Source organism: Kribbella italica (genome assembly GCF_014205135.1).
GTDB classification, from domain to species: Bacteria; Actinomycetota; Actinomycetes; order Propionibacteriales; family Kribbellaceae; genus Kribbella; species Kribbella italica.
The window spans coordinates 8,612,484-8,838,608 of the sequence record NZ_JACHMY010000001.1 but is presented as its reverse complement, the minus strand read 5'-3'; the positions used below and the strand labels follow the sequence as shown (position 1 = coordinate 8,838,608).

Annotated in this window: 212 protein-coding genes, 1 tRNA gene, 3 pseudogenes and 2 riboswitches (2 of these 218 running past the window's edge); of the genes and pseudogenes, 101 read left to right on the top strand and 115 right to left on the bottom strand. The window is 68.6% G+C overall.

From position 1 onward, the window contains the following. Positions 1 to 443, top strand: the 3' portion of a protein-coding gene (locus HDA39_RS41535) for an MFS transporter (RefSeq protein WP_337926150.1). Its footprint begins 598 nt before the window's first position; 443 of the gene's 1,041 nt are visible here — the last part of the coding sequence; the start codon falls outside the window, past its left edge; the stop codon is at positions 441 to 443. 298 nt (positions 444 to 741) lie between these two features. On the opposite strand, the gene HDA39_RS41530 is transcribed toward HDA39_RS41535, so the two are convergent. After that, on the bottom strand, positions 742 to 879 hold the full coding sequence (locus tag HDA39_RS41530) for a hypothetical protein (RefSeq protein WP_184805237.1): 138 nt from the start codon (positions 877 to 879) through the stop codon (positions 742 to 744). Positions 880 to 1,173: 294 nt separating this feature from the next. After that, positions 1,174 to 2,712 (bottom strand): amidohydrolase family protein, encoded by a 1,539-nt coding sequence (locus HDA39_RS41525; RefSeq protein WP_273482685.1) that lies wholly within the window; start codon positions 2,710 to 2,712, stop codon positions 1,174 to 1,176. Positions 2,713 to 2,899: 187 nt separating this feature from the next. Between HDA39_RS41525 and HDA39_RS41520 the strand changes: the two genes are divergently transcribed. Together HDA39_RS41520 and HDA39_RS41515 are read left to right on the top strand one after the other, a co-directional pair. Further along, on the top strand, positions 2,900 to 3,634 hold the full coding sequence (locus HDA39_RS41520; RefSeq protein ID WP_184805230.1) for a methyltransferase domain-containing protein: 735 nt from the start codon (positions 2,900 to 2,902) through the stop codon (positions 3,632 to 3,634). A 225-nt stretch (positions 3,635 to 3,859) separates the two neighbouring features. Beyond that, positions 3,860 to 5,242, top strand: a complete 1,383-nt coding sequence (locus tag HDA39_RS41515) for an FAD-dependent oxidoreductase (protein WP_184805227.1) — start codon at positions 3,860 to 3,862, stop codon at positions 5,240 to 5,242. Positions 5,243 to 5,761: 519 nt separating this feature from the next. Here HDA39_RS41515 and HDA39_RS41510 read toward each other — a convergent pair. Together HDA39_RS41510 and HDA39_RS41505 are read right to left on the bottom strand one after the other, a co-directional pair. Then, a complete protein-coding gene (locus tag HDA39_RS41510; protein WP_184805224.1) occupies positions 5,762 to 7,246 on the bottom strand; it encodes an MFS transporter in 1,485 nt (494 codons plus the stop codon). Between the two features lie 201 nt (positions 7,247 to 7,447). Beyond that, complete coding sequence (locus HDA39_RS41505) at positions 7,448 to 7,750, bottom strand: ArsR/SmtB family transcription factor (protein WP_184805221.1); 303 nt, start codon at positions 7,748 to 7,750, stop codon at positions 7,448 to 7,450. A gap of 187 nt (positions 7,751 to 7,937) precedes the next feature. On the opposite strand from HDA39_RS41505, the gene HDA39_RS41500 reads away from it, so the two are divergent. The 6 genes from HDA39_RS41500 to HDA39_RS41475 all read left to right on the top strand — a co-directional run bounded on the left by HDA39_RS41500 (position 7,938) and on the right by HDA39_RS41475 (position 12,492). Further along, positions 7,938 to 8,885 (top strand): alpha/beta fold hydrolase, encoded by a 948-nt coding sequence (locus HDA39_RS41500; protein WP_184805218.1) that lies wholly within the window; start codon positions 7,938 to 7,940, stop codon positions 8,883 to 8,885. Continuing rightward, positions 8,882 to 9,739 carry an aquaporin gene (locus HDA39_RS41495; RefSeq protein ID WP_184805215.1) on the top strand — a complete coding sequence of 286 codons (858 nt, stop codon included), beginning with the start codon at positions 8,882 to 8,884 and terminating at the stop codon, positions 9,737 to 9,739. The genes HDA39_RS41500 and HDA39_RS41495 overlap by 4 nt, the downstream gene beginning before the upstream one ends. 186 nt (positions 9,740 to 9,925) lie before the next feature. After that, positions 9,926 to 10,987 carry an LLM class flavin-dependent oxidoreductase gene (locus HDA39_RS41490; RefSeq protein ID WP_184805212.1) on the top strand — a complete coding sequence of 354 codons (1,062 nt, stop codon included), beginning with the start codon at positions 9,926 to 9,928 and terminating at the stop codon, positions 10,985 to 10,987. Further along, positions 10,984 to 11,643 (top strand): NAD(P)H-dependent oxidoreductase, encoded by a 660-nt coding sequence (locus tag HDA39_RS41485; RefSeq protein ID WP_184805208.1) that lies wholly within the window; start codon positions 10,984 to 10,986, stop codon positions 11,641 to 11,643. The genes HDA39_RS41490 and HDA39_RS41485 overlap by 4 nt, the downstream gene beginning before the upstream one ends. Positions 11,644 to 11,744: 101 nt before the next feature. Then, positions 11,745 to 12,218, top strand: a complete 474-nt coding sequence (locus tag HDA39_RS41480) for a MarR family transcriptional regulator (RefSeq protein ID WP_184805205.1) — start codon at positions 11,745 to 11,747, stop codon at positions 12,216 to 12,218. Continuing rightward, positions 12,175 to 12,492, top strand: a complete 318-nt coding sequence (locus HDA39_RS41475) for an FMN-binding negative transcriptional regulator (protein WP_184807050.1) — start codon at positions 12,175 to 12,177, stop codon at positions 12,490 to 12,492. The genes HDA39_RS41480 and HDA39_RS41475 overlap by 44 nt, the downstream gene beginning before the upstream one ends. 198 nt (positions 12,493 to 12,690) lie before the next feature. On the opposite strand, the gene HDA39_RS41470 is transcribed toward HDA39_RS41475, so the two are convergent. From HDA39_RS41470 to HDA39_RS41440, 7 genes are all read right to left on the bottom strand, one after another. Continuing rightward, positions 12,691 to 13,272 (bottom strand): helix-turn-helix domain-containing protein, encoded by a 582-nt coding sequence (locus tag HDA39_RS41470; RefSeq protein ID WP_337926149.1) that lies wholly within the window; start codon positions 13,270 to 13,272, stop codon positions 12,691 to 12,693. Further along, positions 13,197 to 13,475, bottom strand: coding sequence for a hypothetical protein (locus HDA39_RS41465; protein ID WP_184807065.1), 279 nt, complete (start codon positions 13,473 to 13,475; stop codon positions 13,197 to 13,199). Before HDA39_RS41465 ends, HDA39_RS41470 begins: the two co-directional genes overlap by 76 nt. 629 nt (positions 13,476 to 14,104) lie before the next feature. Next, positions 14,105 to 14,908, bottom strand: a complete 804-nt coding sequence (locus HDA39_RS41460) for a cytochrome P450 (RefSeq protein WP_184805201.1) — start codon at positions 14,906 to 14,908, stop codon at positions 14,105 to 14,107. Between the two features lie 450 nt (positions 14,909 to 15,358). Continuing rightward, the gene (locus HDA39_RS41455) at positions 15,359 to 16,441 is read right to left on the bottom strand and encodes a radical SAM protein (RefSeq protein ID WP_202893291.1); all 1,083 of its coding nucleotides are present in this window, start codon (positions 16,439 to 16,441) and stop codon (positions 15,359 to 15,361) included. 277 nt (positions 16,442 to 16,718) lie between these two features. Next, entirely contained in the window at positions 16,719 to 16,910 is a 192-nt protein-coding gene (locus HDA39_RS41450) for a ferredoxin (RefSeq protein WP_184805195.1), read from the bottom strand. Positions 16,911 to 16,921: 11 nt separating this feature from the next. Further along, the gene (locus HDA39_RS41445) at positions 16,922 to 18,118 is read right to left on the bottom strand and encodes a cytochrome P450 (RefSeq protein WP_184805193.1); all 1,197 of its coding nucleotides are present in this window, start codon (positions 18,116 to 18,118) and stop codon (positions 16,922 to 16,924) included. Positions 18,119 to 18,301: 183 nt separating this feature from the next. After that, positions 18,302 to 21,745, bottom strand: a complete 3,444-nt coding sequence (locus HDA39_RS41440) for a glycosyl hydrolase family 18 protein (RefSeq protein WP_202893290.1) — start codon at positions 21,743 to 21,745, stop codon at positions 18,302 to 18,304. A 406-nt stretch (positions 21,746 to 22,151) separates the two neighbouring features. Here HDA39_RS41440 and HDA39_RS41435 point away from each other — a divergent pair, with 406 nt between their 5' ends. Beyond that, on the top strand, positions 22,152 to 23,354 hold the full coding sequence (locus HDA39_RS41435) for an amidohydrolase family protein (protein ID WP_184805190.1): 1,203 nt from the start codon (positions 22,152 to 22,154) through the stop codon (positions 23,352 to 23,354). A gap of 3 nt (positions 23,355 to 23,357) precedes the next feature. Here the strand turns inward: HDA39_RS41435 and HDA39_RS41430 are convergent, their stop codons facing one another. The 5 genes from HDA39_RS41430 to HDA39_RS41410 all read right to left on the bottom strand — a co-directional run bounded on the left by HDA39_RS41430 (position 23,358) and on the right by HDA39_RS41410 (position 28,249). Next, entirely contained in the window at positions 23,358 to 24,224 is an 867-nt protein-coding gene (locus tag HDA39_RS41430) for a proline dehydrogenase family protein (RefSeq protein WP_238356290.1), read from the bottom strand. Next, positions 24,221 to 24,832 (bottom strand): GTP cyclohydrolase I, encoded by a 612-nt coding sequence (gene folE / locus HDA39_RS41425; RefSeq protein WP_184805184.1) that lies wholly within the window; start codon positions 24,830 to 24,832, stop codon positions 24,221 to 24,223. The genes HDA39_RS41430 and folE overlap by 4 nt, the downstream gene beginning before the upstream one ends. A 20-nt stretch (positions 24,833 to 24,852) precedes the next feature. Continuing rightward, the gene (locus tag HDA39_RS41420) at positions 24,853 to 25,332 is read right to left on the bottom strand and encodes a 6-pyruvoyl trahydropterin synthase family protein (RefSeq protein WP_202893289.1); all 480 of its coding nucleotides are present in this window, start codon (positions 25,330 to 25,332) and stop codon (positions 24,853 to 24,855) included. Continuing rightward, positions 25,317 to 25,733 carry a hypothetical protein gene (locus tag HDA39_RS41415; protein WP_184805181.1) on the bottom strand — a complete coding sequence of 139 codons (417 nt, stop codon included), beginning with the start codon at positions 25,731 to 25,733 and terminating at the stop codon, positions 25,317 to 25,319. Before HDA39_RS41415 ends, HDA39_RS41420 begins: the two co-directional genes overlap by 16 nt. 230 nt (positions 25,734 to 25,963) lie before the next feature. After that, the gene (locus HDA39_RS41410) at positions 25,964 to 28,249 is read right to left on the bottom strand and encodes an NB-ARC domain-containing protein (RefSeq protein WP_184805178.1); all 2,286 of its coding nucleotides are present in this window, start codon (positions 28,247 to 28,249) and stop codon (positions 25,964 to 25,966) included. 9 nt (positions 28,250 to 28,258) lie between these two features. Between HDA39_RS41410 and HDA39_RS41405 the strand changes: the two genes are divergently transcribed. From HDA39_RS41405 to HDA39_RS42940, 3 genes and pseudogenes are all read left to right on the top strand, one after another. After that, a complete protein-coding gene (locus HDA39_RS41405) occupies positions 28,259 to 30,691 on the top strand; it encodes an ATP-binding protein (protein ID WP_337926113.1) in 2,433 nt (810 codons plus the stop codon). Next, positions 30,688 to 30,963: pseudogene (locus tag HDA39_RS44210) on the top strand (FCD domain-containing protein); the annotation flags it as partial. The gene HDA39_RS41405 and the pseudogene HDA39_RS44210, both read left to right, overlap by 4 nt. Positions 30,964 to 31,033: 70 nt before the next feature. Beyond that, a complete protein-coding gene (locus tag HDA39_RS42940; protein ID WP_238356288.1) occupies positions 31,034 to 31,171 on the top strand; it encodes a hypothetical protein in 138 nt (45 codons plus the stop codon). 22 nt (positions 31,172 to 31,193) lie between these two features. On the opposite strand, the gene HDA39_RS41390 is transcribed toward HDA39_RS42940, so the two are convergent. From HDA39_RS41390 to HDA39_RS41370, 5 genes are all read right to left on the bottom strand, one after another. Further along, on the bottom strand, positions 31,194 to 32,009 hold the full coding sequence (locus HDA39_RS41390) for a carbohydrate ABC transporter permease (RefSeq protein WP_202893287.1): 816 nt from the start codon (positions 32,007 to 32,009) through the stop codon (positions 31,194 to 31,196). 107 nt (positions 32,010 to 32,116) lie between these two features. Next, positions 32,117 to 32,938, bottom strand: a complete 822-nt coding sequence (locus HDA39_RS41385; protein WP_337926112.1) for a carbohydrate ABC transporter permease — start codon at positions 32,936 to 32,938, stop codon at positions 32,117 to 32,119. Between the two features lie 98 nt (positions 32,939 to 33,036). Continuing rightward, the gene (locus HDA39_RS41380) at positions 33,037 to 34,434 is read right to left on the bottom strand and encodes an ABC transporter substrate-binding protein (protein WP_184805166.1); all 1,398 of its coding nucleotides are present in this window, start codon (positions 34,432 to 34,434) and stop codon (positions 33,037 to 33,039) included. A gap of 24 nt (positions 34,435 to 34,458) precedes the next feature. Continuing rightward, positions 34,459 to 35,457: a Gfo/Idh/MocA family protein gene (locus tag HDA39_RS41375; protein ID WP_184805164.1), complete on the bottom strand. Its 999-nt coding sequence runs from the start codon at positions 35,455 to 35,457 to the stop codon at positions 34,459 to 34,461. After that, on the bottom strand, positions 35,454 to 36,467 hold the full coding sequence (locus tag HDA39_RS41370; protein WP_184805162.1) for an alcohol dehydrogenase catalytic domain-containing protein: 1,014 nt from the start codon (positions 36,465 to 36,467) through the stop codon (positions 35,454 to 35,456). The genes HDA39_RS41375 and HDA39_RS41370 overlap by 4 nt, the downstream gene beginning before the upstream one ends. Before the next feature lie 275 nt (positions 36,468 to 36,742). On the opposite strand from HDA39_RS41370, the pseudogene HDA39_RS44205 reads away from it, so the two are divergent. Next, positions 36,743 to 37,261, top strand: a pseudogene (locus tag HDA39_RS44205) (carotenoid oxygenase family protein); the annotation flags it as partial. 120 nt (positions 37,262 to 37,381) lie between these two features. On the opposite strand, the gene HDA39_RS44200 reads toward HDA39_RS44205, so the two are convergent. After that, positions 37,382 to 38,236, bottom strand: coding sequence for a phosphotransferase family protein (locus HDA39_RS44200; protein WP_420488810.1), 855 nt, complete (start codon positions 38,234 to 38,236; stop codon positions 37,382 to 37,384). Between HDA39_RS44200 and HDA39_RS44195 the strand changes: the two genes are divergently transcribed. Then, positions 38,168 to 38,560, top strand: a complete 393-nt coding sequence (locus tag HDA39_RS44195) for a hypothetical protein (protein WP_420488812.1) — start codon at positions 38,168 to 38,170, stop codon at positions 38,558 to 38,560. The two genes, HDA39_RS44200 and HDA39_RS44195, sit on opposite strands and share 69 nt — an antisense overlap. A 49-nt stretch (positions 38,561 to 38,609) precedes the next feature. On the opposite strand, the pseudogene HDA39_RS44190 reads toward HDA39_RS44195, so the two are convergent. Then, positions 38,610 to 39,155 (bottom strand): annotated as a pseudogene (locus HDA39_RS44190) (transposase); the annotation flags it as partial. A gap of 252 nt (positions 39,156 to 39,407) precedes the next feature. Between HDA39_RS44190 and HDA39_RS41350 the strand changes: the two are divergent. Beyond that, positions 39,408 to 40,421 carry a LacI family DNA-binding transcriptional regulator gene (locus HDA39_RS41350; RefSeq protein WP_238356285.1) on the top strand — a complete coding sequence of 338 codons (1,014 nt, stop codon included), beginning with the start codon at positions 39,408 to 39,410 and terminating at the stop codon, positions 40,419 to 40,421. 34 nt (positions 40,422 to 40,455) lie between these two features. Here HDA39_RS41350 and HDA39_RS41345 read toward each other — a convergent pair whose 3' ends face one another. Beyond that, complete coding sequence (locus HDA39_RS41345; protein WP_184805158.1) at positions 40,456 to 42,351, bottom strand: glycoside hydrolase family 127 protein; 1,896 nt, start codon at positions 42,349 to 42,351, stop codon at positions 40,456 to 40,458. A 276-nt stretch (positions 42,352 to 42,627) separates the two neighbouring features. On the opposite strand from HDA39_RS41345, the gene HDA39_RS41340 reads away from it, so the two are divergent. Genes HDA39_RS41340 through HDA39_RS41325 form a run of 4 tightly spaced genes read left to right on the top strand, consistent with a single transcriptional unit; the run spans position 42,628 to position 45,758 of the window. Continuing rightward, positions 42,628 to 43,482 carry a TIGR03619 family F420-dependent LLM class oxidoreductase gene (locus HDA39_RS41340; RefSeq protein WP_184805156.1) on the top strand — a complete coding sequence of 285 codons (855 nt, stop codon included), beginning with the start codon at positions 42,628 to 42,630 and terminating at the stop codon, positions 43,480 to 43,482. Positions 43,483 to 43,524: 42 nt separating this feature from the next. Further along, positions 43,525 to 43,920, top strand: a complete 396-nt coding sequence (locus HDA39_RS41335; RefSeq protein WP_184805154.1) for a RidA family protein — start codon at positions 43,525 to 43,527, stop codon at positions 43,918 to 43,920. 37 nt (positions 43,921 to 43,957) lie between these two features. After that, entirely contained in the window at positions 43,958 to 44,332 is a 375-nt protein-coding gene (locus tag HDA39_RS41330) for a nuclear transport factor 2 family protein (RefSeq protein WP_184805152.1), read from the top strand. A gap of 43 nt (positions 44,333 to 44,375) precedes the next feature. Next, on the top strand, positions 44,376 to 45,758 hold the full coding sequence (locus tag HDA39_RS41325) for an FAD-binding oxidoreductase (protein WP_184805150.1): 1,383 nt from the start codon (positions 44,376 to 44,378) through the stop codon (positions 45,756 to 45,758). A 27-nt stretch (positions 45,759 to 45,785) separates the two neighbouring features. Here the strand turns inward: HDA39_RS41325 and HDA39_RS41320 are convergent, their stop codons facing one another. Beyond that, positions 45,786 to 46,154, bottom strand: coding sequence for an ABC transporter substrate-binding protein (locus HDA39_RS41320; RefSeq protein WP_337926110.1), 369 nt, complete (start codon positions 46,152 to 46,154; stop codon positions 45,786 to 45,788). A gap of 367 nt (positions 46,155 to 46,521) precedes the next feature. Here HDA39_RS41320 and HDA39_RS41315 point away from each other — a divergent pair, with 367 nt between their 5' ends. Beyond that, the gene (locus HDA39_RS41315; RefSeq protein WP_184805148.1) at positions 46,522 to 46,680 is read left to right on the top strand and encodes a hypothetical protein; all 159 of its coding nucleotides are present in this window, start codon (positions 46,522 to 46,524) and stop codon (positions 46,678 to 46,680) included. Between the two features lie 172 nt (positions 46,681 to 46,852). On the opposite strand, the gene HDA39_RS41310 is transcribed toward HDA39_RS41315, so the two are convergent. After that, entirely contained in the window at positions 46,853 to 47,011 is a 159-nt protein-coding gene (locus HDA39_RS41310) for a hypothetical protein (protein ID WP_184805144.1), read from the bottom strand. A gap of 74 nt (positions 47,012 to 47,085) precedes the next feature. Continuing rightward, on the bottom strand, positions 47,086 to 47,874 hold the full coding sequence (locus HDA39_RS41305; protein ID WP_184805141.1) for an SDR family NAD(P)-dependent oxidoreductase: 789 nt from the start codon (positions 47,872 to 47,874) through the stop codon (positions 47,086 to 47,088). Positions 47,875 to 47,958: 84 nt separating this feature from the next. Between HDA39_RS41305 and HDA39_RS41300 the strand changes: the two genes are divergently transcribed. Next, positions 47,959 to 48,492, top strand: coding sequence for a TetR/AcrR family transcriptional regulator (locus HDA39_RS41300; RefSeq protein WP_184805138.1), 534 nt, complete (start codon positions 47,959 to 47,961; stop codon positions 48,490 to 48,492). Between the two features lie 80 nt (positions 48,493 to 48,572). On the opposite strand, the gene HDA39_RS41295 is transcribed toward HDA39_RS41300, so the two are convergent. Continuing rightward, positions 48,573 to 49,121, bottom strand: coding sequence for an IS630 family transposase (locus HDA39_RS41295; protein WP_238356282.1), 549 nt, complete (start codon positions 49,119 to 49,121; stop codon positions 48,573 to 48,575). 208 nt (positions 49,122 to 49,329) lie between these two features. Here HDA39_RS41295 and HDA39_RS41290 point away from each other — a divergent pair, with 208 nt between their 5' ends. After that, positions 49,330 to 50,421 (top strand): hypothetical protein, encoded by a 1,092-nt coding sequence (locus HDA39_RS41290; RefSeq protein ID WP_184805135.1) that lies wholly within the window; start codon positions 49,330 to 49,332, stop codon positions 50,419 to 50,421. Positions 50,422 to 50,706: 285 nt separating this feature from the next. Here the strand turns inward: HDA39_RS41290 and HDA39_RS41285 are convergent, their stop codons facing one another. The 7 genes from HDA39_RS41285 to HDA39_RS41255 all read right to left on the bottom strand — a co-directional run bounded on the left by HDA39_RS41285 (position 50,707) and on the right by HDA39_RS41255 (position 62,906). Next, positions 50,707 to 53,463, bottom strand: coding sequence for a pPIWI_RE module domain-containing protein (locus tag HDA39_RS41285; RefSeq protein ID WP_184805132.1), 2,757 nt, complete (start codon positions 53,461 to 53,463; stop codon positions 50,707 to 50,709). A gap of 6 nt (positions 53,464 to 53,469) precedes the next feature. Next, entirely contained in the window at positions 53,470 to 56,853 is a 3,384-nt protein-coding gene (locus HDA39_RS41280) for a pPIWI_RE_Z domain-containing protein (protein WP_184805129.1), read from the bottom strand. Next, on the bottom strand, positions 56,846 to 57,994 hold the full coding sequence (locus tag HDA39_RS41275; RefSeq protein ID WP_184805126.1) for a restriction endonuclease-related protein: 1,149 nt from the start codon (positions 57,992 to 57,994) through the stop codon (positions 56,846 to 56,848). The genes HDA39_RS41280 and HDA39_RS41275 overlap by 8 nt, the downstream gene beginning before the upstream one ends. Beyond that, positions 57,966 to 59,489 (bottom strand): PD-(D/E)XK nuclease family protein, encoded by a 1,524-nt coding sequence (locus HDA39_RS44030; RefSeq protein WP_184805123.1) that lies wholly within the window; start codon positions 59,487 to 59,489, stop codon positions 57,966 to 57,968. The genes HDA39_RS41275 and HDA39_RS44030 overlap by 29 nt, the downstream gene beginning before the upstream one ends. Before the next feature lie 443 nt (positions 59,490 to 59,932). Then, entirely contained in the window at positions 59,933 to 60,667 is a 735-nt protein-coding gene (locus tag HDA39_RS41265; protein ID WP_184805120.1) for a P-loop NTPase family protein, read from the bottom strand. Further along, a complete protein-coding gene (locus tag HDA39_RS41260) occupies positions 60,628 to 61,455 on the bottom strand; it encodes a UvrD-helicase domain-containing protein (protein WP_184805117.1) in 828 nt (275 codons plus the stop codon). Before HDA39_RS41260 ends, HDA39_RS41265 begins: the two co-directional genes overlap by 40 nt. A 53-nt stretch (positions 61,456 to 61,508) precedes the next feature. Beyond that, positions 61,509 to 62,906 carry an AAA family ATPase gene (locus tag HDA39_RS41255; RefSeq protein WP_184805114.1) on the bottom strand — a complete coding sequence of 466 codons (1,398 nt, stop codon included), beginning with the start codon at positions 62,904 to 62,906 and terminating at the stop codon, positions 61,509 to 61,511. 1,372 nt (positions 62,907 to 64,278) lie between these two features. Between HDA39_RS41255 and HDA39_RS41250 the strand changes: the two genes are divergently transcribed. Then, positions 64,279 to 65,001, top strand: coding sequence for a hypothetical protein (locus HDA39_RS41250; protein ID WP_238356281.1), 723 nt, complete (start codon positions 64,279 to 64,281; stop codon positions 64,999 to 65,001). A gap of 183 nt (positions 65,002 to 65,184) precedes the next feature. Continuing rightward, the gene (locus HDA39_RS41245) at positions 65,185 to 65,976 is read left to right on the top strand and encodes a class I SAM-dependent methyltransferase (protein ID WP_184805111.1); all 792 of its coding nucleotides are present in this window, start codon (positions 65,185 to 65,187) and stop codon (positions 65,974 to 65,976) included. A 117-nt stretch (positions 65,977 to 66,093) separates the two neighbouring features. Here the strand turns inward: HDA39_RS41245 and HDA39_RS41240 are convergent, their stop codons facing one another. Further along, positions 66,094 to 67,053, bottom strand: coding sequence for an alpha/beta fold hydrolase (locus HDA39_RS41240; RefSeq protein ID WP_184805108.1), 960 nt, complete (start codon positions 67,051 to 67,053; stop codon positions 66,094 to 66,096). Positions 67,054 to 67,256: 203 nt separating this feature from the next. Then, positions 67,257 to 68,735: an aminotransferase-like domain-containing protein gene (locus HDA39_RS41235; RefSeq protein ID WP_184805105.1), complete on the bottom strand. Its 1,479-nt coding sequence runs from the start codon at positions 68,733 to 68,735 to the stop codon at positions 67,257 to 67,259. Between the two features lie 108 nt (positions 68,736 to 68,843). Between HDA39_RS41235 and HDA39_RS41230 the strand changes: the two genes are divergently transcribed. From HDA39_RS41230 to HDA39_RS41195, 8 genes are all read left to right on the top strand, one after another. Further along, positions 68,844 to 70,130, top strand: coding sequence for an ABC transporter substrate-binding protein (locus HDA39_RS41230; RefSeq protein WP_184805102.1), 1,287 nt, complete (start codon positions 68,844 to 68,846; stop codon positions 70,128 to 70,130). Next, complete coding sequence (locus tag HDA39_RS41225) at positions 70,127 to 71,014, top strand: carbohydrate ABC transporter permease (RefSeq protein ID WP_184805100.1); 888 nt, start codon at positions 70,127 to 70,129, stop codon at positions 71,012 to 71,014. The genes HDA39_RS41230 and HDA39_RS41225 overlap by 4 nt, the downstream gene beginning before the upstream one ends. Before the next feature lie 5 nt (positions 71,015 to 71,019). Continuing rightward, positions 71,020 to 71,844, top strand: a complete 825-nt coding sequence (locus HDA39_RS41220) for a carbohydrate ABC transporter permease (protein ID WP_184805097.1) — start codon at positions 71,020 to 71,022, stop codon at positions 71,842 to 71,844. Further along, entirely contained in the window at positions 71,841 to 72,938 is a 1,098-nt protein-coding gene (locus HDA39_RS41215; protein ID WP_184805093.1) for a Gfo/Idh/MocA family protein, read from the top strand. Before HDA39_RS41220 ends, HDA39_RS41215 begins: the two co-directional genes overlap by 4 nt. Positions 72,939 to 72,942: 4 nt before the next feature. Beyond that, positions 72,943 to 73,305, top strand: a complete 363-nt coding sequence (locus tag HDA39_RS41210) for a cupin domain-containing protein (RefSeq protein ID WP_184805090.1) — start codon at positions 72,943 to 72,945, stop codon at positions 73,303 to 73,305. A gap of 1 nt (position 73,306) precedes the next feature. Next, positions 73,307 to 74,527 (top strand): Tm-1-like ATP-binding domain-containing protein, encoded by a 1,221-nt coding sequence (locus HDA39_RS41205; RefSeq protein WP_184805087.1) that lies wholly within the window; start codon positions 73,307 to 73,309, stop codon positions 74,525 to 74,527. A gap of 1 nt (position 74,528) precedes the next feature. Next, complete coding sequence (locus tag HDA39_RS41200) at positions 74,529 to 75,359, top strand: phosphoenolpyruvate hydrolase family protein (protein ID WP_184805084.1); 831 nt, start codon at positions 74,529 to 74,531, stop codon at positions 75,357 to 75,359. A gap of 140 nt (positions 75,360 to 75,499) precedes the next feature. After that, entirely contained in the window at positions 75,500 to 76,282 is a 783-nt protein-coding gene (locus HDA39_RS41195; protein WP_184805081.1) for a BTAD domain-containing putative transcriptional regulator, read from the top strand. A gap of 54 nt (positions 76,283 to 76,336) precedes the next feature. Here HDA39_RS41195 and HDA39_RS41190 read toward each other — a convergent pair whose 3' ends face one another. Further along, entirely contained in the window at positions 76,337 to 76,852 is a 516-nt protein-coding gene (locus HDA39_RS41190; RefSeq protein WP_184805078.1) for a sugar O-acetyltransferase, read from the bottom strand. Between the two features lie 90 nt (positions 76,853 to 76,942). Between HDA39_RS41190 and HDA39_RS41185 the strand changes: the two genes are divergently transcribed. Then, the gene (locus HDA39_RS41185) at positions 76,943 to 77,860 is read left to right on the top strand and encodes a LysR family transcriptional regulator (RefSeq protein ID WP_184805075.1); all 918 of its coding nucleotides are present in this window, start codon (positions 76,943 to 76,945) and stop codon (positions 77,858 to 77,860) included. 89 nt (positions 77,861 to 77,949) lie between these two features. On the opposite strand, the gene HDA39_RS41180 is transcribed toward HDA39_RS41185, so the two are convergent. The 4 genes from HDA39_RS41180 to HDA39_RS41165 all read right to left on the bottom strand — a co-directional run bounded on the left by HDA39_RS41180 (position 77,950) and on the right by HDA39_RS41165 (position 80,882). Beyond that, positions 77,950 to 78,666, bottom strand: a complete 717-nt coding sequence (locus tag HDA39_RS41180; protein WP_184805072.1) for an anti-sigma factor — start codon at positions 78,664 to 78,666, stop codon at positions 77,950 to 77,952. Next, positions 78,663 to 79,274 carry an ECF RNA polymerase sigma factor SigK gene (sigK, locus tag HDA39_RS41175; RefSeq protein WP_184805069.1) on the bottom strand — a complete coding sequence of 204 codons (612 nt, stop codon included), beginning with the start codon at positions 79,272 to 79,274 and terminating at the stop codon, positions 78,663 to 78,665. The genes HDA39_RS41180 and sigK overlap by 4 nt, the downstream gene beginning before the upstream one ends. Positions 79,275 to 79,345: 71 nt before the next feature. Then, entirely contained in the window at positions 79,346 to 80,074 is a 729-nt protein-coding gene (locus HDA39_RS41170; RefSeq protein WP_184805066.1) for an anti-sigma factor, read from the bottom strand. 136 nt (positions 80,075 to 80,210) lie between these two features. Continuing rightward, positions 80,211 to 80,882: a fasciclin domain-containing protein gene (locus HDA39_RS41165; protein ID WP_184805064.1), complete on the bottom strand. Its 672-nt coding sequence runs from the start codon at positions 80,880 to 80,882 to the stop codon at positions 80,211 to 80,213. Positions 80,883 to 81,104: 222 nt separating this feature from the next. Here HDA39_RS41165 and HDA39_RS41160 point away from each other — a divergent pair, with 222 nt between their 5' ends. Next, the gene (locus tag HDA39_RS41160; protein ID WP_184805061.1) at positions 81,105 to 82,865 is read left to right on the top strand and encodes a cytochrome c biogenesis protein CcdA; all 1,761 of its coding nucleotides are present in this window, start codon (positions 81,105 to 81,107) and stop codon (positions 82,863 to 82,865) included. 11 nt (positions 82,866 to 82,876) lie between these two features. On the opposite strand, the gene HDA39_RS41155 is transcribed toward HDA39_RS41160, so the two are convergent. Then, positions 82,877 to 83,548, bottom strand: a complete 672-nt coding sequence (locus HDA39_RS41155) for an HAD family hydrolase (protein ID WP_184805058.1) — start codon at positions 83,546 to 83,548, stop codon at positions 82,877 to 82,879. A 111-nt stretch (positions 83,549 to 83,659) separates the two neighbouring features. Between HDA39_RS41155 and HDA39_RS41150 the strand changes: the two genes are divergently transcribed. Continuing rightward, positions 83,660 to 85,855, top strand: a complete 2,196-nt coding sequence (locus tag HDA39_RS41150) for a discoidin domain-containing protein (RefSeq protein WP_184805055.1) — start codon at positions 83,660 to 83,662, stop codon at positions 85,853 to 85,855. On the opposite strand, the gene HDA39_RS41145 is transcribed toward HDA39_RS41150, so the two are convergent. Then, positions 85,833 to 86,744 carry a helix-turn-helix domain-containing protein gene (locus HDA39_RS41145; RefSeq protein WP_184805052.1) on the bottom strand — a complete coding sequence of 304 codons (912 nt, stop codon included), beginning with the start codon at positions 86,742 to 86,744 and terminating at the stop codon, positions 85,833 to 85,835. The two genes, HDA39_RS41150 and HDA39_RS41145, sit on opposite strands and share 23 nt — an antisense overlap. Before the next feature lie 76 nt (positions 86,745 to 86,820). Between HDA39_RS41145 and HDA39_RS44025 the strand changes: the two genes are divergently transcribed. The 8 genes from HDA39_RS44025 (at position 86,821) to HDA39_RS41105 (ending at position 96,113) form a co-directional block, all read left to right on the top strand. After that, complete coding sequence (locus tag HDA39_RS44025) at positions 86,821 to 88,140, top strand: alpha-galactosidase (protein ID WP_202893285.1); 1,320 nt, start codon at positions 86,821 to 86,823, stop codon at positions 88,138 to 88,140. After that, positions 88,133 to 89,044 (top strand): carbohydrate ABC transporter permease, encoded by a 912-nt coding sequence (locus tag HDA39_RS41135; RefSeq protein WP_184805046.1) that lies wholly within the window; start codon positions 88,133 to 88,135, stop codon positions 89,042 to 89,044. Before HDA39_RS44025 ends, HDA39_RS41135 begins: the two co-directional genes overlap by 8 nt. Positions 89,045 to 89,054: 10 nt before the next feature. Continuing rightward, positions 89,055 to 89,879: a carbohydrate ABC transporter permease gene (locus HDA39_RS41130; protein ID WP_184805043.1), complete on the top strand. Its 825-nt coding sequence runs from the start codon at positions 89,055 to 89,057 to the stop codon at positions 89,877 to 89,879. A gap of 16 nt (positions 89,880 to 89,895) precedes the next feature. After that, positions 89,896 to 91,233 carry an ABC transporter substrate-binding protein gene (locus HDA39_RS41125; RefSeq protein ID WP_184805040.1) on the top strand — a complete coding sequence of 446 codons (1,338 nt, stop codon included), beginning with the start codon at positions 89,896 to 89,898 and terminating at the stop codon, positions 91,231 to 91,233. Then, positions 91,230 to 92,135, top strand: coding sequence for a phytanoyl-CoA dioxygenase family protein (locus tag HDA39_RS41120; RefSeq protein ID WP_184805037.1), 906 nt, complete (start codon positions 91,230 to 91,232; stop codon positions 92,133 to 92,135). The genes HDA39_RS41125 and HDA39_RS41120 overlap by 4 nt, the downstream gene beginning before the upstream one ends. Before the next feature lie 97 nt (positions 92,136 to 92,232). Further along, complete coding sequence (locus tag HDA39_RS41115) at positions 92,233 to 93,450, top strand: DUF418 domain-containing protein (protein ID WP_184805034.1); 1,218 nt, start codon at positions 92,233 to 92,235, stop codon at positions 93,448 to 93,450. 24 nt (positions 93,451 to 93,474) lie between these two features. Then, positions 93,475 to 94,203: a TetR/AcrR family transcriptional regulator gene (locus HDA39_RS41110; RefSeq protein WP_184805032.1), complete on the top strand. Its 729-nt coding sequence runs from the start codon at positions 93,475 to 93,477 to the stop codon at positions 94,201 to 94,203. Positions 94,204 to 94,337: 134 nt separating this feature from the next. Next, positions 94,338 to 96,113: a transglycosylase domain-containing protein gene (locus HDA39_RS41105; protein ID WP_184805027.1), complete on the top strand. Its 1,776-nt coding sequence runs from the start codon at positions 94,338 to 94,340 to the stop codon at positions 96,111 to 96,113. Between the two features lie 238 nt (positions 96,114 to 96,351). On the opposite strand, the gene HDA39_RS41100 is transcribed toward HDA39_RS41105, so the two are convergent. From HDA39_RS41100 to HDA39_RS41065, 8 genes are all read right to left on the bottom strand, one after another. After that, on the bottom strand, positions 96,352 to 97,272 hold the full coding sequence (locus tag HDA39_RS41100) for a phosphotransferase (RefSeq protein WP_202893284.1): 921 nt from the start codon (positions 97,270 to 97,272) through the stop codon (positions 96,352 to 96,354). A gap of 228 nt (positions 97,273 to 97,500) precedes the next feature. Next, positions 97,501 to 98,034, bottom strand: a complete 534-nt coding sequence (locus HDA39_RS41095) for an EF-hand domain-containing protein (RefSeq protein ID WP_184805024.1) — start codon at positions 98,032 to 98,034, stop codon at positions 97,501 to 97,503. Positions 98,035 to 98,764: 730 nt separating this feature from the next. Beyond that, the gene (locus HDA39_RS41090) at positions 98,765 to 99,166 is read right to left on the bottom strand and encodes a hypothetical protein (protein ID WP_184805021.1); all 402 of its coding nucleotides are present in this window, start codon (positions 99,164 to 99,166) and stop codon (positions 98,765 to 98,767) included. Continuing rightward, positions 99,163 to 100,542, bottom strand: a complete 1,380-nt coding sequence (locus tag HDA39_RS41085; RefSeq protein ID WP_184805018.1) for a DUF4331 domain-containing protein — start codon at positions 100,540 to 100,542, stop codon at positions 99,163 to 99,165. Before HDA39_RS41085 ends, HDA39_RS41090 begins: the two co-directional genes overlap by 4 nt. A 2-nt stretch (positions 100,543 to 100,544) precedes the next feature. Next, positions 100,545 to 100,820: a twin-arginine translocation signal domain-containing protein gene (locus HDA39_RS41080; RefSeq protein ID WP_184805015.1), complete on the bottom strand. Its 276-nt coding sequence runs from the start codon at positions 100,818 to 100,820 to the stop codon at positions 100,545 to 100,547. Between the two features lie 234 nt (positions 100,821 to 101,054). Then, positions 101,055 to 101,468: a DUF805 domain-containing protein gene (locus HDA39_RS41075; RefSeq protein ID WP_184805013.1), complete on the bottom strand. Its 414-nt coding sequence runs from the start codon at positions 101,466 to 101,468 to the stop codon at positions 101,055 to 101,057. A gap of 16 nt (positions 101,469 to 101,484) precedes the next feature. Next, entirely contained in the window at positions 101,485 to 104,058 is a 2,574-nt protein-coding gene (locus HDA39_RS41070) for an ATP-binding protein (protein ID WP_184805010.1), read from the bottom strand. Further along, positions 104,058 to 105,026: an endonuclease/exonuclease/phosphatase family protein gene (locus tag HDA39_RS41065; RefSeq protein WP_202893283.1), complete on the bottom strand. Its 969-nt coding sequence runs from the start codon at positions 105,024 to 105,026 to the stop codon at positions 104,058 to 104,060. The genes HDA39_RS41070 and HDA39_RS41065 overlap by 1 nt, the downstream gene beginning before the upstream one ends. A 129-nt stretch (positions 105,027 to 105,155) precedes the next feature. Between HDA39_RS41065 and HDA39_RS41060 the strand changes: the two genes are divergently transcribed. Continuing rightward, positions 105,156 to 105,608, top strand: a complete 453-nt coding sequence (locus tag HDA39_RS41060; RefSeq protein ID WP_184805007.1) for a PaaI family thioesterase — start codon at positions 105,156 to 105,158, stop codon at positions 105,606 to 105,608. A 3-nt stretch (positions 105,609 to 105,611) separates the two neighbouring features. Here HDA39_RS41060 and rox read toward each other — a convergent pair whose 3' ends face one another. The 6 genes from rox to HDA39_RS41030 all read right to left on the bottom strand — a co-directional run bounded on the left by rox (position 105,612) and on the right by HDA39_RS41030 (position 112,345). Beyond that, entirely contained in the window at positions 105,612 to 107,027 is a 1,416-nt protein-coding gene (gene rox, locus HDA39_RS41055; RefSeq protein ID WP_184805004.1) for a rifampin monooxygenase, read from the bottom strand. Positions 107,028 to 107,169: 142 nt separating this feature from the next. Next, positions 107,170 to 108,462, bottom strand: coding sequence for a serine hydroxymethyltransferase (gene glyA / locus HDA39_RS41050; RefSeq protein ID WP_337926109.1), 1,293 nt, complete (start codon positions 108,460 to 108,462; stop codon positions 107,170 to 107,172). Continuing rightward, on the bottom strand, positions 108,459 to 108,839 hold the full coding sequence (gene gcvH / locus HDA39_RS41045) for a glycine cleavage system protein GcvH (protein WP_184805002.1): 381 nt from the start codon (positions 108,837 to 108,839) through the stop codon (positions 108,459 to 108,461). The genes glyA and gcvH overlap by 4 nt, the downstream gene beginning before the upstream one ends. 9 nt (positions 108,840 to 108,848) lie before the next feature. Further along, positions 108,849 to 109,952, bottom strand: a complete 1,104-nt coding sequence (gene gcvT, locus HDA39_RS41040; RefSeq protein WP_184804999.1) for a glycine cleavage system aminomethyltransferase GcvT — start codon at positions 109,950 to 109,952, stop codon at positions 108,849 to 108,851. Between the two features lie 45 nt (positions 109,953 to 109,997). Then, positions 109,998 to 110,107, bottom strand: a riboswitch (glycine riboswitch). After that, positions 110,108 to 110,200, bottom strand: a riboswitch (glycine riboswitch). A 57-nt stretch (positions 110,201 to 110,257) separates the two neighbouring features. Beyond that, positions 110,258 to 111,304 carry a mandelate racemase/muconate lactonizing enzyme family protein gene (locus HDA39_RS41035; RefSeq protein ID WP_184804996.1) on the bottom strand — a complete coding sequence of 349 codons (1,047 nt, stop codon included), beginning with the start codon at positions 111,302 to 111,304 and terminating at the stop codon, positions 110,258 to 110,260. A 60-nt stretch (positions 111,305 to 111,364) separates the two neighbouring features. Beyond that, positions 111,365 to 112,345, bottom strand: coding sequence for a helix-turn-helix transcriptional regulator (locus tag HDA39_RS41030; protein WP_184804993.1), 981 nt, complete (start codon positions 112,343 to 112,345; stop codon positions 111,365 to 111,367). Positions 112,346 to 112,434: 89 nt separating this feature from the next. On the opposite strand from HDA39_RS41030, the gene HDA39_RS41025 reads away from it, so the two are divergent. Beyond that, positions 112,435 to 112,860 (top strand): VOC family protein, encoded by a 426-nt coding sequence (locus HDA39_RS41025; RefSeq protein ID WP_184804990.1) that lies wholly within the window; start codon positions 112,435 to 112,437, stop codon positions 112,858 to 112,860. Positions 112,861 to 112,941: 81 nt separating this feature from the next. Then, on the top strand, positions 112,942 to 113,415 hold the full coding sequence (locus tag HDA39_RS41020; protein ID WP_184804987.1) for a carboxymuconolactone decarboxylase family protein: 474 nt from the start codon (positions 112,942 to 112,944) through the stop codon (positions 113,413 to 113,415). 442 nt (positions 113,416 to 113,857) lie between these two features. Here the strand turns inward: HDA39_RS41020 and HDA39_RS41015 are convergent, their stop codons facing one another. After that, a complete protein-coding gene (locus tag HDA39_RS41015) occupies positions 113,858 to 114,367 on the bottom strand; it encodes a GNAT family N-acetyltransferase (protein WP_337926108.1) in 510 nt (169 codons plus the stop codon). A 55-nt stretch (positions 114,368 to 114,422) separates the two neighbouring features. Between HDA39_RS41015 and HDA39_RS41010 the strand changes: the two genes are divergently transcribed. Then, positions 114,423 to 114,914, top strand: a complete 492-nt coding sequence (locus HDA39_RS41010; RefSeq protein WP_184804984.1) for a winged helix-turn-helix transcriptional regulator — start codon at positions 114,423 to 114,425, stop codon at positions 114,912 to 114,914. Between the two features lie 382 nt (positions 114,915 to 115,296). On the opposite strand, the gene HDA39_RS41005 is transcribed toward HDA39_RS41010, so the two are convergent. Then, on the bottom strand, positions 115,297 to 115,620 hold the full coding sequence (locus HDA39_RS41005; protein ID WP_184804981.1) for a hypothetical protein: 324 nt from the start codon (positions 115,618 to 115,620) through the stop codon (positions 115,297 to 115,299). Positions 115,621 to 115,675: 55 nt separating this feature from the next. On the opposite strand from HDA39_RS41005, the gene HDA39_RS41000 reads away from it, so the two are divergent. Beyond that, positions 115,676 to 116,413: a MerR family transcriptional regulator gene (locus HDA39_RS41000; RefSeq protein ID WP_184804978.1), complete on the top strand. Its 738-nt coding sequence runs from the start codon at positions 115,676 to 115,678 to the stop codon at positions 116,411 to 116,413. Here HDA39_RS41000 and HDA39_RS40995 read toward each other — a convergent pair. Further along, positions 116,396 to 117,229 carry an ABC transporter permease gene (locus HDA39_RS40995; protein ID WP_184804975.1) on the bottom strand — a complete coding sequence of 278 codons (834 nt, stop codon included), beginning with the start codon at positions 117,227 to 117,229 and terminating at the stop codon, positions 116,396 to 116,398. The two genes, HDA39_RS41000 and HDA39_RS40995, sit on opposite strands and share 18 nt — an antisense overlap. Further along, the gene (locus tag HDA39_RS40990) at positions 117,226 to 118,068 is read right to left on the bottom strand and encodes an ABC transporter ATP-binding protein (protein ID WP_184804972.1); all 843 of its coding nucleotides are present in this window, start codon (positions 118,066 to 118,068) and stop codon (positions 117,226 to 117,228) included. Before HDA39_RS40990 ends, HDA39_RS40995 begins: the two co-directional genes overlap by 4 nt. Positions 118,069 to 118,228: 160 nt before the next feature. On the opposite strand from HDA39_RS40990, the gene HDA39_RS40985 reads away from it, so the two are divergent. Further along, positions 118,229 to 119,140 carry a GbsR/MarR family transcriptional regulator gene (locus HDA39_RS40985; protein ID WP_184804969.1) on the top strand — a complete coding sequence of 304 codons (912 nt, stop codon included), beginning with the start codon at positions 118,229 to 118,231 and terminating at the stop codon, positions 119,138 to 119,140. Here the strand turns inward: HDA39_RS40985 and HDA39_RS40980 are convergent. The 3 genes from HDA39_RS40980 to HDA39_RS40970 form a co-directional block, all read right to left on the bottom strand. Continuing rightward, entirely contained in the window at positions 119,133 to 120,323 is a 1,191-nt protein-coding gene (locus tag HDA39_RS40980) for a YeiH family protein (protein WP_184804966.1), read from the bottom strand. The two genes, HDA39_RS40985 and HDA39_RS40980, sit on opposite strands and share 8 nt — an antisense overlap. Further along, a complete protein-coding gene (locus HDA39_RS40975) occupies positions 120,323 to 120,469 on the bottom strand; it encodes a hypothetical protein (protein WP_184804963.1) in 147 nt (48 codons plus the stop codon). Before HDA39_RS40975 ends, HDA39_RS40980 begins: the two co-directional genes overlap by 1 nt. A 98-nt stretch (positions 120,470 to 120,567) precedes the next feature. After that, positions 120,568 to 121,701: an NAD(P)/FAD-dependent oxidoreductase gene (locus tag HDA39_RS40970; protein WP_337926107.1), complete on the bottom strand. Its 1,134-nt coding sequence runs from the start codon at positions 121,699 to 121,701 to the stop codon at positions 120,568 to 120,570. Between the two features lie 124 nt (positions 121,702 to 121,825). On the opposite strand from HDA39_RS40970, the gene HDA39_RS40965 reads away from it, so the two are divergent. Further along, a complete protein-coding gene (locus HDA39_RS40965; RefSeq protein WP_184804957.1) occupies positions 121,826 to 123,286 on the top strand; it encodes an alpha/beta hydrolase in 1,461 nt (486 codons plus the stop codon). On the opposite strand, the gene HDA39_RS40960 is transcribed toward HDA39_RS40965, so the two are convergent. From HDA39_RS40960 to HDA39_RS40950, 3 genes are all read right to left on the bottom strand, one after another. Further along, positions 123,283 to 124,044: a hypothetical protein gene (locus HDA39_RS40960; protein WP_238356279.1), complete on the bottom strand. Its 762-nt coding sequence runs from the start codon at positions 124,042 to 124,044 to the stop codon at positions 123,283 to 123,285. The two genes, HDA39_RS40965 and HDA39_RS40960, sit on opposite strands and share 4 nt — an antisense overlap. 75 nt (positions 124,045 to 124,119) lie before the next feature. Further along, complete coding sequence (locus HDA39_RS40955) at positions 124,120 to 125,337, bottom strand: APC family permease (RefSeq protein ID WP_184804952.1); 1,218 nt, start codon at positions 125,335 to 125,337, stop codon at positions 124,120 to 124,122. Between the two features lie 83 nt (positions 125,338 to 125,420). Beyond that, entirely contained in the window at positions 125,421 to 126,248 is an 828-nt protein-coding gene (locus HDA39_RS40950) for an SAM-dependent methyltransferase (protein ID WP_184804950.1), read from the bottom strand. 407 nt (positions 126,249 to 126,655) lie between these two features. On the opposite strand from HDA39_RS40950, the gene HDA39_RS40945 reads away from it, so the two are divergent. Further along, positions 126,656 to 126,889 carry a DUF397 domain-containing protein gene (locus HDA39_RS40945; protein WP_184804947.1) on the top strand — a complete coding sequence of 78 codons (234 nt, stop codon included), beginning with the start codon at positions 126,656 to 126,658 and terminating at the stop codon, positions 126,887 to 126,889. A 280-nt stretch (positions 126,890 to 127,169) separates the two neighbouring features. Here HDA39_RS40945 and HDA39_RS40940 read toward each other — a convergent pair whose 3' ends face one another. Both HDA39_RS40940 and HDA39_RS40935 read right to left on the bottom strand, forming a co-directional pair. After that, positions 127,170 to 127,361 carry a hypothetical protein gene (locus tag HDA39_RS40940; protein WP_012919557.1) on the bottom strand — a complete coding sequence of 64 codons (192 nt, stop codon included), beginning with the start codon at positions 127,359 to 127,361 and terminating at the stop codon, positions 127,170 to 127,172. A gap of 23 nt (positions 127,362 to 127,384) precedes the next feature. After that, positions 127,385 to 127,579 carry a hypothetical protein gene (locus tag HDA39_RS40935; protein WP_184804944.1) on the bottom strand — a complete coding sequence of 65 codons (195 nt, stop codon included), beginning with the start codon at positions 127,577 to 127,579 and terminating at the stop codon, positions 127,385 to 127,387. A 445-nt stretch (positions 127,580 to 128,024) separates the two neighbouring features. On the opposite strand from HDA39_RS40935, the gene HDA39_RS40930 reads away from it, so the two are divergent. Then, complete coding sequence (locus tag HDA39_RS40930) at positions 128,025 to 128,894, top strand: helix-turn-helix domain-containing protein (protein WP_337926148.1); 870 nt, start codon at positions 128,025 to 128,027, stop codon at positions 128,892 to 128,894. Positions 128,895 to 128,913: 19 nt separating this feature from the next. Here HDA39_RS40930 and HDA39_RS40925 read toward each other — a convergent pair whose 3' ends face one another. Then, positions 128,914 to 129,540, bottom strand: coding sequence for a DUF2461 domain-containing protein (locus HDA39_RS40925; protein ID WP_184804939.1), 627 nt, complete (start codon positions 129,538 to 129,540; stop codon positions 128,914 to 128,916). Between the two features lie 31 nt (positions 129,541 to 129,571). Between HDA39_RS40925 and HDA39_RS40920 the strand changes: the two genes are divergently transcribed. Continuing rightward, positions 129,572 to 130,696, top strand: a complete 1,125-nt coding sequence (locus HDA39_RS40920) for a MalY/PatB family protein (RefSeq protein WP_184804936.1) — start codon at positions 129,572 to 129,574, stop codon at positions 130,694 to 130,696. Here the strand turns inward: HDA39_RS40920 and HDA39_RS40915 are convergent. Beyond that, positions 130,677 to 131,828 (bottom strand): alpha/beta fold hydrolase, encoded by a 1,152-nt coding sequence (locus HDA39_RS40915; RefSeq protein WP_184804933.1) that lies wholly within the window; start codon positions 131,826 to 131,828, stop codon positions 130,677 to 130,679. The two genes, HDA39_RS40920 and HDA39_RS40915, sit on opposite strands and share 20 nt — an antisense overlap. 49 nt (positions 131,829 to 131,877) lie before the next feature. Beyond that, a complete protein-coding gene (locus HDA39_RS40910; protein ID WP_202893282.1) occupies positions 131,878 to 132,132 on the bottom strand; it encodes a hypothetical protein in 255 nt (84 codons plus the stop codon). A gap of 326 nt (positions 132,133 to 132,458) precedes the next feature. On the opposite strand from HDA39_RS40910, the gene HDA39_RS40905 reads away from it, so the two are divergent. After that, a complete protein-coding gene (locus HDA39_RS40905; protein WP_184804927.1) occupies positions 132,459 to 132,860 on the top strand; it encodes an ArsR/SmtB family transcription factor in 402 nt (133 codons plus the stop codon). Continuing rightward, complete coding sequence (locus tag HDA39_RS40900) at positions 132,857 to 133,918, top strand: cation diffusion facilitator family transporter (RefSeq protein WP_184804924.1); 1,062 nt, start codon at positions 132,857 to 132,859, stop codon at positions 133,916 to 133,918. The genes HDA39_RS40905 and HDA39_RS40900 overlap by 4 nt, the downstream gene beginning before the upstream one ends. Here HDA39_RS40900 and HDA39_RS40895 read toward each other — a convergent pair. Continuing rightward, positions 133,872 to 134,384, bottom strand: a complete 513-nt coding sequence (locus HDA39_RS40895) for a GNAT family N-acetyltransferase (RefSeq protein ID WP_184804921.1) — start codon at positions 134,382 to 134,384, stop codon at positions 133,872 to 133,874. The genes HDA39_RS40900 and HDA39_RS40895 overlap by 47 nt on opposite strands. An 84-nt stretch (positions 134,385 to 134,468) precedes the next feature. Between HDA39_RS40895 and HDA39_RS40890 the strand changes: the two genes are divergently transcribed. Then, a complete protein-coding gene (locus tag HDA39_RS40890) occupies positions 134,469 to 134,741 on the top strand; it encodes a DUF1905 domain-containing protein (RefSeq protein ID WP_184804918.1) in 273 nt (90 codons plus the stop codon). Between the two features lie 4 nt (positions 134,742 to 134,745). Here HDA39_RS40890 and HDA39_RS40885 read toward each other — a convergent pair whose 3' ends face one another. After that, positions 134,746 to 136,344: an ABC-F family ATP-binding cassette domain-containing protein gene (locus HDA39_RS40885; RefSeq protein ID WP_184804915.1), complete on the bottom strand. Its 1,599-nt coding sequence runs from the start codon at positions 136,342 to 136,344 to the stop codon at positions 134,746 to 134,748. Between the two features lie 163 nt (positions 136,345 to 136,507). Here HDA39_RS40885 and HDA39_RS40880 point away from each other — a divergent pair, with 163 nt between their 5' ends. Next, positions 136,508 to 136,759 (top strand): amphi-Trp domain-containing protein, encoded by a 252-nt coding sequence (locus HDA39_RS40880; RefSeq protein ID WP_184804913.1) that lies wholly within the window; start codon positions 136,508 to 136,510, stop codon positions 136,757 to 136,759. Here HDA39_RS40880 and HDA39_RS40875 read toward each other — a convergent pair. Continuing rightward, positions 136,756 to 137,754 carry a methyltransferase gene (locus HDA39_RS40875; RefSeq protein WP_184804911.1) on the bottom strand — a complete coding sequence of 333 codons (999 nt, stop codon included), beginning with the start codon at positions 137,752 to 137,754 and terminating at the stop codon, positions 136,756 to 136,758. The two genes, HDA39_RS40880 and HDA39_RS40875, sit on opposite strands and share 4 nt — an antisense overlap. 61 nt (positions 137,755 to 137,815) lie before the next feature. On the opposite strand from HDA39_RS40875, the gene HDA39_RS40870 reads away from it, so the two are divergent. Then, complete coding sequence (locus HDA39_RS40870; RefSeq protein WP_184804909.1) at positions 137,816 to 138,268, top strand: MarR family winged helix-turn-helix transcriptional regulator; 453 nt, start codon at positions 137,816 to 137,818, stop codon at positions 138,266 to 138,268. Beyond that, complete coding sequence (locus HDA39_RS40865; RefSeq protein ID WP_184804907.1) at positions 138,265 to 139,260, top strand: 2-dehydropantoate 2-reductase; 996 nt, start codon at positions 138,265 to 138,267, stop codon at positions 139,258 to 139,260. The genes HDA39_RS40870 and HDA39_RS40865 overlap by 4 nt, the downstream gene beginning before the upstream one ends. Here HDA39_RS40865 and idi read toward each other — a convergent pair. After that, positions 139,249 to 139,815: an isopentenyl-diphosphate Delta-isomerase gene (idi, locus tag HDA39_RS40860; RefSeq protein WP_184804905.1), complete on the bottom strand. Its 567-nt coding sequence runs from the start codon at positions 139,813 to 139,815 to the stop codon at positions 139,249 to 139,251. The two genes, HDA39_RS40865 and idi, sit on opposite strands and share 12 nt — an antisense overlap. Positions 139,816 to 140,183: 368 nt before the next feature. Between idi and tyrS the strand changes: the two genes are divergently transcribed. Together tyrS and HDA39_RS40850 are read left to right on the top strand one after the other, a co-directional pair. Further along, on the top strand, positions 140,184 to 141,422 hold the full coding sequence (gene tyrS / locus HDA39_RS40855; protein WP_184804903.1) for a tyrosine--tRNA ligase: 1,239 nt from the start codon (positions 140,184 to 140,186) through the stop codon (positions 141,420 to 141,422). Position 141,423: 1 nt separating this feature from the next. Further along, positions 141,424 to 142,611, top strand: a complete 1,188-nt coding sequence (locus HDA39_RS40850) for a phosphotransferase (RefSeq protein WP_184804900.1) — start codon at positions 141,424 to 141,426, stop codon at positions 142,609 to 142,611. Between the two features lie 209 nt (positions 142,612 to 142,820). Here the strand turns inward: HDA39_RS40850 and HDA39_RS40845 are convergent, their stop codons facing one another. Next, on the bottom strand, positions 142,821 to 143,420 hold the full coding sequence (locus HDA39_RS40845) for a TetR/AcrR family transcriptional regulator (RefSeq protein ID WP_337926106.1): 600 nt from the start codon (positions 143,418 to 143,420) through the stop codon (positions 142,821 to 142,823). A gap of 92 nt (positions 143,421 to 143,512) precedes the next feature. Here HDA39_RS40845 and HDA39_RS40840 point away from each other — a divergent pair, with 92 nt between their 5' ends. Then, positions 143,513 to 144,259: an SDR family NAD(P)-dependent oxidoreductase gene (locus HDA39_RS40840; protein WP_184804897.1), complete on the top strand. Its 747-nt coding sequence runs from the start codon at positions 143,513 to 143,515 to the stop codon at positions 144,257 to 144,259. Between the two features lie 4 nt (positions 144,260 to 144,263). On the opposite strand, the gene HDA39_RS40835 is transcribed toward HDA39_RS40840, so the two are convergent. The 13 genes from HDA39_RS40835 to HDA39_RS40775 form a co-directional block, all read right to left on the bottom strand. Then, the gene (locus HDA39_RS40835) at positions 144,264 to 145,637 is read right to left on the bottom strand and encodes a lysozyme family protein (protein WP_184804893.1); all 1,374 of its coding nucleotides are present in this window, start codon (positions 145,635 to 145,637) and stop codon (positions 144,264 to 144,266) included. Further along, the gene (locus HDA39_RS40830; protein ID WP_184804890.1) at positions 145,634 to 146,479 is read right to left on the bottom strand and encodes a phosphate ABC transporter ATP-binding protein; all 846 of its coding nucleotides are present in this window, start codon (positions 146,477 to 146,479) and stop codon (positions 145,634 to 145,636) included. The genes HDA39_RS40835 and HDA39_RS40830 overlap by 4 nt, the downstream gene beginning before the upstream one ends. A gap of 28 nt (positions 146,480 to 146,507) precedes the next feature. After that, the gene (locus tag HDA39_RS40825; protein ID WP_184804887.1) at positions 146,508 to 149,186 is read right to left on the bottom strand and encodes a hypothetical protein; all 2,679 of its coding nucleotides are present in this window, start codon (positions 149,184 to 149,186) and stop codon (positions 146,508 to 146,510) included. Between the two features lie 182 nt (positions 149,187 to 149,368). Then, entirely contained in the window at positions 149,369 to 150,379 is a 1,011-nt protein-coding gene (locus tag HDA39_RS40820) for a substrate-binding domain-containing protein (RefSeq protein WP_184804885.1), read from the bottom strand. 234 nt (positions 150,380 to 150,613) lie between these two features. After that, entirely contained in the window at positions 150,614 to 152,329 is a 1,716-nt protein-coding gene (locus HDA39_RS40815) for a PPC domain-containing protein (RefSeq protein WP_184804882.1), read from the bottom strand. Positions 152,330 to 152,502: 173 nt separating this feature from the next. Continuing rightward, a complete protein-coding gene (locus HDA39_RS40810) occupies positions 152,503 to 153,411 on the bottom strand; it encodes a sortase domain-containing protein (protein ID WP_184804879.1) in 909 nt (302 codons plus the stop codon). Then, entirely contained in the window at positions 153,408 to 155,147 is a 1,740-nt protein-coding gene (locus HDA39_RS40805) for a phosphate ABC transporter substrate-binding protein PstS (protein WP_184804876.1), read from the bottom strand. Before HDA39_RS40805 ends, HDA39_RS40810 begins: the two co-directional genes overlap by 4 nt. 20 nt (positions 155,148 to 155,167) lie before the next feature. Then, positions 155,168 to 156,289, bottom strand: a complete 1,122-nt coding sequence (pstA, locus tag HDA39_RS40800) for a phosphate ABC transporter permease PstA (RefSeq protein ID WP_238356278.1) — start codon at positions 156,287 to 156,289, stop codon at positions 155,168 to 155,170. Between the two features lies 1 nt (position 156,290). Beyond that, entirely contained in the window at positions 156,291 to 157,310 is a 1,020-nt protein-coding gene (gene pstC, locus HDA39_RS40795) for a phosphate ABC transporter permease subunit PstC (protein ID WP_184804873.1), read from the bottom strand. Then, the gene (locus HDA39_RS40790; RefSeq protein ID WP_184804870.1) at positions 157,307 to 157,681 is read right to left on the bottom strand and encodes a hypothetical protein; all 375 of its coding nucleotides are present in this window, start codon (positions 157,679 to 157,681) and stop codon (positions 157,307 to 157,309) included. The genes pstC and HDA39_RS40790 overlap by 4 nt, the downstream gene beginning before the upstream one ends. Positions 157,682 to 157,875: 194 nt before the next feature. Next, on the bottom strand, positions 157,876 to 158,415 hold the full coding sequence (locus HDA39_RS40785; protein WP_184804867.1) for an isochorismatase family protein: 540 nt from the start codon (positions 158,413 to 158,415) through the stop codon (positions 157,876 to 157,878). A 59-nt stretch (positions 158,416 to 158,474) separates the two neighbouring features. Beyond that, complete coding sequence (locus HDA39_RS40780; protein ID WP_184804864.1) at positions 158,475 to 160,139, bottom strand: family 43 glycosylhydrolase; 1,665 nt, start codon at positions 160,137 to 160,139, stop codon at positions 158,475 to 158,477. Next, positions 160,139 to 163,345 (bottom strand): DUF2961 domain-containing protein, encoded by a 3,207-nt coding sequence (locus HDA39_RS40775; protein WP_202893280.1) that lies wholly within the window; start codon positions 163,343 to 163,345, stop codon positions 160,139 to 160,141. The genes HDA39_RS40780 and HDA39_RS40775 overlap by 1 nt, the downstream gene beginning before the upstream one ends. 157 nt (positions 163,346 to 163,502) lie before the next feature. Between HDA39_RS40775 and gndA the strand changes: the two genes are divergently transcribed. Next, positions 163,503 to 164,939 carry an NADP-dependent phosphogluconate dehydrogenase gene (gene gndA / locus HDA39_RS40770; protein ID WP_184804862.1) on the top strand — a complete coding sequence of 479 codons (1,437 nt, stop codon included), beginning with the start codon at positions 163,503 to 163,505 and terminating at the stop codon, positions 164,937 to 164,939. Positions 164,940 to 165,018: 79 nt separating this feature from the next. Here gndA and HDA39_RS40765 read toward each other — a convergent pair whose 3' ends face one another. Continuing rightward, positions 165,019 to 166,212 carry an integrase core domain-containing protein gene (locus tag HDA39_RS40765; RefSeq protein ID WP_420488705.1) on the bottom strand — a complete coding sequence of 398 codons (1,194 nt, stop codon included), beginning with the start codon at positions 166,210 to 166,212 and terminating at the stop codon, positions 165,019 to 165,021. Between the two features lie 311 nt (positions 166,213 to 166,523). On the opposite strand from HDA39_RS40765, the gene HDA39_RS40760 reads away from it, so the two are divergent. Then, entirely contained in the window at positions 166,524 to 167,042 is a 519-nt protein-coding gene (locus HDA39_RS40760; protein WP_184804859.1) for a DUF6319 family protein, read from the top strand. 560 nt (positions 167,043 to 167,602) lie between these two features. On the opposite strand, the gene HDA39_RS40755 is transcribed toward HDA39_RS40760, so the two are convergent. From HDA39_RS40755 to HDA39_RS40740, 4 genes are read right to left on the bottom strand one after another with little or no spacing between them, the layout of a single operon-like run. Then, positions 167,603 to 168,136, bottom strand: a complete 534-nt coding sequence (locus tag HDA39_RS40755; RefSeq protein ID WP_184804857.1) for a VOC family protein — start codon at positions 168,134 to 168,136, stop codon at positions 167,603 to 167,605. A gap of 23 nt (positions 168,137 to 168,159) precedes the next feature. Then, positions 168,160 to 169,398, bottom strand: a complete 1,239-nt coding sequence (locus HDA39_RS40750) for an NAD(P)/FAD-dependent oxidoreductase (RefSeq protein ID WP_184804854.1) — start codon at positions 169,396 to 169,398, stop codon at positions 168,160 to 168,162. A gap of 6 nt (positions 169,399 to 169,404) precedes the next feature. Then, on the bottom strand, positions 169,405 to 169,599 hold the full coding sequence (locus HDA39_RS40745; protein ID WP_184804851.1) for a ferredoxin: 195 nt from the start codon (positions 169,597 to 169,599) through the stop codon (positions 169,405 to 169,407). Beyond that, positions 169,596 to 170,336: a DUF2306 domain-containing protein gene (locus HDA39_RS40740; protein WP_202893278.1), complete on the bottom strand. Its 741-nt coding sequence runs from the start codon at positions 170,334 to 170,336 to the stop codon at positions 169,596 to 169,598. Before HDA39_RS40740 ends, HDA39_RS40745 begins: the two co-directional genes overlap by 4 nt. An 84-nt stretch (positions 170,337 to 170,420) precedes the next feature. Between HDA39_RS40740 and HDA39_RS40735 the strand changes: the two genes are divergently transcribed. The 4 genes from HDA39_RS40735 to HDA39_RS40720 all read left to right on the top strand — a co-directional run bounded on the left by HDA39_RS40735 (position 170,421) and on the right by HDA39_RS40720 (position 173,350). Further along, positions 170,421 to 171,206 (top strand): TetR/AcrR family transcriptional regulator, encoded by a 786-nt coding sequence (locus HDA39_RS40735; protein WP_184804848.1) that lies wholly within the window; start codon positions 170,421 to 170,423, stop codon positions 171,204 to 171,206. A gap of 105 nt (positions 171,207 to 171,311) precedes the next feature. Further along, positions 171,312 to 171,881 (top strand): DUF6817 domain-containing protein, encoded by a 570-nt coding sequence (locus HDA39_RS40730; RefSeq protein WP_184804845.1) that lies wholly within the window; start codon positions 171,312 to 171,314, stop codon positions 171,879 to 171,881. 133 nt (positions 171,882 to 172,014) lie between these two features. Next, positions 172,015 to 172,689, top strand: coding sequence for a methyltransferase domain-containing protein (locus HDA39_RS40725; RefSeq protein WP_184804842.1), 675 nt, complete (start codon positions 172,015 to 172,017; stop codon positions 172,687 to 172,689). Positions 172,690 to 172,837: 148 nt separating this feature from the next. After that, positions 172,838 to 173,350, top strand: coding sequence for a glyoxalase superfamily protein (locus HDA39_RS40720; RefSeq protein ID WP_184804839.1), 513 nt, complete (start codon positions 172,838 to 172,840; stop codon positions 173,348 to 173,350). Positions 173,351 to 173,425: 75 nt separating this feature from the next. Here HDA39_RS40720 and HDA39_RS40715 read toward each other — a convergent pair whose 3' ends face one another. Next, positions 173,426 to 174,760, bottom strand: a complete 1,335-nt coding sequence (locus HDA39_RS40715; RefSeq protein WP_184804836.1) for an AlkA N-terminal domain-containing protein — start codon at positions 174,758 to 174,760, stop codon at positions 173,426 to 173,428. A 426-nt stretch (positions 174,761 to 175,186) separates the two neighbouring features. Here HDA39_RS40715 and HDA39_RS40710 point away from each other — a divergent pair, with 426 nt between their 5' ends. Beyond that, positions 175,187 to 175,483, top strand: a complete 297-nt coding sequence (locus HDA39_RS40710; RefSeq protein ID WP_184804835.1) for a putative quinol monooxygenase — start codon at positions 175,187 to 175,189, stop codon at positions 175,481 to 175,483. Continuing rightward, positions 175,483 to 176,289 (top strand): isocitrate lyase/PEP mutase family protein, encoded by an 807-nt coding sequence (locus tag HDA39_RS40705; RefSeq protein WP_184804832.1) that lies wholly within the window; start codon positions 175,483 to 175,485, stop codon positions 176,287 to 176,289. Before HDA39_RS40710 ends, HDA39_RS40705 begins: the two co-directional genes overlap by 1 nt. Here HDA39_RS40705 and HDA39_RS40700 read toward each other — a convergent pair. The 9 genes from HDA39_RS40700 to HDA39_RS40660 form a co-directional block, all read right to left on the bottom strand. Continuing rightward, complete coding sequence (locus tag HDA39_RS40700; RefSeq protein ID WP_184804828.1) at positions 176,286 to 176,993, bottom strand: PIG-L deacetylase family protein; 708 nt, start codon at positions 176,991 to 176,993, stop codon at positions 176,286 to 176,288. The genes HDA39_RS40705 and HDA39_RS40700 overlap by 4 nt on opposite strands. A gap of 9 nt (positions 176,994 to 177,002) precedes the next feature. Then, positions 177,003 to 178,304 carry a D-arabinono-1,4-lactone oxidase gene (locus HDA39_RS40695; RefSeq protein WP_184804825.1) on the bottom strand — a complete coding sequence of 434 codons (1,302 nt, stop codon included), beginning with the start codon at positions 178,302 to 178,304 and terminating at the stop codon, positions 177,003 to 177,005. Next, the gene (locus HDA39_RS40690; protein WP_184804822.1) at positions 178,301 to 179,455 is read right to left on the bottom strand and encodes an amino acid deaminase/aldolase; all 1,155 of its coding nucleotides are present in this window, start codon (positions 179,453 to 179,455) and stop codon (positions 178,301 to 178,303) included. The genes HDA39_RS40695 and HDA39_RS40690 overlap by 4 nt, the downstream gene beginning before the upstream one ends. A gap of 41 nt (positions 179,456 to 179,496) precedes the next feature. After that, positions 179,497 to 180,303, bottom strand: a complete 807-nt coding sequence (locus HDA39_RS40685) for a hypothetical protein (RefSeq protein WP_184804819.1) — start codon at positions 180,301 to 180,303, stop codon at positions 179,497 to 179,499. Next, entirely contained in the window at positions 180,300 to 181,661 is a 1,362-nt protein-coding gene (locus HDA39_RS40680) for a M15 family metallopeptidase (RefSeq protein ID WP_337926105.1), read from the bottom strand. Before HDA39_RS40680 ends, HDA39_RS40685 begins: the two co-directional genes overlap by 4 nt. Before the next feature lie 116 nt (positions 181,662 to 181,777). Next, a complete protein-coding gene (gene dapC, locus HDA39_RS40675; protein WP_184804816.1) occupies positions 181,778 to 182,893 on the bottom strand; it encodes a succinyldiaminopimelate transaminase in 1,116 nt (371 codons plus the stop codon). After that, the gene (locus tag HDA39_RS40670; protein WP_184804814.1) at positions 182,890 to 183,804 is read right to left on the bottom strand and encodes an alpha/beta fold hydrolase; all 915 of its coding nucleotides are present in this window, start codon (positions 183,802 to 183,804) and stop codon (positions 182,890 to 182,892) included. The genes dapC and HDA39_RS40670 overlap by 4 nt, the downstream gene beginning before the upstream one ends. A 34-nt stretch (positions 183,805 to 183,838) precedes the next feature. Then, positions 183,839 to 184,435: a TetR family transcriptional regulator C-terminal domain-containing protein gene (locus tag HDA39_RS40665; protein ID WP_184804811.1), complete on the bottom strand. Its 597-nt coding sequence runs from the start codon at positions 184,433 to 184,435 to the stop codon at positions 183,839 to 183,841. A 42-nt stretch (positions 184,436 to 184,477) separates the two neighbouring features. Continuing rightward, positions 184,478 to 184,948, bottom strand: coding sequence for a MarR family winged helix-turn-helix transcriptional regulator (locus tag HDA39_RS40660; RefSeq protein WP_184804808.1), 471 nt, complete (start codon positions 184,946 to 184,948; stop codon positions 184,478 to 184,480). Positions 184,949 to 185,033: 85 nt separating this feature from the next. Here HDA39_RS40660 and HDA39_RS40655 point away from each other — a divergent pair, with 85 nt between their 5' ends. Next, complete coding sequence (locus HDA39_RS40655; RefSeq protein ID WP_184804805.1) at positions 185,034 to 185,411, top strand: DoxX family protein; 378 nt, start codon at positions 185,034 to 185,036, stop codon at positions 185,409 to 185,411. A 48-nt stretch (positions 185,412 to 185,459) separates the two neighbouring features. Here the strand turns inward: HDA39_RS40655 and HDA39_RS40650 are convergent, their stop codons facing one another. Genes HDA39_RS40650 through HDA39_RS40640 form a run of 3 tightly spaced genes read right to left on the bottom strand, consistent with a single transcriptional unit; the run spans position 185,460 to position 187,147 of the window. Next, positions 185,460 to 185,798, bottom strand: coding sequence for a GroES family chaperonin (locus tag HDA39_RS40650; RefSeq protein ID WP_184804802.1), 339 nt, complete (start codon positions 185,796 to 185,798; stop codon positions 185,460 to 185,462). Then, entirely contained in the window at positions 185,795 to 186,058 is a 264-nt protein-coding gene (locus HDA39_RS40645; RefSeq protein WP_184804799.1) for a DUF3618 domain-containing protein, read from the bottom strand. The genes HDA39_RS40650 and HDA39_RS40645 overlap by 4 nt, the downstream gene beginning before the upstream one ends. A gap of 45 nt (positions 186,059 to 186,103) precedes the next feature. After that, complete coding sequence (locus HDA39_RS40640) at positions 186,104 to 187,147, bottom strand: glucose 1-dehydrogenase (RefSeq protein WP_184804796.1); 1,044 nt, start codon at positions 187,145 to 187,147, stop codon at positions 186,104 to 186,106. 161 nt (positions 187,148 to 187,308) lie between these two features. On the opposite strand from HDA39_RS40640, the gene bcp reads away from it, so the two are divergent. The 3 genes from bcp (at position 187,309) to HDA39_RS40625 (ending at position 189,860) form a co-directional block, all read left to right on the top strand. Continuing rightward, positions 187,309 to 187,776: a thioredoxin-dependent thiol peroxidase gene (bcp, locus tag HDA39_RS40635; protein WP_184804794.1), complete on the top strand. Its 468-nt coding sequence runs from the start codon at positions 187,309 to 187,311 to the stop codon at positions 187,774 to 187,776. A 329-nt stretch (positions 187,777 to 188,105) separates the two neighbouring features. After that, positions 188,106 to 189,737, top strand: a complete 1,632-nt coding sequence (locus tag HDA39_RS40630; RefSeq protein WP_337926104.1) for a VWA domain-containing protein — start codon at positions 188,106 to 188,108, stop codon at positions 189,735 to 189,737. A 42-nt stretch (positions 189,738 to 189,779) separates the two neighbouring features. Further along, positions 189,780 to 189,860 (top strand) — tRNA-Leu (locus HDA39_RS40625). A 187-nt stretch (positions 189,861 to 190,047) separates the two neighbouring features. Here HDA39_RS40625 and HDA39_RS40620 read toward each other — a convergent pair. After that, on the bottom strand, positions 190,048 to 190,431 hold the full coding sequence (locus HDA39_RS40620; protein ID WP_184804790.1) for a hypothetical protein: 384 nt from the start codon (positions 190,429 to 190,431) through the stop codon (positions 190,048 to 190,050). Positions 190,432 to 190,555: 124 nt separating this feature from the next. Between HDA39_RS40620 and HDA39_RS40615 the strand changes: the two genes are divergently transcribed. The 4 genes from HDA39_RS40615 (at position 190,556) to HDA39_RS40600 (ending at position 193,164) form a co-directional block, all read left to right on the top strand. Beyond that, a complete protein-coding gene (locus tag HDA39_RS40615; protein ID WP_184804789.1) occupies positions 190,556 to 191,590 on the top strand; it encodes a hypothetical protein in 1,035 nt (344 codons plus the stop codon). A 215-nt stretch (positions 191,591 to 191,805) separates the two neighbouring features. Then, positions 191,806 to 192,363: a GNAT family N-acetyltransferase gene (locus tag HDA39_RS40610; RefSeq protein WP_184804787.1), complete on the top strand. Its 558-nt coding sequence runs from the start codon at positions 191,806 to 191,808 to the stop codon at positions 192,361 to 192,363. Positions 192,364 to 192,622: 259 nt separating this feature from the next. Beyond that, complete coding sequence (locus tag HDA39_RS44185) at positions 192,623 to 192,991, top strand: class I SAM-dependent methyltransferase (RefSeq protein ID WP_420488809.1); 369 nt, start codon at positions 192,623 to 192,625, stop codon at positions 192,989 to 192,991. After that, positions 192,904 to 193,164 (top strand): hypothetical protein, encoded by a 261-nt coding sequence (locus HDA39_RS40600; protein WP_184807063.1) that lies wholly within the window; start codon positions 192,904 to 192,906, stop codon positions 193,162 to 193,164. The genes HDA39_RS44185 and HDA39_RS40600 overlap by 88 nt, the downstream gene beginning before the upstream one ends. 173 nt (positions 193,165 to 193,337) lie before the next feature. Here HDA39_RS40600 and HDA39_RS40595 read toward each other — a convergent pair whose 3' ends face one another. The 3 genes from HDA39_RS40595 to HDA39_RS40585 form a co-directional block, all read right to left on the bottom strand. Next, on the bottom strand, positions 193,338 to 194,027 hold the full coding sequence (locus tag HDA39_RS40595) for a hypothetical protein (RefSeq protein ID WP_184804783.1): 690 nt from the start codon (positions 194,025 to 194,027) through the stop codon (positions 193,338 to 193,340). A gap of 28 nt (positions 194,028 to 194,055) precedes the next feature. Beyond that, a complete protein-coding gene (locus HDA39_RS40590) occupies positions 194,056 to 195,843 on the bottom strand; it encodes a GAF domain-containing protein (protein ID WP_202893276.1) in 1,788 nt (595 codons plus the stop codon). A 102-nt stretch (positions 195,844 to 195,945) separates the two neighbouring features. Next, positions 195,946 to 197,718: an ATP-binding cassette domain-containing protein gene (locus HDA39_RS40585; protein ID WP_184804780.1), complete on the bottom strand. Its 1,773-nt coding sequence runs from the start codon at positions 197,716 to 197,718 to the stop codon at positions 195,946 to 195,948. Between the two features lie 105 nt (positions 197,719 to 197,823). Here HDA39_RS40585 and HDA39_RS40580 point away from each other — a divergent pair, with 105 nt between their 5' ends. The 12 genes from HDA39_RS40580 (at position 197,824) to HDA39_RS44020 (ending at position 210,692) form a co-directional block, all read left to right on the top strand. Continuing rightward, entirely contained in the window at positions 197,824 to 198,069 is a 246-nt protein-coding gene (locus HDA39_RS40580) for a hypothetical protein (RefSeq protein ID WP_184804777.1), read from the top strand. A gap of 157 nt (positions 198,070 to 198,226) precedes the next feature. Further along, a complete protein-coding gene (locus tag HDA39_RS40575) occupies positions 198,227 to 199,876 on the top strand; it encodes a ferritin family protein (RefSeq protein WP_184804774.1) in 1,650 nt (549 codons plus the stop codon). 92 nt (positions 199,877 to 199,968) lie between these two features. Beyond that, positions 199,969 to 201,042: an NADH:ubiquinone reductase (Na(+)-transporting) subunit F gene (locus HDA39_RS40570; RefSeq protein WP_184804771.1), complete on the top strand. Its 1,074-nt coding sequence runs from the start codon at positions 199,969 to 199,971 to the stop codon at positions 201,040 to 201,042. Continuing rightward, a complete protein-coding gene (locus tag HDA39_RS40565; protein WP_184804768.1) occupies positions 201,039 to 202,223 on the top strand; it encodes a ferritin family protein in 1,185 nt (394 codons plus the stop codon). Before HDA39_RS40570 ends, HDA39_RS40565 begins: the two co-directional genes overlap by 4 nt. Further along, positions 202,220 to 202,591 (top strand): propane 2-monooxygenase effector subunit MimD, encoded by a 372-nt coding sequence (mimD, locus tag HDA39_RS40560; RefSeq protein ID WP_184804765.1) that lies wholly within the window; start codon positions 202,220 to 202,222, stop codon positions 202,589 to 202,591. Before HDA39_RS40565 ends, mimD begins: the two co-directional genes overlap by 4 nt. 18 nt (positions 202,592 to 202,609) lie before the next feature. After that, positions 202,610 to 203,653 carry an amidohydrolase family protein gene (locus tag HDA39_RS40555; protein WP_184804762.1) on the top strand — a complete coding sequence of 348 codons (1,044 nt, stop codon included), beginning with the start codon at positions 202,610 to 202,612 and terminating at the stop codon, positions 203,651 to 203,653. A 26-nt stretch (positions 203,654 to 203,679) separates the two neighbouring features. After that, positions 203,680 to 204,363, top strand: a complete 684-nt coding sequence (locus HDA39_RS40550) for an iron-sulfur cluster assembly protein (protein ID WP_202893275.1) — start codon at positions 203,680 to 203,682, stop codon at positions 204,361 to 204,363. Next, the gene (locus HDA39_RS40545) at positions 204,360 to 205,385 is read left to right on the top strand and encodes an NAD(P)-dependent alcohol dehydrogenase (protein ID WP_184804751.1); all 1,026 of its coding nucleotides are present in this window, start codon (positions 204,360 to 204,362) and stop codon (positions 205,383 to 205,385) included. The genes HDA39_RS40550 and HDA39_RS40545 overlap by 4 nt, the downstream gene beginning before the upstream one ends. Before the next feature lie 51 nt (positions 205,386 to 205,436). Beyond that, positions 205,437 to 207,128 (top strand): chaperonin GroEL, encoded by a 1,692-nt coding sequence (groL, locus tag HDA39_RS40540; RefSeq protein ID WP_184804747.1) that lies wholly within the window; start codon positions 205,437 to 205,439, stop codon positions 207,126 to 207,128. Positions 207,129 to 207,207: 79 nt separating this feature from the next. Beyond that, entirely contained in the window at positions 207,208 to 208,104 is an 897-nt protein-coding gene (locus tag HDA39_RS40535) for an ABC transporter ATP-binding protein (protein ID WP_184804745.1), read from the top strand. Further along, positions 208,101 to 208,832: an ABC transporter permease gene (locus HDA39_RS40530; RefSeq protein ID WP_184804742.1), complete on the top strand. Its 732-nt coding sequence runs from the start codon at positions 208,101 to 208,103 to the stop codon at positions 208,830 to 208,832. The genes HDA39_RS40535 and HDA39_RS40530 overlap by 4 nt, the downstream gene beginning before the upstream one ends. A 12-nt stretch (positions 208,833 to 208,844) precedes the next feature. Next, a complete protein-coding gene (locus HDA39_RS44020) occupies positions 208,845 to 210,692 on the top strand; it encodes a response regulator (RefSeq protein ID WP_202893274.1) in 1,848 nt (615 codons plus the stop codon). Here HDA39_RS44020 and HDA39_RS40515 read toward each other — a convergent pair. After that, the gene (locus tag HDA39_RS40515; protein ID WP_238356277.1) at positions 210,689 to 211,159 is read right to left on the bottom strand and encodes a ribonuclease H family protein; all 471 of its coding nucleotides are present in this window, start codon (positions 211,157 to 211,159) and stop codon (positions 210,689 to 210,691) included. The genes HDA39_RS44020 and HDA39_RS40515 overlap by 4 nt on opposite strands. Before the next feature lie 78 nt (positions 211,160 to 211,237). Here HDA39_RS40515 and HDA39_RS40510 point away from each other — a divergent pair, with 78 nt between their 5' ends. From HDA39_RS40510 to HDA39_RS40480, 7 genes are all read left to right on the top strand, one after another. Continuing rightward, positions 211,238 to 211,555, top strand: a complete 318-nt coding sequence (locus HDA39_RS40510; protein WP_202893273.1) for a hypothetical protein — start codon at positions 211,238 to 211,240, stop codon at positions 211,553 to 211,555. A gap of 57 nt (positions 211,556 to 211,612) precedes the next feature. Beyond that, positions 211,613 to 212,605 carry a YhjD/YihY/BrkB family envelope integrity protein gene (locus tag HDA39_RS40505; protein ID WP_184804735.1) on the top strand — a complete coding sequence of 331 codons (993 nt, stop codon included), beginning with the start codon at positions 211,613 to 211,615 and terminating at the stop codon, positions 212,603 to 212,605. A 50-nt stretch (positions 212,606 to 212,655) separates the two neighbouring features. Then, on the top strand, positions 212,656 to 213,255 hold the full coding sequence (locus HDA39_RS40500) for a hypothetical protein (protein WP_184804733.1): 600 nt from the start codon (positions 212,656 to 212,658) through the stop codon (positions 213,253 to 213,255). Between the two features lie 261 nt (positions 213,256 to 213,516). Beyond that, complete coding sequence (locus HDA39_RS43585) at positions 213,517 to 216,861, top strand: S8 family serine peptidase (protein ID WP_202893272.1); 3,345 nt, start codon at positions 213,517 to 213,519, stop codon at positions 216,859 to 216,861. A 105-nt stretch (positions 216,862 to 216,966) separates the two neighbouring features. Next, on the top strand, positions 216,967 to 218,532 hold the full coding sequence (locus HDA39_RS40490) for a DUF4139 domain-containing protein (protein WP_184804731.1): 1,566 nt from the start codon (positions 216,967 to 216,969) through the stop codon (positions 218,530 to 218,532). 37 nt (positions 218,533 to 218,569) lie between these two features. After that, positions 218,570 to 219,598, top strand: a complete 1,029-nt coding sequence (locus HDA39_RS40485; protein ID WP_184804729.1) for an alpha/beta hydrolase — start codon at positions 218,570 to 218,572, stop codon at positions 219,596 to 219,598. Positions 219,599 to 219,652: 54 nt separating this feature from the next. After that, positions 219,653 to 220,429, top strand: a complete 777-nt coding sequence (locus HDA39_RS40480) for an alpha/beta fold hydrolase (protein ID WP_184804727.1) — start codon at positions 219,653 to 219,655, stop codon at positions 220,427 to 220,429. Here HDA39_RS40480 and HDA39_RS40475 read toward each other — a convergent pair whose 3' ends face one another. After that, positions 220,430 to 222,412, bottom strand: coding sequence for an outer membrane protein assembly factor BamB family protein (locus tag HDA39_RS40475; RefSeq protein WP_184804725.1), 1,983 nt, complete (start codon positions 222,410 to 222,412; stop codon positions 220,430 to 220,432). A 125-nt stretch (positions 222,413 to 222,537) separates the two neighbouring features. On the opposite strand from HDA39_RS40475, the gene HDA39_RS40470 reads away from it, so the two are divergent. The 3 genes from HDA39_RS40470 to HDA39_RS40460 all read left to right on the top strand — a co-directional run. Continuing rightward, the gene (locus HDA39_RS40470) at positions 222,538 to 223,599 is read left to right on the top strand and encodes a LacI family DNA-binding transcriptional regulator (RefSeq protein WP_184804723.1); all 1,062 of its coding nucleotides are present in this window, start codon (positions 222,538 to 222,540) and stop codon (positions 223,597 to 223,599) included. 389 nt (positions 223,600 to 223,988) lie between these two features. After that, positions 223,989 to 224,843, top strand: a complete 855-nt coding sequence (locus tag HDA39_RS40465; RefSeq protein ID WP_184804721.1) for an ABC transporter substrate-binding protein — start codon at positions 223,989 to 223,991, stop codon at positions 224,841 to 224,843. A gap of 138 nt (positions 224,844 to 224,981) precedes the next feature. After that, positions 224,982 to 226,125: the 5' portion of a BTAD domain-containing putative transcriptional regulator gene (locus HDA39_RS40460; RefSeq protein ID WP_184804718.1), read on the top strand. It continues 209 nt past the right edge of the window; 1,144 of the gene's 1,353 nt are visible here — the first part of the coding sequence; the start codon lies at positions 224,982 to 224,984; its stop codon lies beyond the right edge, outside the window.

Sequence of the window (226,125 nt, the reverse complement as noted above, 5' to 3'; positions counted from 1 at the left end):
GCACCACCGTCGGCGGAGACGTCAGCTACTGGAGCGACGTGTTTCCGTACTTGATCACCATGGCCGTCGGAATGGGCATGGTGCTGGCCGGCCTCATTCCGGCGTCGCTGTACCGAGTCGCACCGGAGGACGCCGGCGTCGGCTCAGGACTGTTCAACGCCGCACAGCAACTCGGCGGATCAATCGGTCTCGCCGTACTCAGCACAGTCGCCCTGCACTTCTCCGACCAGCGCACCGAACAGGTTGCCGGCCCGATCACCGCGGCACTGCCCGACGATCCCGGCGCGGTGGAACGCGCACTGTTGCAAGCCACCTTCACCGAAGGAGTCACCCACGCCTTCCTGGTCGGGTCGTTCCTGCTGCTGATCGCCTCCCTGGTCATCTGGACGACCACACACCTGAAGCCGGGCGAGACCAACGCGGACGGGGCGCACGTCGGCTAGCTCGTCGGCCGAGGCTCATTCGCGAGGTGTTCTTGTGGAGGTGGTCGGCGACCGGTCGCAAAAAGCCCCTGAGGGCTTGCAGCTGGCCGGCTGGAATGTGATCGAGGATGAGTTTGCGGATCTGGCCCATGTGGCAGGCGGCCGCTGACAGGACACGCGGCGACCGTCCCTCGCCGCGCACCTCGGGCGAGGGAAGTGGACTGGTCGTGCTTCTCGACCGCGGTGGACAACCTCGTCACCAGTATCGCCAAGAGTCACCAAGCGGTTGGTGCCGAGCGCCTCGACACCAGCTCGCGGATCAGCGTCGCGTACGCCGGTGCACTGGCCCGAACCACCTCCAGCCCTGCTCACTGGTCCCGATCTCCGGATACTGCGCGTCACGAGCGATCCGCTCGATCAGCCCACGCTTCTCCATGCGGATCAGGTGGTGCGACATCCAGCTCCTCTCCCACTGAGTCACCTGCCCCAAGCTCGAGCGCCCGCAACCGTGCCGTCGGGGCCTCGGACAAGTTCATCAGGATCTCGAAGTCCGACGCCGACAGGGCGAACTCGCGATGCACATGGCGCGCGAGGTGCGTCTCCAGTGACTCCACATCAGCAGGTAGCTAGGCCACGCCCGCTGCTCATCACCCGCAAGCCACGGTTCTTTCACCAGGTCACCACTTCCGCGTTGGTTAACGCATCGACCAAAGCCGCTGGGTCGAGAGATTCGCCCTAGCCTGCAGTGCCGTCAGCGCCCTGACGGGTTGAGCGCCTCGCGCCACAATTTCTCTCCCGCAGCGGCTCGCAGGCGGTCGCGGCTCGCGTCGGCCAATCGCCGCGCTCGCGCGAAGCCGTTGCCGAGCAGCTCACCGTTGCGCTTGACGACCCGCCCGCCTACCACCACTGTGTCCACATCGGACGTCGACGCCTGCAGAACGGCCGCACCGACCGGGTTGATCATCGGCGTCATGTGCGGCGACGAAGTGTCGAGTACGACGATGTCGGCGCGTTTCCCGGGGGTCAGCGATCCGAGCTGATCCTGCAGTCCCATCGACCGGGCACCACCGATGGTGGCGTGAGCAAGCACGTCCAGTGCCCGCAGTTCGTTGATGTCCACGAGCCCTCCCTGCTCGTGAGCGCGCAGATGCGCCAGGCCTCGGTCCGCGGCCAGCGTCGCGCGCATGGCGTGGAACATGTCACCGCTGAACCAGGTCACGGTGTCCACCGACAGACTGGTGGGAATGCCGTACCTCCGCAACTTCTCGGTGGGAGGATACCCTTGCCCGCCGTGCAAGTCGCTTTCCGCCGCCACCGAGGCTGTCCCCCCACTTTCAGCGATCAGTCGGTACGACTCGTCCGTGAAAGTTGTCGCGTGCACATATGTCGTGCTCGGCAGCAGTAAGCCGGCGTCACGCAACCTCTCCGGCAGGTCGGCGGGCTGCCGGCCCACGACGCCGGCATGGGTGGTGATTTCGAACCCGCGGTCGCGGGCCCAAGTCCAGGCCGGCCGCTCGGGGAAGTCGGCGGTGAACACGTCGAGCGCGATCTGCAAGGTGACCCGCTCGTCGGCGGTCGGGAACCGCTCCGATCGCAACCGGTCGATGTCACCGCGCAGAACCCAGTCCTGCGCCGGCTCGGCGTAGTTGCCGTAGGCAAGCCTGGCGCGTGCACCGGAGTCCAGCAGCGCGTCGACCACCGCGTCGGCATGCTGAGGGGTGCGCATATTGTGCGACCAGTCCACGACGGTGGTTGTACCGCTGTCGACCGCTTCGATCGCCCCCAGCAAGCTGCCGGCGTACACGTCATCGGGCGTGAACAGCGGTCCGAAGCGACCGAACATCAGGTCGACGTAGTTGCCGAGTGTCCAATCAGCGGCGATCCCGCGCAGGACCGTCTGCCACATGTGCCGGTGGGTATCGATCATGCCTGGCTGGACCAGCTTGCCCTGCAGGTCAAGCACGGCGGCGTCGGCAGGAGCTCGCAGACGCCGTCCGATCGCGGCAATGCGCCCGTCAATCACCAGCACGTCGGCCCTCGGCACTACACCCCGCGCCGGATCCATCGTAATGACAGTTCCTCCACGCAGGAGCAACGGCCGGCCAGGGCGTAGATCGACTTCTCGCGACCGCGTAGTGGTCGCGCTTGCCGTCGGGACAACGGTCGTCGCGGCGACCGCGGCACCCGCCGCCCCCGCGCGCTGCAGCAGTTTGCGTCGTGACCATTGCGGAGCGGGCGCGGCACCGTCCGGGCTCGGGGTGGCCGACGATGGCTCATCACTCAGGGACATCGGTTCTCCTCACGACTTCGGGACCGGACAAGGTCGTTCGATCGCCTAGTAGTTAATGTTTGAATCATAGAATTATCTGCCTGCGCAGGCAAGTTTTAGCCGCTAGATGCAGGCTCCTGCCCCCAACGACCGGTTGCGGTGGTCAGTTTGTTGACTTCATGTGCACTTGAGGTTGGACCGTAGCGTCATGGATGAGTCCGCGCAGCCCGACCTCATCGAGATGAGGCCCGACGTGATTGCTTTGCAGGTGAAGTCGTTCGAGCTGCTGAAGCTCGGCCCAGGTGACCGCTTCCTCGATGACGTCGACCGTGGCAACGAGCAAGCGCTCGGTCAGCTGATTCGCGCCCAGATCAGAACGATCGGCGTCGACACCGATCCTGCGGTCGTGACGAGCGCTCTGGCCTTCGATCCCAACGCGCCACTAAACGTCGCACCAGCGGATCGACTGCCCCTGAAGGACGGAACCCTCGACGGCTACCGCACTTCCCCGCACTTCCCCTTGATCAGCGATCTTCGAGCGACTTTGGTTGAGGCTCGGCGCGTCCTGCGACCCGGCGGTCGAATCGTGCTCGTCGGGCCAGACTACGGCTTCTTCTTGATGGATAGCGACGATCACGATCTCACCGACGTGATCGGCCTTGGCCTTGAGTCCCGCTTGACCTTCCCTCGAGCCGCGCGGAGCTACCGGAATGTTCTCCTCGATGTCGGCTTTTCCGGCGCGCAGGTGGATGTTCACACCGAGGTGATCACGGACTACCAGAGATTGAGCGGACAACTCAAGACTGCAGCTGAGGCTGCGGTCACCAAGTCGTTAATCACCCGTGGTGAAGCCAACAGCTGGCTGACCGAGCAGGTCGAGCGTGGTCACCGTGACCGCTTCTTCGCAGTCCTGCCGACCTTGCTTGTTGCAGCAAGCCGATGAGCATCAGCTCCTCGTTGTGTACCACCGGCTGCGAAGGTCGCTGTGAGCGAGCTCACTCGTGCGATGGGGCTTGCTTTCAAGAGCGGTTGAACTTTTAGCATCTAGTGCCAGACCGCTGCGAGCCGCGCCTCCGGACGGTCAAGAGCCGGCCCTGCGTCACATCACCACGCGCTCGCGATCCTCAAGAAGTACAGCTGACTCACCAAGCCTCTAGGAGCCTTTCCCTTGTCCGCACCCCTTCGCGTCGCCGTCGTCGGCGCCGGACCCGCCGGCATCTATGCCGCCGACATCCTTATTCAACTTGTGCCCGATGCTCGGGTGGACCTGTTCGAAAAGCTGCCCGCCCCCTACGGACTCGTCCGTTACGGAGTATCCCCGGACCATCCTCGGATCAAGAAGATCATCGAGTCGCTCCACGTCATGCTGGAAGCTGGGCGCCTCCGGCTCCTGTGCAACATCGACATCGGCACCGATCTCACCGTCGATGAACTCCGCAGTGCCTATGACGCGGTGATCATTGCTACCGGGGCCATCACCGACGTCCCGCTGAACATCCCAGGAGTCGAACTACCTGGTTCATTTGGAGCCGCCGACTTCGTCTCCTGGTACGACGGACACCCGGACGTCCCGACCTTGTGGCCCCTCGAAGCGGAGTCAGTCGGTGTCATCGGCGCCGGCAACGTCGCCCTCGACGTGAGCCGTATGCTGATCAAGCACGCTCACACCTTGCTCGAGACCGACATCTCCGACAACGTCCACAGCAGCCTCGCCGCGAACCCGATCCGCGACCTGCACCTGTTCGCTCGCCGCGGACCTGCCGACGTCCGGTTCTCACCGACCGAGATGCGTGAGCTCGGCCAGCAGCACGACGTCGACATCGTCGTTGATCCTGCCGACCTCGAAGCCGACCCACACATCGAGCGGATGACCAGGCAGTTCGCCCCGACTCGGCATGTCGTGGAAACGATGCGTGGTTGGGCGGCCATCGCCGACTCTGAACGCACCGCGTCTCGGCGGGTCCATCTGCACTTCTATCAGGCTCCGGTCGCGATCCTCGGGAGCGACAAAGTCGAGGGGCTCCGGATGGAGCGGATGACACCGGATGGCTATGGCCACGTAACCCCATCAGGTACATTCGTCGACCACCAGGTACAAGCCGTTTATCGCGCGATCGGCTACGCCAGCACTCCACTGCCGGGAGTACCTTTCGACCATGCCGCCCGCACGGTCCCACACCGAGACGGTGCCGTCACCGACGAGAACGGCAACAACATCCCCGGACTTTTCGCCACCGGCTGGATCAAGCGCGGCCCGGTCGGCCTGATCGGCTCCACCAAGTCCGATGCCCGGCAAACAATCGAGACTCTGCTTGACCAGATCGGCCGCTATACCAGGCAGACGGAACCAGTGGATATCGAAAGGATCGTCGACGCGCACTGCCAGCACCACATCGACTGGGACGGCTGGTTGCGCATCGACGCGGCAGAACAACAGCTCGGAGCTGATCGTGGCCGCCACCGGATCAAGATCATCAGCCGCAAAGAGCTGACCACTATCGGAAGGACGCCTGCTTCACCTGACACCGCACGTGGATCTCAGCGACGATGACCGTAAGGGCCACGCTATCCGGCAACAACTTCCTCCAGGACGCACCAGGCCGCGTCCCCACCCTGTCACGTGCCGACTGGTGTCCACAACAACCGCCCGCGCACATCGAATCCATGGCCAACATGCCTAGCCGAGCCACGACTATGACCGTGATCGCATCGTTCGCGGTGAGCCCGCTCGTAGCGATGCCCTGAGTATCTGCTTCGACGTCGGCGGCGTGAACACGCAGAGCCTCCTCCGCACCTGCCGACGGATCCGCGAGCAAACCCTGGCATGCGACCGACAACGAGCGGTGCGACAGATCGGAGGGCCGGCCGGGCCGAGGTCATCAGCTGGTGCTCAGCCGATGACCTCGGACTGGATTTTCGGCAGTACCGAACCTGAAGGACTGACGCCGACCGATGAGTAGGTCGCTGCGTTCGCCCCAACCTGGCAACCAGCCGCGTTCTCAAGCGCCTTCTGCTCCTCCAGAGAAAGAACTTCGTCAGTCGGCGGCGATGGCGCAATACCGGCGCAGTTTCATGAGTTCCGCTCGTTCCGGAGGAGAACGGCGGCAACAGGGACTGTTAGAGCAAGGACCGCGGCGCCGACGATGAAGGTTGTCTGCAAGGCGGGCATAGAGAACGTGATGCCGGTGTGGTTGCCGGCAATGTTGACGTAAACGGTGTTCAGGAGGGCAACGCCCACTGCCCCGCCGACCTGTTGCGCGACGTTGAGAACGGCGCTGGCCACACCTACATCAGACGGATCGACCCCGGAAACGGCGTGGTTATTCAGCGGCGTCAGCGCGAGGCCGAGTCCCAACCCCAACAGAATCGTCACTGGCAGCGTGCCGCCGAGCAGCCCTGGCGATCCAGACAGCTGGGACAGCATTCCCATTCCGATCGTCGCCACCGACAGGCCGATGACGGCGAGTGCTTTTGCTCCGACCCGGGCGTGAAGCCGTGGCACACTTAGTGCCGCGGCGACCAGGACGATACTGAAGGGAACCAAGGCTAGGCCGGCCTGTAGCGGGCTGTAGCTCAGGTGATCCTGGAAGTAGTACGGCAGCAGCAGAAACATTCCAAACATCGACGCCATGGCGAGACCGGTGATCAGGAACGCGCCGGCGCGGTTTCGATCGGTGAGGACGTGAAGTGGGAGGAGCGGTTCCTGGCCTCGCTTCTGCCAGAAAACGAAAGCCGTCAGCAAAGCCAAAGCCGCGACCAGCAAGATGATGGGGGTCGGCGAGGTCCAACCGCTCTCGCCTGCCAACGTCAGGGCCGCCACCAAGCCGGTGGTCGCGCCGACGGCCAAGATCGCGCCAAGCACGTCGTAGCGACGACGGCCGCTGGCGCGGGACTCGGTCAAGGTCAGAAGACCGATGCCAAGCGCGATGGCCGCGAAGACGACGTTGATGAACATCGACCAGCGCCAGCTGAGGTAGTCCGTCAGCACACCCCCGATCACCAAGCCCATACCGCCGCCGCTACCTCCCGCTGCGGTGTAGATCGCGAAGGCTTTGGCCCGCTCGCGGGTCTCGACAAAAGTGGCCGACAGCAAGGACAGCGCGGAAGGCGCCAGTGCGGCGGCAGCTACGCCTTGCACGGCTCTGGCCGCGATCAGCACAGCAGGAGTGGTCGCGAGGCCGCCCGCCAACGATGCCAGACCGAAAACGACGAGCGAAATCATCAAGGTACGCTTACGTCCGGCGTAGTCGGCGATCCGACCGCCCAGCAGGAGCAGTCCGCCAAAAGTGATTGCGTACGCTGTCACTGCCCAGCCGCGGCCGACGTCACTCAAGCCCAGCTCACGCTGCATCTGCGGCAAAGCTATGTTGATCACGGTTGCGTCCAAGACAACCATCAAAGTGGCTGTGGTGATCGCCGCCAGCGCAAACCACTTCGATCTGCTCTTAGTATCAGAAGCTATATCAGGCAAGGTCATCGACCTGTTCTCCTTCATCGGACTCGGCACGCCATCACTCTGCCGCGCTATGGCGACCGTCGCAAAGAACGTTGCCATTTCGGCAACGCTGCGGGCGTCAGGTCTCGATGACCCACTGCCGGAGCGGTGTGCGCACGGGCACCTCGCCGTGCACACCTCCGGATGACCGATCACTATTGATCGGAAGCGCGCTCAGCCCGACGGCTCCCGCGTAATCGCATCCGGCCAGGATCGATTCGACTCACAGCAGTACACGATCACGCCGTGCCTGGAACAGGCCTAGGAGTTGTCAGCGAGGACGACTTCGAGCAGACCCGGGAACCGCATGTCGAGATCTTCGCGGCGCAAGGTGAGGTACAGCTTGCGCCCGGAGGGACGCTGCTCGATCACTCCGCTCTCGCGCAGCGCCCGCCAGTGATGAGTCAGTGACGATCGGGGGACGCCAGGAAGGATCTCGCCACAGAAGACCTCCGACCCGGTGGCCAACGCGCGCACGATCTCCATGCGAACGGGGTGCCCTAGGGCCGCGAGCACATCGACCAGTTCAATTCGCTCGGCGTCTGGGTGGTGAAGTGCCGCCATGACCTCATTGTACGCATATCGCGTACATGACCTCAGTGAGCGTTGACAGCCAGCCCTTCATGTACGAGACTCTCGTACAATAATAGTACGAGATTCGCGTACTGTCGTACAACGCGTCCCGTACTTCCTCTGATGCGTGAGCGCACACCTGCGCCGCGGCCATCTTGATCGCACTGGAGAAGGTTTCATGACTCTGTCCCTGGATACGTCGGTTTCCGACGCCGCTCTGGCCCGATCCCTCGACGGCGACTTCACCAGCCGTCACGCCGAGGTCAACGGCATCTTCATGCACTACGTCACCGGAGGCAGTGGCGAGCCATTGTTTCTTCTGGGTGGATGGCCTCAGACCTGGTGGCAGTGGAACATGGTCATGCCTGCGCTGGCGCGCCACTACCGAGTTTTCGCCGTGGATCTTCGCGGCATGGGCGGCTCGAGCAAGCCTGTCGACGGATACGACAAGAAGACAATGGCTCAAGACATCCACGAACTCGCCCGCCACCTGGGTCTGGACCGAATTCACATTGCAGGTCACGACATCGGTGCCATGGTCGCGTACGCGCACGCGGCCAATCATCCGGAGGCCACCGCGAAGATCGCGATGCTGGACGTGGCACACCCAGACGACGGCTGGTCCTCCTTCGGTTTGCTGCCCGAATCCGACCAGCACGTTGAATCGGTCATCGAGTCGGGCACCCGTTCTTACCTGTGGTGGTTCGCCTTGAACCAGGTCAACAACCTGCCGGAGGTCCTCTTTGAGGGGCGGATGCGGCTGCTGGTGAACTGGCTGTTCAACCGCCAGGCCAAAGACCCAGACTCGATCGACGACCATTCGCGCGAGGTGTACACCCACGCTTACAACTCGGCAACCGCGATCCGAGCGGGCAACGCATGGTACAAGGCGTTCAACCAAGACATCATGGACGCCCAGAGCTATTCGCCAGTCACCGCACCGTTGCTCGCGCTGGGCGGCGCCGAGAGCAACTACATCTACCTGCGGGAGCTGATGCCCGCCAAGGGAACGGACGTACGGGTCGTCGAGATCGCCGACTGTGGTCACTACATCCCCGAAGAACAGCCGCAAGCCGTCGTGGACGAGCTGATCGCCTTCCTTGGCGAGCTCGGCTCGATCCGATGAGCGCTGCGGAGACTGTCGTCCCGCAGCTGCTTGTGCGGCGCGTCCTGGCCGAATTCGCCGGCGGCGTCCTGCTCGTTTTTCTCGGCATCTCGGCCATGATCGCCGTCACATGGGTCGCCGAACCCTTGGCCGACTGGCCGGGAGGTCGGTACCTGCTCAGTCTGCTGCTCGGCCTCGCGTTCGGGTACGCGGTCACCCTGGTGGTGTACTCGCCCCTCGGTCGGATCAGTGGCCAGCTGAACCCATCCTTCACCCTGGTGCACTGGATGGCTGGGTGGCAGTCCGCTCGTACGACCGCCTTTTACCTCGTTGCGCAGCTGGTCGGTGGAGCACTCGGCGGCGCAGCCCTGCTCGTCTGGAGAGCGCGCGGAGCCGAGTTCCGGTACGGCGCGACGGTACCGATGCCCCAGGTGTCGTTGTGGATTCCCGCGGTTGCCGAGCTCGTGAGTACGATGCTGATCGCCCTCGCAATTATCGCGATCGCCCGCGGTCGGGTCACCGGCAGCTGGGCATTCCATCTCGTGCCGATACTTTACGGCGTCCTGGCTCCAGTCGCGGCCCCGCTTTCGGGTCTCAGTACGAACCCTGCGCGCACGCTGGGCCCGGCTCTGGTCGCCGATCAGTACGAACATCTGTGGTTCTACTTCGTGGTTCCACCACTCGGCGCCGTCCTCGCAGTGCTCGTCAGTCCGAGCTTGTGGCCGCGCAACCGACAGCGGATTCTGCCAGGCGGCGACGCGCCGAACGATGACGCGCGAATCCCGCGGACCGAAGCTCCGCGCGCTAGTGGTGGCCTCGGTGACGGCCGCACCCGCGCGGACCGTACCCGAGCCTGGTTCCGAGGGCCGGACTAAAGCTCCAGGGGCGATCGCGGCCGTAGTCGCTTCGAGCAGCTCCGTTGGGCCCGCACAAGGGTGCAACGCCATGAGGTGACATCGATTCGCTCGGCGCCGACAACCAGAGCGGAATATTTGCCTGCACAGATAAGTTTCATCAGACGTTGAGGTGCTCTGCCTCTGCAAGCCTGGAGAGGAACGGGAATGACCTTCGAGATTGGCATCATGACGTTCGGTGAGCTGACCGAGGACTTCGCCACCGGTGCCGTACCGTCGCCGCGGCAACGCGTCCGCGAAACGATCGAGCAGGCGAAACTCGCGGACGACGTGGGGCTCGACATCTTCGGAGTCGGCGAGCACCACCGGTCCGACTTCGTCGGCTCGGCTCCAGCGATCCTGCTGGCAGCCGCAGCGATGCGCACAGAGCGCATTCGCCTAACGAGTTCGGTGACCGTACTCAGTTCAGAGGACCCGATCCGCGTCTGGGAGCAGTTCGCGACGATCGACCTGTTGTCCGCCGGCCGCGCCGAGATCATCGCGGGACGCGGCTCGTACACGGAGTCCTTCCCGCTGTTCGGGTACGACTTGCGGGACTACGCGGAGCTGTTCCGTGAGAAGCTCGATCTGCTGCTCAAGATTCGTGACCGGAACCCACTGACGTGGCAAGGACGCTTCCGCTCCCCTCTGGTCAACGCGGACATCGCCCCTCGGGCAGATGGCGACACCATCCCGATCTGGGTCGGGGTCGGAGGATCACCGGCGTCCGCCGTCAGCACGGGGCGGCTCGGCCTGCCGATGGCGCTCGCCCTGCTACTGGGTCCGTTGAGCTCGCACAGGGAGACGGTCGAGCTTTACCGGGAGGCCGCCGCGCAGACAGGGCATGATGCAGCCGCGCTGCCGATCAGCATCAACGCCCACGGCTACGTCGGGAGTACCAGCCAGCAGGCCCGGGACGTTATGTACCCGTACTTCGCGCAGGGCATGTTGGACAACAACCACCAGCGAGGCGAAGGCTTCTACCTGTCCCGTCCCACGTTCGACGTGCAGTCTTCGCCGGGGGCCGGCCTGCTCGTCGGCAGCTCCCAGGAGGTCGTCGACAAGTTGCTCACCTACCACCAGCTCTATGGCCTCAACCGTGCCATCCTCCAGGTGGGCTTCGGCGGGATGCCACAAAAGCAGCACCTGGAAGCGATCGAGCGGCTCGGTACCGAGGTGGCGCCGATCGTCCGACGCGAGGTCGCCGCCCGGGAGGAGAAGGCAGCATGACCACCACCATCACATCCACCGTCAGCGAGGGGGGTACGGCTGCCGGTGCCGCGTCCGCCGCCGGAACCGCACGGCCCGAGCAGCCGAACGGAGCGACGCTGCGCGTCGTCGTAGTCAACGGCAGCCCGAACCAGCCCTCGAAGACGATGGGGCTGGTCGACGCCGTAGTCGGCACCCTGAAAGGAATGCTTCCTGTCCAGATGTCCCAGATCGACGTGTACCGCCTGGGGCCTGGTTTCACCGGGGCGATCGAGCGCGACGACATCACCGCCGAGACCACCCCCGATGTCGAGGCCGCGCTTCGGCTCGCCGAGCAGGCTGATCTCCTGATCGCGGCGACTCCGGTGTTCCGCGGCTCCTACCCCGGCCTGTTCAAGCACTTCTTCGATCTGGTCGACCAGTACGCGCTGGCCAACAAGCTCGTCCTGCTGGTCGCGACCGGTGGAAGCGAGCGCCACACGCTCGCCCTGGATCATGCACTGCGGCCGCTGTTCGCGTTCTTCCAGTCGATGACCGTGCCCGTAGCGTTCTTCGCCTCCGCAGGAGACTTCGACGGGACCGTCCTGCTCAACCCTCGCGTCTACGGCCGCATCGAGATGGGCCTCACCGATGTCGTGGACCTGCTCCGGACCCGTGCGAGCGGAACTTCGAAGTAGTCTCGAGGGCACTGCCCTGTGGCCACCGATTGCAGTCGGCAGGCGGATCTCTCTAGCTTCTCGGCGACCCGGTGACAGAGCCAACGCGATACGGTGGCAGCGTGGAAAGTGAAGAGTTCGGCGCGCTCGATCAAGCGGCCTGGAGCGGATTTCTCCGGACTCACGATCGGTTGTGGCGAGCGATGGAAGCCGGCTTGGCTCCACTGAACGTCAGCATGGCCGAGTTGGACGTACTCCTCGCTCTCAACGCCGCCCGGCCGCGCGGCGTACGGATGTCGGACCTGGCCGAACGGCGCCTGATGTCCAGCGGGGGCTTCACCCGACTGGCGGATCGGCTGGAGGAACGCGGTTTGATCGAGCGGCGTCGCTCCACCGTCGATGGCCGCAGCCTCGAGATGGTCATGACGGCACAGGGCCGCGCGCTGCTTCGCCGTGCGCGGCGTCAGCACCATGTCGATGTACGTGCTCTGTTCCTGGACCGGCTCGGCGAGGACGACCTCCGCCAACTGAGCGCGATCTGGGCCGCGCTGGATCCTGCCGGCACTCACCCGGACGACGACGAAGCCGCGTCTTGACCACTACATCTCACCCTCGGCCGATGCGTCCAAGCGCGAGCACGACCGCGTCGTACCGACGTGGAACTACCTCACCGCCCATGTCTATGGCAACCTCGTCGTCCACGACGCCCCGGGCTGGCTGGACACCCTGGTCCGGCGCCTGACAGCAATGCAGGAGGCCGACTCGGCGCAGCCGTGGTCAGTGGACGACGCACCCGCGAAGTTCGTCGCCGGCCAACTGCGCGCGATCGTCGGGGAACGGCTGATGATCACCGGATCGAAGCGAAGCTGAGCTGAGCTGAGCCAGAACCGGTCCGAAGCCGACATTGACGACGGCGTCACATCACTGACCACCCGAGGCGACTCCGACGCCGCCAGGCCGTACGAGCAGCAAAACCAGCTCGCTGAGGGCACCGCGGTCGTGCGGGCCGGACTCCGACCGAACCTGACCGAGACTGGCGTCTTCGGTATGGATTGGAGCCGTCGCCGGTCAGCTGGACCTTGAACGGGCACGGACGTGCACACGCTCGCCTTGTTGTCCGAACAGGCTCAGGATCTCGGCTGCCCCTGAGGGAGGGGTCCCGAACCAGTGGGGCGTTCGGGTGTCGAATTCCGCGGCCTCTCCGGGGCCGAGCAGAAGGTCGTGCCCGGCCAGGACGAGCCGCAGACGACCGGTCATGACGTACACCCACTCGTACCCTTCATGCACGTTGAGATCGGGGTCGGTCGCCGCTCCGGGTGGGTAGATCATCTTGTAGGCCTGGATGCCGCCCGGTCGCCTGGTCAGCGGCAGCATCGTCACGCCGTCCCGGACCACCGGCCGCAGATGGATCCTCGGGTCACCGGTGGGGGGCGCGCTGACCAGCTCGTCAAGGGTGACCCCGTAGATTCGGGCGAGCGGGAACAGCATCTCCAGGCTGGCCCGCCGCTGCCCCGACTCGAGCCGAGACAACGTGCTCTTGGAAATCCCCGACTCGCCGGCCACCACATCCAGGGTCAGCTGCCGCTGAGTCCGGAGTTGCCGGAGCCGGGGACCAGCTGCAGCGATAGCGCGTTCCAGTTCTTCAGACACCTCGCAATGTTGCCATAACGGGGACATGAGTCGTCCGCCTGCGCACACCTACCGTGCTCGTCGAGCAGGTTGATCGAGATGAAGGAGCCGAAATCGCCACCGAAGCGGTTGACGTGACTGGTGTTGACGGCGGCGCCGGGCTGATCGGAGCGTTGCTGCTCGCCCGTTGGCGCCGCTCGGTCGTTGTGGCCGATGCGGGGCATCCGCGGCGGCCCAGGGGAAGGACGGCGAGTACGAGCTCATCATCGTTGACGCACAGGCCCCCCGACTGACCGCCTGCAGGGGGGATCGCCGTCTATCCCGAGAATCGACGCGTGGCGGCCGGGTACCGGCGTCACCCCGAACGCGCAACGGTGTAGCAGGAGACCGGCAGCAGCCTTGGTTCCCGACTGCCGTGACAACGCCGGGCGCGCTGCTGATCACAATCGAGGGCGAGTCCTTCGCGGCCGGCGTCGGGCGGTAGAAGGATCAGCGGATCGAGGTGCGGGGATCGCGTTGCAGGCGCGGTACCTTCAGCGGCCGACCCGACCTTCCGCCGGGGACGACTTCGATTGTCATTCCGACGGAGGCGGCTCGCCCATCATCCGGCGAGGTCGTCCTGGATGAACCGGGCGCCGTGTTCGCCGATGACAACGGCCGGTGCCAGGAGGTTCCCACTGGCGGGCGGAGTCCGGAAACATCGATCAGCGGAGCCCGCGTGCTCCGTTGACTCGAAGCCGCGAATCGACGACTGCGGTGGGGTCGGCCCATGCTGGCGGCAGGACGTTGCGGTTCCGTGTCGCCGATCTTGTTGTGGATCTCCGCGGCCCGATCCTCGCGACTTCGTTCGCCGTCACGCCAAGGTGACGTCCAACCGGGAAAATCCACGGAGGACCCGCGAGTTCAACCTCTCTTGCGAGCCCGCGAGCCGCATGTTCGGGTATCGCTGGAACAGTTGGCGCAATGCCAGCGAGACTTCCCTCGATGACATGGAAGCGCCGATGCAGTAGTGAGGTCCGGCGCCGAACGCCAGGTGCTGATGCGCGTTGGGCCGGCCAGGCAGGAACCGGTCCGGCTCAGCGAACACCTGCGGATCACGGTTCGCACCCGCCAGCAGTACGATGATGGGCGTGCGCGCGGCCACCAGCTGCCCCGCGAGTTCCGCGTCCCTCTTCGCCACGCGCACCGTGTACTGCACGGGCGAGTCGTAACGCAGAGACTCCTCGACGACGGACGGCAAGTGATCCGGTGGGGATAGTGACCCGCCAGCGGACAGCACTCTGAACAACGAATTGCCGATCAGGTTGACCGTGGTCGCGAAACCGCCCAGCAGCAACATCTCGCAGGTCGCGACGACGTCCCGTTCGCTCAGTTCAGCCGGGCAGCGGCGGACCAGCTCGTCAATCAGGGTTCGCTCTGCCGTCGGACCGGAGCCGATGCGCTGCCGGAAATAGGCGGTCATCTGCGCGACGGCCGCGTCGGATCGCCGGCGGTCGCGGCTGGAGCGAGGACCGTCCAGCAAGCGGGCAAACAACTTTGCCCACGCCGCGAACCGGTGAGCGTCTTCGACCGGTAGTCCCAGGAGATGACAGATCGTCCACAGCGGTACGACCTCGGCAAAGTGAGGGATCAAGTCGACAGTGCCGCTGGTGGGCATCCTGTCCAAACAGTACTCAACCACAGCCTCCAGGAGCTCATCGACGTCGCGGCTACCCCTTGGTGTGAACCGGGGGCGACCAGAGCACGTAACGACGTGTGCCTCGGCGGATCCATGCGCAGGAACGCGTCGTCCAGCGGGTGGATCAGCGAATCGTCCGTGGTCGCCCGCTGCCTCGGCGCACCCGTTGGTACGACTCCAAAGTCGGCGCTGGTCAGCACATGCCGCGCAACCGGGTGGGAGGCTGTGAAGCGAAGACCGCTTCGGCTGGACGCCAGCCCGCCCGCTTCTCGGATCATTTTGTAGTAGAGGTTTCCGTCACTGCCTGGCGACATCCGAAGCACCCTGGCACAGGGGTCCCCACGCAGCGCGTCGAAGACCAGCGTGGCGCGCTTCTTGCTCGCGACCAACCGTCTGCCTACCGTACGGTTCCAGTGCATCGGCCGGCTGTCAGCCCTTCGCATTGGCCCGGTAGGGCGACCAGTAGAACTGCCGGTAGAAGTTCTCTGCCAGCGTCACCCAGGTCTCCAGTTGTTCACGGCTGGCGAGGAAGCGGTGCATGTTGACCAGCAACCACGTCCACACCGCCTGGCTGTCCCGGCAGTTGGCACAGTCTCCTGAGGTGCAGCAGAACTGGACGGTGTGATCCGAGCGGTAGGTGTTGAACCCGCGCAGCACAGGGTGTCCGTCCACCACCCTATCGGCGTGCGCGGGGTGGTCGACACTAATGCTGGGACAGGTCTCGCCGCCGAACTCCCCCCAATGCGATCGGCCGGTCACGAGGGTTTCGAAGTAGTACGGGTGACCGATCACGGTCTCCGGGTACTTCAGGTGCAATCGGGTCATCTCCGCGATGGCACGCTGGTCGTCGGCGATCCTGCTGGAGGGGTCGGTACCGTAGTCACTGTAATAGCCGAAGTTGAGCTGGTTCCCGTTGTCGGCGATGGCTTTGACGGTCTCCTCCAGGTAGGGCATACCGGGCTCGCTGACGGTGAAGATCCACACGACACGCGGATCGTCGCGGTACGCGGCGAGGCCCAGCTCGAACAGGCCGCCGATACGGCTGCCATTCGGCCGATGTCCGCGCAACTCGTCGTCCACGGGACCACCGCCCCACAGCGACACGGCCACGTTGATGTGCTCCAGCCCATCCCGGGGAACCGGCCGCGTTCCGTTCGTCACCACTGTGACGTAGGGCATCACCTCGGCGTACGCACGGATGCGGTCAGGCACCAGCGCCGGCTCCCCTCCCAGCAGCAACGTGTGCGTGACACCGGACCCGCGCAGCTGCTGCGCGAAGTCACGGATGACGTCCAGGCTGCGCACTTCGGTGCCCTGCGAGTGAAGGTCGTGTCCGAAAAACCAACATCCCTGGCAGCGCAGGTTGCAAGCGTCGGTGATGAATACTTCCGAGGTGCGCACGCTGCGCGAGAACTCAGTGAGGCGGGCCAGTCGGGCCTGCAGTGCCGGGTCGTCGGCAACGAGTTCGATTGCACGCTCCGAAACGGCTTGTTTGCTGGGCCTGATCTCCACTTGGACAGGATTTCCCACTGTGCTCCCTGCGGGTTGGAGCCGCAGCCAGGATCGCTGGACAACGGCTCGTTGTGATATTCGACCGGCCCGAATCGGTCGAAGCCCGGGACCATCCACGGACCGTCGGAGCCCGGACTCAAGATGGCGAGTGCCACCAGGCTCTAGACGACTCGACGCCTTCCGCCAAACAGTTTTACAGAATTACGTCGATCAGGCAACATGTTTCCTTACGTTTCCTTGGGTGAGCCGTCCGATCTTCCCGCGCGGGGCACCCTGCTCATTCGTCCAGCTCGATGGCGCCCGCAGGGCAGAGCACCGCGGCCTCGCGGGTAGCGCCGTGTTGGTCGGCCGACGGGTTCTGTCGCAGTACGGCGACCCCGTCCTCTTCCCGCTGGTCGAACACATCCGGCGCCGCGAGCACACACTGGCCAGCGGCTATGCAGCTGTCCTGGTCAATCGTCACGTCCATTCGAATTCTCCTCAACGATCCCAGGTGACGGGCAGCGCCGTCACGCCGTACACGAGGGTGTTGTCCTTGAACCTGATCTCCTCGAACGGCACCGCCAGTCGCAACGTCGGGATCCGCGCATAGAGCCGGGTATAGACCTCCTGCAGCTCCACCCGCGCCAGTTGTTGCCCAAGGCACTGATGCGCACCGAAGCCGAAAGCCAGGTGAGCCGACGCGTTCCTGGACAGGTCGACCTCATCAGGGTCCGCGAACGCAGTCTCGTCGCGGTTGCCGGACGAGATCGCGGCGACAAGGTACTCGCCCGCTTTGATGGTCAGGTCGCCGATCGGGAGGTCGTCCATCACGTGCCGGAACAGACCGAACTGCACGATGGTCAGATACCGCAGCATCTCCTCGACTGCCGACGGCGCGAGCTCGGGGTTCTCACGCAAGGCCTCCAGCTGGTCTGGATTCCGAAGCAGGACGAGCGTGCTGAGCGTGATCATGTTCGCGGTCGTCTCGTGGCCGGCGATCAGCAGCGTGAGCCCGATCGACACCAGCGCGGGCACGGTCAACGGGGCGCCCTGCTCCTCGGCCCGGGTGATCAGCCGGGACAGCAGGTCGTCCTCGCGCTTCTCGATCTTGGCCATCGCCAGCGAGGCCATGTACTGCTGGAGTTCGTCGTTTGCCCGCGCCACCTCGTCTTCCGGTCGGTCGATCGCGACGAGTGCCGCGCTGCGCGCCTGGAACTCGGCGCGGTCGGCGTACGGGACGCCGAGCAGTTCGCAGATCACCAACGACGGGATGGGCAGTGCGAACGCGGTCAGCAGGTCGACCGGTCCCTCGGTGGCGAGCATCGCGTCGATGTGTTCCTCGATCAACTGCTGGATCCGCGGCCTCAGAGCCTGGATCCGCCTCACGGTGAACTCGCTGGTGACCAGACGGCGCACGTCGGAGTGCCGTTCACCGTCGCTCTGCAGGATCGATCCGTCTTCGATCTCACGCTCGAGATCAGCGCCCGGTACGACGTGGGCCGACGGCGCGGACCGCGAACTCAGCCGCGGGTCGGTGAGCACCTTCCGGACGTCGTCGTACCGGCTGAAAACCCAGGCATCGACGCCGGCCGGCGTGGATACCCTCGTCGGCCCAGGAGCCTGCCGGAGCGCGGTGTAACCGCCGGCGGGATCGAACGGACACTCACTCCGACGAACGACTGGAAACTCTGTCATCGACAAGATCCTCACTTCGAAGTTGCCCGCGATCAGGAGAGCGGGTGAATCGGTTGAGATCGCTGACGGGTCGCCGCGCTCACGCTGATCAGCCTCCGCGGCCGTCAAGCTCCGGACGCGCAGTCCCTGCTGCACGTCCGGAGTTCTCTGAGCGGTTTCAGAACCTCATGGCTGATCCGCCGGTCAGCTCGCCGGGCCGATCAGCTTCCACGGCTCGTGGTCGGGGTCCGTTCCGGTGCCCGGGATATGCCCCTGAGTGGACCACTTGGCTTTCCAGACATTGCCGTTGTACTTCACGGTGACGTCCTCAACCGGTTGCTTTGCCGGGTCGTAGGTCATGCTCGAGACCCATGTCGGCGCAGAGCAGCCGCCCGCTGGTGGCGACGCTGGCGTGGACCCGCGGTTGTTCTCTGTCCGCAGCCCGAACCGGCTGGTGCCGACTGAGAGCGTGGTGTTCACCGGTCCGGTGGCCGGGAGGTAGTAGATGATCGGGATGTCCAGACTTTTCCCGCGGGGAATGATCTGGCAGTAGTCGAGCTTGACTCCGACCCGATGGAAGTCGCCACTCAACCCACCCCCGGCGTTCGGGCCGGTGTGGCCTGGTCTCACCTGCCACTTGCCACCCTGGCCGCTGGTCTTCCACTCGCCGTCCTTGATCAAGGGCGGCGTGGAGGTGGGCAGGTCGAAGTTGAAGGCTACGTCCTTGCCACCACCGATTGTGACGTCTGTGTTGTTGGTGATCCGCACCTTGGGCTGCATCGGCCAGAGGTCTGTGGACTTGGATCCGTAGTCCACCAGGTCAGCCGTGACGTCGACCGCGCCCGACGTTACCGTCACCGTACTGCCGGAGCTGCGGCTCGCGCCGTACGCACCCGCGCCGGCCAGCTGGTCGTGGAGTTTGGTGGTCATCGTGTAGCCCAGGCCGCAGTGATCCTCTTCGGTCACCGCCTCCGGACATTGGTAGTCGCCACCCAGCTCCCACATCATCACGCCACCGGCGCCTTGATCGATCGCATAGCTCGTGACCGCGTCCAGGCCCTGCTCGTCCATCGTTGACAAGAACACCTTCTTGCTGTCGTTCCACAACCAGGATGTCTTCGTGACGGCGTCCCAGGCTCGTGCGTACTGTCCGGTGAGGCGGTCGGACGTGTCGGTTTCCGGAGTCAGTCCCACGCTCTTCGCGTAGACGGGCATGAGGTTGAACTGCAGGTTCTTCGCGTGCCACATCGGGTTGGTACCGGAGCTCATCTCCGCGCCGTTACCCGTCTCGTCGTGCCAGATGTTGTCGATGCCGACGGCCCCGTTCCCGCACGGCCGGACGATACCGGTACCGGGTTGGCAGTCGGTCCCCGGAGCGCTGCCCCACAAGCCGTGGTCGCCACCGGTGACATCCTTCCAGCCGCGCGTGTAGTAGGGGACACCGATGTTGATCCGCCCCGCCTGCATGGCGCCGCGGAGGTAGTGGAACGCCCAGTCGGTGTTGAAGTAGCCGATGCCGTCGTACTCGGGAGTCTCGTAGAGGTCCTTCAGTTCCACATCGCCGCCGTCGTCGTACAGCGTGGCGTTGGGGCCGACCACGTCGTTCCAACTGCCGTGGAAGTCGTACGCCATCAGGTTGGTGAAATCCTGATACTGCAGCGCCTTCTGGTTCGCCATGCCCCGGACCAGGTACCCGGACGCCGATGACGCCGACGTCAGCAGGTAGTAGCTGCCGTCGTTGGCGGCGGCGCGGTCCAGCTTCTCGCGCAGAGTCTTCATCAGCGCCGCGTAGCTGTCCGGCAGCCCTGGTCGCCGGGATCGCGCCGCGTCCCAGTCGTTCAGGTTGCCGGTCTGGTCCAGCATGGTCGGATACTCGAAGTCGATATCAACCCCGTCGAAACCGTACGTGCGCAGGAAGTCCACCGCAGAGTCGGCAAAGGTGTTGATCCCACCCTGGTTGACGGTGCCATCGGCGTTGGTGGTCATGGCGTAGAAGCCTTGGGACTCGGCCCAGCCGCCGACCGAGATCATCGTCCGCACCCTCGGATGCTGCCTCTTGTACTTGGTCAGCAGATTGAAGTGTCCCTGGTACGGCAGGCGAGGGTCCATTTCGGCGCCGGGGTTGCCGGGCCAGGTCATGCCGATCGCCGGGTTGTCAGGTCCGGGAGCACCCACCGATATCCGGTTGGCCGCGACTTTGGCGAACGCGTAGTTGATGTGCGTCACCTTCGACCACGGGATGTTCTTGACCAGGTAGTACGGCGTCCCGTCGGCGCCGGTGCGGGCGCCGTTGAAGTAGCCGACCACGCGCCGGGAGCGGCCTGCGCCGAGCCACTCGCGCCCTTCCGAATCGTAGACGTCGCAGTATGGGGTGGCCACTCCTCCGGTCGCCGGCATCCCGTCCGGGCGGCAGGTGTGGTGGATACCGGTCGGCGGCTTGGTACCGCCGTCGTCGCCACCTGGGTGCGCCTCCATGGGGTCGCCGACCCCGCCGTTGACCGCGCTCGGCGGGTCTGGCGGAGTGATGCCGTTGTAGGCGTTCCAGGTGTAGTCGAGGTCTGCGGAGGTGGGCTTGCCCGGCCAGTTGAAGTAGTTGTGGACCAACTCAGCCGGGTTGGTCGCGAGGTAGCCCTGCCCCGGGAGGTCGTTGGCGTCGTCCCAGGCCCAGCCCGGGTTGGCTGCGTCGGTGTGGCACTCGCCATCGGCCGGCCCGACCACCCCGCCTTCGCCGCAGATGGCACCGTTGGGGTTGCCGCCGTCATCACCGGCAAAGTTTTTCGGCGTGGCGAAAAGAGTCGTGAGATCGCGGTTCTCCCACATCCCACCGGGGGCGAAGACGTCGGTCGGGGCGTACTGCACGTCCCTATCATTAGGCCCCTCAGGCACCTCGGCGGTAGAGCCAGGGTTGTAGAGGACACCGTCGCCGTTGTCGTACTGGTCTCCGAGGTCGGGGGACGGCTGCCGGATCGCGCCCATGGCGAACGCCGCGTGGGAACCTGCCTGCTGACCTGTCCACGGGCGCTCATGCCCGTCGCCGTATGGACTTGCCTTCATGGCGATTCTGCCGTCGCCGTCCTCGTCGCCACTGGAGAAGTCGCTGCCGTCGGGCAGCCAGGAGTAGAAGTCCTTGTGAGAGACCGTGATCACGGCCTTGAGCGTGCCGTGCTCGGAGCCGTCGTTGGCCACGACGAGCAGAGCTCCTTCGGCGTCGTTCTCGTGCTCGCTCAGGTCCTCCTGAAAGTCCTCGAGCGAACCGTCCGCCCAATCGCGTGGGTGGAAGTACGTGTACAGCAGGTACGAAAAGCTCGGCGTCTGCACCACCGAGTAGTACACGTGAGCGGCCAGCGGTCGTTCGCTCGTGTTCTCCCAGTTGTTGCGACCATTGAGATCGCCGTCGAAGTCGAACGCGGCCAGGTAGTCCGACTTGCCGTCCAGTGAGGTCTCGCCGCTGGTATCGACGTCCTGGAAATGCACCGGCGCCCACCACTGGGCGAGCTCGGCACGCTCGGTCGAGGTGGACGGAGCCGCTGTAGGCGCCGCGGCGGCAGGGGCAACCTCGACGGCCCCTGACACGGCGAGCAGAGCGAGGACGAGGACGGCGATCAGAGATCTTGGAAGTAGCTGCACACGATGGCGAAATGTCGCCATTATTCCTCCGTTTACTCGACGGGGCGGGACGATCGCCAGGAGCATGCGCGAGACGCACGCCACCTGTTGTGAGCGGTTGTCGATACCAATCCCCGCGAGCGGGGGCGGAGCCGCTCACCATCGATTATCCGGCCGGGGTGATGCCCGGAGGGACCCACAGTGGGTCTACGCAACCCCCACATTGCCACTGCAAAGCGGACGAACCGATTCGTTACTGCCGGCCTCCCACACCGGCCATTCACACGCCTCCTCGGGCTCACCGTGTTGTGTCGTTCAGCTTCGAGCGCTTCGGTACCCGCTGCTCGTCATAGTTGCCGACAGCAAGGATGACGCCTCGCGGTCAGCTACGATTGGAGCTCTACATCGCGAGGCACGACAATGGGGGCGATCACGCAGCATGGGTACCGTGAACGTACTGTCGGGAGCACAACTTGCCGACGGCAACGTCGTCGATGTGCTGGTGGACGGCGAATATGTACGCGGGGTCGGCCCGGCGGGCTCGCTGCGTGACCACCCTGGCGAGCACACTGACCTGCGGGGTTTCCTCCTGGTCGAAGCTACCGTTGAACCCCACGCTCACCTCGACAAGACCAGGACCTGGGACGACGTCGGCTGTACCAGTGGCGAACTGACCGACGCGGTGGCGGCTTGGCACCACTGGTCGGCGAATCGTCATCAGGAAGATGTGAGGCGGCGAGCCGACCTGACGCTGACGGAGATGCTCGCCAATGGCACAACGGTGGTACGCACCCATGTGGACGTATTACCCGGCCCTGATCCACTGGTGGCGGTGCGGGCGCTGCTCGCGCTGCGCGATGACTGGCGAGATCGGCTCGATCTGCAGATCGTGCCGCTGCTGTTCGACTGGACACCGGATGAGATCGCGTTGGAGGCAGTTTCCGCGGGGGTCGATCTCATTGGCGGATGTCCCCATCTGGCCGCTGATCCCGCGCAGGAGACACACCGGTTGGTGATGCTGGCCGAACGGTGTGAGTTGGGGCTCGACCTTCATGTGGACGAGTCGCTGGATCCGACGGTAAGGACCCTCGCGGTGCTTGCCAACCTCGTCACCGAGCGGGGGTTCCCACATCCGGTCACGGCAGGTCACTGCGTCAGTCTGGGCCAGTTGCCGCCCGAGGATCTGCGGGCAACGATCGAGGTGGTAGCCGACGCAGGTATCCAGGTGGTCGCTTTGCCGCAGACGAACCTCTATCTGCAAGGCAGAGGACTGCCCAACCCGCAGCCGCGAGGACTCACTGCGGTTTCGGCTCTCGCGGCGGCCGGCGTCACCGTGGCGGGTGGTGGTGACAACATTGCCGATCCATTCAACCCGATGGGCCGCGCCGACGCGCTGGAAACCGCGTCGTTGCTCGTCACCGCGGCGCATCTGCCCGTGCCGATGGCGTTCGAGGCTGTCAGCCGCAGCGCGCGGCGCGTCGTCGATGATGGCCCGGCCGGCCCCGAAGCCGGCCGCCGCGCGGACCTGCTCGCGATTCGCGCGGCCACTCTCGCCGACGCGGTCGGCCGGGCACCGGTTGAACGCATCGTCTGGCGAGCAGGCCGGGAGGTGGCCAGAACGACTGTTCTGCGCCAGGTTGCCGAACAGTGAACCTCACGGCGCCTCGGCCAGCCTGCGCAGATAGAAGCGCAACCACTGCGGTCCGAACGGAAGATAGACCCGAGTGGACACACCGTCGGCGATAAGGCCCGCAACGTCCTCGCCACGCACGCCGAAGGACACTTCGCAGTCCAACTGTCCGCACTCTGCGAACACTGCCTCGCGCAATGCGCCGTCATGGGTGGCCAGTGCCACCACGCCACCTGCATCGTGGATCGAGCAGGCGAGCCGGTGGAACGCGCGGTCCACCGCGGGTCCGGGCGCGAGCGCGATGTTCTCACGCTCTGGAAAGGCTCCCTTGACCAGCCTGATCGGGATACCCGCGGCGATCAGGTCCTGGATATCCCCGGGGCTGCGTCGCAGGTTGGCTTGCACGGTGGCCATCACCGGTACGCCCTCCGACGCGAGGGCACGTACCGCCGTCAGCACCTCGCCGGCCAACGGGGCCTCCTCGGCACCGACCTGTATTCGCCCACCGGCACCGACATAGTCGGCCAGCCTCATGGCGGCCCGTACGCTGTCGTGGCGGGACCGGCGCAACCCGAGATGGGACAGATCGACAGATATCCACGGGTCTGGCGAGATATCGGTAGAGGCTTTCGCAAGAGCAATGTAGCCGTCGAGTGTCCTGCGTACCTCGACCTCATCACGCGCCGAGGTTCCGAACAGGTCGAAGCTCACGTGCGCACCTGCCTTGTGGAGCACCTCCGCAGTTCCCAGCACCTCGGCGAGATCCCGTCCACCTACCTGCCGCCGAGCGCGTTGCCACAGGCTCCGTTCCAGCGGTGGGATCGTTCCCGCAAGAGCGGTAAGGCCTGCGACCAGGAAATCGCTGGTGAGCAGGGCGGGCGGGAGCTTCATCGGTTGGCCGCAGCGAACAGCCGGTCGCGCAGATTCGCGTCGGTCTCCAGCGCGCCACGCAGGTGGTCTGTCGCGATTGATGCTCCCGCCGCACCTACTCCGCGCAGGGTCATGCAGGCGTGCGTGGCTTTGAGCAGGCAGGCCGCCCCCTGCACGTCCAGGGACGAAGTCAGCGCATCGACGACCTGTTCGCCGATGCGTTCCTGCATCTGAGGACGGGCCGCGTATTCCTGTACGACACGAGCCAGCTTCGAGATGCCAACGATCGGCGCTCCCGAAGTGGGTAGGTAGGCGACTGTTGCGTGACCTGTGAAGGGCAACAAGTGGTGCTCGCACACCGAGGTGAACGGCACGGACGTCGCGGTGATCAGCGTCGGTCGGCCGACAGCAGGAAAGGTGACTTGCAGGTGTCGCCGGGGGTCCACAGTGCTGCCTGACGTCAACTCTCTCAGCGCCTGGACGAAGCGGGCGGGCGTCTCCTTGGTGGACTCGTCCGTGCATTCCATCCCGAGCTCGCCGAGCAGCACCCTGGCTGCGGCCAGACCCCGGTTCTCATCGCCGTTCCACTGCGTTGCCACGTCGAGCGGCGTCAAATCTACTGTGTTCATTGGGTGGCTTGTCCTTCTTCTCAGCGCGTCCAGGACGCGGCATTCACACTTGTCTCCTCGACGCGTACCGCGGTGATCCGCGCGCCGGGCGCGGACTCCATCCCGGCGAGCACCTCGGCACCTACCCGTCCGAGCAGGACTGCCACTGACTCGACGGTCGGCCAGGCGAGATCGGCGGCATGTTTCTCCGCCGGCACAGCGTTCGCCGCACCGAACCGGTAGAGCCGGGAGCCTTGTGCCTGCAGGGCCGGCACCAGCGGATCGTCGGCCCCGAGCATGGTGCCGTGGTCGAGATAGGTGTCGATCCACTGACGGATTCCGCGTTTGAAGGCACCGAATTCGATCACGATGTGCTCGGGCATCGCGGGCGCGGACACGGTGACTTCGGTCCACCACGAGTGGCCATGCAAGTTCTGGCACTTACCGCCCAATTGGGGCAGGCGGTGGGCTGTCTCGAAGTTGTGACGAATGGTCACGGCGTGGGTCACGGCATCGGCCAATCAGCGACGGCTCCGCCTTCACCGTCGACCGCCACCTGCACAGAAGACACCGCCAGCCCCGAGCTGATGAGGTGATCACCGAGCTGGTGGGCGAGCGCCTCGCACGACGCATTGCCGCATTCCCGCTCGCCTGCACCCCACCACTTCCGGACATCCTCGGCCAGAGCGAAGAACTCGACATCCCGGTCGGCGTGCCCCACTCGCACGAACACCCGCACGTCGAACACGTGGCGGTGCCGATCGGCGAGGAAGGCGAGCCGGGCAGGCGCCTCCGGCCAGCGATGGAATCCGGGCAGGCGCTCATGCACCCAGATCTGGGTGTCCGGCGTCTCGCTTGGCTCAGGCATGCGAACTCTCTCCTCGCGCAATCTGCTGTCTGGATCAGTAACCGTGATCGACACGGCTCCGGGTTCTGGACGTTCGAGAGGACGGCCGCAACTCGGCGGGGGCGAGCCGTTTCGGCTCGGCCACTGCCCTGCCGTCGGGTCAAACCTTTCCCCGGTGACCACTGGCTTGTTGTCAGCTCTCGAAACCGACATTAGGACCCGGATCGAGGAGGCCACAGCCACAGTGACTCCACGCTTGGCCCACGGTCGTCCGGCACGAGAAGGTCCGGCGAAGGTCGGCTGAATCAGGTCGAGGGACAGAATCGTTGCGCGATCTCGGCCAGATCAGTGAATCCAAGCGCACGACCGGCCGCCCACTCCTGAGCAAATGCTTCCTCGCTCAGGAGTGCACGGACCTTGGCCAGGCCGCTCTCCGCCGCTTCACGTGTCGCGGGGATGTGCACAGCGTCGTCGTACCGGCAAAAGGAGGCGGCGGCGCCGAGCAGACGGGCGGCCAACCGCAGGTCGTCGCGACGCACAAACGCCGCCGCGAAGGCTGGCAGGAGGTGACCCAAGCTGAGCGTGATCCGGTGCCGCGCCGCCTGAAGCAACGCTTCAGATAGCAGCGCGACGACCTCGTCATCGCGCTTTCCCGGTGCGACCAGATCGATTGCTGTGGCCAGTCCCCCCAATGCCCCGGTGATCTCGAACGGCGCACCGATCGCACGAGCTGAGGCGACCGCCTGGGTGTACAGCACTTCGGCCTCGGCCGGACGCCCGCCGATGAGTGCCGCGCGGCCACCGACGGTCGAAACGTAGGTGTTGATCCAGTTGTCGGCCATCCCGCTCGCGTGCCGGGCCGCCTCCTGATGGAAATGCTCCGCAGCCTCGAGATCCAGCGCCGAGACGGCGATGCTCGCCGCCTGGAAGCACGCCTGGGCGGCGAGCCTGGAATCGCCGATCTCATGCGCGATGTCGACGGCCTCTGCGATCGCTGTACGGGTCGCTGCGAGGGCGGACTGGCCTGCGCCGAACCTCAAGGCCGTTTCCGCGAAGAGCCACTGAGCGCGGGATGCCTTGGTCATGGGCAGTTCGCCGAGCCCCTCCGTCCATCGCAGGCCTTCGGAAGAATGTCCGCGAATGAGCAGGTACAGCGCGACCGAATACAACAACTGGGCCGCGTCATCGCCTCGACGCCGGTCGATCAGCCAGATGAGCACGGCCCTGATCGTGCCGGTCTCGGCGTCCAGTATCGTCAGCGATTCCGCCTGCTCCGGACCGTAGAGATCAACATCTCGCCGGCAACCGTCTACGAAGGACTGCACCAGACGCGCCATCGTCACGTCCCGGTCCACGGGACTCAGGTATGTCCCTACGTGATGACGAATCGGAACGAGCAGACGGTAGTACTCCGCTCCGCCCACACTGCCCATCCGCGATACCAGCGAATGGTCGAGCACCTGGCCGAAGGCGTTCAACGCCTCGCGGGGCTCTCCTCCGTCGATGTCCAGAACCCTTTGAATGGGGAAGGGTCCGGGGATCAGCGACAAGCGCGATACCAGTTCCTGCGATCTCCGCCCCAGCAGTCGGTAGCTCCAGGCAACGGTAGCCACCATCGAACGCTGTCGACGAGGTAGATCCCGCGGCCCCGGCAACGCCCCGGTGTCCAGATTCTCGGCGAAAGGCGCCATGCCCATCGTCCCGACGACTGACGCCGCCAGCTCGAGGGCAAGCGGCAACCCATCAGCCTGCCGGCACAGCTCAGCGACTGCGTAATCGTCGGTGTCGGCGAGCGACGAACTGCCCGATCGAGCCCGCTCACGGAACAGCCGGATCGCATCCGCAGCCGATAGCGGCGCGACCCTCACCACGAACTCGGATCGGATGCGCAGGGCGGTCCTACTAGTGACGAGGATCGCCAGGTCCGGGCACAACGAGAGCAGCGTGGCAAGGTCTGAGGCACAGCCGGCGACCTGCTCCACGTTGTCCAGCACCAGCAAGATCCGCCGGCCGCTCAACAGAGGCGCGAGAGAAGCCGCGGTGCCGTCGGTCTCCTGCTCGGGGACACCCAAGATGGCCGAGACCGTGACGAGGACCTCGTCGACTTCGACGACGTCGGCGAGGTCGACGAAGAACACGCCCGCAGAAAACTCGTCGCGGGCCAAGTCAGCGGCGACGAGTGCGAGAGTCGTCTTACCGACTCCCCCGGGTCCGGTCAGGGTGACCATCGAACCGCGAGTCGCCAGCAGCCGTTGACGGACGGACACAACGTCCGTCTCCCGGCCGATCACGACGGCTGGCGGAGCCGGAAGGTCGCCTGACTCAGCCAGGGGCGCCGGGGCCGGCCCGGTCGCCGGCCCGGAAACGGCGGACCGGTCGGGAACAGACGAGGCAAGTTCGGCCAATCCGGCCTCGTCGAGTTCGAGTGCCCGCGCGAGAGCGCGGACGGTATTGGGATACGGGTACCGCCGGGTCCCCTGCTCCAGCGCCGCTACCGCTTTCAACGTCAGCCCAGCACGCGCAGCGAGTTCACGCTGAGTCAGCGACAGGCCACGTCTCCGCCGAACCAGGAGGTCCGCGAACGACGCCACCAAGCTATTATGCCTGATCATACGAAACCGGTTTCGTATCTCTCAATCCTCTGTCCCACAGCGTCCGGGCCAACAGGTCGCATCTTTGAATCGGGCCTCTCGACTCGTGGCGTAACAGCTGCCGAAGGGCTACAGCGGGAACTGAACGTGACGACATTCGCGCATCGCCTCCGCGAGCTGAGGACAGCCCGCTCGTGGAGTCAGAAGGAACTGGCAGAGCGTGCCGGTGTAACAGTCAAAGCGATCGGCGCGCTGGAGCGGGGCGAGCGGCGCTCGCCCTACCCGCACACTGTCCGCGCCTTGGCGACGGCCCTCGAGCTGGCCGATGACGAGCGAGCCAGGCTGATTGCGATGCTCGCGCCGCGTGGAACGTCCGCCCACCGTACGCCTCCAACTCCAGGGTCGGGACCAAGGTCGGGGCTACCGGGGCTCCCAACCGCGGTCGTAGGCCGCGACGGCATCGTCTCCGCGCTGAGTGAGGAACTAGCGGGCCGACGGCACCAACTTCTCACCCTCACCGGCCCCGGTGGAGTCGGGAAGACAACCGTCGCGCTGATGGCCGCGGAGCGAGTGCGCGATCGTTTCCCGGGTGGTGTCGTATTGATCGAACTCGCCCAGGTCGACAAGCCGGACGGGATCGTGCCTGCGATCCTGCGTGGGCTCGAGACCTCGGATACCGCGGTCTTCGACGACGTCGGCCTGGCGAGGCTGATGGAGGATCGTCACCTGCTGTTGATTCTCGACGGCATCGAACACCTGATGGGTTGGTCGACCTCGCTCGCAGGATTGCTGCGCCGGTGCCCGAGCCTTGTCGTGCTCGCTACCAGCCGGGCACGACTGCGGCTGCGCGACGAGCGCGAGTTCACAGTGCATCCGCTCACCCACGCAGAATCAATGAGCCTCTTCCGCGAGCGTCTGGTCGCGGCCGGCGGAGAGTGGAACAACAGCACTCGCGCCGCCGTCGAGATTCTCTGCAAACGATCTGACGGACTGCCGCTTGCCGTCGAGCTCGCCGCTTCGGCGGCCGCGCTGTTTGGACCGACTGCGCTGGCGGACCGTTTCGACGTCGTACCGGACGTCGGCCTGCGCGATCTACCGACGCGACAACGAACCATGGACGAGACCATCACCTGGAGCCATAAACTATTGACCGACTCCGCTCGATCGCTGCTCCTGCGGCTGTCGGTCTGCTCAGGCACCTTCTCGCTGTCCACCGTGAAGGCGATCGGGAACCACCAGACCGGCACGCTGCACGACCTTTACGAACTGATCGAGCACTCGCTCGTCTTGCGCACCGCGAACCTTGAGGGGATCGATCGATTCCGCCTGCTCGAACCCATCCGCCAGGACGCTGCAGCACGCCTGTCAGCAACAGAGAGGGTCGCCACAACGGCCGACCTGACGAAGGGGATGCTCGAGGTCATCCGGGGACTTGCTGACGACCTGCACACCATCAATCAGGTGACGGCCTTCCAGCTCCTCGAGGCCGATATCTGCAGTATCCGCCTCGCAGTACTCCATTTGATCGGCACCGGGAACCCCGCCCTCGCTGCGGAGTTGATCCGACTGACCACCGTCTTCCTCGCTGTCCGAGGCTACTCCCGCGAGGCTCTGACGTGGCTCGGGCGCATCACGGAAACACCTGTCGACGACGCTACCCGAGCCCGTGTACTGGTTGCCGAGGCAGTATTGATGCATCACAGCGATCCAGCGACAGCATGTGCCCGTGCCCGAACGGGACTCTCGCTTGCCCGCCGCCTGGCAGACGGCCGGCTCGCGGCCGAGGCCGCGACCTTGGCCTCCTCGACGGCCTTCATGGCCGGTGACCTCCCGATGGCGAAGACCATGCTGATCCAGGCCGAAGAAGCTGTCGCACGGCTCGATGAACCCTGGCTCACCACCTACGTCCGCTTGGCAGGTGGCCAGATCGCACTTCTGGCCGGGCAGGTCGAGGACAGCGATGGCCAGTTGCGACTGGCAGAGGCGGCCGCCCGACAGGCCGGAGGGGCGTTCGAGATCAGTTCGGTTCTCAACGCCAGAGCCATCACAGTCGAGCGACAGGGCCGGCTCGACGAAGCCGCCGGGCTGCTGCTCGAGGCACTCGACTTGGCCGTGGCAGTCAAGAACCGCTGGACTCTGACGTTCATCGTCGAGGCACTGGCCGGAGTCACGGTGCGGCTCGGGAACCCGAAACTGGGCACCCAGCTCTTCGCCGCGTCAGCCTCCTTGGCCGCAGAGCATCATGTGAAACTGGACTTTCCGACGACGCTCGACGTCGTAGCTCGAGACTGCGGCGTCGCCCGATCGAGACTGCAGACCGACGAGTTCCACCAAGCATGGCAGGCGGGCCGCGACTCCGGGATCGACGCCGTACTTGCGGCCGCGAATCACTTCTACACTCCGAACCGGCCTGAGGACTCGTCGGCGCCGCCTGCTGGATGAAGCCTCTGCGCTCGCAGGACTCCCGAGCGACATGGCCTCGGGGACGACATCGCGCGCCAATCCGCACGATGCTGGAGGGAGCATCGGCCAGAAGCCGAGCAGTGCGGGGACCAGGGTCAGCGAACGCGGTGCTGAGCCAGCTGGTACAGGCGCTGATCGCCACCCTGCATGCCCGGTACTCCGATCGCCACCAGCTCTTCACCGGCGACACTCCCGCATCGCTGCAACGGCATGAACGCGTCGTCGACGCGATCGCGGCCCGGGATCCGAATGCTGCCGAAGCAGGAGCGCCCGCCCGTGTCCGGGCGTCACGTGTTGAGGTCCTCGGCCCGAAAACAGCCCATGATCTTCGGCCTGACCGAGCGGTTGGCGCTCGTCACCGGTTCCAGCCGCGGCATCGGCCTGGCCATCGCGCGCGGCTACCTGTCCGCCGAAGCACGGGTGCCGCGCGACGACTGGGTGGTGGCCGGTTGGCATTGAAGCTTCAACATCAGCCATTTGGTTAGCCCTTGACGCCGGTCAGGGTCACTCCTTCGACGAAGTAGCGTTGCAGAGCGAAGAAGATCAAGGTGATGGGGAGGATGACCACGAGGGACGCCGCCATCAGGAATCCCCATTGGGCGGTGTAGGTGCTCTGGAAGCCTGCCAGGCCGAGGGCGAGGGTGAACTTGCTGTCGTCGGTCAGGTAAAGCAGCGGGCCGAGGAAGTCGTTCCACACGCCGATGAAGGTGAAGATCACCACCACCACGATGACCGGCTTGGACAGCGGCATGATCACCGACCAGAACACCTTCCACGGGGTGGCGCCGTCGATGTAGGCCGCTTCGTCCAGCTCGTACGGGATCGTGAGGAAGAACTGGCGGAAGAGGAAGATGTTGAAGACCCCTCCCCCGGCTCCGGCGAACCAGGCCGGCAAGGTGAGCGGCACGAAGGTGTCGAGGGCACCGAGGGAACCCCACATGACGAACGTCGGGATCAGCGTGACGGCGTACGGGAGCATGACGCCGGTGAGCAGCAGGCCGAAGACGAGGTTGCGGCCGCGCCAGCGCAGCCGGGAGAAGCTGAACGCCGCCAGCGAGCAGGTCAGCACGGTCCCGGTGACGACCAGCACCTCGATGATCATCGTGTTGAGGAAATAGCGGGCGAAGGGGCGCGAGCTCATCGCGCCGGTGAAGTTGGACCACGCGAAGGGCTCAGGGAGCCATTCGGGTGGGGAGATGAAGATCTGGTTGTCGGTCATCAGCGCGCTACGGACCAGCCAGACGAACGGCAGGATCATCACCGCGCCGCCGAGACCGAGCACGATCCACAGCGCCATCCGGCGCCCGGCGAAGCCGGCTCCGACGGGTCGAGGGGCCGAACGGCGTCGCGGTCCGCGACCCCGCGGAGGCGTCGCCGCAGTGGAGGGAGCGGTTCTGGTCGTCGTCATCGAGCTGCCCCGATCTCGTAGTAGACCCAGCGGCGAGCATTGCGGAACAGCGCAATCGTGATCACCAGCACCAGGATGAACAACACCCAGGCCAGCGCGCTGGCGTAGCCGATCTCGCTGTCGGTGAAGGCCTTGGTGTACAGGTAGTAGATGTAGAACTGGGTCGCGTTGTTCGGCCCGCCCTGGGTCATGATGTAGGCCTGGTTGAAGACCTGGAAGGTGCCGATGACGCCGGTCACCAGGTTGTAGAAGATCACCGGCGTCATGAACGGCAGCGTGACGTGCCGGAAGCGGGCCCAGGTCCCACCGCCGTCGATCGCGACCGCCTCGTAGAGGTGCCGCGGAACGCCCTGCAGCCCGGCCAGGAAGATCACCATCGCGTTGCCGAAACCCCAGACGCTCATCAGCATCAACGACGGTACGGCCGACCGCTCGCCGTAGATCCAGCTCGACGTCGGTAGTCCGCCCTGCCTCAGCAGGCTGTTGAGCAGACCGAAGTCGGGGTTGAAGATCCAGATCCACAACACCGAACTGGCCACGGCCGGTACCAGCGTGGGCAGGTAGTAGATCGTGCGCCAGAAAGAACGACCGCGGACCCCCTGGTTCAGCAAGAGCGCGACGACGAAGCCGGCCAGCAGGGTGAGCGGTACGACGCCGAGGGTGTAATAGGTGGTGACGTTCAGGGACTTCCAGAACAGCGGGTCACCGGCCAGCCGGTCGTAGTTGTCGAGGCCGATGAACTTCGCGGGAGCCCCGATGGTCCAGTCGGTCAGGCTGAACACCAGCGAGGCGACCATCGGCCCGATCGTGAAGATCACGAACCCGAGGATGGCCGGTGCCGCGAGCAACCATCCCCACCGCCGTTCCGACCTGAGCAGGTCACCTCGACGGCTGGGGCTCCGCACGGTGGCCGCGGTCATCTGCCGTCGGTCGGGTAGGTGCCCTTCAGCAGCCCACCGTTCAGCTTGGCAGCGAGCGGCTTCAGGACTTCGGCGGCCGGTGTCTTGCCCTGCTGGATCACCTGGATCGCGGGCGTCAGCACCTTGTCGATCGCCTCGATGTTGCGCAGCTTCTGGTAGAAGTACGGCGCCGAGTGGTTGATCGTGTAGTCGATCGCCGCGGTCCGGTACTCGGGTGGGTGCGCGTCGTTGCGCGTCCACACGTCGATGTCCTTCTGGTCGGTGTAGTACCGCTTCTCCAGCGGCATCCACAGCCCGGAGCTGAACAGGTCGACCTTCTCCGGGTTGTCGTGGTGCAGGTACAGCTCGACCGCTTCCTCCTCGTGTTTCGTGGACGCGAAGATCGCCGTCGCCCCGCCGAGCGTGATCGTCATCGGCTTGTCGTACCGGGGCAGCACTCCCATCCCGAACTCGACGTTGCCCTGGCTCAGGTCGAGCAGCGTCCACTGCCCGTCGATCACCATCGCGACGCGCCGGGTCTTCAGCTGTACGGTCGTACTCGGGGCGTTGTTGCCGAGTTGCGCCGGCGTCGGCGCGACCCGGTGCTTGAACATCAGATCGGCCAGGTCCTGGAACACCTCGATCGCCTCGGGGGTATCCAGCATGCTCTTCGTCGCGGTCTCGTCGGTGAAGTTGATCCCCCGGCTGAGCAACAAGGGTTGCCAGACCGTCGCGCCGAGTCCGGCCGATACGCCGTACTGGCGGATCCGCTTGGCGTCGAAGCCGGTTTCGTCCGGGTGCCTGCCCTCCTGGTCGACGGTGAGCTTGTACGCCGTGTCGACGAAGGTGTCCCAGTTCCAGGCCTTCGCTGCTTCGGCCGGAGGTACGGCGACGCCCGCGTCGCCGAAGGCGGCCTTGCTGTACCACAGCGACATGATCTCGTTCGCGCTCTGGGTCCCGTAGGTCTTGCCCTTGTCCCACCAGAAGTAGGTGCCGGGCAACCGGTTCGCCAGGTCGGGGTACTTGTCGAAGTACGGATAGAGGTTGACCAGCTTGCCCTGCTCGGCCAGCCGGTAGCCCATCGCAGCCTGCATGTAGCACAGGTCGGGCTGCCGGTTGCTGGCTACCAGGGCGTTCAGCTTGGTGTCGTAGTCCGCGGGAGTGAAGACCGGCTTCACCGTCACGCCGGGCTTCTCCTTCTCGAAGCCCTTGAGCATGTTCGCGATCGCCTTCTGCTCGGCGGTCGATCCCCAGAACATGAACTGCAACTGCTTGCCCCCGGAGCTGGATCCTGAGCCGGAGTCGCCGAGCGACTTTCCGCTGCAGCCGGACAGGCCGGCCGCGGCGCTGCCCAGCGCGGCCAGCCCGCCGAGCTGGAGCAACCGTCTACGGCCGATGGGGTGCGGTGCTGACATGGGTGCCTCCTGGAACAGTGACGGTCAGGCTCGAACGAACTCGTCGACGTCGACGCGCACACCCCGGTCGAACGAGGCGATCGTGGCCTGGGCGAGCTGCAGCGCACGCCGGCCGGCGGACGCGTGAACGGGTGGTGGGCCGCCGGCCCGGAGCGCGGTGACGACGGCGTCGGCGTGCCGGTCGAACGTGGCTTCGAACGAGCGCGCCTCGTCGTCGAAATAGCCCGGCTGCCAGACGCTGGCGGTCGCGTCGCCGGCCCGGGAAAGAGTGAGCCGGCGGACGGTGTCGTGGATCGTGGCCCGCCCCGCGGTCCCGTTGATCTCGATCAACTGACTGTCGGGATAGGCGTACGACGAGTCGTAGCTGCCCAGCATCGTGCCGACCGCACCGGACTCGAAGGCCAGCGCCAACGCGACCGTGCTGTAGGCGCCGTAGGTCTGGTCGGTCATCTGTGCGGCCACCGACCGGATCGGCCCGCCCAACTGCTCGAGCAGGTCGAAGCCGTGGCACTGGGTCTCGATCAGGTTCGCATGAGGCGAGTTCCCGTGATTCGGCTCCCCACCGAACCGCCAGGTGAGGAACACCAACTCGCCGAGCAGGCCGTCGCTGATCGCCGCGCGAGCGCGGACGACCGGCTCGGCGTACCGGTGGTTGAAGTTGATCCCGAAGAAGAGGTCGCGTTCCGCGGCCAGCCGGAGCAGCTCGTCGGCCTCGGCCAGGTCGAACACGAGAGGCTTCTCCACCAGCAGATTCACCCCTGACTCGAGGAGGAACCGGGTGGGCTCGAAGTGTTCCTCGTTCGGCAGGCACACGGTGACCAGGTCCGGCTCGGTCTCCCGGAGCATCGCGGCCAGATCGGTGTACGGCGCGGCGCCGTACTCCGCTGCGCGCCTGGCCGCCGACTCCGGCGTACGGGCGGCGAGCGCGACCAGTTCACAATCGGGGCGACGGGCGAAGACCCGGGCATGCTCGCGACCCCACCCACCCGCACCGACCACGGCGACACGCAGGTTGTCGCTCATACGCCTGTCTCCTGGATGACGACCACCTTGCCGGTCTGCCCGGCGAAGAACAGGCGGAACGCGCTGTCCAGTTCGCTCACCGGCAGCCAATGCGTGATCACCCGGCTGAGGTAGTCCTGGTGGCGTTTGAGCAGCTCGAGGTTTTCCGGCAGCTCGTCGAAGCGGAAGTACTCACTGCCGGCGACGGCGCGTTCGGGCGCGATCAGATCGGCCGACACATCGAGACCGAGACCCTCGCCATGACCGATGCAGATGAGCCCACCGCGCCGGCTGCTGGCTGCCAGCGCCAGCGATCGCGCGGCTTCCTTCCCGGCCGTGTCGAAACTCATGTCGGCACCGGTCCCGAGGATTCCGGCCCGGTCCCCAGCGTCGAACGTCACCGCGCCGAGGTCCTCGGCGAACTTCCGCCGCCAGGTGCTGACGTCCGACAGGTAGACCGGGAAGTCGTCGCCGAAGCGGACCTTGGCCATCACGAGCACGCCGAGACCGATCGGACCGGCGCCGGCGACGAAGATGCTCTCGATGTCGGGCCGGAGCAGCTGGGCCCGGCCGAGCGCGTGCGAGCTGGTGCCCATCACGTCCAGCAGCATCGTCGCGGTCGCCAGATCGAGATTGTCGTCGACCGCGAAGAAGTTCGTCTCGTGGACGACGACGTACGGCCCGTAGCCACCGTCGGTGGACAGACCGACGTCCCCACGCTTGGCGAAGCACTGGTTGGTGGCGCCGATCCGGCAGCTGCGGCACTCGCCGCAGTAGTCCATCAGGTAGATGACGCCCCGGGTGCCGACCGGGGTGGTGGTGTCCGAACCGGCATCGACCACGATGCCCGCGGCCTCGTGCCCGGGCACGATCGGGCTGCCGGCATGGTACTGGTGCCGGTCGGTGCCACAGAGCGCGTTCGCGGCGATCCGGATCCGCAGCTCGCCGGTGCCGGGATCGCGGTAGTCGTGATCGGCCCACTCGATCAGGGCGTCACCCCTGAACCGGGGGACCACAGCGGGAACAGGCACGCCGGACTCCTTCGCCGAGTAGCGGAAGCGGTCGCCGGGGGCGGTGCGGCAACATGTTTCCTCACTGTAGGAGCGAGTTCTTGGGTGGTCAACCATCAGGCGTATCCAACAAGGACATTCGTTGCCAAACTGAGTACACTTGTTTCCGGAAACAGCGTCAGAGGCCAGTTCGGGTGGCAAGCTACGCGCGCGCTCGCGCGGCCGGTCCGGTGTGGCCCCCTTCTGGCTGTTTCAACCCTCCGCCCTTGTGCTCGAGCGACGATTGAATCAAGAACATGACGAACCTCGAGACGAAACCCGTTCCCCAGCACGTGACCGGCCACCTCGCTCCGGTCCACGACGAGATCGACGCCGTCGACCTACCGGTCGAAGGAGCACTGCCTCCCGAACTGGTCGGCCGCCTGCTGCGTAACGGCCCCAACCCGCTGCCCGGCGAGCCCTCGAAGCACTGGCTCTCCGGCCACGGAATGGTGCACGGCATCCGCCTTGAGGGTGGCCGCGCGAAGTGGTACCGCAACCGCTGGGTACGCACGGAAGCGCTCGCCGGGAAGCCGTACCAGGCTCCAGACGGGAAGATCGACCTGGCCGCGGTCGAAGCGAGCACCAGCGTCATCGCCCACGCCGGCAAGATCCTGACCCTGATCGAGGCCGGCCTCCCGTACGAGATCACCCCGGAGCTGGACACCGTAGGGACCGGCGACTTCGGCGGTCGACTCGCCACCGCGATGACCTCACACCCCAAGGCTGATCCGGCCACCGGTGAACTGCACTTCTTCGGCTATTCCGTGACACCACCGTTCGTGACCGACCACAAGACCTCCGATGAGGCTAGCCGTCAAGTGAGCCCCCTGCGCCAAGGAACTGTCGAGCCTGGTCGCGGCGAGTTCAATGAGACAGGAGCCAACCAGGACCGGTTACCCGAGCAGGGGCGCGAGGTAGCCCCCATCGGCGGTGAGCAGATCCGTCAGCAGACGGCAGGGGCGCCAATCCTCGACCCGTTCGTCGGCGCCGTCATGGGCGAGCCAGATGTCGAGGTCGCGAAGCTGATCGAGAACCGCGGCACCGTGGATCAGCGCGCGCCCATGAATCGGATCCATGTGACGAGCGGCGATCTCCAGCGCGGCCGCGCTTGCTTCCGCATCGACGCGCTTGCCTTCCTCGGATACGCGGGCCTCGCACACCAGTCGGCACAGGTCGATCTCGACCGGACCGAGCACGGCGAACTCAAAGTCCAGCAGAGCGACGACCTCGCCGTCCCACAGGGCGTTCATCAGAGCGAGGTCGCCGTGGTTGACAGACTGCTCGACCAGGGGCGCAGCCCGGAAGTAGCCTTCGATGACTTCGTGGAGCCGCGACTGCTGGGCGCTGGACAGCCCTAGCGCCACGTCGGCGCGTTCAGCCGCCTCGGTGCCATCGCCGAATGTGGCAGGCACGAAACCCCCGTGCGAGGCGACATGCGTCCTGAGAGACGGGCTCGCGTCGTGCACAATACGGGCCCGAGCCCACAGCTGACGAACCGCCTGTTGCTGCTCCGCAGGCGTCAGCGTCGGCCATGCCTCGTGCAGGTTCTGGCCGCGAACCTCCGCAGTCACGATCCAGCCGTGGCCTTCGACAGTGCCCTCTCCGAGGATCTCTGGGTGCCCGACCCCTTTCGGTAGAGCCCGCACGAGCGCGGCCTCGCGAGCCATGTCGACGGGTGTATGCGCGATCCGAACGGCGACGCCGTCACCGACCCACGTCGCGTTCGAGTATCCGTTGGCTCGCCGCATCCGCGTGAGGTCGCCGCCGTAGCGGGCGGCCACTTCGGCGGCCAAGTCACGGACGAGGGCTACGTCGGACGGGTCGCGATACTGGTCGAGCTGATGGGTGTCAGCGCTAAGCTCCGGCGTCATGTGAACATTTTCCACGGGCGTGTAGGTGCCGCAACTAGCCCCTCGATGGTGAGGAGCCGTTTAAGCAGCGGCTGTCGTGGGCGGTTCGGTCGCCGTCTCTGCTTCGCGGGCGAAGGCGCGGTCGGGGTCGTAGAGCTGGCCATTTTTCAGGCAGTGCCAGAGCTGTCCGAGCTGGCGGTTGAAGAGGTGCCGGAGGGCTGAGGAGTGGCGGTCGCCGTGGTCGCGGCGGCGTTGGTAGTGCGCGTGCGTGTTCGTTGTGCACGATCGAGGCGAAGGCCCACATCCAGCCGGCTGCGGCGAAGCGGTTGTTTTTGATTCGCCGGTGGGTGACAGATATCGATCGGCCTGAGGCTCGGGTGATGGGCGCGGAGCCGGCGTAGGCCTTGACTCCGCGGGCATCGGCGAACCGCTGCCGGTCGTCACTGATCCCCCATAGCTGATCGTCGACCAAGCCAGGGCCCGACGACGAGCCGCGGGAACGTGCTGAGCCACGATGTCGGCGTACGGAGGAAGCGCGAGCCCTGCCGCGGCGCCAACCGCCGCACCGAGCGGGGTACTGGCCGTCGCGGCGGCGGCCATACCGCTGACGGCGAGCACCGAGGCGAGCGCGATCGGCAAGCGTTGGCCCCACCGCACGGTCAACCAGACCACGCCGACGTTGGCGACCAGATACGAGGCGTACGCCGCCGAGGCGATCAGACCGGCACTGCGCGAAGTGATGCCCAGATCCGCTTGCGTCTGCGGCAGCAACAACCCGTACCCGTACCCGCGCAAGCCCGGAGGTGACCGCGATCATCGCGACCCCGGGCACCACGGTGCGCAGGACAGACCCCGGGCAGGCCGGCGATTGCAGACCCGCCGTCGACTCCTTCATTAGCATGTCGGACTTCTTGGTGCGCCAACCGCACCTGGTGCCGAAACGTCCCGGCAACTCGTTGCTTATTTATAGGAGCAGTCGGCCGAAGGATCAACCGGACACTCTTGTGGGCCAGAGAACCCGGCCACCGAAGGTATACAGTTGTTTCCGGAAACCAGTTTGGGAGGTCGGTTGAACAGCGAGCGGCGGGCAACGGTCCGTGATGTCGCGGCAAGAGCCGGCGTGTCCCCCGGCACCGTGTCCAAGGCGCTGAACGGCACCGGCCAGATCAGTGCGGCCACCCGGGACCGGATTCGCGCCGCGGCCGAGGAGATCGACTTCCGGCCGAACGCACTGGCCCGCAGCGTGTTCGAGCGGCGTAGCTACACCGTCGGGATGATCACCACCGACAGCTTCGAGCGGTTCAGCGTGCCGGTGATGCTCGGCGCCGAGGACGCGCTGGGTGCGGGACGGATCTCGGTGTTCCTCTGCGACAGCCGCGGCGACCGGATCCGGGAGCGGCACTATGTGGAGGTGCTGCTCGGCCGGCAGGTCGACGGTTTCATCGTCACCGGCCGCAGCTCGAACCGGCGGCCGCCACTGGCCGGCGCCGGCGACGTACCGGTCGTGTACGCCCTCACTCCGTCGGCCGACGAGACCGACTGCTCAGTCGTCGTCGACGACACCGCCTCCGGTCGGCTGGCGGCCGAGCACCTGCTGCGCATCGGGCGGACCAGGATCGCGCACATCACCGGCCCCGACTACTTCGACGCGACCAAACGCCGGTACGACGGCTTCGCGGCGGCGCTCGCGGCCGCCGGCGTCGAGCTGACCGGCAGCGCGTTGTTCGGCGGCTGGACCGAAGCGTGGGGGCGGCAGGCCACCCACATCCTGCTCCGCGAGCACCCTGAGCTCGACGCGATCCATTTCGGCAGCGACCTGCTGGCTCGCGGTGGCGCGGATGCCCTGCGCGAACTCGGCCGGCAGATCCCGGAGGACGTCGCGATCACCGGTACGGACAACTGGGAGCTCATCGCCGAGGGCGCGCGACCACCGCTCACGTCGGTGGACATGAGACTGGCCGATGTCGGCCGGACCGCTGCCCAGCGGCTGCTCGACGCGATCGAAGGACGGCCCCACTGCGGGCTCGAGCGGGTGCCCTGCCAGCTGGTGGTCCGAGCGTCCACCGACGACTCGGCCGGCTAGCCTCAGTCTTTCGGTCGTCGAAACATCAGGGCGCTCAGCTGCTCCGACCGCGATACGGCAGCCAGACCTTCATCGGGCCGAGCTCACGATTCCCCCACTGGTAGTACGGCACGGCTCGCATGGGCACGACCGCTCCCAGCGGCGCGGGCTCGTCGGCGTACAGCTGCGTCGGCAGCGTCTGGACGGCGCCCATCGTGGCAATCGCCGGCGGCCCGTCAGCCACTGGCGCCTCGGTGAGCGAGGCACCGGTCAGGACCAGGTCGTCGACCACCTCGGAATGGTCCGCCTGCTCCACGGCGTACAAGAGCGGTCCACGGCTGAGGGCCACAGCCCCATGGGTGCCTTCGACCCGAGGGTGCCCGTACAGGAAACGCGGCGCCATCGGCAGCAGGAGCACCAACCTGTCCCCGGGCTGCCAGACACGACTGACCTTCAAATACTGGCCGGCGGCACCGGGATGCGTCTCGTCGCCGATCGTCAGCTCCGCCCCGTGCGCCCAGCTGGGGATCCGCAATGCCAAGCCTGCTTCGGTTGTCGGTGCCTCGCGGATCGTCAGCACGACCCGACCGGTCGACGGGTAGTCCGTCTCGACACTCACGCTCAGCTCGCCGGCGTCGACCGTACCGGCGGCGTACTGGTGAATCTGGAGGGTGGAGTCGGCAACCGTCGCGACGTAGTGCTGCAAGGACGCGAAGGTGCGCATCAGGTTCGTCGGGCAGCAACTCGTCCCGAACCAGTGCTGCCGGCCATTGCTCGGCGCCCTGTCGTCGGCGTCATCGGAGTCGGCACGGACCTGCAGCGCGTTCACGTAGAAGTAGCGCGTTCGGTCGAGCGACACCGCGGGCAGGATCGCGTTGTAGAGCTGCCACTCGATCAGCTCGGCATACTTCGCTTTGCCGGTAGCGAGCAACAGTCGCCAGCTCCACTGCACGCCGGCGACGGCCGCGCACGTCTCGCCGTACGCGACGTCCGACGGCAGCTCGTACGGATTGCCGAACGACTCGCCGCTCCAGCGGCTGCCCAGTCCGCCGTTCACGTACATCTTGGTCTGCACCATCGCGTCCCACTGAGCTTCCAGCCGCGCCAACAGGTCCTCGTCACCGGTCTCGATCGCGACGTCGGTGGCTCCGGCGGCCAGGTAGACGGCGCGAACGGCATGACCTTCCGGCGTCCGGGTTTCCCGCACGGGGACGCGGTCGGACAGATAGGCGGCCCGATGCGGGTTGCCCGGGGCAAGCAACAGCCGGCCACGCGCCTCGACGAAGTACCGCGCCAGGTCGAGGTACCGCCGCTCACCGGTGGTCCGGTAGAGCTCGACCAGGGCCAGCTCGGCGACCGGGTGACCGCAGAACCCTTCGCGTTGGCCAGGACCGGTGCCGAACTCCCGATGCAGGTGATCGGCCGCCCTCAGGGCCACGTCGAGCAACTCGGTCCGGCTGGTGGCCCGGTACTGTGCGACCGCCGACTGGATCAGCGCACCCATGTTGAAGATCTCGTGATCGAAGTCCAGCCGTCCGTAGCGCTCATCGCGCTGGCCCGACTGGACGAACGTTCCGAGATAGCCGTCGTCGTCCTGGGCCGCGGCGATCAACTCCGTCCGCGCTCGCAGCCACTCGCGCAGCGTCGCGTCCTCGGAGCGGCCCACCTCCCATGCGACCGCCTCGAGCCACTTGTACACCTCACCGTCCTCGTAGTTCGGACCGTGGTACTGCGCGGCGGTCACGTCCTTCGCGACGTTGCGGTAGTTGTCCCATGCCTGCTGCTGGTCGAGGTGTTCGGCCCCGGACGGGATGGACACCGCCGCATTGGTCTGCTGCAACTCGCCGAGAACACCACCGGCCAGGCGGACGGCACGCAGCGGCAACGGCCGCAGCACCGTTGCCGCGATCGGCATTGCCGGACCTGCGCCGTCGGACGTTGTCGATGTCATCATCACGCTCCTCACCAACCGCAGACTTCGCACCACCATCGTCGCAGACCTGCGGTACGCTAGGCAACATGTTTCCGTCGTTTCCTCGGCCACGGTCAACCTGCGGTCGGGGCCAGACGTGGAACCCGATCGCGCACCATGGCGAAGAATTTCTTGCCGACAGCAACGGATAGCCGGGTCGCACCGCCGCGAGATCTCTAGCGGAGCTTGAGTCCGAGTGCCGTCTGATGCAGAATAGCCCTATTGATTGAATCTTTAACTACCGAGGGAGGCGCAGTGAAGCACGCTGTGGTGTCGTTCCTGTCCGACTACGGAATCCAGCCGGTCGCGCTGGGCCGCGCGGTGGAGGAGCGCGGTTTCGACGCCCTGTTCCTCACCGAGCACACCCACATCCCGCTCAGCCGGCGCACTCCGTATCCGGCCGGCGGAGAGCTGCCCGAGCACTACAAGCGGACCTACGACCCGCTGATCGCGCTGACCGCGATCGCCGGTGCAACGACCACGCTGCAACTAGGGACCGGCATCGCGCTGATCAATCAGCACCATCCGCTGGTGCTGGCCAAGCAGACCGCCTCCCTCGATCGGCTCTCCAGCGGGCGTTTCGAACTGGGCGTCGGACCGGGCTGGAACGTGGAGGAGATGGCCAACCACGGCGTCGATTCCGGCCGGCGCACCCTACGGATGCTCGAGCACATCGAGGCCATCCGCGCGGTCTGGACCAACGACGAGGCGCAGTTCCACGGCAAGTTCGTCGACTTCGGCCCGGTGTGGTCCTGGCCCAAGCCCGAGCACGCGCCCCCGGTGCTCATTGCCGGCTACGGCCCGAGCGTGCTTGACCGGGTGCTGTCGCACGGTGACGGCTGGCTGCCCATCGGGGTCGGAGCATCCGACGTCGACGAGTTCGCGGTCCGCATCGCCGACCTGCGCTCCCGTGCGGCGGATCTCGGTCGGCCGCGGCCTTCGGTGACGCTCTACGGCGCCGAGCAGACCCCCGAAGTCCTGCGCGCCTATGCGGACGCCGGCGTCGATCGGGTGCTGTTCGAGCTGGTCAACCACGGACAGATCGGCGGATCCCGCGAGGAGGACCGTGCCCTCGACGAGCTCGACCGGCTCGCCGCCCTGCGTGCGTGACCAAGCTTCCAAGTCCTGATCAGAAAGGTTCCGGTAGTCACCATGTCGCTTCGTCATCTCGACCCTGCAGGCCTGCACCCAGTGCCCGGAGTTCTCAGCCACGCCGTCGTGGCCGAGCAGGCCGGCCTCGTCTACCTGTCCGGACAGGTCGCCTGGAACGCCGCCGGTGAACTGGTCGGCGAAGGTGATCACGGGCTGCAGGCCGAGCAGATCGTCCGCAACATCGATACCGCGCTCGCCGCCGTCGGGACCGACCGGACCCGGGTGATCAAGGAGACCATCTACATCGCCGACTATCGGCCGGACGTCGTCGATGCGATCTTCGCAGCGCTTCGCCAAGGCGCCACGACGCCACCGCCGGCCCAGACCCTGGTCGGGGTCGCCTCGCTCTACTCGCCACTGTTCCTGGTCGAGATCGACATCGTCGCCGCCCTCTGAGCCTCAAGACCGCCCGCCCCCTACACAGAAAGTTGCTATGAGCAAGAACATTCCCGACCTGGCCCGCGCCGTCCTGGCCGCGGCGGACGCCCAGGACACCGACCGGCTGGTCGCCGTCTGCCACGATGATGTCGTCTTCCGGTTCGGGAGCACCGAGCCGGTACATGGCCGGACCGGAATCGAGGCGGCCAGTCGCGCCTACAACCAGTTCGTCGCCCGGGTGCACCACGACGTACTGGACCTGTGGGAGCCCGAGCAGGGCGTTGCGGTCATCGTCGTAGAGGTGGACTACCTGACCCAGGACGGCCGCGAGCTGCGGCTGCCGTGCTGCAACATCCTGCGGTTCCGGGACGACCTGGTGATCGACTACAGGATCTACATGGACGCCGGACCGGTGTTCAACGCTTCGTGAGTGCCTGCCAGTTCGCTGACGCACCCCACAGATTGAGGACCTGATGAATATCCCCGAAAACGATTCCGACTTGCTGACTGCGGAGGTGGAGTCGCTACGGCAGCGACTGACCGGAACCGTCGCCCTCCCCCAAGACGCCGGGTACAAGACGGCGGAACCGTGGAACCTGACCGCCGTGGTGAACCCCGCGGCAGTCGTCCTGGCAGCCAACAGCGGCGATGTCGCCGAGGCGGTTCGGTTCGCCACAGCGCACCGGCTGAAGCTTGCCGTTCAGGCCACCGGGCACGGTGGAGTGAGCCTGGGCGCCGACGTGCTGCTGGTCCACACCGGCGGCCTGTCGGAGTGCTCGGTCGACGCCGCAGCGGGAACCGCTCGGGTCGGCGCTGGCGTGACCGCTCAGCAGTTGATCGACGCCGCGACCGAGCACGGTCTTGCGCCGATCCTCGGATCCGCCGGCACTGTCAGTGTCGCGGGATTCATCAGCGGCGGCGGAGTCGGTCCGCTAGTGACGACTTTCGGCCTGTCGTCCGATTACGTCCAGGCGCTCGACGTGGTCACCGCGGATGGAGAGGTACGACGGGTGTCCGCCACCGATCACCCCGAGCTGTTCTGGGCGTTCCGGGGCGGCAAGGGCACCGTCGGCATCATCACGGCGATCGAGCTCGAACTCGTGCGGCTGGAGACGCTTCAGGGCGGCGCCCTCTACTTCGACGGAGCTGATGCATCGGTGGTCCTGCGCACCTGGGCGGAGTGGTCGGCCAACGTACCCGACGAGGTGACGACCTCCGTCGCGCTGGTTAACCTGCCGGCCGTACCGGGCGTACCCGAGGTTCTCGCGGGACGCCTGACCGTCGCGGTCCGCTTCGCCAGCACCTTGTCGCAGAAGGCATCCGAACTCGTGCTCGCTCCCCTCCGGTCGGCAGGAGTCAAACCGATCCTGGACTCCGTCGGCACGATGCCGTACCGCGACATCGGGCACATCCACGCCGAACCCGCGATGCCGATGCCGTTGGCCCAGGACCAGCGGCTGCTGACGAGCCTGCCCACCGAGGCCATCGACGCGATCGTCCAGGTGGCCGGCCCGGACTCTCAGTCACCGCTAAAGGTCGTCGAGATCCGCCGTCTCGGCGGCGCTCTGTCGGCCCCACGCGGTGAAGAAGGGGCCTTCAGCAACCGTGAGCTCCCCTATGCCCTGACCGCGATTGGTCTGCCGGGTGACGCCGTAGCCTCGGCGATCAGCGAGACCTTCGCCGGTGTCTCGTCCTGGTCGAACGGCGCGTCGTTCGTCAACTTCGCCGTACCGGGAGACCCGGGCGGATTCTCCAGCGCGTACGACGACGACACCCGGCGCAAGCTCGCGCAACTTGCGGAGCGTTACGACCCGAACGGGATCCTGCTGACAGCGGGATGGCTCTCGGCTGACTAGGGAACTCACCGCCGTTCAGGATGGCGTTCACCGGTCGAGATCGCGCAGATAGGCGGCGAACTTCTCCAAGCCATCGGTGATGCGGGGTCCGCTGATGCCTTCGTTGTAGCCGAGGACGAAGAACCGGTTGTTCCGGACGGTGGGGAGGTTCTTGTTCCGGGCGGAGGTCTTCAGGAAGTCGAGCTGCTTCTGCGCGAGCTGGTTGCCGTAGTCGAGGATGATGACGACCTCCGGCGCCGCCTTGGTGACCGCCTCCCGGCTGACCTGGATCCAGCGGGCCTCCAGGTCGACGAAGATGTTGCGTCCGCCGGCGAGCCGGATGATGTCGTTGGGCGGGACCTGGTTGCCGGAGGTGAACGGCTGGTCGGTCCCCGAGTCGTACACGAAGACCGGCACCCCGCGGCTCCGAGAAACGGTCGACTGACTGAGGTAATCAGCGGCTACTCTCCGCACCACCGTTGACTTGGATGACCTGGGCCGTGATGTGGCCGGCGGCCTCGGACGCAAGCCAGCGCAGCGTTTGCATCACGTCGTTTGAACCGCCAACCCGGCCGGTCACCGTCTCAGCCGCTCAGGCCCGTCGCCGTTCCTCGCTCAGTGGTTCACCGAAGAACGGTGTGTTGTCCACCAGTCCTGGCGCGAGGGCGTTGACAGTGATTCCGCGCGGTCCCAGTTCGCGCGCGACCGCGCCCTGAAGCTCCTGCGGACGGCGCGGGATCCGCACCGTCCGCGCGGCATCGCGAAAGGACCGTTTGATCTCGCCATGAAATGTGCCGCCACCGCTCCCAGCAACACCGCCGCCCAGCCGAACAGCAACTGGGTCTTCCCCGGCTACCACCCCGGCCAGCACATCAGCTCAGAGAACGCCTCCAACGGCTGTTCGGCCCCCGCGCTGCCCGCCTGGGAACTCTGCACGAGTTGACCAAACTCGCCCCGATCGCGATCATCGCCGACGCACTCGGATACACCACCCAGACCATCGAGCGCCACGTCCGCGGAGCAGCCACCACCTACGCCCAGTACGTCGCCACCCGGCAGTGCACTCTTGTCACTCCAACGCCCGGCGGTACCAGTTATGCACTACAGGGCGCGCTTTACATGGGGGTGGTGAAGTCAGCGGGAGCTGCAGGTCCGGGTCGGCTCACCAGTCCGGCGCCGACCCCGGGGAGCAGCCCGGGCGCGGGCGTACTCAGCGGGATGCCGAGCTCCCGCAGGGTCAGCACGAGTGCCGTGGACGTGAATGTCTTGGTCAACGACGCGATCCGGAAGCTCCGCTCCCGTGATCCCCGTCGTGGAACTCCCCACCGCCCGCATGACAACGACGGCACTAAACCGTTTTCATGGCGCCGGCGTCCACGAGCCAGTTCGCGCCGATCGCGCTGGGCATGGTCGGGGACGCCAGCAGCAGCACCACGCGGGCGATCTCGTCCGGCTCGATCAGGGCGCCGGTCAGCATGCCGCCCTGGCCGGGCATGGCGGCCACCAGTGCCGCGTGGTCCATGTCCAGGTGCGCGGCCAGCTGCGCGACGAAGCCGTCCTTGCCCTCCATGATGGCGGTGCGCGTGCCGCTCGGGGTGACCACGTTGACCCGGACACCCTGCGCACCCACTTTCTCGGCCAGCCCGCGGGAGAACGCGTTGAGGGCGGCCTTGGCGGTGGCGTAGGGCAGCGGCGCCGCCCCGGGGCGCAAGGCGCTGTCGGAGCTGATGCTGACGACGGCTCCCCGCGCTTTGAGCAGAGCGGGCAGCGCGGCCCGGGTGGTGCGCACGGCGGCGTTGAGGTTCAGGGCGAACGTGCCGATCCAGTCGTCGTCGCTTCCGTCGAGCGGATCGGTGAACGACCCGTCGCTCATGATGCCGCCGCCGGCGTTGTTGACCAGCACATCCAGGCGGGGGTCAGCAGCGAGCACGGTCTCGACCGCGCGCCGCGGGCCGTCCGGCTCGGCGAGGTCGGCGGCCACGAACGTGGCGCCGGTGGCCTCGAGCTCGGGAGTGCTGGTCCGGGACACGGTCGTGACCGAGGCACCCTCAGCCACGAAGGCCCGGACGATCGCGAGGCCGATGCCCTTGCTCCCCCCGGTGACGAGAACACGCTTACCTGTCAGTTCAAGATTCATACCCTAAGTGCAACATGGAAGCCTCAGTTATGTCAATAACTATGCCACTGACGTCTCATTTCGGCCTCGGTATAGTGATCCACGATGAGAGCGGACGCGGAACGAAGCACGTACCGGATCCTCAAGGCCGCCGAAGACGTGCTCGCTGCCGACCCGAACGCCTCTTTGGAACGCATCGGCGACGCCGCAGGGGTCGCCCGCGCCACCGTCCACCGCCGCTTCGCCTCCCGCCAGGTGTTGCTGGAGTCGATGCGCGCCGGGCTCCACGAGCGCTACCTGCTCGGGCTCGAGCAGGCCCGGGTGCGCACGGCGCCACCCCTGATCGCCCTGCACCGCGTGACGGAAATCGTCTTCGAACTCAAGGCAAGCCACCCGTTTTCGATCAGCCTCGGCCTGTCGACCGAGCCCGAGGTCCGGGACGGCCTGGACCTCCTGTTCACCCGCCTGTACGCCGACGGCACGATCACCGCCCCCCGCCCGGCCTGGTGCCGCCAGGTCTACCTGGCCCTGATGCACGAGGTGGCCCTCCTCCCCGACGACGCCCCCGAGCTGACCGACCCCGACGGCCGCCCCGACCTCCTGGTCCAAACCACCCTCGGCGCCCTCGGCGGCCGCTGACGGCCGTGACCAGCGCAACGGCGGCCCTTGCGCGAAGTGGATGCAGTCAGCCGCCGCCTGGACACCGACCTCGGTCAGCCTCAGTCCTGAGTTCGGTCATTCAGCTTAGTGGGCTTCACATCAGGCGAGTTATGCGAGGCCTTGCATAACTCGTCAACACAGAGCACCACCGCTGCCTCAGGCGGATTCAAGTACAGCCCCATCACGTCGTAGAGCTTGTCGATGAACAACGGGTCGGTGGAGAGCTTGAAGTGGTCGGCCTTGTGGGGCTTGAGCCCGAAGTCCTTCCAGATCTTGCCGATCGTGGTCTTGGACAGGCCTGTCCGCGTGGCCATCTTCGACCTGGTCCAATGCGTCGCGTTCGCCGGCGTGGACTCCAGCGTCGCGACGATCACGTCCTCGACCTGGTCCACGCTGATCGTGCGGGGACGACCTGGACGCTCCTGGTCCAGCAGGCCATCCAGCCGCCGCTCGATGAACCGCTTGCGCCACTTGGACACCGTGTTCGCCGAGCACCGCACCTGGTCGGCCACCGTCTTGTTGTCGAGCCCATCAGCGCACGCCAACACGATTTTCGACCGCAGGGCCAGCGCCTGGGCCGAAGTGGCCCGCCGGACATCGCGCGTCAACTGCTCACGCTCCTCAGCAGTCAAGGTCAGTTCGGCTTTGGGACGTCCTGAGCGCGGCATACCTCAGTCTACGACTTAACCAAGGCACTTTCCGTGCACGACACTAGGCGAAGTTGTATCTCCACGAAGTGTCGGCCGGACCTGTCACCGTAATGCGGTGGTGCCCAGCCGGCATCGGCAGGACTACGAATTCATGGGGGCTACACGGATGAACGACGCGACAGCCGCAGCTGACTTGGTGGTGCTGAGTGCCGGAGCGATTCTGATTGAGACCGTCCTTCTGCTCGGTGTGTCCGTGACGATCTGGCCCTGGTACGCCGAGGTGATCCACGGTCGGAGGATCCGAACGCAGGCGCCGTCTGTACCTACCCAAGGCTCACGGTCTGACCGCGAATCGCTGCTGTTTTACGGAGTGATGCTCTGCATCATGGCGGTTGTGGCCGTCGCGCAGTACACCGCCCTCGATCTCACAATCGGTCTGGGCACCTTCGGCTACTTCGTCGGGTACAACGTCCTTGCCGGCATCTATCTTCGCCGCGCGACCACGCGATCGATCGCCGACCAGCTCGCGTGGCTCCACCATCACGGCATCCCCGCCGGTGTGGTCGTGATCCTCGGGCGGGAGCGAGCACTCACGAACCTGACAGCCGGCGTCTTCGTCGCGACAACGTCCATGGCGATCGTTCTCCCTGTCTCAGGGATCTGGCAGCCCCGCTCCTGGCAGTTCGCCGCGGCCTCGGCGGCCATCCTCGCGCTCATCAGTTCACCCATGATGGTAATCGGCCTCTATCTCCTGAGCCGCCACCGGCAACATGATCGTCTCCTGCGCCATCTCAGCCGCGCGTGCGCTCCCGAACAGCAGCCGCCATCGCGCTGGCTCGAACCCACGACGACCAGAACCACCACGATGGCTCAGCTGTGGCTCGACGGCCTTCCCCCGGAGCGACGGGAACTGCTCGCTGCCATCCATCCCCTACGCGAAGTTCTCCGTCGACGCGCGCGCCAGTGGAAGGGTCTCGACCAGAAGGCGCTGCTGTCCTCCGCCCAGTACGTCGCCGACGACCTCGCGGAGCTCGCGTCGTCCGACGCACCGATCTACGGCAGCAGGGCGGTCACGCAGGCCGTCCAGCTGGCCTATCTCGGTAAGACCGAGCTGTTGACGAGCTGGGCAAAACCGCACGACCTCGCTAATCACGCGGCGTGGAACCCATGGACCCTACGAAAAGCCTTCGGCGCTGTGACCCTGGTTGTCAGCACCCTGACCGGCCTGATAGCTCTGTTCCGCGGGCTGAATCCCTAGATCTGGTCGACACACTTCGCGGTCCAGGTCCTCACAGATTCGGAGTAGAAGCGGGATCGCGGTACACGTGCCGTGGCGAGCCCTGCCCCCTGCTCTGATGGTCCCACTCGCCATCGTGCAGGCCGCGCCCCATGAAAGACAGCTCAGCCGACAAGACGAACACCGCAGGGAAAGCAGGCCTTGAGCAACGACTAGTCGGCCAAGTCCTCGAGCGTCCGCCCTCCGGCCGGCCCGGGATGGCGGATGGCGGTGTGCCAGTACTGCGGCAATCGAGGGGGTCCAGGTCTATTCGTCGCTCTGACTGTTGAGGTCGCTATCGAGTTCGTCGATGCTGGCCTCGACAGCCTCGGTTTCCTCCGCGTCGTACGGCAACGCGTACTGCTCCGTCAGCCGGGCTAGGTGCAGCGCCAGCGGGAGTCCGAGTTGATCGCGGTAGTCCTCGGCCGTTCGCTGCTGGTGGACGAACATCGCCCAAGTGGCGGGGTCGTCGCCGGGCTGCAGCCCTGCCATCGTCAGCTCCAGCAACTGCGGGGTCCAGCCGGCGGTACCGGGGTTGATCCTCGGCTTCCCTTTGCTGTCCAGATGGTGTGTCAGCTTGCTCAGATCCACGCCGACGCCGCTGTGTGTGCTCGCCTTATCGGTAGTGCTGTAGAAGACGCGTCCGCTGTGGCCGCTCTCTTCAGCCGGGGCCCACAACCCCTTCGAGATTCCGCCTCCGCCGTTCTCCTTCGGCGCCCACCACTGCGGAGTTTCGTCACGCTGCTGGTCCGCGACCCGAACCACCCGCAGGTTCCGTCCGTGGAGTGCAAGGCGCTGAAGCGGACCATTTCCCAGCTGCAGGTGGTCCGGAACCAGGCCTCCATTGAGAAGCCAGGGCCACCGCGGCCGAAGGTTCTGGGCGCGGGTGAGAACGAGCGTCGGTCGCCCTTTCAAACCGTACAAGAGCTTACGCATAAAGACTGCGACCGCTTCTGTTTGCTGATCCCTGGACCTGAGGTCCTGCGGACGCATCGTGCCAACCAGTGAAGCCAGGAGGCGAGAGTAGGGCACCCACTCGTCCATGTCGGCGGTTCGGCCGAGGACCTGACGTTCCTGGGGCCGGAGCAGAACGGCGATCGGTGTGAACTGCGGGGTGTAGGTCGGACCGTCGTGGCGACGCCTCACCAACCAGACCGCCACCTGGTTGAGATTGTCCGGGATCGCGTCGCCAAGACTGTGCTCCGGAATCAGACGGGATCCGGTCTGCCGGAGGCCGTCAGACCAGGCAGCTGCGATTCGAAACTCCGCATCCTTGGTCGGCGGAGATTTCAATTCGACGAACTGGGTCACCAGGCCGGCCTCAGCACACCCGGCTCGCAACGCGAACTTAGGATCGGTGAGTGGCCCGAACTTGTCAGCGCCCTCCAACTCGAGCAGGGCGAGGGATGGGTTGATCCCTCGTTGCTCGCCGACTCCACTGATCCAGGCCGTGACCTCCCGGCGCCGCGCGCTGAACGCTTCGCTGTGCTCAGCACGCGTGCGCGGTTGCGGATCGGCACCAAGCGGCGCACCGAGCGATCCGAGTTCAGCGAAGTGCAACTCCAGCGTCAGGTCGGGCGCCTGCCATCGAGACAGCGTCGGCTCGGAGGCCACCCGGTGTTCCGCCAGGTCGAGACTCGCCTCGATGGCGCCGGTCAGTAGATCTGCCAACGCGCCGCCTTGGTGGAGCACCAGCACCGACAGTTGGCGGCCGTCGACTGCCTCGGACACCGAGGCCCTGACTGTGCGCGCGTTGTTGATCGTCCGCTGGTCATTGATGGAATTGATCTCAGCCTGCTGCTCGTCGGCCAGCTTCGCCGAGACCGGCTTGATCGGCTCGAGCTGCCGAAGCGGCAACTCGGAGACGTACTTGCTTCGTCGCAGCTCCGGCGCCATGACGAACTCAGGCTCCAAGGCGGGAGCGACCCATTCCGCAAGGCGCCGCCGCTCGCTCGGCATGAGGCCCGCGCCGATCGCGTGTGCCCCCATACGGGTGTGGTGAACGATCGCTGCGACCAGGCCGTCCTTGCCGACAAGCCACGCATCAGCGTCCTTGACCAGTAGCTCGGCTGGCGGAAGGTTCTCGATCACCGACAGGTGCTTCAACATTCCCTCGGGTCCGCCGTGCCTCCACGCGACGCGACCGAGCCCACGGTTCCACTCGACGGCGCCCACCGCGAAGCGGTTGGACTCGGTCAGGCCCGAACGCAACGGGCTGTCCGGCAGCAGGTAAACCGATGCGGACGAACCGCGCGGTAACCATGCCGTACGGCTGACCCAGCGACGGATGCCGAACGCAACATGGACGCGAGGAACCTGGGAGAAAGGGACCGTCCTCAGCGAGATCCTGATGACGGCCGAGTAGCGCCATGTGCGCCTGCCGCCGGTTTTGTCCTTGCGATGCTCCTCGAGGGGCGGCCAGGACATCAGTTCGGCACCGGAAGCCCGGGCACTGCCAGCGACGCGTCGAAACTCCACCCGCTCCCCGAGGTGTTCATAAGGAGCGAGCTTCGCGATGCGGTCTGCGATGACGTCGGGGAGGAGATGGTAGCTGGCATCGGCGGGGGTGTTCGTGCCACCCGCGGACAGTGAGTGTTCCAGAAGGTCGACTGTCTTGGCCGACCAGCGGAGATCCGCGGACCTCAGGCTTTCGATGGTCTGCTTGAACACCGGAAACGCCTCTGGCCCGGGCGACATGTCCCACAGCCAGGCATTGAGGAAGCCCGCGAAGACACTGGCGGGCAACGGCGAACCGGCATACAGCCAGGGGACCGCCGCGCTGAACGAAGCGCTGTCGTCGACCGTCAGCAGATCAGGAGCCACTGCCCGCAGAACCGCGTTTAGCCGCCGGATCGGGACACGCCGCAGTCTCTCCTGCGTGGCAGCCGACTTGGCGTACCTGTAGAGATCCAGGATCGGCTCGCGCCAGGCAGCAGGAAAAGCGAGCGTGGCGTACTCGGCTTCGACGCTCTCGTCAGGACTCCTGGGAACGAATGCCGCGGTGTGGACAGTCTGGTAAGCCATTCTTCCTCAGTTCATCTCTACGAGTGCTCGATACAAGGGTTCGTACAACGCTTCGACCAAGGACTTGTCGAGCGCGGGCCTGGACGACTGCTCGTCGAAGTACGGCGCGAGCAACTCACGCATGCTGACGAGAAGACTCGTGTCAGGAGTGTCCAGCGATCGAAAGCCGGCCTCGCGAGGAGAGAACGCGGCGTCGACAAAGACAACCCGCGCCGGCACTCCCCCACGGACCAGACGGCCGATCACCTGCCAGATCACCACGAGCTGGTCCCAAGTGAAGGCGTTCTTCTCCTCCTCCGGCAGGTGACTCCAAATCAACTGTCGGGTCAGATACCTGTTCCACAGCTTCGCTGCCTTGGCCCGGAAGGACCTCGCCGCGGCATCCGCGGATCCTGCCGACCGAACGGCGCGCCGGAACTCTCCGGTGCCGTCACGAATCTGACGCACCGCCCAGTCGTTGATGGCGTTGACCGCGAGGGAGATGTCGTCCGGGCGCGGATGTGGCCGGGCCAGGAAGTACGCCGTACCGATCGCCGCTCGACCGTCGGGCAGCACGATGTTGTGGCCGCGCTCGACAGCCAGCAACGGCGCGACCAAGATCTCACCGCCGGTCCGGCCGAACGCCGCGACGTCGCCCCGGCGCAGCGTCCACAACGTGTCCAAGTCCGCGTCGTCTGAGATCAGTTGGACGACACGGTCCTTCCACTCCGGAAGACTGCGCAGGTAGGTAGTGGCTTGCTCGGCCTCCTGGTAGCTGCCGACAAGAAGCAGAACGCGGCGGCGGTCAGGATCTGTGATCGCCGCCAGCTCGTCCTCAAGCATCGAAGTGGCACCGGTGAGACTGCGATCCGGCTCCGCGAGCTGACGCAGCATCGCGGTGAGCACCTTTCCTCGCTGCTCCGGAGGCGCCCCGGACAGGCGAAGCGGTTCGTGGCTGTCCGGCCAATGCAGGAACTCCTTGCGGAATTCGGTCCCCAGAACGGCCTCGACCTCCCGTTGATGCGGGCGTAGCACGGCACCAACAGGCGCGTGCAGGTGGTAACGACTCGAGGTGCCCGCCCAGCTGGTGGCGGACATGAAGAGCACATTGGGCCCTGGTCGATCGTCGACCGCCGGAAGGTTGTGCAGCTCCATCAACAATTCACGCCCGACCCCACCGCATCGAAAGAAGCTCAGCTCGCCACTCTGATCGCCGTCCCGCTCCCGTTCCCCCGGCCGGAACTGGAAGCCGAGCACGTTGCCCATCGGCGACTCCGGGATCATCGGTTCGTAGTCCCGTGGCGGTCGCCGTGACAGGACGTTCGAGGCGGACTCGAGATTGAGCGCGGCTTCGACTCGTGGCCACAGCGTGGTCATGAAGTTCAGTCGGTGGTGCAGCGCGGCGAGGATCAGGGTGAACTCGAACCTGGTGGTGTGTGCCTCGATGTCCTCGTTCAACTCGACGAGGTCGAGAAGAACGCTCCGGAGGCGGTCGCGGATGGACGAACCGCGGGGCGCGTGCAGCAACTCGAGCGCAAGCGCCACGAGCTGGTTCACCTCTGGAGCGAGCTCGTCGCCGGAGTCGGCAGACCGCATCTCGAGCGGCTCGTTCCGGAACTGGTCGAGGATCTCGCCGACCCGGCGCATCGCCTCCAGCCGCTCGGGGTCGACCTGATCATGATCGTCGCGTGAATGGTCCTCCGGAAACCAAGCGTTGATCAACCACTGGTGCAGAGTGTGCGCGCTGAAGTACTCCTCGGTGATCCAACCGCGAAGTCCACTGTCGTTGATCAGCAATGCGTACAGACGATTGGCTGCCGCGGTGACCGTGTTCACCGCGCCGGTCCAGTCGTCGACCTCGCGAGCTGACAGCTGAATCCTCCCGCGCCTGGCCAGTTCGCTCACCGCGTGGCCGGCGACCTGGTCGAGCCAGGAGTTCGGCGATCGTCCGATCAGCGTGAGCGAGGGCGCGAACGCGGCGTCCAGCTGGATCTGCACCCGATCCGCCTCGTCGACTATCACCAGGTCGCTTCGCCGGCAAACAAGCTCGAGGTAGCGAAGGTTCTCGTCCTGCAACTGCCGGGGTACTGCGCTGTGAACCAGCCCGGCCGACGTGGTGACCCAGATCTGGGCATCAACCAGAGACCGAGCACCGTGATGACGCGGGCAGGACGACCACAGTGGGCAACTGTGACGACGTGGTGCTCTGCCTGGCCTACGGCGCGAACCTTCGGGACTTTCAGAACTCGCCAGCGAGTGCGCGAAGTCCTCCGCCGGCTCCACCGGGATCAGCGAACCACAAGGAGCCTCACCGATCGCGAGCGGATGCGGCGCCTCGAACCCTCGGAGAGCGTCGAGAGGACAGGCGCTGCTCAGGAACGTGAAACCGGGATGCCGGTGCTGGAGCATGGAGGCCGCACCGGTTCCGGCCACCCGTCGGTGCAACCGCTCGATGTGCCGCTCCCGGGTCGACTGCCCGAGGATCGGAGCCGCCGAAAGCCCTAGACGCTCGAACTGATGCACGATCGCCAGCGTTTCGGCGACATCACCGACGACGATCGTGATGTGCCGGCCGCTTCGCGTAGCCGCCCAGAACGCCAGGATGTCGCGCACCGTGGACTTTCCCGCGCCGACCATCCCGACGAGATTCAGCAGACCGTCCACCCGAAACGCATCGGACCGGCTGAAGCGACCCGCGGCGTCGTCGCGCATCAGCAGTTCGACCCGCTGCAGGCGTTCGGTCCACCTGTTCGGACGTTCTCCGTCGGTCTGTTCCAACGCGTCCATGGAGCGCGCAGCTGCTTCGAGTTCCTTCCAGCTGACCTCGATCGCAGCGCCCAGTGCGGCAGGCATCGCGGTGAGATCATGTCCTCGGTTCGGTGCATCCGGAACGAGCTCAGCCGGGATCGTCACCGCATAGTGGCGCTCCCGGGCAACGAACTGGAACTGCCCCGCTTCCGCTCGCGGCAACGCACTCCGCACAAAGGTCGGCGGCGACGTCAGCAGGCGGTCGTACACATCGAAGCGCCTCGCGGCACGACTGGGGTCTCGCCGCACAGGCGTCTCGTCCACTTCGCCGAAGTCATAGGCGCGCAGGTGCCGAGGCACCTCGAGGTACATCGAGAGCAACCGCCGCCACTCGTAGCGCCGGCGCAGGTCCCACAGATAGTGCCGCGCCCGGCGGATCATCAGTCGCTGCTCGGCACCGGTTTCCGCGAGGACGTCGCTGTACGGATATCCACCGAGCAGCGTCCAGGCATCGATCGCCGTCCACGTCGGAGTAACTCTCTCCAGTAGTCGAAGTCCGAGTTCGACGTCGAGCAGATCGCCCGGTCGAACGGCAACGTCGTCCGGCCAACCGTCCGATAGTTGCGACAAGATCTCCTGGTGCCAATCGCTCCGGCTACGCATCGCTCGCTCCAGCGCCGGAGCCTGCCGGGATCGACGACAGTTCGCGGTCGACCCGGAGAAGGAACTCGGTGTCCGTCAGCAACTCGAGTCTCGTGGCCAGGTCGGGTGCCAGGTTCCGTTTGAAGACGCGGCCGTAGCTTTCCTGTTCGTCGAATCGGTACTGCGGCACGACCAGAAATGCCCGGTGGTACGGCGGATCGGGCCGCAGTTGTTTCGCCCCACGACCCAGCAGCACCGGGTTCGAGCGGTCCTTGACGTCAACTGCCCAGACCTTCCCGGACGGCAGGGCGATTCGCAGATCGTAGGCGTCGAAGTTCGGCCACATCTCGGCCTTCAGACCCCGCTTCTGCAGTTCGGTGTCCAAGTCGCCTTCAGCCAACCCTGGACCGGTGATGAACATTCGCAACGGCCGGCTGAGTTGACGCAGTCCGCCGTCGGACGCAGCGCTCAGCACCTTGCCAACCGTGCCCGCGCCGGCCCGATGACAGCGATCGAGCTCGCATCGATACCCGTCCCTGGAGATCGAAACCAGCAAGCAGCCACAGCGCGCGCAGGTCGCAGCCTGGCCGTCGCGCAGGTAGGTCGCCGTGACCGGCTCGTAGACTCTCTGGATCAGCTCGAGAACTGGCTGCAGGTTGATCTCCCGATTGAGTTCGATGAGATCGGCACCCGTCAGCACAGGTCGGGCGACCAACAACGCCCGGAACGCCGTGTACGACTCCGGAGACTGACTGATCCGGCAGGCGCTGATCGCTTCGTGCATCAGGACATTCTCGAACAGCTCAGCCGCCGGATCGGGAGCCGAGACAGCCCATTCAAGGCACTGCTGGGTGAGACTACCGGTCGCCGCGTCGACCAGGAACTCGTCCTGCGGTGCGAAGCCATCAGGCAGTTCGAGAGGCCAACGCTCCAGCGGTAGTTCGGCTGCCCAGGCCGTCATGTCCGGCACACTGCTCGGGGGCGCGACACCATCCTTGAGGCAGCGCAGAACGAGGTGGTTGTACGCCGTCAGCACGGTCGGTTCGTAGACCGGCGTCGCCGGCTGCCGGGCTGAAGCCAACCTGGTAATGGCCGAGGCGACCAACCGCAGCAGTCGCTCCCCCGTGAAGAACTCAGCTGGCGGTTCCTGTGTCGTCGTCATGTGCTGTCCTGTCGATCTGCAACGCGCTGTCGCCCGGGAAACTCGGACACCACCTGGATACAGGGCACCACCGACAGTTTCTGCCCGGGCGGGCTGGGAACACCTCGTCGTGGTACCAGGGCTCGACATAGGACCGCAGAGCATCTCGCGCCCGAGTGATCTGATCCGGATCTGCCGCGTCGATCAGTTGAATGTCTGAACCGTCCGGGTGCAGGATCTCGAGCTCCACCCGCGCCCCCTCGAACTCACCGCCGAGCGCACCGCCGGACAAGATGACCACCGCCATCGCGAGCTGTGGCATCTCGATAGGATCGGTCGCGAACTGCTGCGGACGCGTAGTGGTCTTCACCTCGCGCCACACCCACGCTTCGCCGTCGCGGTACAGCAGATCGGGCTTGGCCACAACCACGGCGCGCGCCTGCGGATCGTGGACGACAAGCGTCGGCTCCACTCGCGCTTGCTCGGCCACCTCGGAGAACTGAAACGCACAGAGCGCGCGGTGGTGTTCGATCATGCGCCGACCAGACGCTGCTTGGTCGCCTTCGACAGACCAGCCGCCGGCTGACCAGTCGGCCTCCGGCGGTGTATCGGCCGCATCACACGGAAGACCGCGCCGATGCCGCTCGTCGAGCCACGCGTGCACCGCCTGCCCAAGCGTCGAACTCGGGTCGTACTCCCAGGTCTTGGGCAACCCAAGGTCTCGAAGGTGACTTTGGGCGGGACATGCTCGGTGGTATCGCAGGTTGCTGGCCGAAACGCTCCGTTCGGGATTTCCACGCGCTGTCATCCCGAGCAGCCCTGGAACCGCCGGCAAGGCGTCGCAGAAGCTCTGCCGCTTGCAGCCACTGCACCAACTTCCCGCATGGGTCTCTACACCGCGGGACAGGCGCGTCACCTCGCTACGACCGCGTAGTTCGAACAGCTCCGACGCCTCCGCCGGCGTACCGTCGAAGAGCACGTCGAGCCTGCCGGTCGCCAGGTCAATCTGAGTCACTCTGACCTTGGTCGGTGCGGGCGCCGAGGTGATCTCGAACGAACTCGACCATGGTCTGGGCCACGGGGACGGGTCGCCGAATGCGGTCGCGAACGCCGCGATCGCCACCTGCGACTCGGCCCTTGCGGCCGACGTACCTGTGCGGAGGAAACGGAACTCGCGGCGGTCCCCGTCAATAGACCAATACCGACGTCCCCAGGCATACAACTCCCAGACAGCCTTCGCCTGCCGCTGGACCACCCAGAGGTCGCGGGCAGGAACGAGTCCACGTTGCCGAGCGTCGCAGGACGCCCGATACGAGCTGGTCGCGTGCCGAGCGAAGGTCACAAGGCCCGGGTGGACTCGGTCGGAGGCGATCTCGGCGAGCGCGACCGCGTCACTGACACCGTCGAACTCGATCCGGTCCAAAGCCTTCATCACCGGGTCGAGCGTGAATGTCGTCAGCGGCGTCCTCGACGACTCAACCCAGTGCCGCAGTCGCAGCTTCGGCCGGATCTTCACGCTGTCCCCGGCGGGACAGCCCACAGACTCACCTCGGGCATGACTTGCCCCGATGCGAATCAAACCGTCGCTACCAACCAACTCCGGAGGTCGCACCCACTGAGCGCTGACCGGTTCCTCGCCTGCAGGCATGACTCAATGTAACCGAACTGAAACTGGATTGTGGTCTGAACGCGTGGCGGTCAGACGCGATCAGCCGCGACCGTCGAGGCAGACACCAAACGAGCCGATGACCGCACTGGGATGGTGTACGTCGTCTGCTGGACCGATACCACCCGACCGCTGGTCGGGAGGTCCATGGTTCCACGTCGGCGCCATACGCCCGCTGCAGCGTCCGAACCGAGCAGGGCCAGACCTTCCCTGTTGCCGAACGCTGATGCGCGACTCAGAAATACGCGCCCAAGGCCCTGAGCACCTCCCGACCTCGGCGGATCTCGGGTCCGTCAGGGCAACACCTCCACGGTTCGCACGCGGGCTCGGGTGCAGGCGACGTAGAGCTTCCGATCGGTGTCGCTGTCCACGCTCAGGCCATGGATCAGCCGATCGCGATCGTCGTCCGAGAGCTTGATTCCAACCGCGTCCCACTCTGCGCCTTTGGCCTGATGAGTTGTGAGACCAGGCACCGGACGACCGGGAAAGGACAGCCGCTCTCGGATCTGAGCCAGGCGCCCTGTGTGGCTGTGGTGCGGCTTTCGCAGGCGTCGAGGTGATATCGCTTCGATCAGTTCACACACTCGTATGTAGCCGGCGCGAATTCCGCTCTTTCCGCCTTCGTGAAGTAAATCCGTGATCGCCTGCAAGTCGGGTTCGATCTGTCGCAGGACATCACGGTCGCTGATCGCCAAAGCGGTCAGTGCATCGTTCAGATAAGTCGCGTCCAGACTGAAGATGTTCCTGGCGACATGGTTCAGCACCAGCGTCGCGGCGGCCTCTTCGTGCCCGCCCTTGAAACTCTGGAACGCCAGCGGGAGCACCTCCGCACCGAGCTCCCACAGCGGCTTCCAGTACAAGGACAGGACCACGTCGACCCCCACGGGTCCGGCGGCGTGGTTCAGCACCGGCAGGGTCGCGGGCTGCCCGGCGCGTAGGGCATCCGCCAACTTTTTCTGCCCCGGGTCACGCCAGCGAAACGACTGGGTCAACGAGAGCCGCCGGAACTCCTGCCGGTCGAGCAACAAGGGAACGACCTCAGGCCGGGCACCGCGGAACACATACAACGCCTGCCAGGATCCCCGACTAGAGTGACTGCCACTCCGGCCTCGACCGCGAACTCGATGATGGCGATGTCCAGGTCATTGGCGTCGAAGACCTCGTCGACGATCAGGGCGCGCATCCGCGCCGCCAACCGCGCTCTGACGAAGTCGGCGATCCCAGGATCGTCGATCGCCTGCTCCAGAACCGATCGAATGTCGTCGTGCGTGCAGATGCCGTCGTTGAGCAGTGGAATGCTGATAGTCGTCGGCACGGTGACGCGACCGGAGTCCGTGAACCCGCTGACCACAACGACTTCGCCGTTCTGGACCGTCAACTCGTACGCCGTCCTGTTCCACAACGTCGCACCGAACGCCGACCAACTGTCCTCGACCCGCAGATCCACGTGCCCGTTCGGCCAGCGCAGGACCCCCGCCCGCAACAGATCACGGAGAAGGTCCGACATGATGGCGTCGAGGGTCACGATCTGATGCGGCCAACTCAACGCCTCCCGCCCCCAGAACCGCTGGACCCGCCGGGCAAGCGTCAGGGTCGCTGCCCGGGTGAAGCTGACCGCTACTACTGCCCGCACGTCGCTCCGGGCCTCCGGATCGAACCGGTGCACGCCGAACCGCTGGGCCGACACCGTGGTCTTTCCGGTCCCCGGACCTGCTTCGATGTACAGTCGCGGACTCCGCGCACCAAGCGCCCTGTGCTGTTCCTCGGTGAGTGCGTCGGCAGCGGCCTTGAACGGCTCGCCGCCCTCAGCCGTCATGATTCGGACGCGGTGTCGCTGCCGACAGGAAGTCCAGCGCGCTTGCGATCGGCTCAGGTACGCGGATGGCCGCGCCAGTTTGATGCGCCTCCCGCAAACCCTTCGGCCAAGGCGAGCGCGAACTCAGCTTTGCGCGGCGCACCTGGCCCAGCGGGCGTGTGCACGCCGTTTTTCGGCTTTCGGGCACTTCGAAAGATCGGGTGCACAGACTCCGGCGTCACCGGATCCGGGACGTCGAGCCCAAGAGCGGTCAGGGCTTTCACCACAAGATTCTCGTTGTCCTCGGTCAACTCTGGCTCCAGCGTGGGGTGGCTCTGTGCGACCAGAAGCACCTCCGGATCGTGCTCGGCTGCCCAAGCCGGCAGCGTGGGTACCTGGTCGAAGGGCAAGTCGCTGTCACGCAGCACTGCAATGCGGCTGCAGAGTTCGTGATCTTTGGTGGCGAGCAGACGAACTGCCCAGGAACCGACCTTGGTCCCCATCGGCACGATGCTCAGCGCGTCGACGAACGCCTGCTTGTCACGGTCCTGGCCGGCCCAGATCCATCCAAACTCCCTGACGACGGCCGCTTCGGTCACTCCCTCGACCAGCAACAGCCGCTCGGCGAACAGCGCGGCCGATCGGCTGGCGTCAAGGTGCAACCGAGTCTTTCGCAGTACCTCCTCCTTGCCGGTCATCGGCAGGGACGCAACAGCACGCGAGACATTTCTGCCCTGCCTGTCACGTCGAACGACGACAATCTCTTTGGGATCGCAAGATGCGATGACATCGCTGGCGTGCGTGGAGACAATCACCTGCAGTTCGGGACGCTGAGCGACCTCACGACGCAAGTAGCGGATCAACGAGTGTTGCAATTGAGGATGTAGGTGCGCCTCGGGTTCTTCGATGACCAACGTGACGTGGAACGGCCCGTCGGGGAAGAAGGAGTCTTCGCGACTCTCACTCTCGACACGTGCCTGGCGAAGACGTTCCTCCGCGTCCTCGAACTCCGGCGGCTCCTCAGTCGGCGACTGCTGAGTCTGGGCCCCATCCTGTTGAGCCGAGGAGGCGGCGACGGGCCCAACATCCGCCATCTCAGCCGTCGCCTCCTCGACCCGTGTTGCATCTGGAATCGCAGCCAACGTCACGGCGATGTGCAGGAGGTTGACGTACCCGAGCCCGACTGCCTCGAGGGGAAGCGCGTGTTCACGGCCCTCGATGGCTGCCAGCATCAGCTCGAGTACCCGCGCGAGATAGCGATCGTCGGCCACCTGTCCGCGGATGTACGGCCAGTTCCGGCTGACACCGGCGGACAGGGATCGCAGATGGTCACCAACGCGGTCCTCGAGGGCAGTTAACAGACCGTCGCTCGCCAACTCCTCCAGCAAGCGGGAGGCTTTGGTGCGCAGAGAGGTCAGGTCTCGTCCCATTCCCCTGTTCTGCTGCTGTGCTCTGAGGAGCTCGACCAGCACCCGGGCTTCTCGGCGAGCCAACTCGTCCAGCGGATTACGCCACGCGGGAAGGTGTACGAGAAGATCGCGTCCTCGACCTGACTCGTGACGAGCGGCTCGGTGCGCACCCGTCCCAGGTCACGCCGAAGAGTCCGAGACCACGTCGCAGCGACCGTTCCTGGCGCGTTACGTCCACTTTGCGCTTGCAGACTGATACCAAGCGGACGCTCGCCCTTCGGGTCATCCGCGTAAGAGTAGTCGACTTCGATGGCCCGCTCGGGCGGACCGAGGGTCGACGCCGACGGGCCAGGCAGACGGGGGAAGGTCTTCCGGTGGCGAGATAAAGCGCTTCGCTGACTGTGGTCTTTCCGGCGCCGTTCGCGCCGATCAGAACGCTGAAGCGTCCTGGAAGGCTGACCTCCAGCTCCCCCAGAGCAGTGGCCCGAAGGCCCTGGACGCGCAGCCTGCTGAGATGCATCTGTCCTCCTGAGTCGACGCAGGACAGGATGCCCCGTCAGGAGTTCGCCGCCGCAGCCGGGCTGCCCGCGAGATGCGTCGGGGACCAGGGCCGGGTACCCGGGGATCTCCGACGTATCCACAGTGGTCCGCGATCACGCGTCCCAGCCGCCGGCCGTCTTCGCGCCGTCGAGGGAGTAGTCGACAAACGCCGGATCCGGCCGTCCTCCGCCATGAACAATCCGGCAGAGGCCGACGTGGTGGACCGGTCGCGAGGTGCCGAGTTGGCGGCTGATCCTTCAACATAAGCTTCGACTACTCAGTGTGAGATGCTCCGCAGTCCTGACTCTTATCCACAGCCGAGTTGAAGAGAGCCGCTAATTCTGGGAAGAGTTCGCCTTGTGATCAGAACAACACACCATCTAACGCACCACTTTCAGCGATCAGCAATGCCAACCATTAGCGGCGGATGCCACGTCTCCAATCGCAAGTGCACAGGTCACGGCCACTATTGGCAACAGTTCGGCATCAACAGCAAATGCGGGGCGCAAATCAGCGGGTTCGGGGTTCGAGTCCCTGGCGGCGCACCAGCATCGAGGCCCAGGCAGACATCGCATCTGTTCCTGGGCCTTTGTGCGTTCCAGGACCCTCTTTCCTCACCGTCCCGTCACTGTGTGTTACCTCACACGGTCCGGCGTGATCGGGTCGATTCTCGATCAGCCGTTGAGCCGGCAACAGGTGGTCACCGGGCTGGGCCAAGCGATGGCTACATCGTGGGAATCGCAGCGCGCGTTACGGGCGTCTGCAGCGAGCCGCAACCGGCCACTCGGCCGGTCAAACAGGCGCTTGACACGTCAGCTGTCCGTCGATATATGCTCCGCTGACCATTCAGCACTGGGGGGAACCAGTGCCTTCTGCCACTGGAAAGACAATCATCATGAAGCTTCGTCGTACCGTCATGTCCGCTGCCATCGCGCTCGGCGTCGCGGCCGCGCTGCCGTTGACCGCCACCGCCGGGCGCCCCGGCCCCACGCCGCCCGCCGGGCTGTCCAAGGCCACCGCCGCGACCGCCGCCGGGGTGTGCAACCTGTCGGTGCCCACCCGGGTCGCGATCAGCCGCCCGTACATGGAACTGCCCACCCGGATCAGCGGGAACTGCACCGCCAACGGCAGCTTCTCGCTGTGGACCCTGACCCACCCGAGCAAGGGCGAGGTCACCGAGGTCGGCTTCGAAGAAGGCGACACCACCTACCCGTGGGACATCTACTCCACCGACCCGATCGGCAACCAGAAATTCGTCCCCCAGGTCGCGGTCGACCCGGCCGACCAGCCGCTGACCCAGAACACCCCGGCCACGACCGTGAAGCTGGCCGCCGGCGCCTGGATCTCCTCGACCCGCACCGCTGACGTCGTCACCCTGAAGGGCACCTCGCTGCTGTACTCGGTGGGCAAGAACGTGTTCTTCAAGCGCTCCGCCAGCGGCGTCTTCCAGTACCGCGACCGCGGTACCACCACCTGGAAGAACCTCAAGGCCGTCACCACCAACAGCGCCGGCGAAGCCACCATGGCCTACCGCTACAGCCCGGTCCGCGACTACCGCTTCGCGCTGTACTCCACCTCCATCAGCTGGGACCTCGCCAGCGCCACCACCACCCGCTGACCCACCCGCTCCTGGCGCCGGCCACCACAATGGCGCCAGGAGCAACCATGTCCGGTCGTGGACAGGCCGCGGTCGTGACGTCGAAGCCGGCAGCTTCTGGCAGCGGTCCAGAGCGGCCGGCAGGCCTTATGCCGGTGGCAGAAGCCCTGTCGGATCATCGACGGGACGAGGCATCCTCAGACGATGGATCTGGGGTTTGGTGGCGAAGTTGCCGATCTGTATCACCGATACCGTCGCGGTTATCCGTCGGGGTCGATCGGTGCGTGCGTCGACGCGTTCTCGTTGAACGGCGACGATCTCGTGATCGATCTCGGGTGTGGCACGGGTCAACTGGCGACACCGATCGCCTCGCAGGTTCGGGCCGTGATCGGGGTCGATCCCGAACCGGACATGCTGGCCCGCGCCCGTTCAGCCGCCCAGGACCAGGGTGTCGCGAAGGTGGCGTGGATGGTCGGCAGCGACTCCGACCTGCCGCTGCTGCGATCGCTGCTGGGTGAACAGTCGGTCGGTGCTGTGACGATCGGACAAGCACTGCACTGGATGGACCACGAGGCGCTGTTCGCCGCGGTCGATCCACTCCTACGTCCTGGAGGTGGTGTCATGGTCGTGGCCAACGGGATCCCACTGTGGCTGCAGGACTCGGACTGGTCACGGGCCCTACGCGAATGGCTGTCCGACTGGTTGGGCGCAGGGCCGGCCAACAGCTGCGGCACCGACGACGCGACGCAACAACGCTATCGCCAGAGCCTGATGACCAACGGCTTCGAGGTCAGCAAAGTCGAGCTCGACTATGCCGACGAGCTCGACTTCGATCACTTACTCGGCGGGATCTACAGCGCACTGCCGGTCGACCGCCTTCCCGCGCCCGAGGAGCGTCCACAGCTCGCAGCGGAACTCCAGGAAGTACTTCGTCCCCATCGGCCGTACGTCGAGCAGGTCCCGGTACGAGCCCTCCTCGGCACGAAGGTCGCGTGAGCAACCAACCAGCCATCGATCCCTGTCCAGGAAGCGTTCCTGGACAACCCCTACACCTGACGGCATCAAGGCCCAGGCAGACACCGCGTCTGTTCCTGGGCCTTGTGCAGTCACGGTTCAGCCGAGGAAAGTGGTCAGTTCCGTGATCACGGCCTGGGGGTTCTCCTCGGCGAGGAAGTGGCCGGTGCCGGGGACCTTGTGGACCCGTACGTCGGTCGCCTGCTGGGTCCAGGCGGCGAGGTTGGACTCGAAGCTGTACTCCGAGGTCAGGCCCAGGAACGGTGCGGTGATCTTGCCGTAGGTGGCGAAGTCGAGGACGTCCTGGTGGAAGGCCTGGTACCAGGCGTTGCCGGCCCGGATCGCTTCCGGGCGGGCGTAGGCGTGGGCGTAGACGCGCCGGGAGAGCTCGTCGATGGCGGTCGGGTCGGGTGGGAAGGCGTCCATGAAGTAGTCGACGATGTAGCGCGAGCGGCCGGTGATCAGCTGCTCGGGCAGGCTCTGGACCTGGTTGAAGGCGAACCACCACAGGCTGAAGCCCCGGCCGGGGCGGACCAGCAGGGGGATGTCGTACAGGGACGGGTCGGGGTGGCCGACGTCCATCAGGACGAGTTTGCGGGTCGCGGCGCGGTGGTTGACCGCGAAGCTGTGGGCGACCATCGCGCCGATGTCGTGGCCGGCGATGTTGACCGAGCTGTAGCCGAGGTGCCGGATCAGGCGGTGGACATCGGCCGCCATCGTCTTCTTGTCGTAGCCGTCGGCCGGCTTGGCGGATCCGCCCATTCCGCGCAGGTCGACGGCGATCACCGTGTAGCGCTTAGCCAGGGCCGGCAGGATCTTGTGGAACGACCACCAGGTCTGCGGCCAGCCGGGCAGCAGGACCAGCGGCTCACCACGACCACCGATGACGTAGTGCTGGCCCTTCGCGTACTTGCTCCGCAAGCCCAGCGTGCGAGCCAGCGCAGCATCCGACGGCACGCCGCCGCCCGTGGCCTCCGCGGTTGCCGCCGTCCCCGTGATCCCGGCAGCTACCGCAGCTCCGGCACCGAGCGCGAGTAAACGCCTCCGGTTCATGTCCATCGTGCCCCACCCTTCACCAGGCGCCACCGCGGGTCGATGCCGCCGTGCAGGCACGGTAAAGGCGCCATGGGTCACCCCAGCCCGGCGCGGCCGTAACCTGAGCGACCCCTTCGGTTAAAGGCCCCAAAAGCCCGGTCAGCCACGCGGGACGACGTCCGTGGCAGCCGACGGAGCATCTTCTCGCGGCCGGGTGGGGTCGCCGGTCAGGTGATGGTGGAGGTGACCGTGACGTCGACGGCGCCGCGTTCGAGGTAGGTCTGCCAGGCCTGGGCGAGCCGGGTGATGCCGCTGTGCAAGGTTGCCGGTGGCAACGCGAAGGGCAGCCGGGTGTGGTTGTCGGTGCTGCCGTCGGCGGAGAAGACCGAGCCGGGCAGCAGCGCGACGCCGTACCGGAGGGCCAGTTGGGCGAGGTGGGTGGCGTCACCTTGCGGCAGCCGGACCCACAGGGACGCTCCGCCGCGGGGTTGCTGCCAGGTCCAGTCGGGCAGCTGCGTGGCCAGCAGGTCGGTGAGGGTGCGCAGACCGCCCGGCAGCGTGCTGCGCCGCTCCGCCGACGCGGCGCTCGAGTGGTCGAGCAGCCGGACCGCGACCTCCTGGGCGACCAGTGAACTGCCGAGGTCGGTGATGCCGCGAACCTGGGCGAGCCGGGACACGACCTGCGGCACGGCCCTGATCCAGCCCAGGCGCAGTCCTCCCCAGAACAGCTTGCTCATCGAGCCGATCGTGACGATGCGTTCGTGCGACCCGAGCGCCGGCGTACCGGGGCCTTCGGCGAAGCCGGTGCCGGCCAGCGACGTGTCGTCGACCAGGACGAACTCGTGCTGGTCGACCAGGCGCGCCAGCCGTTGCCGCCGGTCCTCGGAGAGCACCGCACCGGTCGGGTTGTGCACGGCCGCCTGGACGTAGACCAGCCGCGGGCTGCCGGTCCGGAGCAGCGTTTCGAGCGAGCGGACGTCGAGCCCGTCCTCGTCGGCGCGGACCGGCCGCAGCCGGCTGCCGGTCCGCGAGAACGCCTCGAGCGCGCCGCGGTACGTCGGCTGCTCCACGATCACGCCGTCCCCCGGATGCAGGCAGCCCCGGGCGACAAGCTCCAGCGCCTGCTGCGCACCGGAGGTGATCAGGATTTCCTCGGGAGTCGTCGGTACGCCGCCGTCGGAGTACCAGCGGGCGATGCGCTCACGCAGCGCGGTCAGCCCGCGCAGGTGGTATCCGTGGTGAGAGCTGGTGAGCCGCAGGTAGTCGTCACGGGTCAGGCTGCTCGCGACGTCGGCGACCAGGTCGAGGCTGGGCAGCGCGGCCGTCGCGAAGTCGATCGTCGCCAGCGGCCCGTCCAGGAACTGACTGGCGGCGTGATCGCCGGCCAGCAGGCTGTTGGACACGGTCTCGCGGCCACGATCGGCGCGGACCCGCGTACCGCTGCCCTGCCGTCGTTCGAGGCGGCCGCTCTCCCGCAGTGCCTGGTACGCCGCGACCACCGTCGTACGGCTGACGGTCAGCGCGGTCGCGAGCGCCCGCTCCGGCGGCAGTACGGCGGACGGCGGCAGCTCGCCGCGATCGATGAGTTCGGCGAGGCTGTCGCTCAGCTGCCGGTAGAGCGGCCCGGACCGGGCACCGGTGCCGACCATCATCCGCGCCACCTGATCGGCCGGGAATCGCAGGCCGCTGCCGTCCAAGAGGTCCAAGGAGAGTCCAATTTCGTCGATGTGGCTCTAGAGCCGGCGGATCCAGCGGTGCCAATCTACCGGTCATTGGCTTTTCAGCGAAGCAATTGGTTGGTGAGGTGGGGCGCAATGAGGCGAAACCCGATCACGCTGCTGCTCGTTCTCGCTGTCGTTCTGGTCCCCGGGTGCGCCACCGTCGCCGCCCCCGGCTCCGGGTCGCTCGACACCGGTGGACCCCAGGACACGTCCAGCACCCTGCGCATCATGGGGACCGATTTCCCCTACACCGATGCCACCGTGGCGGCGTTCGAACGGCAGCACCCCGAGATCAGCGTGGAGTACGTCAAAGGAGCGGTCTCGTTCGAGGAGGGCAGCGCCCAGACGCTGCTCCGCTCCGGCAGTGGCCCGGACCTGATGCTGGTGAACTCAGGTCCGGGCCGGGTCGGCATGCTGGCCGACGCCGGCCTGATCTGGCCGCTGGACGAGGTGTTCACGGCCAACGGCCTGGCCGCCCGGTTCACCCCGGAGGTGGTCCGGCAGACCCGCGAGGGCAACGACGGACGGGTCTACGAGATCGTCGAAGGCCTGGACGTCTTCCAGGTCTACTACAACAAGAAGCTCTTCGCGGCCCACGGGGTCGAGGTGCCGACCGACTGGGACAGCTTCCTGACCGCCTGTACGACGCTGCGCTCGGCGGGCGTGAAGCCGTTGCTCGCCGGGGCCCGGGACAACTTCGCCGGCGGCTGGTTGCTCGGGGCACTGGTCCAGGCGTCGGCAGGCCGGGACACGATGCGCGACGTGATCGCCGGGTCCGGTTCGTTCGCCGACCCGAGCATCGTCCGCGGCGGTCAGATGCTGGCCGACCTGCTGGACAAGGGATGTCTGGACGGCGAGCAGGCGGCCGCCCTCGACGGCGGGCAGGCCGAGGCGGCCTTCTGGCGCGGCGGTGGCGGGATGATCGTCGTACCGCAGGGGTCGATGGCGAACGCGCGGCAGGACGGTGTCGACGTGGCGTCGTACGGAAGCTTCCCGATGCCGACGACCGTGCCCGGCGCCGAAGCGTTGCCGACCGCCGGGCTGGCGCTCAGCTGGGTGGTCAACAACAGCACCAAGTCGCGCTCGGCCGTGGTCGAGTGGCTGCGGTGGCTCGCGAGCCCGGAGTACCTGGCGCTGACCGCTCAGCACGGGCGGACGCTCGTCCCGGCCCAGGTCGTCCCGGCCGGGATCACGCTGGACCCGGCCGTCGCGGACGGCCTGGAGAAAGTTGCCAAGGGCACCGGATTCAACCCGAGCGTCTATCTCCCGGACGCGGCGAAGGAGGCCTGGTACCAAGCGGTGCAGGGGCTCCTGACCGGCCGGATCTCGCCCGAGCAGGCGATGCGGGCGGTCCAGGACAAACTGGAGGCGAGCCGATGACCACGACCCGACGGACCACCTTGATCGCCGTCATGCTGCTGCCGTCCTTGGCGCTGCTCGCCGTCTTCCTCTTCCTGCCGCTGGTGCGCGGGATCCAGCTCAGCTTCTACTCGTGGGACGGCGTCGCCCCGGTGATGAACCGGGTCTGGCTCGACAACTACACCCGGATCTGGTCGGACCCGGCGTTCCTGTCGGCCCTCGGCCGGACCGTCGTGTGGTGGGCGATGCACCTCGGGCTGGCGGTCGGCGGCGGCCTGCTGCTGGCGGCCCTGATCAGCGAGATCCGCTGGCGCCGCGCGCAGACCGTGTTCCGCAGCCTGGCGTTCGTCCCGCACATCATGTCGCTGGCCGTCGTCGGCGTGATCTGGAGCCAGCTCTACCACCCGACGATCGGTCTGCTGAACGGGTTCCTCGACGCGACCGGTCTCGGCGGCCTGGCCGAACCCTGGCTCGGCAGTACGACGTTCGCCCTGCCGGCCGTCGGCGTCGCCAGTGCCTGGCAGGCGTACGGCTTCTACCTGGTCATCTTCCTGGCCAGCATCCAGGCGGTCGACCCGGCCCTGCACGAAGCCGCCGCGATCGACGGCGCCGGGCCCTGGCAGCGGTTCCGCAACATCACGGTGCCGTCGCTGCACAACGCGATCAGCCTGGTCGTCGTCCTGGCGTTCATCAACGCGCTCAAGGGCTTCGGCACCGTCTGGTCGATGACCGAGGGCGGACCGGACCGCTCGACCGAGCTGGTCGCGGTCTACGCCTACAAGCAGGCGTTCGGGCTCGGCGACATCGGCGGCGCGAGCGCGGCCGGGCTGAGCATCGCCGTCCTCGCGATCGTCATCACGGTCGGGTTCAACCGCTGGCGCGACCGCGCCGCGACGGGAAGGTGAGACGGATGCGGACCGTCAACCGGTGGCACAACCTGCTCGTCGTCGTGGTGGCGCTGATCGCCGGTGCGACCATGGTGCCCGTGGTCTGGGCACTGTTCAGCTCCTTCAAGAACGACACCGAGATCTTCGGTGATCCGCTCGGCCTGCCGGCCCAGTGGCGGTGGGAGAACTTCCGGACCGTCTGGACCAGCGGGGACTTCGGCACCTACTTCGTGAACAGCGCCGTGATCGCGGTCGCCGTGACGCTGCTGACCGTCGCGGTGACCTGCCCGGCCGGCTACGCCTTCGGCAAGCTGACGACCGGCCGGAGCAACGGCCTGTTCTACGCCTACCTGATGGTGATGACGCTGCCGGGCGAGGCGATCATGGTGCCGACCTTCTACCAGCTGCGGGAGATGTCACTGGTCGACAGCCGGGTCGGTCTCGGGCTGATCCTGGTCGCGGGCGGCGTCCCGCTGGGCGTGTTCATCGCCCGCAACTTCTTCCGCGACCTGCCGAACGAGCTGATCGAGTCCGCCCGTGTCGACGGCGCCGGGGACTGGCGGATCTTCCGGAGCGTGATGCTGCCGCTGGCCAAACCGGCGGTACTGGCGGTCGGCGTGTTCAGCTTCCTCGGCGCCTGGAACGAGTACCAGCTGGCGCTGCTCCTGCTGTTCAGCCAGGAGAAGCGCACCATCCCGCTCGGGCTGGTCCAGTTCCAGGGCCAGTACAGCTCCGACTCCGGCGCGCTGTTCGCCGGGATCGTGCTGGCGATGATTCCGTCGATCCTCGTGTACGTCGTGTTGCAGCGATCTTTCACCCGTGGCCTCGTGGCTGGAGCTTTGCGATGACCGTGACCTATCAGTTCGAGTACCCCGAGCGGCTGCGCTGCGCCTTCGTCGGCGCCGGTGGCCACTCCTACCGCAACGTCTATCCCACCTTCCAGTACGCACCGGTCGACCTGGTCGCCGTCTGCGACACCGACCTCGACCGGGCCCGCACCTACGCGCGCACCTTCGGCGGCGGTACGGCGTACGCCGACCACCACGAGATGCTCGCCGCCGAGCGGCCCGACGCGGTGTTCGTCGTGACGTCGTACACGGCCGGCGGCGACGTCCAGGCGACCGCGATCGCCGAGGACTGCCTGCGGGCCGGCGCGCACGTGTGGATGGAGAAGCCGACCGCCGCCGGACTGGCCCAGCTGGACCGGCTGCAGGCGGCCGCCGACGAGACCGGCCGGACGGTGATGACCGGGCTGAAGAAGGTCTTCACCCCGGCCGCCGAGAAGGTGAAGGCGATCATGACCTCGCCGGAGTTCGGGACGCCGACCTCGATCTCGATCCGCTACCCGCAGGCGCTGCCCGCACCGGCCGACCGGGGTGACGACGTCGCGATGATCGGTTTCCTCGACCACATCTTCCACCCGGCCGCCTTGTTCACCTACCTGATGGGGCCGGTCCGGCGGCTGACCTACGAGTGGGACTCGCGCACCGGGGCGAGCGTGTCCAGCATGCTCTTCGAGTCCGGTGCCGTCGGCACGCTCCACCTGGCCGCGGGATCCGCGACCGGAGCGCCGCTGGAGCGGGTGGAGGTGATCGGCGAGGGCGCGAACGTCGTGGTCGAGAACGGTGTCCGCCTGACCTACTACCGGCGCGGTACGCCGTTGCCGTACGGGCGGTCGGGCTCGTTCTTCACCGACGACGCGTCGGCGCCGTTGCGCTGGGAACCGGAGTTCTCGCTGGGGCAGCTCTACAACAAGAACCTGTTCTACCTCGGGTACGTGCCCGAGGTGCTGCACTTCTGCGAGAGCGTGCTGGCCGGCCGTCCCCCCGAGAAGGGCACGCTGGCCGACGTACGGGAGATCCTCCGGCTGTACGAGCTGTACCGCCGGGTGCCGGCCGGGCAACCGGCCGAGGTCCGACCAGACATCAAGGCAGGGAGCTGAAACGATGGGACTGAAGAGCCGGCTGACGACCGCCGCCGACGTGACGGTGGAGGAGCAGACGTGGGGACGGCTGGAGTGGATGGTTTCCGGTGCCCTGGGCAACTCCGGCACCCTGACCGTGGGGCGCTGCTACATCCGGCCCGGTCAGCAGAACCCGCGGCACTACCACCCCAACTGCGACGAGGTGCTGCACGTGCTGCAGGGCACGATCGAGCACAGCGTCGACGGCGACCTGGTCACGATGGGTCCGGGAGACACGATCAGCATCCCGTCCGGGGCCTTGCACAACGCGCGCAACACCGGTCCGGACGAGGCGATCTTCGTCATCTCGTTCTCGGCGCCGGACCGGCAGACGGTCGGTGAGTGAGATGCCCGTCGTCGTTCTGCTCGGCACGCTCGACACGAAGGGCGCGGAGTACGGGTTCGTCCGGGACCGGCTGGTCGCGGCCGGGCTGACGGTGCTCGTCGTCGACGCCGGCGTCCTCGGTGAGCCGGAGTTGCCCGCCGACGTGAGCCGCGCGGAGGTGGCGGCCGCGGGCGGAGCCGACCTGGACGGTCTGCGGGCGGCCGAGGACCGGGGCCTTGCGGTGACCGCGATGGCGGCCGGTGCGGCGGCGGTGGTCGCGCGGTTGCGGGACGAAGGCCGGTGCGACGCCGCGCTGGCGCTCGGCGGGACCGGCGGTACGTCGATCGCCGCGCAGGCGTTCCGGGAGCTGCCGCTGGGTGTGCCGAAGGTGATCGTGTCGACCGCGGCGGCGGGCGACACCTCGGCGTACGTGCGGGAAACCGATCTGGTGCTGATGCCGAGTGTGGTCGACGTCGCCGGGGTGAACCGGCTGTCGGCCCGGATCCTGGCGAACGCCGCCGCGGCCGTGGCCGGCATGGTCACCGCGGCGCCGGTCGACCTGGCCACCGACAAGCCGTTGCTGGCGGCAAGCATGTTCGGGGTGACGACGCAGGGTGTGGACACCGCGCGGGCACGGTTGTCGGAGTCCGGGTACGAGGTGCTGGTCTTCCACATGACGGGGACCGGCGGCCGGACGCTGGAGTCGCTGGCTGCCTCGGGGCAGCTGGCCGGCGTACTCGATGTCACGACGACCGAGCTGGCCGACGAGCTGGTCGGCGGTGTCTTCTCGGCAGGGCCCGACCGGCTCACCGCGGCCGGTCGTCGCGGGATCCCTCAGGTGGTGTCGGTCGGCGCTCTCGACATGGTCAACTTCGGGCCGCGGGACACCGTGCCCGAACGCTTCGCCGACCGCAACCTGTTCGTGCACAACCCGACCGTCACGCTGATGCGGACGACGCCGGACGAGTGCGCCGAGCTCGGACGGCGGCTCGCGACCCGGCTGAACACCGCGCTGGGACCCGTCGCGTTGTTCCTTCCGTTGCGGGGTGTCTCGGCGATCGCGGTCGAGGGCGGGGTGTTCCATGACCCGGTGGCCGACACCGCTCTGTTCGACAGCATCCGCGCTACCGTCGACCGCTCCGTGGTCGACCTGGTCGAGCTCGACGCCGCGGTGAACGACGCCACCTTCGCCGCGGCGATGGCGGACCAACTGGACGAGTACCTGCAGCGAAAGGGGAACTGACATGCCGCGGATCGACCGCGAGACCATCCTCGCCCGGCTGACCGCCAAGCGGGACGCCGGCGAGCTGATCATCGGCGGCGGCGCCGGCACCGGCCTGTCGGCCAAGTGCGAGGAGGCCGGCGGGATCGACCTGATCGTCATCTACAACTCCGGCCGCTACCGGATGGCCGGCCGTGGCTCGCTCGCCGGGCTGCTGGCCTACGGCAACGCCAACGACATCGTGCTCGACATGGGCCGCGAGGTGCTGCCGGTCGTCCGGCACACGCCGGTCCTGGCCGGAGTGAACGGCACCGACCCGTTCTACCAGCCCGAGGTCTACCTGCGGCACTTGATCGACTTCGGCTTCTCCGGCGTCCAGAACTTCCCGACCGTCGGCCTGATCGACGGCAACTTCCGGGCCAATCTGGAAGAGACCGGGATGGGGTACGCCGAGGAGGTCGCGATGATCGCCGTCGCGCACGAACTCGACCTGCTGACCACGCCGTACGTGTTCTCCGCGGCCGACGCGACCGCGATGACACAGGCCGGCGCCGACGTGATCGTCGCGCACCTCGGCCTCACCACCGGCGGCTCGATCGGCGCGACGACGGCACGCACCGTCGAAGAGTGCGCGCCACTGATCGAGGAGTGGACGGCCGCTGCCCGCGCGGTCCGGCCGGACGTGTTCGTGCTGTGCCACGGCGGGCCGATCGCCGAGCCCGACGACGTCCGGACGATCCTCGGGCTCTGCCCGTCGATCGACGGCTTCTACGGCGCGTCGTCGATGGAACGGCTGCCCACCGAGCAGGCGATCACCGCGACCACCAGCACCTTCACGCAACTCCGGCGGTGAGCTCCCACGGCCCGGCGGCGTACTGGGTCACCTGCACGTTATCCGAACACCTTCGCTCCGGTTGATCCGATGGCCGCGCGGCGACGTGTCATCAGTGACCGTCGACAAACGGAGCGGGTTCCGTCGGAGGGGTGAGCGCCGTGTGCGAGATCAGGTTCGAGTTCCTGCGGCCGCCGCGAGCGTGGTGCGGTGACCGTCTGCTGCAGCTGGGGCCGGCCCGGCAGCAAGGTGTGCTGGCCGTCCTCGCGTTGAACGCCAATCGCGAGTTCACCAGCGACGAACTGCTCACCGCGGCGTGGGACGAGGACGAGCCGCCGTCCGGTGCGAAGGTCGTTGCCTCCTACATCTACCGGATCCGCAACCTGCTCCCCTGCCCCGACCTTCTGCGGACGGTGCCTCACGGGTACCAGCTCTGTCTGCGGACCGACCAGACGGACGTCGGTCAGCTGGAGGCCTTGCTCAAGGAGGCCAGGACCGCGCGCGCCGCGAGCAACTTCGAGTACGCCGCCGGCCGGCTCGCGGCGGCTCTCGACCTGTTCGGCGGCGAACCGCTGGGCGGCTTGCCGGGCCGGTACCTGGAGTCACAACGCCGCAAGCTGCGCGAGCTCCACCGTCAGGTGCAGTGCGAACGCATCGACCTCGTCATCCGCCTGGGTGGTCTCACCGACGCGCTGGCCGAACTGGTCGAGGTCGCCACCCAGGACCCGCTGGACGAGCGCCTGGCCGGCCTGCTGATGCACGCCTGGTACCTCGACGGACGCCCGTCGTCAGCGCTCGACGTCTACCGGCGGACCCGGAACGCCCTGGTCCAAGAGCTGGGCATCGAACCCGGGCCCGAGCTGCGATCCCTGCACTGGGCGATCCTGTCCAACACGGTCGGCGCGGCCTGCTGCAACCACCACTGCACCAAACGCGCCGGCTGACCCGGGGGCGAGCTGGCGAGAGCGCCCGCGCCGCGGGCAATCCTCGGGTTCGGCTCAGGGATCAGGCCGGACTGATCGCACCACCCTCGCCGGTGAGCCGACGGCGAGTGTGCCGGGCGGTACGTCGCGGGTGACGACGGCTCCGGCGCCGATCACCGCGTCCTCCCCGACCGTCACGCCCTGGAGGATCATCGCCGAGGCGCCGATCCACACGTTGCGCCCGATCCGGATCGGCGCGGCGGTGATGCCCGAGCGGCGCTCCGCGGGCGCGACCGGGTGCCCGGAGCTGATCAGGCTGACGTCCGGTCCGATCATCACCTGGTCGCCGATCTCGATCCCGCCGATGTCGTTGAACCGGCAGCCCTGGTTGACGAACACGTTGCGGCCGATCCGGACGTTGATCCCGTGGTCGGAGTACACCGGCGGGATCAGGTGCAAGGTCTCGTCGACGGGTTGCCGGGTCAGCTCGGACCAGGTCGCCAGGATCGCCGGCTGGTCGTCGTACGGGAGCTTGTTGAGTCGCTCGGTCACACCGATCGCCCGGACGACTCGCTCACGAAAGGATTCCATGCGGACCACCCAAGCAACCAGCCGGACGAGCGCGCAAACAACCGTCCGGCCCCGCGGCACAACGTCCGGTTGTCCCCCTACAGTGGCCGGGTGGATCTCGAGGTCGTCCGGACGTTCGTGACCGCGACCGACGCCGGGCAGTTCCAGGCCGCCGCCGACGAGTTGCGCATCACGCAGCAGGCGGTGTCCAAGCGCATCGCCGCGCTGGAACGGGATCTCGGCGTCCTGCTGTTCACCCGATCTCCGCGGGGCGCCCAGCTGAGCGTCGACGGTCACGCGTTCCTGCCCCATGCCCGCGAGCTGCTCCGGGTCGCCCAGCAGGCGGAGGCCTCCGTACGGACGGTACGCCGGGCGCTGCGCATCGACGTACTCAATCGCCGGACAGCGCCGGCCGCCGCGCTGCACGCCTTCCACCAGCTGCACCCCGGCATCGAGCTCGACGTCGTCGAGCTGCCGGACGCATCGATCGACGAGGCCGTCCAAGCCGTTGCCGATGGCACCATTGACGCGACGTTCCGCTGCCCGCGGCACGAGCTCACCGGGCCGGTCCGGGCGGAGCGCGTCGTCGACGACCGACACCAGCTGCTGGTCGGTCCGCGGCACCCGCTCGCCTCGGCTGCCCAGCTCACGCTCGCGGACCTCGCGCCGTACCCGATCTGGATGCCCGGTCTGCCTGCGGACACGGAGTGGGGTTCGTACTACGCCGCCCTCGCGGACGCCTTCGCCCTCACGATCGACACCACGGGACCGAGCTTCGGCATCGAGGTGCAACTGGACGAGCTCGCCGCCTCCGCCGACCGCGCCACGCTCGTCGGCGAGGGCACGCGATACCTCTGGCCCGCGGCGTACGACCTGCGCCGGATCCCGATCGTCGCGCCGACCCCCGTCTACCCGCACTCGATCATCTGGCGAGCCGGCAACCGGCATCCGGGCCTGGCCGTCTTCCTCGGCCACCTCCGTGCGGCGCGCGCGACCACGGCCGGTCAGCAGTCATGGGTCCCTCCGTGAACCAAAAGACCCGAAATGTCGAGGTGCCGCGCGGCTGTCCGACGTCCGCTGCAGACCCCCGACGATCGTCTCGCCCGAGCTCGGGGCGCTCAGGCCATCGCGATGACGACCGCGGCGGGCATCGTCGGCTTCGGGGAGCCGCCGCTGGGTTCGACGGTCAGGCCGAAGGCGACCTTGCCCGTGACGCCGCCGCTGATGTACTTCGTCTGGTCGGTCCCGGTGAGACCGACCGAGTGCGCGACCTGCGCGCTGTCGATGAGCCACAGCTGGTAGGTCTGACTCGACGGAAGCGCCCGAAGGTCATGCAGTACGACGACCGCCGCGTCCTGGCGGTTGGACGCGACCACCGTCGCCTGCCCACCGCCGTTGACCGCGCCACGAACCGTCCGGGCATCCGGCGCGGCGAGCAGCGCCGCGAACTGGTCGCTGGCCTGCTGAGTGGCGGCGTTGTCGCGGTACTGGTCGATCGCGATCCCACCGCTGACCGCGACAGCGACGGCCGCCGCGGCCAAGGTCAGCACCGTACGACGGCTGAACCGCCGGCTCCGCAGGGCGACAACGTTCGAGTCCAGCGGTGGCAACTGCTCGACCTGACCGATCGCCGCCATCACGTCGGCCTTGAGCCTCGCCGGCGGCGCCATCGCCACGTTCGCCGACAGCTTGCCGGCGGCCTCACGCAGCTCGTCGACCTCGACCGCGCACTCCGTACAGCCCACCAGGTGCTCCTCGAACGCGGCCTGCTCGTCCGCGGACAAGGCGTCCAGCGCGTAGGCGCCGGTCAGGGCGTGGAGGTCCGGCGACGTCATCTGGTGGTCACTTCCCCAGTACCGAGGCAGTCGCGCAGCCGGATCAGTCCGTCGCGCATGCGGGCTTTGATGGTCGGGAGCTTGGCGTCGAGCAGCACGGCCACCTCGGCGTAGCTGTGCCCGCCGTAGTAGGCCAGCGTGATCGACTCCCGCTGCAGCTCGGTCAGCGACCCCAGGCAGCCGCGGACCCGCTCGGCCTCGAGCCGGCCGATCACACTGTCGGTGACCTGGTCGTAGTCGGTGTCGACCGACTGGCTGCCGACGACGTGGTCGCGGTCGACGGACGACTGCTCGGCCCGGACCCGGTCGATCGCGCGGCGGTGCGCCATGGTCAGGATCCAGGACATCGCCGAGCCCTTCGAGGCGTCGTACCGGGCGGCCAGCCGCCAGACCTCGAGCATGACTTCCTGGGTGACCTCTTCGGACTGGGCCGGATTGCGCAGCACCCGCCGTACGAGGCCGTAGACCCGCGGGCTGACCAGGTCGTACAGGTCGGAGTAGGCGTCGGCGTCACCGCGGGCGACCAGCACTATCAGATCGCCTTCACTGGCGGCCGGCGATCGGCCGTTGCCGACGACGGACCAAGGCGTTGCCGTACGGTCGGTCACTTTCGGTCCTCTGCTCGACTCATGGGCTGAGCGGTAACCATGTCTATCACGGGCCGTGGCGGCCCTCAGACTCAGTCCAGCTGTACGACGGGCCGCAGGCCGCCCGTGGCCGGGAGGGTCGGAGTGGCCGATCCACCCTCCGGTTCGACAGTGATCCCGAAGGCGACCTTGTCCGCCACCCCACGGGTCACCACGGTGGCCCCGTCCTCGACCAGGCCGATCGAGTGGGCGGTCCGCGAGCTGTCGACCATCCACAGCTGGTAGGTCATGCCTTCAGGCAGTGACCTGAGGCCTTGGACCAGCACAACGGCCGCGTCGCGTTGGCGGGACACTACGAGGGTGGCCTGACCGCCGGTGACGGCACCGTGCAGGGTGCGAGCGTCCGGCTCGGCCAGGATCTCGTTGGCCCGGGCGCTGGTGGTCGTGGTGGCGGCGTTGTCGCGGTACTGGTCGATCGCGATCGCACCACTGGTGCCGACGGCAACGAACGCGGCGGCCAGGGTCAGGAGGACCCGGCGGGACATCCGCCGACGGGTGTCCGGGACGTCGGCGGCGCGGCTCACCGGACGCTGCTGACGGATCTCTTCGATCCGGGCCAGCACCAGGGACTTGAGTCCCGTGGGCGGTTCGGTGGCGATCTCGAGGCTGAGCCTGGCGATCGCTTCGCGGAGGCTGTCGATCTCGGCCGTGCACGCCGTGCACAGGGCCAAGTGCCGCTCGAAGCCGTCCCGCTCGTCGTCGGTGATGGCGTCGAGCACGTACGGGCCGGTCAGGGTGTGGAGCTCTGCTGTGGTTGTCATCTGGGTCGACCATCCTGACGAGGGTGAAGCGGTGGTGCCTCCCTGGCGAAGGGAGGCACCACCGGTGGTGCCGGGACTGCGCCACCGGGGTGGGATGGCTAGGGCGGCCCCGTCAGTACTGGTCGAGAAGGGTTGGTCAGGCCGCCGGCGGCATCAGGACGGTGTCGATCAGGTAGACGGTCGCGTTGGCCGTCTTCACGCCGCCGCAGACGACGTTGGCGTTGTTGACCTTCAGGTTCTGGCCGGAGCCGGTGACGGTCAGCTCCTGCTTCTCGACCGTGGCGTGCTTGCCGACCACCGCGGTCGCGTCGAGCTGGCCCGGGACGACGTGGTAGGTCAGGATCTTGGTCAGCAGCGCGCTGTCGGTCTTCAGCGTGTTGATCGTCGCGGCCGGGATCTTCGCGAACGCGGAGTCGACCGGGGCGAACACGGTGAACTGGTCGCTGTTCAGCGTCGAGACCAGGTTGACCTTCGGGTTCAGCTTGCCCGACACCGAGGCGACCAGGGTCTTCAGCAGCGGGTTGCCCGCGGCAGCGCTGGCGACCGGAGCGGCGGCCATGCCGTCGATCGAGCCCGCGCCGGTGGCGTTGGCCTTGGCGTAGTCCGCACAGCCCGGACCGACCAGACCGGACATGTTGTCGGCCGACGGGGAGGCGCTCGGGCTGTCGGCCGGCGACGAGGTGCTGGCCGACGGGCTGCTGCCGCTACCGCTGTCGGCGTTGTCGTCGCCGCCACCACAGGCAGCCGTTGCGAAGAGCAACGAAACGGCGGCGGCCGAGATGGTGACGCGCTTCAGGGTGTTCGACATGGTGGAACTCTCTTTCACTGAATGGGGAGCCAGAGCCGCCTTCTGCGACCTGCAGCAGACACCGGTACTTCGGCGCCCGCGTCAGGCCGGATGGGTGCGGGGCAGAACTTTCTTCGAAGGGCCGGTAAGAGCGCCGTAATCGGCGGCTCGCCCATCCAGGGAGCGCGGCGGCAGCGAAGAACAGGTGACCCTGCCGAGACCCTCTGAGTTGGAGAAACCCCTATGTTGACGCTTGCCTTGATCGGACTGCTGGGTGGGCTGATCACCGGAGTCTCTCCGTGCGTCCTGCCGATGCTCCCGATCATCTTCTTCGCCGGAACCAGCACCAAGACCCCGGCCAAGGCCCAGGCCAAGACCGGTACGCCGGCCGACGGTGACGTCCTGGTCGAGGAGCTCGAGGTCGGCAAACCGCCGCGCGACTTCCGGCCGCTGAAGATCATCGCCGGGATCGTCGTCAGCTTCTCGCTGTTCACACTGGCCGGCTCGGTCATCCTGTCGGCGCTCGGCCTGCCCGACGACTTCCTGCGCTGGGGCGGCCTGACCATCCTCACCCTGGTCGGCCTCGGCCTGATCTTCCCGGCCCTCGGGCACTGGATCGAGAAGCCGTTCTACCGGCTGCCGAAGATCAACCGCAACAACAACGGCGCCTTCGTGCTCGGCCTCGGGCTCGGCACCCTGTACGTGCCGTGCGCCGGACCGGTGCTGGCGGCAATCACCGTGGCCGGTGCCACCGGCAACGTCGGCTGGCGCACCGTCGTCCTGACCGTGTCGTTCGCGATGGGCGCGGCGCTGCCGCTGCTGATCTTCGCCTCGGCCGGATCGCGGATCTCCCAGCGGGTGAAGGCCTACCGCGACCACGCCCGGGGCTTCCGCATCGGCGGTGGCGTCGTGATGATCCTGCTCGCCGTCGCGCTGGCGTTCAACGTCACCGACGTCATCCAGCGCTCGCTGCCCAGCTACACCAGCGGCCTGGAGAAGAAGGTCGCCGAGAACAAGACCGTGCAAGGTGCGCTGGCCCCCGCTCTCGGTCCCGGCGGTGAGGAACTGGCCAAGTGCACGCCGGGTGCCGCCGAGCTCGCGTCCTGCGGCAAGGCGCCTGAGTTCACCGGCACGCAGAAGTGGTTCAACGGTCCGCCGGTCACGCTGGCAGGGCTGAAGGGCAAGGTCGTCCTGGTCGACTTCTGGGCGTACTCCTGCATCAACTGCCAGCGCGCGACGCCGCACCTGCTCGCGTGGGACAAGGCGTACAAGTCCCTCGGGCTGCAGATCGTCGGCATCCACTCGCCGGAGTTCGCGTTCGAGAAGTCGGCGGGCAACGTGCAGTCGGCGATCACCAAGGAGAAGATCGGCTACCCGGTCGGTCAGGACAACAACCTGGCCACCTGGACGGCGTACCGCAACCAGTACTGGCCGGCGAAGTACCTGGTCGATGCCGAGGGCACCGTTCGGTCGATCAAGTTCGGCGAGGGCTCGTACGGCCAGACCGAGAACCAGATCCGCGAACTGCTGACCGCCGCGAACCCCGGTGTGAAGCTGCCCGATCCGGTCGACGGCACGGTCGAGGCCGACAGCGTCGGTGCCGCGGGGACCACGCCCGAGACCTACCTGGCCTACTCCCGCTCGACCAACCTGAACGGCACCGGCAAGCTCGTCCCGCGCAAGACGCCCACCGCCTTCGGCCTGAACCCGGCCCAGCCCGACGACACCTACAGCCTCGGCGGCAACTGGCTCGTCGGTCCCCAGGACGTCACCTCGTCGAAGGGGTCCCAGGCCCGGCTCAACTTCAACGCCGCGAAGGTCTACCACGTCCTGTCCGGCAAGGGCACCGTCACGGTCTCGATCCCCGGCGAACCCGACCGGACCGTCCAGGTCTCCGGTACGCCGAACGCCTACCAGCTGGTCGACAAGCCCACCCAGGAACGCAAGACCATGACGCTGACCTACAGCTCCGGCGTCTCCGCCTTCACCTTCAGCTTCGGCTGAGCCGGCACGCCCTAGGCGGGCGACCCGACCAGCGCAGGCACCTCGGCGAACGAACTGATCGCCGGCCCTGCCCAGGCCGGGTCGCTGTCCGCGTGCTCCGTCGTCCGAACGGCGTGCATGCCGAGCTCGACCGCACCGGCCAGTTCGTTGTCCGCACCGTCGGCGACGTAGACGCACTCGCCCGGAGCAACCCCGAGCCCTTCGCAGGCCGCCAGGTAGATCGCGGCCTCCGGCTTGGCCGAGCCCAGCTCGGCGGAGAACGCCGTGAACGCGAAGTACGGCGCCAGGGCGCTGTCCGCCCACTGCAGCTGGGTCTCCGAGGTGATGTTGCTGACCAGCGCGATCCGCCATCCGAGGTCCCGTAGCTTCGCGAGGGCACTCAGCGTCGAGGCCGGAGCGCCCGCGATGAGTTGGCGCGCCAGGGCGCGGCGCAAGGCGGCCGCCTGGTGGAGCTGGTCGTCGGTCGGCCGGCCTCCGCTGCGGCGGGTGATCTCCCGCAGGGTGCTGGGCAGGTCGCCGTACGCGCCGGTGAAACGCTCGTACGCCGTGGCGCGGAAAGCGGCCTCGAACGCAGCGGGCTCGACGCCGAGGACCTGCGCCATCTCGCGGTGCACCAGGTCTCGTTCGGCGTGGCCGCCGGGGATCAGGGTGCTGAACAGGTCCACGAGCAGAGCACGGCGCATGGGTCCAACCTATCCGTAGCCGGATTGTGCAGGGAGTCAGCAACTCCGGGGATGGTTTGTGTTCATCGGTGCTGGCTACGTTGCAGTCCGGTTCGAGGACGGGAGCAGCGGATGAGGTTCAAGGTGCGGGCGGCGTTGGCCGTGGTGGCGGCGCTGGTGGGAGGTGCGGTGTCGGCACCGGCGCAGGCCCAGGCGGGGATCCCGGTGCACCTGCTAAGCCTTACGGACTTGCACGGGTATCTGTCTGAGACCGAGAACCTGACCATCAATGGGCTGCAGGTGGGCGGGGCCGGGTACTTGAAGGCTCATCTCGACCGGTTGCGGGAGGGCCGGACGAACTCGTTCCTGATCGGCTCGGGCGATCAGTTCAGCGGCTGGCCCGACTACACGCAGGCGTTCGCGAACGAGCCGACGATCGAGGTGCTGAACGCGTTCGGGATGGACTTCGACGTGGCCGGCAACCACGAGTTCGACCGGGAGTTCCCGTTCCTGCAGCGGATGGTCTCCGGCAAGTGCTACGGCAAGCCCGGCTTCGACAGCTGTTTCAAGGACTCCACCGGCCGCGCCTTCCGTGGCACCGACTACGCGTACCACGCGGCGAACGTGATCGACCGGCGGACGAAGCGGCCGGCGCTGCCGCCGTACTGGATCACCTCGGTACCGAAGCCGGGCGGTGGCACGGTCAAGCTCGGCGTGATCGGCCTCGCCTTCCCCGGTACGCCGACCGAGACGCTCTCGATCGAGGGCTCCGGCTTCGATTTCCGGGCGCTGGTCGGTACGGCGAACCAGGCCGCCGCCGAGCTCAAGGCCAAGGGCGTCGAGGCGATCGCGGTGAGCATGCACGAAGGCGGTCAGCAGGGCGGCCAGTTCAACGACTGCCTGAACCCCACCGGCCCGATCTTCGACGCCGCCCGCGCGATGTCGCCCGACATCGACGTGATCTTCGGCGGCCACTGGCACACCGCGTTCAACTGCATGATCCCCGACCCGAACGGCGTCCCGCGCCCGGTCCTGGAGGCCTCCAACCACGGCCGCGTGCTCGGCGAGGTCAACCTGTCCCTCGACCCGAGGACCGGCGACGTGATCCGCTCCGCGACCACCGCGACGAACCACGCGGTCACGAAGGATCTCACCCCCGATCCTGCGGTCCAGAAGATCGTCAAGTACTGGACCGACCGTTGGGCCGCCCGCCAGAACGAGCCGCTCGCCAAGCTCGACCGCGACCTCGACTTCTCCACGACCGCCGAGAGCCGCACCGGCAACCTGGTCGCCGACCTGTACCACGACGAAGCCGCCTCACACCGCCACGGCGACGCCGACCTCGCGCTCGTCCCCGCCGACCTCGGCGTCGACGTGATCGCGGCCGGTCTGAAGTACGCCCCCGGCAACCAGCCCACCGACCGGCCCGGCCGCATCCTGTACGGCGAAGCGTGGCCGGTCGCCGGCATCTCCCCGATCACGACGCAATCCCTGACCGGCCAGCAGGTCGACGCGGTCCTCGAGCAGCAGTGGATCCCGCCGGCGTACGGCTGCCAGCGGCTGTCCTCGCTCGCGATCTCCAAGAACGTCCGCTACACCTACGATCTCGGCGCACCGCCCGGCAGCCGCGTCGACCCGCGGCAGGTCTTCGTCGACGGCCGCAGGCTCGACCTCCGCCGCACCTACCGCGTCGCGACGACCGCGGTGCTGCCGCTGCACGGCGCGCAGTACGGCTACCCCGGCTTCGAGCAGCCCAAGCACCTGGTCCGTGCGCCGAGGATGGGCCAGCAGGTCTTCCTCAACCACCTCCGCACCCACCCGTCGATCAAAGCCCCGGCGCTCGGCCGCGTCACCGCCATCCCCGGCACACCCCAGCCCGTCGACGGCCCGTTCGGCCCGCTGAAACTCGTTCCCCAGCAGGAGATGACGGCCACCGCGACCAGCCAGGGGTCCGCCGCGTACGCCGCGCCGTTCGCCATCGACGGCAAGTGCTCGACGATGTGGCACTCCAACTGGAGCCCGCCCGCGCCGCTCCCGCAGTCGATCACGCTCGACCTCGGCAGCACCCGGTCGATCGAGGCGCTGGTCTACACCCCGAGACAGGACGCCGACGTACCGAACGGCCGGATCTCCTCGTACGACGTGCAGGTGAGTGCTGACGGCAACAACTTCCGGTCGGTGGCCACCGGCACCTGGGACGGCACGGTGGACGCCAAGATCGCACGTTTCCCGGCCGGTACGACGGCCCGCTACGTCAAGCTGCTCGGCCTGACCGGTGGCGCCGACTACGCCGCCGCCACCGAACTCAACATTGCCCTGGGTTCCTGACCGAACGCCGGTAGTCGCTCGGCGACGCCCCGAACCGGCGGCCGAACTGGCGACTGAAGTAGTGCGGGGACTCGAAGCCGACGGCGCGCGCGACCTGTCCGACGGACATGTCGGTCGCGCCGAGCAGCTCCGACGCACGCTGCAACCGCAGCCCGACCACGACGCTCATGATCGAGTCGCCCACCTGCTCCTTGAACAGGTGGGCGAGCCGGGACACCGAGACCTGCGCCAGCCCGGCCAGTGAGTTCAGCGTGTGCGCCCGGGCCGGGTCGGACGTCACCGCGTCGAGCACCAACTGCACCCGCGGATCGAGCGAACGGGTCTCCCGGCGCAAGCTGCTCGCGGCAACGAGCAGCACCTCCTCGATGCCGTTCATCGTGAGCTGGACGGCCAGGTTCTGCTCGAGCAGGTGCAGCTCGGTGTCGCCGGTCGGCGACAGACCCGCGCGCTGCGCGTCCCGGTGCAGCCGCGCGAACGCGGACACCAGCCGATCGGTCTCCGACGGCCTGGTCAGCCGCACGTACGACAGCCCGGGCATTGCCTGCGGCAACGACCACCAGGCGTGCCAGTCGCGCCGCGGCTGGAAGTGGGCCCACCAGGTCTCCCAGTACGTGCCGACCGTGCCGTAGTCGTGCTCGGTCCCCGGGCTGACCAGGACGAGATCGCCGACGCGCAGCGTGAGCGAGTCGGCACCGATCCGGTACCGCCCGGTGCCGCCGGCCGTGTAGAGCAGGTACCAGCTGCCGACACCGGCCGGCCGGACCACCCGGTAGTCGCCGCCGCTGTGGAAGTGGCCGGTGACGAGTTTGCTCGGCGGCGGGATCTCGCTGTACAGCTCGATCAGCACCTGAGTAGCAAGATCGTGCTCGTAGTCAGCAGGCTCTGTCATGGTGCACCCTTCGTGCGGGTCCCTAGATTACCCAACCAGCAGCAAGATCCTGCAACCCCGACGAAGTGAGGATCCCGTGGGCTTTCGTACCGTCACCGAGCTCGTGCACGACACCACCACCCGCATCTTCGAGCACGGGTGGCAGTCGTGGAGCCCGAGCGGCTGGTACGACCCGACCGCCCGTCCGCCCAGGCCGACGGCTCCCAACCACCACGTGATGGCCTACCGGCCGGACGTCGAGGCGGGCCGGTTCCAGGGCGAGGGCCTGCTCGCGGTCTCGACGGGCGGCGAGGTCACCGTCGTCGCGGCGCTGTCCCCCGACATCGTCCCGTCGATCCGCTGCGAGGTCGTCGGGGATCGTCTCGTGATCTCCGCCGACGGCAAGGTCGAACTGACCACCAGCACCCAGGCCAACAGCAACCAGGCCCTCGCCGACTGGGCCGACACGTTCGCTGCCCAGTACCACCCCGCGGTCCGCGTGTTCGGCCCGTCCTGGTGCAGCTGGTACGCGTACTGGGGCAAGGTCACCGAGCGGGACGTGATGAACGAGGTCCGCCAGTTCGACGAGCACGGGCTGAGCGTCGACCTGGTCCTGCTCGACGAGGGCTACCAGGCCGAGATCGGCGACTGGCTGACGCCACGCGACGACTTCGGCTCGACCGTCCGGCTCGCCTCCGACATCCGCGCGAGCGGGCGGCGGGCCGGGATCTGGGTGGCACCGTTCCTGGTCGGCAGCCGCAGCGAGACCGCGCGCCAACACCCCGAGTGGCTCGTCCCCGGCATCTCCGCGGGCACGAACTGGGGCCAGGAGCAACTGGTCCTGGACGTCACGAACCCTGCCGCGGCAAGGCATCTCCAGGACGTGTTCACCGAGTTGTGCCGCCAGGGCTACGACCACTTCAAGCTCGACTTCTGCTACGCGGGCGCGATCGAGGGCCGGCGGCACGAACAGGTCGACGGCATCACGGCGTACCGGCACGGGCTACGGCTGATCCGCGAGGTGGTCGGACCGAACCGCATCCTGCACGGCTGCGGCGCCCCGATCCTGCCGAGCCTCGGCCTGGTCGACTGCATGCGGGTCTCCCCCGACACCGACCCGCTGGTCGATCCGCCGTCCGGCGACATCAGCCAGCCCGGTCAGCGTGGTGCCCGGTCGACCTCGGTGGCGCGCGAGTTCCTGCACGGCCGCTGGTGGGCGAACGACCCGGACTGCCTGATCGTCCAGCCCGACATCCAGGACCGCGAGGCGTGGGCGAACCACGTCGAGAACTCTCCCGGCCTGCGGATGTCCAGCGACCCGATCGGCGCGCTGGACCGATGGGGCCTCGACCGGACCCGCGAACTGCTGACGCCGACGTCGTCCCGGCCGCATCCACTGAGAGCCTTCGATGCTTAAGCCGGCCACTCGCCCAGTACGCCGTACGCAACGACGGCAGCAGACCCTGGCCGGCTACGCCCTGCTCGCCCCGAGCCTGGTCGGCGTCCTCGGCTTCCTGCTCGCGCCGGTCGTCATCGTGATCGTGCTCAGCCTGTTCGACTGGAAGTTGCTCGCGACGCCGGAGTTCGTCGGGCTGGCGAACTACCGCGAACTGCTCGGCGACGGCGAGGTCTGGCACTCGTTCCTGGTCACCGGGTACTACGTCCTGATCTGTGTGCCCGGTACGACGATCCTGTCGCTGCTGCTCGCGCTGCTGGTCGACCGCAAGCTGCGCGGGATGAAGTACTTCCGGGCGCTGCTGGTGATCCCGTGGATGGCGACGCCGGTCGCGATGGGCCTGGTCTGGGCGTGGATCTTCGACCCCGGGCAGGGCGCGCTGAACCAGTTCCTCGGGATCTTCGGCGTCAACGGCCCGGCCTGGCTGTCGTCGGAGCTGCTGGCGATGCCGAGCGTGGCCGCGGTGCACATCTGGCAGTTCGCCGGCTACAACATGCTGTTCTTCCTGGCCGGGCTGCAGAACATCCCCGCGTCGTTGCGCGAGGCCTCCTCGCTCGACGGCGCCTCGCCGGTCGCGCACTTCTTCGGCATCACCCTGCCGCTGCTGCGCCCGACGCTGCTGTTCGTGCTGATCACCAACGTGATCGGTTCGTTCCAGGCCTTCGACACGATCTTCGTGATGACCGAGGGCGGCCCCGGCGACAGCACCGAGGTCGCCACCTACCTGATCTACGACGAGGCGTTCCGCAAGTTCGACTTCGGCTACGCGGCCACGATCTCGGTCCTGCTCTTCGCGGTGATCCTCGCGGTGACCGTGGCCCAGTTCGCCTACTTCGAGCGTCGTACGACGTACGACCAGTCCTGAGGAGGTGACCATGTCCAGACCTCGCCTGTCCGTCAGCCTGCTCTGCTACGGCGTCCTGCTGATCGGCTGCCTGCTCGCGGTCTTCCCGTACCTGCTGACCGTGCTGACCGCGTTCAAGGGCCCAGGGCAACTGTCCGAGACGATGCCGTGGGAGCCGGGCCTGCCGCCCAGCACCGCCGCGTTCGACCGGCTGTTCGCGTCCGGCTTCGGCGGCTACCTGATCAGCTCGACTCTGGTCACGGCCGGGATCACCGCCGGGCAGGTGGTCTTCGCGGTCCTGGCCGCCTACGCCTTCGCCCGGTTGTCGTTCCCCGGCCGGGACGCCCTGTTCTGGGTGTATTTGTCGACACTGATGGTGCCACCGGTCGTCACGATGATCCCGCTCTACCTGATGATGCAGAAGCTCGGCCTGGTGGACACCTGGGCCGGGCTGATGCTGCCCACGATGCTCGGTACGCCGTACGCGATCTTCCTGCTCCGGCAGTTCTTCCGCAGCATCCCCGCCGACCTGGAGGACGCGGCCCGGATCGACGGGGCCGGCCGGGTCCGGACCCTGCTGTCGATCGTGCTGCCGCTGTCCCGGCCGATCCTGGTCACCGTCACCACGCTCGCCGTGGTCGCGAACTGGAACAGCTTCCTGTGGCCGCTGATCATCACCAGCAGCGAGGACAAACGCCTGCTCCCGCTCGGGATCGCGCTGTTCAAGGGCGAGGTCGGGGTCGACTACAACGCCGTGATGGCCGGCAGCCTGATCGCCCTCGTGCCGCTGCTCGTGCTGTTCGTGTTCTTCCAGCGCTTCATCGTCCGCTCGGTCGCCGTCACCGGGCTCAAGTAGTTCAACGGAGGTCGTCATGTCACATCCCCTGTCCCGGCGAACCCTGCTCCGCGGTGGCGCCGGTCTGATCGGCGGTGCCGGCCTGGTCGGTGCGGCCGGCTGCGGCTCGTCCAGCGACAACACGGCCGGCGGGCCGGTCGAGCTCGTGTACCGACTGTGGGACGAGCAGCAGGAGGTCGGCTACAAGTCGGTCTTCGCCGCGTTCACCGCCGAGAACCCGGGCATCACCGTCCGGATGGAAGTGCTGCCGTGGGACCAATACTGGACCAAGCTCACCACCGAACTGGCCAGCGGCAAGGCGCCGGACGTGTTCTGGCTGACCGTGGAGAACTTCCCGGACCTGGCCAGCAAGGGCGTGCTCGCGCCGCTCGACGACCTGCTCAAAGGTGCCAAGCTCGACCTGGCGTCGTACCACCCGAACGTCGTCCAGTCGTACAAGTTCGAGGACAAGCAGCTCGGCGTACCGAAGGACCTCGGCGTGGTCGGGCTGCTCTACAACAAGAACCTGGTCGCCAAGGCCGGGATCACTATGCCGAAGGAGCTGACCTGGGCGCCGGACGGCAGCGGCACGTTCCTGGACGTGGCGCGGAAGCTGACCGTGGACAAGGCCGGGCTCAAGGCCGGGCAGAGCGGGTTCGACCCCGCGGCGATCAAGCAGTGGGGGTTCTGCTCGTGGAACCACAGCCAGACCCAGTGGCTGAACTGGATCGCCTCGAACGGCGGTAAGGCGATGGACGCGCCGTACGGGACCTTCGAGTTCGCCGGCGCCAAGTCCGTCGAGGCGCTGCAGTGGGCCCGCGACCTGGTCTTCAAGTGGCACGTGTCGCCGGACGGGACGCGGACGAACCCGCCGACCGGGCAGGCGACCGAGATGTTCTACCGCGGCGAGGTCGCGATGTTCCCGGCGAACAACGCGCTGCTGCCGTTCGCGCTGCCGGAGGTGAAGTTCCCGATCGGCGTCGCCGCGATGCCGGCCGGACCGAGCGGGCGGTCGGTGGTGATCAACGGGCTGGCCGAGGTGATGTTCGCCAAGACCAAGCACCCCGACGAGGCCGGCAAGCTGATCGCGTTCCTCGGGTCGGAGAAGGCACAGAAGCTGATGGGTGACGCGGGCTACGTCATCCCGGCACTGAACGACACGGCCGCGGGCTACTCGGCGTACTGGAAGAAGAAGGGGATCGACGTGCAGCCGTTCCTCGACTCCGCGGCCGGCAGCACGGTGAACATGCCGATCGCGGAGGGCTGGACGGCGAAGGTTGCCGACCTCAACAAGGTGGTCAACCAGCTGTACCTGGACAAGGGCGACGCCGCGAAGGTCGCCACCGCGATGGACGAGAAGGGGAACGGCCGATGAAGGAACTCACCGACTCCGCACCGGCGCTCGACGACACCGAGACGCTGCGGGCCCGCCTGTCCGACGAGGGCTACCTGTTCTTCCGCGGGCTGCTGCCGGCCGCCGTGGTGGACGACGTCCGGACGCGGATCGCGCGGATCCTGTTCGACAGCCACTGGCTCGCGCCGGGAACCAAGGCCGAGGAGCTGATGGCGTCGGACCGCGCGGTCGAGGAGGGATCGGCCGGGTTCTTCGGGGCCTACACGGCGATCCAGAGCACCGAGGCCTTCCACCAGCTGGCGATCCGGCCGGAGCTGCTCGACCTGTCCGCGCGACTGCTCGGCGAGCCGTCGTTCGCGCATCCCGCGCACATCTGCCGGATCGCGCCGCCCTCGCCCGGGGCCAACCCGACGCCGATCCACCAGGACTACCGGTTCATCCAGGGCTGCATCGACACGCTCACGACCTGGCTGCCGCTCAGTGCCGCTCCGCCCGAGATCGGTGGGCTGCGGGTGCTGTCCGGATCACCGCGGCTGGGAGTCCTTCCGGTGAAGCCTTCCGACGGGCCCGGGATGATGCGCGCCGAGGCGGACGAGGAGCACCCGGAGTGGCGTACGGCGACGTACCAGCCGGGCGACGTCCTGCTGTTCACGAGCCTGACCGTGCACGGTGCGATGCCGAACCGGACCCGGCAGCTCCGGCTGTCGGCGGACTTCCGGTACCAGGCGATCAGCGCGCCGATGGCCGTCGACGCGCTCGGGACCGGCAAGCCGCACTACCACCCCGACGTACCGGACTTCCCGACGCTGACCCGCGGCTGGTCGTCGACGGCAAGCATCGAGGTGCCACCGGGCGTCCGGTTCGTCGACCGCTTCGACCCCCGCCTCGACGAGGTACTGACCCCGGTCTCGCGGTTTGCCTGAAGGGGCACAGCGAGGGTTCTCCCCGATGTAGCGACCCACCGATCCAGTTAGTGTGCGTCATATAGTTTCTTTTGCACACTTTCTGGAGGCGGCGTAAATGTCCACAGCTACCGAACGGGCGGGGCGCGATGCTGGGCCGGTGCCGGTCGGGGAGCGGATCCTGGCGCCGGACCTGGCGCGCGGGTTCGCTCTCCTGCTGGTCGCGCTCGCGCACTCGACCGGGATCCTGAACCGGACCGTGCCCGGCGTGGACTTGTCGCCGCACGGTGGCGAGCAGGTCTTCTACCTGGTGATGTTCCTGTTCGTGCACGCCTGCGCGCTGCCGTTGTTCGCGATGATGTTCGGGTACGGACTGGTCCAGTTCGTACGCCGTCAGGACAGCCTCGGCGTCCCGGCGGAGCGGACCCGGGCCTCGCTGCTGCGCCGGCATCTCGGGCTGTTCGTGATCGGCGCGGTGCACGGGATCTTCCTGTTCGTCGGCGATGTGCTCGGCGCGTTCGCGGTGGTCGGCACGGTGCTCACCGTCCTGCTGCTGCGGCGCGGGAACTGGGCGTTCCGCGGATCGCTGGTCTACCTGCTGCTCGGCGGGCTCTACCTCGTCGTCCTTGCGGTGCAGGTCTACCCGACGATGTCCGGCAGCAGCACGACCGACGTACCGGCACCGGTGGACACGACCGCCGCGATCGCGACGTACCCGGAGTCGATCGTCGACCGGCTGACGGACTGGCCGGGCAGCACGCTGGTTCTGCTGACCACCATCCTGTTCGCCTGGATCGGGGCCTGGGCGGCCAAGCAGCGGATCCTCGACGAGCCCGAGAAGCACCGCACGCTGCTGCGCTGGGGAGCGATCGGCGGCTTCACGGTCGCGATCGCCGGCGCGCTCCCGATGGCGTTGACCGCGGCAGGCCTCGCCGGGCCGGACGCGGAGCTGGCCGGTGCCGCCAAGCAGCTGTACGAGGGAGCGGGGCTGTTCGGTGCGGTCGGTTACGCCAGTGTCTTCGGCCTGATCGGGATGCGGCTGTCCCGTGCGAAGCGCGACCCGCACACGATCCCTCCGGTGGCGGCGCTGGTTGCCCTGGGCCAGCGCTCGCTGACGTTCTACCTGTTCCAGTCGGTGTGCTGGGTGATCCTGCTGACGCACTACGGACTCGCCCTCGGCGAGCGGACCAGCAGTCCGGCGTACACGGCACTGGTCTGCGCGTTCTCGGTCTGGCTGGTCAGCCTGCTGGGCGCTTCGGTCCTGCAGCGGTACGGGCGGCGCGGGCCGGTGGAACGGCTGATCCGGTGGTTCACCCATGGTGGCCATCGGCGATGATCGGACCATGCGAGCCGAGACCAGATGAGCACTGACGATCATCCGGCCGACCTGGCGCGGCTGTGGCGGACCGGCGGTCCGTCCCGGCTGGGCCGGCCGGCCGAGCTCGACACCGAGCGCGTCGTCCGTACGGCGGTCGACCTGGCCGACCGCGACGGGCTCGACGCGGTCGCGCTGTCCAAGCTCGCGACCTCCCTCGGCGTGACGACGATGGCCCTCTACCGGCACATCGGGTCGAAGGACGAGCTGCTCGTGCTCATGCAGGACCTCGCCATCGGTCTGCCGCCCGACGTCACGGCGGACCCGGAGGACTTCCGCTCCGGCCTGCGGCAGTGGGCCGGCGCGATGCGCCGGATGTACGGCGCCCATCCGTGGCTGGCCGGGGTCACGCCGGCCTCGCCACCGCTCGGCCCGTACAGCGTGGCCTGGATGAACCAAGGGCTCGCGCTGCTGCGCCCGACGAAACTCGGCTGGAGCGAGAAACTCGCCGTCGTCGGTCTCCTCGGCGGCTACGTCCGCCAGGCCGCCCAGCTCGCCGCCGGATTCGCGCAGACCGGCGCGGACACCCCGGAGGCCGAGGCGCGGTACGGCCGCAGCCTGGCCCGGCTGATCGATCCGGCGACCTACCCCGAGGTCGCCGAACTCGTTGCCTCCGGCGTCTTCGGGGCGATGCCGGCCACGGCCGCCGGCGATCCGGCGGTGTCGCCGGAGTTCCTCTACAGCCTCGACGTGATCCTCGCCGGCATCGGCTGACTCCGCCGTCCGCCGGCTGACTCCGCCTTTCAGAGGAGGCGTCGTCCTTCCGGACGAAAAAACCGGGCCCTGTCCACCACCCAGCGTGGTCGCGGCGTCCTGATGGGTGACCTGTCCCCCACCAGGAGGTTCCTGTGCGCCGAAGGATCGTGCGGATGGCGGGGTGGTGCCTGGGCCTGTGCTTCGTCGTGGTGATCGGGACCGTCGCCGCGTTCTTCGTCGGCTACGCGCGGACCACGATCCCGGATCCGAACACGAAGTTCGAGGCGAACACGACGATCGTGACCTACGCCGACGGCCGGACCGAGATCGGTTCGTTCTACGAGCAGAACCGCAAGTCCGTCCCGCTCGAGGAGATCCCGCGGCACGTGCAGGACGCGGTGATCGCGGCCGAGGACCGCAGCTTCTGGACCAACGCGGGGGTCTCGCTGCCGGGGATGGCCCGGGCCGCCCTCGCGATTGCCCGCGGCAAGCAGTTGCAGGGCGGGTCGACGATCACCCAGCAGTACGTGAAGATCATGTACCTCACCCAGGAACGCACGATGAGCCGCAAGCTCGACGAGCTGTTCATCGCGACCAAGATCGGCCGGACCCAGGACAAACGCACGATCCTGGGCAACTACCTGAACACGATCTACTTCGGCGAGGGGGCCTACGGCATCCGCGCGGCCGGGCAGGCGTACTTCGGGGTCGACCACCCTCGGGACCTGACCGTGCCGCAGGCCGCCTACCTGGCGACCGTGCTCAACAACCCGACCAAGTTCGACGCCGACGATCCTGACGCAGGCCCGCTGATCCTCGGGCGCTACCGGTACGTGCTCGACGGGATGACGGAGCTGTCCACGATCACGGCCCGCGACAACGCCGTCTACCGCGAGGCCCTGCCACCGCTGCGGAAGAAGCCCAAGGGCAACCGGTACGCCGGGCCGACCGGCTTCCTGCTCGACCTGGCGCGCCGGGAGCTGGGGAAGTACGGGTTCGAAGGTGATCGGCTCAGCGGTGGTGGGCTGCGGGTGATCACCACCTTCGACGCCACGCTGCAGGCTCGAGCTGTCGCAGCGGTTGGCGCCGGGCGACCGCAAGGGGTGCAGGTCGGGCGGCCGCCCGGGATGGCGGTCGGGCGGCCGCCCGGTGTGCAGGTCGGCCTGGCCTCGATCCGGCCCGGTACCGGCGAGGTCGCAGCGCTTGTCGGTGGCAACGACTTCCTCGAGAGCCAGCGGAACTGGGCAACGCTCAAGGCGCCGCCCGGGCAGCTGCTGCGGCCGTTCGCGATCACGGCGGGACTGACCGATCGCAGCCGGCCGTTCGACGTACCGTCATCGGGGAACTCGGTGAACAAGGCGTTCTTCCGGCTCGTCGACGCGCGGCGTGGGCACCTGGTCTCGACCGCCGCCGAGAACGCCGGCGTCCCGCCGATCCCTCCGGCCGATCGGGCCGCGCCCGGCCTCGGCCCTGACGCGCTGGCGTCTCCGGTGGATCTTGCGACGGCGTACAGCACGTTCGTCGCCGACGGGCGGCGGGTTCCGGCGCATGTGATCAAGGAGGTCCGGGACTCGCGCGGCAAGGTGCTGTGGTCGGCCGCGAAGCATCCCGGTCTCAAGCCTGTGCGGGCCTTCCCGTCCGAGATCGCCCAGCTGACCGGCAAGGTGGTCGGTGAGGGCCGGGCGACGACTGCCACCGGGCTGAGCATCGAGAAGCGCCGGCTGAACGCCAAGTGCCGCTGCCGGGCGCAGAAGGGCCTGCAACCGCTCGCTTCCTGGTACGTCGGCTTCACGCCTGAGTTGTCGACCGCGGTGGTGTATCGAGCCGGCTCGCAGGGCGAGTCGGCGCTCCCCGCGAAGGGCGCCGACCAGTGGCCGGTCCTCACCTGGGCCGCGTACGCCGGCGCCCCGGTCCCCGCGGGCCGCTGACGCCGGCACCCGCGCCCCGCCGCCCCCGTGCCCCGCCGCACCCGCGCCGCGCCGCGCCCGCGCCCCGCCCCGCCCCGCCTCGCGCCCACCCTGTCAACCACTCGATCCCGAGCCCTAGCGTCCGAAGAAGCCGCATGCGTCCGAAGAACCCGAGGCTATAGGCCTCGGCAATTCGGACGCATCGCGGAACTTCGGACGCATCGCGGAACTTCGGACGCATCGCGGAACTTCGGACGCATCACGATTCTTCGGACGCATCGGCGCGGTGGAGGCGGGTCTCGGCCTGGTCGAGCAGGGCGGTGAGGGCGACGGGTGGGTGGTTCCACAGGAGCTCGGCGCGGGCGTTGTGCAGGGCGGGCCAGAGGCTGGCGGCCCAGGCGACCTCGAGCTCGTCGCGGGTGAACGTGCCGGATTCTTCCTGGTAGGTGGTGAGGAAGGCTTCAGAGCTGTCGAGGGGAGCCAGCGTCGGGACCTCGGTGCTGGCGAAGGCGCCTGCGGCTGCTCCGACCAGGGCTGCTTCGGGGAGCCAGGCGATGCTGTCCCAGTCGTGGACCATGGTGGCGTGCCAGCGGAGGTTCTGGGCCTCCCAGTCGGCGTGTCCGAGGACGTGCGGCAGCTCGGTGGCGGCAAGCAGACGGCGGCGGGCTCGAGCGGCGATGGCCAGCAGGGCGGGCGGCAGGGAGTCCGCGCCGGGGCGGTGGTCGTGGAGAGCGTTCGGCGGCCAGTGGCCGGGGCCGGTGTGGTCCCAGTGCACCCACTCGGGGTTCGGCAGCGGCGGCGGAAGCCGGATCAGGCGGGTCACCGCGGTGACAGCGGCGTACAGGCGAGCCGACCGGCGGGCCGCCTCGATATCGATGCCCTGGGCAACCTCTCCGCCCGGCGACCACTCCTCGGCATGGACGGCGAGACCGTCGACCAGCGTCGCCTCGGTGAGTGGCCGAGGGCACGGAAGACCGGCGTCGGCGACTGCACGCTGGACCGCCAGGCAGGTCGGCACGCGGTTGGTGGGATCGGGACGGGACTTGATCACGACCTCGCGACCGTCGTCGAGCCTCAACGCCTGGACCTCGGACATCACGCTGGCCGACAGCAACTGCTCGACCGGCGCGGCGCCCAGCTCGCGCGAGCACCACTGCCTCAGCCACGGATCGAATCCCATGGCGACACTCTTGCACCAGACCGGTGCGATGCGGAGACGATCGATCGGCGGCGACACGCTGCTCACCGCGGCCGGCGGCAAGCCCGGCGAGGATCGTGACCGCGCCGCCGATGCCGTCGTACTTGGTGATCACGCTCGACCCGTCGACTTCCTCGCAGAGGAAGCACGCCGGCCGGATGACTCGGCGCCCGTCGCCGCGCGCCCGGCGGCGGGTTCGCTCGGCCGGGATCAGTACGGCCCGAAAACCCACTGGGACGGGGACTTCGGGTCGTCACCGATCCAGAAACCCGCCCACAGCTCGCGGAACTCCTCGCGGGTCAGGTGACCGTCGCCGTTCAGGTCGAGCTTGCCGAACACGTCCGCGACGCCGTCGGCCGAGCCCTTCCAGGCCTGGACGACCTGCTGGTGCTCGGCCAGCGCGATCCGGTCGTCGCCGTTCTGGTCGACGGCGTCGAACATCGCCTCCGCGGTCGCGTACACCGCGTCGTCGATCTCCGGCAGCTTGTCGACCACTGTCATCAGTTCGTCGAGCGACACCTTGTCGTCGTGGTCGGCGTCGGACAGCGAGGCGACGGCCGACCACCAGCCCATCATGATCGCCCGCATCCGGTCGTGGTCCTCGGTGCCCGGCTCCCAGCCCCGGATGCCGACCCAGCGTGCGGTCAGCGTCTCGAAGTCGGACTCCTCCAGATAACCGTTGCCGTCGGCGTCCATCGCGTGGAACACCCCGGCCACCTTCTGCCGCTGAAACTCACTCGCCATGCGCTCTCCCCTTTGCTCCGCTCCCGGTGGTCCGTTTCGGACGCTACGCGAGGGCCGGCGAGTACGCGCGCTGAGCAACTACCGGTTCGCGTCGTGGAGAAAACCCCTGGTCGTTGGAGAGAAAAGCCGGGGTTGACACCACAAAAACTCGTGGCCCAAGGGCTATTGAACCGGGGGTCGGCCAAGAGAAGAGAGGAGTAAGCCGACCGGAGGCTAAGGCTGCCAAAGACGAGGGTTTGGGCAGGGACCCGGTCGGTTGTCGGAGTGCTTGGGACGGTGCCGACTTGGGGCCGGGGCGCAGGCCCGGGGGCCCGGGCCGGGCCGGGGGCCGGGGCGCAGGCCGGGGCCCGGGGGCCCGGGTCGGGGCCGAGGCCGGGGGCCGGGGCCCGGGGGCCCGGGTCGGGGCCGAGGCCGGGGGCCGGGGGCCCGGGGGCCCGGGTCGGGGCCGAGGCCGGGGGCCGGGGGCCCGGGGGCCCGGGTCGGGGCCGAGGCCGGGGGCCGGGGGCCCGGGGGCCCGGGTCGGGGCCGAGGCCGGGGGCCGGGGGCCCGGGCTGGGGGCCGGGGGCCCGGGCTGGGGGCCGGGGGCCCGGGTCGGGGGCCGAGGCCGGGGGTGGGGGGTGGAGGTGGAGGTGGAGGTGTGGAGGCGGGGCCGGGAGGCGGTGGATGGAGGCAGCGGGAGGCGGACCGGCGGGAGTGGCCCCTGCACACTCCCGACGGTCCGGTCTCTCGATCAGTGCGGCCAGGTGGCTTCGGTGACCTGGCCGCTGGTGACGGCGACGGTGAGTTGGATCGGCCCGTCGGGCATCACGTACAGGTCGTACGTGCCCTCCGGTACGTCGGGGAAGACCGCCGAGTGGATGGTCGTGCCCTCGGGCGACGGGCGCGGGACGACCGCGACGTGCGGCAAGTGGTGCTCACCGTCGCCGTGCCCGTGCCCATGCCCGTGCCCGTGCCCATGACCGTGCCCGTGAGTCACCGGTACGCCGTGCGGCCGGCGCTCGATCTCGATGTCGTTGAGGGCCGCCGGCATCGTGACGACGATCGCGCCGATGCCGTCGCCGATGTCGAGCAGCACCGAGGACCCCTTGCCCGCATGGGGATTCTCCTCGGCGTTGGTCAGCGGCTTCGTCATGAGACGGCCGGGACGCCCGGCTTGGACTGGTAACCGCCCGCCGGCGTGCCGAGGTACGGGAACACCTTGAGGTAGTCGGAGTTCGTGTTCGACGTACCGTCCTGCACCGCGGAGGCAGCCCCGTCGGGCTTGTAGGTCGGGTCGACCAGCGGAATCGTCAAGCCCGCGACAGCGCGGATCTCGACCGTGACCACGTCGTCGAAAACCCTGCGCCCGTTGGGGAATCCGGCCGCGTCACCGGCGACCAGGCCGAGCGGGTTCGGCGTCTTCGCCGGCGGGACGGCGACGTTCAGCCGCAGCATGTCGGCCTGCACCGGACCGGTGTAGTTCTGGAAGCCCGGTACGACGCCCTTCGGGATCCCGGTCAGCAGGATCGCCGCGAGATCGGCGCGCGGCTTCTTGTACGCCGCCAGGTTCGGGAACACGCCCGGGTAGAGCACCGGCAGCAGCCCGGCCAGCTCCGGCTTGGTCACGTACTGCGCGTACCGCTTGTCCTCGCGCGGCGGGCGGCTGTTCCACTTGTCCTTCTCGGCCATCGGCACGATGACCTCGTTGAACAGCGGGTTCCCGAGCCGCGAGACCTGCTTGTACGGGCCGTGCCACAGCGAGAGTCCGAGCAGGTCGTCGAAGATCTTCGACTGCTGCCGGCTCGCGGTCGCGTAGACACCGATGACGGACTTGGCGTCCATCACGTCCTTGGGCGTCTTGCCGTCGCGGGTCAGGTCCGAGATCGGCACCTGCAGCGCGATCGTGTGCACGTTCGAGCCCTGCAGCCCGTTGACACCCATCGCCGCGGCGGACGGGATCAGGTGCGCGGCCTGGAACGGGCGCAGCGTTCCGAGGTCGAAGATGCTGCCCAGGTCGGCGAAGAAGCCGTCGGCGCGCTGGCCGGCGAACACCTTGCGGTTCGTGCCAAAGGTATGGATGGCCTCGCCGGCGAGCTTGGCGTAGTTCGGCGTACTGCGGGGGCCGACGTTGACCGGTGGGGCGGGAAGCTCACGGGCCAGGATCCGGGAGCGGCCGTCCTCGACCCGGGTGACCGAGTAGTACTGCGGCCGGTTCCAGGTGGTGTCCTTGATCGAGGTGATCGGGCCGGTGTTGTAAAGGAAGGTCTTCTTGTTCCGGATCTCGGCGTGGAAGCGGAACTGGTAGCTGATGTCCGCCTTCCCGTCACCCTCGTTCGAGATGTGGATCTGGTACAGCACGTCGTCGCCGAACTCGTAGAAGTTCGGGCCGCCGAACGGGTTCTGGAACGGGATGAAGTTGGCGATGATCGTCACGGTGTCCGGCTTGTCCGGGCTGACGAACGCGTAGACGTCGGTGTTGTCGGCGACCGGGTCCTTGGAGATCTCCGGTGCTTCGCGGTGAGACGACATGGTCAGATTCCCTTCGCGCCGGCGAGGCGGGCGGCCAGCTCACGATCGGTCACCAGGACCTCACGCTCACCGACCATGATCGCCATCTGGCCGGACTTGACGTCCTTGACGTGGACAACGAACGACTCGGCGTCGGCCAGGTCGCTCGCTTCGAGCTGGGGCGTTGCCGCCTCGGCGGCCCGGTCGCTGAAGATCTTCGGCGCCGCGACCGCGCCGACCGCGGCCGCCGTCCCCGCGCCCGCGAACACCAGGAATCCGCGCCGTGATGCGTCACTCATGACTGTCCCTTCCCTCCGTACAGCCCAAGCGCCGACTCCTGCCGACGCAGTCGCAGTTGCGACCCAGTCGCATATGTTGTGATCTGGATCACAATCGCAGCCGCAGGGCCTTCGGAGCAGCCCGGCGGGCGGATGGGTGGGAGTTCGCAAGAAGTGGTTCTTGAAAGCTGAACCACTCAGGACGCACAGAACCCGCGCGCCGGAGCGGCGCGCGGGTTCTGGTGAAGCCGTACGTCAGACGGTCGGGTATCCCGGCTCCGCACTGCCGGCCGCGGTACCGAACCGCTCGGCGCCCTTCGGGTCCGGGCCGTGGCCGTTCTCGCCCGCCGTACCCTCCTGGATGGCGAAGACGAGCAGCACGATCCACCCGATGATCGGGATCAGACCGATGAAGATCCAGAACCCGCTCCGGTTGGTGTCGTGCAGCCGCCGGACCATGACACCCAGCGACGGCAGCAGCACGAGCAGCGAGTAGATCCCGCCCAGGAGGCCTGTTCCCGAGCTGTTGTCCGTGCCGATCAGGCGGTCGACGACACCCAGCACGATGGAGATGATCGTGCTGAACAGCGTGAACATCCAGAATTCCTTGCGGCGCGCGCGACCGCTGAACACGACGTACTTCTTCAGGACATCGAGGTACCACTGCATTACCGAACTCCGATCATCAGCCACCTGGCCGCCCCAGGTCGTAGGACTCCAATGCCCCCGCGGCCGCGTTCGGCAAACGTGCGAGCAGGTCCTCGACGCGCTCCGAGCGGCCGTACCGCCGGTAGGCCTGCCAATCCTCGGTGCTCAGCACGCCCGCCACAAGTACCAAAGCTTCACGGAGTTCCTCGGCAAGATAAGGATTTGGTATCGCCAGCCGCTCGCCCATCGCCTCCTCCGCGCCGAACAGCCGGGCCGCGAGGACCGCGGAGCCCTGCCGGGCGAGGATCGTCATCATCGTGTTGGAGAAGGCCATCGTCAGGCTGGGACTGCCCAGGCTGAGCACGGTGGGGATCAGTCCGCGGGCCAAGGAGTCCGCCTCCTCGACCCGGCCGGTCAGCGCCAGCAGGTACGCGAGATTCTGTCCCTGTACGGCGGTTTCGTGGGCGTCGCCGACCTTGTTGAGCACGGCAAGCGACTCGCGGAGCAGGGCCTCGGCGCGATCGTGGTGGCCGAGTTCCTCCTCGACGCCGGCGAGGTTGCCGAGGATCCTGGCCAGGCGGCCGTCGTCGTCCAGCTGCCGGTGCAGCTCGAGTCCTTCGGTCAGGGTTTGCTGCGCGGCGTCGAGTTCGCCTTGGTGGAGTTGCGCCGTACCCACCAGGCTCATCGCCCAGGCGATGCCGGAACGGTCTTCGAGGGACTCCGACAGCGCGAGGGCCCGCCGCGCCTCGGCGAGTGCGCGCTGCGATTCGCCCTGCACCAGCAGGAGGTTGGCCAGGCCGCGCAGGCAGGCGGCGAGGTCCGCCGACCGGTCGGCGCCGGCCCGGGCGAACACCTCCTCGTGCCAGCGGCGGCCCTCGGCGACATCTCCGGTGAGGACCCAGATCCAGCTCAGCGCCGCGCACAGCCTGGTGCCTTGGGCAAGGTCCGTGGTGATTGCCCAGGACAACGCCGCGCGAAAGTTGCCGAGCTCGGTCTCGACGCGCTCGAGGGCGATCCCGTGCCGGGACTCGCGCAGGTGGCGAAGGCTGTCGCCGAGCTCGGCGTAGTGCGCCGCGTGGGCGGCCCGCAGGGCCTCGGCCTCGTCGGTCGCGGCCAGCTTTTCCCCGGCGTACTGGGAGATGGTCTGCAGAAAGGCGATCCGGGTCGGTGTGCCCTGGGTGACCGTGATCAGGTTCGCGTCGTGCAACTCGGCGACGGCGTCCAGCGGGTCGACGGTGTCGGCGGCGATCGCCGTGATCGCGGCCAGATCGGCGCCGCCGGAGAACACGGCCAGCCGGCGGAAGATGCGCTGGTGCTCGGGGTTCAGCAGGTCGTAGGACCAGGCGATGGTGTCGCGCAACGTCCGCTGCCGGTCGGGCGTCACGCGGCTGGTGGAGGCGAAGTCGAGCGGATGGTCGATCCGGTCGAGCAGCTCCTCCAGGCTGAGCACCCGGATCCGTGGCGCGCACAGTTCGATCGCCAGCGGGAGGCCGTCGAGCCGTTCGCAGATCTCCCGGACGACGGCGAGGTCGGGATCGAAATCAGCCTGTACGGCGGTCGCGCGCTGGACGAACAGCTCGACGGCAGCGGACCGGGTGTCCAACGGCGTCACCAGATGCTGGCGCTCCGCGACGAGCCCGAGCGGACGCCGCGACGTGGCAACGACCTTGACCTGCGGCGCCCGGTCGAGGATCTGCGCCACCACCCGGTCGGCGCCGTCCACCTGCTCGAGGTTGTCGAGGACAAGCATCAAGGTGCGCTGGGCAAGGTACGCCGTCAGCCGGGCCGGCGTCCGTTCGCGGGGCGGGACGTCGAGGCCCTCGGCGATCGCGGACCACATCACCTCCTCGGACACCGCGTCGGCCAGCGGTACGAAGTACGCCCCACCCGGGAACTGGTTGATCGCCCCGGCAGCCACCGCGATCGCCAGCCGCGTCTTGCCCGCACCGCCCGGCCCGACCAGACTCACCAGCCGTACGTCGGCCTCCCGGATCAGCTCGCCCAGCCGGGCCAGATCCGCGTCCCGCCCCAGCAATGCCGTCGCCGGAACGGGCAGACTCGTTGCCGTCCCCAACGTCCGCGGCGGCGGGAACTCCTCGTCCAGGCCGAGGACGGTGATCTGGAACAGCCGTTCGGGCTCGGGAATGTCCTTCAGATGATGGGTTCCCAGGTCCCGCAACACAGCGCCGTCCGGCAACACCTGGCGAACCAACTCCCCGGTCGTCGCCGACGCGATCACCTGGCCGCCGTGCGCCGACGCCGCGACCCGCGCCGCCCGGTGCACGTCCATCCCCCAGTAGTCGCCGTCCGAGAGGCCCGGCGTACCGGTGTGGATTCCCATCCTTACGCGCAGCCGCTCGCCACCCGGCCACGCGTGCCCGGCCAGTCGCCGCTGCCCTTCGACCGCGGCTCCGACCGCGCCGGTCGCGGTCGGGAACACCACGAAGAAACTGTCCCCCTCCGTCCCCTGCTCCACCCCGTCGTACTCGCGCCACACCGCGCGCAGGATCCGCCGGTGTCCTTCCAGTGCCTCCAGATAGCTGTCGCCCAACCGGCGCAGCAGCACGGTCGACCCCTCGATGTCGGTGAACACCATCGAGACGGTGGACATCAGACCGTGAACTCCACCCAGAGCGGGTAGTGGTCGGAGATCCGGAACGAGAGCTGGGTCTTGGTCAGGCCGGCGAGAACCAGCGGCACGAAGTCCAGGCTGCCGCAGCGGCCGGTGAAGGTCAGGCCGTTGAGCATCGGCGGGAGGTCGGGCTTGGTCGGGTCGTTGAACCAGGCGATCTGGTCGTAGTAGTGGTGGTCCTTGTCGTTGTCGAAGATCGTCCGCGGGACCAGGCCGAGATCCGGCGGCGGCCAGAGGCCGGTCGAGACGAACGCGGCGTACAGCGGGTCGTCGATCCGGTCCAGGTTGAAGTCGCCGAGCACGAGCAGGTTGTGGTTCCAGTCCTTCGGGCGGTCGGCCCACTTGCGCATCCACTCGGCGAAAGCCTTGACCTCGCCGAGCCGGTCCTTCGGGCCCTTGCCCCACAGCACGTGCACGGTGGTCAGGATGAAGTCGGTGCCGCCCCGCACGAAGGCCGCCGCGTACGGCGTCCGCGCGAACTGCTCGACCTTGTCCTCGGCCGCGGCCGGCAGCACGATCTCGCCGACCAGCCCGGACGGCTGTACACGGTCGGAGTCGTAGACGTAGGCCAGCCGTTCCGCGTTGCCCGGAGCACCTTCGGTCGCGTCCGAGACGATCACCCGGTAGCGCGGACCGAGCTGGTGCAGCAGCGCCATCAAGGCCGTCGTGTCGCGCTTGCTCTCCTGGATCGCAGTCACGTCGAACCGCTCGACCACGGCGGCGACGCAGGCCAGCGCGTGCCAGTCCCGTCGCGGACTGTCCTTCGGGCCCGACTCCCACTTCGGTGTCAGCCCGCCGAAGCCGCGCACGTTCCACGTCCCGATCAGCAGGTTGTCCTTGACCTTCGCCGGCAGCTGCTGGTCCAGCGCGGCCCCCAGCCGCTTCAGGTCCTGCGTCACCGCTTTCGGCACCGGACCCGCCGGCGGCAGCACCACTTCACGCGCCACGATCCCCACCCCACCACGAAACCCGGCCACCCCAACCGTTGTACCGAGCGTGATCGAGCGCCGGGCGTCCGTCAAGACCGTGCCCTCCGGTCCCCGCCGCGTCGCGTGCCGTGACATAGCCTGGCGCGCATGGACGACCCCGACCAGCCGGCGGCGCCGGCGATCCAGGCGCGCGTCGCGGCGAGCTTCGAGCGGCAGGGCCTGATGGCGCACCTCGGCGCCCGGCTCGGGCACATCGGGCCGGGTCGCGTCCACATCCTGCTGCCCGAACGCCCCGAGCTGACCCAGCAGAACGGCTACTTCCACGCCGGCGCGACCAGCGCGATCGCCGATAGCGCCGGCGGGTACGCGGCGTACACGCTCTTTCCCGAGGACACGTCCGTGCTCACGGTCGAGTACAAGATCAACCTGCTCGCGCCCGCCGAGGGCGACCACCTGGAAGCGGTGGGCACCGTGCTGAAGCCCGGCCGGACCTTGACCGTGTGCCGGCTCGACGTCTTCGGCGTACGAGGGGAGCAGCGCAAGCTCATCGCCGCCGGGCAGCAGACCCTGATCCAGGTGGCCGGCCGCCCGGAGCGATGACGGTCAGCGCCCGAACCAGCGGGTGAGGTGGGTGGCCAGGTCCGTCTGGTCCTCGCCGACCCAGACGACATGGCCGTCGGGGCGGAGCAGGACGGCGGGGGCGTCCAGCTCCTCGCTGACGTCGACCACGTGGTCGACACGGTCCTCCCAGCCGGTGACCGAGAGCCGGCCGGTCTGGTCGAGCAGCAGGCCGCGGCCCTCGTGCATCCGGGCGTACAGCCGGCCGCCCTTCAGCTCCAGGTCCCGCAGCCGCCGCCCGAGCAGCTCGTGGCCCTCGCCGACGTCGTACCGGACGTCGATCGCGACGATCCGCTCGATCAGGAGCCGGTTCACCTCCTCGAAGTCCATCAGCTCCGTGAACAGCCGCCGCAGCGCCTGCGGGCCGGCGTCGAGCGACATCAGGACACCCTGCGCCCGCGTGCTGTCCAGTACGGCGGCCCCCACCGGACGGCGCTCGGCCTCGTAGCTCTCCAGCAACCCGGCCGGTGCCCAGCCGTTGATCTCCGCGGCCAGCTTCCAGCCGAGGTTGAACGCGTCCTGGACGCCGAGGTTGAGGCCCTGCCCGCCGAGCGGCGGGTGGATGTGTGCCGCGTCGCCGGCCAGCAGCACCCGGTCGACCTGGTACCGGTCGGCCAGCCGCGTGGCGTCCCCGAACCGGGACAGCCAGCGCGGCGAGTGCACCCCGAAATCGGTGCCCGCGACAACCATCAGCTGCTGCTTGACCTCCTCCAGCGTCGGCGGCACGTTCCGGTCCGCCGCCAGCCCGTCCGCCGGTACGACGACCCGGAACACCCCGTCCTCCAGCGGCATCAGGCCGAACCGCCGCTCGGTCTTGCGCACCTCGTTCTGCACGGCGTTCACCGTGTCCAGCGGGTCGCCCACGGACATCTCACCGAGCAGCGTCTCCACCTGCGACGGCTCACCGGGGAACCCGATCCCGAGCAGCTTGCGCACCGTACTGCGGCCGCCGTCGCACCCGACGACGTACCCGGCCCGCAGCCGCGACCCGTCGGCCAGCTCGACGTCCACACCCCGCTCGTCCTGGCTCAGCCCGACCACCTCGACGCCGTACCGGAGCTCGGCCCCGAGCTCGACCGCGCGCTCGGCCAGGATCCGGTCGATCGCCGGCTGCGGCATCCCCAGCGTGTACGCGTGCGCCGAGTCCAGCGCCGGCGTCGGCTTCGGAATCCCCGCGAAGAATCCGGCGACCGGGTACTGCGTCCCGACCGCGAGGAACCGCTCGAGCACCCCTCGCTGGTCCATCACCTCGACCGACCGCGCGTGCAGGCCCATCGCCCGCACCACCTTGGTCGGCGCGGAGTCCTTCTCCAGCACGACCACGTCCACCCCGTGCAGCCGCAGCTCCGCCGCCAGCATCAAGCCCGTCGGCCCACTACCCACCACAAGTACCTCAGTCACAAGTCCCCATTTCCCCGAGCTGTCGATCAGCAACTCGCAGGATTCTCCAGCACCCCCTGGGCCTTGCGGCAAGTCCCCATCTGCGCTATAACCTAATTACGGCAGGGAGATTCTTTCTCTCTGCCTTTGTTGTGCCCGGCCCCTACTCCCCGGCGTACAGCGGATGGGCGGCAGCCAGTACGGCGACCCGGTGGCGCAGGTCGGACAGGTCCGCCTCGGCGTCGGCGGTCAGTGCCTCGGCGATGATGTCGGCCACCTCGGTGAACGCCTGCTCGCCGAAACCACGGGTCGCCAGCGCCGGCGTACCGATCCGCAAGCCCGACGTCACCATCGGCGGTCGCGGGTCGAACGGGACGGCGTTGCGGTTGACCGTGATGTCGATCGAGGCCAGCCGGTCCTCGGCCTGCTGCCCGTCGAGCAGGCAGTCGCGCAGGTCGACCAGCACCAGGTGGACGTCGGTCCCGCCGGAGACCACCGAGATGCCGTGCTTGGCGACGTCCGGCCGGTTCAGCCGCTCGGCCAGGATCCGCGCGCCCACCAGCACGCGCTCCTGGCGCTCGCGGAACTCCTCGGAGGCCGCGATCTTGAACGACACCGCCTTGCCCGCGATCACGTGCTCGAGCGGTCCGCCCTGCTGGCCGGGGAAGACGGCGGAGTTGAGCTTCTTGGCCAGGTCGGCGTCGTTGGTCAGGATGATGCCGCCGCGCGGACCAGCCAGTGTCTTGTGCGTCGTCGACGTGGTGACGTGCGCGTGCGGCACCGGCGACGGGTGCAGCCCGGCCGCGACCAGGCCGGCGAAGTGTGCCATGTCGACCATCAGGTAGGCGTCGACGGCATCGGCGATCCGCCGGAACTCGGCGAAGTCCAGGTGCCGCGCGTACGCCGACCAGCCGGCCACGATCAGCTTCGGCCGGTGCTCGTGCGCGAGCCGTTCGACCTCGGCCATGTCGATCCGGTGGTCGTCCGGGCGCACCTGGTACGGGATCACGTCGTACAGGCGGCCGGAGAAGTTGATCTTCATGCCGTGCGTGAGGTGACCGCCGTGCGCGAGGTTGAGGCCCATGATCGTGTCGCCGGGACGGATCAGCGCGTGCATCACGGAGGCGTTCGCCTGCGCGCCCGAGTGCGGCTGGACGTTCGCGTACGCAGCGCCGAACAGCGCCTTCACCCGGTCGATCGCCAACTGCTCGATCACGTCGACGTGCTCGCAACCGCCGTAGTACCGGCGGCCCGGGTAGCCCTCGGCGTACTTGTTGGTGAGCACCGAGCCCTGCGCCTGCATGACGGCCGCGGCGGTGTGGTTCTCCGAGGCGATCATCTCCAGGCCGTCGCGCTGCCGGGTCAGCTCGTCGGCGATCTTCGCCGCGATCTCCGGGTCGAGGTCGGCCAGGTCGGCATCGAGGCTCGGGGCAACGATCTGCTGGAAGGTGCTCACAGGTCACCGCCGTGCTTGGCCGCGTAGTCCTCGGCCGACAGCAGCGGACCGTCCTCGGTGGCGTTCACCTTGAACAGCCACACGCCGTACGGGTCCTCGTTGATCGCCGCGGGGTCCTCGGTGACGGCCGGGTTGACCTCGGTGATCTCGCCGGTCACCGGGGAGAACAGGTCGGAGACGGACTTGGTCGACTCCACCTCGCCGCAGGTCTCCCCCGCGGTCACGGTGCTGCCGACCTCGGGCAGTTCGACGTACACGATGTCACCGAGGGCGTCGGTCGCGATCGCGGAGATCCCGACCGCGACGGTCCCGGCCTCCTCGCGGGCAACCCACTCGTGCTCGTCGGAGTACTGCAGGCCGGCCTTGACTGTTGGCATCGTCGGTCCTCACTTCTGGCGCTGGTAGAAGGGCAGAGCGGTCACTGCGAACGGCTCCGGGGTCCCGCGCAGGTCGACGTCCAGCGCGGTGCCGGGCTCGGCGTGCTCGAGGTCGACGTACGCCAGAGCGACCGGTACGCCGAGCGTCGGGCTGGGCTGGCCGGAGGTGATCTCGCCGACGACGACGCCGTCCTTGAGCACCGGGTAGTGGCTGCGCGGCGCGCGCCGGCCGGTACCGGTCAGGCCGACGAGCTTGCGGGCCGAACCCGCTTCTTTGCGCTGGGCAAGGGCTTCCTTGCCGACGAAATCTTCCTTGCTCAACGCAACGACTCCGCCGAGCCCGGCCGCGAACGGGTCGCCGTCGCGGGAGAGTTCGTTGCCGTAGAGCGGCATCCCGGCCTCCAGCCGGAGCGAGTCGCGGGCCGCGAGGCCGGCCGGAGTCAGCTCGCCGTCCTCGGCCGCGGCCTCGATCGCGCGCCAGACGTCGGTGGCGTCGTCGTTCGCGACGAAGAGCTCGAAGCCGTCCTCACCGGTGTAGCCGGTGCGCGCGACCAGCAGGTTCAGGTCGGTCACGGTGATCTCGACCGCCGCGTAGTACCTGAGCGTGGTGAGGAACTCCTGCTGCCCGACCGGGATCAGCCGGAGCAGGATCGACTCGGCCTGCGGGCCCTGGACGGCGATCAGCGAGGTCCGCGCGGAGGCGTCGTCGACCGTGACGTCGAAGTTCTCGGCGCGCTCGGTCAGCGCGGCGGCTACTGTCGTGGCGTTGCCGGCGTTGGGGACGACCAGGAACGCCTCAGGACGCCGGTAGGTGATCAGGTCGTCGATCACGCCACCGTCCTCGGCGCAGATCAGCGAGTACTTCGCCTTGCCGACCGCCATCGCGGAGATCTTGCCGACCAGGGCGTGGTCGAGGAACGCCGCGGCGTCCGGACCGGTCACCCAGACCTCGCCCATGTGGGACAGGTCGAAGAGGCCGGCCGAGCGTCGTACGGCGTGGTGCTCGGCCAGTTCGGACCGGTACTTGAGCGGCATCTGCCAGCCGCCGAAGTCGGTGAAGTTCGCGCCGAGCCGCTCGTGCTCGGTGCGCAGTGCGGTGTACTGGGTGGGCATGAGGAACTCCAGAATCCAGGTGGCGCGCGCCACGAGATCGGGGTTCCTCCCCGCTCTGTATCGGACCTGAGAGTTTCCGCGCGGCCCGATGAGTTCTTGGCGGGCTTCGCTTGCACCGTCGGTGAGCCGGCTGTCCGGCTGCTTTCCAGAGTTGCCTGACCACGGCGGTACGGGGGCCTGAGAGATTCCCGGGGAGGATTTGCTCCTACGGCACCTGCACGACGGCAGGATTCTCCCGCCGCGGATCAACAGCGTGTTCAGTTGTCGGTCGCACCCTAAGCGGGGTCCGGCCGGGCGCGCAAGGCTCAGGTGAGCGTGAGGCCGAAGCCGGGGCGGTCGGGCACGGTCAGGTTGCCGTCTTTCCACTCGTAGGCACTGGTGTCGACACCGTCCGTCGTACCAGGCACTCCCTCGACCGTCGGAACATTGCCGAGGCCCGCCGCCATCTGCGCGGCGTACAAGGTCTTGAGCGGAACTCCCCAGGCGTGCGGCGACGCCTGGCAGCTGACCCGCGGCATCACCTCGCGCCAGCTGGTCAGGCCGAACGACACCACGTCCATCAGCAGGACGTCGATGTCGCCGTCGGCCGCGATCTCCAGCAGGGGCTCGAGATCCGGGTCGGACTCTCCCTCGGCGATCAACGTCGGCGACCCCTGCAGGTGCTTCTTGAGCCGGGCCAGGTCGGCGGCGTCGTCGAGAAACGGCTCCTCGACCCAGTACAGGTCGCAGTCCGCGACCGCCTTCAGATACTCGATGAACCCGTCGCAGTCGTAGCCGTCGTTGGCGTCCACCAGGATCCGGTGCTCCGGGTACGCCGCTCGCACGGCCCGGGTCACCTCGATGTCCCGGGCGTCTCCTTCGGCCCGTTCCATCCAGCGGTTCCCGCGCCCGATCTTCAGCTTGAACGCGCGATAGCCCGCCGCGTCGTCGGCCGCGCAGTCCGCCAGTACGGCGTCCACGCCGTCCGCATCGAGGTCCGCGAAGTAGACCGCGCCGTCGTAGATCGGGATGGTCCGGGTGCCCTTGCCGCCGAGCAGCGCGTGCACCGGCAGATCCAGGAGGTGGCCGGCCAGGTCGTGCAACGCGAAGTCCAGCCCCCGCAGCCCGGCCTCGCGCACTCCCGTGGCCGGATCGATCAGCTCCCCCACCGACCGCCCGACCACGTCGTCGGGAACCGGCCCGGCCGCGAGGCCCCATCCGGACTTCCCGGTGTCGGTGTGCAGGATCACGACGTCGTCGACCCCGCCGTCCCCATGACTCCCGAGCCGGGCGTTCCGCCCGATGGTCCGCGGGTAGCGCGACCGGATCGTCGACCGCTCGACACGGCTGATGAAGTGGCTGTCCAACGTCATCTGGACTCCTTCGGAGTTCGTCGACTACGGCGTCTTCGCCTCGGCGGCGTGGTTCCCTGCCTAGTCTGCAACGTTGGAGGACCGCGCAAACCTCGCGGCCCAATCCCGTACCGCCGCGGCGAGTTCCGGCGGGCCGACCACGTGGAAGTCGGTGCCGAGGGCACCGAGTGAGAACAGCGGGCCGTCGAGCGAGTCCGTCTCCAGCAGCACCCGGCAGCTCGTCGGCGTGACGACCTGGACCTCGGCCCAGCGGCCGAAGTGCGCGCTGACCGTCTCGGCCGGTGCCGCTACGACCACCTCCACGGCGTACGGGCCTTGCTGTGATCCGCCGAGGACGTTGGCCCGGACGTACTCGGCGACGTCGTCGTACGGGAGAGGGCGCGGGCCGTACGGCGTACCGGCGCCTTCGGCGGCGGCGATGCGGTCGATCCGGAAGGTTCGCCAGTCGTGGCGGTCGAGGTCGTAGGCCACCAGGTACCAGCGGCGGCCGAACGGGACGAGCTGGTACGGCTCGACCTCGCGCCGCGTGCGCTTGCCGTCGATCGCGCGGTAGCGCAGGCGGACCCGCTCGGAGTCACGGCAGGCGAGGGCCAGGGTGGTCAGGATCTCGTGGTCGATCGGCGTCGCCGTGGTCGTCGACGTGGTCGCCGACGTGGTCGCCGACGTGGTCGCCGTCGTGGTCGCCGAGCGGACGGCGGTGAGGCGAGCGCGCAGCCGCCGGGGCATCACCTGGACGATCTTGGTCAGCGCCCGCAACGCCGCCTGGTCGTCGAGGTGCGACTGGACGGCGATCGCGAGCGCCATCGCCTCGTCGTCGTCCACCACCAGCGGCGGCAGGGACGCTCCGGGCGCCAGCGCGTACCCGCCGTCGACGCCCGGGTTCGCGTCGACCGGGTAGCCCAGCTCCCGCAGCCGCTCGACGTCGCGGCGCAGGGTCCGCGGCGACACCTCGAGCCGCTCGGCGAGCAGTGGGCCCGGCCAGTATCGGCGGGCCTGCAGCAGGGAGAGCAGCCGGAGGGTGCGGGAGCTCGTGTTCGCCATGTTTCGATTCTGCCGTGGATTGCGGTCAGGAAGTGGCCGCGATCGTTTCTAGCGTGGGTGGCACACCGACTCATTCGAGGAGAACAACGATGGCGATCACCACCACCACGCACCTCAACTTCCGCGGCGCCGCTCGGCAGGCGCTGGAGTTCTACCGCTCCGTGTTCGGCGGCGAGGTCGCGCTGGTCACCTACGGCGACGCCGGACTGGCGCAGGACCCCGCGGCCGCCGATCAGATCATGTGGGGGCAGGTCCAGGGCGGCCAGGGGATCCACGTGATGGCGTACGACGTACCGGCGTGGATGCAGTACGAGCCCGGCGTCAACGCGGTCTTCGTGTCCGTGCGCGGCAGCGATCCGGCGGAGCTGACGGCGTACTGGAAGGGACTGGCTGAGGGCGCGGACGTCGTACAGGACCTCGGCCCGGCCGCCTGGTCGCCGCTGTACGGGATGCTGAAGGACCGGTTCGGGGTGGTCTGGGTGCTCGACCTCGCCGTCGCGCCGCAGGAGACGTGAGTCACACGGCGGGCCTGTCACAACCGGGTGGGTGCTGTCTGTCAGAGGGGTGACAGAGGAAAACACCTGGAGGAGATCCTGATGGACGCCCGTCTCAACCTGCACGGCAACGCTTTGGCCGGTCAGATCCTGAAGTACGTGAACTCCGCCGGCAAGGCAGTCGGCGGGTCGAGCCTGCCGATGGCGACCCAGGAGCTGGTCAAGCTGCGCGCCAGCCAGATCAACGGCTGCGGCTTCTGCACCGACATGCACTTCAAGGACGCCATCGCCGCCGGCGAAACCGCCCAGCGCCTCAACCTGGTCGCCGCATGGCGCGAGGCAACCGTGTTCACCGAGGCCGAACGCGCCGCCCTGGAACTCGCCGAGGAAGGCACCCGAATCGCCGACGCCGCCGGCGGCGTCTCCGACGAGGTCTGGGCCAACGCCGCCAAGCACTACACCGAAGACGAACTGGTCGTCTTGATCGCGGTCATCGCGATCATCAACACCTACAACCGCCTCAACGTCATGATCCAGCAGCCGGCAGGCGCCTACGAACCAGGCATGTTCGGCTGACCCGGTACGACGGCCCGCGGGCGATCCGCGCACCCGCGGGCCTGGCGGAGGGGCGGGGGCGGACGGGCCGGGGGCGCGAGCCGGAACGCGAGCCGGAACGCGAGCCGGAACGCGAGCCGGAACGCGAGCCGGAACGCGCCGTCGCCGAAGGCGACTGGCGCTTCGGGGCGACCCTGCTCTCTCCTCCCCCTTCGTTCACCACCGAAGCCTGCCTGGGGCCGTCAGGTGCTGGGCATGGTGGAGGTGGTCAACGGCCGTCGCGTTCGGTGGGGCAGTGGCCAGCGGCGGCCCGCGGGCGTTTCCGTACGCGCACGGGGCCGCGCCCGGCGTACCGCGGGACCGCGCCCGGCGTACCGCGCCGTCGCCGGAGGCGGCTGGCGCTTCGGGGGCGACCGGCTCCCTCCTCCCCCTTCACTCACCCACCGAAGCCTGTCCGGGGTTGTCAGGTGGTGGGGATGGTGAAGTTGATCAAGGGGCCGTCTCGTTCGGTGGGGGCATTGGGCCAGTGGCGGCGGATGAGGCGGAGGGTTCGGTCGTTGGCGGTGCTGACGACCAGGAGGAGTTGTTCGGCGCCGGCGGCGCGGGCCTGGGTGGCGGCTAGGTTCAGCATGCGGGTGCCTAGGCCGCGGCCCTGGTACGGGTCGGCGACGATCGCGGCCAGCTCGGCGGTGGGGGTGTCCGTGGTGCCGTGGGCCCAGGCCCACATCGCGTGGGCGACCACGTGGTTGTTGCGCTCGGCGACCCAGGAGTCGCCGGACGAGTTCAGCAGCGGCTCGATCAATGCGGCGCGGGGTGGGTGGCCGACGGCGGTCTGGAACCGGAAGTACAGGCTCAGCTCGGACAGGCCGTCGAGCATCGCGGAGAGTTTGCCGTGGTCGTCCGGGGCGGCCCGGCGGACCACGAAGTCGTCCGTACGGCGGGGTGGCGGCGGAATCAGCTGGGTCTGCTTCACAGATTGAGGGTCGCTGGGGTTGGCTGAGTCTGTCAAGTGGACTTATCGTGGTGGCATGAGCGATCAGGAGACGGCCCCGGAGGCACTGCGCTGGTCGACGGCGAACTGCACGATCTCGCGCACGATGGAGATCCTCGGCGAGAAGTGGACGTTCCACGTACTGCGTGAGGTGTTCGTCGGGCTGCGGCGGTTCGAGGACATCCGGACCCGGACTGAGATCCCCCGGCAGGTGCTCACTGATCGGCTGGCTCGGTTGATCGATCGGGGGTTGTTGCGGCGTGTTCCGTACCGGCTGCCTGGGCAGCGGGAGCGGTACGAGTACCGCCTGACTCAGGCCGGGCTCGATCTGTATCCGGTGATGGTCGCGCTGGTCCAGTGGGGCGACGAGCACCTGCCGCTCGACGACGGGCCCCCGCTCATCGCCCGCCACCGCGGGTGTGGCGAGGAGGTCACCGTGACCATGCACTGCGCGGGCGGACACGAACCGGAGCCCCGCGAGGTTGCGTTCACTCCTGGGCCGTCGGCGCAGGTTCGCATCGTCGACTGATCTGCACCGCTCGCTGGGTGCACGAAGCACCTGGCCCCCAGAGCGCTCAGCCTCCGGGCCGAGCCGAGCGGTCCGGTCCGGGCCGGTCCGGTCCGGTCCGGTCCGGGCCGGTCCGGGCCGGTCCGGGCCGGTCCGGTCCGGGCCGGTCCGGGCAGGGCGGGACCGGACCGGACGGGGCGGGACGGGGCGGGACCGGGCGGGGCGGGACCGGGCGGGGCGGGACCGAACCGGACCGGGCGGGGTAGGACCGGACGGGGCGGGACTGGACCGGGCGTGACAGGGCCGGGCAGGGCGCGACAGGGCCGGCCGCGCCGGCAGGGCCGGGCAAGAGGCCGTGCGGGCCGCGGGCAGGTGGCACAGGCGGTTGGAGTTGGGCGAGCTGTCAGCTGCGGGCGGGTTCGCCGTACTGGCGCCAACTCAGGGCGAGGCCCGCGAGGCAGCCGAGGACCGCGGTTGCGAGGGGCCAACTTGCTGGGCCTTCGTTGAGGGTGCCGACGAATGCCACCGTGAAGACACCCAGGCCGGCGCCGAAGCCGATGGCCAGCGCGAATCCAGCCCCGCGGGCGGCCGGCAGTACGGCGGCGATCGTGAGCAGGGCGACCACCAGCAGATCCGCGACGACGAACTCCGGTGGATGGTCGCCGATCAGCAGCAACATCGCGGTGACGGCGGCGATCGTCACGGCGGCCAGACGCAGAATCAGCATGCCGTCGACGCTAGTCGATAGTGCTACTATCGATCAAGCCCTGGAGAGGAACTGGATGCGGATCAACGAGCTCGCCGAGCAGTCCGGTGTGGCGCCGGCGACGATCAAGTACTACGTCCGCGAGGGCCTGCTGCCCGGCGGCGAGCGGGCCGGCTACAACCAGGTCTCGTACGACGCCTCGCACCTGCACCGCATCCGTTTGCTTCGGGCAATGATCGGAATGGGCGGCCTCCCGATCGCCCTCGTCAAGCAGGTCGTCGCCGCTGTCGACGACCCCGAGCGCACCGTCCACAGCACGCTGGGCGAGGCACAACGTGCAGTCTCCGCCGCGCGAACGGGAGCGCGGGCGAGCGCGCGGGATGGAGCGCGAGCGGGAACTGGGGTGGGAGCCGGGACGGGAGCGGGAGCCGGGGCGGGAACCGGGCCAGGAGCGGGAGCCGGGTCGGCAGCGCAGGCGGCAGCCGGGACGGGGACGCGGACGGAGACCGGAGCGGGAGCCGAGGCACCGCCCGCGGCACCGGACCGCGCCACCTCGGTGGACGAGGTTCTCACGGCCGCGACAGACCTCGGCCACGGTGACATCGCGGACCTGCTCGACGCGTACCGGGCGTCGGCCGCGCACCTGGCCGAGCTGGAGCTGGAGTGGCTCGAGCGCGCCGGCGACGACCTCGACGCTCTCACCGAGCGCGCGGTCATCGGCACCGTGCTCGGCGACGCGCTCCTGACCGCCGTACGGCGGGAGGCCCAGAAGCAGGCCTCGCGCACGCACTTCGGCTCACCCGACGCGCTGTAGCGCCTTCTCGCGGCGGACTGCCACCGACGAACCGGACTCCCGGCGGGCCATCCGGCGCAGCAGCACCGGCGCGATCAGCAGGCCGACCACAGCCCACGCACCGAGCACCAGCACCGTCTCCACGGACCGCCAGGACTCGCCGGCCTCGACGACGACGGTTGCATCTGGCAACAAAGCCGACCGGGTGCCGAGCCCGAGCCAGTAGATCGGCGAGAACTGCGCGACCACCTGCACCCAGCCGGGCAGCGCCGTGAGCGGGTAGAAGATCCCCGAGATCGCGATCATCGCCAGCACCGGCAGCTGCACCAGACCCTGCGCCCGCGCACTGGGGAACGCCGACCCCAGAATCGCGCCGATCGGCAAGGTCGCGACCAGCCCGAGCAGCAGCACACCCAGCAACGAAAGCAACGACAGCGGCGTGAAGACCAGCCCGTCCACCAGGAACATCGCCGGCACGAACAGGATCACCAGATCCGCGATCAGCCCACCGGCGACCGAGACCACCTTCCCGACCAGATAAGCCTGTACGCCGTACGGCGTCGCCTTTGCCCGCAGCAACGTTCCGTCCTCGCGGTCCGCGGTGAGCTGCTGACTCATGCTGACCATGCCCATCGCCGCGTTCATCCCGAGAATGCTCGGCAGCGCCAACGTCCCCAGCAAGATCCCCGTCCCCGCGAACTCCCGGTCCCGCAGGAAGAACAGCGCCACCAGCATCAGCACCGGCCACAGGAAATGGCTGACCAGATCGCCCCCGTTGCTGAACGACTGCCGCAGCTCGACCACCCCGCGCGCCCATCCCAGCCGCCAGGCCTTCATCGGTCGCCTCCGACCAGCGCCAGGTACGCGTCCTCCAGCCGGGCCCGCCGCACTTCCAGATCGCTCACCGCCTCGCCGTACCGGGTGAAGAGCTCGCGGGCGAACGCCGTCGACTCCCCCGTCAGTTCCACGTACGGCGTACCGCCGACCCGCCAGCGGACCTCGTCGCGACCGGCGATCTGGCGGGTCAGCTCGTCCGGCGTCCCACTCGCCAGGACGCGGCCGTCGGCGAGAATCAGGATCCGGTCGGCCAGCTTGCTCGCCTCGTCGAGATCGTGCGTCGTGAGCAGGATCGTCGTGTGCAGCTCGGTCGCCAGCCGCCGGACCAGCGCGTGAAAGGCGTGCCGGGCGACCGGGTCGAAGCCGGTCGTCGGCTCGTCGAGGAACAGCAGCTCCGGCCGGCCGACGATGCCGATGGCAACATCCAGCCGGCGGCGCTGACCACCCGAGAGCGTCTTGATCTTGTGGTCCGCGCGATCGCTCAGGCCGACCAGCTCGATCAGCTCGTCGGCGTCCCAGGGGTCCGCGTAGTACCGGCCGAGGTGCGCGAGCAACTCGCGGACCCGCCACTTGCCGTGGTCGCGCCAGGACTGCAGGACCACGCCGAGCTTGGCCCGCCAAACCTCGTCGCCGCGCGCCGGATCGACGCCCAGGACGGCGACCGTCCCGGCCGAGCGGATCCGGAAGCCTTCGAGGATCTCAATCGTGGTGGTCTTGCCCGCGCCGTTCGGCCCGAGCAGCGCGAGCACCTCGCCGGAACCGGTCGTGAAGCTCACGTCGTGCAGGACGTCGGTGGCGCCGTACCGCATCCGCAAACCGCGGACGTCTATCGTTTCCATGTCTGTGAACGTAGATTGCGTTCACAGATCCGGCAACGGTCACCGGCTCACGAAACCCTTGTTTTTCAGCCGATCGAGCGATTCAATGCAATGGGACTGACGGTGAATGCACACCGCCGTTGCAATGAGCTGACGGAAACGCACCGGGAGGAGACCGCGGATGCCGGGCGACAGGCTGAGCCAGGACGAGCGTCGCGCGATCGGCGTGGGGCTGGCCGACGGTCTCGGGTACGCCGAGATCGCGCGCCGGCTGGACCGGCCGACCTCGACGGTGAGCCGCGAGGTCACCCGCAATGGCGGGCCCCGCGGCTATCGGGCCGAGCACGCGCACCACGCGACGGCGTACCGGGCTCGACGTCGTACGCCGCTCGACCGGCCCACCGCACCCGGTGAGGAGCCGAAGGTCCTCGAGTTCATCGACCGCCTCGCCGAGACGATGGTCGCGAACGGCCTACCGCGGATGGCCGCGCGGGTGCTCGCCCGGCTCTACACAACCGACGAACGCAGCCTGACCGCGGCGCAACTGGTCCGGCAGTTGCAGGTGAGCCCGGCGTCGATCTCGAAGGCGATCGGCTACCTGGAGCAGCTCGAGATGGTCGAGCGCGGCCGCGAGCCGCAGAGCCGTCGCGAGCACTACGTGATCGCCGACGACGTCTGGATGCGCGCGTGGATGACCAGCGCGCGGGCCAACGCCAGCTGGGCCGACATCGCACGGGAAGGCACGGCGTTGTTCGATCCCGGTACGCCGGCCGGGGTGCGGCTGCAGCAGATGGCGCGCTTCTTCACCCAGCTCAGCGACGACATGGCGGGTGGCTCGTCAACGGCTGCTGCGGAGGACGCGGCGACCGTGCTCGCCGCGCTGCTGTACGCCGGGCGGCCGTTGACCGCCGAGGAACTCACGACCGCTCTCGGCTGGGCGCCGCCGCGAGTAGCCCAGGCCCTGCATGACGCCGAGGCCTACGCACCCTTCACCGATCCGATCGTTCTCGAGCGACCGGCACCGACGACGTACGCCGTGGGTGCGGCGCCGGACCGGTTGAGCCCGGACCAGCGCCGCGCCTTGCTCAGCTGAGATCCACGCCCGAGAACAGCAGCGCCGACAGGCCGAGCCCCAGGATCAGGTTGAACAGCACGGCCGCGGCGAACACGACGATCGGCCGCCAGCCGGCCTCCCGCAACGAGCGGGCCTTGAACTCGAGCCCGATGCTAACGAACGCCAGGATCAGGAACCAGGTCCGTAGATCGTTGATGACGGTGATCACCGGCTTGCCCTCGCTCGCGCCCACCTGGTCGAGGTAGATCGTCGCGATCACCGACGCGGCGACGAACCCGAGCACGAACTTGGGGAACCGCCGCCACAGCTCTCCGGCGATTCCGGCGGCCGACCTCGCCGAGGTCTCGCCGGCCGAGTTCTCGCTTGCCGCCCCCGGCTCGTCGGTCGCACCCGCCTCGGCGCCGACCGTGGCCGGACGCCGCTCGACCTTGAAGGCGAAGTACGCCGTCAGCCCGACCGCGACGAAGCCGATCAGCGCGTTCTGCGTCGTCTTCACGATCGCCGCGACCTGCAGCGTGTCCTCGCCGGCCAGCGCACCCGCCGCGGTGACCGCCGCCGTCGTGTCGATGTTCCCGCCGATCCACGCCCCCGCGACCTCCGGCGACAGGCCGAACGCGTCGGCCAGTGCCGGCAGCAGGAAGATCGACGGCAGTGCGAACAGGATCACCAGACTCGCCGTATACGCGAGCTGCTCCTTCTTCGCCTGCACCGCACCGGCCGCCGCGATCGCCGCGCTGACCCCACAGATCGACACGGCCGACGACAGCAGCGCCCGCAGCTTGTCGTCGACCCCGAGCTTGCCCGCCAGCCACCAGGTGAAGCCGAAGACCAGCACGATCATCAGGAACGCCTGCGCGATCGCCGGTCCGGCCGCGGTGACCAGTACGGCGAGGTTGATCGACGCCCCGAGCAGCACCAGGCCGGTCTTGATGAAGAACTCGGTCCGGAACCCACCGGCCAACCGATCCCGTACGCCGGTCGCCGCCAGGACGGCGTTCGCCAGCAGCCCGATCGCGATCGCGTAGACCGGGTACTCGATCGCGGCGCCGAGCTCCTCCAGCGCCGTCCCCTCGGTCCAGGTCGGCACGTTCTGCTCGAAGTACCGGGTCAGCGCGGCGAGCGCGAGCACGACCAGTACGCCGGTCGCGATCAGCCCCGCCTGCGGCGTACCGGTGGTGCGCTCCTCGACCTCGGCGCTCATCAGGGCACCAGCCCGGTCGGGATCACTCCCGCCAGCACCAGCACGATCAGTACGAGCCCGACGACGGTCGCGGCCCAGTCCTCACTGAACTGGATCCGGCCCTCGCGCTCGACACTGCGCTCCTCGACTTCCGGCTCATTGGGCATCGCGATCGGTCCTTCCCTGGGGCGGCGTGAGTCCCCACGGTAGAAGGAAACGAATGACCAGTAATCAAATCGACAATCTGGCCGAATACTGAGACAACTCAGCGGCGAACGAGCGACCGGAGGACCCGCCCGGTGATCCGCCCGTCCGCCAGCCCGAGCGCCACCAAGTCGTCGAACACGCCTTGATCAGCCGCTGCGCCACGGATCCCGGCATCGAGGATCATCGGTACGCCGGACAGCCGGCCGGCAAGCGTTGCGTGCCGGAAATGCACGGCCAGCGGGCCGACGAGCTTGCGGTAGATCGCCCCCGCGCCGGACCCGTCGACGGCGGGACTGTCACGGCGGGAGCCGACGGCTGCCCGGCCCGCGTGGAGACCAGTGGCCACGGCGTAGTAGATCCCCTCACCGGTCATCGGGTTGATCAGCGCCGCGGCATCCCCCGCGAGCAGCACCCGCCCGCGCGGAGGCTGCCAGCGCCAGGTCGTGAGCGGCAGATGATGCGCCTTCCAGGCCGTTCCGTCCCGAGTCGAGTCCGGCAGCAGCTTCTCCAACTTCTCCAACAGCTGCGCCCGCGTCGGATGCGCCCGGCCCGGATGCAGGGCCTCGCCGTAGCCCACGTTCGACAACCCGTCGCCGCGATCGAACGACCACGCGTACGACGGCTGCCGCCCCGGCCCGTACACGATCACCTGCCGCGCCTCACGCCCCGCCCGAGTCGGCGCGTAACCCCGAATCGCCAACGCCGCTGGAGCGGCCTGCAAACCCAAGGCACGCCGTACGACGGACTGCGCGCCGTCCGCGCCGATCACCACCCTGGCCGCGATCGACCCGTCCAGCACCACGCAATCAGCCAGGACCTCCACCGACCGCACCCGACGATTGACCAACTGCGCGCCCGCCGCGACAGCCGCCTCGACCAGCCGCGCGTCGAACACCTCCCGCGGCACGACCCACGTCGCCCGCTGCATCTCTCGGTCGACCGCCAGCCCGTCGCGCTCGAGCGACAAACGCCGTACGGGAGTCCAGTCGTCCAGCAGCCCGTTCACGCCGACCGACGCGAGCAGATCGAGTACGTGCGGCGCGATCCCGTCCCCGCACGTCTTGTCCCGCGGGAAGTCGGCCCGATCGAGCAGCAGCACCGACAGCGTTGGATCGGCCGCGAGCGCCCCCAACGCAGCCGAAGCACCGGCCGGTCCGGCCCCGACGATCGCCAAGTCCCACACGGGCTTCACGCCAACCAGCGTAGCCAGCATCCCTGGCGCAGGTCGCGCCCGCGCTACCCGTGCGCGGGTGTCAGGCCCAGTGTTTCGCGCGTTCCCGACTCCTAGCGTCGACAGCACTCAGGAAGGAGTGCTCATGAAGCTGACAGTCCCCCTAGCGATCGCGCTGCTCGGTTCCGTCCTCGCCGTGCCGACCGCCGCCGAAGCAACGCCGTCGATCCGATGGCACCAGTGCCAGACCACGACCGACGACCAGGAAGGCAAAGCGCTCGACGACGCCGGCGCGCAGTGCGGCGACCTCCGGGTCCCGCTCGACTACTCGCGACCGAACGGCCCACAGATCACGGTCGCGATGTCGCGGCTGAAGGCGACCGACCGGCGGATCGGCGCGATGGTCCTCAACGACGGCGGCCCGGGCGGGCCCGGCCTCGGCATGCCGCTGCGGCTGAAGAAGGCGATGCAGGAGACGGGCGGGCGGTTCGACCTGATCGGGATGGATCCCCGGTTCGTCGGCCGCAGTACGCCGATCGACTGCGGCTGGTCGACCGGGAGCTGGATCGTCGGCGCCGGGGCATCGCGCGCGAGTTTCGAACGCGGCGCCCGGTTCTCTGCCGGCCTGGCCGAGCAGTGCAAGGACAACCCGTACCTGCCCTACGCCTCGACCCGCAACACGGCGCGCGACATCGACCGGATCCGGGCCGCGCTCGGGGAGCGGAGGATCTCGTACCTGAGCTACTCGTACGGGACCTACCTCGGCGCGGTGTACGCCCAACTGTTCCCGCAGCGGCTCGACCGGGTCGTGCTCGACGGGCCGATCGACCCCGAGGCCTACGGTCCGGGCCTGCTGCGCGAGATCGCGCCGGAGAACGAGGCCGCCTTGAAAGCCTGGGCCGGCTGGGCCGCAGCGCGGCACTCGACGTACGGGCTGGGGCGCTCGCGCGAACAGGTGCTCGGCACGATCGACCGCATCCAGGCGGCCGCTGCTGACGGGTTGAAGGTCGGCAAGTACGACCTGGACGACGGCTGGGTGCCCGCGCTACTGCTGGCCAACCTCGCCGACGACCGCGAGCCGGCCCGGGCCGGCTTCAGCGAGCTCGTCCGGACGTTGTCCCAGGCAACGACAGGTCCGGTCGAGCCGACCGGCGACACGGCGCTGATGCTGCAGTTCATGTTCACGGGTGAGATGTCGGCGCCGGCCAGCGGACAGCTCGCGATCCTCTGCGCGGACCGGGCCGTCTCCAGCGACCTCGGGACCTACTGGCGTGACATCCAGAAGCACCGCAGGGCCGAGCCGCACTTCGGTCCGCTGACCCGGACGGTCACGCCGTGCGCGTTCTGGCCGACCACACCACGAGAGACCCCGACCCGGATCGGCAACGGCGTACCGGCGCTGGTCGTCGCGGCCGACGGCGATCCGCGAGCCACCTACCCGATGGCGCGAAAGTTGCATCGGGCGCTGACCGGCTCGCGGATGATCACCGTGCGGGACGCGCGCAAGCACGGCATCTTCGGTGAGCACGGCAACGACTGCGCCGACCGGAAGGTGATCGACTACCTTGCCACCGGCAAGCTTCCGCGGATCGACTCGAACTGCTAGCGCTCCGGGCGTCGCCGGCTGCGGGGCGTACGACGGGCGGGCGGCACGCTCGGCGGCGTCCGGCGACGCACCACCCGGCGGTCGGCGTGACCGGTCCCCTCGGCGACCGGCGTGATCTCGCGCGGGCCGTCGAGGTCGATCACGCGGGGCACGTACTCGGGCAGCGGGTCGTCGTCGTACTCCTCGATCGCCAGCACCGGCTCAGGCTCGGGCCTCGGCACTCGTACCGGCGCCCGGGCCGCGGCCTCTTTACTGGCCCGCGGCTTCTCCTCGACGACCGCCGGCGCAGGCACCGCGGCGGGCACCGCCTTCACCGGCCAACGCGTCTGCACGTCGATCCGGAGCACCCGTACGAGCTTGCCCAGGACAACGATCGTCAGCGCGACCGCGAACACACTGCAGCCCGCGAACAGCACCGCCTGCCAGCCGGCGTTCCAGTTCGACGGATCGGTACGCCGCATCGCGGCGAGCATCGCCACCACCACGGCGTTCGTGAGCCCCAGAACCACCGTCGCCACAACGGTCCAGACCAGCTCGCGCCGTTCCAGACCGACGTCGTCGGCCGCGGCCACCAAGCCGGCGACCAGCCCGGCCAGCACCGGCACGGTATAGACCAGCGCGAGCGCGAGGCCGGGGCTGGCGACCAGGTAGAACACGTCGAACACCAGCGCCGTACCGGCCAGGGCCCCGGCGAAGCCCACCACCATCCGCGGATACCACCGCACCACGGCGATCGCATCCTTGGGCAACGTCCACATCAACCGGTAGTACAAGGCCCTCGTTTTCCCAGGCTCGTCAAGCGTTCACTGCCATTGTGCCCTTCTCACCGGTGGTCAACGCCAGGCACGCCGCAGCAGATAGACCGCGGCCCCCGCTCCCAGGACGACCAGTCCGCCCACCACAGAACGCAGCGGCAGCGCGAAGGCCAGCACCAGGCAACCAATCAGCCCACCCACCGGTACGACGTACCGCCCGGGCCGCAGCGTCGCCGCGGAGGCGTTGGCGATCGCGTAGTACACCAGGACGCCGAACGACGAGAACCCGATCGCCCCGCGCAGATCCGCCACGAGCACCACCAGTACGACGATCAGCCCGACCGCCAGCTCGGCCCGGTGCGGGATCCGGTGCCGCGGGTGGATCGCGGCGAGGGGCCGCGGGAGGTGCCCGTCGCGGGCCATCGCGAGGGTGGTTCGGGAGACACCGAGGATCAGCGCGAGCAGCGCTCCGAGGGCTGCGACGGTGGCGCCGATCCGGACGGCCGGCCCAAGCACCGGTAGACCGGCCGCGTGGACGAGGTCGGCCAGCGGGTCCGTCGCCGAGGCCAGCCGGGCCGGACCGAGCACGCCCAAGGCGGTGACCGCCACCGCGGCGTACGTGATGAGCGTGATCGTCAACGCGATCGGGACCGCGCGAGGAATGGTCCGCGCGGGATCGCGGACCTCCTCGCCGAGGGTCGCGATCCGCGCGTAGCCGGCGAAGGCGAAGAAGAGCAGACCGGCTGCCTGGAGTACGCCGGAGAGGTGCAGGCCGTCGAGCTGCAACCGCTCGTACTGCGTGGTGTCCGCGGCCAGACCGCTGACGACGACCGCGGCGAGCACCAGGAGCACGAAGCCGACGATGATCCGGCTCGCCCACGCGGCCTTCTGCACGCCGAAGTAGTTCAGGCTCGTCAGTGCGAGCACCGCCACGATCGCGACGAGGCGGTGGTGCTCGGGCCAGAGGTACGAGCCCGCGGTGAGGGCCATCGCCGCGCAGGACGCGGTCTTGCCGACGACGAAGGACCAGCCGGCCAGGTAGCCCCAGAACGGGCCGAGGCGTTCACGGCCGTAGACGTAGGTGCCGCCGGACTCCGGGTACAGGGCGGCCAAACGGGCGGAGGAGGTCGCGTTGCAGTAGGCGACCAGCGCAGCCAGCGCGAGCGCGATCAGCAGACCTGAGCCGGCGACGGCGGCCGCGGGAGCGAAGACGGCGAAGACCCCGGCACCGATCATCGCGCCGAGGCCGACCACGACGGCGTCGCCGAGTCCCAGGGCGCGACGCAGTTCCGTCATACCGGCAGTCGATCACATCATCGGGAACAACAGAAGGCGCGCACTCCGAGGTCGGAGTGCGCGCCTTCGGCACGTCGTACGGGTCAGCCCTTCTTGGCGATGCCGCCCATCAGGATGCGCTGGTACGGCTGGAGGTCCTCGACGTCGGGGATGTCGCCCTCGGGGTCGGCCGGGTTCCAGCGCTCGAGGAAGTCGATGCCCGGGGGCACCAGCGGCAGACCGAGGAAGTGCTGCTCGATCCGCTCCGGGGTCCGGATCCAGCCGTTGCCCAGGCTCTCCAGGCCGGCCTGCTCGATCGCCTTCTGCAGCGGCTCACCGGTGTCGACGAAGTCGGTGATGAACAGGTAGCTGCCGGGGGCGAGCTTGTCCATGAGCGTGCGGACCCACTCGTCCGGCTTCTCGTCGTCGTGGAAGTGCATGTGGATGCCGACGATCATCAGCGCGATCGGGCGGTCCCAGTCCAGGTGGTCCTTGATCTCCTCGTGGTCGAGGATCTCCTGCGGCTTGCGCAGGTCCGCGGTCACCACGATCGTGCTGTCGTTGGTGGCCAGCAGCGCCCGGCCGTGCGCGAGCACGATCGGGTCGACGTCGACGTAGACGACCTTGGCGTTGGGATCGATCTCCTGCGCCGCCTGGTGGGTGTTCTTCTGGGTCGGCAGACCGCTGCCGATGTCCAGGAACTGGTCGATCCCCGCGTCCCGGACCAGGTACTGCACGCCCTTGACCAGGGCGGCCCGGTTGTCGATCGCGCAGCGACCGGCGTCCGGGACGAACTTCAGGTAGGTCGCCGCACCCTCACGGTCGGCGGCGAAGTTGTCCTTGCCACCCAGCAGTGCGTCGTAGACGCGCGCGATGGTGGGTTGGGAGGTGTCGAACGCCGGAGTTGCCTCCGAGCCGTCGGGAGTCGCCATCGACGCAGCCTTTGTGTTGTAGGGATTCAGAGCCGTCACTGTAGTGCATTTCGAGACCGGTCGGACCCCTGGATCACTGCCCTGGTGAGGATTGTCCGAGCCCGATCCGAAAAGCCTGATTTCTCAACTAGGCAAGGGATTCCGGGCCGCCCGGTCTGCAGTACGGGCAGGTGCACGCGAGTACGGCGTACCGGGGACCCGGTCGGAGTGTGCCCCACCTGCGCGCCGGCCAATCACGCAGCGCGCACCGGCCGCTTTTCATCACCCAAAGCGACACCGGAGGCCCTCGCGACACACCTTCGACCACGCTCCGTATTGGACCGGACACGACGGCCCCCAACGTGTACGATGCAAATGCAAGCCCAAATGCACGTGCATATGCCAAAGACGTACGGAAGGTGCAGCTGATGACTGCTGTCTACAACGGCATGCCCGGCGACGCGATGAGCGAGCTGATCTGGCGCAAGAGCCAGCGGAGTGGCCCCAACGGCAACTGCGTTGAGGTGGCGAAGCTTCCCGGCGGCGGCGTGGCGATGCGCAACTCGCGTCACTCCGACGGCCCGGCCCTGGTCTTCACCCACGCGGAGATCGAGGCGTTCCTCGGCGGCGTCCACGACGGCGAGTTCGACGACCTCGCCTGAGCGGTCCCGACCGGGACCATTGGCAAGAAGCCCTCTCACCGGGCGAGCGGTGAGGGGGCTTCTTCATGTCCGGGCCCAGACCCCCTCCAGAGCGTCCGGGCCGGGCATGACAAAAGGCCGTCCCTTGAGGAGGAGGACGGCCTTTTGCCCAGCCGTCTCCTGAGGAGGGAGACGGCCTTTCATCGAGGCGCTCCGGGAACCGTGGAGCGGTGGTGCCCCGCCGGCGGACCCGATCACTGGCCCGCGGACGGTCGATCAGTGTGGCTGTACTACTAGGGGCCTACTGCACCGTGAGCGGCCAGAGCTGCTCGCTGCGCGGCAGTTCCGAGGCGCTGCCGGGGCCGGCCGCGTTGTCGACGGTGATGCGCAGACCGGTGAACTTGGGCGTCATCACCCGCTGGTAGCGCGAGGCCCGGTCCGGCTCCGCGACGTACTCGGCGATCAGGTGGTCGCCCAACCAGATCCGCACCATTTTCCGTCCTCCTCGATCGCTGTTCATGGACTCAGGCTCACGATCGGGTCGCCGTCGAGCTGACGGACGCCGCGCAGCCATCCTTCGAAGGCCCAGCGCTGCTGCTCGGGGCAGCGCGCCACCAGCTCCTGGATCTCCCGCTCGGTGAGCTCGTCAGGGGCACGCTCGCCGGTCTGCGCGGCGACGTACTCGACGTGCTGTGCGTCGTGGTCACTCATCGACTCGGGTACCCCAACCAGTCGTGCCGGCAGCGAACTGCCGACGGGCCAAAGGTCAGGCCTGCCAGATCTCTGATGTCACTTGGCGCGAGATCCAGCTCACCTTCTGTGCATGAAGTAATCATGGCGTCGGCACGCTGCGAATGCAAGCGCCCGATGCACGTGCATTCGCACGTTTTGCGTTTGTGACCTCCCGGAGACCTGTTTCACGCTCAGCAGGCGCTCGGCGGGCGCGATCCCGCCGTTCCCGGCAGCCCGAATCGGCGCTACTATGTCCGGACAAAGTTACTCGATCGGATCACCTAAGCTGAGGCCCGCATGACCCTGGGTAGTGGTCCGAACGCGACCACGACTCATTGGTAAGAACTTCGGCAGATCACCCGCGCGACGTGCGATGATTTGGCTCGGGGTTGGCAGAGGCACAGCTGGGGCGTCGGAGGTGAGTGTGACGGAGTCGGGCGCGCAAAGCGGGCCGACCGCGCTTCGCATCATCCTGGGAGCGCACCTGCGCAGGATGCGTGAGGCCGCCGGCATCACCCGTTCCGACGCGGGCTGGGAGATCCGGTCGTCGGAGTCGAAGGTCAGCCGGATGGAGCTCGGCCGGGTCGGCTTCAAGGAGCGCGACGTCGCCGACCTGCTCCGCCTCTATGGCCTGGACGACCCCGAGGAGCGAGAGCGGCTGCTGTCCCTCGCGCGCGACGCGAACAACCCGGGCTGGTGGCACCGCTTCGGCGACGTACTGCCGAGCTGGTTCCACTCCTACCTGGGGCTCGAGGCGTCCGCCCAGCTGATCCGTACCTATGAGCTGCAGTTCGTGCCCGGTCTGCTGCAGACCGAGGAGTACGTGCGCGCCGTCGTCCAGCTCGGCCGCGGACTGATCCCGGCCGACGAGGTCGACCGTCGCGTCTCGCTGCGGATCAGCCGCCAGGAGGTGCTGAACCGCACCAACACCCCGGTCCGTCTGTGGGCCGTCGTCGACGAGGCGGCGCTGCGCCGGCCGATCGGCGGGGTGAAGGCGATGCGCGACCAGCTGGAGTCGTTGATCGAGGCGACCCACATGCCGAACGTGACGCTCCAGGTGATGCCGTTCGAGGCCGGTGGCCACGCGGCGACCGGTGGCGCGTACAGCATCCTGCGTTTCCCCGAGCAGGATCTGCCCGACATCGTCTACATCGAGCACCTGACCAGTGCGCTCTACCTGGACAAGCTCGAGGACCTCGACCAGTACACGGCGACGATGGAAGCCCTGTGCGTCGCGGCCCCGCCACCGAGCCGCACCCGCGACCGGATCGCGACCATCCTCAAGGACTTCTAGCCTCAAGGACTTCTGAGCGCTAGGCGTTGGCGTCGAGCCAGTCCAGCAGCGGCGTGACCTTGCGCCAGTCGTCGCGGACCCTCTCGACCAGCTCGCCGGTGTGGATCACCGGCTCGAACCCGTACGACTTGTTCAGCGCGATCGACTTGTGCCGCAGCAGCTCGATCCGCGGGTGCGCGGCGTCGTACCCGCGCGGTGAGGTCTTGAGCTTCTCGCCGCCGATCGTCCAGCCACCGGCGACCAGGCCGGCCAGCAGGGTCTCCAGCTCCTTGCCGCGGCGGTCCTCGTCGATCGCGGTCCGGATCCGGCCGAGCCGGTCCGCGGCCGCCTCGTAGAACCCCGCACCCACCCGTACGCCGGGCGCCGACAGCTCGACGTACCGGCCGGTCGACGGCCCGGTCGGCAGGAACGCGCCCTGGTGCGTCTTGTACGGCGTCTTGTCCTTGGCGAACCGCACGTCGCGGTACGGCCGGAAGATCTTCGCCGCCCCGAACTCCGCCTCCAGCTCGGCCAGCAACGCGGCCATCGGCGCCTTCACCGACTCCTCGTACACGTGCTTGTGCTCGGCCCAGAAGGTCTTGGTGTTGTCCATCTCGAGGTCGTCGTAGAAGTCCAGCGCGGCGACCGGGAACCCGGTGAAGCTCATGGGTTCACCTTAGTGTCAGTAGCCTGAGGCGATGCTGACGGTTCCCTCCCTCGACGTCCTGCGGCAGCGACGCAGTGAGAAGTGGTCCGGGCACCCGCCGGGCGTGATCGGCGCGACGGTCGCCGAACTGGACTTCGAGCTGGCGCCACCGATCGCCGCCGTACTGCACGACACCATCGCCCGCAGCGACCTCGGCTACGCGCACGAGGTGACCCCGCGGATGCGCGAGGCCTTCACCGGGTTCGCCGATCGGCGGCTCGGCTGGCGGGTCGATCCGGACCAGCTGACGCTGGTGCCCGAGGTGCTGATCGGCTTGATCGAGCTGTGCCGGGTGCTCGCACCGGGCGGCAAGGTCGGGTTCGCGACGGCCGGCTACCCGCCGTTCCTCCAGCAGCTGCCGCCGGCCGGGTTCACGATTCGGCAGATCCCGCTGCGGGTGGACGGGTCGTTCGATCTCGGCCGGTTGGCCGTCGAGCTGCGCGACGGTCTGCGGGTGCTGATCCTCGCGAGTCCGCACAACCCGACCGGTCGCGTGCTGCCGCGAGCCGAGCTGGAGCAGATCGCCGAGCTGTGCGCCCAGTACGACGCGTGGGTGCTCGCCGACGAGATCCACGCGCCGCTGGTGCTGCCCGGCGCCGAGTTCGTGCCGTGGCTGGAGGTGTCGGACGCCGCGCGCGAGCGCGGGATCACGTTGACCTCGGCGTCGAAGGCGTTCAACTTGGCCGGGCTCAAGTGCGCCGTGACGGTGACCGCCTCGGACCGCGCGCAGGACGTCGTACGGCGGTTGCCGTTCGCCGCCGAGCAGGTCGGGCTGCTCGGCGTGATCGCGGCCGAGACGGCGTTCGCCGAGGGTGATCCCTGGCTCGACGCACTCCTGGTCCAGCTCGACGCGAATCGCACGCTGATCGGCGAGCGGCTGCCGGACGGGATCAGCTGGTCGCCGCCGCAGGCGACGTACCTGGGCTGGCTGGACTGTGCCGGGCTGGACCTCGCGCCGGATCCGGCCGGGTTCTTCCTGCGCGAGGGGAAAGTTGCCTTGGGCACCGGTTCGGACTACGACCCGGCCGGGCGCGAGCGGGTCCGGCTGAACTTCGGGACCGGACCCGAGCTGCTCGGCGAAATTCTCGACCGGATGACTAGTTCTCTAGTTCGCTGAAGAAGGCGCGGATGTCGTCGACCAGGACGACTGGTTGCTCGAGCGCCGCGAAGTGGCCGCCGTCCGGGTACGACGTCCAGCGGACGATGTTCTCGGTCCGGTCGGCGATCGCGCGGAGCGGGACGAAGTTGTCGTGGGCGAAGTCCGCCACGGCCGTCGGCGTCCGCGACGGCTCGACCGGCCGGCCGTGGTGGGCGCGTTCGTAGTAGATCCGCCCGGCCGAACCCGCCGTACCGGTCAGCCAGTAGAGCATCACGGTGGTGAGCAGGTGGTCGCGGCCGATCGGGTTCCGCTGGTCGGCCCACTCGTGGAACTTCTCCGCGATCCACGCCAGCTGCCCGACCGGCGAGTCGACCAGTGCATAGGCGAGCGTCTGCGGCCGGGTCGATTGCAGGTCGGCGTACCCCTGCTTCTCCTGCTGCCACGCGCGCATCCGCTGCCAGGACGCGATCGTCCGCGCCCGCTCGGCCGGGTCGAGCCCGGCCAGCTCCTGCTCGGTCGGCTCAGCCGTCGCAGCACCGCCGGGCAGCAGATTGAGATGTACGCCGATCACCTGGTCAGGCCGGATGCGTCCCAGCTCGCGCGAGATCCCGGCACCCCAGTCACCACCCTGTACGCCGTACCGCCGATGACCGAGCCGGTCCATCAGCTCGGCGAACGCACGCGCGATCCGGTTGATCTCCCAACCCGGTTCGCCGGTCGGACCGGACAGGCCGAAGCCCGGGATGCTCGGGATCACCAGCTCGAACGCCGGCGCTCCCCCGGCGCCGTGCCCGCGCGGATCGGTCAGCGGTCCGGCGACGTCGACGAACTCCGCGATCGAGCCGGGCCAGCCGTGCGTGAGCAGCAACGGGATCGCGTCGGGCTCCGGCGAGCCGACCCGCGCGAAGTGGACCCGCGTGCCGTCGATCGTCGTGGTGAACTGCGGCCACTCGTTCAGCCGTGCCTCGGCGGCGCGCCAGTCGTACTCGTGCCGCCAGTACTGGACGAGATCCCGCAGGTACTCGCGCGGTACGCCGTACGCCCAGCCGACGCCGGGAAGCTCGTCGGGCCAGCGGGTCAGGTCGAGCCGCAGCGCGAGGTCGTCGAGCTGCTGCTGGGGAATCGCCAGCCGGAACGGTTCGATGGTCACGGCCGCAGCTTCCCGCAGACCGACGCCTTCGTGCACCCGGATTGCCGCGTCAGGCGTCGACCTTCCGGTCGTGCACCAGCTTGAGCGCCAGCGCGACGGCCAGTGCCAGTACGCCGGCCACGAGCACGACGGTCACCAGGGTGACCGAGTTGCCCAGCTTCCCGTCGCAGGCCATGGGAGTGATCCCACTGGTCGGCGAGAAGGCCGATCCGCAGTCGAAGCTGCCCGCCGAGACCGACCGGAACCCGAGTCCCAGGCCGACCAGCAGCAGAGCGACTCCGGCGGTGGCCAGAACCTTGTTCATCGTCGTCACGATCGCGCCGACACCATCTCCCGCGGGTCGCCCAACGGCACGACCCGACTGCCCCGTAACACTTCGTTCACTCCCGACTTCGACCGACACCTCTACGAAACTACGGTCAGCTGTGCGCTGATCCACCCCGACAGAGCCGTCAGCAGTGATTCTTCACAGAGTCCTTACTCAGGACAAACCAGCTCGTCACGATGGTCTCAGAGCACGATACGGCCAGTGACAGTGGCATACCAGTGCCAACTTCGCCGTCACGGTGCAAGCGGTTCCGACACTCCGGTTGCTGGCTCCGGGAGCGTTGGTGCTCTACGGTGTGACATATGAAGAGTTCTGCAGATGTGCAGTCCGTCGACGCTTGTGCGGTGAAGCTGGTCGACCCGGACCGCGTCGAGGCCGTCCATGCTAGGATGCCCTCCGAGCAGGACGTCGTCGACACGGCCGACGTGTTCGGCCTGCTCGGCGATCCGCGCCGGCTGAAGCTGCTGGTCGCGCTGCTCGACGGCGAGCTCTGCGTCTGCGACCTCGCCGCCGTGACCGGGATGAGCGAGTCGGCCACGTCGCATGCTCTTCGGCTGCTCCGCGCCCACCGCGTGGTCTCCGTACGCCGGGACGGCCGGATGGCCTACTACCGGCTCGACGACGCCCACGTCCGCATGCTCGTCGACCTGGCGGTCGCACACACCGAACATACCGACGCAATCCACCCGGAGCGCATCTCATGAGTGCCGGTACGGAACATGACCCGGCCGATCTCCGCCCGACGGGCGAGCCGGTCGAGGCTGCTCGGCCCGCGGCCGCCGTACCGACCGGACATGGTCACGGGCACGGGCACGGTGTCAGTGCTGATGCGGACCGGAAGCTCTTGAGTGGTGCCCTGGCCCTGATCCTTGTCTTCATGGCGGCCGAGGTGGTCGTCGGATTCGCTGCCGGGTCGCTCGCGCTGATCACCGACGCCGCGCACATGCTCACCGACGCGATCGCCATCGCGCTCGCGCTGGTCGCGATCCGCCTGGCCGCGCGCCCGCCGGCCGGTGGGTTCACGTTCGGCTTCAAGCGGGTCGAGATCCTGTCCGCGCAGGCCAACGGCATCACGCTGCTGCTGCTCGCGGCGTTCTTCGTCTACGAGTCGATCCAGCGGATGATCCACCCGCCGGAGGTCGAGGGCGCGCTGGTCCTGATCGTCGGCGTGGTCGGCATCTTCGTCAATCTCGCCGCGACCTGGCTGATCAGCAAGGCGAACCGGTCCAGCCTGAACGTCGAGGGCGCGTTCCAGCACATCCTCAACGACCTGTTCGCGTTCATCGCCACGGCGCTGGCCGGGCTGGTCGTCCTGCTGACCGGCTTCGCCCGCGCCGACTCGATCGCCGCGCTGGTCGTCGCCGCGCTGATGCTGAAGGCCGGTATCGAGCTGGTCCGCGCCTCCGGCCGGATCTTCCTCGAGGCCGCGCCCGCCGGACTCGACCCGGCCGAGCTCGGCCGGGAGCTGTGCCGCATCCCCGGCGTCGTCGAGGTGCACGACCTGCACGTCTGGGAGATCACCTCCGGTGAACCGGCCGCCTCGGCGCACATCCTGGTCCGCGAGGGTCTGGACTGCCACCTGATCCGCGAGCAGATCGAGCAGGTCCTGGCCGAGCGGCACCACCTGACCCACTCGACGCTCCAGGTCGATCACGCGTCAGGCGACATACCGGAGCTGCACTGCAGCGACGCGCACGGCGCGGTGCACCGCGCGGTCACAGGCGCCGGGCCAGCACCTGACCAGGCCACACCGAGTCATTGACCTGTACGCCGAAGGTGTCGGTCCGCGTGAAGCCCTGCTTCTCGTAGTACCGGACGAGGGCGCCGTCGTCCCCCGCGTAGCAGTCGACGCGGACCAGGCCGACGCCTTCGTCCTTGGCCAGCTTCAGGGCGTGGTCGATGAGCTCGGTGCCGATCCCGCTGCCCTTCGCCGTCCGGTCGGTGACCAGGAGACGGATGTACAGCTCGGGCTCGGTCGCGGGTGGGATCTGCTCCTGCGTCGGCGCGCCGACCGCCAGCGCGCCGACCACACGGCCGTCGCGCTCGCCGATCCACAGCCCGCCGTCGGCCGCGAACCCGGTGAGCTGCGCGATCCGCCGCGGGTTGGTCGAGTGCGGCTCGGTCCCCCACTGGCCGGTCCGGCCGTTCGCGACCAGCCACTCGGTCGCGCCGTCGAGCAGCGCGAGAACGGCCGGTACGTCGTCGTGTCCTCCGGTACGAATCTCCACCGTTCCATCCTGCCGCCCTAGGGTGTCGAAATCGGTCCGGCAGCTTCTACCTGTGGACAAAGGCACCGATCCGAGGAGGACCCGATGAGCACCCTGGACCACAACTTCACCGCCGAGCTCCTGACCAGCGACGCCAAGGGAGGCTGGACGTACGTCGTGATGCCCGGCTCCGCCGAGTTCTTCGGCACCCGAGGCCTGGTCAAGGTCCGCGGCACCATGGACGGCCACCCCTTCGAAAGCGCCTTCATGGCCCTCGGCGACGGCACCCACAAACTCCCGGTGAAGGCGGACGTCCGCAAGCTGATCGGCAAGACCACGGGCGACGAGATCGAGGTCCACCTCACCGAGCGCCTCTGACAGCTCACGCCAGCGACACCAACTCCAAGTAGTCGTCGGTCCAGAGGTCCTCCGACGCGTCGGGCAACAGCAGGACTCGGTCGGGGCGGAGGGCTTCGATGGCTCCCTCGTCGTGGGTGACCATGACGAGGGCGCCGGGGTAGTTGCCGACTGCTCCTAGGACCTCGTGGCGGGACGCTGGGTCGAGGTTGTTGGTGGGCTCGTCGAGGAGCAGCACGTTGGCGCCTGAGTGGACCAGGCCCGCCAGGGCCAGGCGGGTCTTCTCGCCGCCGGACAGCACGTTCGCCGGTTTGTCCGCGTCGTCGCCGGTGAAGAGGAACGAGCCGAGTACGTTGCGCACCTCGCCGTCCGTGAGTCGTGGCGCGACCGCCGCCAGGTTCTGGCGGACGGTGCTGGCCAGGTCCAGCGTGTCGTGCTCCTGCGCGAAGTACCCGAGCCGCAACCCGTACCCGTGCACGACCTCGCCGCTGTCCGGCGTCTCGCGGCCCGCGAGGATCCGGAGCAGCGTGGTCTTGCCCGCGCCGTTGAGGCCGAGGATGACCAACCGGCTCCCCCGGTCCACCGCGAGGTCGACGCCCGTGAGCACCTCCAGAGCGCCGTACGACTTGGTCAGGCAGGCAGCGCTCAGCGGTGTACGACCGGACGGCGCCGGGTCGGGCAGCCGGATCCGCGCGACGCGTGCGGCCCGGCGCACCGGCTCGAGGTCGGAGAGCAGTTTGTCCGCCCGCCGCGCCATGTTGCGCGCGGCAACCGCCGTACTGGCTCCGGCCTGCATCCTCGCCGCCTGGGCGTGCAGGACCGCCGCCTTGCGCTCGGCCGTGTTCCGCTCGCGCGAACGACGACGCTCGTCGGTCTCCAGCTGGGTCAGGTACTTCTTCCAGCCGGTGTTGTGCACGTCGATCGTCCGCCGCTGCGGATCGAGATGGAACACCCGGTTGACCGTTGCCGCGAGCAACTGCCGGTCGTGGCTGATGACCACCAACCCGCCCGGGTAGCCGAGCAGGAACGACCGCAACCAGACGACCGAGTCCGCGTCGAGGTGGTTGGTCGGCTCGTCGAGCAGCAACGTGTCGTGCTCGGCGAACAGGATCCGCGCCAGCTCGACCCGCCGCCGCTGCCCGCCGGACAGCTCACCGATCGGCTGCTCCAGCGCGCGGATCGGCAACCCGACACCAGCGGCGAGCCGACCGGCCTCCGCCTCCGCGGCGTACCCGCCCGCGGCCTGGAACTCGGTCTCGGCCCGCGCGTACGCCGCCATCGCGCGCTCCTGCTCGGCACCGGTCGCCGTACTCATCGTCGCCTCGGCCCGTCGCAGCCGCTCGACCACGGCGTCCAGCCCACGGGCGGACAGGATCCGGGCGGTGACCGTGAGCGCGGGATCGGCGGCCCGCGGGTCCTGTGGCAGATACCCGACCGAACCGGTCGTGGTGATCCGCCCGGCGGCCGGCCGGTCTTCGCCGGCGAGCGCCTTGAGCAGCGTGGTCTTCCCGGCGCCGTTGCGGCCGACCAGGCCGATCTTGTCGCCGGGGCCGATGTGGAAGGACAGGTCCGACAGCAGCAGCTGGGCGCCGGCGCGGACGTCGACCGAGTGCACGGTGATCATGAAACTGGTTACTCTCTATGATGACTGCGGGACACACTTCAGGCACGGAAGCGGGTCGCGCAGCTAGACACAGAGGCAAGTAGCCATGCCTCCACGATAGGTGAGCGGTTCACCAGCGCGCAGCTGATTTTCGGTCGCCCCACCGGCTGCCAGGATGTGCGGCATGAGTGAGAGAGATGTCGAGAAGACGTACACCGTCGAGGAGTTCGCGGCGAAGCTGCGCCGGCTGGCCGACGCGCTGGAGGCCGGAAAGCCGTTCCGGATCCAGATCGCCGGCGAGCGGTTCACCGTCCCGCGCAACGCCGCGATCAGCGTCGAGCACGAGCGCGGTGAGGACGAGGAAGAGGTCGAGTTCCAGCTGAAGTGGAAGTTGGCCGACGCCGACGAGGACCCCGAGGACGACGACGCGGTCTAGTCGGCGACCAGGAGCGAGAAGCGTTCGTCACAAGGAACGATCTCGCGGGTGGTGAAGCCGGCTGCGGTGACCAGGTCCGACCACTCCTGTTCGGTCCGGTCGGCGCCGCCGGCGATCACCAGCATCTCGATGTCGTCGAACTTGGAGTAGTGCGCGGTGTTGCCGGGCGGAATCATCGTTTCCGCAATCAGGACGGGCGCGCCGCCTTGGCGGGTGGCTCGGAGGATCTGGGTCGCCTGGTCGTCGGTGAAGTTGTGCAGGCAGCTCTTGATCAGATAGGCGTCGCCGGGCGGGACAGCTTGGAAGAAGTCGCCTGGGACGAGGTCGACGCGGTCGCTGAGGCCGGCAGCTGCGAGTGCCTCCTCGGCTGCGGGGAGGACGGAGTCCAACTCGAGCAGGACGCCGTGCAGGTCGGGGTAGGCGGTCAGCAATTCGATCAGCAGGTTGCCTGCGCCACCGCCGACGTCGACGACAGTCAGGTACGGCGAGAAGTCGTGCGCGGCGATGATCTCGGGCATCGCCTGGCTGTGGAAGGTCGCGACGGTCGCGCCGAAGACCGCGGCTTCGGTCGGGTGGGTTCGCAGGTAGTCGTACACGCTCGTGCCGAAGGTGCTCTCGAAGGCGGGCCTGCCGGAGCGGACCGATTCGGTGATGCGGGCGTACGGCGACCAGAACGGTTCCAGGGCGAACATCCGGGCGGCGGCGCGCATCGATCCAGGGACGTCGGAGCGGAGCAGGTCGGCGGTCTCGGTGAGCGCGAAGCGGCCGTCGGAGTCCTCGGCGAAGACACCGATGCTCGCGGCGGCGCGCAGTACGCGGTAGAGGGCGCGAGCGTCGATGGTGGCGGAGTTGTCGGCGAGCTGCTCGGCCAGGTCGGTGGCGGTCAGCGGCTTGTCGACCAGCGCGTCCGCGATCCCGAGCTCGGCCAGGACGGCGAGGACCGGCGGGATCCACTTGCCGGTCAGGTACTGGGTCAGTTGCTGTCGGGCGGTCATCGCTCCCCCTTGCCGTGATGGTCAGGTATCCTGACCAAAAAGGTAAGGTACCCTGACCGTCATGTCAACGGAGTACACCTCACCAGGACGATGGTTCGGGTTGTTGCGGGTGGCTTTCGACCAGGCGATGGGTGCGGTGGAGGCGGAGCTTGGGGAGCGGTATCCGGAGCTGCGGCCGGCTCATCTGCAGCTGTTCCGGTTCGGGGGGATCGACGGGCTGCACACGAGTGAGCTGGCGGCTCATGCCGGGATCACCAAGCAGTCGATGCACGAACTGGTGACGCATCTGGAGCGGCACGGGTACCTGACGCGCGCGCCGGATCCGGCGGACTCGCGGGCTCGGCTGGTGCGGCTGACCGCGAAGGGCCGTCGGCTGGAGAAGGACCTGGTCCGGGCGATCGACGTCGTACGGGACGACTGGCGGGAGCGTCTCGGCGAGGAGCGGCTGGACGCGTTGTGGTCGATACTTCAGGAGCTGACCGGAGAGGTGACGCCCGGAGGGAGAGCGGTGTGACGATCGCGGTGTACGGCGCCGGCGGGATCGGGTGCTACGTCGGAGGGCGGTTGGTCGCCGGTGGGGCCGATGTCGTGTTCGTCGGCCGGCAGCGGGTGGGTGACGAGCTGGCCGAGCACGGGCTTCACCTGACCGATTACCTGGGCGCGGATCTGCGGGTCGACGGGCTGCGGTTCGAGACGACTCCGGCGGCGGTCGCGGAGGCCGATCTGGTACTGGTGATGGTGAAGTCGGCCGCCACGGAGGGCGCCGCCGACGAGCTGGCCGCCGTACTGAAGCCGGGTGCTGTGGTGGTGAGCTTTCAGAACGGCCTGCGGAACGGCGAGGTGCTGCGGGAGCGGCTGCCGGAGCAGATCGTGCTGTCGGGAATGGTGCCGTTCAACGTGCTGAACAAGGGCGGCGGGGCGTTCCACCAGGGGACCGAGGGTGGGCTCGACGTGCAGGAGCACGCGGCGCTGACGCCGTACGTCGAGGCGTTCGCGAAGGCCGGCCTGCCATTGACGCAGCACGCGGACGTGCTGCCGGTGCAGTGGGCGAAGCTGCTGCTCAACCTCAACAACCCGGTCAACGCGCTGTCCGACCTGCCGTTGCGCGACGAGCTGTCGCAGCGCGGGTATCGGCGGTGTCTCGCGGCCGCCCAGGACGAGACGCTGAAACTCTTGCAGGCCAAGGGAATCCGGCCCGCCCGCCTCACCGCGCTCCCCGCCGAGCGGATGCCGATGGTGCTTCGCCTGCCGGACGCCCTCTTCCGTCGCCTCGCGTCGAAGATGCTCGCGATCGACCCGTACGCCCGGACGTCGATGTGGGAGGACCTGCAGGCCGGCCGCCGTACCGAGATCGACTACCTGAACGGCGAGGTCGTCCGCCTCGCCGAATCGCTGGGCCGCACCGCACCGGTCAACGCCAAGCTCGTCGAGCTGATCCGCGCCGAAGAAGCCGGTCCCCGCCGCGCGTGGACCGGTGACGAGCTGTACAAGCAGCTACGGAGTTAGAGCCGCGGGTGGAAGGAGGTCCGCGTCACCGATCGGCCACTCCGCCGGCGTCGGGCCCAGCTCAGCCAGGGCGTCCAGCTGCAGCAAGCACCACGGAGACAACCCTGGCCAGGTAGCGACTTCAGACCACTCCACCCATTCGTACGCCGCGACCTCACGGGGATTCGGCTGCGGGTCGCCGTCCCAGGTGACGCGGTAGACCGGGCAGATCTCGTACTCCACGATCCCGGCCAGCTCGGCGCGGTAGCGGAACTCGGGAAGGACCAGGTCGACCCGATCGACGGTCACGCCGAGCTCGTCGGACAAGCGCCGCCGTACGGCGTCCGGCGGCGGCTCACCCGGCAACGGATGCCCACAGCAACTGTTCGTCCAGATCCCCGGCCAGGTGGTCTTCGTGTGCGCGCGCTGGGTCAGCAGCACCCGGCCGTGGCGGTCGAAGACGTAGCTGGAGAAGGCCAGGTGCAGCGGCGTCGACGCGTGGTGAACGGTCGCCTTGTCCTCGCTGCCGATCGCGCGCCCCGCCTCGTCCAGCAGGACGACCTTCTCCTCAGTCACCGGGCAAGCTTAGGGCGTGTCTCCCAATTCTCGCCGTAGCGAGCAGGTGCTCGGTGCGGTAGCTCGGAGTGCTGGAGTGAAGCCCTCGATGTTTTTCCATCGTGGGTTTTGCTCCAGTGCTCCGAGGTGCCGTGCCGAGTGCCGCGCAGTAGGCGAGAATTGGGAGACACGCCCGAAGTGCTAACCTGACAACGTGACGAAGCAGCGGGCGACGTATCGACCGGCTCTGGGAGGAGCCGGGAGCTAGTCGTTCCCTGAAACAGCTTCACACCAGAGCCTCCGAGGCAGGAACCGTCCGGTTCCTGCCTCTTTCCGTTGCCGGGAGGCTCACCCGTGACCTCTCGCCGTCATCTCCGAGAGGACCCCCCATGAACGACGCCCAGGCCGTGATCGACCGGTTACGGCGGACCACCGACACCATCGTCGGCGAGGCCGACCTGCGCACCCGGCTGGAGTCCGACCGGCCGCTGCGGATCAAGTACGGCGTCGACTGCACCGCGCCCGACCTGCATCTCGGGCACGCGGTGAACCTGTGGATGATGCGTGGCCTGCAGGACCTCGGCCACACCGTCGTCTTCCTGCTCGGCGACCTGACCACCCGGATCGGTGACCCGACCGGCCGCAGCGAGACGCGCCCGATGCTGACGCCGGCCGAGATCGAGGTGAACGCGGCCGCGTTCCTCGAGCAGGTGTCGCTCGTCCTGCGGACCGATCCGGAGGTCTTCGAGGTCCGCCGCAACTCCGAGTGGTACGACGCGATGGACGTCGCGACGCTGCTCGGCCTGTTCGCGCAGGTGACGCAGGCGCAGCTGATGGCGCGGGACATGTTCCGGTCCCGCGTCGCGGCCGGGCGCGAGATCGCGCTGCACGAGCTGACGTACCCGGTCCTGCAGGGCTACGACAGCTTCGCGCTCGGCAGCGATCTCACCATCGTGGGGTCGGACCAACTGTTCAACGAGCAACTCGGCCGGCACTTCCAGCAGCGGCTCGGCGCCGAACCGCAGGTGGTGATCACCAGTACGATCACGCCCGGTCTCGACGGCGGCCCGAAGCAGTCGAAGTCGCTGAACAACTACGTCGCGCTGACGGACTCGCCGCGGGACAAGTTCGGCAAGCTGATGAGCCTGCCGGACGAACTGGTCGAGACGTACGCCCGGGTCTACACCGAGCTGCCGCTGGACGCCGTCGCCGCGCTGGGCAGCGCTGCGGCGGTCGGTGGTCCGGCGGCTCGGGACGCCAAGCTCAGACTGGCTGCGGCTGTGGTGACTCGGTACCACGGTGCCGGTACGGCGCGGGCCGAGCTGGACGCGTTCCAGCGCGTGTTCTCGCAGCGGGCCGAGCCGGCTGACCTGCCGGAGGTAGTGATCGACTCGACGACGCTGCCGGCGTTGGAGCTGCTGGTCGCCGTACGGCCGGATGTCAGCAAGTCGGAGCTGCGGCGGTTGCTTCGGCAGGGCGCGGTCAGTGTCGACGGGACCCGGCTGACCGACTCCGAGCAACTGGTCGACGTACAGGCCGGGGCTGTGGTGCGGACCGGTCGGCGGACCTGGCATCGGGTCCGGCGAAATTCGCAGGCGGCGGCCGCGGCTTTGCCGGACCATCGGTGAGGTGAACGAGACGAAGACGGTGGAGGCACTGGTCAGCCTCGGCGGCCGGTACCTGGGCAGGGTGCCGGCCTTCGAGGCCGATCGGCCGTGGTGGTCCGAGATCGCGGCGACGACGGCGTACTTGGACGAGGTGCTCGGGGTGCGGAGCCTGGTCCTGCGACTGATCCATGCCGACGAGGCGGCACTCCGACGTGGCGGGCGGGTCGCCTACCACGTGCAGGTCGCCGGCTCGCCGCGGCCGGGCGCACTCGACCCGACGCCGCTGCCGGAGTGGGACCGGATCGTCGCACCCCATCCACTGCGCGCGAGCTGGGCCGAGCTCGACGGGCCGCAACGGCTGATCGCCTGGGCCCAGGGCATCGTCGGCGACGCACCGCCGGTCCAGGTGAAGACCTGGAACCTGTCCTGCCTGATCCGCCTCGGCGACGCGTGGGCGAAGGCGACCAGCACGTTCGGCAGCGTCGACGCCCAGGTCATCCAGTACGTCGGCCAGTACGACGCGACGCTCGTGCCGCGGGTGCTCGACGTGGACCTGACCAACCGGTGGTCGCTGCTGGAGCATGCTCCCGGCGTCGACTGCTGGACGCCGGACGACGAGACCCTGCGCCACGTGATCCCCCGCTGGGTCGCCGTCCAGGCCGCGCTCGATCCGAGCACCCTCCTCGCCCCGCAGCTTCGGCCGGAGGACATCGCCCCGGAGATCTCGGCGCTGCTCGACCGTCCGCTCGGCTTCTCCCCCGACGAGCTCGTCCAGGCCAAGCACCTGCTGGACTCCCTCCCGAAGCTCCTCGCCACCCTCGACTCCGCCGGCCTGCCGAACACCCTCGTGCACGGCGACTTCCACCCCGGCAACTGGCGCTCCGACGGCACCAACCGCCGCATCGTCGACTGGGCCGACAGCTACCTCGGCCACCCTGCCCTGGACATCCACCGCCTCTGCAGCTACCTGCCGGCACGCCAGCAGGAACTGGCCCGCTCGCTGTGGACCACCGCGTGGCAACAGCACCTCCCCGACAGCGACCCGGCCCGCGCCCTCCCGCCGATCACCGTGCTGGCCCGCCTGGCCGGCGCCATCACGTACCAGCGCTTCCTCGACCACATCGAGCCCGACGAGCGGATCTACCACGAAGGCGACCCGGCCCACGAGCTCCGCGCCGCGATCGAAACCGCGGCGAACCTGCCCGCTTGAGAAGGTGGACCGACTTTCCGGGGAGACCAGCTAGTGCTGCTGTCGAGCAGCTCGGCGGTCGGTACGAAGCCGAGGTCGCGGAAGGCGACCTGGTCGCGGTCGCTGATGTTGCCGCCGACCACCAGGAGCGCGATCGCGGCGTACCAGCTGAACGTTCCGGTGCCACTCGGCGGCCTTACAGGATCGGGCAGTGGAGAACGCCGCTCGGTTCAGCTGATGCTGAGGGTTCGCAGGTGGTCGATCATGGTGTCGACGGACTTGATCAACGGATCCGGGGAGCGGCGGACCTGGCTGAGCAGGAGGCCGCCCTGGACCGCGGCGAGCAGGGCGACGGCGAGCTGGGCGGTGTCGGCGGACGGGCTGAGCTCGCCGCGTTCCTGCATGCGGGTGAGGCCGTCGTGGATCAGCGATTCCCACATCTGGAAGGCGTTCGCGAGCTGGACGCGGGCGACCGGGTCGGACTCGGACAGGTCGCTGGCCAGGGAGCCGAGCGGGCAGCCGCCGACGCACTGGGTGGCGGTGAGGATGCCGACCATCAGGTCCCGCCAGTTGCCGAGGGCATCGAAGTTGTCGAGCTTGTCGAGACCCTGGCACTGGGCGTCGAGCACCTGGCCGGTCTGGTGCTCGATGACGGCCAGGACGACCGCGTTCTTGCCCGGGAAGTAGTGGTAGAGCTGCGACGGGCTGACGGCGGCCGCGCCCTGGATGTCCTCGACAGTCGTCCGCGCGACGCCCTGGTCGAGCATCAGCCGCGACGCGGCGGCGACGATCCGCTCGCGGGTCGCCTGTCCCTTGCGTGTCAGTGCCACATTCTCGAGCGTACCGATTTTGGAGTTGATACTCCAATTTTGGATCCGCAGGATTGGAGCAACTACTCCACCCAGCGGAAGCGACTCATCTGATGACTGCAGACTTCACCGGCCGGACCGCCCTCGTCACCGGCAGCACCAGCGGGATCGGGCGCGAGGTGGCCAACCAGCTCGCCGCCCGGGGCGCGCACGTGATCATTAGCGGGCGAGCCACCGACCGCGGCGAGGCCGCCGTCGCGACGATCCGCGCGCAGGGCGGCAAGGCCGACTTCGTCCAGGCCGACCTGGCCGATCCCGCCAGCGTGACGCACCTCGCGGCGCGCGCCGTCGAGCTCGGCGGGCAGGTCGACGTACTGGTCAACAACGCGGGGTTGTTCCCGATCGCGCTCACGCCCGAGGTGCCGGCGGGTGAGTTCGACACCGTGTACGCCGTGAACGTGCGCGCGCCGTTCTTCCTGGTCGCCGCGCTGGCACCGGCGATGGTCGAGCGCGGGTACGGCGCGATCGTCAACGTGACGACGATGGTGGCGACGTTCGGCATGGCCGGCATGGCGGTCTACGGCTCGAGCAAGGCGGCGCTGCAGCTGCTCACCAAGACGTGGGCCGCCGAGTTCGGCGGGGCCGGCGTACGGGTGAACGCGGTCAGCCCCGGCCCCACCCGCACGGAAGGCACCGCCGTCCTCGGCGACAACCTCGACGGCTTCGCGGCAACCACCCCTCTCAACCGCGTCGGTCACCCGGCGGAGGTGGCAGCTGCCATCGTCTGGCTGGCTTCCGACACCGCCGGCCTCGTCCACGGCGCCACCCTCCCGGTGGACGGCGGCCGCCTGGCGGTCTGACGGCTCAGGGAGTGACCGTTGGTTCCGGAGTCGTCAAGGTGTCAGGCGACACCGGCGTGGAGGTCTCCGGCTCGGGCGTCGGAGTAGGCGTCGGGGACTCCGGCGGCTCGGTCGTGGGGGTCTCGGTGGGGGTGGGGGTGGAGCTGGTGGTCGGCGTCAGCGTCGGCGCCGGGGGCTTGGTGACAGGTGGGTTCGGAGGCTGGGTCCACGGCGGGCGGGTGGAAGGGCGTGGGGTGGTGAGCGACCAGGTCGGCTGGGTGGTCGGGGTGGTGCGGGTGGGCGTCGGCACCTGGGTCGGCCTCGTCGTTGCCGGGAGCAGCGTCGGGACTGTGGTCGGGGTGACCGTCGGGTCGTCGCCGGGCTGTGTGCGGCCGCTGTCGGGATCGTCGTGGGTGTCGGACTGGATGTTGCCGTCGTCGCCTGACGGCGGTACGACGCGCTGGTCGTCGGGGGTCGGGACCGTCGACGTGCTGTAGGACTTCATCCAGCGCAGCACCGTGGACACGTAGTCCATCGAGTGGTTGTACCGCAGGACGGCCTCGACCAGGCCCTGCGGATTGCTCAGGTCCGCACCGGCCGAGCAGAGGTAGTCGCCCGCTGCCCGCGAGGCGTCGAAGACGTTGTGCGGGTTCTTCACGCCGTCACCGTTGCCGTCGGCACCGAAGCCGTTCCAGGTGCCGGGGATGAACTGCATCGGACCCACCGCCCGGTCCCACTGCGCGTTCCCGTCGTACTGACCACCGTCGGTGTCCGCGATCGCCGCCATTCCGGGACCGCCGTCGAGCACCGGTCCGAGGATCTGCCCGCGGGTGTTGCCCGCGGCATCCACTCGTCCGCCGGAGGCGTGCGCCGACTCGACCTTGCCGATGCCCGCCAGCAAGGGCCATGTCAGATGGCAACCGGGCTTGGCGACGGCGAGGTCGTTGGCGACCTTCTGGTACGCCGCCAGAACCGTCCCGGGGATCCCGGCCACACCAGCGGACACCGGCGTCCCCGGCTCGGCCGGTTTGCCGTCGATCGTCCCGGTGATCGGGACCTCGACCGTCGACTTCTTCTCCGACGGGATGCTGCCGTCGACGCCCGGCTGGTCCGGTACGTCGTCGAGCAGCCCGTCGAACACCGAGTCCTGCCGCGGCCCGGCCAGCGACTGCGCGTCCACGACGAAGTTCGCCGCCGATCCCCCGCTCATCGCCACCACCAGCACCATCGCCCCGACCGGCGCGGCGAGCGCCCAGGCGGCGACCATCTTGATCCGCCACGTGTCCCGCCGGCCCGACGGCGACCCGTTGCCCACAGACCCGCTGCCCGCTGGCGTGCCGCCCACAGACGCGCTGCCCGCGGACGCGGACGTGGTCTCGTCTCCCTCGCCCCGAGTCACCCGAACCGTCCTTCCACGTAGTCCGCCGTCCGCGGATCCTCCGGTGTCGAGAAGATCGTTGCCGTCGGCCCCGACTCCACGATCACCCCCGGCGTGCCCTGCTCGGCCAGGAAGAACGCGCAGGTCTGCGAGACCCGGGCCGCCTGCTGCATGTTGTGGGTGACGATGACGATCGTCACCTCCCGCCGCAGCTCGTGGATGGTCTCCTCGATCCGCCGCGTCGACGTCGGGTCGAGCGCCGAGCACGGCTCGTCCATCAGCAGGATGTCCGGCCGGACGGCGAGCGACCGCGCGATGCACAGTCGTTGCTGCTGGCCACCGGACAGCGCGCCGCCGGGCTGCCCGAGCCGGTCCCGGACCTCCTTCCACAGCCCGGCCTTCGTCAGGCACTCCTCGATCAGCGCCGACCGCTCCCGCCCACTCACCCGCGTACCGGTGAGCTTCAGCCCGGCGGTCACGTTCTCCGCGATGCTCATCGCCGGGAACGGGTTCGGCTTCTGGAACACCATGCCGATTCGCTTGCGGGTGTCGGTGATGCGTCGCTGCGGCTCGTAGATGTCCTCACCGTCGAGCAGCACGCTGCCGGCCAGCGACGCGCTCGGCACCAGTTCGTGCATCCGGTTGAGGATCCGCAGGAAGGTCGACTTGCCGCACCCGGACGGACCGATCAGCGCGGTGACCTGACCGGCCTCCATCCGCAGCGAGATGTCCTCGAGCACCTTGTGGGACCCGAACCAGGCCGCCACCCGGTCGCTCTCCAGCACGCTGCCACCACTGACCGGCGGCAGCAGCGCGGTCTCGTCGTCCGCGATGGCCGGTACGGCGGGAAGTACAGACGTCATCAGCACAAGTCCTTTGGGTAGAAGGCGATCAGCCGTGGCGGCGACGGCGGCGGACGAAGCCGGCCAGGTACGACCCACCGGCCGCGAACCCACGCCGTACCGGATGTCCCGGCTGCGCGATCAACCGGATCCCCGGCGACGCCACGCCCGCGGCGAGCCCGGCCGCCAGCAGCGCCGGGATCCCCCACGCGAGCCAGCCGAGCGAGTCGCCCTGCGTCTCGGCCACCACCGGCTTCAGCTCACCGTTGGCCTGGACCGTTCCCTTGCTCGGCGTCACCGACGGCAGCGGAACGGGCTTGGTCGCCGAACCATTGGGCTGGGTCTTGGAGTCGCCGCCGTTTCCGCCACCATTGCCGTTCTGACCACCGCCGCCACCACCGTTCTGGCCCGCCGACGGCTTGTCGGTCGGCTGGTCCGGGGTCGGGTCGTCGTCGCCCTCGGGCAGCGGGTCCTCGTTCTTCGGCGGGACCGGCGGCGCACCGGTCTGGTTCTCGACCGCGGCCGCGACCTTCATCGCCTGGTCGCGCATCGGGTCGGGCAGCGAGAGGTACCCCTCGGGAAGCTGCCCGGCCTCCTGGCCGTACAGCTGTCCCTCGGTCGCCATCCAGCGCAGCGCGTCGGCGTACCGGGTGGCCTCGGCCGGCTTCAGCGTGGCGGTCGGCACCTGGGCGTAGGTGACCATCGTCCCGGGGTAGCCGCGCTGCTCCATCTTCTGGTGGTTCACCCGCCAGATCCCCGACGCTCCGTCGACGGTCGCGTTGTCGAGCGCGTACATCATGCTGTCGGTGTCCGGGCCGACGTACGCGCCCTGGAAGTTCTGCAGCTTCACCGCCGGCATCCCGGACTTGGCCAGCTCCGACGTGGTAGTCAGCGCCATCAAGGACCGTTGGCCGGGGACCTGCGCGTCGACCCGCTTCGGCACCGTCGGCAGTCCGACCTGCAGCGGCGGAACCGGCGACTGGCTGAGCGGCCACGCGGTCATCAGCACGTCGGCACCCTGCACCCAGGAGTTCGACGACTGGGCGCCCAGCGCCTGCGGCGAGAAGTTGCTCCACTCGTTCTGGTCCTTCGGGAGCAGCCAGCCGTCGTTCAGCTGGTAGTCGTCGCGCGGCATCGACCAGCCCTTGTAGGTCTTGTTGACCGTCATGCCCCACGGATCGGCCTTGCCCTGGACGAACCCGCGGGCCGCCGGGTCCGACCAGATCCACCGGGTCACCGCGAGCAGTACGTCGGACTTGAAGACGGGTACGGCGATCTGGGTGCCGACCGCGTCGTTGAGCCCGACCCAGTTCTTCGCGTCCGGGTTCAGCTGCTGGAACTCCGGGTCGACGGCCAGGTTCGGCGGGTTGGTGCCCGCGTTCGGGTTCACCGGGAAGTCGTTCCCGGCCCGGTACTTGCCCGGGTACGACTGGGTCAGCAGCTTCGCCACCAACCGGGCGTTCAGCTTGATCTCCGGGACCGGCCCGCCGCCGAAGGCTTCGGACCGCTCCCAGTTGTAGCCGATCGCGAAGCCGGAGACCGCGACCGGGGCGTACGCCGGTTTGCGCTTCTCCACCACGGTTTCGTCCGCCGGAGTGGGCTCACTCACCATCGCCGCGTCGGCCTCGTAGCCCGACGGCGCGATCGGGTCCGTCTGGCCGAACTGGCGCCGCGAGTCGGGCTCCCAGCCGCGGGTGAAGTCCAGCGCCGACGGGCTGCTCTTCGGGCACCGGGCCGGAACCCAGCGGCGCATCGCCTCACCGACGAGCTCGGAGCCGAGGAACTTGGCCGAGTCGTCGCGTCCGAGGCAGGTCGCCGCGGCCGGCGCGAAGGACAGTTTGAAGACGTACCGCTGGTACCAGTTGGCCAGCAACGGCCATGAGGCCAGGACCGCGTCGGTCTTGAAGTCGTAGTCGGACTGGCAGAACAGCAGTTCCAGCTCGCCGAGGCCCTCACGGCACGGGTGCTGCGTGATCGGAACCACCACGATCGAGCACGGTGTCTTTTCGTCGCATCCGAGTGACGGGTTCTCGGTCCTGGTGTTCGCCCAGGTCTGAACCTCGCCGGTGCCGTTCGGCCGGGTGCGGCCGTCCCGCTGGTTGCCGGTGCCCGGGGTGTAGTCGTCGACGGTGGAGTCGGTCAGTTTGTCGTTCAGGCCGGTGCCGTTGTAGCCGCCGGGCGCATCAGGGTTCGGCTGGATGTGGTAGCTACCGTCGGCCTTCTTGAACGGCTGGCTGTACAGCGTTCCGAACTCACCGCCCGGGAAGGCGGCCCACTTCGAGGTCTCGACCGGGAGATAGCTGCTGCCGCGGTAGTACCCGACGAAGTACCCGAGCTGGTCGCTCATCCAGCAGTCTTCACGTTTCGGGTTGCTGCCGCGGCACTGCATCACGGCCACGGGGAAGCTGTTGGCCTCACTCGGTGTCATGCCGGTCCACGAGACGTTCAGCATCTGCCGGGTGAGGCCGCCGGTGCGGGACACCGACACTGTGCTGTTCCCGCGGCTCAGGGTGACCTTGCTCGACGAAGGCTCCCCGAACACCGGCTCGTCGACCGGGACGGGCGGCGGCGTCGGCGTCGTGGTCGGCGGATCGTCGGCCGCCGTCTCGCGAACCCCGGCAGCAGCCGGGGCCGGTGCCGCGAGGACAACCGGGGCGGACAGAGCGAACAGGACCGCGACCACGACGAGCACGGCCGGTCGACCGCGCCGACGGCGGATCAGCCTCACAATGACCTCCAGCTAGACGTCTACCCCTGAATCCTCGGCAACCCCCCGTGCGCACAGACCGCTACCAGGTGAACTGGGCATGAATCGGCGCACGAACGACCGGCGGGCGGGAAGCATCCGCTTCCCGCCCGCCGGCTTCAGAACTTGCCGGTCAGGTCACCGGCGTGGTGCGTACGGCTGGATCAGATCCGGCCGCACTGGCCGAGCGCGAGCTCGAGGAACCCGTTGGCCTTGATGATGTCGCCGGCCGTGGTGGTGGCCGGGTTGGAGTCCGAACGGCCGCAGATGAACGGCAGGCCGCCGGTCGACGAGAGACCGCTGCCGTTGCCGAACAGGTCGGCCAGGTAGGCCGGGATGACGTTGTTGACGGCCTTGACGACCTGGAACAGGGTCCGGTCGTACGCCGTGGCGTCCGACGCCTGGATGGCGCCGAGGTAGTTGCCGTCCTGCGCGGTCGGGGTGAGCAGGTTGTAGCGGCCGACCGAGATCGGGACGATCGAGTTCGGCGTCGCGTCGATCGCGTCGACGGTGTGCTCCTGGATCGGGGCGCCGCCGAAGGTGTCGGACACGCAGGCCGGCGGGGTGGCCGGGTTGATCCCGACCTGGGTGGCCCAGAAGGTCCGGGTGCCGGAGTTGATCTGCGGGAGGAACGGCTTGATCGTCGAACCGGCCGGGATCGCCGGGTTGATCGTGTGCCAGTCGGTGATCGTGCAGTTGTAGATTCCGGTCAGCTGCGCGTCGGTCAGGCTGGTGACGGCACCGGTGTTGTCGTTGGCCGCCCAGCGGAGCTGGTCGGTGGCGAACTTCAGGAAGCGCGAGTCGGCGCAGTCCGTGGCACCCTTCGGCCGCGAGGAGCGGGCGGAGTCGATGTCGGTGCGGGTGCACAGCGCGGTGACGCCGGCGCCGGAGCCGTTCGGCCGGGGGATGCTGACGCTCGGCCGGATCGTGATGTTCGGCGTACCGGTGGCGTTGAACGACGCCAACCGGCGGGCCGGGGTCGGGGTCTTGCTGTTGTACAGCGCCGACAGGTCGTTCAGCACGAACTCGGAGGTGTCCGAGCCGACGATCACGACGTCGTTGGCGTCCGGCGTGAACGGGGCGTCGGCCTGGGCCGACAGGGCGGAGGAGGTGGCGGCCACGGCCATCACCGCGAAGGCGACAGCAGCGGTACGGACGGTACGGGTGAAACGCATCTCGGGAATTTCCTTCCTCACCTGCGTTTGCGCGGTCCTGGTGTGGTGGACCGCGGTCACCGCATCCAACGGCGACGAGGACCAATCCATCGCGCCAGGGTCACGGTGGAGGTGCTTTCAGGTGAACCGGACATGACCCGTCGACCAGCCGGAAACGTCGGCCAACGGTTGCTTGAAGCAAGCAAAGGGGTGGCGCGCCCGGAATCCGGGCACGCCACCCCTGAAAGTTGAACGTCAGCAGGGCTTGGTCAGGCCCCACGCGACGAGGTTCAGGCTGTCCTGCGTCCCGGTCAGACCGGTCGCCGGGGAGAAGGCGTCCTTGCCGAAGTCGACGTCCTTGTCGTCCCGGGTGCCGCCGATCCCGTCGGCACCGACGCCGTACAGCGCGGCGAAGTTGCCATCGGCATCCATCAGGTCGACGACCGCGTTCTCGCCGTCGGTGTCGTTGGCGCCGGCCAGGTGGCCGATCTCCCGCGACACCAGGTTGCCCAGCGCCTGGCCGACGAACGCGACCCGGTTGCTGCGCTCGGTCAGGTACTGGTTGAAGCTGAACGCGCCCTCGGGCAGGCTGACCAGGTCCAGCTGGACCAGGGCGGTCTCCTCACGGGCGAAGTTGCCCGGGTCGATCGACTGCGCGGAGCCGATCTGGCCGAGGCCGGACTGGTCGAACTGCCCACCGACCACGACCCGCGAGACGCCTGCGCTGCCGAAGGTGTCGGCGTCGTCACGGCTGTTGCGGAGCTTGACCGTGGTGTTCGGGTTGCTGCCCTTGTGCTGCGGGTCGGTCTTGACGTTCTCGTTGACGGTCGCGACGACCTTGCTGATCACGGCGGACTCGTCCGCCGCGGTCAGGCCCCAGTTGCCCAGGTACGCCGACAGCCCGGACAGCTCGCCGACGCCGGCGCCACCGAGCGGGGCGGTGTCGATCTGCCCGCCGTCGAAGTCCAGGAAGATCGTCTGCTGGCCGTTGAGCTCGGTGCCCGGCCGGGACACGCCCAGCTGCAGCTCGTACGGGCCGAAGCCGTCGGTGACGGCGATCGTGTACCAGCCGCTCTGCGGTGCGACGTACGAGACGTCGACCAGACCGGTCGGCAGCGGGGACGCCGCGGGCCGCCGGTCGGCGGTGCTGACGTCGGAGCTGATCGCGGTGGCGCCGTTCGGCGTCCGCACGGTGAGGCGCGAACCGGAGGTGGCCAGGCTGCCGCCGAACACGTCACCCTTGGCGAGGTGGACGCCGTAGAAGTCCTTGTCCACCGGGGCGACCGCGATCAGGACCTGGTACGCGCCGGTGTCCGGGTCACCCGGGCCGCTGCCCGAGTTGTTCGGGTCGGCCGGGAAGTCCGCGATCGCGCTCTTGCCGGCCACGACGACGTAGTAGTCGCCGGAGCTGGGAAGCTTGTAGGTGACCTTGCCCTGCAGGCCGAAGCCGCCGTCGTCGTCCGAGGCCAGCAACTGACCGGCCGCGGAGTAGACGCCGACCACCGTGTTGGTGCCGGCCGACGAACCGTCGGTGGTGGCGGTCAGCGTGCGGCCCGCCGTACCGGTGACCTTGAAGAAGTCGAAGTCACCGGTCCGGTCGCCGAGACCGCCGTGCGGGCCGTCGCCGAGCTGGCCGGTGGTGGTGATCGCCGCGCGGCCGTTGGTCCCGATGCCGGTGGCCGAGGCCAGCGGGATCGAGCCGTTGTCCTCGGCCGCCTCCGGCAGCGCGACCGGCGCCGGGGAGAGCGTGCCGTTGACGGTGGCGGCCTTCTTCTGGCCCCAGCCGGTACCGAACGCCTGCAGGCGCTGGGCCGAGCCGGTGCTGTCGTTGTGCCCGGCGGCGGTGGCCGCCTCGTTCTCGGTGTACCGCAGCTCACCGGTGCCGGTCGCCGAAGCAGCCGGTCCCGCGACGGAGACGGCGACGACGGCGGCCGAGGCGGCCAGCAGTGTGCGCCTGATCCGTGGGTTCATGCTGAGTTCCCTCCCAGAAAGCTCAACGGCGGCGAGCGGAATTGCTCGTCACCGACCCTTACCCCCGAGCGGTCTCCCACTGGGAAACCGCTGTAATGCTAGGGAAAGCGAGTCGGTGCGAGGGTCTTTCCGAGCGGTTGTTCAGGTGATCGGAATGCCCAGTTAACGAAAGCTCAGACGAGGTTCGGCAGCATGCCGGCGACCTGTTCGAAGACCCGCCACAGCAGGGCGAGCAGCACCGGCGCACCGAGCAGGTAGGCCTCCCAGCGCCCGATCCGGCCGCGGAACCACACCACCGCCGCCAGTACGACGATCAACGCCTCCAGCCACAGCACCAACGGCAGTACGCCGGACAGGTCCGACCCAAACGCCTGCTGGCTGCCAGGAGCCCGCGCGACCCGTCCCCCGGCGTCCGGCTGCACCTGTCCCTCGATCAGCTCCGCGTCGAGGTAGACCGTTGCCGAGGGCACCGGGCTCCCCTCGGCCGTGACCAGAGTGAGCCGGGACGCGCCGTTCGCGAGCGCCTCCGGCAACGGATCGCCCGCCCGCCGTACGCCCAGCACCCGGTAACCGAACTTGCCCTGCCCCGTGGTCACGTCGATCCGCGACCCCTCGATCAGCTTCGGCATCGAGCGGAACGGCGCACCGAACGTCAGTCCGCGGCCGTAGAGCACCGAGACACCGACCTGCCCGGGCAAAGGGGTGTCGACCCGGTGGCCCGGACCGTCGCGCAGCACCGTGCCGGTCGTGCCCTCCCGGATCACCTGATGTAGGTCGAGCCCTGGAACATCCAGGACGGCGACCGGTCCGCCGAGCGCGATCCCGGCGCCCAGGGGTGCCGTCGCCTCGGCGAGCTCGGCGCGGATCTCGTCGTACGCGATGTCCTGCGCCCGGTTGAACTGCAGCGCGCCGAGCATCAGCACGTAGATCAGGAACGCCGCGATCCCGAGCGCGAACAACCGGGTGGCGTCGGCGGCCAGCTGAGGCCGGATCGGCAGCTCGGCCTTGACCCGCTCCCGTACCTTGCTCGCGGCGTGGGCCTTGGCGCGCGGCGCCACCGGGCCGGCGTCGACTGCGGTCACTGACCTGCTCTCTTCTTCTGCAGGTGCCGCGAGACCAGCGTCGGGACGAGCAGCAGCAGGAGCACCTCGAGCGCGGTCAGCAGGCCGAGGTTGCGCAGCATGTCGCCGCCGGCGCGCTCACCCCCGATCTCGGTGACGCTGCCGGTCGGCTCGTACGCCGTGTTGTTGCCGCCGGCATTGACCACCTGGCCGGTCTCCGGGTCGGTCGACGGCTTGGCCTGGTTCGGCAGCACCTGGCCGGTCTTCGGGTCGACGACGTTGTTGCCCCCGGTCCCGGTTCCTGTGCCCGTCCCGGTGCCGTTCCCACCGCCGGTCCCGGTCCCGGTGCCGTTCCCACCACCGGTGCCGTTCGTCCCCGTCCCGTTGCCGTTGTTGTTACCGCCGCCGGTACCAGTGCCGTTCCCAGGGCCGTTCGGGTTGCTCGGTCCGCCGCCGGGGTTGTTCACGCACGCGCCGTTGACGGCCGGCCCGGCGCCCTCGCGGTCGCACGCCAGCGGCTGCGGCGCGACGTCGGCCAGGACGTTGCGGTTCAGGTTGCGGCCGTCGAACGTCGGGTTGCCGCACTTCTTGATGTCGGTCGCCGTGGTCGGGCTCCCCGGGACCTTCGCGACCTGGCTGAACGCGGCCTGCACCAGGTTCAGCGGCAGCGGTGAGTACCCGAGCGGCGCCGCCTTCTGCTGACCCCGGCAGAGGAAGTACGACGCGAAGTCGGCCAGCGTCTGCCCCTTCGCGGGACTCAGGTTCGCCGTCGGCAGGATCATGTACGAGTACGACGACAGCGGGTACGTCCGCGGGTCGGTGTGGTTGAACACCCCGGTCAGCTTCTGGGTCAGGTACGACGGTCCGGGCTTCGTCTCGATCTGCGCCCGGGTCAGCGCGACCGCAGTGTTGTACGCCGTCGGCAGCGTGTAGTAGCCGGCGGCGTTGCGGACCTTGGCGACGGGATAGTCCTTGCCGAGCGCGTAGGAGTACTCGACGTACCCGATCGCGCCGTCGGCGTACTCGGCGGAGATGTAGCCGGCCATCTGGCTCGACCCGCCCTGGGACTTCACGCCGGGGAAGTTCTTCGTCGGGTAGTACGACGTCTGGCCGCAGGTCCGGCCCTGCGTCGACCGGCAGAAGCTGTCCCACACGGCGCGGTGCTGGGTGTTCATCCAGATCGTGAACTGCGCGGTGGTGCCCGAGCCGTCCGAGCGGACCACCGGGATGATCTTCTTGTTCGGCAGCGCCTTGCCGTTGTTGTCCCGGGTGACCTGCGGGTCGTTCCAGTTGGTGATCCTGCCGGTGAAGATCTTCGTGATCGTGTCACCGGACAGCCGCAGGTCGCGGTAGAGCTTGCCGCCGACCTTGATCTGGTACATGAACGCCGTCCCACCGGCCACGATCGGCATGTAGGCGTAGGCACGACCGGCCGAGGTGTCGGTGTTGCCGGTCAGTGGGTCCACACCCTGGTAAGGGATCTCGCTGATCGCGAAGTCCACCAGCTTGTTGGCGAAGTCGAGCCGGCCGCGCGACGAACCGCCACCGCCGTACTCGACGCGCATGCCCTGGGGCTCGACGTCGCGGATCCACTGGTCCAGGGCGTTCTGGGACCAGGTCGAGCCGGTGCCGTAGATCGGGGCGTACGCCGTACCGGCCGCATTCGCTGGTACCGCACCGGCCAGCGCACTGGCCGCGACGAGCAGCAGCGCGAGCACCAGGGTGCGAAGCCGACGCCCGGCGGTGGGTCGTCGCATCAGAGTGTCCTCTCGGGGTTTCAGCGGGTACCGGACCGGCCGCGACCGGCGATCCAGCGGGAGAAGGCGAACAGCAGCAGGACCAGGACGAGCAGCAGCGCCGCGGCACCGAACGCCCGGCTGATGTAGTTGTCCTCGGGCGACTGCGACATCTTGAAGGTGAACAGCGGGAGCGAGGTCATCGGACCGGAGAACGGATTCAGGTTCAGGTACGTCGTGAAGCCGGCCGTGAGCAGCACCGGGGACGTTTCGCCGACACCGCGGGCGGTGCCGAGCACCAGCGCGGTGGCCAGGCCCGGGCGGGCCGTCGGCAGAACGACGGACCAGACAGTGCGCCATTGGGTCGCGCCAAGGGCCAGCGACGCCTCGCGCAGACCACTCGGGACGAGCCGCAGTACCACCTCGGCCGAGCGCGCGATGATCGGCAGCATCATCACCGACAACGCCATCGCGGCGACGAAGCCGGACAGCCGCATCCCCAGGCCGATCAGCAGGACGACGTACGCGAAGAGCCCGGCGACGATCGACGGCAGCGCGGTCATCGCCTCGACGACCGAGCGGACGAACTTGGCCGCGCGGCCGCCGACCTCGGTGAGGTAGACGGCGCAGAGGACGCCCAGCGGGAGCGTGACGGCGATCGCGATGCTGATCTGGATCAGCGTGCCGGCCAGCGCGTGCAGGGCACCGCCGGTCGACAGCGGCTCGAGCGGGCCTGCCGTACTGAGGTCGGTGGTGAAGAAGTTCTTGTGCGTGAGAGCGGCGGCACCGCGGTAGAGCGTGTAGCCGATGACGCTGGTCAGCGCGATGCCGACCAGGCCGGCGGCGCTGTGCGCGACGATCACGGCGAAGCGGTCCGCGAGCACCACCCGGCCGCGGCGGAGTCCGGTGATGAGGGTGTAGAAGGCGGTGAACGCCAGCCACCAGCAGACGATGAAGCCGAGGGTGCCTTCGGTGGGCAGGATCCGGCTGTAGAGGACCCAGGTGAGAGACAGCCCGGCGACCATCGAGCCGATCAGGTTGGCCCGGTCCTCCAGGTCGACCACGCGCAACTGGCGCTTCTCCGGCGGTGGGAGCTTCTGCTGCTCCGGCTCCGTTTCCGGTGGTGCGAACGGGCTGCGGGTGGGCAGGGTGTCGATCGCCATCTCAGATCTCCGTTCCGGCGCCGCTGCGGCTGCGGGAGACCACGAAGCCCGCGAACAGGTTGACGATCAGGGTGATCACGAACAGCACCAGGCCGGCGGCCATCAGCGCGTTCAGCTGCGAGCCCGACGCTTCGCCGTACCGCAGGGCGATCATCGAGGAGATGGTGATCGAGCCCGATTGCAGGACGTGCCAGTTGATCTCGAACAGCGGCGACACGATCATCACCACCGCGATCGTCTCGCCGAGCGCGCGGCCGAGGCCGAGCATCGTGCCGCCGATGATCCCGCCGCGACCGAACGGCAGCACCACCGCCCGTACGACGCCCCAGCCGGTCGAGCCGAGCGCCAGGGCGGCCTCGCGCTCGCCGCGCGGGGTCTGGTCGAACACCTCGCGCATCACCGCGCAGGCGATCGGCATCACCATCATCGCGACCACGACCCCGGCGATGAACGCCGACGACGCGTAGGTCGCGCCGTCGAAGATCGCCGCGTCGGGATCGGTGTCCACCCGGAACACGGGGATCCAGCCGAACCAGTCGGTGATCCAGCGGGACAGGTGGATGATCTGCGGCTGCAGCAGGAAGAAGCCCCACAGGCCGTAGACGATCGACGGGACGGCGACCATCAGGTCGACCAGTGCGACCAGCGACTTCTTCAGGCCGCGCGGCGCCCACTCGGTGATGTAGAGCGAGGTCGCCAGCGCGACCGGGAACGAGATCAGGATCGCGATCGTCGCGACGACGACGGTCCCGAACAGGACGGCGGCGACGCCGATCTGGTTCGCCTCGGGGTTCCAGGACTGCTCGGTGAAGAACTTCCAGCCGTACGTCTGCAGGGTCGGTTTCGCCTGGTAGGCCAGGAAGACGCCGATCCCGCCGGTGATCAGCAGGACGAGCCCACCGCCACCGCGGGCGACCCAGCGGAACACCACGTCGGCGGGCGCCGTCGAGCCGCGGATCTTGCGCCGTACTTCGTCCGGTGGAGTCGGCGGCGCGGGTTCGGTCAGCAGGTCGACGCTCATCGTCGCGGCTCCCCCATCCGCGCCGTCAGCGGCCCCGGTTCCCGTGACAACGGCGGGCCGGCGGTGACGGTGGCCTGCTCGACGGCTTCGCTGAAGCGGCGGAACGAACGGCGGGCGTCGATCCGGCGCGCGAACGCCCCCGGGCAACGCACTTCCGGCCCGTCGTCCGCGACCAGCTCCCAGCGCCAGCTACCGTCCCGGTCACGCCGTAGCGTCGGTTCCGCGTCGCGCACCAACCGGCGTACCGCCGCCAGCTCGTCGCGTGGCGACCGCGTCCCCATCCTTCCCATCGCCAACGGCCTGTTGTTGCCCGACAACAACCTCCAGCGGCTCGCACCGCCTCGCGGATCGTTCAGGAACTGCATCCGCACCCCCACCGCTCCCTCCCCAACCTCTCCCCCAGAGTGATTTGACCCGAGCGTCACCAGACGGGGACAACGCGTGGTGAACCGCGCCGAAGCGGGACATGAACACGCTGTCCAGCATGTCCTGACAAGGAGGGTGTTAGGGGCTTAGGGCAACGTCTGGACGACGTACTGCGGTCGCGGGCCGGGGCCGGTCCCGGTCAGGCGACCGGCGGGCTGAGGGCGGCGACGTACTCCGCGCCGGTGGTGGCGGTGCCGAAGCGGGGGAAGACGTAGGAGACGGCGAAGTCGTGGGCGGTGGCGTCGAGGCCGGTCATCGCGTCGGTCAGGTAGACGGTGGCGTAGCCGAGGTCGTCGGCGACGCGGCCGGTGGACTCGACGCCGAAGTTGGTGGCGATGCCCGCCAGGGCGATCGTGTCGATGTCCCTGGCCCGCAGCGCCTCGTCGAGCCCGGTGTGCGCGAACGCGCCGACGGTCTGCTTGACGATCTCCAGATCACCCGGCTGCGGATCCAGCTCAGGCGCCAGCCCGCTGCCCTCGGGCTGGACGCCGACGCCCGGCCGCTCGACCCGGACGTGCACCACCAGCCCACCCACGGACCGCGTCGCCTGCGCCAGAGCGACACACCGTTCGAGCACTTCGGCCCCGGCCAACGGCCCGGTCTCCAAGGCAATGATCCGAGGCATCAGATCGATCAGGACAAGCGCGGTCCGCCGAGGCTCCAAGCTGAACGAAGTCATCTCCCGACCTTAACGAGGAACCTCCTCTACCCACAGAGACGGGTAGAGGAGGTTCGAGGTCACTTCAGACCGGCGGCCAGTTGGTCGGCGTACTGGACGTCCTTCTCCTTGGCCGAGAAGCCGAAGCGGAAGGTGCCGCCCTCGTAGGTCCCGGGCGGAAGCGCTCGCCCGCCCGGTTGCCACAGCGGTTGCCACGCGACAGCACCGTTCGGCGGGTCGTACCAGTGGTTGTCGGTCGACCACGCCGAGCCCGCCTTGTACGCCGCGACGACGCTCAGCCCCGCACCCGTCGCCATCGACCACGCCGGAAGGCCGGCGACATCGCCGTTGCGGCCGAAGCCGCCGGGATCACCCTGATCGGCCAGCGCCGAGTCGACGTTCAGCGCGACCTCCCAGACCGGCGCGGTCGTCGTACCGCGGACGTTCCACCGCAGCTGCGTGTCGAACGTCTTCGGACCGAACGAGAACGACCAGTCCGCCGTCACCGGCTCGTCGTTGAAGGTGATCCCCTTCAACGTCAACCGATCCCGCCGAGCCTCGACCCGCGCGGCCGGCCCGGCCGTGTCCGTCGCCCCGAAGTTCCCGACCGCCAGGTACGGCGCGGTCGACCGCGACGACGAGTCCAGCGCGGCCTGGTACTTCCCACGCCCGGACGGATCGACCCCCAGCGACTTCAGCGCGGCACGAGGCGCGCTCTGGACATCGGCCCGGTAGTACTTGGTCGACACCACCCGCCCCTTCGTCACCTGCAGCGCGTCGAAGTCCAGCGGAGCGACGAACAACCCGCCCTTGCCCCACCCGGCGCCCGTGACCCACCACTTGCGCCCGTCCTGCACGACCTCGGCCGCGTGCGCCGCGATCGTCCCGACCAGCTGGTCGACGGTGAACTTCAGCGGATCCTTGCTCTTGTAGACCTTTGTCGACTCGTACCCACCGTCACAGCACACGAAGAGGTACCAGTCCGACCCACGCTGCACCACGAACGGCGACTCCGTCGGCCCACCGAACGTCCCGGTCGCCGGGTGCTGGAACGCCGTCTTCCGCTCGCTCCAGTGCCGCAGGTCCGGGCTCGTCCGGTACGCCACGATGTGGTTCCCACCGGCAGGCGTCGAGTTGGCCGTGTAGTACATGACCCACTGGTTCCCGACCCGGTGCACCATCGGGTCCCGCCCGTCGAACCCGTCGGTGAACAACGGGTTCGCCGCCGAGTCCCGCGTCCAGTTCACCAGATCCTTGGACGTCGCCAGCTGCATCTTGTACGCCGTGTGGTCGTCGGTCCCACCCGCGTAGAACATGTAGTAGGTCCCCGCGTCGTACATCACGTACGGCGCCCAGATGTGGCTCTCCCCCGCCGCCGGGTCCGCGAACAGCGCCGGCGCCTGCTTCGTCCACGGCCCGTTCGGGGTCGGTGCCGTCGCGTGCCCGAAGCTCTTCTCGTCCAGCGGGTTGGCCGGCTCCGCGTGCGTGATCGCGTAGACGTGCCAGGTCCCGGTCTTATGGTCCTGGACCAGCGTATGGTCGTTGTAGTACCACTGCTCGTTCTCGCCCACGCTCGGGTCGTACACCTTGACGAACTTGCCTGCCGCAACGACCCGGTCCACCTGCACGTACGGCGTACTGCGCACCCGGTCGTCACCTCCGCCCCCTCCGGCCGACGCCGGCAGGGCTGCCGCGCTCAGAACGGCAGCTCCCGCCAGCGCCGCCAGGATCCTTCGCCCGCGCATCAACCGAGCTCCAGATCCAGCAGGTCCACGCCGGCCAGGAAGTTGGTCGCCGCGGCGTTCTTCCCGGTCAACGTGACGCTCAACTGGTGCTTGCCCGCGGCAAGCGTCGCGGTGCCCAGGTCGACCTTCTGGGTGGCGACACCGGTCGCCTGGTAGCCGTCGAACGACACCGGCGTACCGCCGTCGACCGCCAGGTCCACGATCCCGTAGTCGGCCGCCTTGGTCAGCACCGACGACAGCTTGTACGTCCCGGCCGACGGCACCGAGAACTCCAGCACCATCTTGTCACCGGCCTTCGTCCCGTGGATCCACACCTGGCTCCCACCGGACCAGCTCACGCCGCAGCAACTGCCCTGCGGATCCACCGGCACCGTCGCCGACACGGCCGGCAGCAGCGACTCCGCCTCGATCCGGATCGTGCTGCCCGACGTCCCCTGCGCGACCGCGGACTTCGTGCTCTCGTGCCCGGCCAGGTCGACGGCCGAGACCCGGTACTTCCAGGTCTCCTTCAGCCCGAGCGCCTTGTGCACGAACCCCGGCACGCTGCTCGTCCCGACCAGCTTCTCGGCCGCGCCGGCCTTCGCGCCGTACACCTTGTACTGGGCGATCCCGCTGTCGTCCGACGCCTCGGACCAGGTCAGCGCGATCGCGTTGTCGGTCCGTCCGGTCGCGACCAGGTTGGTCACCGCCGTCGGCGCCTTGCGGTCGGCGTACGGGATGACGAGCGACTGTACGGCGTACGCGGAGGCTGTCCAGGCGGGTGCTCCCGCGGTCGGCCGGAGCTCGATGCTGAGCTTGGTCCGTCCGAAGGTGAGCGACGCCGGGAGCTGGTAGTTGTCGTCCAGCCAGCGCTGCCGATCGTTGCCGAGGGCCTGCAACCAGGTGCCCGCGTCCTTGCCGTTGACAAACACCTTCGCGGACTGCCGGGCAACGTTCTGGTCACTAGTCCGACGCAGGGTCACGCCCCGGTTGATCGGGTCGATCTTCACCTCGAACCTGACCGGAGTCGTTGCCGACCGCACCTGATCGGTCAGCACGGTGTCGTCGTGGTCGCCCTCGTAGACCGACGTGAGGTCCGCGGTCCGCGCACCGGAGTCGGCGTACTTGTGCTGCGCCCGGCTGGTCGCCGAACCGGTGTCGATCCGGTCCGTCTCCCGCGCCCCGAAGGCGGGGCTGGTGTAGAGGAACGCCGTCGAGCCGTAGATCGACGCGTGATCGTTCTGCTGCCCGTGCTCGATGCCGAAGGCGAGCTGGTTCTGGAACCCGATCGCGTCGGTGACGTGCAGCCGGAACGCGCTGTCGCACTCGACCTCGCACTCGCCGGCCTTGACCTCGTGGCCGGAGTTGCCGTGGAACGGGGTCGAGTACGTGCCCTGGTTGAAGTACCAGCCGGACTCGTAGTAGTCCTCGGTCCCGGTGCCGTGGATCGCCGGGGTGCGCTCGCCGTCGACGTACACACGCTCGTCGCCCTCGAGGTAGCCGCGGGTGTTGCCGTCCGGCTGCAGCCCTTCCATGGTGTGCGAGACGCCGACGAACTTGCCGCGACCGGTCGCCTCGGCGATCATCCAGTCCTGGCCGAACACCGGCTCGGCGCGGTGCGAGATCGCGGTGAAGTACCCGCTCTTGCCGGTCAGCAGGTCGACCGCCGCGCTCGCGTCCCGCGCACCCGTCACCTCGGCCGTGCCCTGCAGCTTGTACGGCGTGGTGTTGACCAGCGAGACGGTCGCCCGGGCCAGGTGCGGCATCGGCCACCAGGACGAGTACCAGCCGTCCGGGTCCATCGCGAAGAACAGGCTCTTCACCGGGTTCTCGCCGAGGCCGGAGCCGAAGAACTCGCCGATCGGCGCGTCCACCCGCTTCTTGCCGTCGACAACCACCTGGACCCGGACGCCGGCCAGCAGGGCGTCGGAGGACTTCACCCGCGCCGCGTCCTCGGGCGTGACGGCGTACGGCATCGAGTGCGTTCCCGACCAGACCTGCTTGTCGATCACGTAGCCGTGCGCCTGCTCGTCGGCGACGTGGTTCGGGCCGACGTCGACGGTGTCGGTGCGCTTCGCCGTACCGCCGACGATCGAGTCGGCCCAGTACGTGAACTCGTTGAAGTCCAGGTCGGAGGAGACGAACTCGTTCTTCACCGTGATCTGCGACTTGCCCGCGGTCGCGCTGGCCGGCAGGTCGACGACCTGGTCGTTCCACTGCGCGCCCTGCGCGGGCAGCGGTGCCCACTCGCCGACCTTCACGCCGTCGACCAGCACGTTGGCGCGCTGGTTGCCGATCCGCAGGTCCATCCGCCGGGTCAGCTTCACGCCGGTGTTGGCCGGGTCGAGCTTGACCGTGAACTGGCTCGACCCGGTGAAGGCCCGGCCGTCGTCGGCGAACGCCTGGAGGTCGAGACCGACGACCTGCGGCAGCTTGAGCCGCAGCGCGCTGAGCTCACCCGGACCGTAGGAGTCGGAGAGAGTGGTTTGTTTGCCTGGGGCAAGGTTCAGAGTCTTGCTCGTGGTCTTCGCCGCCGGGTTCTTCGGCTTCGGATCCTTGGTGCCCGATGCCTGCAGCAACTTCACGACGTCCTCGGCCTTGTCGGCCGGGTCGAACGTGTTCACGCCGTTCGCGTCGGGGAACTCGCGGTAGCTGACGTGGTGGAAGTACGGGTTGCTCTGGGTGGTGACCTTCATCGACTGCTTGTACGGCATCGGGACGCGGATGTAGACGCCGCCGCTGGTCTCGAACTTGTTGGCGACCAGCGGATAGACGAACGGCGCGCCGAGCTTGCCGTCCACCAGGTCCTGCAGGCTCGTGTCCACCACCAACTTGCCGTCGAGCTCGATGGTGATCGTGCCCGTCTTGGTGACATCACCCTCGTCACGGGTGAACCAGATCGAGGCGATCTCACCCGGCCCGGCGTCCTCGGCGATCACACAGCCGGAGGCGTCGGTGCGCAGGCAGGAGTACTTGCCGTCGAACCCGTCGTTGTTGGTGCCGTCGCGGCCGAAGCTGGAGAACTGCTTGGTCCGGACGCCGTTCTGCAGCTCGGGCAGGCGGTCGAGCCGGCGGTAGGCGTCCCAGCCGACCGGGCCGTTGCCGCTCGACGCGCTGGGCGCGCTCGACGCGCTCGGTGCGGCGTACGTCGTACCGGTGGAAGCCATCGGGAGAACGAGGAGTGATCCCAGCAGAACTGCGGCCGTCCGGCGCAGTGACCTGGTCATAGGCGGGCCTTCCCAGAAGCTTGGAAATCGATTTCTCAGATGTCTACCACTCCTTCCGGTGGTTGAGAAGAGTTCGGCCCCACCGCCTTGTCCTCACCGGGCGCGAGACACACTGTTCCCGCACGCTGTTTCCAGTCCTCACCCGCAGGAGACCCCGATGAGTTCTGCTCCAGCCCAGATCGCCGTCACCGGCCTCGCCGTGATGGGCCGCAACCTCGCCCGGAACCTGGCCCGCAACGGCTTCCGCGTCGCCGTCCACAACCGGTCCCAGGGCCGCACCGACGCGCTGATCGAGGAGTTCGGCCACGAGGGCGAGTTCACCGCGGCCGCGGACCTCCCGGCGCTGGTGGAGGCGCTGGAGACGCCGCGCAAGATCATCGTCATGGTCAAGGCCGGCGAGCCGACCGACGCGGTGATCGACGAGCTGGTGCCGCTGCTGTCCGAGGGCGACATCGTGGTCGACGCGGGCAACGCGCACTTCGCCGACACGCGTCGCCGCGAGGACGCGCTGAAGGCCAAGGGCCTGCACTTCGTCGGCGCCGGCGTCTCCGGTGGCGAGGAGGGCGCGCTCAACGGGCCGAGCATCATGCCCGGCGGCTCCGAGTTCGCCTACGCGGCCCTGGAGCCGATGCTGACCAAGATCGCGGCGCACGTCGGCGGCGAGGCGTGCTGCGTGCACGTCGGCCCGGACGGCGCCGGCCACTTCGTCAAGATGCTGCACAACGGCATCGAGTACGCCGACATGCAGCTGATCGCGGAGGCCTACGACCTGCTCCGGCACGTGCTCGGACTGTCGGCTTCCGAGATCGCCGACGTGTTCCGCGACTGGAACACCGGCGACCTGGAGTCGTTCCTGATCGAGATCACCGCGGAGGTGCTGTCCCAGGTCGACGAGTCGACCGGCGGTCCGTTCGTGGACGTCGTCCTGGACCGGGCGGAGCAGAAGGGCACCGGGCGCTGGACCGTGCAGATCGCGCTCGACCTCGGCATCCCGGTCAGCGGGATGGCGGAGGCCGTGTTCGCGCGCTCGCTGTCGGGCGACGTCGTACGGCGTGAGGCGGCCGTCGGCTCGCTGCCCGGCCCGTCGGGCAAGGTCTCGGTGGACCGCGAGGCGTTCATCGAGGACGTGCGGCACGCGCTGTACTCGTCGAAGCTGGTCGCGTACGCGCAGGGCTTCGACGCGATCCGCGCCGCGTCCGAGCAGTACGGCTGGAACATCGACCTGGGCGCGATGGCGACGATCTGGCGCGGTGGCTGCATCATCCGGGCGCGGTTCCTGGACCGGATCAAGGAGGCGTACGACCGCGACGCGGACCTGCCGTCGCTGCTGGTCGACGACTACTTCAAGGAGGCCGTCGCGAACGGTCAGGAGGCGTGGCGCCGGGTGGTCGGCGTGGCGGCCGCGGCCGGCGTACCGGCTCCGGGGTTCTCGGCTTCGCTGTCGTACTACGACGGGCTGCGCGCGGAGCGGCTGCCGGCGGCGCTGATCCAGGGCCTGCGGGATCTGTTCGGCGCGCACACCTACCACCGGGTGGACCGCGAGGGTTCGTTCCACCTCGACTGGTCGGGTGACCGCAAGGAGCACGACGCCTGAGTCGTTGACGCGGCAGTGGTGTGATGTCTCAGGACATGGGTGACAGTTCTGGATCAGGAGATCGGTGACACTGGATGTGTCAGGACATCGGTGACGGTTTAGAGGTTTGGCGTGGGCCGCTGGGGCGGCCGTTGCCGACGTAGGTCACTCCGGGCGCGGGCCTGGTGTGCTCGATGAGGATCTCGCCTTCGAGGTCGGCAACGGTGATCTTGTCGCCGGCTGTGATGACGAGGACCTGCTGGAAACCTCGTCGCCCGTCGACCATGTACTGGACCTTGTTCAGCATGAAGACGCCGTTGCTGGCCAGCTTCTTGACGACGGTGCCGTCGGGCAGGTCGGTAGGCACCGGTGTCCGGGCGGGTCGGGGCCGGGTGACGGGACGGCGGAACAGATCGCGGGTGGGGCGGGGTGCCTCGGTCTTCTCGGTGGCCTGCCAGGCGGTCAGGGGTGTGATGCGGCCGGGCAGTCCTTGGTGGGGGCGCTGGGTGTTGTAGATGTGGTCGAAGGCGTCGACCTGGGTCTGCAGCTGGGCCAGATCGGCGGCCAGTGGCTGCTTGTCGAGGTAGCGGAACAGGGTCTGGTGGAAGCGTTCGTTCTTGCCCTGGGTGGTTGGTTTGTAGGGCTTGCCGGTGATCGGCTCGACGCCTAGGGCCATCAGGTGGACGACGAGCTGGCCAAGGAGTCCGCGCCGCGAGGGGTTGAGCGCCGATCCGTTGTCGGACAACAGCCGCTGGGGCACGCCATAGGCGGTCACGGCCTTGTCGAACACGACGATCGCCGCCTCGGAGGTCTCGCCCCACGCGACGTGGGAAGCGACCGCGTAGCGGGAGTGGTCGTCGATGAGCTGGAAGATCACGCATTTGCGGCCGCGAGTGAGCACGTACTCGGTGGCGTCGAGCTGCCAGCAGGCGTTCGGGGCCGGATAGACGAACCGGCGCCACGCAGCCCTTGGCTTCTTCCTTGGTTCCAGCCGTGCCACGCCGGCCTCGCGGAAGATCCTGGCCAGCGACGCGACCGAAGGCACCACCTCTAGGCCCATCGCGTGCATCTTGTCGTGCACGCTGATCGGGCCGCAGTCCAGCCCGGACTGCTCGAGTGCAGCCCGGACCCCGATCGCCTGCTGCTTGACCTCATCGGCCAGCTTCGACGGGCTCGACTTCGGTCGCCGCGATCTCGGCTCCAGCGCCGCCGCGGGCCCGTCGGTGAGGCTGCGCCGCCGGATCTCATAGAACGTCTTGCGCGAGATGCCGTGCTCGGCACAGAAGGTCGTCACCGCCCCACGTGGAGCGTTAGACGGCCACTGTGCGATCGCGAGACGGACACGAGGATCAACAAGCTCATTCTTCGACACCCGCGGAGTCGACCGAGCCAGGACACCACCGACCCCGACGACTCACCGAAGTGTCACCACCAAGATCCCCGAAAGTGTCACCGATGTCCTGATGTGGATCCGTCACCTATGTCCTGCGACATAACATTGACGCGGCAGTGGGATTGGCGCTGAGATCGAACATATGTTCTAATGTTTTCTCAGCGCCAGCCCGCTTCGGCGGGGACATGTCACCCAGGGAGATCGCCGCAACGATGACCGTAGACACTTTTGCAGCAGAAGCCCAGACCGACGCCGTCGACACTCCCGCCGAGGCGATCGACTCTCCGGCCGACGTGACGGCTCCCGACGCCGCCGCCACCTCCTCCGACGCGACGGCGTCCTCGTCCGCTGACGATGCATCGCCCGCCGACGGCTCGGCGAGCACCCCCGCGGAGGCCACGTCGGCCCCGGTCGCCGAGAAGCCGAAGAAGGCTCCCGCCAAGAAGGCGCCGGCGAAGAAGACCAAGACCCTCGAGCTCACCCTGACCGTCACCGGCACCGCCGACGGCGAGTGGAAGGCCGAGCTCAAGCAGGGCAACAGCTACATCGCCAAGAACCTGCTCGTCGCCGCCGCGGCCGTCTCCCGCGCCGCCAAGGAGCTGCACGAGGACCTGTCCGGCCCGATCGACGAGGTCATCGACGCCGCCCGCGAGCAGCAGGCCGCCAAGGTCGCCGCCCTGGAGGCCGAGCTCGAGGCCGCCAAGCGCGCCCTTGCCGAGCTGGACGACTGACACCACCCCACGATCCCGCAGCCGGACGCGGTCTTCCCCCAACTCCGGCCGTGGAACCCCTGGGTGGGGTCAGAGGCGTCCGCCCCCACCCAGACGCACTGAGGAGCATGCCGGGCCGTTGGTTTCAGCGGCCCGGCATGACGCGTTTCCAGGCTCGGCAACCGACCAGTGGCAACAGCAGGCGGGGCAATGCGGGCCGGCGACAACCTCAGCTCCGGCCGGTCAGCCAGCAGGCACCCCAGCGCAGTCGGCCGGCACGCGGCTTCAGCCATTAGCGGTCGCCGTACCGGGTTCTCTGCCGTCACCGCCGCTCCCTCCCAGGCCGCCACGACCGGCGACTGCGAAGGCTGGATCAGTGGCGAGTGGGGACACGGCAAGTGCAACAACACCAACTACGACGGACGGACGATGAAGCTCGACGTCGTCTGCGACGCCTGGTGGGATGCCGACGTGCACCTCGAAGCCGTCGTCCCGAGGTACTCGACGATGGAACTGCAAGACACTGCATGTCCTCGGTCGTGTCCTCCAGCGCCTATTGGGCCTGACCCGGCCGGGCCCGCTCACTCACCAATGGTGAGCGGGCCACCGGTGGGGGCCACGGCTCGAACAACCGAGGCTTGGGCGACGGATGCTTGAGCAACCGAGGCTTGGGCGCCGGCCGTGATCAGGGCTTGCACGTCGATCTTGGTCATGGTGTGCAGGGTCGCCAGGATTCGTTCGGCCACCGCGGGGTCGGCGTCGGTCAGCAAGCCGGCGAGGGTTCTCGGGACGATCTGCCAGCTCACGCCGAACCGGTCGGTGAGCGAACCGCCCGGACCCGGCTCGCCTCCGTCCGTGAGGCCGGCCCAGGCGGTGTCGATGTCGTCCTGGGTGTCGCAGACGACGTGCAGGGACAGTGCTTTGGTGAAGGTCAGGTGCGAGTTCCCGTTGTACGCAACGACGCGCTGACCGGCGAGCTCGAAGGTGATCGCGGTGACCTGGCCGTCCGCGCCGCGCTGCCGGTCCAGGATCTTCGACGCGGGGAACAGCGTCGTGTACTGCTCAGCGGCCTCCTCGGCCTGGTCGTCGAACCACAGGAACGTGCTCAGCTGCATGAATCTGTTCCTCCGAAGGGTTTTCACCGGCCGACGAGGTCGGGCGCGCGGTCGGCGACCAGTTGGCGGAGTGCGCGCAGGTCGCGCGGCGGGCAGTTCCAGCCGAGTACGCCGACGACGGTGCCGTTCTCGACGTAGGCGACCGCGAACCTGCGATCGGAGGGATCTCCGTGGACCACAGTCGTGGTCGCGTCGCGGGGGAAGATGCCGTAGGCCTGCAGGCGTACGTCGTACTGGTCGCTCCAGAAGTACGGGACGGGAGCGAACGGCTGGTCTGCGCCGAGCAGGTTGGCGGCGACGGCCGATCCCTGTTCGGTCGCGTTGAGCCGGTGCTCGACCCGCATCCGGCGGTCGAAGCGCGGGTTGTACCAGGACGCGACGTCGCCCGCGGCGTAGATCCCGGGGGCCGCGCGGCACGTCGCGTCGCACTCGAGGCCGTCGCCGATCGGGAGGCGCGAGTCCGCGAGCCACTCGGTCGCCGGGACGGCGCCGATCGCCACGACGACCACGTCCGCGGCGAGCACCGTTCGGTCGGTCAGTTCGACGCCCGTCACCCTGCCCTCCGTGGAGACGAACCGCGTGACTCCCGAGTTCATCCGCAGGCGGACGCCGTGATCGCTGTGCGTCTGCGCGACCAGATCCGCGACCCGTACGCCGAACTGCCGCTGCAACGGCGCCGGCCCCGGGTCGACCAGCGTGACGTCGAGGCCGAGTCCGCGCGCCGCCGCGGCAACCTCGGTGCCGAGGAACCCAGCTCCGACGACCACCACCCGCGGCCCGCTCAGCAACGCCGAACGCAGAGCCAAGGCGTCGTCCAGGGTCCGCACGGTGTGCACGCCGGCCAGCTCGCTACCCGGCAACCGCCGAGCCCGAACCCCAGTCGCAATCACCAGCCCGTCGAACGCAAGTTGCTCAACCCCGGTTCCGGCCTGGCCCGACTGCGGTTCTCGGCGGGCGGGATCAGGCCCGGCCGTCCTTGGTCCAAGGCGGAGGGTGCGCTGGGAGACGTCGAGGCCCACCGCGGTCTGCCCGAGGCGGACGTCCGCGTCCAGCTTGCTGATCGCGGTCTGGTCGCGGAGTACCACTCTCTCTGGCTCCCACACCCCGGACAGCACCTGCTTGGTCAGCGGCGGCCTGTCGTACGGCGGGTGCGGCTCCTCCCCGATCAGCGTGAGCTTGCCGTCGTACCCCTTGGAACGCAGGGATTCCGCGGCGGACAGTCCCGCGGCCGACGCGCCGACGACCACAACGTGGCGAAGCATCGGCGCTCAGCCCTCGACCGTGATCGCCACAGCCGGGCACCCTGCGGCCGCGTCCTGGACCTCCGCGCGGCGATCGTCGGGCGGGCTGTCGTCCAGCACGACCGCGATCCCGTCCTCGTCGCGCTGGTCGAACACGCCGTCCGCGGCGAACACGCACTGCCCGGACGCGACGCACCGGTCCTGATCCACGAACACCTTCATCGGGCGGCTCCCGCGGTCGGCGTACCGGCGGCACGGCGGGCGTTGGGCCTGGGCTTGCGGCGTTCGAGCAGCCAGTCCGTGAACACCAGCAGGAGCAGCGGACTGAGCCAGACACCGATGCTGACCGCGGTGTTCTCCATCAGTTGCTCGTTACCGCCGAAGGACTCGTCCACCCGCGGGGTGAGGATGATCATCGCCGGGATGTTGATCACCCGGCTGAACGCGATCGACATCGCCAGCGCGAAGCTGCGCGACATCCACCGGCGGTGCTCGTCGTACCGCCGCTGCCGCGCCATCCGGAAAGCGGCGACGGTGAAGAGCAGCCACAGCGTCGGCCCGACGAGGTTGGCGACCCGGACGGACGGCCCGGCCGAGGTGTACCAGCCGATGTAGAGGCCGAGCAGCGCGGCCGGGATCACGGTGAACACGTAGATCCGCCCGGTGATCCGGTGCCCGCGCCGGTGCTTGGTGCGGAACGCCGGCCAGACCTGGAAACACGCGGTCGTCATGCAGACGGTCCCGAGCAGGACGTGCGCGACCAGGAACGGGTAGTAGAGGTCGTTGCCCGGCGGGGGCTCGAGGCGCGAGTTGGCCGGGTCGAAGGTCAGGTACGGCGGCACCGAGAAGGACAGGAACGCCGCGACCGCGAACATCAGCGGCACGATCCAGGGGCGGCGCCACCAGGCCTGCGCGGGGCGCGGCGGAGACGTGGGTGGTGCGTTCAGGGTCGAGGTCATGAAACTATGTATAGCATACGTAAAACGTACGACGTACATAGATTTAGGATGACGCAGGACCAACAACCGACGACGGGATGGTGGATGGCGACACGCGACGGCAAGGACCCGGACTTCCAGCGCAGCGTGACGCTGCTGTGGTCGGGGCGCCCGGAAGGGCAGCGCGGTCCCCGGCGCCGGCTGAGCGTGGAGGGCATCGCCCAGGCGGCGGTGCGGATCGCGGACGCCGACGGGCTCGAGGCGCTGTCGATGCAGCGGATCGCCACCGAGCTCGGGTACTCGACGATGGCGCTCTACAACCACATCCCGAACAAGGACCTTCTGCTGGAGGTCGCCGCCGACATCGGCGCGGGCCCTCCACCCGACCTCGACGACGCCGAGGACTACCGGCAGGCGGTCCGTGCCTGGGTCGACGCGCTGTGGAGCGGCTTCCGGCAGCGCCCGTGGATGCTGCGAGTCCCGCTCGACCACGCACCCATGGGCCCACACCAGCTCGCCTGGCTCGAGCGCCTGCTGCGCCCGCTGCTGGCCGCCGGCCTGGCCGGGCGCGAGGCGAGGGTGGCCGCGCTGCACCTGACCGCGGTCGTCCGGGGTACGGCGCAGATCAGCCTGACCATGGCGAGCTCGCTCAAGTCCGCCGACGGGATCCCGCGGACCGACGCCGATGTGGAGCAGCTCGTCGCCGAGTTCATCGACCCGGCGCTGTTCCCGGCGCTGACCGCGGTCCAGGCCGTCGAGCGCGCGGGCGAGGGCGCCGAACCGGCCGACGGGTTGCCGTTCGAGCTCAGCTTCGGGGTGGACCGGTTCCTCGACGGCGTCGAGAGCTGGGTCGCGGCGCATCGGCGTACGGGCAAGACTGAGAGCGTGTGACGTAGTCGGCGCGCCGTGTCCTGGGCAGGGGCCTCCTGTGCGCCGTACCGTGTTTGCTCTGGGTTCACCTTCCGGGCCCTGACCGCTCCGAACAGAAGAGGTCAGATGAGCACTTTCCAAGACCTGGGATCGCTGCTACTGGTCCGCGGCGCTGACGAGCTGGATCACGCCGGCGGCACGCTCTACGTCCACCTGCACCGGGTCGCGAAGCGGCTCACCGCCCTCGGCTCCTCCGACACCCTGGTGATCGCCGGGCTCGCCCACGCGGCGTACGGGACCGACGGATTCCCCACTCACCTCTTCGACTGGCAGCAGGAGCGGCCCGTCCTGGAAGCGGTGATCGGGCCGGAGGCCGAGCAGCTCGTCTACCGGTACGGCGCGTGCGAGCGCGAGACCACTTGGCGCGACCTGGCCGAGCACCACACCGTCACCGACCGGTTCACCGGTACGTCGGAGGAGCTCAGCACGGCCGAGCTGCGCGACTTCGTCGACCTGACGATCGTCAACGAGCTGGACGTTCTCGACCACGCGCCGCAGCTGGCCGGGAAGCTCCGCCCGTACCTCCAGGAGCTCGTCCCCCGCTGGCAGTCCCTCGCCTCCCCCGCGGTCCTCGCCGACGCGACGCGGGCGCTGGAGCTGTCGCCTGCGGCGGGCGAGGAGCTTTCGCCCGCCTGACCTAGCACGGTCGCGCGCTGGTCGGGTCCTGGAAGCAGCAGCCCGGGGATCCTTCCGGGGACTGCGGGCCGCGCGGCCCGCGGCCTGCTCCGTCGAGCCTGCGCGCCACCGGGGATCATTAACATCCGGGAGCGTGACTGCCTCTCGCATCGAGCCGCCGGCCGACCTCGACACCGTCAGGACCTCGTACGACCGTGTCGCGGACAACTACGTCGAGATGAACCTCGGGGACCTCACGACGTACCCCTGGCTGCGGACGGCGATCGACGGTTTCGCGGCGGCGGTCCACGGGCTCGGACCGGTGCTCGATGTCGGCTGCGGGCCCGGGGACGTCACGGCGTACTTGGCTGAGCGCGGCCTGGACGTCTCCGGGGTCGACCTGTCGGAGCGGATGATCGAGCACGCCCGTCGACGGCATCCCGGCCTGCGTTTCGCCGTCGCTTCGGCCACCGAGCTGGAGCCAGCGGAGTCGTCGTACGGCGGGATTCTCGGGTGGTGGTCCCTGTTCAACCTGCCCCGCGACGTCCTGTCGCAGGTCCTCCAGTCGTTCGCTCGCGCACTTGTCCCCGGTGGCCACCTGATCCTCGGCATGCACCAAGGCGACGGCGAGCGCGTCCGGACCGAGGCGTACGGCGGAGTGCCGGTCGCGTGGACGACCTACCTCTGGCAGCCCGACGATCTCTGGGCGTTGCTGGCCGCGGCCGGCCTCGCGCCGGTGGCCGATCTCAGGCTCTCCGAGAGCGTCGCCGGGGTTCCTTCGTTGGTGCTGGTCGCTCGGCGCGGACCGGGTCCGGGTGTTACCTTGTGAGTGGCTTTGGTGTGGCCTGCCGCTCGCGCTCCTATGGGGTTTGGTGAAGCACACCGCGTGAACCTCTTCGGTGGATCCGGCTTTTGATGCGGTCCTGAATCCGACAACGCGAGCACCGGACCGGATGGGGCCGTGCGAAAGGCCGTTCATGGATGCGAAGACACTCGCGCGGAGGTTGCGTGGGGATCTTGCTGCCGCGGGAATCGAGATCTCGCACAGCCTGGCGCTGGAACTGGTGGCTCATCAGCAGGGCGCCAAGGACTGGAACACGCTGGCTGCCGCCGGTGGGGCGGCGCGGGTGGCCGCGGGGCCGAGCGTGCCGGTGCTGCGGGTGATGTCGATGGAGGTCGCGTTGCCGTTCTACGTCGGCTTCCTCGGGTTCACGCTCGACTGGGAGCACATGTTCGACGTCGGGATGCCGGTGTACGCGCAGGTGTCGTGGGCGTCGGCGACGATCCACCTGTCGGAGCACTACGGGGACGGGAGCCCGAACGGGGTCGCGTGGATCCCAGTTGCCGACGTCAAGGAACTGCACCGGCGGTTGAACGCGCAGGAGGACCGGCCGATCCGGCCGGGGATCGACGCGGACGCACCCGGTGGGCCGACGCTGACGGTGACCGATCCGTACGGGAACATCCTGCGGTTCGCGGAAACTCTGTGAGGGTTGGCGCCTCGGCTTGTGTCGGGGCGCCTCGGCTGTGCTGGGGCGCATCGGTCTGTGCTGGGGCGCATCGGCTCAGGTGGTGAGGTAGGTGGCGGCGAGGGCTTGGTGGGGATGCCAGCGGGCCCGGTCGTCGTACAGGCTTGGTGGGAAAGCCTCCTGGTGGCCGAGGCGGAGGGCGATGGTGTGGGCCGTGTCGGCGGTCAGGCCGGGGATGCTGGTGAGGTTGGCGATCAGCGCGTCCAGGGGCTGATCGAGGAAGGCCGGGTTGGCCAGGCAGGCCTGGGCGATGGCTTGTGGGAGACCGGTCGTGTCGAGGGCCTCGGCTGACGGGAAGAGATGCGTGAGGCCGTCGGGCAGGCCGGGGACCGGGTGGCCGTATCTCGCGACCAGCTCGCCGGCTTCGGCGCGGGCGTCGTCGAGTGAGTTGCCCTGGGCAAGCACCGACTGCACGGCCGCCTCCAGCGGGCCCCAGGCGCCGGGGACGCGGAGGCCAGGACGGCGTCGTACGCGTGGTCCCAGCACTGGGTCGAGCGCGAGGCCCTCGGCCGGCGCGGCGTCGAGGCCGAGGGCCTCGGCCGGCGCGGTGTCGAGGCCGACCATGCGGGCGGCGCGTTCGACGACGTGGATCAGGCCTTCCCAGTACGGGAGGTGGGCGCGGAGGATCAGGTGGTCGCCGGTGCCGGCGGTGAGTTCGAGGAGGCCGGGGCCGCCGTCGAGGGCGATGGTCCGACGGTAGGTGCTATCGGCAACGGATTCGACGCCGGGGATCGCGCGGGCGGCGAAGTACTCGAGCATCGCGTCCCAGTCGTACGGCGGTTGGTACGGAAGCCGCATCACCAGACCGCCGTCCGCGGTCAGCCGGTCGGCGCGGCGGCGACGGTCGCGGAGCTCGCGAGGCGCGGCGCGGAACACCTGCCGCATCTCCCGGTTGAACTGCCGCAGACTCCCGAAACCGGACGCGAACGCGATGTCCGCGACGGACAGGTCCGAGTCGTCGAGCAGCCGCCGCGCGAAGTGCGCGCGGCGGGAGCGAGCGAGCTGATCGGGCGTCACGCCGAGATGGTCGCGGAACATCCGCCGCAGATGCCGCGGCGACACCGCCAGCCGTTCACCGAGCGCGACCTCGGTGCCTTCGTCGAGTACGCCGTCGATGATCAACTGGACCGCCCGGCAGACCATCTCCGGCGCCCGAGCATCCACCGGCGAAGCAACCCGATACGGCCGGCACCGCAAGCAGGCCCGAAACCCAGCGGCCTCAGCAGCCGCCGCCAGCTCGAACGTCCGAACGTTCTCCGCCAACGGCTTCGCCCCACACCCGGGACGACAGTAAATGCCGGTCGTCACCACCGCCGAGTACGTCGTCACACCCTCAGGTATAGGCCATCCCCAGCCCACCCAACCAGCCATATTCGGACCACTGGGGAATGGGGAGGGAGGGGAGCCTGGCCGCCCCGACGGCTACGGGCTTCGCCCGCGCCAGACCCCACCCGGCGCCGCCCCCGCCGTTGCCGGACCAGCCGCACCCTCCCCATCGCCGCCGGACCAGCCGCGCCGTCCCTCGCCGTTCCCGAACCACTGGGGAATGGGGAGGGAGGGGAGCCGGCCCCGCCCCGACGGCTACGGGCTTCGCCCGTGCCGGACCGCACCCGGCGCCGCCCCCGCCGTTCCCGGATCAGCCGCGCCTCCCCGCCGTTCCCGAACCAACCGCGCCCTCCCCCGTGGTTGCCGGACGATAGCGGACGCCCTTCTGGTGGTTGTCCGAATCTGGCCAGACCTGGGGTGTGCCTCCGGCTGATGCTTCTTGGGTCAGGACACACCAGAGAGGGCACCAAGATGCTGAGTAAGGTTTTTCCGATTGAGCTGAGGCCGGGTAAGCAGGCCGAGGCGGAGGCGATTGTTGCGGAGTTTGCGCCGCGGGGGCCGGAGCAGGAGGCGGGGACGTTGTCGTTCCGGGTGTACCGGGATCCGGCGCGGCCGGACTACCTGTTGTTCGTGGAGCACTTCGCGGACCAGGCGTCGTACGACGCGCACACCGGCTCGGCGGCATACAAGGAACTGGTCGCGGGACGGTTCGCCGGGCTGATCGTCGAGTTCGTGGAGATCGACCACGAGCTGCTGGTCAGCCACTGATGACGAGCGACAAGGCGCGAAAGCTCAAGGCGCTCGATCCGTTGGTGCTGCCCAACGTCTGGGACGCGGGCAGCGCCGTGCTGGTCGTCGCGGCCGGCGCACAGGCGGTCGCGACGACGAGCGGCGGGGTCGCGTGGTCGCTCGGCAAGCCCGACGGGCAGGTCCTCACCCGCGACGAGATGATCGACCAAGTACGCCGGATCGCCGCGGCCGTCGACGTACCGGTGAGCGCGGACATCGAGGGCGGCTACGGCGCCGCACCGGCTGACGTCCGCCGGACGATCGAGGACGTCGTCGCGGCAGGTGCCGTCGGCGTCAACCTCGAGGACTCCACCGCGCCCGGCGGTCCGCTGTTCTCCGTCGACGAGCAGGTCGAGCGGATCGCCGCGGCGCGAGCCGGGGCGACCGCGGCGGGCCTGCCGGAGTTGCTGATCAACCTGCGGACCGACGTGTTCCTCTTCGGCATCGGCCCGGAGGACGGCCGGCTGAGCGACGTCCTCGATCGGGCCAAGCAGTACGCCGAAGCCGGCGCCGACGGCCTGTTCGTCCCCGGCCTCACCGACCTGCGGACCGTCGCCGAGCTGACCGAGCACTCCCCGCTCCCGGTCAACGTGATGGCCGGCCCCGGCGCACCGACGGTCGCCGAGTTCGTCGCCCACGGCGTACGCCGGGTCAGCGTCGGTACGGCGATCACCCAGGCGGCGTACTCGAAGACCCTCGACGCCGCCCGCGAACTGCTCGACCACGGCACCTACACCGAGCTCGAGAACACCCTCGACTTCGGTGAGCTCAACGCGAAGTTCTAGGGAGTGAACACCTCGAAGGAGGTCGCGAACGTCGTCCCGAACCGGGTGCCACCGGCGCGCGACACTCCTTCGAGGAACTCCGACGGATCGAACCCGCCCAGGCCGTCGATGTACGCCTTGTGCGCCCGCAACGACGCCAGCCCGGTCTCGTACGTGTCGGTGATGTCGACCCCGTGCTTGCCCGACGGCGACCCGGCCGCCCACACCTGCCGGACGCCGTTCCACTGCTCGCCGTCGTCGGGGAAGATCCACCGGTTCGCCGCGTCCCGTACGGCGTCCAGCGTCGCCCGCCCGACAGCCATGTGGTCGGCCTGGTTGAGGATGACGTCCCCGTCCCACGTCTCGCGGAAGTTGTTCGTGATCACGATCTCCGGCCGGTGCCGGCGGATCACCGCGGTGAGCACCTTGCGCAACGCGACGCCGTACTCGATCGTGCCGTCGGGCTGCCCGAGGAACTCGACCACGTCGACGCCGACGATCCGCGCCGACTCGATCTGCTCGGCCTCCCGCAGCGCCCCGCAGTCGGCGGGCGCCAGACCGTCGATGCCCGCCTCGCCGGAGGTCGCCATCACGTAGACGATCTCCTTGCCCTGCCCGGTCCAGCGCACGATCGCTGCCGCGGTCCCGAACTCCAGGTCGTCGGGGTGCGCCACGATCGCCAGCGCCTTCTGCCAGTCCTCAACGACCGGTTCGAGTGTGGTCATGGCGGCAGGCTAGTCGCCGAAGACCTGCCGCGTGTAGGGGTTCGCGAACGTGCGAGCCGGGTCCAGCCGGTCCCGGACGGCGAGGAAGTCGCCGAAGTGCGGGTACAGCTCGGCGAAGCGCGGCGCGGCGAGCGTGTGCAGCTTGCCCCAGTGCGGCCGGCCGCCGTACGCCGCGACGATCTGCTCGAAGGCGGTGAAGTACCGCCCGTGGTCGAGCCGGTGGTACTGGTGGATCGCGATGTACGCCGTCGCCCGGCCCTGCGCGGTCGACAGCCAGATGTCGTCGGCCGCCGCGACCCGCACCTCGATCGGGAACGGGAACCGCTCCCCGGACCGGTCGATCCACGCGCGCAACTGCCCGAGCACCTCGACCAGCTGCTCCCGCGGTACGGCGTACTCGGACTCGCGGAACACCACGTTCCGTTCCGAGCAGAACACCTTGTACGACGCGTCGACGTACTCGCGCGCCGACAGCGCCCGCGACGCGAGCCGGTTGATCCGCGGCACCAGCGCCGGACGCCGGACGGCGAGCCGGTTGGTCAGCTCGAACACCTTGTTGGACAGCAGTTCGTCGTCCACCCAGCCGCGGATCCGGCTGACCGGCGACGCGCCGACACCGGTCGAGACCCGGTTGTTCCGCTTGGTCAGCGCGACGTCGGTGTGCGGGAACCAGTAGAACTCGAAATGATCGTTGCCGTCGGCAAGTTCATCGAACCCCGCCAGCACCTCGCCGAGCGGCAGCGGCATCTCCTGCGCGCGCAGCAGGTACGCCGGGACGCACTGCAACGTCAGCGCCGTGATCACGCCGAGTGCCCCGACCGAGACGCGGGCGGCGGCGAAGACGTCGGCGTTCTCCTCGGCCGAGCACTGCAGCACCGAGCCGTCGGCGGTGACCAGCTCGAGCCCGACCACCTGGGTCGCCAGGCCGCCGAGCTTCGCGCCGGTCCCGTGCGTGCCGGTGGAGACCGCGCCGGAGATCGTCTGCTTGTCGATGTCGCCGAGGTTGGCCATCGCGAGGTCGAACGACGCGAGCCCGGCGTTCAGCTTGGCCAGGCCGGTGCCGGCACCGACCGTGACCCGGCCGGACGTCCGGTCGGCGGCCTGGATCGCGGACAGCCCGTCGAGCCGGACCATCACCTGTTCGGGAACCGAGCAGCCGGTGAATGAGTGGCCGGAGCCGACCGCCTTCAGCTTCTTGCCCTGCTCGGCCGCGGCCTTGACCGCCGCGGCGACCTCGTCGGTCGTCCGTGGGCGCAGCACCTCGACACCCGTGGCCGACTCGGTGCCCGCCCAGTTCCGCCAGGTGCTCATCCGAAGTTCTTCCCTTCGCCCCGGTAGCTCACCAGCTCGATCAGCTCGTTGCCGTCGACCGCGTACAGCCGGTCGAACCGCTCCAGCATCTCGCCTGCCTTCGCGTAGCGCATCCACACCCGGTCGCCGATCTTCAGGCCGCGCGCGTTCTCCCCCTCGACCGGGGTCTGCACCTCGCCGGCACCCTCGGTCCCGAGCAGCTTCAGCCCGAGCGGCCAGGCCGGCGCGGGCAGCCGCGACTTCTTCGCCGGGCCGGACGCGACGTACCCGCCGCCGAACAGCGTCGCGATCCGCGGCGTCGGACGCCGTACGACGCCGAGTGCGTACGCGACCGCGTGCTCGGGCTGGAACACGTCGTACTTGTCGAACAGCGTCGGACCGTACAGCCCCGAGCCTGCGGTGACCTCCGTGACCGCGGGATCGGCGCTGCTGATCTCGATGCTGCCGGTGCCGCCGCTGTTCACCAGCCGCAGCGTCGCGATCTGCTTGACCGCGTCGACGACCGCGCCACGGCGCTCGGACAGCTCGGCCGCGGAGTGCCGCTTCACCCAGCGGACCGCGGGCGACGTGTCCGGCAGGCCGGCGATCTGCGCCTCGTAGAACATCACGCCGACCAGCTCGAAGGCGTCGTCGGCGACGACCTGCCGCGCGAGCGCGAGCACCTGCTCCGGCGTCCGCAGCGGAGAACGCCGTACGCCGAGGTGCTGGCCGAAGACCCGCAGCGAGGCGTCGACGTCCAGGCAGACGCGGATCCGCTCACCGCCGCCGGTGACCTGCTTGATGAACGCGAGGTGCTCGATGTCGTCGATCATCAACGTGATCCGGGCGGCCGCCTCGGCATCGCCGGCCAGTTCGCGCAGCGCCGCGCGGTGCACGGTCGGGTACCCCATCAGGATGTCGTCGACGCCGTTGCGCGCGAGCCAGAGCGCCTCGGGCAGCGCGTAGCTCATCACGCCGTGGAACCCGGGCCGCCGCAGCGCCTCGCTGAGCAGCGCCCGGTTGCGGACCGACTTGGACGCGACGCGGATCGGCACCCCGGCGGCACGCCGCACCAGATCGTCGGCGTTCCGGCGGAAGGCGGCCAGATCCACCACCGCGAACGGTGGATCCAGCGTGGCGGTCAGCCGCCCGTACCGGTCGAAGTCACCCATGATCGGAGTCTAAGCCGGAAAACTGAAAGTTAGTACACCTTTCATGCCGAATCGATCACAGCCCGGAGTGCGGGGACGACGCTGTGCGCCCAGTCGGCGCTCGGCTTGGCGTCCTGGGCTGCGAGCAGAGCCACCGTGCTGCCCTGGCGGACGACGGTCTCGGCGTAGGCCTCGGCGCCGGCGTACCGGCGTACTTGGGCTGCGGCGTCCTGCTCCGACCAGAGCGGCTCTACGGCGAGCTGGGCGTCTGTGGAGGTGCCGCAGGCAGTCATGCGGGTCTGGTAGCCGGTGTAGTACTGCTCTGCCTGCTGCTGGTCGGCGAAGCGGAGCAGCAGCGCTGTAGCGGGCAGGTCGGAGCCGGTCCGGTACGTCGCCTGCAGTGCGTGCAGCGGGACCGGCAGTGCGCTGGTCGGCATCCGGCCTGCGCATCCGACTGGCAGAGCCTCGTACGCCGCCTGGTGCGCGCTGCGCTCCCTGGTCCAGGTCTTGTTGCCCAGCCACCCCGCCTCGGCTCCGCCCTCGTCGACGAAGGTCTTCCAGCCGGCACCGAGCTTGTCGGCCGGAGGCAGGTTCTTGCTGGAGACCGGTCCGGCGGCCGCGGGCGGCGGCGCGGTCGCCTGGGCAGGCGTGGCCGGGGGCTTGGCGGCGTCGGTGGGCTTGGCCGTGTCGGGCGCGATCGTCGGGACGGGGACCGTGCCGCCGACTGTGCTGGGGATGCTGAGGGTGGGGGTGGGACTCGGCTCGGCCGCTGGGGCGCTGGTGCACCCGGCCAGCAGTCCGGCGGTCAGCCCGGCAGCGGCCGCCGCGCAGGCCGCGCGGCGCGCCGTACCGGCGTACTGGGATCTCATTTCGGCTCGAAGTGCTGGTAGTCGGGCTTGGCCCAGCGGGCTCCCCAGAAGTAGCCCTGGGAGACCAGTGCCTTGGTCAGGGTGCTGCCGGCGAACAGCATGCCGGGGCGGGCGACCGAGCGGTTGCGGTAGGACAGCCCGTTCTTCGGGTACCAGACGCCGTTGGCCGCGAGGTACGGGTTCTCGACGGTGTTGATGTCGATCGCGTAGCCGTAGGAGTGCGGCGACAGCGAGTACGGGTCGCCGGTGACCTGGCGGCAGTTGAACATCGACGTGTTGTCGGCCTCCATCGCGCGGACGTCGCTGCCGCCGAACACGTCGACCCGGGTCATCCGCCGGATCGGGAACTTGGCGTTCAGGTTCGCGGTCCAGACCGTGATCATCTTCTGCACGGCGGCGTCGCGGACGATCAGCTCACCCTTGTGCAGCAGGCCGTCGAAGCCCCAGTGGTTCATCGTCAGCAGCCGCAGCGACGCCGGACCGACCGGGCAGCCGGCCCGGTAGGTCTTCGGGATCATGCTCGCGGCGACCGCGTACACCTTCGGGTTGAGCCCGGCCTTGATCACGACGTACGCCGACGCCGACACCTCGACGGCCGTGGCCGGCACGCCGCGGCTGACCACGCGGACCGATCGGCTGGACGGGAAGTTGTCCGGGACCGGCAGCCGGAAGTTGCCCTTGGCATCGGTCTTGACGCTGGTCAGCCAGCGCCAGGCGCCGCTGCCGAGCAGGTCCTGGAGCACGACCTCGAGCCCGGCCTGGGCCGGCACGGTCGTCCCGGTGACGGCGACGCCGGTCAGCGCGACGTACGACGCGGCGGGCTTGTTGATCACGATCCTGCGGTCCTGCGCGGTGCCGATCCGGGCGGGTGACATCGCCGGCGTGCCGTAGAACTTCGGGCCGACGACGACCCGGAAGGTGGTACGGATCGGGCCGGTCGGGGTGTAGGTGATCTTGTACGCGCCACCGGCCGTCGAGTGGGTCGCGCCGCGCAGGGTCCAGCCGCTCGGCAGGGCCTGCCAGAGCGAGAGGTACCAGTTCGTGGCGCCGTTGTTGAGCTTGCCGGTGAACGTCATCGGCCGGTCTTCCCACGTCGTCGCCGGCTGATCCAGCGAGATCGCCAACGGCGCCGCGGCAAGCGACGGCTGCTGCTTGGACGGCGTCGTGGTCGGCGTCGTGGACGGCGTTGTGGTCGGCGTCTGGCTCGGTGTTTCCGTCGGTACGGGGGTTTCGGTCTCCTTCGGTACCTCAGGTGTGCTGACAGGTACTTCCGGAGTACTTGTTCCTGGTGTTTGCGTCGGCACGCTCGGCGTGTCCTCCGCGTGCGCGCTGATCGGTAGCAGCGCAAGCAGCGCCACCATCGCGACTGTAGACAGAGCTCTCCGAGCCATGGCCGTCCTCCCCAATGGACGGGACCGCTCGGTCCCGCCACCCCTTACCAGGAATGACGCCGCGGAGGACGCTCAGGTTCGCTTCAGCTCTGCAGTCTTTTCACCGCCGCGTCGATCCGCTCGTCGGTCCCGGTGAGCGCAACTCGAATGTTCCTCTCCCCAGCCTCTCCGTAGAAGGCCCCAGGCGCCACGAGGATGCCCAATTCGGACAACGCGGCCACCGACCCGTACGCGTCGTACGACGGATGCTCGGCCCACAGATACAGCCCACCCTGCGACAGCGTGATCTCCCACCCAGCACCGCTCAGCGCCTCACGCAGCACCGACCGCCGCCGGAGATACCGCTCCCGCTGCTCCTCCACGTGCTGATCGTCGGCGAACGCAGCCGCCATCGCCGCCTGGATCGGCGACGGCACCATCAGCCCCGCGTGCTTCCGGACCGCCAGCAACTCGGTCACGATCCGCTCGTCACCCGCCACGAAACCAGCCCGATAGCCGGCCAGGTTGGACCGCTTCGACAGCGAGTGCACCGCCAGCAGGTTGTCGAACGACCCGCCACACACGTCCGGGTGCAGCACCGACACCGGCTGCTCGTCCCAGCCGAACTCGACATAGCACTCGTCGTTCACGAGCAGCACGTTATTCGCCCGGGCCCACTCGACCGCGGCCTTGAGCTCCTCGGGCGAGGTGATCTCCCCCGACGGGTTCCGCGGCGAGTTCAAGTACGCGACGGCCACCGGCCCGTCGTACGACGTCACGTCCGCGACCGGCACGCTCTTGGCGCGCGCCAGCGCGGCCCCCGCCTCGTACGTCGGGTAGGCGAGGTCCGGGATGAGCACGGTGTCACCTGCCCCGACGCCGAGCAGCATCGGGAGCAGCATGATCAGCTCCTTGGTCCCGATCACCGGCAGCACGCCGGTCCGCGGGTCCACTCCCGGTACGCCGAGGCGGCGCTCCAGCCAGTCGACCGCCGACTGCCGAGCGGTCGCCGTACCGATCGTCGTCGGGTACGCCGGCGCGTCGGCGGCATCCGCCAGCGCCTTCTTCACCAGGTCTGGCACCGGGTCCACCGGGCTGCCGATCGACAGGTCGACGATGCCGTCCGGATGGTCGGCCGCCTTCTGCTTGAACGGCGCGAGCTTGTCCCACGGGAAGTCCGGCAGGCGGCTGGAAGTGGAGCTGGAGAAGAGGTCTGTCACCCCTCCATTGTCTCCTGCGCGGCCTTCGCCGTGTGGCCGCCTTCCCAATCTGTGGATAAGAAGCCGAGCGCCCTCTCGATCACGGCCGGGTCACCCAGGATCCGCCGGTGCCCGAGCCCTTCGGTCAGCTCGACGCTCGCACCCGGCCAGACCTTCGCCACCCGGATGCTCCCGTCGGCCTCGGTCTCGCGGTCGTCCCGGTCGTGGATCGCCAGCAGCGGCGGCAGCTCCCGGCGAGTCGCGAGGTCGGCCACCACCCGTGCTCCCTCGTAGCTCTCCATCGGCCCGAACCTGCGCGCGAACCGCCGCAGGAACCCGGCCCGCACCCGCGGCCCGAACCCGAACGCCGCCTGGAACCCGTCCATCCACACGGCGAAGTCCGTCGCCGCCGCCAGGTACACCACCCGCTCCGGCTCGGCGAAGTGCAGCAACGCGTGCGTCGTCGCTGCCGCACCGAGCGAGTGCGCGATCACGCCGTACGCCGGACCGCGGTCCGCGACGACCGCCTGGAACGCGTCCGCGAGCTCCGGCATCGAGCTGCGGCCCTTGCCCTCCAGGCCCGGCCCTGACTCACCGTGGCTCGGCGCGTCGTACGCGACCACGCGGAATCCGCCGGCGACGAGCGGCGGGACGAAGGCCGCGAGCTGCAGGCCCCAGCCACCCCATCCGTGGACGAGGTAGACGAGTGGGCCTTCATCGCCGTACTCGTGGCCGCGGATCAGCCCACCCTCGAAGGGGACCTCGAACGGCGTACCGGGTGGGAGGTCGACCCTGGATCGGCGGACCTTCTCCGGCACGGACGGAAGGCGGAACCACAGCCGCTCGAGCAACCGCGCACCGATCGGCGGCGCGACCCGCTCGAGAATCCGGAAGCCGGTCGCATAGAACCGAACGATCGTGCTTTTTTTCACCGCTGCGTCTCCCCCACTCGGAGTTCCTGGTTGTCTAGATCCGCGCCGCGTCGAGCAGCGCTTCGAAGGCGGCGCGCGCCCGCGCCTCGGCGCGGTCGTCACCGAGCAGGCGACTGGCGTGATGGAAGGCCATCAGCACGCCCTGGATGTCGAAGGCGTACTGCTCCGGGTCGGCGTCCGGCCGGAACTGCCCCTCGGTGATCCCGGTCCGGAAGACGGTCGCGATCGCGTCGATGTAGTCGCGGTACGCCTGCAGGAAGCGGTCACGGACCGGCCCGGGCGGCGCGTCGTCCAGCTCGGCGGACACGCTGTAGAAGAAGCAGCCGCCGGGCAGCGCGAGATCGCCGCTGTCCCAGCGCAGCTTGCGGTCGAACAGCGCGCGCAACCGGGCCTCGCCGCGCGGAGCCTTCAGCGCCGGCCGGATGACCCGCTCGGCGAACAGCTCCGCGGTCCAGTCGATCACGTCGAGCTGGAGCTGCTCCTTGGACTTGAAGTGGGAGAACAGGCCGCTCTTCGACAGCCGCGTCCGCTCGGCGAGCAGACCGATGCTGAGCGCGCTCAGCCCGATCACGCTGACCTGCGCCGCGGCGACGTCGAGCACCGCCGCCCTGGTCTCCTCACCTTTGCTCACTCTCGCATAAGAGCACGACCGTGCGGCTCTCGGCAAGGGCTTTTAGCAGGACCGTCCGGGATCGACCTTTACGAGGATCTGATGGCTGATCGCCTTCAGCTGCTCGAGCTGCTCCGGCGTGAGCGCGTCGATGACGTACTCGCGGACCATCTCGACATGACCGGGCGCCGCCTCCACCAGGTAGGCGTAGCCCTCGTCGGTCAGCGTGGCGACGGTGATCCGGCCGTCGTCCTCGCACGGACGGCGATGCACGAACCCGCGACTCTCCAGCCGCTTCACCACGTGCGACAGCCGCGACAGCGTGCCGTTCGCCTCGCCGGCCAGGTCGCTCATCTTGCGCGACCGGTCCGGCGATTCCGACAGCGCGGCGAGCACCGTGTACTCGAAGTGATTCAGGCCCGAGTCGCGCTGCAGCTGGAAGTCGAGCGCCCCCGGCAGCTTGAACAGCATGGCCGCCAGCGCCATCCACCCCTGCAGCTCATCGGGATCGAGCCACCGCACATCCTCCGCCATCCCGGCAGTCTACCGACTTGGTTGACGCTTCAACTCAACCGCGCTACCTTGAGTTGAAGCGTCAACCAACTACCGAGAGTGGACCATGAACGTCTTTCTGTGGATCGTCGCCGGGGTACTGGCCGCCTTCTTCCTCGGGGCCGGGGCGAACAAACTGCTCCAGTCCAAGGCCAAACTGGGTGCGAACCCGCAGATGAAGTGGACCGAGGACTTCTCCGCCGGCACCCTCAAGTTCATCGGCGCGGTCGAGGTCCTGGGCGCGATCGGCCTGATCCTGCCCGCCCTGCTCGACATCGCGCCGATCCTCGTCCCGCTGGCCGCGGTCGGCCTCGCGATCACCATGGCCGGCGCCATCGTCGTCCACGTCCGCCGCAAGGAGTACCAGGTGCTCGGCATCAACGCCGTCGTACTGATCCTGGCCGTCGTACTGGCGATCTTCCGCTTCGGCCCGAACAGCTTCTAGGGCGTGTCTCCCAATCCGCCGCTACGGCGGGGGATTGGGAGACACACCCTAAAGGTAGAGCCCGGTCTGGCCGTCCTCGAGCCGGTTGGCGGCGACCGCGTGCAGGTCGCGCTCGCGCAGCAGCACGTAGTCGTCGCCGCGGACCTCGACCTCGGCCCGGTCCTCGGGGTCGAACAGGACCCGGTCGTCGATCTCGACCGTGCGCACGTTGGCGCCGATCGCGACCACCTTGGCCCAGGCCAGCCGGCGGCCCATCTGCGCGGTCGCCGGGATCAGGATCCCGGCCGAGGACTTGCGCTCGCCCTCGACCTCCAGCGAGACCAGGACCCGGTCGTGCAGCATCCGGATCGGCAGTTTGTCGTCGGTCAGGCGCTTGCGAGGGGTCACCGGCGGCCCACCAGCTTGCGGATCATCAGCAGTACGCCGACCACGCCGACCACCGCCGCGCCGACTGCGACCAGCTTCTGGGTCCGCAGCTCGCCGCGCTCGTCGAAGACCTGCGCCTTCGCCTGCTCGACCTGCCGCTTGGCCACGTTCTTCGGGCTCGTGCGGTCGACCAGCTCGTCCACGGTCGCGGCCAGTCGTGCACGGGTGGCGGCGATGTCCGCCTCGATCTGCTCGGTACCACGAGCCTGCGTGTCCGACACCTGTCCTCCTCGTTACTGACCGGCAACTGATCCCATCCTCGCAGGTCAGGCGCGAAGGTCCACGACCACCTTGATGTCGCCGGGCTTCTTGGTCAGCGCACTGGGCCAGTCCGACAGCGGAACCGTCCGGGTGATCAGCCGCTCCAACCAGGTCTGGTCGGCCGCCAGCAACACGTCCACAGCGTCGACGTAGTGCCGCTTGGCGGCGTTGACCGTCCCGACGAGCGCAGCGTTCCGTACGACGAGCTGCCGGACCAGAGCATCCATCTGTACGTCGATGCGGTCCGGCCCGGGCGAAATGCCGGCCAGGCACATCACTCCGGCCGGCGCGAGCAGCTTGGCGGCCTCCACCACAACCGGTCCGGCGCCAGTGGCCTCGATGACCACGTCCGGCTGGACCTGCAGATCCCCCAGGTCAGTCAGGAAGCTCCCACCCAGGTCCCGCACCAGCTGCGGCTTCGGACCCTCGTCAGAGCGGTCCAGCACGTGTACGCCGTACCCACGCTGCGCAGCGATCAGCGCGGCAAGCAGGCCGATCGGCCCGGCGCCGGTGACGAGCACCTGCTTCGGCTCGTACCAGGAGCGGCCGCCAACGTGGTCCACCTGCTCCCAGGCCTTGGTGAGGATGCTGGCGGGCTCCACTAGTACGCCGAGCCGCCCCAGCTCAGCAGGGACCCGTACGGCGAAGTAGGGGTCGACCCGCCACCGCTCAGCGCCGTACCCGTCTTCGACCTTGATGCCACGCTCGGTGTAGAGCCCGTTGCGACAGAAGTCCCACTCACCCCGCGCACACGCCGGACAGGGCTCCGGGTCGGGCCGCCGGACGATGCCCGCGACCAGGTCCCCACTGGAGAAGCCAGAGCCCGGCGGAGCCTCCAGCACCTGGCCGAGCGACTCGTGGCCGAGCACCAGCTGGTCCGCCCCGGCCCTGCCGCTGCCGAACTCACCAGCGACCAGCTCGAGGTCGGTGCCGCAGATCCCGGCCAGCACTCCCTCGACCAGCATCGTGCCGTCGGCCTCGGGCGGCTCGGCGACCTCGCCGACGGACGCAGAGCCAGCCTTGCCCGGAACCACCGTCATCGCCCGCATGCGCCCACTCCACTCCTGCGCGGTCCCCGCGCGCAAGTCCACTCGCCGTACCTCATGACTGTCCCACCCGTCACAGGAGCCCCTCGCGCCGCTGCTCCCGGCGTACGGCAGAATGTCTGACAATCACCCAGTGGTGACCGTGTCGAGGGAAGGACCCAGTCATGTCCGAGCGCCTGTCCGTCGGCGACGCCGCACCTGAGTTCACCCTGCCCGACGCGGACGGCAACGACGTCTCGCTGGGCGACCTGCGCGGCAAGAACGTGATCGTCTACTTCTACCCGGCCGCGATGACGCCGGGCTGTACCAAGCAGGCCTGCGACTTCCGTGACTCGCTCGACTCGCTGGCCGCCGCCGGGTACGCCGTACTGGGGATCTCGCCGGACAAGCCGGCCAAGCTGCAGAAGTTCCGCGAGCACGACGGCGTGACGTTCCCGCTGCTGAGCGACCCGGACAAGGCGGTCCTGACGGCGTACGGGGCCTTCGGCGAGAAGACGATGTACGGCAAGAAGGTGACCGGGGTGATCCGCTCGACGTTCGTCGTCGACGGCGAGGGCAAGATCGCGGTCGCGCAGTACAACGTGAAGGCCACCGGGCACGTCGCCAAGCTTCGCCGCGATCTCGGTCTCTGAGACGCCACGCCCGGCTCGGCGAAGGGAAACCTTCGAAGGTTTCATGGAGACGGTCCATGGAACGGTCGTTTGAGCAAATCCGTGCTGTGATCTGGATCACACCTCCCTCGGAGCGGACCGCAGTCCCGGCACTACCCAGCGTGAGTTTTCAGGCATGCCTGGGGAGTAGCCGTACTCCGAAGGGCTCCAGCGTTCGATGACGACCCGATTCCGGTGCGGTCACGGTGGTCGGCGACCTTGGCCCTGACCAGTGCAAACCGGGTAATCTGCGCGCGCAGTCTGCCTCTGGGAGGGAGGGACCTGCCGCGATGGGAAAACATTCCTCTGCGGTGACGCGAAGTAACAACAACCGCCGGCCGGTGTACTTGACCGCCGTCGGTCTCTTGGTGCTCTCGCTGGGTGCCGTGTTCGTGGTCCGCTCCTTCGGATCCGAGTCCGGCGCCGACGGTTTGCTGGGCGGTAAGTGTGACGAGCCGACCCAGGTCAAACTCAGCACGACGCCCGAGTTCCAGCCTCAGCTGGACCAGGCGACCAAGGCTCTGATGGCCAAGGGCGGTGAGGACGGGAACCCCTGTCTGCAGTTCACCATCACCGCCGCGCAGTCCGCGTCGGTCGCCCAGGAGATCTCGACCGCTGGTGACAACCGGCCCGACCTGTGGGTGCCGGACTCCTCACTGTGGGTGGGCCGCGCCGACGACGGCGAGTCCATCCCGAGCATCGCGGTCCCGTCGCTGGCCACGTCTCCTCTGGTCCTGGTCGGCCGGTCGGACAACTTCGCGAACACCTCGTCGTGGCTAGGCCTCTTCGCGACCACCCAGCCGGCCCTGCTCGACCCGGGCAAACAGTCCTCGGGTGCGCTCGCGCTGCTGGCGGTCCAGGCCGAACGGGCCAAGACTTCGGCCTCGAACAGCCAGGTCGCCAAGGTGCTGGTACCACTCGCGCAGCGGCTCGGCTCGATGCCGAAGCCGTACACCGAGGTGAGCGGGCCGCTCAGCCGGGCCTCCTCCGAGGGCAGTTCGGTCGTCGTACCGATGTCCGAGCAGGCATTCGTCAAGTACCAGGACGACAACCCGGCGGCGCCGCTGAAGGCGATCGTGCCGCGCAGCGGGACGCTGCTGATGGACTACCCGGTCGTGGTCACCGCCAAGAACAACGCCGAGGCGATCACCGAAGCCGGCAAGGCCCTGGGCGAGCAGATGCTGTCCGACGGCGTCAGCCAGTCCCGCGACGACGCGGGCTTCCGCGACGCCCTGATGAGCCCGCTCGGCGAAGGCCGCGGCGTCGGCGACATCACCCAACTGACCAAGCCGACCGCCAGCGCGATCGAGAAGACCCTGCTGAGCTGGACGACGCTGTCGCTGTCGGCGCACTCGCTGGCCGTCATCGACGTCTCGGGCTCGATGGCCGAGAAGGTCCCCGGCAGCGCCAAGACCCGGATGCAGCTCACCATCGAGGCCGCCGGCAACGGCCTCAAGCTGTTCCCGGACTCGGCCGAACTGGGCCTGTGGGTGTTCTCCACGAAGATCGGCCCCGAACAGGCCGACTTCAAGAAGCTGGTCTCGATCGGCAAGCTGACCCCGGGCCACCGGCAGCAGATGATCAACAACCTGACCAGCCAGTCGGCCCGCGTCGGCGGTGGCACCGGCCTCTACGACACGGCGATCGCCGCCGTACGAGAGGTCCGCAGCCAGTACAACTCCGGCGCCGTCAACACCGTCCTGCTCTTCACCGACGGCAAGAACGACGACCCCGGCAGCGTCGGCCTCGACCGCGCCCTGCAGATCCTCGAGGGCCTGAAGGACCCGGCCCGCCCGGTCCGCATCATCGCCCTCGGCATCGGCCCCGACGCCGACGAGACCGAGCTCAAGCGCCTGGCCCAGGCCACCGGCGGCCAGAGCTACGTCGCCCGCAACCCCACGGACCTCCAGGACGTCTTCATCGACGCCCTGCAGAACCGCTGACACCGGTTGCTCCCTAGGATGACCTCCTGGGGAGCAACCCCAGCCAGAGTGGTGGAACGGCAGACACGCCGGCTTTAGGTGCCGGTGCCCTCGGGCGTGCGGGTTCAAGTCCCGCCTCTGGCACCCAGGTACAACAGGCCAACCCTCGAGCAGAACAGGCTCGGACAAGCAAAGAAACAACAGACACTAAGAACAAAGAAGAAAACGCAAGACAAGAACAAAGCCAGAAGAGAAATACACAGACAAACAAAGAAAGAAAATATAGTTGGGCAGTCTGTGGCTGAGGTCGCCTTTTGGCATCAGCGCCGCTTCACAAGATTAGTACACGGGCTCCGGTTACCCACTCGAAGAGCGGCTTGATGTCGTCCTGAGGACCGAGCACCGCAAAGTGCAGCAGCCCCGGCAGCAGCACAGCATGCCCAGCAGAGTGCGCGAGAGACTCCACCAGCGCCCCGAACGCAACCGGCCGAGCAACCGCCTGTTCGACGTAGACGAACCCCAGCCTGAGCCCCTCAGCCTCGGCAAAATGCTTCATTCGTAGTTCCAGGTCAGCTACCTGCCGATCGCCGGTCAGCAATTCCCGGCACATATACCCCAGAACCACAGGCTTTCCGCGGCCTCCATCACTTGCGTTCACGATCGCCCCGTTCGACTGTGGATCGGCCAGCGCGGCGGGCAGGGGAATCGGGCTCATCCACCGCGCTGACCTTGGGGAAACTCTGCCGCTACGGCCCAGCTGAAACCACCGAGGCCACCAGTGATCAATCGCCTTGGATCCTCCCTGCCGAACAGGGACGTTTAGTGGCATCATCGATACGGTGAGTGATGACGCGACCACCAACCCGCCGAAACCGTCGACGAGCCTCCGCCAAGAGCGCCGCCAGTGGGCAGCCGATCTCCGCGCCCAAGGCCGCACCTGGGTAGAGGTCGCCGCAGCGTTCAGCCAGCACTACAACGTCAATCCTCGAGTCGCGTTCCGCCTGATTCACAACTGGAGCCAGCGCAACGCCGCGGACCACTGGAACGACCGTTGGCCGGCCGATCCGAAGACCTTCAAGAACTTCTCCTACTGGGAGCAATGGCCCGCCGCCAGCGGCTACGCCCCTTCGCTGGACGTCCTAGCCAGACTGGCCGAGCTCTACCGATGCTCGATCTCCGACCTGCTATCTGACTCCGGCGACTTCCGCGCCACGGACCCCAACCACCGACAGCTGGCCGTCCCCCTCAACACAACCGACCCGCAGGTGGTCCGATCCCTCGTAGACGAGGTAGAAAACACCAGCCCCGAGGTCCTGGGCCGAACCGTGGCCCGCTGGCTCAAAGACTCCGACCCACGCCTCAACCGCCGCCGCCTCCTGACCAAGTTCTCTGCCGCCCTGGCCCTCGCGGCCGCAACCCCATCGATAGCCGCCGCCACCCCGGAAGCAGCAACAGACCAAATCGACCTTCCGAGCCCCCTCGACGGCATCTGGCACTCCCGCTACTTCTACAGATCAACAACCCGCGAAGGCCGCCACTCCTGCGAGCACTACCTGGTCCTCCGCCAACAAGGCCAACGCCTGATCGCCGAAAACGTCCCGGCCCGCAACGAGTCCTCAGTCAGACTCGAACTGCTCCTCCGCGGCACCATCGCCACCGGCACCTGGTCCGAGAAGACCAGCACCACAGGCCACTACAGAGGCCGCGAATACCACGGCGCCATCCAGCTCGTCCTGGACCCCATGGGCAAATCCATGACCGGCCAGTGGATCGGCGTCGACCGCCACTTCACCGTCAACAACGACACCTGGGAACTCCACTGGACCGACCCCACCACAGCCACCACCCGCCGCAAGTACGTCAACCAGGTCTGACTCGGCAACCGATGGACGCACTTTGAGGCGAACCGACACGGTGCGTTTGAGGGGCAGCCGAGCAAGGATCAGACCGGCCGATCGTTGCCCTGGCCAAGGAAACACTGGGTCCGTACCTGCGCCGCAGATTTCGAAGCCCGTCGTTGTCGAGCCCTCGTGTGTGCCTTGAGCTCAGCACAGGTTGATCCGCCTTCCAGATGGGTAGTCAGAGCAGCATGAGCGATGTCGACGGGTTGGTCATCGAGCGGCACGACGCGATCTCCACTGCGAAACTGCGTGACGACATCTTGCCGGTGTATGCCGCCTCGCACGACGACCAGATGTACGACCCGTGGTTTCATCCCGACCAGTTCTGGGAGCGTCTGGTCGACCTGTACCTCCCCGGTCGCGACTTCGAGCTCGTTGCGGGGCGAATTGCCGGCGTCGTGGTTGGCTACGCCTTCGGTAGTCCACGAGACCAACACGGCGCGATCTGGGACGACCTTCACTCGGCGTACCCCGGATGGGGGCTACCGGCTGAGTCGGAGCCGCTCTACATGTTCCGGGAGTTCGCCACCGATCCGGAGCATCAGCGGAAAGGCGTAGGGCGCCGAGTGCATGACGCGCTACTCGAAGGAAGACCCGAACCGGCCGCGGAGTTGCTGGTGCGCAAGGACAACGTGCCCGCACAAGCGGCGTACCGCTCGTGGGGATGGGTCCAGCTCGGAGAGAAGCAACCGTTCCCCGACTCGCCCGTGTTCGATCGGTTGGTCTTGAACCTGCGACCTGCCTAGGAGTGTCTCGGCGTTGGAGAACCCAGTGCGGGTTGTGAGTCGCGCGTTGGGTGGTAGTAGCGACGCATGGCCTGGGGGGTCGAGAGTGCGGATCCGTCGCGGCCGTAAAGTTTGGACGAGTTGGATGCGCGTTGGCAGGGCGCGCAACCGGAGCTGTCGCTGCTGCGACTGATGGACTCACCCGGGGGTGGAGGCAATCGACGACAACGGGTTGCGGGAGGGAAATCTCGCTTACCGGCGGCCTGAGGTTTATGACCTGATGGGTGAGGGCGACGGGGTCGTTGGTGGGGTTGTGGGGATCTTGCGTGGGGTCGGGTGGCGGCCCCGGGGGGTGCTTGATCTTGGGTGTGGGACTGGGCGGCATCTGGCGGGGCTGGTGGCGGAGTTCGGGGTGGACGCCGTAGGGGTGGATCTGCAGGAGCAGTTGGTGGAGTACGGGCGTCAGCGGTACGGGGTTGATGTTCGGGTGGGTGATATGCGGAGCGTTCGGTTGGGGCGGCGTTCGATGTGGTCACCTGTTTGGGGAACAGCCTTGCGTACTTGCAGAGTGAGGATGAGGTGGAGGCCGCGCTTGCTACGGCTGCTGCGCACGCCGGCGAGGGGGCGGTGGTGGTCATTTCGACGTTGACGCGGCCGGTTCTGGAGGCGTCGCGGCGGAGTGTGCGGGTCGAGAACGGCCTGGTGATGGCCTCGGTCGAGGTGGAGAGTTACTGGGATGCCGTCGACGGGGTGCAGGTCACTGAGCGGCGGTGGGTGCATGACGGCGGTGGGTGGACCGGGATCTGCTGCGCCGCAGGGTGATCGGGGTGGAAACGCTGACCGAGATGCTGCTGCGGGGCGGGTTCGTGCGGGTCGAGGTTGCCGACTCGGGTGGGGTTGTGGGTGCCGGGCGGACGGCGGACGAGTTCGTGGTCGCCTTCTGCTGAGGCGCGATGCCGGCCGGTTTGTTGCCTTGGGCCACCGACTGAGCGTTCCTAGCGGGGAACGAAGCCGGACCGGCCCTGCCAGGTGCCGTGTTCTGACAGCGGGCGGAAGCGGTAGGTGGCGAACTCGTGGTGGAAGTCTCGGCGGTGGCGTTCGGTCATGGCGGTGGCGTGGCGGGTGGGGTTGGGGACGGGGCTTTGGCCGTGGACCATGGCCTCCATCTCCTGGATGGAGTGCCAGATGGAGAAGGTGGAGATGGTTCGGGGTGGGCGCACGGCGGCCAGGGCGAGGGTGGTGGCTGGGTGGTCGCGGACGAGGCGTTCTACGGGTTTGCCCCATTTGAGGAATCTTGGGACTTCTAGAAGGCGCATTCGGGCGACGGTTACTGCGACCACGGGTTCGGTTGGGGACCACTCGCCGGCTTTTGGGGGGAGGTCGGGGAAGGCGGCCAGGCGGGACCAGCGGCGGAGGTACTGGAGGCGGACGTGCCAACCTGTCGCGAGTTGCCGGCCTAGGGGATCGTCTGCGAGGAAGGTCGTGATGGCGGCCTCGTCGTCCCAGCGGGCGAACATGGCCATGCGGCGGAGTTGCAGGCGGGACGGCGAGAGGGTGGGGGCGCCCAGGCGCATCAGGGCCAGGCACTCGGCGTGGCGCAGGCCGGGGGCGGACGGGGGCTTGCGCAGTGCACCTGCCGTTGTCGTGGGGCGGAGCTCCGCGAGGTGGAAGGTGAAGATCGTCATCGTCGGGCCACTGTCCCACGGAGGGAGATCAGCGGATGCCGTAGTCGTGGATCTTTCGGTAGATGGTGGCTCGGGACATGCCCAGGGCGCGGGCGGCTTCGCGGCGGTTGCCGTTGTTGTCCAGGAGGCTGCGGATGACGGCGTCGCGTTCGAGGGACTCCAGCGGGCTCAGGCTGCGGCGGCTGATGGACTGGAGGTCGGCGGGGAGGTCGGCGAGGGCCACTACGCCGGTACGGCGGCGGTGCTGGACGATTTGTTTGAGGACCTGGCGGAGCTCCGCGGTGTTGCCGGGCCAGGAGGAGCGGAGGAGCTGGTGGAGGGCCTCGGGGGAACAGCGGAGGCCTCCTCGGCTCAGGCGGCTGAGGAAGAAGGGGACCAGTTCCCGGATGTCTTCGGCGTGGTGGCGTAGGGGCGGGACGGTGACGGTCAGGGGGAAGAGTGGAAGCAGTTCGCCCAGGTCCGGGTCGGTGCTGCCTACGGTGAGGGTCAGGGCGACCCAAGGTGGGTCGGTACGGCGGTCTTCCAGGGCGGTGTAGAAGGCTCCGACCAGTTCGTCCAGCTGGGGTGGGGTGAGGCGCTCGGCGTGGCGGATGATCAGCGCCTGCACGGTGTCGTCGGCCAGTTCTGCCTCGACGTCGGCTGCGAGGTCGGATGTCGAAGAAGCGTCCAGTACGGCGACGGCGCCGGCGGGGTTGTTCTGCTGGTGGGCCGCACGGGCCAGGGCGAATTTGCCCGTGCCGGCCTCGCCGCTGAGGACGGTCCATTGGCCGGCGCGGTAGGCGTTGTCGACGTCTCGGCAGCAGGCGAGCCAGGGGCCGCTTCGGCCGACCATGCCCGGAAGCTCGGGGCGTGGGGGCGGCTGGCTGGCTCGGACGGTCATGACGCCGAGGCCGGGAGCCCGCGGGGTGACCTGGAGGACCGCGGCGGTCGTGCGGACGCCTTCGGGGACCGGGCGGCAGGTGATGCGGACCCGGGTGCCGCTCGGCAGCTCGACGGCCACGGCGGATCGGCCCTCGGTCAGGAGCTCGGTGCCCTGGGCGAGGATCGCCGCCTGGTCGCTGTTGTCGAGGTTGCGCCGGGCGTTGGCGTTCATCACCAGGAGGTCGCCGTCGAAGGCGAGCACCATGTCCGCCGTACGACGTCCGGCCTGCAGGTACTGCTCGACGAGTTCCTGCTGCCGCGCCGTGCAGTCCCGCAGCAGCGCCGCGCGGATCTGGTCCGCGGTGGTCTTCGCCAAGGCGATCAGCAACGAGCCCGCGTCCTTGCGCCAGCAGGTGAGGTCGATGGCGCCGACGGTCTTGCCGCTGATCGGATGCTTGATCGGTACGCCGGCGCACGCGAGGTCCTCGAGGTCCTCCGCGTAGTGCTCGTGCCCGAAGACGTGCATCGGGCCGCCGCGTTCGAGCGCCGTCCCGATCCCGTTGGTGCCCGCGAACTGCTCCGAGTAGCTGAATCCCGGCGCGAGATGCACCCGGTCCAGGTGCCGGCTCAGCTCGTTGTCGGCGGTCAGCCGCCGCAGCACCAGGCCGTCCCGCTCGGTCAGGATGACGCTGATCGGCTGCCCGTCGAGATGCTCGTGCAGCCGCAGCAGGACCGGGTCCGCGCTGCGCGCCAGCGGCTGGTCGAGATCCGGGTCGGCGACGTACGGGAGGTCGATCCGGTCGGCGGGCAGGTTGCGCCGGCGCGAACGGACCCAGGAGGCGAGGACCGGACGGCGGACGTCGCCGACCGGGAAGTTGTCGTAGGTCAGGAAACTCAACCGGGCCTTCTCGGTCCGGCCGCTGTCTCCTCCGGGGATGGTGTCCAGTTCCTCCACGACGAGGCCTCACTGTCGAGGGTGGCATCGCTGCTTCAAGGCTAGCCACGCACGCGCCGGCGGTTGTCTCAATTTGAGACAACCGCCGGACGGGGACGGAACCTAGTCCGACGTGCTGGTTGCCATCTGACTCCGAAAGAGCGCAGTGAACCTGCCGCCTGCTGCGACCAGTTCGTCGAAGGTTCCCGACTCCACGATCGATCCGTTGTCGAGCACATAGATCCGATCCATGGCTTGGAGCGTCCACGCTCGATGGGAGACGACGATCGTGATCCGGTCCGCACGAGTTCGATGAAGCCGTGCGAACACCTCGTACTCGGCCTCTGCATCGATCGCTGAGGTCGGCTCGTCAAGAATCCAGACGGGCGCGTTACGCGCATAAATCCTCGCCAGAGCCATGCGCTGCCACTGGCCACCGGAGATCCCGACTCCACCCTCCCACTGGTCACCGAGCTGCGTATCGAGCCCGCTCTTCATGGCCGCCACGACATCCGCCGCCTGAGCCTTTGTCAGAGCGTCCGCGAGATCGTCGTCAGACAGTGCCCGTGCGGGCTGACCCAACCCCACCGCGTCGCGTACTCGCAGCTCGAAGCGGCCGAACTCCTGCGACAACGCGCCGAACACCGCGAGACGTTCAGCCTCCTCGAGCTGAGCGGCGTTCTGTCCGTTGATGAATACGCCTCCCGAACTCGGATCGAGCGCTCCGATCAGACAGTTCACTGCCGTCGTTTTTCCTGCGCCATTGGGTCCCACCAGTGCAACCATCTCGCCGCGCCGCGCGCTGAGGGACACGCCGTCGAGTGCCGGCGGCGATACTTCGTCGTACGAGAACCTGAGATCTACTGCCTCGATCTTGTGAACGGCGGGCGCCTCGCTTTGTGGTGCTGGTTCGGGGGCATCTTCGAGCAACTGAAGATGTCGGCCGACCCTGGGCGATGCTTCGGCAAGTGATCCGAGCGAGAATCCTGCAGAGCGGATCGCCCCGGCCCCGGCCACTGCAGCGACAACTCCTGCTGCTGCTCCTGCCGTTGCTTGCTCGGTCACGAGGACCAGGAGTGCGGCGGCGATCAGAGCGCCAGTGACCACCCCGGCGAGGATCTGAGCCTTGAGCAGGGGCCGTAGAAGGCGGCTCTCGAAGTCGGCCACAGTGTGATATTGAGCCGCCGTCCATGCGGCAACTCGCTGACCTGTACCCAAGCTGTTGAGTTCAGTCGCGCTGCGCTGATGAGTGATCAGTGTCTCCAGATAGCCGGCGCGTCTCGACAGCGCTGCCAAGGGAGCGTCCATCCGGTCTTGGACCCGATTGAGATAGCTGGAGGCCAGATAGACGGGCAGGGCTGCCAGCAGGACGAGCAGGCCGGACAAGACATTGAAGGTAAAGACGGCAAGACAAACACCGATGGCGCCGATGATTCCCTGCAGTGCCAGGAGGACATTCAAGTACAGATAACCAGTCTGCATGGAAATCGCATCTTTCACAGACTGCACCCGGTCGACGGTCTCCGGCCGGCGCAGCATCGATGGAGGCATCGCGGCAACTGCGTGCGCCAAATCGCCGTGGAGGTCGGCGCGGGCTCGGCTGACGATTTGATAGCCGAGCGCACGGACCGCCTGGGCCAGCGGTTCCGTCGCAGCGACGCAGAGTGCTACGCCGATCATCCCCGTGGTCAACGCACCGGAATCTCCGGTCGACACAGAGTCGACCAGACGAGCGATCAGGACCACCTGCAGACCCGGCAACAGGCTCACCACCACCAGTAGTCCCAAGCTGCACGTGGTCAACGCTGCCGAGCTTCGCCATGCGGTCCGGAAACCGAACAATGACGAGGTGAAGACATTCTGCGACGACAGCGGTGATTTCGTCTTCTGAGGCATGTGCCTGAGCCTACGGAGCGGGGTCCGCGCTCGCGGTTGTCTCAATTTGAGACAGCCGCCCGCGCGCGGAGGGGTTCTGATGGAAGCAGCGGAGAGGGGCATCGGATGGACGGGCAGCAAGCCATCGACGAGAGCTACAACCCGTGGACGGTCGTCAACGCGGTGTTCCATCAGCTCGCCGACGCCGGGCTGCACCCGGTGCTCGGGTCGGCCGGTGATCCGGGCGAGGCGGCGGCCGCGTTGCTGGTCACGCTCGGCATCCGGCCGGCCGTGCCGGGTGACGCACGCAGCCTGCCCGACGCCGCGGCGGAGCTCGCGGCGATCCGCGAAGCCGTCTTCGGAGACCGCTGATCCGGTACGGCGCCGGCGGAGTCTCAATTTGAGACCTCCCGCGACGTACCGGGTGCGTTGTACTGCAAGTGCAAGCAGGACGTGGCGCAACCCACGTCGTACGGCCCCGTGGGGGTGGGGCCCGGCCAGAGGCCACAGCGAGCCACAGAGGAGTGCCATGAGTCGCCAAAGTGTGGCGAAGGCCCACCAGAAGATCCAGGAGCTGTCCTGGGAGCCCGCCTACCACGAGCCCGTCTCCCAGTACGGGACCGACTACACGTTCCAGAAAGCGCAGAAGAAGGACCCGCTCAAGCAGGTCCTGCGGTCGTACTTCCCGATGCAGGAGGAGAAGGACCACCGCGTGTACGGCGCCTCCGACGGCGCGATCCGCGGCAACATGTTCCGGCAGGTGCAGGAACGCTGGCTGGAGTGGCAGAAGCTGTTCCTGTCCATCATCCCGCTGCCCGAGATCTCGGCCGCCCGGGCGATGCCGCTGCTGTTCCGCACGGTCCCGAACCCGGAACTGCACAACGGCCAGGCGATCCAGATGATCGACGAGGTCCGGCACTCGACGATCCAGCAGAACCTCAAGCGCCTGTACATGAACAACTACATCGACCCGGCGGGCTTCAACTCCAGCCTGCGCAACTTCCAGAGCGACTACTGCGGCACCATCGGCCGGCAGTTCGCGGAAGGCTTCATCACCGGTGACGCGATCACCGCGGCCAGCATCTACCTCACCATCGTGGCCGAGACCGCCTTCACCAACACGCTGTTCGTCGCGATGCCGGCCGAGGCCGCCGCGAACGGCGACTACCTGCTGCCGACGGTGTTCCACTCGGTCCAGTCCGACGAGTCGCGGCACATCAGCAACGGCTACGCGACGCTGCTGATGGCGCTGGCCGACGAGAACAACCACCAGCTGCTGGCCCGCGACCTGCGCTACGCCTGGTGGAACAACCACCGCGTCGTCGACGCCGCGATCGGCACCTTCATCGAGTACGGCACGAAGGACCGCCGCAAGGACCGCGAGAGCTACGCCGAGATGTGGCGCCGCTGGATCTACGACGACTACTACCGCAGCTACCTGGTGCCGCTGGAGAAGTACGGGCTGGAGATCCCGCACGACCTGATCGAGGAGTCCTGGAACCAGATCTGGAACAAGGGCTACGTGCACGAGGTCGCGCAGTTCTTCGCCACCGGCTGGCTGGCCAACTACTGGCGGATCGACCCGATGACCGACAAGGACTTCGAGTGGTTCGAGTTCAAGTACCCGGGCTGGTACGACAAGTACGGCGCCTGGTGGGAGAACTACAACCGGCTGTCGACGCCGAACGGGCACAAGCCGATCGTGTTCGAGGACGTCGACTACGAGTACCCGCACCGCTGCTGGACCTGCATGGTGCCCTGCCTGGTCCGTGAGGACATGGTGATGGGCAAGGTCGACGGCCAGTGGCGCACGTACTGCCACGAGATGTGCAAGTGGACCGACGAGACCGCCTTCCGGCCGACGTACCAGGGCCGGCAGACGCCGAACATGGGCAAGCTGATCGGTCACCGCGAGTGGGAGACGCTGTACCACGGCTGGAACTGGGCCGACGTCGTCTCCGACATGGGCTTCGTCCGCGACGACGGCAAGACGATGGTCGCGCAGCCCCACCTCGACCTGAACCCGGACAAGATGTGGACGCTCGACCACCTGCGGCGCTGTCCCCCGCTGCAGAGCCCGAACGTGCTGCTGAACGAGATGGGTGACGACGAGCGGTCGGCCTTCGCGGCCCGGTACGTGCGCGGCGGTCCCGCCGGGCGCGCCCCGAAGGACAACTGACCCCCTGCCACGGGAGGGCGGGTTCCCCTCACCCGCCCTCCCCCGGTCCCCCTATCCCGTCGGCGCAGTCCCGTCGGCAGTTGCGAGGAGCCATGGGCGACAAGCACGTCGTGCGGTTCGAACCGGTCGGCATCGAGATCGAGGTCGGCGAGGAACAGACGATCCTGCGGGCCGCGGCCGAGCAGGGCGTGATGCTGATGCACGGCTGCAAGGAGGGACAGTGCTCGTCCTGCAAGTCGTTCGTGCTCGACGGTGACGACATCGAGCTCGACCGGTACTCGACGTTCGCGCTGCCGGACTACGAACTGTCCGAGGGCTACACGCTGCTGTGCCGGGCGCACGCCTACGAGGACCTCACGATCGAGCTGCTCAACTACGACGAGGACATGATCAGGTCCGGCCTGCCGATCCAGGAGGCCGTCGCCGAGGTGGTCGCGAACACGGCGGTCACGCACGACCTGCGGCACCTGGTCCTGCGGCTGCTGGACCCCGGCGAGCTGAAGTACTTCCCGGGCCAGTACGTCGACATCACGGTGCCCGGGACCAAGGCCACCCGGTCGTTCTCGATGGCGAACACGTCGAGCCGCGAGGGCGGCCAGCTCGAGTTCGTGATCAAGATCTACCCGGGCGGGCTGTTCTCGTCGTACCTGGACGAGCGGGTCGCGGTCGGCGACCGGCTGGAGCTGACCGGGCCGTTCGGGGTCTTCACCCTGCGCGACAACCCCGGTGCCCGGCTGGTGTTCCTCGGCGGCGGGGCGGGGATGGCACCGATCCTGTCGCTGCTGCGGTCGATGGCCGAACGGGCGATCGACCGGCCGACGACCTTCTACTACGGCGCGCGCGGTCTGCGTGACCTGTGCTTCGACGAGGAGCTGCGGTCGCTGGCCACCACCTTGCCGGACTTCCGCTACCTGCCGGCGCTGTCCGAACCGGCCGGCGACGACGAGTGGGACGGCGAGGTCGGTCTGATCACCGACGTGGTCGCCCGGTACGAGGACGACCTCGGCGGCGCCGACGCCTACGTGTGCGGCCCGCCGCCGATGGTCGAGGCCGCGCTCCCCCTGCTGGAACGGCTGGGGGTCGCGCAGAAGCGGATCTTCTACGACAAGTTCACCACCACCGGCGACGCCGGTGATCCCGAGGTGCTGGAGGAAGAAGCCAGATGACGACCACACAGGACTCCCCGCAGGCACGCAGCGTGCCGCAGCCGGTCTTCACCGACGCCGAGGCCGGCGCCAAGGTCTTCCCGGACTCGACGGCCCGCCGGTACAACTACTACACGCCGCAGAAGCGCAAGCAGAGCCACTACGAGGACGTCACGGTCGACGTCCAGCCGGACCCACGGCACTACCTGACCCAGGGCTGGTTGTACGGATTCGCCGACGGCCGCGGCGGCTACCCGCTGGACTGGACGCAGCTGAAGGCCTGGGGCTCGGACCAGCCCTCACCGCAGCGCGGGCCGGGCACCGGCGGAATGATCGTCAAGGAGTGGCCGTCGACCGGCTGGCACGAGTTCCGCGATCCCAACGAAGAGTGGGAGATGACGCTCTACCGGTACAACTCCAACGTCGTCCGGCAGGTCACCCAGAACGTCGAGGCGGCCCGGCAGTCCAAGGCCTTCGAGCAGTGGAACCCCAACTGGATCCGGTTCGTCGAGCAGCACGTCGGCGCCTGGATGCACGTCGACCACGGGCTCGGTCTCTACCTGTACGCGAACGCGAACCGGCGGGCTCCCACCAACATGCACAACAACGCGATCTCGGTGAACAGCATGCACCGGATCCGGGCCGCCCAGGACCTCGCGCTGTACAACCTGACGCTGAGCGAGGAGATCGAGGACTTCGACGGCAAGGCCCACCTGGAGACCTGGAACTCCGACCCAGCCTGGCAGGGCGTGCGGGAGGTCGCCGAGCAGCTCACCGGCATCGACGACTGGTGCGAGGCGATCTTCGCCGCCAACGTCGTGTTCGAGCCGCTGGTCGGCGAGCTGTTCCGCAGCCAGCTGGTCCAGCACGCGGCGCCCGGCAACGGCGACTTCGTGACGCCGACGGTGGTCGGCGCGGCGGAGTACGACTTCGCCGAACGCGACCTGCGCTACACGCGGGCGATGTTCGAGCTGCTCACAGGAGACAAGGAGTTCGCCGAGCACAACAAGGCGATCCTGCAGGGCTGGCTGTCCACCTGGACCGAGCGGTCGATCGGCGCGGCCCGCAAGCTGCAGCCGCTGTGGTCGCAGCCGGACACCAAGCCGCCACGATTCGAGGACGGGCTGGACCGGGCGAAGAGCCGCTTCCGCGGCATCGTCGTCGGGTTGGGCCTGGAAGAGCCCAAGGAGCTGGGACTGTGAGCACCGCCTTCACCACCGCAGAGAGCCCGTTCAAGTCCGACAACACCCCGTCCAACAAGTGCGGTTTCACGCTGATGAACAACCAGGTCGGCGCCGTCGTGGCCGAGGTGATGAGCGGGATGGACAACGTCACCGTGACGCCGTTGCCGTCGATGATCCGGGTCGACGCGATCGGCAAGATGGAGGTCGTCTACGACGAGATCTCGGAGGCGCTCGGCGAGGAGCAGGGCTACTTCGACGCGGCCCAGTTCGAGGAGAACATGTCCACCCACTACGGCCGGATGATCCACCTCGACGACCGCACGATCATGTTCGCCAATCCCGAGGACGCCGCCGAGTACATCGGCTTCGACCTGACCACCCGCTGAGCACCTCAGGAGGCGACCGTGTACGAGCACAACGGCGAGAAGTACTTCGTGGTCGACAGCCACATGCACTACTGGAACGCCGGCCCGGACAACTGGGTACCGGGCGCCGAGCAGTACGCCAAGGGCTGGATCGAGTGCTTCCACGCCTACCAGAGCCTGGCGCCGAAGGAGACGCACTGGCCGATCGAGAAGTTCATGAGCTACACCGAGGACGACCTGATGAAGGACGTCTTCTCCGACGGCTACGTGGACGTCGCGGTCTTCCAGCCGACGTACCTGAAGGAGTGGTACAAGGAGGGTTTCAACACCACCGAGAAGAACGCCGGCCTGGGTGAGAAGCATCCGGGCATGTTCGTCCTGAACACCCGGTTCGACCCGCGGGACGGCGACGCCGGGCTGGACGAGCTGAAGGCGAACGTGGAGCGGTACGGGTCGAAGGGCGTCAAGCTCTACACCGCCGAGTGGAACGACGGCTCGCGCGGTTACAAGCTGACCGACCCGGCGGCGTACCGGTACCTGGAGAAGGCCCAGGAGTACGGCATCAAGAACGTGCACGTCCACAAGGGCCCCACCATCTGGCCGCTGGACAAGGACGCGTTCGACGTCTCCGACATCGACCACGCCGCGACCGACTTCCCCGAGCTGAACTTCATCGTGGAGCACGTCGGGCTGCCGCGGATCGAGGACTTCTGCTTCATGGCGACCCAGGAGCCCAACGTGTACGCCGGGCTGTCGGTCGTGATCGGCGGCCTGATGGCGGCCCGGCCGCACTTCTTCGGCAAGGTGATGGGCGAGCTGCTGTTCTGGGTCGGCGAGGACAAGATGACCTTCGGCAGCGACTACGGCATCTGGGAGCCGAAGTGGCAGATCGAGGGCTTCGTCGACTGGGAGTTCCCGGATCTGCCGGAGTTCGCCGACTACCCACGGCTCGGGGTCGAGGGCAAGAAGAAGATCCTCGGGCTGAACGCGGCCAAGCTGTACGACCTGAAGGTGCCCGACGAGCTGCAGCTCAGGGACGCAGAGCCCGCGGCGCAGGACGACGCGAAGCTGGTCACCCAGTAATGACGACGGTGACGCAGAGGTCCAGGGTGCTGAGCGCCCTGGACCTCGTCCGCGACCCCGAGCTCGACGAGCCGATCACCACGCTCGGATTCGTCGCGTCCTGCCACGTGTCGGCCGCCGGCGACGTCGTCGTCCGGCTCCGGCTGCCGACCTACTTCTGCGCGCCCAACTTCGCGTTCCTGATGGTCGCCGACGCGTACGACGTCCTGGCGGCCCTGCCCGAGGTGCGGACCGTCGACGTGACGCTGGAGGACCACTTCGCGGCGGCGCAGATCAACGCGGGCGTGGCCGCCCGGGCCGGGTTCGTCGCGGCCTTCGACGGCGAGGCCGCCGACGAGCTGGACGAACTGCGCCGGACGTTCGTGTCCAAGGCGATGCTGGCCGGCACCGACCAGGTCTGCCGGCCATTGGTTGCCACAGGCACCGATCCGGACGCGCTGGCCCGGCTGACGCTGGGCGACGTACCGCCGTCGGCCGACCTGGACCGGCTCCGTCGCCGGCGAGCCGAACTCGGCCTGCGCTCCGACGACGGAGCCGCACTGCTCGTCGACCCGGCCACCGGTACGCCGGTCGCCGCGGCCGGCGTACCGCAACATCTCGGCTTCGCCCGGCTCACCCGGACCGGGATCGAGGCCAACACCGGGATCTGCAGGGGAATGCTCCAGCACCGGTACGCCGGTGCCGGAGCCGGCGAGGAGGGACCAGGATGAAAGCAGTCCGGCTGCACGGGTACCACCAGCAACCAGTGGTCGAGGACGTTCCCGAGCCGAAGATCAGCGGCCCGCTGGACGTGATCGTCAAGATCGGCGGCGCCGGCGTGTGCCGCACCGACCTGCACATCATCGAGGGCCAGTGGGCCGACGCGATGCAACCCACCCTGCCGTACACGATCGGGCACGAGAACGCCGGCTGGGTGCACGAGATCGGGTCCGCGGTCACCAACGTGCAGGTCGGCGACACGGTGATCCTGCACCCGACCCCGACCTGTGGGCTGTGCCACGCCTGCCGGGCCGGCAACGACATGCACTGCGAGGACAGCACCTTCCCCGGCCTCGACTCCGACGGCGGGATGGCGGAGTACCTGCTGACGTCGGCCCGGGCCTGCGTGAAGCTCGATCCCAGCACCCAGCCGAAGGATGTCGCGGCGCTCGCCGACGCCGGCATCACGGCGTACCACGCGGTCCGCAAGGCGATCCCGCAGCTGTACCCCGGGAGCACCTGCGTGCTGATCGGGGCCGGCGGCCTCGGTCACATCGGCATCCAGTGCCTGGCCGCGCTGACCGCCACCCGGATCATCGTGGTCGACCGCAACCCCGAGGCGCTCAAGCTCGCCGAGCAGCTCGGCGCCGACCACAGTGTCGTTGCCGACGGCACCCAGATCCAGGCGGTCCAGGACCTGACCGGCGGCGCGGGCGCGCACGTCGTCCTGGACTTCGTGGCCGAGCAGGGAGCCGAGCAGGACGGCTTCGCGATGACCAGGCCGAACGGCTCGTACTTCGTCATCGGGTACGGCGGGGAGCTGCGGGTGCCGACACTCGACCTCATCTCCACCGAGCGCAACGTGATCGGCAACATCGTCGGCACGTACACCGACCTGGCCGAGCTGATGGCGCTCGCGCAGGGCGGGAAAGTCACGCTGCACACCAGGACCTACCCGTTGGAGGCCGCCGCCGAGGCGGTCGCGGATCTCGATGCCGGCCGGGTGCGGGGGCGAGCGATCCTCGTTCCGTAGCGCATCCAGCACACCGTTCGCCCTGACCGGGCACGTACTGAGGAGCTAACGATGGCCAAGGAACTGCGCTTCGGTGCACAGGCGCGCGAGTTGATGCTGGCGGGGGTGGAGCAGCTGTCGGAGGCGGTCAGCTCGACGCTCGGTCCCAAGGGCCGCAACGTCGTGCTGGAGAAGATCACCGGATCCCCCGTCGTCACCAACGACGGCGTCACCATCGCCCGCGAGATCCATCTCAGGGACCAGTTCGAGAACATGGGCGCCCAGCTGGTCAAGGAAGCCGCGATCAAGACCAACGACATCGTCGGCGACGGCACCACCACCGCGACCGTGCTGGCGCACGCGATCGTCCGCGAGGGCATGCGGGCGATCGGGGCCGGTGGCAACCCGGTGCTGGTCAAGCGCGGGATCGACCTCGCGGTCGCCCGGCTGGTCGAGCGGCTGCGGCAGGTGGCGTACCCGGTCGCCACCGAGGAGGACTTCGCCCGGGTGGCGGCGATCTCGGCCAACGACGACAACCTGGTCGGCTCGGTGATCGCCCGGGCGCTGCACGCGGTCGGCGACGGCGGCATCGTCACCGTCGAGGAGTCGGCGGTGCACGGGATCCGGGTCGACTTCGTCGAGGGGTTCGAGTTCGACAACGGCTACCTGTCGCCGTACATGGTGACCGATCCGGGCAGTCTGCAGGCCGTGGTCGACGACCCGTACATCCTGCTCTGCAGCGAGAAGATCTCCAAGGTGCAGGAGCTGATGCCGCTGCTGGAGAAGGTGATGCGCGACCCGAAGCCGCTGGTAATCATCGCCGAGAACCTCGAGGGCACCGCGCTCAGCATGCTGGTGCACAACCACATCAACGGGCACTTCCAGTGCGTCGGCGTCCGGGCGCCGGGGTTCGGCGACCGGCGGCTGCACAAGCTGGAGGACATCGCGGCCATCACCGGTGGCGCGGTGCTCAGCCGGCACTCGGGCTTCTCGCTGGAGACGATGGGGATCGACAAGCTCGGCCGGGCCGACCAGGTCCGGGTCACCGCCGAGCGGACCGCGATCGTCGCCTCTCCCGGCCACGAGAAGGACGTCGAGTTCCGGCTCGCCCAGCTGCGGGCCGAGCTGGACCGGGCCACCTTCGGGGTCGACGAGGACGTGCTGACCGAGCGGATCGGCGCGCTGTCGGGCAAGGTCGCGGTGATCTCGGTCGGCGCACCGACCCCGGCCGAGCTGAAGGAACTGCAGCACCGGGTGGAGGACGCGCTGTCGGCGACCCGAGCGGCGATGGCCGAGGGGATCGTGGCCGGAGGCGGCGTCGCGATCCTGCACGCGGCGTCGGCGCTCGACGACCTCGAGGTGAAGGACGACTACGCAATCGGCGTCGAGATCGTCCGCCGGGCGCTGCGCGAACCGGCGTACCTGATCGCCACGAACGCCGGCTACAACGGCGACGAGGTGCTCGCGCAGATCGACAAGCTCGGCCCCGACGAAGGCTTCGACGCGCTCGACGGCCGGTACGGGAACATGCTCGAGATGGGCATCGTCGACCCGCTCCGGGTGGCCCGGTCGGCCCTCCAGAACGGCGCGTCGGTGGCCGGCCTGCTGCTCACGACGAACGCCATGATCGCCGAGGAGCAGACCCCGTGGGGCGGCAGCGCCGCGCTGATGACTGAGTTCGGTCCGCTGGACGACGGCCTGCACCAGCCCTCACCGGACTCCAGTACGCCGCAGTCGCTGGGCCTGGGGCCGTCGGTCGGCTGACGGGATCAGCCGATCGGTTGATCGGTGGCGAGCTCGATGGGTGATGTGGGCGGAGGGTGCCGTCCGCGAAGGTCGTCGTATGACAGCTGTGGTCGAGGTACAGGACCTGCGGAAGTCGTACGACGACCGCGCGGTGGTGGACGGGGTCTCGTTCGCCGTGCAGGAAGGGGAGATCTTCGGGATTCTCGGGCCGAACGGGGCCGGGAAGACCACGACCGTGGAGTGCGTGGAGGGGCTGCGGGTTCCGGACGGCGGGCGGGTTCGGGTCGCCGGGCTCGATCCGGTGGCCGATCACGCGGCGGTGAGTCGCGTGCTGGGGGCTCAGCTGCAGGAGAGTGAGCTGCAGGCCAAGCTCACTGTCCGGGAGGCGTTGGAGTTGTACGCCGCGTTCTATCCGCAGCCGGCCGACTGGATGCAGCTGGCCGAGCGGCTCGGGCTGATCGGGCAACTGGATCGGCGGTTCGGGGTGCTGAGTGGGGGCCAGAAGCAACGATTGTTCATCGCGCTGGCGCTCGTCGGGGATCCTCGGGTGGTGGTGCTCGACGAGCTGACGACAGGGCTGGACCCGCGGGCCCGGCGGGACACCTGGGAGATCGTCGAGGACGTCCGGGCGCGCGGAGTGACGGTCCTGCTGGTCACGCACTTCATGGAGGAAGCGCAGCGGTTGTGCGACCGGATCGCGGTGATCGACCAGGGGCGGATCACCGCGCTGGACACGCCGCAGGGGTTGATCAGCCGGATGGCGGGCGGCACGGTCATCTCGTTCACGCCGTCCGTTCCGGTGGAGCTGGGGGCGTTGCCGGGGCTGGTGTCGGTCGAGGACCGAGCGGGGCGGATCACGCTCAGAGGGACCGATGCGACCGTGACCGCGTTGCTCTCGTTGCTGGCCCGGCAGCGGGTCACGGCTCTGCAGCTCCGGGTGACCGACGCGACGCTCGACGAGGCCTTCCTCGACCTGACGGGAGCTGGGAAATGAGTGCCACGACCGCGGTGTTCAAGGCTGAGGCCCGGTTGTTCGGGCGGGAGCCCGGGGTCTTGTTCTGGGTGATCGGCTTTCCCCCGTTGCTGCTGGTGATCCTGGGGTCCATCCCGTCGTTCCGTGACGCCGGCGGCGAGTACCGGCTGATCGACATCTACGTGCCGGTGCTCGTTCTGGTCGCGCTGATCATGGCGGGCGTGCAGACGATGCCGCCGGTGATCACCGGCTACCGCGAACGCGGGATCCTCCGGCGGATGTCGGTGACGCCGGTGCGGCCGGGCGCGTTGCTGACGGCGCAGATGGGGCTGAACGGCGCGGCCGCGATCCTCTCGGCGCTGCTGTGCCTGACGATCGGCAAGGTTGCCTTCGGCGTGCAGTTGCCGCGGCAGGCGTTCGGGTACGTCGTAGCGTTGCTGCTGACGGCCGCGGCCGCGCTGGCGCTGGGAGCGCTGGTGTCCGCTCTCGCCCGTACGGCGAAGATCGCGGGGGCCATCGGGTCCGTGGTGTTCTTCCCGAGCCTGTTCTGCGCGGGGCTGTGGATCCCGGTGCGAGCGATGCCGGAGCTGATGGAGCGCATCGTCGTACTGACGCCGTTCGGAGCCGCGGCGAGTGCGCTCGATCAGGCGTCGACCGGGCAGTGGCCGGACTGGTCCCACCTCGGGGTCCTGGCGGGCTGGGCGGTCGTACTGACGGCCATGGCCGCGCGCTGGTTCCGGTGGGAGTAGGAGACTGGGCCCGTGGACACGGACATGGAGCGGCGGCAGGAGGTGTTCCGTCGGTGGCTGCCGTACGGGCTGCTCTGCATGGGGACGCTCCTGGCCGCCGCGACGACCGGGCTGATCATGCCGGACACGGACGACCGGATCCTGGCCGGCGTACTGGTCGCCGCGGCGCTCGCGGTCGAGGTGTGGTGGACCCGGACCGAGCGCACGAATCCCGGGCCGAATCGCATCTCGGCGGCGTACTACGTCGTCCGCCTCGCGATCGGTTTCGTGCTCACGCTGCTGAACGGCTTCTTCGCGTTCTACGCCGTCGTCGGTTACTTCGACACCAACGAGCAGCTCGCCGGCCGGCGCGCGAAGCGGCTCGCGCTGTTCGCCTGCTCGATCCCCGTCGCCGCCGCGCAGACCAGTGGGATTCCGGTCGGCTACGCGATGAAGTGGGTCGTGTTCGCCGGTCTCCTGCTCGTCAACAACGTGCTGCTGACCACCGTCATCCACTTCTCCGAGCAGGAGGAGGAGCGGTCCCGGACCCGGGCGGCCACGATCGTCGAGCTCGAGCGGGCCCAGGACGAGAACGCCGCGCTGCAGGCCCAGCTCCTGGTCCAGGCCAGGGAAGCAGGCGTGGCCGACGAGCGCCGGCGGATGGCCGCGGAGATCCACGACACGATCGCGCAGGGCCTGACCGGCATCATCGCCCAGCTGCAGGTCGTCGCGAACATCTCCGACGAGCCGGCCGTCCAGGAGCGCGTCGGCCGCGCGACCGAGCTGGCCCGGCACAGCCTCAGCGAGGCGCGGCGCTCGGTGCAGAACCTCGCCCCGGTCGACCTCTCGTACGACGGCCTCCCGGTCGCGATGCGCAAGACCGTCGACCAGTGGGCCGGACGCACCGCCGTACGCGCTGACTTCACCCTCACCGGCACGGCGCAGGAACTCCACCCGGAGGTCTCGGCGACCCTCCTCCGGATCACCCAGGAAGCCCTCGCGAACGTCGCCAAACACGCCTCCGCCGAGCGCGTCGGGGTCACGCTCAGCTTCATCGACGACGAGGTCACCTTGGACATCCGTGACGACGGGAAGGGCTTCGACCCGCTCGCCCGCCCCGGCCGCAGCAGCACCGGCGGCTTCGGGCTGGACGGCATGCGGCCCGCGCCGAACGGATCGCGGGTTCGCTCACCGTCGAGTCCGAAGCAGGAGCCGGTACGGCGCTGTCGGCGCGCGTACCGTTGGTGCCCCATGGCTGAGATCTCGCTCCTCCTCGTCGACGACCACCCGGTCGTCCGCAACGGCCTGCGCGGCCTGTTCGAGTCGGTGCCCGGGTTCACCGTGCTCGCCGAGGCGTCCAACGGCGTCGAGGCGGTCGCGCTGGCCACCGAGCTCGACCCGGACGTGATCCTGATGGACCTGCGGATGCCCGGCGGCAGCGGGCTCGACGCGATCACCGAGCTGACCCGCCGCGGCGCCCGCGCGAAGATCCTGGTCCTCACCACGTGGGACTCCGACACCGACACGCTGCCGGCGATCGAGGCCGGCGCGACGGGTTACCTGCTCAAGGACGCACCAGGACCCGAGCTGTTCACCGGGGTGCGCGAGGCGGCCGCGGGTCGTACGGTCCTCTCCCCCGCCGTCGCGTCCCGCCTCGTCTCAGCGGTCCGTACGCCGGCCAGCCCGCTCGCCGCCCGGGAACGTGAGGTGCTCGCACTCGTTGCCAAGGGCACCTCCAACCGGGAGATCGCCCGCGAGCTGTTCATCAGCGAGGCGACGGTGAAGACCCACCTCAGCCACCTGTTCACCAAGCTCGGCGTGACCGACCGGGCCGCGGCCGTGGCCAAGGGGTACGAACAGGGGATTCTCGGCCGGGACTAAGGGAAGCAGGCGGCGACGGCGAGCCCGTCGACGAAGTCGTTCATCTCGTGGCCGGAGTGGCCCTTGACCCACTGGAACGCGATGTCCCCGCGGGTGGTCACCAGCTCGACGAGCGGCTCCCACAGGTCCCGGTTGGCGACCGGCTTCCTGGCCGAGGTGAGCCAGCCGCGCTCGAGCCACCCGGTGTGCCAGCGGTCGCGGAAGCAGTTCACGACGTACGTCGAGTCGGAGACGATCAGCAGCGGACCCTCGTTCGCCCGCGCGGCCTCGAGGGCGGCGCGGATCTCCATCCGCTGGTTCGTCGAGGCGGCCTCGTGGCCCGCGGCGTACTCGGTCTTGGACAGCGCCCAGGCCCAGCCGCCCGGACCGGGGTTGACCGAGCAGGCACCGTCGGTGAACACGCTGCGCGCGCCCACGGGGACGGTCATGTCGGCGGGACGAGGACGGCGTACGCGAGCTGTGGGCATCAGACCGAAACAGTACTCCGCAAGGCCTCGCCCTCGGTGACCCGGCCGTCGTAGTGTCGGGGGGAGGGAGTGAGCGCGATGGAGTCGCTTCGGACATCGCTGAGTCAGCTGGCGGGACGGTTCCGCCGGCACCCCGCCGTGGCCGCTGATCCGTTCGAGACGCTGCGGCTGCAGACCCGGCTCGGCCATCTCGCCGCCGAGATCCAGCGGATCGAGACCGCGCCGCGGATCTACGCGCGGGCGCACCGGCTGATGGCGGTCGAGGCGGCGTACGACGCCCTGCTCGACGAGGCGTGCCGGTTGGCCGGCGTACCGGAGAAGGCGGAGCTGGAGCGCTGCGAGAACAACCGCTGGCGCGTGGAGCAGGAGCTGGCCTCCCGCGGCTGGTCCTGGTGACGCCGCACGCCGGACGGCGTGCGGGGGATCGCGAGGTGCGGACCGTACGGTAGGGGCGTGAGCACCTTCGGGCAGCGGTTGGACGCTGCGCAGCGGCGGCGGCGCCGGCTGGGGTTTCCGCTGGCTGTGATCTACAAGTTCTTCGACGACCAGGGCAGCTACCTCGCCGTCATCGTCACGTACTACGCGTTCGCGGCGATCTTCCCGATGCTGCTGATCTCCTCGTCGGTGCTCGGGTTCGTCCTGCAGGGGAACGAGGACCTGCAGAAGGCCGTGCTGGAGTCGGCGCTCAAGGAGTTCCCGATCGTGGGGACCCAGCTGGCGACGCCACAGGGCTTGCAGGGCAGTACGGCGGCGGTGATCGTCGGAACGCTGGCCGCCGTGTACGGCGTGATCGGGCTGGGGCAGGCCGTGCAGAACGCGGTCAACGTGACCTGGGGAGTCCCCCGGAACGGCCGGCCCAATCCCTTCCACGGACGGCTGCGGTCCGGGGCGCTGTTGTCGCTGGCGGGACTGACCGTGCTCAGCTTCGCCACGTTGACGGTCCTGGCCGGCAGTCAGATGTCCAGCGAGATCGTCAACGGGATGGGCTGGCTGGTGTCGATCGGCTCGGTGCTGGTGCTGACCGCGATGCTGACACTGTGCCTGCGGCCGGCGACCAAGGCCCGGCCGCAGTTCCGGAGGATTCTGCCGGGAGCCTTCTTCACCGCGGTCGGCTGGCACCTGCTCGAGCGGCTGGGTGGGATCTACGTCGAGCACGTGCTGGCCAAGGCGAGTGAGGTGAACGGCGTGTTCGCGCTGACGCTGGGCCTGATCGGGCTCATCTACGCCGCGTCGACGATCGCCGTGATCGGCGCCGAGCTGAACTCGGTGATCGAGCACCGGCTCTACCCGCGCTCGTTGCTGGCCCTGTTCAACGACTCGACCGCGGACCTGACGCCGGCCGACCACCGCGCGTACGCGATGTACGCCCAGGCGCAGCGGCACAAGGCCGCCGAGACGATCGAGGTCACCTTCGGGCCGCACGAACCCACGGACCGCGACTCCTGATCAGGCGGCGGGTTTCGTGGGCGGGTGGTCCGGCGGTTAGGGTCTGCCGGGTGTCCAGTTTTGATGTTGCCGCACCCGATCACGAACTGACCGATGGCGAGGACCGCGCGTGGCGGGAGGTGTCCGATGTCGGGATCGCCGTGGCGCGCACCGAGTGGGCGGGCGCTGCCCGGGAGCTGTTGCTGGGGGCCGCCAAGAAGTACCAGGGCCTGGTCCAGCACAAGGACGTCGCGGCCGGCGTCCAGGAACTGACGGGGATCCGGACCAAGCAGCCGACCCGGCAGTGGATGGGCGGCGTGCTGGCCGAGGTGTCGGCCGAGAGCCTGCGCCGCGGTGAGCCGATGCTGTCGGCCCTGTGCGTGAACACCGACGAGAGCGTGTTCGACGGGTACGCCGCGATCGTGGGCGCCGCGACCGGGACCACTCCCGCGGACGCCGACGTGCACGCCTCGCACGAGCGGCTCAACGTCTACCGTCACTTCGAGTCGGCCGGTCTGCCGTCCGACGGTGGCAGCCCGGTCATCCCGTCGAAGCTCAGCGCGGCGCGCGGCCGGGCGCGGAAGGCCGCGATCGCCGAGCGGCCGATCAACAAGTGCCCGAAGTGCAACCTGCAGACGCCGGCCAACGGGATCTGCGACACCTGCGACTGAGCTGCGCGAACGACGTGGGCAGAGGTTGTCGACGGCAAACGCTTGAGTCAGTTTCCGTTCGGCCGGAGGTCTGGCCGAGGGTGAGGTTGTGGGCTTAGCCTCACCTCAGGCGGGTGCCGCGGGGGTGTCTGCCGGTACGCCGGAACCCGGGGGGGTTCGGTCACAGACCTTGGGGGAAGCAGCGCCGTCGCGGCGTTGCCTTGGTCTGTCCTGTCTGCCCTTCCTCGGTGATGGCGTCGTCTGCCTTCACAGGAGGCCCACATGAGGTCCAGAGCCCGGACCCGCACGACCCGAGGTACTGCCATCGCCGGTCTGTCCGCCGGCCTGCTGGTCGCCGCCACGCTGCCCGCCCTGGGCGCGGAGGTCGCCGACCCCTCCCCCATCGTCCCCAACGGCAAGACCTGGACCGCGACGCCACTGACGGTCGCCGGCACGGTCCAGGGCGCGAAATCGCCGAGCGGTCAGCTCGCCAAGAGCGACCCGGCACTGCTCACCAGCACGTCGGCCAAGCAGGTCCGGGTCGTCGTCAAACTCGACTACGACTCGCTGTCGTCGTACCGCGGTGGACTCAAGGGTCTGCCGGGCACCAGCCCCGCGGTCACCGGCAAGCGACTCGAGCCCAAGAGCGCGAACTCGGCCAAGTACCTGAAGCACGTGACCGCGGTCGAGGACACCTTCCTCGCCGCGTTGCGCGACCGGGTCCCGAGCGCGCGGGCGGGACAGAAACTGCGCACCGTGTACGGCGGTGTCGCGCTGAGCGTCGAGGCGAACAAGGCCCGCGACCTGCTGAAGCTGCCCGGCGTGGCCGCGATCCAGCAGGACAACCCGCAGAAGCTGCTCACCGACTCCAGCGGCGCCTTCATCGGCGCCCCGACGATCTACAACCAGCTCGGCGGCTCCGCCACTGCGGGCAAGGGCGTGATCGTCGGCATCCTGGACAGCGGCGCCTGGCCCGAGCACCCGTCGTTCACCGACCCCGGCACCCTGCCGGCACCACCGGCGACCGTCGACGGCACACCACGCGTGTGCGACTTCGGCGACAACCCGCTGACGCCCGCGTCCGACGTGTACACCTGCAACCGCAAGCTGATCGGTGGGCAGCCGTTCCTCGACACCTACAACGCGGTGATCGGTGGCGACGTCTACCCCGACTCCGCGCGTGACTCCAACGGTCACGGGACGCACACGGCCACGACGTCGGCCGGCGGCCCGGTCGCGAACGCCAACGTGCTCGGCATCGACCGCGGCGCGGTCCTCGGCATCGCTCCGGCCTCGGCGGTGTCGGTCTACAAGGTCTGCGGCGCCGAGGGCTGCTTCCCGAGCGACTCGGCCGCGGCCGTCGGGCGGGCGATCCTGGACGGCGTCAAGGTGATCAACTTCTCGATCTCCGGCGGCAGCGACCCGTACAGCGACCCGGTCGAGCTCGCGTTCCTGGACGCGTACGCCGCGGGCGTGTTCGTCGCGGCCTCGGCCGGCAACTCGGGTCCGGGCGCGAACACCACCGACCACCGCAGCCCGTGGGTCACCACCGTCGCGGCGTCGACGCAGAGCCGGACCTTCCGGTCGGCGATCACGCTGACCGGCGACGGCGCGACCGCCTCGATCTCGGGCATCTCGATCACGGGTGGCGTCAGCACCCCGACGCGGGTCGTGCTCGCGTCCGCGCCGCCGTACAACAACGCGGCCTGTACGACGCCGGCGCCGCCGGGGATCTTCGTCAACAAGATCGTCGTCTGCCAGTTCACACCGGGCCGCGTGCTGAAGGGGTTCAACGTCCGGCAGGGCGGCGCGGCCGGCATGCTGATGTACAACGCCACCGCACCGTCGGACGTGTTCAGCGACAACCACTGGCTGCCGGCCGCTCAGCTCGAGAAGCCCGACGGCGACGCGCTGCTGGCCTTCCTCGCCGCGCACCCGGTCACCAACGCGACGTTCACGCAAGGCAACAAGACCACCTGGCAGGGCGATGTGATGACGTCGTTCTCGTCGCGTGGTCCCGGTGGCGACTTCCTCAAGCCCGACGTCACCGCGCCCGGCCTGCACATCCTGGCCGGACAGACGCCGACGCCGGAGTCCCCGGCCGAGGGACCGCCCGGGCAGCTGTACCAAGCGATCGCCGGTACGTCGATGTCGTCGCCGCACGTGGCCGGCGCGGCCGCGCTCGTCGCCGCGTTGCACCCGACGTGGACCGCGGGGCAGATCAAGTCCGCCCTCAGCACGACCGCCAAGACCACGGTCAAGAAGCCGGACCGGGTCACCCAGGCCGATCCGTTCGACTACGGCAGCGGCCGGATCGACCTCACCAAGGCCGGCGACCCCGGTCTGACGCTCGACGAGACCGCGGCCAACTACGCGGCCTCGGCGACCGACGCGCTGAACCGGATCGACCTCAACCTGCCGTCGGTGAACGCGCCGACGATGCCCGGCCTGATCACCGCCGAGCGGACGGTCAAGAACGTCACCAACCAGACGCTCACCTTCACCGCCGTCGGGACGACGGTCAGCGGTGCGAACGTCACCGTGCTGCCGCCGGTGTTCCAGGTCAAGCCCGGCAAGTCGCAGAAGCTGACGATCGCCATCACCGCGGCCGACCTGCCCGACGGCCAGTACTTCGGCCAGGTCAACCTCAAGCAGGTCGGCGGCAGCCGGGCCCTGCACCTGCCGGTCGCGTTCTTCCGCCAGGAAGGCGTCGTACCGGTCGACCAGACCTGTACGCCGTCGACGATCGCGCGCAACACCGGCGCGTCGACCTGCACCGTCACCGTGCAGAACAACAGCCTGCAGAGCACGTCGGTGACGGCCGCCAGCACCCTGAGCTCGCAACTGCGGCTGAACAGCGTCACCGGCGCGACCAAGATCGGCACCCAGATCGCGACCAAGACCGCGACGCTTGCCGGGCGCCAGCCCGACCGGCCGGTGATCGCACCGGGATCGTTGTTCGGGTACATCCCGCTCGACTCGTTCACCACCCCGACCCCGATCGGGGACGAACAGGCGCTGAACTTCAACGTTCCGGCCTTCCAGTTCGCCGGGCAGACCTACACCCAGCTCGGTGTGACCTCGAACGGGTACTCGGTCGCCGGTGGGACGTCGTCCAGCGAGGACATCCAGTTCACCCCGCAGAACCTGCCCGATCCGGCGCGTCCGAACAACGTGCTGGCGTCGTACTGGACCGACCTGGACGGGACCGGTGCTCCGGGCGTCTTCGCGGCCACTCTGACCGACGGGGTGGGCACGTGGATCGTCGTGGAGTGGCGGGTGAACCTGTTCGGCACCACGACCCAGAAGGTGTTCCAGCAGTGGATCGGTGTCAACGGCACCGAGGACATCACCTACAACTACAACGGTCAGCTCGGTGACCCACCGGCCGGCTACGGCCTGACCGTCGGCGCCGAGAACTTCGACGGGACCGCCGGCAGCCAGATCACCGGTCCGCCGACGGAGGACTACCGGGTCACCTCGACGCCGGGTGCGCCGGGCGGTTCGATGACGTACTCGATGAACGTCAAGGGTGTGCAGAAGGGCACCGGGTCGGTGACGACCGGGACCTCGACGCCACTCGTCAAGGGCCTCACGATCGAGGTCGACAAGATCGTCGTCAACTAGCAACGCTGCGGCCGGGCCGGATCCCTCACGGGGTCCGGCCCGGTTGTTCGTGGCCTGTGGACGACGCTCGGCAGACAAGCCCGTCCGGCGGCTACTGTCGGGGACATGAGCGAACTCGTGGTGGACGCCCCGATCGTGGCCGTCGTCGTGTATCCCGACCGCGCCCGGGTCACCCGGCGCGGCCGGATCACCGCGCCCGCCGGTGACCAGACGGTGTACGTCGAGTCGTTGCCGCTCGGTCTGCAGGAGGACTCCGTCCGGGTCTCCGGGCGCGGGCCGGCGACAGTGCTCGGCGTGGACGTGGCAGTGCGGCATCATCCGCAGGCGCCCGACGAAGCCATCGCGGAATTGGAACGTGCGCGCCGCGAGGCTCTGGCTCTCGTGGAGGAGCTGGCCGACGCCGACGAGGTGCAGGCGCAGCTCGACGTGTTCCTGGCGCAGTTGGGGCGGCGGGCCGGGGGCTCGTTCGCGCGGACGCTGGCCGGCGGTCACTCGGGCGTCGACCTGGGCGAGTTCACCGAGTCGCTGGCCGGGCGGCTGTCCGCCGTGCGGTCTCGGCGGCGGCAGTTGGCCACGGAGAGGCGCGAGGCCGAGGAGCGCCTCGCGGCGGCCGATCGTCGGCTCGCCGCGGTCTCGGAGCAACGCGCGCCCGACCGCCTCGCGGCCGCGATCGCGTTGGCGCTGGACGCCGAGGCGGAGGTCGAGGTGGAGCTTTCGTACGTCGTCCCGGGTGCCGGATGGACGAGTTCGTACGACGTACGGCTGTCAGGTGACCGGTTGACGTTGAGCTGGTTCGGGCTGATCACCCAGCACACGGGTGAGGACTGGCCCGAGTGCGACCTGACGTTGTCGACGGCGCGGCCGATGGTGAGCGCGAAGGTGCCCGAGCTCGATCCTTGGTACCTGGATCGCTATCATCCGCCGGTCCCTGTGGCGGCGGCTCCTGCTGGTGGTATGCGTCAGGCGGCGGCGCGGCAGGCGTCGTTCGGTGCCGCCGAAGCCGTGTCCGCGGCTCCTGCCTTCGCCGATCTCGGTGCGACCGTCGAGCAGGGCGTCACCGCGGCGACCTACACGCCGCCGCGACCGGTCGCCGTCCCCGCGGACGGCGCCTCGCACCGGGCGACGATCGCGTCCGTCGACCTCGACACCGAGCTCGACTACATCACCGCGCCGGTGCGATCGGCCGACGTCCACCTGCGCGCCACGGTCGTGAACTCGTCGCAGCACACGCTGCCCGCCGGGCGGGCCGCCGTCTTCCACGAGGCGGACTTCGTCGGCTCGACCGCGCTGCCGCTGTGGGCCCCCGGCGAGGACGTCGAGCTCGCCCTCGGCCTGGACGACCGCATCCGCGTCGAGCGCAAGCTGGTCCGCCGTACCGCCGGCAAGGCGACGCTCGGATCGACGCGCCGGCGCGAGGTCGAGTACGCGACGACGATCGAGAACCACACGCCCCGCGCCGCCCGCGTCACGGTCCTCGACCAGCTACCGGTCGCCCGCGACCACGAGATCGCCGTCAAACCGACCACCGCCAGTCCCGACCCCACCGAAACCACCGATCTCGGCGTCATCACCTGGAAGCTCGACCTCGCCGCGGGCGCCGAGACCACGATCCAGCTCGGCTTCCGCGTCGAAACCGCCAAGTCCGTCGACCTCACCGGCTGGCGCGAGTAGCCCTGCCGTTCGCAATCGTTCTCGAGGAGGAGCCTGCATGTTGCCCTGGCGTGCCGAACTGGCCGGACGGTTCGAGGAGTCGTCGTTCGAGAGTGAGTTGCTGCGCGGGAATCCGCTCGGCGATCCGCACGTGCGGCCGGTGCTCGTGTACCTGCCGCCGGGGTACGACGACGCGGGTGAGCAGAGATACCCGAGCATCTACGTGGCCTTGGGGTATACCGGGCACCTGGGGATGTCGTTCAACCGGACGCCGTTCCGGCAGCCGTACCCCGAGTTGCTGGACGCGCTGTTCGCGGCCGGCGACGTACCGCCGGCGATCGTGGTGTTCGTCGACGCGTGGACGAAGTACGGCGGCTCGCAGTACCTGGACTCGCCGGGCACCGGTCAGTACCACTCGTACCTGTGCGACGAGCTCGTCCCGTGGGTCGACGCGAAGTACCGCACGATCGCCGATCGCGACCACCGCGCGATCACCGGCAAGTCGAGCGGCGGCTACGCCGCGATGGTGACGCCGTTGCTGCGGCCCGATGTCTTCGGCGCCCTGGCGACGCATGCCGGGGATGCGGCGTTCGAGGTCTGCTACCGGCCCGAGTTCCCGGTCCGGGCCAAGCAGTTGCGCGACCGGTACGACGGCTCGTACGCGAAGTTCTTCGCCGACGCCGAGGAGCGCGCGGGCCGGACGACGGACGAGGACCTCCACCTGATGGAGATCTACGGCTACGCCTCGGCGTACTCGGCCGAACCGGACGGCACCGTCCTGCTCCCCTTCGACGACCTCGGCGAGGTGATCCCGGCGGTCTGGGACCGCTGGCTCGCGATGGACCCGGTCGCGATGCTCAGGCAACCCCAGTACGCCGACGCGCTGCGATCCCTCCGCGCGGTCTGGATCGATGCCGGGAGACAAGACGAGTACCACCTGGACCTCGGCGCCACCGCCTTCCACCGCGCGGCTCAGGACCTCGGCGGCCCACAGTTCCACTTCGAACTCTTCGAAGGCACCCACGGCGGCATCGAGTACCGCTATCCGATGGCCGTCCGCTGGCTGTGCGAGCAGCTGACTCCCTAGAGATCCCGGCAGGATGAGCTTGGTCGGGGCAGGGCGGGCGCCTAGCGTGGGGTGATGACTGAACCCGAGGTGTACGGCGAGAGTGGGCCGGTAGTTCTGGTGCTGCCGGGTGGAGCCGAGGGCGCGGAGGGGTTCTTTCCTGGGCTTGTCGAAGGGCTGCTCGACGACCCCGGGTGCCGAGTGGTGGTGCACGACCGGCCGGGGACCGGGTCATCTGTTGCTGGAGGCAACCTCACGACAGCGGCGAGGGATCTGCATCGGGTGACCCAGCAGTTCGGGCCCGTGGTTGTGGTGGGGCAGAGTCTCGGGGGTGCGGTGGCGACCCTGTTTGCGCGGGATCATCCGGAAGACGTGGCGGGTTTGGTGCTGGTGGACTCGACGCCGTTGATCGATCCGGTGCTGAGCCGCCGGGTGGAACTGGTGGCCCGGGCGACCGGGTTCTTGGGGCGGGTGCCGATCGTGCGGGACGGGCTCGCGGGGCTGATGCGGCGATCGTTGGAGAAGACCGCGGCGGATCCGAAACTCCGGCCGGACTGCGCCGAGGCCTTTCGGGCGACCGAGCTGGATTTCGCGAAGCTGGAAAGGGCAGTACGAGGATTGGGGGCGTTGTCGGAAGGGTTCGACCCGGCCGACCTGCCGAAGGTGCCGGCTGTGGTGATCACGGCCGACCGGAAGGCGACCTCGGCGATTCGGCGGAGCCATGAGCGGCTGGCGGAGGCGCTGGGCGCGGAGCTGGTGAGCTGGCCCGGGGCGACGCACTCGGCTCACCTCACGCATCCGGACGAGGTGCTGGCGGTGACGCGTGAGGTGGTTCGGCAGACGCTGGGCTGATCAGGGTTTGTCGTTGATGGCGACGAGGTTGTGGCCGCGCATGGTGTAGAGGATGCCCTGCTCGTCGCGGTTGACGTGGCAGCCGCTGTACCAGGCGCCGTTGAGGTTCGGGGCCACCACCGTCATGGCGAAGGTCCTGGGGTCGAAGCGCATCAACGTGGTGTCGGAGGCGGCGTAGATGCGGCCCCGGTTGAGGAGCATCGCGGACCACTGCGGGCAGACCGGTCGGTGGTCGGCGGTGTGGATCAGCTCGCGACGGGTCAGGTCGATGACGAAGAAGCCGCCCTTCAACGCCATGCCGTACAGGTACTTGCCGTGCACGGCCAGCGATCCGATGCCGTACGGGCGGCCGGACTCCACGCGCCAGAGTTCCCGGCCCCGGGTGGGGTCGAAGGCGACGACCGTGCCGCGGGCGCCGGTGGCCTGGGCGTTGTCGCCGCCCAGGTAGGCGATGCCGTCGCGGGTGGCGACCGCTCGGACGAGCTGGACGTCGTCGATCGGGTTGGCGAAAGCGGTCTTGCGCGACCTCGCCGGATCGTAGGTCCAGAGGGCTCCGCCGCCTTCGGTGTCGGACTGTACGGCGACCAGCAGGCGCCGGCCTACCGGGTCCCAGCAGGTGTCGAGCGGGCGGTTCTGGCCGCCGGGGAAGGAAACGGCCTGGCGCGGCGGACGGCCGTCGGCGGGGTTGTACTTCCAGATGCCCTGCGAGCTGTACTGACCCGTGTAGAGGATGCCGTTGACGACCTCGGCGTCCTTCGCCTCGCCGGGCGCTCTCAGGTACTGCGGTTTGCCACCGCGCAGCGAGTGCCGCGCGATCGTGCCGTTGCCGCCGACGTACACGGAGCCGCAGCCGGCGGCGATGCCCATCACCGTCTGGGGATCGGCTTGGGCGCCGGCGGCCACGAGATCCGTGACGACGGACGTCCCCGTGGCCGGGTCGACCTCGGCGACGAAGCCGTAGCCGGAGACGACGAGGAGCTTGCCGGCGCGGAAGCCGACACCCCAGACCTCGCCGAGCGACGGGCCGTCGTACGGGACCGCGGTCACGGCGGCGGTGGACAGCGAGACGGACTCCAGGCCCGACTCGGCGGAGTAGTAGACCGCGTCGCCATCGGGGGCGTACATCTTGGTGATCTCGCCGTCGAGCGTGGCCAGCGCGTACTTCGAGAGGTCCGCGAGGTCCATCAGCGCGATCTTGGCCGGCGCGGGGCCGCCCGCCGTACCGGCCACCAGGCGGTCGCCGACGACCGCGAGGTCGCGCATGCTCGAGTCGACGAGCATCTCGCGTGGGGTCACGTTCGCGAAGGTCCCGGCGGCGCGGTCGTAGGCGAACAGGCTGGCCCGGCTCGTCGTTCCGCCGCCGCCCAAGGTGCTGCCCGCACCGAAGAACACCGTCGTCGACGTGGCCGCGACCGCGCGGGCGAGTGTTGACGCGGGGTCCGGTACGCCGAGGTTCGCCACGGCACCGGTCGCCGGGTCGAACTGCCACAAGGCCGGCGCCGTCGAGCTGCCGCCACCGACCGCGAAGACCACGCCGTCCGGCGCTACTGTCAGGTCGCGTACGTCCCGATCGCCGATCCGCCCGATCGCGACGGCCGGTTGGTCGGGCGTGGAGAGGTCCCAGCGGTGCAGGTTCGGCTGGGGGCCGCCGGACTTCTGCAGGACTCCGGCGTACAGGTAGCGGCCGGTGGGATCGGCGGCCAGTGCCTGGATGCTGTACCCGGTCGTCAGGTCCGCGCGGCCGATCACCGTGCGGGTCGGGACGTGGTAGGCCACGACGCGACAGGGCGAGACGTTGCGCGTGCCGATGTAGACGACGTCACCCACGACGATCGCGCTCATCAACGCGAACTGGACGACCGCCGGCCCGAGGTCGGTGATGGTTGTACGCGTTGTCGCGGCGGCGGCCGGGCGAGCGAGTGCGCCGGTGATTCCGGCGGCGGCCGCTGCTTGGAGCAGTGTCCGGCGGTGCAGGTTCGTCATGAGCCTCTCCTTGTTGCGCAGCGTCCTTATCGAATGACATCATTTGATGTCATTCGATGCGTGTCAACAGGTCGCGCTGCTCTGCCGCACTGGGAGAGGCTTCGGCAAATGATATCGTTTCGTCCATGAATGCGGACGAACGGCATCGCGCCGTCCTCGAGCTCGTCGACACCAAGGGCTCGATCACCGTGCGCGAGCTGGCCGAAGAGCTCGGCGTCGCCGCCGTCACCGCCCGGGTCGATGTCCGCGAGCTCGCCCGCCGCGGCCTGCTCAACCGCGTCCACGGCGGCGCCACGCGCGTCGACGTCCGTACCTCACCGACGACCGGCGAGCGTCCCGCTCGTACGACGACCTACACCCTCGGCATGGTCGTGCCGCACGCGTCGTACTACTACCCCAAGGTCGTCAGCGGCGCGGGCAGCAGTGCCGACGAGCTCGGCGCGCGGATCGTCCTCGGTGTCTCCCAGAACGACGTCGCCGAAGAGCGCGTCCAGGTCGCGCGCCTGCTCGAGTCCGGCGTCGACGGACTGGTGATCGCGACCAGGCTCGACCCGCAGAAGTCACCCGAGACCGAGGCCTGGCTCCGCACGATCCCCGTGCCCGTCGTCCTGGCCGAGCGCCGCGCCGGCTGGCAGTCGGGGACGGTCGAGCACGTCGCCACCGATCACGAGCAGGGCGCGTACGACGCGGTGCAGCACCTCGCCGCCCTCGGCCACCGGCACATCGGCCTGATGCACTTCGACACCATCACCGCTCCCCGGCTCGTCACCGGCTACGACGCCGCGCTGGCGGCGCTGGAGTTCGCACCCCAGGTCCCCCGCGAACTACGCGACGAAAGCCCACTGGAACTGGAGAAGACCGCCGAGTCCATCCAGCACGAGGTCCGCGCGGGAACCCTCGACGCACTGATCGTGCACCACGACGTCGCCGCACTCCCCCTGGTGAGCCGCCTACGGCAGCTCGGCGTCGACATCCCCGGCGACCTCGCGATCGTTGCCTACGACGACGAACTCGCCGCCCTGTCCGACCCCCCGCTGACCGCAGTAGCACCCCCTCGAACCGAGGTCGGCGCAACCGCGGTCAACCTCCTCGTCCAGCGCCTGACCGATCCGTCCCGCCCACCCCACCACCTGCTCCTACGCCCCCACCTCCGCATCCGCAACAGCTGCGGCGCCACACGCACCTGAGAGCACACGTCCGTGCGCCCGGCCGCCCGGGCCTGGGGTTGGGCCAGGCTGGGAGACGGCCTCCCTGGCCTGAGTGCTATACCGCATCACACCGCGTCGGGGGCGCGCCTGGCGGGCGGGCCGGGGGCCGGGTCGCCCCGCCCCCGGCCAGACCGCGCCGGACGACCCGCCGCACCACCTGCTGCTACGCCCGGGGCGGGCCGGGCTCGCGAGGCTGGTCGGCATCGGCCTTCGTGATGCTCATCTCCTCGTTGTCGGGAATGCGGTTCGGGCGGATCCGTCTGCTGGGATCGAGGTTTCCCGGGGTGGTGGGGCGGCGATGATGGTGGCGGACTTCATCGGCTGGGGCTGTCGGGTTCGGGCGGCCTCCTGGGTAGGAGGGTGACGGTATGGCGTCCGGTGGCTGGTCGTTCGAGGATGATCGTGGGGAGAGCGTCGAGGTCGCCGAGCGGCCGCGGCGGGTGCTGGCTTACGGGCAGGCCGCGCAGACGTTGGCGCGGCTCGGGGTTCCGGTGGTCGGGTACTTCGGGTCGCAGCATCAGGCGGACAGCGGGACGGCCGCGGTGGCCGGGCTGGATGTGCCGAGCGTCGGGGCCGGGGACGCCGTCGACCAGGAGCTGGTCGACTCGTTGCAGCCCGATCTCGTGGTCGGCGTGACCTACGCGGGTGAGGTGTACGGCGTCTCCGAGGCGGTGGCCGGCAAGCTCGCCGAGATCGCACCGATCCTGCTGATCCGGATCGCCGGGGAGCCGGACCTCAAGGACGTCATCGGGCGCTTCCACGCGTTGGCCGAGGCGCTCGGCGGGACGGCCGAGGACAGCGAGCAGCAACTGTCCGACGCCCTCGCCCGACTCACCAGCGCGGCGGACGGCGTACAGGTGCTCGCGTTCTCCGGCGGTACGCCGACCGACGCGTACGTCGCCAATCCGGCGTACTGGCCGACTCTTCGGCTGCTGGCCGATGCAGGGGTCACGTTCGCGCCGACCAGCGCGAAGGGCGGGTGGGAGGTCGTGCAGTGGACCGACCTGGGCAGCAGTCATCCGGCCGGCATCTACCTGTACGACCAGCGGCCCAACTCGCTCGGCGCGGAGCAGCTCGCGGAGATCCCTGCCTGGTCCGAGCTCCCGGCCGTTGCCGCCGGCCACGTGCTCGCCTGGAATCCGGAGCCTCCACTCACCTTCGAAGCCGCGGCAGCCTCCGCCGACACGCTGGCGGCCGCGATCGCCCAGCAGCAGACCGGCTAGCCGCGACGACCTCAACCGGCCGCTCCTCCGCACGCCGCCCGGTGACCGCCTTCGACGGCTACGCTCCAGGTTCTGGTGAGAGCGGATGCGGGAGGCGTGGTGGATCGGTCTCGCGTGGCGTTGGGAATCCTGGGACCGTTGCGGGTTCAGGTGGACGGTACGACGGCGGGCAAGCTGCGGCCGGCGGTTCGGAACGTGCTCGGGGCCTTGCTGCTGCATCCCGGCGAGGCCCTGGGTGCCGGGCGCCTGGCCGAGGTGGGCTGGGGGCCGGCCGGGTGCTCCAGCGGCGCGTTGCAGATGACGGTGACGCGGTTGCGGGACTGGCTCGAGAAGCAATGCGGGCCCACGGCAACTGTCAGCTGGGACGGGCAGGGCTACCGGCTCGACGTACCGGACTCGGACAACGACTTCCAGGAGTTCCAGCGTCTCGCGGCAGCCCCGAGGGCATCCGATCCTGAGGCACGCGCCCGGGCGTTGCAGGAGACTCTCGAGCTGTGGCGCGGTCCGCTCTTCGCCGACGGCCCCGAGTGGATCCGCACCGATCCCCTCGTGCGCCGGTGGGAGGACTCGCGGATCAGTCTCGTGCTCGAGTTCGCCGATGCGGCGCTCGAGTCCGGGAAGCCGGAGCTTGCGCTGACCCACCTGGAGCCGCTGGCGGCCGAGCTGCCGTACGACGAACGCGTGCACGCCCGCCTGATGACCGTCCTGCTCGCCTCCGACCGGCGGGCGGAGGCCTTGCTCCGCTACGAGGACGTCCGCCGACGGCTGGCCGACGAACTCGGCGTCGGACCCGGTACGGCGCTCGGCGAGGTGCACGCCCAACTCCTGAAGGAGCCGCGCGTCCCCAGAGGACCGCACGAACCGGCGAAGTCCGCGGAGTTGGTGATCGGCAGCCTCGAAGCGATCATCACGCTGCCCGAGATCCGCGCGCTGCTCGCCGCGACGCGGCTCGAGCACCCGGAGATCACGATCAAGGTCCGCCACCTCGACTTCGTCGAGCAGGTCACCGCGCTGCCGCAGGGCCAGGCCGACGTCGTCGTGGTCTTCCTGCCCGTACCGGCCGGCGTCGAGGTCGAGCCCCTCGGCACCGGAACCCGCTCGGTGGTCGTCAACAACGCGCACGAGCTGGCCGCCCTGGACCATCTCACCCTCGCCGGCATGGCCGGCCACCGCGTCGTCAGCCTGTCCCCGAAGGTGCACGAGGAGTGGCGCAGCTTCTGGGCCGTCGATCCCCGCCCGGACGGGACCCGGGTCAATTTCACCGACGATGAGGTGACGAACC

Bases quoted from the DNA above. Each gene is read 5' to 3' on its own strand.
- HDA39_RS41530 (WP_184805237.1), bottom strand. From the start codon at position 879: ATGTCGCACCACCTGATCCGCATGGAGAAGCGTGGGCTGATCGAGCGG.
- HDA39_RS41525 (WP_273482685.1), bottom strand. From the start codon at position 2,712: ATGTCCCTGAGTGATGAGCCATCGTCGGCCACCCCGAGCCCGGACGGT.
- HDA39_RS41520 (WP_184805230.1), top strand. From the start codon at position 2,900: ATGGATGAGTCCGCGCAGCCCGACCTCATCGAGATGAGGCCCGACGTG.
- HDA39_RS41510 (WP_184805224.1), bottom strand. From the start codon at position 7,246: ATGGCAACGTTCTTTGCGACGGTCGCCATAGCGCGGCAGAGTGATGGC.
- HDA39_RS41505 (WP_184805221.1), bottom strand. From the start codon at position 7,750: ATGGCGGCACTTCACCACCCAGACGCCGAGCGAATTGAACTGGTCGAT.
- HDA39_RS41500 (WP_184805218.1), top strand. From the start codon at position 7,938: ATGACTCTGTCCCTGGATACGTCGGTTTCCGACGCCGCTCTGGCCCGA.
- HDA39_RS41495 (WP_184805215.1), top strand. From the start codon at position 8,882: ATGAGCGCTGCGGAGACTGTCGTCCCGCAGCTGCTTGTGCGGCGCGTC.
- HDA39_RS41490 (WP_184805212.1), top strand. From the start codon at position 9,926: ATGACCTTCGAGATTGGCATCATGACGTTCGGTGAGCTGACCGAGGAC.
- HDA39_RS41485 (WP_184805208.1), top strand. From the start codon at position 10,984: ATGACCACCACCATCACATCCACCGTCAGCGAGGGGGGTACGGCTGCC.
- HDA39_RS41465 (WP_184807065.1), bottom strand. From the start codon at position 13,475: ATGCCCCGCATCGGCCACAACGACCGAGCGGCGCCAACGGGCGAGCAG.
- HDA39_RS41460 (WP_184805201.1), bottom strand. From the start codon at position 14,908: ATGCCCACCAGCGGCACTGTCGACTTGATCCCTCACTTTGCCGAGGTC.
- HDA39_RS41450 (WP_184805195.1), bottom strand. From the start codon at position 16,910: ATGGACGTGACGATTGACCAGGACAGCTGCATAGCCGCTGGCCAGTGT.
- HDA39_RS41445 (WP_184805193.1), bottom strand. From the start codon at position 18,118: ATGACAGAGTTTCCAGTCGTTCGTCGGAGTGAGTGTCCGTTCGATCCC.
- HDA39_RS41440 (WP_202893290.1), bottom strand. From the start codon at position 21,745: ATGGCGACATTTCGCCATCGTGTGCAGCTACTTCCAAGATCTCTGATC.
- HDA39_RS41430 (WP_238356290.1), bottom strand. From the start codon at position 24,224: ATGAAGCTCCCGCCCGCCCTGCTCACCAGCGATTTCCTGGTCGCAGGC.
- folE (WP_184805184.1), bottom strand. From the start codon at position 24,832: ATGAACACAGTAGATTTGACGCCGCTCGACGTGGCAACGCAGTGGAAC.
- HDA39_RS41405 (WP_337926113.1), top strand. From the start codon at position 28,259: ATGCCTGATCATACGAAACCGGTTTCGTATCTCTCAATCCTCTGTCCC.
- HDA39_RS42940 (WP_238356288.1), top strand. From the start codon at position 31,034: ATGATCTTCGGCCTGACCGAGCGGTTGGCGCTCGTCACCGGTTCCAGC.
- HDA39_RS41390 (WP_202893287.1), bottom strand. From the start codon at position 32,009: ATGGCGCTGTGGATCGTGCTCGGTCTCGGCGGCGCGGTGATGATCCTG.
- HDA39_RS41380 (WP_184805166.1), bottom strand. From the start codon at position 34,434: ATGTCAGCACCGCACCCCATCGGCCGTAGACGGTTGCTCCAGCTCGGC.
- HDA39_RS41375 (WP_184805164.1), bottom strand. From the start codon at position 35,457: ATGAGCGACAACCTGCGTGTCGCCGTGGTCGGTGCGGGTGGGTGGGGT.
- HDA39_RS44195 (WP_420488812.1), top strand. From the start codon at position 38,168: ATGCGCGATCCGAACGGCGACGCCGTCACCGACCCACGTCGCGTTCGA.
- HDA39_RS44200 (WP_420488810.1), bottom strand. From the start codon at position 38,236: ATGCGGCGAGCCAACGGATACTCGAACGCGACGTGGGTCGGTGACGGC.
- HDA39_RS41345 (WP_184805158.1), bottom strand. From the start codon at position 42,351: ATGACATCGACAACGTCCGACGGCGCAGGTCCGGCAATGCCGATCGCG.
- HDA39_RS41335 (WP_184805154.1), top strand. From the start codon at position 43,525: ATGTCGCTTCGTCATCTCGACCCTGCAGGCCTGCACCCAGTGCCCGGA.
- HDA39_RS41330 (WP_184805152.1), top strand. From the start codon at position 43,958: ATGAGCAAGAACATTCCCGACCTGGCCCGCGCCGTCCTGGCCGCGGCG.
- HDA39_RS41325 (WP_184805150.1), top strand. From the start codon at position 44,376: ATGAATATCCCCGAAAACGATTCCGACTTGCTGACTGCGGAGGTGGAG.
- HDA39_RS41315 (WP_184805148.1), top strand. From the start codon at position 46,522: ATGAAATGTGCCGCCACCGCTCCCAGCAACACCGCCGCCCAGCCGAAC.
- HDA39_RS41305 (WP_184805141.1), bottom strand. From the start codon at position 47,874: ATGAATCTTGAACTGACAGGTAAGCGTGTTCTCGTCACCGGGGGGAGC.
- HDA39_RS41300 (WP_184805138.1), top strand. From the start codon at position 47,959: ATGAGAGCGGACGCGGAACGAAGCACGTACCGGATCCTCAAGGCCGCC.
- HDA39_RS41290 (WP_184805135.1), top strand. From the start codon at position 49,330: ATGAACGACGCGACAGCCGCAGCTGACTTGGTGGTGCTGAGTGCCGGA.
- HDA39_RS41285 (WP_184805132.1), bottom strand. From the start codon at position 53,463: ATGGCTTACCAGACTGTCCACACCGCGGCATTCGTTCCCAGGAGTCCT.
- HDA39_RS41280 (WP_184805129.1), bottom strand. From the start codon at position 56,853: ATGCGTAGCCGGAGCGATTGGCACCAGGAGATCTTGTCGCAACTATCG.
- HDA39_RS41275 (WP_184805126.1), bottom strand. From the start codon at position 57,994: ATGACGACGACACAGGAACCGCCAGCTGAGTTCTTCACGGGGGAGCGA.
- HDA39_RS41260 (WP_184805117.1), bottom strand. From the start codon at position 61,455: ATGACGGCTGAGGGCGGCGAGCCGTTCAAGGCCGCTGCCGACGCACTC.
- HDA39_RS41250 (WP_238356281.1), top strand. From the start codon at position 64,279: ATGAAGCTTCGTCGTACCGTCATGTCCGCTGCCATCGCGCTCGGCGTC.
- HDA39_RS41245 (WP_184805111.1), top strand. From the start codon at position 65,185: ATGGATCTGGGGTTTGGTGGCGAAGTTGCCGATCTGTATCACCGATAC.
- HDA39_RS41240 (WP_184805108.1), bottom strand. From the start codon at position 67,053: ATGGACATGAACCGGAGGCGTTTACTCGCGCTCGGTGCCGGAGCTGCG.
- HDA39_RS41230 (WP_184805102.1), top strand. From the start codon at position 68,844: ATGAGGCGAAACCCGATCACGCTGCTGCTCGTTCTCGCTGTCGTTCTG.
- HDA39_RS41225 (WP_184805100.1), top strand. From the start codon at position 70,127: ATGACCACGACCCGACGGACCACCTTGATCGCCGTCATGCTGCTGCCG.
- HDA39_RS41220 (WP_184805097.1), top strand. From the start codon at position 71,020: ATGCGGACCGTCAACCGGTGGCACAACCTGCTCGTCGTCGTGGTGGCG.
- HDA39_RS41215 (WP_184805093.1), top strand. From the start codon at position 71,841: ATGACCGTGACCTATCAGTTCGAGTACCCCGAGCGGCTGCGCTGCGCC.
- HDA39_RS41210 (WP_184805090.1), top strand. From the start codon at position 72,943: ATGGGACTGAAGAGCCGGCTGACGACCGCCGCCGACGTGACGGTGGAG.
- HDA39_RS41205 (WP_184805087.1), top strand. From the start codon at position 73,307: ATGCCCGTCGTCGTTCTGCTCGGCACGCTCGACACGAAGGGCGCGGAG.
- HDA39_RS41200 (WP_184805084.1), top strand. From the start codon at position 74,529: ATGCCGCGGATCGACCGCGAGACCATCCTCGCCCGGCTGACCGCCAAG.
- HDA39_RS41190 (WP_184805078.1), bottom strand. From the start codon at position 76,852: ATGGAATCCTTTCGTGAGCGAGTCGTCCGGGCGATCGGTGTGACCGAG.
- HDA39_RS41180 (WP_184805072.1), bottom strand. From the start codon at position 78,666: ATGACGTCGCCGGACCTCCACGCCCTGACCGGCGCCTACGCGCTGGAC.
- HDA39_RS41170 (WP_184805066.1), bottom strand. From the start codon at position 80,074: ATGACAACCACAGCAGAGCTCCACACCCTGACCGGCCCGTACGTGCTC.
- HDA39_RS41165 (WP_184805064.1), bottom strand. From the start codon at position 80,882: ATGTCGAACACCCTGAAGCGCGTCACCATCTCGGCCGCCGCCGTTTCG.
- HDA39_RS41160 (WP_184805061.1), top strand. From the start codon at position 81,105: ATGTTGACGCTTGCCTTGATCGGACTGCTGGGTGGGCTGATCACCGGA.
- HDA39_RS41155 (WP_184805058.1), bottom strand. From the start codon at position 83,548: ATGCGCCGTGCTCTGCTCGTGGACCTGTTCAGCACCCTGATCCCCGGC.
- HDA39_RS41150 (WP_184805055.1), top strand. From the start codon at position 83,660: ATGAGGTTCAAGGTGCGGGCGGCGTTGGCCGTGGTGGCGGCGCTGGTG.
- HDA39_RS41145 (WP_184805052.1), bottom strand. From the start codon at position 86,744: ATGACAGAGCCTGCTGACTACGAGCACGATCTTGCTACTCAGGTGCTG.
- HDA39_RS41135 (WP_184805046.1), top strand. From the start codon at position 88,133: ATGCTTAAGCCGGCCACTCGCCCAGTACGCCGTACGCAACGACGGCAG.
- HDA39_RS41130 (WP_184805043.1), top strand. From the start codon at position 89,055: ATGTCCAGACCTCGCCTGTCCGTCAGCCTGCTCTGCTACGGCGTCCTG.
- HDA39_RS41125 (WP_184805040.1), top strand. From the start codon at position 89,896: ATGTCACATCCCCTGTCCCGGCGAACCCTGCTCCGCGGTGGCGCCGGT.
- HDA39_RS41120 (WP_184805037.1), top strand. From the start codon at position 91,230: ATGAAGGAACTCACCGACTCCGCACCGGCGCTCGACGACACCGAGACG.
- HDA39_RS41115 (WP_184805034.1), top strand. From the start codon at position 92,233: ATGTCCACAGCTACCGAACGGGCGGGGCGCGATGCTGGGCCGGTGCCG.
- HDA39_RS41110 (WP_184805032.1), top strand. From the start codon at position 93,475: ATGAGCACTGACGATCATCCGGCCGACCTGGCGCGGCTGTGGCGGACC.
- HDA39_RS41100 (WP_202893284.1), bottom strand. From the start codon at position 97,272: ATGGGATTCGATCCGTGGCTGAGGCAGTGGTGCTCGCGCGAGCTGGGC.
- HDA39_RS41095 (WP_184805024.1), bottom strand. From the start codon at position 98,034: ATGGCGAGTGAGTTTCAGCGGCAGAAGGTGGCCGGGGTGTTCCACGCG.
- HDA39_RS41090 (WP_184805021.1), bottom strand. From the start codon at position 99,166: ATGACGAAGCCGCTGACCAACGCCGAGGAGAATCCCCATGCGGGCAAG.
- HDA39_RS41085 (WP_184805018.1), bottom strand. From the start codon at position 100,542: ATGTCGTCTCACCGCGAAGCACCGGAGATCTCCAAGGACCCGGTCGCC.
- HDA39_RS41080 (WP_184805015.1), bottom strand. From the start codon at position 100,820: ATGAGTGACGCATCACGGCGCGGATTCCTGGTGTTCGCGGGCGCGGGG.
- HDA39_RS41075 (WP_184805013.1), bottom strand. From the start codon at position 101,468: ATGCAGTGGTACCTCGATGTCCTGAAGAAGTACGTCGTGTTCAGCGGT.
- HDA39_RS41070 (WP_184805010.1), bottom strand. From the start codon at position 104,058: ATGTCCACCGTCTCGATGGTGTTCACCGACATCGAGGGGTCGACCGTG.
- HDA39_RS41060 (WP_184805007.1), top strand. From the start codon at position 105,156: ATGGACGACCCCGACCAGCCGGCGGCGCCGGCGATCCAGGCGCGCGTC.
- gcvH (WP_184805002.1), bottom strand. From the start codon at position 108,839: ATGCCAACAGTCAAGGCCGGCCTGCAGTACTCCGACGAGCACGAGTGG.
- gcvT (WP_184804999.1), bottom strand. From the start codon at position 109,952: ATGCCCACCCAGTACACCGCACTGCGCACCGAGCACGAGCGGCTCGGC.
- HDA39_RS41035 (WP_184804996.1), bottom strand. From the start codon at position 111,304: ATGACGTTGGACAGCCACTTCATCAGCCGTGTCGAGCGGTCGACGATC.
- HDA39_RS41030 (WP_184804993.1), bottom strand. From the start codon at position 112,345: ATGGCGAACACGAGCTCCCGCACCCTCCGGCTGCTCTCCCTGCTGCAG.
- HDA39_RS41025 (WP_184804990.1), top strand. From the start codon at position 112,435: ATGGCGATCACCACCACCACGCACCTCAACTTCCGCGGCGCCGCTCGG.
- HDA39_RS41020 (WP_184804987.1), top strand. From the start codon at position 112,942: ATGGACGCCCGTCTCAACCTGCACGGCAACGCTTTGGCCGGTCAGATC.
- HDA39_RS41010 (WP_184804984.1), top strand. From the start codon at position 114,423: ATGAGCGATCAGGAGACGGCCCCGGAGGCACTGCGCTGGTCGACGGCG.
- HDA39_RS41005 (WP_184804981.1), bottom strand. From the start codon at position 115,620: ATGCTGATTCTGCGTCTGGCCGCCGTGACGATCGCCGCCGTCACCGCG.
- HDA39_RS41000 (WP_184804978.1), top strand. From the start codon at position 115,676: ATGCGGATCAACGAGCTCGCCGAGCAGTCCGGTGTGGCGCCGGCGACG.
- HDA39_RS40995 (WP_184804975.1), bottom strand. From the start codon at position 117,229: ATGAAGGCCTGGCGGCTGGGATGGGCGCGCGGGGTGGTCGAGCTGCGG.
- HDA39_RS40990 (WP_184804972.1), bottom strand. From the start codon at position 118,068: ATGGAAACGATAGACGTCCGCGGTTTGCGGATGCGGTACGGCGCCACC.
- HDA39_RS40985 (WP_184804969.1), top strand. From the start codon at position 118,229: ATGCCGGGCGACAGGCTGAGCCAGGACGAGCGTCGCGCGATCGGCGTG.
- HDA39_RS40980 (WP_184804966.1), bottom strand. From the start codon at position 120,323: ATGAGCGCCGAGGTCGAGGAGCGCACCACCGGTACGCCGCAGGCGGGG.
- HDA39_RS40975 (WP_184804963.1), bottom strand. From the start codon at position 120,469: ATGCCCAATGAGCCGGAAGTCGAGGAGCGCAGTGTCGAGCGCGAGGGC.
- HDA39_RS40965 (WP_184804957.1), top strand. From the start codon at position 121,826: ATGAAGCTGACAGTCCCCCTAGCGATCGCGCTGCTCGGTTCCGTCCTC.
- HDA39_RS40960 (WP_238356279.1), bottom strand. From the start codon at position 124,044: ATGTGGACGTTGCCCAAGGATGCGATCGCCGTGGTGCGGTGGTATCCG.
- HDA39_RS40955 (WP_184804952.1), bottom strand. From the start codon at position 125,337: ATGACGGAACTGCGTCGCGCCCTGGGACTCGGCGACGCCGTCGTGGTC.
- HDA39_RS40950 (WP_184804950.1), bottom strand. From the start codon at position 126,248: ATGGCGACTCCCGACGGCTCGGAGGCAACTCCGGCGTTCGACACCTCC.
- HDA39_RS40945 (WP_184804947.1), top strand. From the start codon at position 126,656: ATGACTGCTGTCTACAACGGCATGCCCGGCGACGCGATGAGCGAGCTG.
- HDA39_RS40940 (WP_012919557.1), bottom strand. From the start codon at position 127,361: ATGGTGCGGATCTGGTTGGGCGACCACCTGATCGCCGAGTACGTCGCG.
- HDA39_RS40935 (WP_184804944.1), bottom strand. From the start codon at position 127,579: ATGAGTGACCACGACGCACAGCACGTCGAGTACGTCGCCGCGCAGACC.
- HDA39_RS40925 (WP_184804939.1), bottom strand. From the start codon at position 129,540: ATGAGCTTCACCGGGTTCCCGGTCGCCGCGCTGGACTTCTACGACGAC.
- HDA39_RS40920 (WP_184804936.1), top strand. From the start codon at position 129,572: ATGCTGACGGTTCCCTCCCTCGACGTCCTGCGGCAGCGACGCAGTGAG.
- HDA39_RS40910 (WP_202893282.1), bottom strand. From the start codon at position 132,132: ATGAACAAGGTTCTGGCCACCGCCGGAGTCGCTCTGCTGCTGGTCGGC.
- HDA39_RS40905 (WP_184804927.1), top strand. From the start codon at position 132,459: ATGAAGAGTTCTGCAGATGTGCAGTCCGTCGACGCTTGTGCGGTGAAG.
- HDA39_RS40900 (WP_184804924.1), top strand. From the start codon at position 132,857: ATGAGTGCCGGTACGGAACATGACCCGGCCGATCTCCGCCCGACGGGC.
- HDA39_RS40890 (WP_184804918.1), top strand. From the start codon at position 134,469: ATGAGCACCCTGGACCACAACTTCACCGCCGAGCTCCTGACCAGCGAC.
- HDA39_RS40885 (WP_184804915.1), bottom strand. From the start codon at position 136,344: ATGATCACCGTGCACTCGGTCGACGTCCGCGCCGGCGCCCAGCTGCTG.
- HDA39_RS40880 (WP_184804913.1), top strand. From the start codon at position 136,508: ATGAGTGAGAGAGATGTCGAGAAGACGTACACCGTCGAGGAGTTCGCG.
- HDA39_RS40875 (WP_184804911.1), bottom strand. From the start codon at position 137,754: ATGACCGCCCGACAGCAACTGACCCAGTACCTGACCGGCAAGTGGATC.
- HDA39_RS40870 (WP_184804909.1), top strand. From the start codon at position 137,816: ATGTCAACGGAGTACACCTCACCAGGACGATGGTTCGGGTTGTTGCGG.
- tyrS (WP_184804903.1), top strand. From the start codon at position 140,184: ATGAACGACGCCCAGGCCGTGATCGACCGGTTACGGCGGACCACCGAC.
- HDA39_RS40840 (WP_184804897.1), top strand. From the start codon at position 143,513: ATGACTGCAGACTTCACCGGCCGGACCGCCCTCGTCACCGGCAGCACC.
- HDA39_RS40830 (WP_184804890.1), bottom strand. From the start codon at position 146,479: ATGACGTCTGTACTTCCCGCCGTACCGGCCATCGCGGACGACGAGACC.
- HDA39_RS40820 (WP_184804885.1), bottom strand. From the start codon at position 150,379: ATGCGTTTCACCCGTACCGTCCGTACCGCTGCTGTCGCCTTCGCGGTG.
- HDA39_RS40815 (WP_184804882.1), bottom strand. From the start codon at position 152,329: ATGAACCCACGGATCAGGCGCACACTGCTGGCCGCCTCGGCCGCCGTC.
- HDA39_RS40805 (WP_184804876.1), bottom strand. From the start codon at position 155,147: ATGCGACGACCCACCGCCGGGCGTCGGCTTCGCACCCTGGTGCTCGCG.
- pstA (WP_238356278.1), bottom strand. From the start codon at position 156,289: ATGGCGATCGACACCCTGCCCACCCGCAGCCCGTTCGCACCACCGGAA.
- pstC (WP_184804873.1), bottom strand. From the start codon at position 157,310: ATGAGCGTCGACCTGCTGACCGAACCCGCGCCGCCGACTCCACCGGAC.
- HDA39_RS40785 (WP_184804867.1), bottom strand. From the start codon at position 158,415: ATGACTTCGTTCAGCTTGGAGCCTCGGCGGACCGCGCTTGTCCTGATC.
- HDA39_RS40780 (WP_184804864.1), bottom strand. From the start codon at position 160,139: ATGCGCGGGCGAAGGATCCTGGCGGCGCTGGCGGGAGCTGCCGTTCTG.
- HDA39_RS40775 (WP_202893280.1), bottom strand. From the start codon at position 163,345: ATGACCAGGTCACTGCGCCGGACGGCCGCAGTTCTGCTGGGATCACTC.
- gndA (WP_184804862.1), top strand. From the start codon at position 163,503: ATGAGTTCTGCTCCAGCCCAGATCGCCGTCACCGGCCTCGCCGTGATG.
- HDA39_RS40760 (WP_184804859.1), top strand. From the start codon at position 166,524: ATGACCGTAGACACTTTTGCAGCAGAAGCCCAGACCGACGCCGTCGAC.
- HDA39_RS40755 (WP_184804857.1), bottom strand. From the start codon at position 168,136: ATGCAGCTGAGCACGTTCCTGTGGTTCGACGACCAGGCCGAGGAGGCC.
- HDA39_RS40750 (WP_184804854.1), bottom strand. From the start codon at position 169,398: ATGCTTCGCCACGTTGTGGTCGTCGGCGCGTCGGCCGCGGGACTGTCC.
- HDA39_RS40745 (WP_184804851.1), bottom strand. From the start codon at position 169,599: ATGAAGGTGTTCGTGGATCAGGACCGGTGCGTCGCGTCCGGGCAGTGC.
- HDA39_RS40740 (WP_202893278.1), bottom strand. From the start codon at position 170,336: ATGACCTCGACCCTGAACGCACCACCCACGTCTCCGCCGCGCCCCGCG.
- HDA39_RS40735 (WP_184804848.1), top strand. From the start codon at position 170,421: ATGGCGACACGCGACGGCAAGGACCCGGACTTCCAGCGCAGCGTGACG.
- HDA39_RS40730 (WP_184804845.1), top strand. From the start codon at position 171,312: ATGAGCACTTTCCAAGACCTGGGATCGCTGCTACTGGTCCGCGGCGCT.
- HDA39_RS40720 (WP_184804839.1), top strand. From the start codon at position 172,838: ATGGATGCGAAGACACTCGCGCGGAGGTTGCGTGGGGATCTTGCTGCC.
- HDA39_RS40715 (WP_184804836.1), bottom strand. From the start codon at position 174,760: ATGGCTGGTTGGGTGGGCTGGGGATGGCCTATACCTGAGGGTGTGACG.
- HDA39_RS40710 (WP_184804835.1), top strand. From the start codon at position 175,187: ATGCTGAGTAAGGTTTTTCCGATTGAGCTGAGGCCGGGTAAGCAGGCC.
- HDA39_RS40705 (WP_184804832.1), top strand. From the start codon at position 175,483: ATGACGAGCGACAAGGCGCGAAAGCTCAAGGCGCTCGATCCGTTGGTG.
- HDA39_RS40700 (WP_184804828.1), bottom strand. From the start codon at position 176,993: ATGACCACACTCGAACCGGTCGTTGAGGACTGGCAGAAGGCGCTGGCG.
- HDA39_RS40695 (WP_184804825.1), bottom strand. From the start codon at position 178,304: ATGAGCACCTGGCGGAACTGGGCGGGCACCGAGTCGGCCACGGGTGTC.
- HDA39_RS40690 (WP_184804822.1), bottom strand. From the start codon at position 179,455: ATGGGTGACTTCGACCGGTACGGGCGGCTGACCGCCACGCTGGATCCA.
- HDA39_RS40685 (WP_184804819.1), bottom strand. From the start codon at position 180,303: ATGAGATCCCAGTACGCCGGTACGGCGCGCCGCGCGGCCTGCGCGGCG.
- HDA39_RS40660 (WP_184804808.1), bottom strand. From the start codon at position 184,948: ATGGCGGAGGATGTGCGGTGGCTCGATCCCGATGAGCTGCAGGGGTGG.
- HDA39_RS40655 (WP_184804805.1), top strand. From the start codon at position 185,034: ATGAACGTCTTTCTGTGGATCGTCGCCGGGGTACTGGCCGCCTTCTTC.
- HDA39_RS40640 (WP_184804796.1), bottom strand. From the start codon at position 187,147: ATGCGGGCGATGACGGTGGTTCCGGGCAAGGCTGGCTCTGCGTCCGTC.
- bcp (WP_184804794.1), top strand. From the start codon at position 187,309: ATGTCCGAGCGCCTGTCCGTCGGCGACGCCGCACCTGAGTTCACCCTG.
- HDA39_RS40620 (WP_184804790.1), bottom strand. From the start codon at position 190,431: ATGAGCCCGATTCCCCTGCCCGCCGCGCTGGCCGATCCACAGTCGAAC.
- HDA39_RS40610 (WP_184804787.1), top strand. From the start codon at position 191,806: ATGAGCGATGTCGACGGGTTGGTCATCGAGCGGCACGACGCGATCTCC.
- HDA39_RS44185 (WP_420488809.1), top strand. From the start codon at position 192,623: ATGGGTGAGGGCGACGGGGTCGTTGGTGGGGTTGTGGGGATCTTGCGT.
- HDA39_RS40595 (WP_184804783.1), bottom strand. From the start codon at position 194,027: ATGACGATCTTCACCTTCCACCTCGCGGAGCTCCGCCCCACGACAACG.
- HDA39_RS40585 (WP_184804780.1), bottom strand. From the start codon at position 197,718: ATGCCTCAGAAGACGAAATCACCGCTGTCGTCGCAGAATGTCTTCACC.
- HDA39_RS40580 (WP_184804777.1), top strand. From the start codon at position 197,824: ATGGACGGGCAGCAAGCCATCGACGAGAGCTACAACCCGTGGACGGTC.
- HDA39_RS40575 (WP_184804774.1), top strand. From the start codon at position 198,227: ATGAGTCGCCAAAGTGTGGCGAAGGCCCACCAGAAGATCCAGGAGCTG.
- HDA39_RS40570 (WP_184804771.1), top strand. From the start codon at position 199,969: ATGGGCGACAAGCACGTCGTGCGGTTCGAACCGGTCGGCATCGAGATC.
- HDA39_RS40565 (WP_184804768.1), top strand. From the start codon at position 201,039: ATGACGACCACACAGGACTCCCCGCAGGCACGCAGCGTGCCGCAGCCG.
- HDA39_RS40545 (WP_184804751.1), top strand. From the start codon at position 204,360: ATGAAAGCAGTCCGGCTGCACGGGTACCACCAGCAACCAGTGGTCGAG.
- groL (WP_184804747.1), top strand. From the start codon at position 205,437: ATGGCCAAGGAACTGCGCTTCGGTGCACAGGCGCGCGAGTTGATGCTG.
- HDA39_RS40535 (WP_184804745.1), top strand. From the start codon at position 207,208: ATGACAGCTGTGGTCGAGGTACAGGACCTGCGGAAGTCGTACGACGAC.
- HDA39_RS40530 (WP_184804742.1), top strand. From the start codon at position 208,101: ATGAGTGCCACGACCGCGGTGTTCAAGGCTGAGGCCCGGTTGTTCGGG.
- HDA39_RS40515 (WP_238356277.1), bottom strand. From the start codon at position 211,159: ATGCCCACAGCTCGCGTACGCCGTCCTCGTCCCGCCGACATGACCGTC.
- HDA39_RS40510 (WP_202893273.1), top strand. From the start codon at position 211,238: ATGGAGTCGCTTCGGACATCGCTGAGTCAGCTGGCGGGACGGTTCCGC.
- HDA39_RS43585 (WP_202893272.1), top strand. From the start codon at position 213,517: ATGAGGTCCAGAGCCCGGACCCGCACGACCCGAGGTACTGCCATCGCC.
- HDA39_RS40490 (WP_184804731.1), top strand. From the start codon at position 216,967: ATGAGCGAACTCGTGGTGGACGCCCCGATCGTGGCCGTCGTCGTGTAT.
- HDA39_RS40485 (WP_184804729.1), top strand. From the start codon at position 218,570: ATGTTGCCCTGGCGTGCCGAACTGGCCGGACGGTTCGAGGAGTCGTCG.
- HDA39_RS40480 (WP_184804727.1), top strand. From the start codon at position 219,653: ATGACTGAACCCGAGGTGTACGGCGAGAGTGGGCCGGTAGTTCTGGTG.
- HDA39_RS40475 (WP_184804725.1), bottom strand. From the start codon at position 222,412: ATGACGAACCTGCACCGCCGGACACTGCTCCAAGCAGCGGCCGCCGCC.
- HDA39_RS40470 (WP_184804723.1), top strand. From the start codon at position 222,538: ATGAATGCGGACGAACGGCATCGCGCCGTCCTCGAGCTCGTCGACACC.
- HDA39_RS40465 (WP_184804721.1), top strand. From the start codon at position 223,989: ATGGCGTCCGGTGGCTGGTCGTTCGAGGATGATCGTGGGGAGAGCGTC.